At 55.6% G+C, this 174,035-nt stretch carries 157 protein-coding genes, 5 tRNA genes, 1 pseudogene and 1 riboswitch; of the genes and pseudogenes, 99 read left to right on the top strand and 64 right to left on the bottom strand.

Features of this window, described 5'->3' with window-relative positions:
- Positions 1–121: 121 nt before the first annotated feature.
- The gene (gene mobB, locus GXP72_RS22500) at positions 122–625 is read right to left on the bottom strand and encodes a molybdopterin-guanine dinucleotide biosynthesis protein MobB (RefSeq protein WP_024909225.1); all 504 of its coding nucleotides are present in this window, start codon (positions 623–625) and stop codon (positions 122–124) included.
- Positions 622–1,206, bottom strand: coding sequence for a molybdenum cofactor guanylyltransferase MobA (gene mobA / locus GXP72_RS22495; RefSeq protein ID WP_208763366.1), 585 nt, complete (start codon positions 1,204–1,206; stop codon positions 622–624). The genes mobB and mobA overlap by 4 nt, the downstream gene beginning before the upstream one ends.
- Positions 1,207–1,274: 68 nt before the next feature.
- Here mobA and GXP72_RS22490 point away from each other — a divergent pair, with 68 nt between their 5' ends.
- From GXP72_RS22490 to dsbA, 3 genes are all read left to right on the top strand, one after another.
- Complete coding sequence (locus tag GXP72_RS22490; RefSeq protein ID WP_008501866.1) at positions 1,275–1,544, top strand: YihD family protein; 270 nt, start codon at positions 1,275–1,277, stop codon at positions 1,542–1,544.
- Between the two features lie 75 nt (positions 1,545–1,619).
- On the top strand, positions 1,620–2,606 hold the full coding sequence (locus GXP72_RS22485) for a serine/threonine protein kinase (protein ID WP_024909223.1): 987 nt from the start codon (positions 1,620–1,622) through the stop codon (positions 2,604–2,606).
- Between the two features lie 27 nt (positions 2,607–2,633).
- A complete protein-coding gene (dsbA, locus tag GXP72_RS22480; RefSeq protein ID WP_024909222.1) occupies positions 2,634–3,257 on the top strand; it encodes a thiol:disulfide interchange protein DsbA in 624 nt (207 codons plus the stop codon).
- Between the two features lie 23 nt (positions 3,258–3,280).
- Here the strand turns inward: dsbA and GXP72_RS22475 are convergent, their stop codons facing one another.
- A complete protein-coding gene (locus tag GXP72_RS22475) occupies positions 3,281–4,189 on the bottom strand; it encodes an acyltransferase (RefSeq protein ID WP_024909221.1) in 909 nt (302 codons plus the stop codon).
- Between the two features lie 440 nt (positions 4,190–4,629).
- Here GXP72_RS22475 and polA point away from each other — a divergent pair, with 440 nt between their 5' ends.
- Positions 4,630–7,422: a DNA polymerase I gene (gene polA / locus GXP72_RS22470; RefSeq protein WP_208763365.1), complete on the top strand. Its 2,793-nt coding sequence runs from the start codon at positions 4,630–4,632 to the stop codon at positions 7,420–7,422.
- Between the two features lie 311 nt (positions 7,423–7,733).
- Here the strand turns inward: polA and yihA are convergent, their stop codons facing one another.
- A complete protein-coding gene (yihA, locus tag GXP72_RS22465) occupies positions 7,734–8,363 on the bottom strand; it encodes a ribosome biogenesis GTP-binding protein YihA/YsxC (RefSeq protein ID WP_023309768.1) in 630 nt (209 codons plus the stop codon).
- Positions 8,364–8,940: 577 nt separating this feature from the next.
- Between yihA and yihI the strand changes: the two genes are divergently transcribed.
- Complete coding sequence (gene yihI, locus GXP72_RS22460) at positions 8,941–9,456, top strand: Der GTPase-activating protein YihI (RefSeq protein ID WP_014885763.1); 516 nt, start codon at positions 8,941–8,943, stop codon at positions 9,454–9,456.
- Between the two features lie 188 nt (positions 9,457–9,644).
- Positions 9,645–11,018, top strand: a complete 1,374-nt coding sequence (hemN, locus tag GXP72_RS22455; protein ID WP_208763364.1) for an oxygen-independent coproporphyrinogen III oxidase — start codon at positions 9,645–9,647, stop codon at positions 11,016–11,018.
- A gap of 66 nt (positions 11,019–11,084) precedes the next feature.
- Here the strand turns inward: hemN and GXP72_RS22450 are convergent, their stop codons facing one another.
- The 4 genes from GXP72_RS22450 to glnA form a co-directional block, all read right to left on the bottom strand.
- On the bottom strand, positions 11,085–11,195 hold the full coding sequence (locus tag GXP72_RS22450; protein WP_023333898.1) for a YshB family small membrane protein: 111 nt from the start codon (positions 11,193–11,195) through the stop codon (positions 11,085–11,087).
- 110 nt (positions 11,196–11,305) lie between these two features.
- Positions 11,306–12,718, bottom strand: coding sequence for a nitrogen regulation protein NR(I) (gene glnG / locus GXP72_RS22445; protein WP_024909218.1), 1,413 nt, complete (start codon positions 12,716–12,718; stop codon positions 11,306–11,308).
- A gap of 11 nt (positions 12,719–12,729) precedes the next feature.
- Positions 12,730–13,779: a nitrogen regulation protein NR(II) gene (glnL, locus tag GXP72_RS22440; protein WP_208763363.1), complete on the bottom strand. Its 1,050-nt coding sequence runs from the start codon at positions 13,777–13,779 to the stop codon at positions 12,730–12,732.
- Positions 13,780–13,948: 169 nt separating this feature from the next.
- Positions 13,949–15,358, bottom strand: coding sequence for a glutamate--ammonia ligase (gene glnA / locus GXP72_RS22435; RefSeq protein WP_024909217.1), 1,410 nt, complete (start codon positions 15,356–15,358; stop codon positions 13,949–13,951).
- A gap of 378 nt (positions 15,359–15,736) precedes the next feature.
- Here glnA and typA point away from each other — a divergent pair, with 378 nt between their 5' ends.
- Positions 15,737–17,560 (top strand): ribosome-dependent GTPase TypA, encoded by a 1,824-nt coding sequence (typA, locus tag GXP72_RS22430; protein ID WP_023331638.1) that lies wholly within the window; start codon positions 15,737–15,739, stop codon positions 17,558–17,560.
- 155 nt (positions 17,561–17,715) lie between these two features.
- Here typA and GXP72_RS22425 read toward each other — a convergent pair whose 3' ends face one another.
- The 4 genes from GXP72_RS22425 to GXP72_RS22410 all read right to left on the bottom strand — a co-directional run bounded on the left by GXP72_RS22425 (position 17,716) and on the right by GXP72_RS22410 (position 22,232).
- Positions 17,716–19,833: a peptidase domain-containing ABC transporter gene (locus GXP72_RS22425; protein WP_090420824.1), complete on the bottom strand. Its 2,118-nt coding sequence runs from the start codon at positions 19,831–19,833 to the stop codon at positions 17,716–17,718.
- Positions 19,826–21,100: an HlyD family secretion protein gene (locus GXP72_RS22420; protein ID WP_208763362.1), complete on the bottom strand. Its 1,275-nt coding sequence runs from the start codon at positions 21,098–21,100 to the stop codon at positions 19,826–19,828. The genes GXP72_RS22425 and GXP72_RS22420 overlap by 8 nt, the downstream gene beginning before the upstream one ends.
- 68 nt (positions 21,101–21,168) lie before the next feature.
- The gene (locus GXP72_RS22415) at positions 21,169–21,453 is read right to left on the bottom strand and encodes a hypothetical protein (RefSeq protein ID WP_023309759.1); all 285 of its coding nucleotides are present in this window, start codon (positions 21,451–21,453) and stop codon (positions 21,169–21,171) included.
- A 2-nt stretch (positions 21,454–21,455) separates the two neighbouring features.
- Positions 21,456–22,232, bottom strand: coding sequence for a hypothetical protein (locus tag GXP72_RS22410; RefSeq protein WP_208763361.1), 777 nt, complete (start codon positions 22,230–22,232; stop codon positions 21,456–21,458).
- A gap of 406 nt (positions 22,233–22,638) precedes the next feature.
- Here GXP72_RS22410 and yihX point away from each other — a divergent pair, with 406 nt between their 5' ends.
- From yihX to fabY, 4 genes are read left to right on the top strand one after another with little or no spacing between them, the layout of a single operon-like run.
- Positions 22,639–23,238, top strand: a complete 600-nt coding sequence (gene yihX / locus GXP72_RS22405) for a glucose-1-phosphatase (protein ID WP_090420827.1) — start codon at positions 22,639–22,641, stop codon at positions 23,236–23,238.
- Positions 23,232–24,113, top strand: coding sequence for a virulence factor BrkB family protein (locus GXP72_RS22400; protein WP_208763360.1), 882 nt, complete (start codon positions 23,232–23,234; stop codon positions 24,111–24,113). The genes yihX and GXP72_RS22400 overlap by 7 nt, the downstream gene beginning before the upstream one ends.
- Entirely contained in the window at positions 24,110–24,547 is a 438-nt protein-coding gene (dtd, locus tag GXP72_RS22395; RefSeq protein ID WP_008501836.1) for a D-aminoacyl-tRNA deacylase, read from the top strand. The genes GXP72_RS22400 and dtd overlap by 4 nt, the downstream gene beginning before the upstream one ends.
- Before the next feature lie 44 nt (positions 24,548–24,591).
- The gene (gene fabY, locus GXP72_RS22390) at positions 24,592–25,533 is read left to right on the top strand and encodes a fatty acid biosynthesis protein FabY (RefSeq protein ID WP_023309755.1); all 942 of its coding nucleotides are present in this window, start codon (positions 24,592–24,594) and stop codon (positions 25,531–25,533) included.
- A gap of 14 nt (positions 25,534–25,547) precedes the next feature.
- Here fabY and GXP72_RS22385 read toward each other — a convergent pair whose 3' ends face one another.
- The 5 genes from GXP72_RS22385 to fdnG all read right to left on the bottom strand — a co-directional run bounded on the left by GXP72_RS22385 (position 25,548) and on the right by fdnG (position 32,205).
- Positions 25,548–26,462, bottom strand: a complete 915-nt coding sequence (locus tag GXP72_RS22385) for an alpha/beta hydrolase (protein WP_090420834.1) — start codon at positions 26,460–26,462, stop codon at positions 25,548–25,550.
- 219 nt (positions 26,463–26,681) lie between these two features.
- Positions 26,682–27,611, bottom strand: coding sequence for a formate dehydrogenase accessory protein FdhE (fdhE, locus tag GXP72_RS22380; protein WP_008501833.1), 930 nt, complete (start codon positions 27,609–27,611; stop codon positions 26,682–26,684).
- Positions 27,608–28,243 (bottom strand): formate dehydrogenase cytochrome b556 subunit, encoded by a 636-nt coding sequence (fdoI, locus tag GXP72_RS22375; RefSeq protein WP_008501832.1) that lies wholly within the window; start codon positions 28,241–28,243, stop codon positions 27,608–27,610. Before fdoI ends, fdhE begins: the two co-directional genes overlap by 4 nt.
- Entirely contained in the window at positions 28,240–29,142 is a 903-nt protein-coding gene (gene fdxH / locus GXP72_RS22370; RefSeq protein WP_008501831.1) for a formate dehydrogenase subunit beta, read from the bottom strand. The genes fdoI and fdxH overlap by 4 nt, the downstream gene beginning before the upstream one ends.
- Before the next feature lie 12 nt (positions 29,143–29,154).
- The gene (fdnG, locus tag GXP72_RS22365; protein ID WP_090420837.1) at positions 29,155–32,205 is read right to left on the bottom strand and encodes a formate dehydrogenase-N subunit alpha; all 3,051 of its coding nucleotides are present in this window, start codon (positions 32,203–32,205) and stop codon (positions 29,155–29,157) included.
- A 372-nt stretch (positions 32,206–32,577) separates the two neighbouring features.
- Here fdnG and fdhD point away from each other — a divergent pair, with 372 nt between their 5' ends.
- Both fdhD and GXP72_RS22355 read left to right on the top strand, forming a co-directional pair.
- On the top strand, positions 32,578–33,414 hold the full coding sequence (gene fdhD, locus GXP72_RS22360; protein WP_208763359.1) for a formate dehydrogenase accessory sulfurtransferase FdhD: 837 nt from the start codon (positions 32,578–32,580) through the stop codon (positions 33,412–33,414).
- A 114-nt stretch (positions 33,415–33,528) separates the two neighbouring features.
- The gene (locus GXP72_RS22355; RefSeq protein ID WP_023309747.1) at positions 33,529–33,741 is read left to right on the top strand and encodes a DUF1471 domain-containing protein; all 213 of its coding nucleotides are present in this window, start codon (positions 33,529–33,531) and stop codon (positions 33,739–33,741) included.
- Positions 33,742–33,780: 39 nt separating this feature from the next.
- On the opposite strand, the gene GXP72_RS22350 is transcribed toward GXP72_RS22355, so the two are convergent.
- Positions 33,781–34,104: an AzlD domain-containing protein gene (locus tag GXP72_RS22350; RefSeq protein ID WP_024909205.1), complete on the bottom strand. Its 324-nt coding sequence runs from the start codon at positions 34,102–34,104 to the stop codon at positions 33,781–33,783.
- On the bottom strand, positions 34,104–34,763 hold the full coding sequence (locus tag GXP72_RS22345; protein WP_023333870.1) for an AzlC family ABC transporter permease: 660 nt from the start codon (positions 34,761–34,763) through the stop codon (positions 34,104–34,106). Before GXP72_RS22345 ends, GXP72_RS22350 begins: the two co-directional genes overlap by 1 nt.
- 102 nt (positions 34,764–34,865) lie before the next feature.
- On the opposite strand from GXP72_RS22345, the gene GXP72_RS22340 reads away from it, so the two are divergent.
- From GXP72_RS22340 to GXP72_RS22315, 6 genes are all read left to right on the top strand, one after another.
- Positions 34,866–35,414: an XRE family transcriptional regulator gene (locus GXP72_RS22340; protein WP_208763358.1), complete on the top strand. Its 549-nt coding sequence runs from the start codon at positions 34,866–34,868 to the stop codon at positions 35,412–35,414.
- A gap of 203 nt (positions 35,415–35,617) precedes the next feature.
- Positions 35,618–36,238: a superoxide dismutase [Mn] gene (sodA, locus tag GXP72_RS22335; RefSeq protein WP_003861999.1), complete on the top strand. Its 621-nt coding sequence runs from the start codon at positions 35,618–35,620 to the stop codon at positions 36,236–36,238.
- Positions 36,239–36,309: 71 nt separating this feature from the next.
- Positions 36,310–36,984: a 6-hydroxyaminopurine reductase gene (yiiM, locus tag GXP72_RS22330; RefSeq protein WP_208763937.1), complete on the top strand. Its 675-nt coding sequence runs from the start codon at positions 36,310–36,312 to the stop codon at positions 36,982–36,984.
- 188 nt (positions 36,985–37,172) lie between these two features.
- On the top strand, positions 37,173–37,877 hold the full coding sequence (locus tag GXP72_RS22325) for a UTRA domain-containing protein (RefSeq protein WP_208763357.1): 705 nt from the start codon (positions 37,173–37,175) through the stop codon (positions 37,875–37,877).
- Between the two features lie 8 nt (positions 37,878–37,885).
- Positions 37,886–38,839 carry a TIM barrel protein gene (locus tag GXP72_RS22320; RefSeq protein WP_208763356.1) on the top strand — a complete coding sequence of 318 codons (954 nt, stop codon included), beginning with the start codon at positions 37,886–37,888 and terminating at the stop codon, positions 38,837–38,839.
- A gap of 131 nt (positions 38,840–38,970) precedes the next feature.
- A complete protein-coding gene (locus GXP72_RS22315) occupies positions 38,971–40,221 on the top strand; it encodes an MFS transporter (protein ID WP_208763936.1) in 1,251 nt (416 codons plus the stop codon).
- A gap of 36 nt (positions 40,222–40,257) precedes the next feature.
- Here the strand turns inward: GXP72_RS22315 and cpxA are convergent, their stop codons facing one another.
- Complete coding sequence (gene cpxA, locus GXP72_RS22310) at positions 40,258–41,631, bottom strand: envelope stress sensor histidine kinase CpxA (protein ID WP_023309731.1); 1,374 nt, start codon at positions 41,629–41,631, stop codon at positions 40,258–40,260.
- Positions 41,628–42,326: an envelope stress response regulator transcription factor CpxR gene (cpxR, locus tag GXP72_RS22305; RefSeq protein ID WP_006179159.1), complete on the bottom strand. Its 699-nt coding sequence runs from the start codon at positions 42,324–42,326 to the stop codon at positions 41,628–41,630. Before cpxR ends, cpxA begins: the two co-directional genes overlap by 4 nt.
- Before the next feature lie 150 nt (positions 42,327–42,476).
- On the opposite strand from cpxR, the gene cpxP reads away from it, so the two are divergent.
- The 6 genes from cpxP (at position 42,477) to GXP72_RS22275 (ending at position 48,597) form a co-directional block, all read left to right on the top strand.
- Entirely contained in the window at positions 42,477–42,983 is a 507-nt protein-coding gene (cpxP, locus tag GXP72_RS22300) for a cell-envelope stress modulator CpxP (protein ID WP_024909200.1), read from the top strand.
- Positions 42,984–43,136: 153 nt separating this feature from the next.
- Positions 43,137–44,030, top strand: coding sequence for a CDF family cation-efflux transporter FieF (gene fieF / locus GXP72_RS22295; RefSeq protein WP_024909199.1), 894 nt, complete (start codon positions 43,137–43,139; stop codon positions 44,028–44,030).
- Between the two features lie 174 nt (positions 44,031–44,204).
- Complete coding sequence (gene pfkA / locus GXP72_RS22290) at positions 44,205–45,167, top strand: 6-phosphofructokinase (protein WP_023309696.1); 963 nt, start codon at positions 44,205–44,207, stop codon at positions 45,165–45,167.
- 210 nt (positions 45,168–45,377) lie between these two features.
- A complete protein-coding gene (locus GXP72_RS22285) occupies positions 45,378–46,367 on the top strand; it encodes a sulfate ABC transporter substrate-binding protein (RefSeq protein ID WP_208763355.1) in 990 nt (329 codons plus the stop codon).
- Between the two features lie 108 nt (positions 46,368–46,475).
- On the top strand, positions 46,476–47,219 hold the full coding sequence (locus GXP72_RS22280) for a CDP-diacylglycerol diphosphatase (RefSeq protein WP_061716291.1): 744 nt from the start codon (positions 46,476–46,478) through the stop codon (positions 47,217–47,219).
- A gap of 73 nt (positions 47,220–47,292) precedes the next feature.
- Complete coding sequence (locus GXP72_RS22275; protein ID WP_208763354.1) at positions 47,293–48,597, top strand: SLC13 family permease; 1,305 nt, start codon at positions 47,293–47,295, stop codon at positions 48,595–48,597.
- Between the two features lie 48 nt (positions 48,598–48,645).
- Here the strand turns inward: GXP72_RS22275 and tpiA are convergent, their stop codons facing one another.
- Positions 48,646–49,413 carry a triose-phosphate isomerase gene (tpiA, locus tag GXP72_RS22270; RefSeq protein ID WP_014172206.1) on the bottom strand — a complete coding sequence of 256 codons (768 nt, stop codon included), beginning with the start codon at positions 49,411–49,413 and terminating at the stop codon, positions 48,646–48,648.
- 111 nt (positions 49,414–49,524) lie between these two features.
- Positions 49,525–50,121, bottom strand: coding sequence for a DUF1454 family protein (locus GXP72_RS22265; RefSeq protein ID WP_024909195.1), 597 nt, complete (start codon positions 50,119–50,121; stop codon positions 49,525–49,527).
- Positions 50,122–50,233: 112 nt separating this feature from the next.
- Between GXP72_RS22265 and GXP72_RS22260 the strand changes: the two genes are divergently transcribed.
- The gene (locus GXP72_RS22260) at positions 50,234–50,653 is read left to right on the top strand and encodes a DUF805 domain-containing protein (RefSeq protein WP_023333860.1); all 420 of its coding nucleotides are present in this window, start codon (positions 50,234–50,236) and stop codon (positions 50,651–50,653) included.
- Here the strand turns inward: GXP72_RS22260 and fpr are convergent, their stop codons facing one another.
- The 4 genes from fpr to GXP72_RS22240 all read right to left on the bottom strand — a co-directional run bounded on the left by fpr (position 50,654) and on the right by GXP72_RS22240 (position 54,971).
- Positions 50,654–51,400, bottom strand: a complete 747-nt coding sequence (fpr, locus tag GXP72_RS22255) for a ferredoxin--NADP(+) reductase (RefSeq protein WP_024909194.1) — start codon at positions 51,398–51,400, stop codon at positions 50,654–50,656.
- Between the two features lie 96 nt (positions 51,401–51,496).
- Positions 51,497–52,507 (bottom strand): class II fructose-bisphosphatase, encoded by a 1,011-nt coding sequence (gene glpX, locus GXP72_RS22250; protein WP_032662725.1) that lies wholly within the window; start codon positions 52,505–52,507, stop codon positions 51,497–51,499.
- A gap of 88 nt (positions 52,508–52,595) precedes the next feature.
- Complete coding sequence (glpK, locus tag GXP72_RS22245; RefSeq protein WP_014885706.1) at positions 52,596–54,104, bottom strand: glycerol kinase GlpK; 1,509 nt, start codon at positions 54,102–54,104, stop codon at positions 52,596–52,598.
- Positions 54,105–54,125: 21 nt separating this feature from the next.
- Positions 54,126–54,971, bottom strand: a complete 846-nt coding sequence (locus GXP72_RS22240; RefSeq protein ID WP_014885705.1) for an MIP/aquaporin family protein — start codon at positions 54,969–54,971, stop codon at positions 54,126–54,128.
- A 410-nt stretch (positions 54,972–55,381) separates the two neighbouring features.
- Here GXP72_RS22240 and zapB point away from each other — a divergent pair, with 410 nt between their 5' ends.
- Entirely contained in the window at positions 55,382–55,621 is a 240-nt protein-coding gene (zapB, locus tag GXP72_RS22235; protein ID WP_010436935.1) for a septal ring assembly protein ZapB, read from the top strand.
- 566 nt (positions 55,622–56,187) lie between these two features.
- Here zapB and rraA read toward each other — a convergent pair.
- From rraA to priA, 7 genes are all read right to left on the bottom strand, one after another.
- Positions 56,188–56,673 carry a ribonuclease E activity regulator RraA gene (gene rraA, locus GXP72_RS22230; RefSeq protein ID WP_023309687.1) on the bottom strand — a complete coding sequence of 162 codons (486 nt, stop codon included), beginning with the start codon at positions 56,671–56,673 and terminating at the stop codon, positions 56,188–56,190.
- A 92-nt stretch (positions 56,674–56,765) separates the two neighbouring features.
- Complete coding sequence (menA, locus tag GXP72_RS22225; RefSeq protein WP_024909192.1) at positions 56,766–57,686, bottom strand: 1,4-dihydroxy-2-naphthoate polyprenyltransferase; 921 nt, start codon at positions 57,684–57,686, stop codon at positions 56,766–56,768.
- Positions 57,687–57,754: 68 nt separating this feature from the next.
- Positions 57,755–59,089 carry an HslU--HslV peptidase ATPase subunit gene (hslU, locus tag GXP72_RS22220; RefSeq protein ID WP_208763353.1) on the bottom strand — a complete coding sequence of 445 codons (1,335 nt, stop codon included), beginning with the start codon at positions 59,087–59,089 and terminating at the stop codon, positions 57,755–57,757.
- Between the two features lie 9 nt (positions 59,090–59,098).
- Entirely contained in the window at positions 59,099–59,629 is a 531-nt protein-coding gene (gene hslV, locus GXP72_RS22215; protein WP_008501802.1) for an ATP-dependent protease subunit HslV, read from the bottom strand.
- Between the two features lie 94 nt (positions 59,630–59,723).
- On the bottom strand, positions 59,724–60,725 hold the full coding sequence (gene ftsN / locus GXP72_RS22210) for a cell division protein FtsN (RefSeq protein WP_208763352.1): 1,002 nt from the start codon (positions 60,723–60,725) through the stop codon (positions 59,724–59,726).
- Positions 60,726–60,818: 93 nt separating this feature from the next.
- Complete coding sequence (gene cytR / locus GXP72_RS22205) at positions 60,819–61,844, bottom strand: DNA-binding transcriptional regulator CytR (protein ID WP_023309683.1); 1,026 nt, start codon at positions 61,842–61,844, stop codon at positions 60,819–60,821.
- A 119-nt stretch (positions 61,845–61,963) separates the two neighbouring features.
- A complete protein-coding gene (priA, locus tag GXP72_RS22200; RefSeq protein ID WP_208763351.1) occupies positions 61,964–64,159 on the bottom strand; it encodes a primosomal protein N' in 2,196 nt (731 codons plus the stop codon).
- A gap of 200 nt (positions 64,160–64,359) precedes the next feature.
- Between priA and rpmE the strand changes: the two genes are divergently transcribed.
- Positions 64,360–64,572 (top strand): 50S ribosomal protein L31, encoded by a 213-nt coding sequence (gene rpmE, locus GXP72_RS22195; RefSeq protein ID WP_003862040.1) that lies wholly within the window; start codon positions 64,360–64,362, stop codon positions 64,570–64,572.
- A 48-nt stretch (positions 64,573–64,620) separates the two neighbouring features.
- On the opposite strand, the gene metJ is transcribed toward rpmE, so the two are convergent.
- Complete coding sequence (gene metJ / locus GXP72_RS22190) at positions 64,621–64,938, bottom strand: met regulon transcriptional regulator MetJ (protein ID WP_015966498.1); 318 nt, start codon at positions 64,936–64,938, stop codon at positions 64,621–64,623.
- Positions 64,939–65,214: 276 nt separating this feature from the next.
- On the opposite strand from metJ, the gene metB reads away from it, so the two are divergent.
- The 4 genes from metB (at position 65,215) to katG (ending at position 72,317) form a co-directional block, all read left to right on the top strand.
- Positions 65,215–66,375 (top strand): cystathionine gamma-synthase, encoded by a 1,161-nt coding sequence (metB, locus tag GXP72_RS22185; protein WP_024909188.1) that lies wholly within the window; start codon positions 65,215–65,217, stop codon positions 66,373–66,375.
- Positions 66,376–66,377: 2 nt separating this feature from the next.
- Positions 66,378–68,810: a bifunctional aspartate kinase/homoserine dehydrogenase II gene (locus GXP72_RS22180; protein WP_024909187.1), complete on the top strand. Its 2,433-nt coding sequence runs from the start codon at positions 66,378–66,380 to the stop codon at positions 68,808–68,810.
- A 226-nt stretch (positions 68,811–69,036) separates the two neighbouring features.
- Positions 69,037–69,927 carry a methylenetetrahydrofolate reductase gene (gene metF, locus GXP72_RS22175; RefSeq protein ID WP_024909186.1) on the top strand — a complete coding sequence of 297 codons (891 nt, stop codon included), beginning with the start codon at positions 69,037–69,039 and terminating at the stop codon, positions 69,925–69,927.
- A 209-nt stretch (positions 69,928–70,136) separates the two neighbouring features.
- Positions 70,137–72,317, top strand: a complete 2,181-nt coding sequence (gene katG / locus GXP72_RS22170; protein ID WP_208763350.1) for a catalase/peroxidase HPI — start codon at positions 70,137–70,139, stop codon at positions 72,315–72,317.
- Between the two features lie 83 nt (positions 72,318–72,400).
- On the opposite strand, the gene GXP72_RS22165 is transcribed toward katG, so the two are convergent.
- The 5 genes from GXP72_RS22165 to argE all read right to left on the bottom strand — a co-directional run bounded on the left by GXP72_RS22165 (position 72,401) and on the right by argE (position 79,244).
- Positions 72,401–73,504: a glycerol dehydrogenase gene (locus GXP72_RS22165; RefSeq protein ID WP_208763349.1), complete on the bottom strand. Its 1,104-nt coding sequence runs from the start codon at positions 73,502–73,504 to the stop codon at positions 72,401–72,403.
- A 12-nt stretch (positions 73,505–73,516) separates the two neighbouring features.
- The gene (gene fsa / locus GXP72_RS22160) at positions 73,517–74,179 is read right to left on the bottom strand and encodes a fructose-6-phosphate aldolase (RefSeq protein WP_208763348.1); all 663 of its coding nucleotides are present in this window, start codon (positions 74,177–74,179) and stop codon (positions 73,517–73,519) included.
- Between the two features lie 128 nt (positions 74,180–74,307).
- Positions 74,308–75,072 carry an AraC family transcriptional regulator gene (locus GXP72_RS22155; RefSeq protein ID WP_090420873.1) on the bottom strand — a complete coding sequence of 255 codons (765 nt, stop codon included), beginning with the start codon at positions 75,070–75,072 and terminating at the stop codon, positions 74,308–74,310.
- A gap of 94 nt (positions 75,073–75,166) precedes the next feature.
- The gene (ppc, locus tag GXP72_RS22150; protein ID WP_024909175.1) at positions 75,167–77,818 is read right to left on the bottom strand and encodes a phosphoenolpyruvate carboxylase; all 2,652 of its coding nucleotides are present in this window, start codon (positions 77,816–77,818) and stop codon (positions 75,167–75,169) included.
- A gap of 274 nt (positions 77,819–78,092) precedes the next feature.
- Complete coding sequence (argE, locus tag GXP72_RS22145; RefSeq protein WP_008501790.1) at positions 78,093–79,244, bottom strand: acetylornithine deacetylase; 1,152 nt, start codon at positions 79,242–79,244, stop codon at positions 78,093–78,095.
- An 88-nt stretch (positions 79,245–79,332) separates the two neighbouring features.
- Here argE and argC point away from each other — a divergent pair, with 88 nt between their 5' ends.
- The 4 genes from argC (at position 79,333) to oxyR (ending at position 83,800) form a co-directional block, all read left to right on the top strand.
- Positions 79,333–80,337 carry an N-acetyl-gamma-glutamyl-phosphate reductase gene (argC, locus tag GXP72_RS22140; protein WP_024909174.1) on the top strand — a complete coding sequence of 335 codons (1,005 nt, stop codon included), beginning with the start codon at positions 79,333–79,335 and terminating at the stop codon, positions 80,335–80,337.
- Positions 80,338–80,343: 6 nt separating this feature from the next.
- The gene (argB, locus tag GXP72_RS22135) at positions 80,344–81,120 is read left to right on the top strand and encodes an acetylglutamate kinase (RefSeq protein WP_208763347.1); all 777 of its coding nucleotides are present in this window, start codon (positions 80,344–80,346) and stop codon (positions 81,118–81,120) included.
- A 77-nt stretch (positions 81,121–81,197) separates the two neighbouring features.
- Positions 81,198–82,571 carry an argininosuccinate lyase gene (gene argH / locus GXP72_RS22130; protein WP_048989422.1) on the top strand — a complete coding sequence of 458 codons (1,374 nt, stop codon included), beginning with the start codon at positions 81,198–81,200 and terminating at the stop codon, positions 82,569–82,571.
- A 302-nt stretch (positions 82,572–82,873) separates the two neighbouring features.
- Positions 82,874–83,800 carry a DNA-binding transcriptional regulator OxyR gene (oxyR, locus tag GXP72_RS22125; RefSeq protein ID WP_023333839.1) on the top strand — a complete coding sequence of 309 codons (927 nt, stop codon included), beginning with the start codon at positions 82,874–82,876 and terminating at the stop codon, positions 83,798–83,800.
- Here oxyR and sthA read toward each other — a convergent pair.
- Complete coding sequence (sthA, locus tag GXP72_RS22120) at positions 83,774–85,174, bottom strand: Si-specific NAD(P)(+) transhydrogenase (protein ID WP_008501785.1); 1,401 nt, start codon at positions 85,172–85,174, stop codon at positions 83,774–83,776. The two genes, oxyR and sthA, sit on opposite strands and share 27 nt — an antisense overlap.
- A gap of 196 nt (positions 85,175–85,370) precedes the next feature.
- On the opposite strand from sthA, the gene fabR reads away from it, so the two are divergent.
- Positions 85,371–86,009: an HTH-type transcriptional repressor FabR gene (fabR, locus tag GXP72_RS22115; RefSeq protein ID WP_008501784.1), complete on the top strand. Its 639-nt coding sequence runs from the start codon at positions 85,371–85,373 to the stop codon at positions 86,007–86,009.
- Positions 86,010–86,018: 9 nt separating this feature from the next.
- Positions 86,019–86,378 carry a YijD family membrane protein gene (locus GXP72_RS22110; RefSeq protein WP_008501783.1) on the top strand — a complete coding sequence of 120 codons (360 nt, stop codon included), beginning with the start codon at positions 86,019–86,021 and terminating at the stop codon, positions 86,376–86,378.
- A gap of 88 nt (positions 86,379–86,466) precedes the next feature.
- On the opposite strand, the gene trmA is transcribed toward GXP72_RS22110, so the two are convergent.
- The gene (gene trmA / locus GXP72_RS22105) at positions 86,467–87,567 is read right to left on the bottom strand and encodes a tRNA (uridine(54)-C5)-methyltransferase TrmA (RefSeq protein WP_208763346.1); all 1,101 of its coding nucleotides are present in this window, start codon (positions 87,565–87,567) and stop codon (positions 86,467–86,469) included.
- A gap of 104 nt (positions 87,568–87,671) precedes the next feature.
- Positions 87,672–87,848: riboswitch (cobalamin riboswitch) on the top strand.
- A 65-nt stretch (positions 87,849–87,913) separates the two neighbouring features.
- On the opposite strand from trmA, the gene btuB reads away from it, so the two are divergent.
- The 3 genes from btuB to GXP72_RS22090 all read left to right on the top strand — a co-directional run bounded on the left by btuB (position 87,914) and on the right by GXP72_RS22090 (position 91,074).
- Positions 87,914–89,767, top strand: coding sequence for a TonB-dependent vitamin B12 receptor BtuB (gene btuB, locus GXP72_RS22100; RefSeq protein ID WP_024909851.1), 1,854 nt, complete (start codon positions 87,914–87,916; stop codon positions 89,765–89,767).
- Positions 89,712–90,563, top strand: coding sequence for a glutamate racemase (gene murI / locus GXP72_RS22095; RefSeq protein ID WP_024909852.1), 852 nt, complete (start codon positions 89,712–89,714; stop codon positions 90,561–90,563). The genes btuB and murI overlap by 56 nt, the downstream gene beginning before the upstream one ends.
- 435 nt (positions 90,564–90,998) lie before the next feature.
- Positions 90,999–91,074: transfer RNA gene (locus GXP72_RS22090), tRNA-Trp, on the top strand.
- A 100-nt stretch (positions 91,075–91,174) separates the two neighbouring features.
- On the opposite strand, the gene hdfR is transcribed toward GXP72_RS22090, so the two are convergent.
- Positions 91,175–91,996, bottom strand: a complete 822-nt coding sequence (gene hdfR / locus GXP72_RS22085) for an HTH-type transcriptional regulator HdfR (protein ID WP_024907953.1) — start codon at positions 91,994–91,996, stop codon at positions 91,175–91,177.
- 118 nt (positions 91,997–92,114) lie between these two features.
- On the opposite strand from hdfR, the gene GXP72_RS22080 reads away from it, so the two are divergent.
- The gene (locus tag GXP72_RS22080; RefSeq protein ID WP_008501577.1) at positions 92,115–92,453 is read left to right on the top strand and encodes a DUF413 domain-containing protein; all 339 of its coding nucleotides are present in this window, start codon (positions 92,115–92,117) and stop codon (positions 92,451–92,453) included.
- A gap of 29 nt (positions 92,454–92,482) precedes the next feature.
- Here the strand turns inward: GXP72_RS22080 and GXP72_RS22075 are convergent, their stop codons facing one another.
- A complete protein-coding gene (locus GXP72_RS22075) occupies positions 92,483–94,003 on the bottom strand; it encodes a YifB family Mg chelatase-like AAA ATPase (RefSeq protein WP_208763345.1) in 1,521 nt (506 codons plus the stop codon).
- A 341-nt stretch (positions 94,004–94,344) separates the two neighbouring features.
- Here GXP72_RS22075 and ilvL point away from each other — a divergent pair, with 341 nt between their 5' ends.
- From ilvL to ilvA, 7 genes are all read left to right on the top strand, one after another.
- Complete coding sequence (gene ilvL, locus GXP72_RS22070; protein WP_001311244.1) at positions 94,345–94,443, top strand: ilv operon leader peptide; 99 nt, start codon at positions 94,345–94,347, stop codon at positions 94,441–94,443.
- Positions 94,444–94,529: 86 nt separating this feature from the next.
- Positions 94,530–94,580: a peptide IlvX gene (ilvX, locus tag GXP72_RS22065; protein ID WP_166792073.1), complete on the top strand. Its 51-nt coding sequence runs from the start codon at positions 94,530–94,532 to the stop codon at positions 94,578–94,580.
- Positions 94,581–94,582: 2 nt separating this feature from the next.
- Positions 94,583–96,229 (top strand): acetolactate synthase 2 catalytic subunit, encoded by a 1,647-nt coding sequence (ilvG, locus tag GXP72_RS22060; protein ID WP_061716304.1) that lies wholly within the window; start codon positions 94,583–94,585, stop codon positions 96,227–96,229.
- Complete coding sequence (gene ilvM / locus GXP72_RS22055) at positions 96,226–96,489, top strand: acetolactate synthase 2 small subunit (RefSeq protein WP_024907956.1); 264 nt, start codon at positions 96,226–96,228, stop codon at positions 96,487–96,489. The genes ilvG and ilvM overlap by 4 nt, the downstream gene beginning before the upstream one ends.
- A gap of 18 nt (positions 96,490–96,507) precedes the next feature.
- On the top strand, positions 96,508–97,437 hold the full coding sequence (gene ilvE / locus GXP72_RS22050; protein ID WP_023309654.1) for a branched-chain-amino-acid transaminase: 930 nt from the start codon (positions 96,508–96,510) through the stop codon (positions 97,435–97,437).
- Positions 97,438–97,497: 60 nt separating this feature from the next.
- A complete protein-coding gene (gene ilvD / locus GXP72_RS22045; protein ID WP_045909248.1) occupies positions 97,498–99,348 on the top strand; it encodes a dihydroxy-acid dehydratase in 1,851 nt (616 codons plus the stop codon).
- A 2-nt stretch (positions 99,349–99,350) separates the two neighbouring features.
- Entirely contained in the window at positions 99,351–100,895 is a 1,545-nt protein-coding gene (gene ilvA / locus GXP72_RS22040; RefSeq protein ID WP_024907958.1) for a threonine ammonia-lyase, biosynthetic, read from the top strand.
- A 33-nt stretch (positions 100,896–100,928) separates the two neighbouring features.
- On the opposite strand, the gene ilvY is transcribed toward ilvA, so the two are convergent.
- On the bottom strand, positions 100,929–101,819 hold the full coding sequence (gene ilvY, locus GXP72_RS22035) for an HTH-type transcriptional activator IlvY (protein WP_023333829.1): 891 nt from the start codon (positions 101,817–101,819) through the stop codon (positions 100,929–100,931).
- Between the two features lie 152 nt (positions 101,820–101,971).
- Here ilvY and ilvC point away from each other — a divergent pair, with 152 nt between their 5' ends.
- Positions 101,972–103,447: a ketol-acid reductoisomerase gene (gene ilvC / locus GXP72_RS22030; protein WP_048989373.1), complete on the top strand. Its 1,476-nt coding sequence runs from the start codon at positions 101,972–101,974 to the stop codon at positions 103,445–103,447.
- A gap of 86 nt (positions 103,448–103,533) precedes the next feature.
- Here ilvC and ppiC (GXP72_RS22025) read toward each other — a convergent pair whose 3' ends face one another.
- The gene (ppiC, locus tag GXP72_RS22025) at positions 103,534–103,815 is read right to left on the bottom strand and encodes a peptidylprolyl isomerase PpiC (protein WP_013099282.1); all 282 of its coding nucleotides are present in this window, start codon (positions 103,813–103,815) and stop codon (positions 103,534–103,536) included.
- 50 nt (positions 103,816–103,865) lie between these two features.
- Positions 103,866–104,147: a peptidylprolyl isomerase PpiC gene (ppiC, locus tag GXP72_RS22020; protein ID WP_048989374.1), complete on the bottom strand. Its 282-nt coding sequence runs from the start codon at positions 104,145–104,147 to the stop codon at positions 103,866–103,868.
- 112 nt (positions 104,148–104,259) lie between these two features.
- Here ppiC (GXP72_RS22020) and rep point away from each other — a divergent pair, with 112 nt between their 5' ends.
- A complete protein-coding gene (gene rep, locus GXP72_RS22015) occupies positions 104,260–106,284 on the top strand; it encodes a DNA helicase Rep (protein WP_032646096.1) in 2,025 nt (674 codons plus the stop codon).
- A 51-nt stretch (positions 106,285–106,335) separates the two neighbouring features.
- Here rep and gppA read toward each other — a convergent pair whose 3' ends face one another.
- Both gppA and rhlB read right to left on the bottom strand, forming a co-directional pair.
- On the bottom strand, positions 106,336–107,820 hold the full coding sequence (gene gppA, locus GXP72_RS22010; protein WP_032646095.1) for a guanosine-5'-triphosphate,3'-diphosphate diphosphatase: 1,485 nt from the start codon (positions 107,818–107,820) through the stop codon (positions 106,336–106,338).
- 5 nt (positions 107,821–107,825) lie between these two features.
- Positions 107,826–109,094: an ATP-dependent RNA helicase RhlB gene (gene rhlB / locus GXP72_RS22005; RefSeq protein ID WP_021242834.1), complete on the bottom strand. Its 1,269-nt coding sequence runs from the start codon at positions 109,092–109,094 to the stop codon at positions 107,826–107,828.
- 144 nt (positions 109,095–109,238) lie between these two features.
- On the opposite strand from rhlB, the gene trxA reads away from it, so the two are divergent.
- The 17 genes from trxA to GXP72_RS21920 all read left to right on the top strand — a co-directional run bounded on the left by trxA (position 109,239) and on the right by GXP72_RS21920 (position 124,397).
- Entirely contained in the window at positions 109,239–109,568 is a 330-nt protein-coding gene (gene trxA / locus GXP72_RS22000) for a thioredoxin TrxA (RefSeq protein ID WP_006179218.1), read from the top strand.
- Between the two features lie 345 nt (positions 109,569–109,913).
- Entirely contained in the window at positions 109,914–111,173 is a 1,260-nt protein-coding gene (rho, locus tag GXP72_RS21995; RefSeq protein WP_008501566.1) for a transcription termination factor Rho, read from the top strand.
- A gap of 242 nt (positions 111,174–111,415) precedes the next feature.
- Positions 111,416–112,519 carry a UDP-N-acetylglucosamine--undecaprenyl-phosphate N-acetylglucosaminephosphotransferase gene (gene wecA / locus GXP72_RS21990; RefSeq protein ID WP_024907962.1) on the top strand — a complete coding sequence of 368 codons (1,104 nt, stop codon included), beginning with the start codon at positions 111,416–111,418 and terminating at the stop codon, positions 112,517–112,519.
- A gap of 13 nt (positions 112,520–112,532) precedes the next feature.
- Positions 112,533–113,579 (top strand): ECA polysaccharide chain length modulation protein, encoded by a 1,047-nt coding sequence (wzzE, locus tag GXP72_RS21985; protein ID WP_024907963.1) that lies wholly within the window; start codon positions 112,533–112,535, stop codon positions 113,577–113,579.
- 56 nt (positions 113,580–113,635) lie between these two features.
- Positions 113,636–114,766, top strand: coding sequence for a UDP-N-acetylglucosamine 2-epimerase (non-hydrolyzing) (wecB, locus tag GXP72_RS21980; RefSeq protein WP_024907964.1), 1,131 nt, complete (start codon positions 113,636–113,638; stop codon positions 114,764–114,766).
- Positions 114,763–116,025, top strand: coding sequence for a UDP-N-acetyl-D-mannosamine dehydrogenase (gene wecC / locus GXP72_RS21975; RefSeq protein ID WP_208763344.1), 1,263 nt, complete (start codon positions 114,763–114,765; stop codon positions 116,023–116,025). The genes wecB and wecC overlap by 4 nt, the downstream gene beginning before the upstream one ends.
- Positions 116,022–116,699 carry a dTDP-4-amino-4,6-dideoxy-D-galactose acyltransferase gene (rffC, locus tag GXP72_RS21970; protein WP_208763343.1) on the top strand — a complete coding sequence of 226 codons (678 nt, stop codon included), beginning with the start codon at positions 116,022–116,024 and terminating at the stop codon, positions 116,697–116,699. The genes wecC and rffC overlap by 4 nt, the downstream gene beginning before the upstream one ends.
- 4 nt (positions 116,700–116,703) lie before the next feature.
- Entirely contained in the window at positions 116,704–117,834 is a 1,131-nt protein-coding gene (gene rffA / locus GXP72_RS21965; RefSeq protein ID WP_024907967.1) for a dTDP-4-amino-4,6-dideoxygalactose transaminase, read from the top strand.
- 1 nt (position 117,835) lies between these two features.
- Positions 117,836–119,086: a lipid III flippase WzxE gene (wzxE, locus tag GXP72_RS21960; protein WP_208763342.1), complete on the top strand. Its 1,251-nt coding sequence runs from the start codon at positions 117,836–117,838 to the stop codon at positions 119,084–119,086.
- Positions 119,083–120,162 carry a TDP-N-acetylfucosamine:lipid II N-acetylfucosaminyltransferase gene (locus GXP72_RS21955; protein ID WP_208763341.1) on the top strand — a complete coding sequence of 360 codons (1,080 nt, stop codon included), beginning with the start codon at positions 119,083–119,085 and terminating at the stop codon, positions 120,160–120,162. The genes wzxE and GXP72_RS21955 overlap by 4 nt, the downstream gene beginning before the upstream one ends.
- Complete coding sequence (gene wzyE, locus GXP72_RS21950) at positions 120,159–121,511, top strand: ECA oligosaccharide polymerase (RefSeq protein ID WP_048989608.1); 1,353 nt, start codon at positions 120,159–120,161, stop codon at positions 121,509–121,511. Before GXP72_RS21955 ends, wzyE begins: the two co-directional genes overlap by 4 nt.
- Before the next feature lie 12 nt (positions 121,512–121,523).
- The gene (gene wecG, locus GXP72_RS21945; protein ID WP_208763340.1) at positions 121,524–122,264 is read left to right on the top strand and encodes a lipopolysaccharide N-acetylmannosaminouronosyltransferase; all 741 of its coding nucleotides are present in this window, start codon (positions 121,524–121,526) and stop codon (positions 122,262–122,264) included.
- Between the two features lie 197 nt (positions 122,265–122,461).
- A complete protein-coding gene (locus GXP72_RS21940) occupies positions 122,462–123,847 on the top strand; it encodes an amino acid permease (protein WP_024907972.1) in 1,386 nt (461 codons plus the stop codon).
- A 102-nt stretch (positions 123,848–123,949) separates the two neighbouring features.
- Positions 123,950–124,026 (top strand) — tRNA-Arg (locus GXP72_RS21935).
- A gap of 64 nt (positions 124,027–124,090) precedes the next feature.
- Positions 124,091–124,166: transfer RNA gene (locus GXP72_RS21930), tRNA-His, on the top strand.
- Between the two features lie 22 nt (positions 124,167–124,188).
- Positions 124,189–124,274, top strand: a tRNA-Leu gene (locus GXP72_RS21925).
- 46 nt (positions 124,275–124,320) lie between these two features.
- Positions 124,321–124,397, top strand: a tRNA-Pro gene (locus tag GXP72_RS21920).
- A gap of 507 nt (positions 124,398–124,904) precedes the next feature.
- Here GXP72_RS21920 and GXP72_RS21915 read toward each other — a convergent pair.
- From GXP72_RS21915 to hemC, 5 genes are all read right to left on the bottom strand, one after another.
- A complete protein-coding gene (locus GXP72_RS21915; protein ID WP_208763339.1) occupies positions 124,905–126,116 on the bottom strand; it encodes an MFS transporter in 1,212 nt (403 codons plus the stop codon).
- Between the two features lie 172 nt (positions 126,117–126,288).
- Entirely contained in the window at positions 126,289–127,488 is a 1,200-nt protein-coding gene (gene hemY / locus GXP72_RS21910; RefSeq protein ID WP_208763935.1) for a protoheme IX biogenesis protein HemY, read from the bottom strand.
- Between the two features lie 2 nt (positions 127,489–127,490).
- Positions 127,491–128,687, bottom strand: coding sequence for a uroporphyrinogen-III C-methyltransferase (gene hemX / locus GXP72_RS21905; protein WP_090420915.1), 1,197 nt, complete (start codon positions 128,685–128,687; stop codon positions 127,491–127,493).
- A gap of 20 nt (positions 128,688–128,707) precedes the next feature.
- Entirely contained in the window at positions 128,708–129,448 is a 741-nt protein-coding gene (hemD, locus tag GXP72_RS21900; protein WP_048989627.1) for a uroporphyrinogen-III synthase, read from the bottom strand.
- Positions 129,445–130,386 (bottom strand): hydroxymethylbilane synthase, encoded by a 942-nt coding sequence (hemC, locus tag GXP72_RS21895; RefSeq protein WP_032646077.1) that lies wholly within the window; start codon positions 130,384–130,386, stop codon positions 129,445–129,447. The genes hemD and hemC overlap by 4 nt, the downstream gene beginning before the upstream one ends.
- A 349-nt stretch (positions 130,387–130,735) precedes the next feature.
- On the opposite strand from hemC, the gene cyaA reads away from it, so the two are divergent.
- Positions 130,736–133,279: a class I adenylate cyclase gene (gene cyaA, locus GXP72_RS21890; RefSeq protein ID WP_023309629.1), complete on the top strand. Its 2,544-nt coding sequence runs from the start codon at positions 130,736–130,738 to the stop codon at positions 133,277–133,279.
- A 91-nt stretch (positions 133,280–133,370) separates the two neighbouring features.
- Here cyaA and cyaY read toward each other — a convergent pair whose 3' ends face one another.
- Entirely contained in the window at positions 133,371–133,691 is a 321-nt protein-coding gene (gene cyaY / locus GXP72_RS21885) for an iron donor protein CyaY (protein WP_048989629.1), read from the bottom strand.
- 135 nt (positions 133,692–133,826) lie between these two features.
- Between cyaY and GXP72_RS21880 the strand changes: the two genes are divergently transcribed.
- From GXP72_RS21880 to corA, 8 genes are all read left to right on the top strand, one after another.
- A complete protein-coding gene (locus tag GXP72_RS21880) occupies positions 133,827–134,030 on the top strand; it encodes a lipoprotein (RefSeq protein WP_024907980.1) in 204 nt (67 codons plus the stop codon).
- Between the two features lie 35 nt (positions 134,031–134,065).
- Positions 134,066–134,890 carry a diaminopimelate epimerase gene (gene dapF, locus GXP72_RS21875; protein ID WP_024907981.1) on the top strand — a complete coding sequence of 275 codons (825 nt, stop codon included), beginning with the start codon at positions 134,066–134,068 and terminating at the stop codon, positions 134,888–134,890.
- Entirely contained in the window at positions 134,887–135,594 is a 708-nt protein-coding gene (locus GXP72_RS21870) for a DUF484 domain-containing protein (protein ID WP_048989630.1), read from the top strand. Before dapF ends, GXP72_RS21870 begins: the two co-directional genes overlap by 4 nt.
- Positions 135,591–136,493 carry a tyrosine recombinase XerC gene (xerC, locus tag GXP72_RS21865; protein ID WP_208763338.1) on the top strand — a complete coding sequence of 301 codons (903 nt, stop codon included), beginning with the start codon at positions 135,591–135,593 and terminating at the stop codon, positions 136,491–136,493. Before GXP72_RS21870 ends, xerC begins: the two co-directional genes overlap by 4 nt.
- Positions 136,493–137,209, top strand: a complete 717-nt coding sequence (yigB, locus tag GXP72_RS21860; protein ID WP_157189866.1) for a 5-amino-6-(5-phospho-D-ribitylamino)uracil phosphatase YigB — start codon at positions 136,493–136,495, stop codon at positions 137,207–137,209. Before xerC ends, yigB begins: the two co-directional genes overlap by 1 nt.
- Positions 137,210–137,285: 76 nt before the next feature.
- Positions 137,286–139,448 carry a DNA helicase II gene (gene uvrD, locus GXP72_RS21855; RefSeq protein WP_032646073.1) on the top strand — a complete coding sequence of 721 codons (2,163 nt, stop codon included), beginning with the start codon at positions 137,286–137,288 and terminating at the stop codon, positions 139,446–139,448.
- A 149-nt stretch (positions 139,449–139,597) separates the two neighbouring features.
- Positions 139,598–139,654 carry a YsgD/CorL family protein gene (gene ysgD / locus GXP72_RS22760; protein ID WP_212743980.1) on the top strand — a complete coding sequence of 19 codons (57 nt, stop codon included), beginning with the start codon at positions 139,598–139,600 and terminating at the stop codon, positions 139,652–139,654.
- A 150-nt stretch (positions 139,655–139,804) separates the two neighbouring features.
- On the top strand, positions 139,805–140,755 hold the full coding sequence (gene corA / locus GXP72_RS21850) for a magnesium/cobalt transporter CorA (protein ID WP_008501540.1): 951 nt from the start codon (positions 139,805–139,807) through the stop codon (positions 140,753–140,755).
- An 83-nt stretch (positions 140,756–140,838) separates the two neighbouring features.
- Here corA and rarD read toward each other — a convergent pair whose 3' ends face one another.
- Positions 140,839–141,735, bottom strand: coding sequence for an EamA family transporter RarD (rarD, locus tag GXP72_RS21845; RefSeq protein ID WP_148769912.1), 897 nt, complete (start codon positions 141,733–141,735; stop codon positions 140,839–140,841).
- Positions 141,736–141,786: 51 nt separating this feature from the next.
- The gene (gene yigI / locus GXP72_RS21840) at positions 141,787–142,254 is read right to left on the bottom strand and encodes an acyl-CoA thioesterase YigI (protein WP_008501538.1); all 468 of its coding nucleotides are present in this window, start codon (positions 142,252–142,254) and stop codon (positions 141,787–141,789) included.
- 163 nt (positions 142,255–142,417) lie between these two features.
- Here yigI and pldA point away from each other — a divergent pair, with 163 nt between their 5' ends.
- The 3 genes from pldA to rhtC all read left to right on the top strand — a co-directional run bounded on the left by pldA (position 142,418) and on the right by rhtC (position 145,889).
- Positions 142,418–143,287: a phospholipase A gene (gene pldA, locus GXP72_RS21835; protein WP_061716317.1), complete on the top strand. Its 870-nt coding sequence runs from the start codon at positions 142,418–142,420 to the stop codon at positions 143,285–143,287.
- Positions 143,288–143,377: 90 nt separating this feature from the next.
- Complete coding sequence (gene recQ, locus GXP72_RS21830) at positions 143,378–145,207, top strand: ATP-dependent DNA helicase RecQ (protein WP_047345452.1); 1,830 nt, start codon at positions 143,378–143,380, stop codon at positions 145,205–145,207.
- 61 nt (positions 145,208–145,268) lie between these two features.
- Positions 145,269–145,889, top strand: coding sequence for a threonine export protein RhtC (gene rhtC, locus GXP72_RS21825; RefSeq protein ID WP_024907989.1), 621 nt, complete (start codon positions 145,269–145,271; stop codon positions 145,887–145,889).
- On the opposite strand, the gene rhtB is transcribed toward rhtC, so the two are convergent.
- A complete protein-coding gene (gene rhtB, locus GXP72_RS21820; RefSeq protein ID WP_061716318.1) occupies positions 145,886–146,506 on the bottom strand; it encodes a homoserine/homoserine lactone efflux protein in 621 nt (206 codons plus the stop codon). The two genes, rhtC and rhtB, sit on opposite strands and share 4 nt — an antisense overlap.
- A 109-nt stretch (positions 146,507–146,615) precedes the next feature.
- Between rhtB and pldB the strand changes: the two genes are divergently transcribed.
- The 3 genes from pldB to GXP72_RS21805 all read left to right on the top strand — a co-directional run bounded on the left by pldB (position 146,616) and on the right by GXP72_RS21805 (position 149,422).
- Positions 146,616–147,608: a lysophospholipase L2 gene (gene pldB / locus GXP72_RS21815; protein WP_024907990.1), complete on the top strand. Its 993-nt coding sequence runs from the start codon at positions 146,616–146,618 to the stop codon at positions 147,606–147,608.
- Positions 147,609–147,639: 31 nt separating this feature from the next.
- A complete protein-coding gene (gene yigL / locus GXP72_RS21810) occupies positions 147,640–148,440 on the top strand; it encodes a sugar/pyridoxal phosphate phosphatase YigL (protein WP_024907991.1) in 801 nt (266 codons plus the stop codon).
- An 82-nt stretch (positions 148,441–148,522) separates the two neighbouring features.
- Positions 148,523–149,422, top strand: a complete 900-nt coding sequence (locus GXP72_RS21805; RefSeq protein ID WP_208763337.1) for a carboxylate/amino acid/amine transporter — start codon at positions 148,523–148,525, stop codon at positions 149,420–149,422.
- Here GXP72_RS21805 and metR read toward each other — a convergent pair.
- Complete coding sequence (metR, locus tag GXP72_RS21800) at positions 149,310–150,263, bottom strand: HTH-type transcriptional regulator MetR (RefSeq protein WP_024907993.1); 954 nt, start codon at positions 150,261–150,263, stop codon at positions 149,310–149,312. The two genes, GXP72_RS21805 and metR, sit on opposite strands and share 113 nt — an antisense overlap.
- A 115-nt stretch (positions 150,264–150,378) precedes the next feature.
- On the opposite strand from metR, the gene metE reads away from it, so the two are divergent.
- Complete coding sequence (gene metE / locus GXP72_RS21795) at positions 150,379–152,640, top strand: 5-methyltetrahydropteroyltriglutamate--homocysteine S-methyltransferase (RefSeq protein ID WP_090420948.1); 2,262 nt, start codon at positions 150,379–150,381, stop codon at positions 152,638–152,640.
- 43 nt (positions 152,641–152,683) lie between these two features.
- Here the strand turns inward: metE and GXP72_RS21790 are convergent.
- A pseudogene (locus GXP72_RS21790) lies at positions 152,684–154,146 on the bottom strand (family 1 glycosylhydrolase).
- 38 nt (positions 154,147–154,184) lie between these two features.
- Positions 154,185–154,991 carry a dienelactone hydrolase family protein gene (locus GXP72_RS21785; RefSeq protein WP_090420951.1) on the bottom strand — a complete coding sequence of 269 codons (807 nt, stop codon included), beginning with the start codon at positions 154,989–154,991 and terminating at the stop codon, positions 154,185–154,187.
- Between the two features lie 255 nt (positions 154,992–155,246).
- Here GXP72_RS21785 and udp point away from each other — a divergent pair, with 255 nt between their 5' ends.
- The 9 genes from udp (at position 155,247) to tatD (ending at position 163,158) form a co-directional block, all read left to right on the top strand.
- Positions 155,247–156,008, top strand: a complete 762-nt coding sequence (gene udp, locus GXP72_RS21780; RefSeq protein WP_003860792.1) for a uridine phosphorylase — start codon at positions 155,247–155,249, stop codon at positions 156,006–156,008.
- Positions 156,009–156,148: 140 nt separating this feature from the next.
- Entirely contained in the window at positions 156,149–157,606 is a 1,458-nt protein-coding gene (rmuC, locus tag GXP72_RS21775) for a DNA recombination protein RmuC (RefSeq protein WP_090420954.1), read from the top strand.
- Positions 157,607–157,672: 66 nt separating this feature from the next.
- Positions 157,673–158,428, top strand: coding sequence for a bifunctional demethylmenaquinone methyltransferase/2-methoxy-6-polyprenyl-1,4-benzoquinol methylase UbiE (gene ubiE, locus GXP72_RS21770; RefSeq protein WP_023309612.1), 756 nt, complete (start codon positions 157,673–157,675; stop codon positions 158,426–158,428).
- 13 nt (positions 158,429–158,441) lie between these two features.
- A complete protein-coding gene (ubiJ, locus tag GXP72_RS21765) occupies positions 158,442–159,047 on the top strand; it encodes a ubiquinone biosynthesis protein UbiJ (protein WP_061716323.1) in 606 nt (201 codons plus the stop codon).
- Positions 159,044–160,684, top strand: a complete 1,641-nt coding sequence (gene ubiB, locus GXP72_RS21760; protein ID WP_024907999.1) for a ubiquinone biosynthesis regulatory protein kinase UbiB — start codon at positions 159,044–159,046, stop codon at positions 160,682–160,684. The genes ubiJ and ubiB overlap by 4 nt, the downstream gene beginning before the upstream one ends.
- Positions 160,685–160,760: 76 nt before the next feature.
- Complete coding sequence (gene tatA, locus GXP72_RS21755; RefSeq protein ID WP_024908000.1) at positions 160,761–161,015, top strand: Sec-independent protein translocase subunit TatA; 255 nt, start codon at positions 160,761–160,763, stop codon at positions 161,013–161,015.
- 3 nt (positions 161,016–161,018) lie between these two features.
- Positions 161,019–161,561 carry a Sec-independent protein translocase protein TatB gene (gene tatB / locus GXP72_RS21750; protein ID WP_024908001.1) on the top strand — a complete coding sequence of 181 codons (543 nt, stop codon included), beginning with the start codon at positions 161,019–161,021 and terminating at the stop codon, positions 161,559–161,561.
- Positions 161,562–161,563: 2 nt separating this feature from the next.
- Positions 161,564–162,334, top strand: a complete 771-nt coding sequence (gene tatC, locus GXP72_RS21745) for a Sec-independent protein translocase subunit TatC (protein ID WP_032646063.1) — start codon at positions 161,564–161,566, stop codon at positions 162,332–162,334.
- Positions 162,335–162,375: 41 nt separating this feature from the next.
- The gene (gene tatD, locus GXP72_RS21740) at positions 162,376–163,158 is read left to right on the top strand and encodes a 3'-5' ssDNA/RNA exonuclease TatD (RefSeq protein WP_208763336.1); all 783 of its coding nucleotides are present in this window, start codon (positions 162,376–162,378) and stop codon (positions 163,156–163,158) included.
- Here tatD and rfaH read toward each other — a convergent pair.
- Positions 163,155–163,646: a transcription/translation regulatory transformer protein RfaH gene (rfaH, locus tag GXP72_RS21735; protein WP_023309605.1), complete on the bottom strand. Its 492-nt coding sequence runs from the start codon at positions 163,644–163,646 to the stop codon at positions 163,155–163,157. The genes tatD and rfaH overlap by 4 nt on opposite strands.
- Before the next feature lie 173 nt (positions 163,647–163,819).
- Here rfaH and ubiD point away from each other — a divergent pair, with 173 nt between their 5' ends.
- Both ubiD and fre read left to right on the top strand, forming a co-directional pair.
- Positions 163,820–165,310, top strand: coding sequence for a 4-hydroxy-3-polyprenylbenzoate decarboxylase (ubiD, locus tag GXP72_RS21730; RefSeq protein WP_162269347.1), 1,491 nt, complete (start codon positions 163,820–163,822; stop codon positions 165,308–165,310).
- Positions 165,311–165,352: 42 nt separating this feature from the next.
- A complete protein-coding gene (fre, locus tag GXP72_RS21725) occupies positions 165,353–166,054 on the top strand; it encodes an NAD(P)H-flavin reductase (RefSeq protein WP_008501516.1) in 702 nt (233 codons plus the stop codon).
- Positions 166,055–166,214: 160 nt separating this feature from the next.
- On the opposite strand, the gene fadA is transcribed toward fre, so the two are convergent.
- Positions 166,215–167,378, bottom strand: coding sequence for an acetyl-CoA C-acyltransferase FadA (gene fadA, locus GXP72_RS21720; RefSeq protein ID WP_090420960.1), 1,164 nt, complete (start codon positions 167,376–167,378; stop codon positions 166,215–166,217).
- Positions 167,379–167,387: 9 nt separating this feature from the next.
- Positions 167,388–169,577, bottom strand: coding sequence for a fatty acid oxidation complex subunit alpha FadB (gene fadB / locus GXP72_RS21715; RefSeq protein WP_090420963.1), 2,190 nt, complete (start codon positions 169,575–169,577; stop codon positions 167,388–167,390).
- A 190-nt stretch (positions 169,578–169,767) separates the two neighbouring features.
- Between fadB and pepQ the strand changes: the two genes are divergently transcribed.
- Genes pepQ through hemG form a run of 4 tightly spaced genes read left to right on the top strand, consistent with a single transcriptional unit; the run spans position 169,768 to position 173,760 of the window.
- A complete protein-coding gene (pepQ, locus tag GXP72_RS21710; protein ID WP_090420966.1) occupies positions 169,768–171,099 on the top strand; it encodes a Xaa-Pro dipeptidase in 1,332 nt (443 codons plus the stop codon).
- Positions 171,099–171,713: an IMPACT family protein gene (locus GXP72_RS21705; RefSeq protein ID WP_024908007.1), complete on the top strand. Its 615-nt coding sequence runs from the start codon at positions 171,099–171,101 to the stop codon at positions 171,711–171,713. The genes pepQ and GXP72_RS21705 overlap by 1 nt, the downstream gene beginning before the upstream one ends.
- Positions 171,714–171,752: 39 nt before the next feature.
- On the top strand, positions 171,753–173,204 hold the full coding sequence (gene trkH, locus GXP72_RS21700; protein WP_023309600.1) for a Trk system potassium transporter TrkH: 1,452 nt from the start codon (positions 171,753–171,755) through the stop codon (positions 173,202–173,204).
- A gap of 10 nt (positions 173,205–173,214) precedes the next feature.
- Positions 173,215–173,760: a menaquinone-dependent protoporphyrinogen IX dehydrogenase gene (gene hemG / locus GXP72_RS21695; protein WP_090420969.1), complete on the top strand. Its 546-nt coding sequence runs from the start codon at positions 173,215–173,217 to the stop codon at positions 173,758–173,760.
- Positions 173,761–174,035: the final 275 nt, after the last annotated feature.

Raw genomic sequence — 174,035 nt, 5'->3', positions numbered from 1 at the left:
TGTGAGAGTAGGGAACTGCCAGGCATCAAACAAGTGAAGAGGCCATCCGAAAGGATGGCCTTTTTGCGTTTATGCGCCAAAAAAACGGCAGGCCGGGTAAGGCAAGCCGCCACCCGGCACGTCAGACCGCACTCCACGTCACAATAAAGCCCGCAATCCCATCCACATCATTTAAGTCCAGCACCGGAACCTCAAGCGGCAATACCACATCACTGGCCACCGCAATCACATGCTCATCCAGCGTTAATTCGCTGAAATCATGCCCGGCATCGCTTCTGAACAGCAGGATCTTAGGCACTGCCTCATGCTTAAATCCCTCAATCAGCACCAGATCCAGGGTGGAATGATCCATCCGACTGACCAGATAAGCGAGATCCAGCGGCGCCTCATCCGGCGTTTCTGTCATTAACGCCCAGCGCTGAGGACTTGCTACCATCGTTTGTGCTGCTCCGGCCTTACGCAGCTCATAGCTGTCTTTTCCTGGCGTATCGATATCCATGTTGTGATGACTATGCTTAATCAATCCAGGACGAAGGCCTCTGGCACACAGCGCGGGTATCAGCTTTTTCAGCAGCGTGGTTTTCCCGGTCCCACTCCATGCGGAAATGGCTAAAAGAGGTATCATTTTTTCTCCTGCATCATCTGCAAATCTTCATGCGTGTTCACGTTCACAAACGCTGATTTCACATCGCTAAAATCAACGGAATGGCCGCCAGACTCACGCATGAAGACCATCACCCTGCGCTCTCCCGCAGCCAGATAGCTCTGCAGAGCAGGCGCTAGCGATCGATGCATCAACGCGACAGCAGGATGGTCACGCTCGCCGTCATGTACCCAGACCACAGGGGCCGTACCGCGAAGCAATAACAAACGCTCGACAAGACAGGAGGGAATAAACGGGGTATCGCAGGGGCAGAAGATAAACCACTCTCCGTGCGACTGTTGCATGACTGAAAGCATACCAGCCAGCGGTCCCGGGTAATTCTCAAGGCTATCCTGATAAACGGCGTACCCGCTGCGCCGGTAAGTGTCGATATGCCTGTTCGCGCTGATGGCCATTGCCGTCACCTGGCCGGCGAGCGTATCGGCGACATGCCGCCACAAGGGTTTTCCATTAAGAAGCTGAAGCCCCTTATCTTTACCGCCCATTCGCGTTGCTCTGCCGCCTGCCAGAACGACCCCGATGATTTCCTGGCTAACATTCACGAATATCGCCTCTTTTATTGTGGGATTGACCCTGCTAACGTGTCACTCTAAATGAAAGGAGCACCACCATGAAATGTAAACGTCTGAATGAAGTTATTGAACTCCTCCAGCCCGCCTGGCAAAAAGAGCCAGAGCTAAATCTGATGCAATTTTTACAGAAACTGGCGAAAGAGTCAGGTTTTGACGGCGATCTGGCAGACCTTTCTGACGACATCCTGATCTACCACCTTAAAATGCGCGACTCTGCCAAAGATGCTGTTATTCCTGGTATTCAGAAAGATTATGAGGAAGATTTTAAGACCGCATTATTGCGTGCCCGAGGCGTAATTAAAGAGTAAAAGCTTGTAAGCGGCAGCACCGAAATCGCCACAAGATGATATCCTGAATCATTCGTATAATTTCCGGATGATCGGATGAACGACCAGGCTTTTACTTTCCAGACATTACACCCGGACACCATTATGGATGCCCTGTTTGAACAGGGTATTCGGGTGGATTCCGGGCTAACCCCATTAAACAGCTACGAAAACCGCGTCTATCAATTTCAGGACGAGGATCGTCAGCGCTTCGTCGTAAAGTTCTATCGTCCTGAACGCTGGTCCGCAGAACAAATTCAGGAAGAGCATCAGTTTGCTCACGATCTGCTGGATGACGATGTTCCCGTTGCCGCACCGCTAAAATTCAATAACCAAACGCTCCTCACGCACGAAGGGTATTACTACGCAGTATTCCCAAGCCTGGGTGGTCGTCAGTTTGAAGCGGATAATATCGATCAGATGGAATGGGTTGCCCGCTATCTTGGGCGTATCCACCAGACGGGACGCAAAAAAGCCTTTATTGCCCGCCCGACGATGGGGATTCAGGAATACCTTCTTGAACCGCGCGAACTATTCGAAACGTCTGCAATGATCCCCGCTGCGCTAAAGGATGATTTCCTCAACGCCACCGATAAGCTTATTGCTGCAGTGAAAACCTGCTGGCGCGATGATATTTCCGTCCTGCGCCTGCATGGCGATTGTCACGCCGGGAATATTCTCTGGCGTGATGGCCCGCTGTTTGTCGATCTCGATGATGCGCGTATGGGGCCAGCGGTTCAGGACCTGTGGATGCTGCTCAATGGCGACAAAGCCGAGCAACGCATGCAGCTTGAAACCATTATTGAAGCTTATGAAGAATTTAGCCCGTTTAATTCAGACGAAATTGCCCTGATTGAGCCTTTACGTGCGATGCGTTTTGTTTATTATCTCGCATGGTTAATCAGGCGTTGGGACGATCCGGCATTTCCCCGAAATTTCCCGTGGCTTACCGGAGAGGATTACTGGCGTAGCCAGATATCTACATTTACTGAGCAGGTTAAGGTTCTTCAGGAGCCCCCTCTGCAATTAACGCCGATGTATTAATTGGACACACCCAGGAGAGAGTTAATCATGAAAAAAATTTGGCTGGCGCTGGCAGGTATGATTCTGGCATTTAGCGCTTCTGCTGCGCAGTTTACCGACGGCAAACAGTACATCACGCTGGACAAGCCGGTCGCTGGCGAGCCACAGGTTCTGGAGTTCTTCTCGTTCTATTGCCCACACTGCTATCAGTTCGAGCAGGTGCTGCATGTCTCTGACAGCGTGAAGAAAAAGCTGCCGGAAGGCACCAAAATGACCAAGTACCACGTTGAGTTCCTGGGCCCATTGGGTAAAGACCTGACTCAGGCATGGGCGGTGGCGATGGCACTGGGCGTGGAAGATAAGATCACTTCGCCAATGTTTGAAGCCGTACAGAAAACCCAGACCGTTCAGACCACTGCGGATATCCGTAAAGTGTTTGTTGATGCCGGCGTGAAAGGTGAAGAGTACGATGCCGCATGGAACAGCTTCGTGGTGAAATCACTGGTTGCCCAGCAGGAAAAAGCGGCTGCTGACCTCCAGCTTCAGGGTGTTCCGGCGATGTTTGTTAACGGCAAATACCAGCTGAACATGCAGGGTATGGACACCAGCAGCATGGATATCTTCGTACAGCAGTATGCTGATACCGTGAAATACCTGGTTGAGAAGAAGTAATTTCGCTGATGTAAAAACGCCGGTCACTGACCGGCGTTTTTGTATGAAGATTTTATCTTGTCTATCTGTTCGTCTTTCTCTTTCCAGAGCGTATTAAGCCACTGCTGGAAACGACGTTTGAAGTTCTTATCGTTTACGTAATCACCGTGCAGTTCAGCGTCAATTGGAACCAGGTCGACGTGCACGACAATGCGCGTCAGTTTGCCGCTGAGCATATCGAAGAACGGCGTCCTGTCGTTTTCCGGATAGCAGAGCGTGACGTTAAGAAGTTTATCGAACTGTGCTCCCAGCACGTTAAGCGCCATCGCAATCCCCGCCGCCTTTGGCGGCAACAGATGCTGATAAGGAGAGCGAGTTTGCTGGCGCTTCTCTTCCGTAAACCGGGAGCCTTCAACAAAGTTCACGATGGTCGTTGGATGTGCGCGAAACTTTTCACAGGAACGGCGCGTGGTCTCCACATCCTTACCGCGACGTTCCGGATGACGAATCAAATAGCTGCGCGAATAGCGTTTCATAAACGGCATATCGAGCGCCCAGCAGGCCAGCCCGATAAAAGGCACCCAGGCGAGCTGCTGTTTCAGGAAGTATTTGTTCATCGGGATGTGTTTGCGAAAAAGCACGCATAACACCACGATGTCCGCCCAGCTGTGGTGATTGCAGATCAGTAGGTACCAGTTCTTTTTGTTGAGACTCTCCAGCCCTTTGACATCCCACTTCAGATGCGGGTTAAGGCACAACAGGATCGCCAGCCCTTCGCACCAGCAATACATCATGAAGTTACAAAATGCGGACACGGCTCGCCACACCACGGGTACAGGCAGCAGCAGTTTAATGATCCCGGCGAGAATGATCGGCACGGAACAGGCGATCGTCACCAGAATAGTTAAAATGATGCTTAGCAGTAATGTTATTGCAGCGAGCAATCTCGACATGATGAGCTTTTTCAAATAGTTAGCTGTAAGTGAGCGACCGACTAGTCGACGCTGGGCGCTGATTTTACCAGAAAACAGACAAATGAATGGCGCTTTCACATGATGATTTGGCGGCTTTTACCCTGGCGCAGCAGATTTCTCTGGGGTTCTGCGCGAATCAAGGCTTATATCCACATAGACTAAATTGCCATCAGTTGGCCATATAGATAAGATCTAACAACATAACAGCATGATAATTAAGATCTAAATATTACCTCATATGTGTTTTTTGCGTCTGTTATTCATATGAAGTGAAAATATACACAAACTTATCCACAGTTTGATTTTTGCGAGCGATCCTCACGATCGCAAAATCTTTTCCTGTATCTGGCGCTAATAACTGATGTTTTCATCCTTCTGTGGCATCCTTTACCCATAAATTGATTAAAGGCACGGACATTATGGTTCAGATCCCAGAAAACCCTCTTATTCTCGTCGATGGCTCTTCTTACCTGTATCGGGCATACCATGCGTTTCCTCCTCTGACCAATAGCGCAGGGGAACCCACCGGCGCAATGTATGGCGTGCTGAACATGCTGCGCAGCCTGATCCTTCAGTATCAGCCAACCCATGCGGCCGTCGTCTTTGATGCGAAAGGTAAAACCTTCCGCGATGAGCTGTTTGAGCATTACAAATCCCACCGTCCGCCAATGCCTGACGATCTGCGTGCGCAGATTGAGCCGCTGCACGCCATGGTAAAAGCGATGGGGCTGCCGCTGCTGGCCGTCTCCGGCGTTGAAGCCGATGACGTCATCGGCACGCTGGCGCGTGAAGCAGAAAAAATGGGGCGTCCTGTGCTGATCAGCACCGGTGATAAAGATATGGCGCAGCTGGTAACGCCAGGTATCACCCTGATTAACACCATGACCAACACCATTTTGGGGCCAGAAGAAGTGGTCACTAAGTATGGCGTGCCGCCTGAGCTGATTATCGACTTCCTCGCGTTGATGGGCGACTCCTCGGATAACATCCCTGGTGTTCCCGGCGTCGGTGAGAAAACCGCGCAGGCGCTGCTTCAGGGGCTGGGCGGGCTGGATACGCTCTACGCCGAATCAGACAAAATCGCCGGGCTCTCCTTCCGTGGTGCAAAAACCATGGCCGGGAAGCTGGAAGAGAACAAAGAGGTGGCTTATCTCTCTTATAAGCTGGCAACCATCAAAACCGATGTCGAACTGGAGCTGGGCTGTGAGCAGCTGGAAGTGCAACAGCCTTCCGCTGACGATCTGCTGAGCCTGTTTAAGAAATACGAATTTAAGCGCTGGATCACTGACGTGGAAGCCGGCAAGTGGCTGCAGGCAAAAGGGGCGAAACCTGCTGCAAAGCCGAAGGAGACGATTGTCGTTGACGCAGAAGAGCAGGCGGAAGAAGAAGCCGTGGTGCTTACCTTCGACAACTACGAAACCCTTCTTGAAGAATCGCAGCTGATCGCCTGGATCGAGAAACTGAAAAAAGCGCCGGTCTTCGCCTTTGACACCGAAACGGACAGTCTCGATAACATTTCTGCCAATATGGTAGGCCTGTCATTTGCGACAGAGCCTGGTTATGCGGCCTATGTTCCCGTTGCGCACGATTACCTGGATGCGCCGGAGCAGCTCTCCCGTGAACGCGTGCTTGAGCTGCTGAAGCCGATCCTGGAAGACGAAAAGGCGCTTAAGGTTGGGCAAAACCTCAAGTACGACCGCGGCATTCTGCAAAACTACGGCATTGAACTGCGCGGGATCGCCTTCGACACCATGCTCGAATCCTACATTCTGGACAGCGTCGCGGGTCGCCATGATATGGATTCCTTATCTGACCGCTGGCTCAAGCACAAAACCATTACGTTTGAAGAGATTGCCGGCAAAGGGAAAAATCAGCTCACCTTTAACCAGATTGCTCTCGAAGAGGCAGGACGCTACGCGGCGGAAGACGCTGACGTCACGCTGCAGCTGCACCTGAAGATGTGGCCAAAACTGCAGAAGCACGAAGGTCCGCTGAACGTGTTCCAGCATATCGAGATGCCGCTGGTGCCCGTGCTGTCACGCATTGAACGTAACGGCGTGAAAATAGACCCAACGGTGCTGCATAACCACTCCGGGGAGCTGGCGCAGCGCCTGACCGAGCTGGAGCAAAAAGCGCATGAGCTTGCAGGCGAGCCGTTTAACCTCTCTTCACCGAAGCAGCTGCAAACCATCCTGTTTGAAAAGCAGGGCATCAAGCCTCTGAAGAAAACCCCTGGCGGCGCGCCGTCAACCTCTGAAGAGGTGCTGGAAGAGCTGGCGCTGGATTATCCGCTGCCGAAAGTGATTCTGGAGTACCGTGGTCTCGCGAAGCTGAAGTCTACCTACACTGATAAGCTCCCGCTGATGATCAACCCGAAAACGGGCCGCGTGCATACCTCATACCATCAGGCTGTCGCGGCGACCGGTCGACTCTCGTCTACCGATCCCAACCTGCAGAACATCCCGGTACGTAACGAAGAAGGCCGTCGTATTCGCCAGGCTTTCATCGCTCCAGAAGATTATCTGATTGTCTCGGCGGACTACTCGCAAATCGAACTGCGCATTATGGCGCACCTGTCCCGTGACAAAGGCCTGTTGAGCGCATTTGCCGAAGGGAAGGATATCCACCGGGCAACCGCGGCAGAAGTCTTCGGTTTGCCGCTGGACAGCGTGACCAACGAACAGCGCCGCAGCGCTAAGGCGATCAACTTCGGTCTGATTTACGGCATGAGTGCATTCGGGCTTTCGCGCCAGCTCAACATTCCGCGTAAAGAGTCGCAGAAGTATATGGATCTCTACTTCGAGCGTTATCCGGGGGTGCTGGAATATATGGAACGCACTCGCGCGCAGGCGAAGGATAAAGGTTATGTCGAAACCCTTGATGGTCGCCGTCTCTACTTACCTGACATCAAATCCAGCAACGCGGCGCGTCGCGCTGGCGCAGAGCGTGCGGCGATCAACGCCCCGATGCAGGGTACCGCGGCGGACATTATTAAGCGTGCAATGATCGCCGTTGATGCCTGGCTGGAAAAAGAGAAGCCTCGCGTGAAAATGATCATGCAGGTACACGATGAACTGGTATTTGAAGTGCACAAAGACGACCTCGACGCCGTGTCGAAGAAGATCCACGAACTGATGGAGAGCAGCATGACGCTTGACGTGCCGTTGCTGGTGGAAGTGGGAAGTGGTGAAAACTGGGATCAGGCTCACTAACGGTTCTTCGCATAACGCGCCTTTTATGTAAGTTTGCAACATAACAACGCGCGTTTTGTGACGATCATTAGAATTCCCTATGTAAAGAATGAAAAAAAACTACAAAAAGTGCTTTTTCTGCAGCACAAAAAGGGGTAGAGTTATCGGCGTAGGGTACAGAGGTAAGATGTTCTATCTTTCAGACCTTTTACTTCACGTAATCGGATTTGGCTGAATATTTTAGCCGCCCCAGTCAGTAATGACTGGGGCGTTTTTTATTGCGGCAAAGAAAAATTCAGGCAAAAAAAACGCGGCCATCGCCGCGCTCGGTATTACTCTTCTTCCGCTTCCGTCGCGGGTTCCAGCTCGCTAAACCAGGTGTCGAGCTTCTGACGCAGTTTGTCCACGCCCTGCTTTTTCAGCGAGGAGAACGGCTCAACCTGCACGTCACCGTTGAACGCCAGCACCGCTTCGCGAACCATATTCACCTGCGCTTTGCGCGCGCCGCTTGCCAGCTTATCGGCTTTCGTCAGCAGCACCAGCACGGCGATATCGCTTGCCACAGCCCAGTCGATCATCTGCTGATCCAGATCTTTCAGGGGATGGCGAATATCCATCAGCACCACCAGACCTTTCAGGCACAGGCGTTTTTCCAGGTATTCCCCCAGCGCACGCTGCCACTTGATTTTCATCTCTTCCGGTACCTGCGCGTAACCGTAGCCCGGTAAGTCGACCAGGCGTTTGCCCTCTGCGACTTCAAACAGGTTGATGAGCTGGGTACGGCCAGGTGTTTTTGAGGTACGCGCCAGGCTCTTCTGATTGGTCAGCGTATTCAGGGCGCTGGACTTCCCCGCATTGGAGCGGCCAGCAAAGGCCACTTCAATACCGGTATCAGAAGGGAGGTGGCGAATATCGGGCGCACTGGTGACAAAATGCGTCTGTTGGTAGTTCCAGGTAGTCACGTGGTCGTCTCCAAAATCGTAATCTGAGGGGGATTATACCTGAATGCAGGCAAAAGGCTTTTCTGATTGCCAGGACTTGTAGGCGAATGCCCCAACCGGTGTGAGAGATCGGCCAGAGATGCTATGGGAGATTTCAGAGAATTCGCAGGCGTCAAAAAAGCCAAACTGTTTTAAATCATAAGCTTATTTTCGGGTAATTGTCTGAAAATCCCTTTTTGTACCGTTTCGTTGCTTGTTAGTTTAACGGAACAAGGTAAAGTGTGCGTCAGGGCGAGGAAGCCAACAGGATATCGACTTAAGGATTAGGGTCAGGAGCGCCAGGAGGCGAAGACGCAGGATTGTCAGGATGACCAGCGCCTGGAGGCGTTTAAACAGGAAAGGGAACCGTATCACGGACGGTATTAGCCAAGGGATAAACAGGGTTTGTTGTTGGCAAACACGGAATGTCTGACCCGCTAAGGGTTGTGAGTCAGGAAAAAAGGCGACAGATTGCTCTGTCGCCTTTTTTCTTTGCTTGCTTTCTGCTAGATTTCGCCGCAATTCTATACTGAAGAAAACGACTTAAAGATAAAACATCATGAAAAAACCAACCTCCGCTGCGGGCGCGAAACGCCCTGCAAAAGCACGCCGCAAAACGCGCGAAGAACTGAACCAGGAAGCGCGCGATCGCAAACGCGACAAAAAACATCGCGGTCATGCTGCGGGTAGCCGTGCCAACGGTGGTGGTGCAGCGGGCGCTTCTGCAAAAGGCAAACAGCAGAAAGATCCTCGTATCGGCAGTAAAACTCCCATTCCACTGGGCGTGACAGACACCCCGGTCACTAAGCAGCACAAACCAAAGAGCGAGAAACCTATGCTTTCACCGCAGGCTGAGCTGGATTTGCTGGAGAACGATGAGCGCCTGGACGCGCTGCTGGAACGTCTTGAAGAGGGTGAAACCCTGACCGCCGAAGAGCAGTCATGGGTGGATGCCAAACTGGATCGCATCGACGAGCTGATGCAGAAGCTGGGCCTGTCTTACGATGACGAAGACGACGAAGAAGAAGACGAAAAGCAGGAAGATATGATGCGTCTTCTGAAGGGTGGAAACTAACATTTGCACCCGGCAGGCACGATAGTCCTGCTTATAACCCTTCCGGTTATATGTTATCTGGTGTGGTTATTCGTTAAACTACGGCGGTTGTCGCGGCGACAGAAGTGGCTGCGCACCCGAGTGATGGCCCGCGATGGGGCCAGAACGGGCCGCCGTATACGAACGCGACACCAACGGAAGGAGTGAGCATGTCAGCACCAACTATCGACTGGGATTTGGCCCTAATCCAGAAATATAACTATTCCGGGCCGCGTTATACGTCATACCCCACCGCGCTGGAGTTCTCCGATGCCTTCGGAGAGCGTGATTTCCAGCAGGCTGTCGCGCGCTATCCTGAGCGTCCGCTGTCTCTCTACGTCCATATTCCGTTCTGCCATAAGCTGTGTTACTTCTGCGGCTGCAATAAAATCGTGACCCGTCAGCAGCATAAAGCCGACCAGTACCTTGATGCGCTCGAACAAGAAATTGTGCATCGCGCGCCGCTGTTTGCTGGCCGTCACGTCAGCCAGCTTCACTGGGGCGGCGGTACGCCAACCTATCTGAATAAAGCGCAAATAAGCCGCCTGATGGCCCTGCTGCGCGGCAATTTCAGTTTTAACGCCGACGCTGAAATCTCGATCGAAGTCGATCCGCGTGAAATTGAGCTGGATGTACTGGATCACTTACGCGCCGAAGGCTTCAATCGTCTGAGCATGGGCGTGCAGGATTTCAATAAAGAGGTTCAGCGTCTGGTGAATCGCGAGCAGGACGAAGAATTTATCTTTGCCTTACTCAATCACGCGCGTGAGATTGGCTTCACCTCGACCAATATTGACCTGATTTACGGCCTGCCAAAGCAAACGCCGGAAAGCTTTGCCTTCACCCTGAAGCGCGTGGCCGAACTCAACCCGGACCGCCTGAGCGTCTTTAACTACGCGCATCTGCCGACGCTGTTTGCTGCCCAGCGCAAAATCAAAGATGCCGATCTGCCTTCTGCCCAGCAGAAGCTGGATATCCTGCAGGAAACGATCACCTCGCTGACCGAAACCGGCTATCAGTTTATCGGGATGGATCACTTTGCCCGTCCGGATGACGAACTGGCGGTAGCTCAGCGCGAAGGGGTCCTGCACCGCAACTTCCAGGGCTACACGACCCAGGGCGATACCGATTTGCTGGGAATGGGCGTCTCCGCCATCAGCATGATTGGCGACTGCTACGCGCAAAACCAGAAAGAACTGAAGCTGTATTACCAGCAGGTTGATGAGACGGGCAACGCGCTGTGGCGCGGCATTGCATTAACGCGCGACGACTGTATCCGCCGCGATGTGATTAAGGCGCTTATCTGCAACTTCCGTCTCGATTTCAGCGACGTGGAAGCGCATTGGGAGCTGAACTTCAGCGATTATTTCGCAGAAGACCTGAAGCTTCTGGCGCCGCTGGCGAAAGATGGGCTGGTGGATGTGTCGGAGAGCGCGATTGAGGTCACGCCGAAAGGGCGTCTGTTGATCCGTAATATCTGCATGTGCTTCGACGCGTATCTGCGTCAGAAAGCGCGACTGCAGCAGTTCTCGCGGGTGATTTAAGCCGCAAAAGCGCAAACGTAGGCCGGGTAAGGCGAAGCCGCCACCCGGCTTTTACGTTCAACCCCGCTAGCTAAACAGCCCAACCAGCGCCGCACACAACATAGCCGCAACGGCGGTTTGTGGCGTGTGGCTTTCAGCGGCTCCGCTAGAGAGCATATTCACGATTGTTTCCAGCATGATGTTCACCCCCAATTTCCGGGCACGATCATACAAAACTCATCGGAACAGTAAAGCGCAAAATAACGGCGATTTGCGCTCAATTAATAACCTTTACACTTCGGGGACGATCACTCCATTCCCAGCTCTTTAAGCTTGCGCGTCAGGGTATTACGTCCCCATCCCAACAGGCGAGCGGCTTCCTGCTTGTGACCCTGCGTATGACGAAGCGCGGTAGTTAACAGCGTACGCTCCATCTCTGGCTGAGCTTCAGACAGCAGGTTTTGATGACCGGAACGCAACGCGCGGTCGGCCCACTGCGCCAGCAGCGTCGCCCAGCTGTCCGGCAGCGCGTGCCCGGTAGTGCTTTCAGGCGCGGTCGCTTCAAACAGCTCAGCGGGTAAATCCTGAATCAGCACTTCCTGCCCGGCGGCCATCACGGTTAACCAGCGGCAGGTGTTCTCCAGCTGACGCACGTTGCCCGGCCACGCCAGGCGCGTCAGAGCGGCATCGGTTTCCGGGTGAAGCTGCTTGGCTTCCACACCCAGCTCGCGGGCGGCCACCTGCAGAAAATGACGCGCCAGGCGGGGAATATCTTCCCGACGCTCACGCAGCGGCGGCAGATGAACGCGAATGACGTTCAGGCGATGGAATAAATCCTCACGGAATTTCCCTTCCTGCACGCGTTGCTCCAGGTTCTGGTGGGTCGCGGCAATAATGCGCACGTCTACCTTCACCGGCGCATAGCCGCCCACGCGGTAAAACTGTCCGTCGGCCAGCACGCGCAGCAGGCGGGTCTGGACATCCAGCGGCATATCGCCAATTTCGTCCAGGAACAGCGTGCCACCGTCAGCCTGTTCGAAACGCCCCTGACGAATGGTATTAGCGCCGGTAAATGCCCCTTTTTCATGGCCGAACAGTTCGGACTCAATCAAATCCTTCGGGATCGCCGCCATATTCAGAGCGATAAACGGCGCTTTTGCCCGCGGGCTATGGCGATGCAATGCATGCGCCACAAGCTCTTTACCGGTTCCCGATTCGCCGTTAATCAAGACGCTGATGGACGAGCGGGACAGACGACCGATAATGCGAAACACGTCCTGCATCGCCGGCGCTTCGCCGATGATGTCTGTCGTTGGCCCAAAATCGGGCGCGTGGCGCGGCTGTTGCTGCTCCTGATAATGGCTAATCGCGCGCTCAACCAGCGCCACCGCTTCGTCAATATCAAACGGTTTGGGCAGGTAATCGAAAGCCCCTTGCTGATAGGCGCTCACTGCGGCATCCAGATCGGAATGCGCGGTCATTATGATGACCGGAAGCATAGGGTGGCGTTGTTTGATCTGCTTTAACAGCGCCAGCCCGTCCATGCCCGGCATACGAATATCCGAAAGCAGAACATCCGGCGTTTTGGTGGTGAGTGCATCGAGCACTTCGCTGCCGCTCTCAAACGTCGTGCAGCTTAATCCTGCCCCTGTGAGCGCGCGTTCAAGCACCCAACGGATGGAGCTATCGTCATCGACTACCCAGACTATCCCTCGTTGCATAAACGTCACCTTTATTTTTTAATCGGCAGGAAAACCGAAAACTCGGTATGTCCCGGCCAACTGGTAAATTCAATTTTCCCGGAGTGTTGATCGATCAAACTGCGGGCAATGGATAAGCCCAGGCCGGTCCCGCCTTCGCGACCGCTTACCATCGGGTAGAACAGGGTATCCTGCAGATGCGATGGAATGCCGGGCCCGTTATCCTCAACGTCGATTCGGGCCGCCAGCCGGTAGCGCACGCCGTGTAACGTGAGCTGGAAGGCGGTGCGGGTGCGTAAAATAATCTCGCCCCCTTCAGGCCCCAGCGCCTGCAGGGCATTACGCACAATATTCAACAGGACCTGCTCAATCTGGTCCGGATCATGGGCCATTTCCGGCAGGCTTGGGTCGTAATCACGTACCAGCGTGACGTTCTCCGGCAGTTCCATTGAGACGAGCTTCACCACCCGTTCAGCCACTTTATGGATGCTTTCAGTGACGTGCATTCCCGGCTGCTGCGGACCAAGAAGACGGTCTACCAGATTTCGCAGACGGTCCGCCTGCTCAATGATGACGTTGGTGTACTCCGCCAGCGCGGGATCGGGGAGTGCCTTGGTCAGAAGCTGCGCCGCGCCGCGCAATCCACCCAACGGGTTTTTGATTTCATGCGCCAGACCGCGTACCAGGTCACGGGCGGCAATTTGCTGCGCATGCTGAAGCTGCTCCTGGCTCAGTCGACGCTGATTATCCATCGGCGCCATTTCCAGCAGGATCATCCCATCGGGAAGACGCTGCGCGGTCAGCGACAGAATGTGCGAGCGCCCGTCGATCACCAGCGTCACTTCGTTATCGGTAAACCCCTGGCCAGCCTGCAAACTTTCCTGCATCAGGCCAATATTCAGCGAAAAATAGCTCAGGAGTTCAGGAAGCGGGGTGCCGAACAGTTTACGTGCGCTTTGGGCGAGCAGCTGCTGCGCCGCCGGGTTGGCGTAATGAACGGCCAGCTCGTCATCGACCAGCAAAATGCTGTTAATCAAAGAATTGAGGATCTGCCCAGCATCGGGCAGCGTGCCAGTTGCCATTCAGCAGTCTCCTGGAGTTGTTGCACTGTTTTAGTGCAGTATAGCGTTTTCGGCGTAAATAGCGCGTGAGATCAGGTTGTTGGTGGAGAAAAAAGCCCATCCGGAGATGGGCTAAAAGTTTCCACGGCAACTACCCCCGGCGCTTGTCACGCCGGGTAAAACAACTTTATTAAACGCTGTAGTACAGTTCGAACTCAACCGGGTGTGGCGTCATACGCACACGGTCGTTCTCTTCAATACGCAGGGCGATGTAAGCGTCAATCGCTTCATCAGTGAACACACCACCTGCAGTCAGGAACTCGCGGTCTGCGTCCAGCGCCTGCAGGGCTTCTTCCAGAGAGCCAGCAACCTGTGGGATCTCTTTCGCTTCTTCTGGCGGCAGGTCGTACAGGTTTTTGTCCATCGCTTCGCCCGGGTGGATCTTGTTCTTAATACCGTCCAGACCGGCCATCAGCAGTGCTGCGAAGCACAGGTATGGGTTAGCCGCTGGATCCGGGAAGCGCACTTCGATACGACGTGCTTTAGGAGACGCCACCACAGGAATACGGATAGAAGCAGAACGGTTACGTGCAGAGTAGGCCAGCATCACTGGCGCTTCGTAGCCCGGGACCAGACGCTTGTAGGAGTTAGTGGTTGGGTTCGCCAGGGCGTTGATCGCTTTAGCGTGTTTGATAACACCACCGATGTAGTGCAGCGCCTGCTCGGACAGACCGGCATATTTGTCGCCAGAGAACAGGTTGGTACCGTTCTTGGACAGAGACATGTGGCAGTGCATACCGGAACCGTTATCGCCAAACATTGGTTTAGGCATGAAGGTCGCGGTTTTACCGAAACGGTGCGCAACGTTGTGCACAACGTATTTGTAAATCTGAATCTCATCCGCTTTCTTGGTCATGGTGTTAAAGCGGGTAGCGATTTCGTTCTGGCCAGCAGTCGCCACTTCGTGGTGGTGCGCTTCAACAACCAGGCCCATCTCTTCCATGATCATACACATGGTAGAACGGATGTCCTGTGAAGAATCGACCGGAGGAACCGGGAAGTAACCGCCTTTCACGCCAGGACGGTGACCTTTGTTACCACCTTCGTATTTGGTGGAAGAGTTCCATGCGCCTTCGATGTCATCGATAGCCACGTGGGAACCAGAAATTGAAGCGCCGAAACGGATGTCGTCAAACAGGAAGAACTCTGGCTCTGGTCCGAACAGAACGGTGTCTGCGATGCCGGTAGAACGCAGGTACTCTTCAGCACGTTTTGCGATAGAACGTGGGTCACGGTCGTAGCCCTGCAGCGTGCCTGGCTCGAGGATGTCACAACGGATGATCAGGGTTGGTTCTTCGAAGAACGGGTCAATGAGCGCAGTGGTCGCGTCCGGCATCAGAACCATGTCGGATTCGTTAATGCCTTTCCAGCCACCAATGGAGGAGCCGTCAAACATTTTGCCTTCTTCGAAGAATTCGGCGTTCACCTGATGAGCAGGGATTGTGACGTGCTGTTCTTTACCTTTGGTATCGGTGAAGCGCAGATCAACAAACTTCACTTCATGTTCGTTCAGCATCGTCAAAACGTGTTCAGCGGACATACTTAACTCTCCAGATTGGTCATTGTCGTCGTGGTAACGAGGTCTTCAATTTCTGTTTGTACTGGCTGGTGCCATGTATTTTTTATAAAGCGAAATCTGTGCCAACTTTTAAAACACCCCAAAAAGGCGTTATCATGCGCACCATAGTGCAAAAGGGCTGCACCACGATGGATTTGTTGCACCAGTATAGTGCTTCAATGTGAACATTGAGCACCATATTGGTGCAATTTACGTTAAAGAGCCCTTTTACCGCTCCGTGAAAGCGATCACAAAGCATCCCTGCATGACTTGTTTGCGGGGGATGTTTGTGATCCTGTTTTGTAGTGCGATTAATCCGTGTACAATAACGCGCTATTTCTAAATGCCTGAGGCAAAGTTGTGATCGAAAATTTGCGTAACATCGCCATCATCGCGCACGTAGACCATGGTAAAACTACCCTGGTTGACAAGCTGCTGCAGCAATCCGGTACGTTTGATGCGCGTGCCGAAACCCAAGAACGCGTGATGGACTCCAACGATTTGGAGAAAGAGCGTGGGATTACTATCCTCGCGAAAAACACCGCGATTAAATGGAATGACTACCGTATCAACATCGTTGATACCCCAGGGCACGCCGACTTCGGTGGTGAAGTTGAACGTGTAATGTCCATGGTAGACTCCGTTCTGCTGGTCGTTGACGCAATGGATGGCCCAATGCCACAGACGCGCTTCGTGACCAAAAAAGCTTTTGCCCATGGTCTGAAGCCAATCGTTGTTATCAACAAAGTTGACCGCCCTGGCGCGCGTCCTGACTGGGTTGTTGACCAGGTCTTCGACCTGTTCGTTAACCTCGACGCGACCGACGAGCAGCTGGACTTCCCTATCGTTTACGCCTCTGCGCTGAACGGTATCGCAGGTCTGGACCACGAAGACATGGCTGAAGACATGACCCCGCTGTATCAGGCGATTGTTGACCGTGTTCCTGCGCCAAACGTCGATCTTGACGGTACCCTGCAGATGCAGATCTCTCAGCTCGACTACAACAACTACGTTGGCGTAATCGGCATTGGTCGTATCAAGCGCGGTAAAGTGAAGCCTAACCAGCAGGTTACTATCATCGATAGTGAAGGCAAAACCCGTAACGGTAAAGTTGGTAAAGTGCTGACTCACCTGGGTCTTGAGCGTATCGAGAGCGACATCGCTGAAGCGGGCGACATTATCGCTATCACCGGTCTGGGTGAACTGAACATCTCCGACACCATCTGCGATCCGCAGAACGTCGAAGCGCTGCCAGCCCTGTCCGTTGATGAACCAACCGTATCCATGTTCTTCAACGTCAACACCTCTCCGTTCTGTGGTAAAGAAGGTAAGTTCGTTACCTCTCGTCAGATCCTTGACCGCCTGAACAAAGAGCTGGTGCACAACGTTGCGCTGCGCGTTGAAGAAACCGAAGACGCTGATGCATTCCGCGTTTCGGGTCGTGGTGAGCTGCACCTGTCTGTTCTGATCGAAAACATGCGTCGTGAAGGTTTCGAAATGGCGGTTTCCCGTCCGAAAGTAATCTTCCGCGAAATCGACGGCCGTAAACAAGAGCCGTTCGAAAACGTGACGCTGGACGTTGAAGAGCAGCACCAGGGTTCTGTGATGCAGGCTCTGGGTGAGCGTAAAGGCGACCTGAAAAACATGAATCCAGATGGCAAAGGCCGCGTACGTCTCGACTACGTGATCCCAAGCCGTGGCCTGATCGGCTTCCGTTCAGAGTTCATGACCATGACCTCCGGTACCGGTCTGCTGTACTCCACCTTCAGCCACTACGACGACGTTCGTCCGGGCGAAGTGGGCCAGCGTAACAACGGCGTGCTGATCTCCAACGGTCAGGGTAAAGCGGTTGCGTTTGCGCTGTTCGGTCTGCAGGATCGCGGTAAGCTGTTCCTGGGTCACGGTGCTGAAGTTTATGAAGGCCAGATCATCGGTATTCACAGTCGTTCTAACGACCTGACCGTAAACTGCCTGACCGGTAAGAAACTGACCAACATGCGTGCGTCCGGTACTGACGAAGCAACGGTTCTGGTTCCACCGATCAAGATGACTCTGGAGCAGGCTCTGGAATTCATCGATGATGACGAACTGGTAGAAGTGACTCCACAGTCAATTCGTATCCGTAAACGTCACCTGACCGAGAACGATCGTAAACGTGCTATGCGCGGTGCGAAAGAAGACTAATACGGTCAATCCGTAGGCCGGGTAAGCGTGAGCGCCACCCGGCAACTAAAAAGCCGCTGATCTCTCTGCGGCTTTTTTATTCGATGATCGCCAGAATTCTTCATTACCTGGGGCGTTATGTCCCGAAGCTATCTCTTTCCTGCGAAATTCACGGATTAGGGTAACTCTGCTCCATTTATCACGAACACCCGATCTGCCGATGAAATCGTGGTTTCGCGATGCGCGATAATAATCCTGGTGATGTTCATCTCCTGTATAGACTGATTGACCTGACTTTCACTGGTTTTATCAAGGTGGCTGGTCGCCTCGTCCATGAATAAGATACCCGGTTTGCGGTATAATGCCCGGGCAATATAAATCCGCTGTTTTTGACCGCCGGACAACCCTTCCCCAAGTTCACCAATCAGTGTCTCGTAACCCATTGGTAGCTTTAAAATGTCATTATGAATATGGCTTGCGATAGCGCATTGCACCATCCACTGCTCGTCAATGTCAGGCCGAAAACCGGCGATATTCTCTTTGATTGAGCCTGAAAACAGCTTATCTTCCTGCATGATACAGGCAATGCGTTCAGCATAATGCTCGAAACCAAGTTGCTTAATATCAATGCCATTAATTCGGACGCAGCCGTTCGACGGTTCGAATAAACCGCACAACACTTTCATCAAGGTGCTTTTACCTGAACCCGATACGCCCGTAATAGCAATACTCTCTCCGGCATGAATGGTCAGATTCAGTTTGCTGAAGATAGGGTCAGCATGGTTATCATAACGGTAAGTCAGATCCTGAGTTTCGAGCGTTAAGGCTCCGTGTGGTAAACGCAGCGGGCTGGTGGCCGTTGAAGAAGATGCTTCCTGCAGCGCAATATCGGCAACGCGTTCATTGTGTAAGTTGATGATCTTCAGCTGAATGATAAAGTTGATCAGGGCATTTATTCGGTCATAGAACTGACTCCTGAAGGTGTTAAATGCGATAAACATACCGATGGTTAAATGACTATCCATCATCAGCCTGCCGCTAACCCACAGGATAACAATTTGGTCGCAGGCGGCGATAAAAGAGACGACGCCACCAAAGAAAAGATCCATTCGCGTCAAACGAATGCCTGTATTGACCTTATCTGAAAAAAGATTAAACCAGTTATTGATTCTCAGGTCAGTCATCCCCTGAATCTTAATCGTCGCGATACCGTACAGGGTTTCCATAAAATAAGAATTAAGGCGTGCTTCCTTGATTAACTCTTCTTCGGATAGCTGGCGATAGTATCGATAGGTAGCAAACCGAATGAAGGTGTATATTGCGGTAAAAGAGACCACTATCATGCTGAGCTGCAGGTTGTATAAAAACATCATTACCAGCAAACCCATGAGCATTAGCGTATCAATAATGCTACCAGTCAAACCTGTGGTAAAAGTGGCCCGTATAACATCAAGCGAGTGGAAGCGAGACTGAATGTCCCCCAGTTTGCGTCTTTCAAAATAGGTGGTCGGTAGCTTAATAAGGTGAGAAAAGAGGCTAAAACTCCACTGGACGTCGATGAGTGTTCCCAGTATCAGCGTGGTCCAGGAGCGTATGACACTGACCGTCAAACGTAACAGAATCAGAATAAACAACCCAAGACAGATGATATTAAGTAAACCGTAATCTCCGGATGCAATCACATTATCCGTGACTAATTGTGTCCCCACTGGCATTAGCAGGCTGATCAACTCAATCACCAGCGATAAGAAAAATACCTTCGTCAGTGAAGTTATCAGTCCATTGATATTCTTTAATAACGTGGTCGCTTTTAACCTGTTTTGCTTCTTTTGAACTGAGAAAGTGGTTCCCGGCCATACCTCAAGCACAACACCAGTAAAATGTTGGGACAATTCGGGCATGCTAATCACCCGTCGTCCAAACGCAGGGTCGTGGATCACCGCGCTGTTCTTATCGACCTTAATCAGTACGACAAAATGGTTAAAATCCCAATGCAATATGCAGGGCTTACGCACGTCATGTAATTCCTGAAGGTCCACGGACAATGCGCGTGACGACATCTCCAGTTCACTGGCAATTGCTTTTATCGCATTGAGGTTGACCCCACGTGATGACAAATTGAATTGTTGCCGGAGTTGCAGTAGATCCACCTGCTTGCCATAAAAACTGCATATCATTGAAAGACAGGCCAGGCCACATTCGGACGCTTCGGTTTGAAAGACAACTGGGATGCGTTTAAATATTTTCAGATCCAACTTGCGCAGCAGCGTCTCAAGTGTATAAAGATTATTCATTACCTGCGTCCGTTACGCTCATTTTCATTTCGTAAAATGGCGATAATAACCACTCATAGATATGTCTCTTTTCAAGGAAAAGAGAAATCTGCGCTTTGGCTCCATGGCTCAGTGAGAGTTGTTTTCCATGAACTTGCACAGACTGTAGGTCAGGTTTGATCATGATTTTGTACCAGGACTTTTTATCGTCATAGAATTCATGTGCGATGGTCTGCTTTGACAGGAGTTCTGGCTTCGATGCCGGAAGCCTGGATATTGCTGATATTGATGCCCTGAACTGACCAAATTTTTCATAAGGAAAGGCGTCGTAACTAACATTAACGCGCTGGCCAATCGCCAGATAAGGAAGAACTTCATCCGGAACCCAGGTTTCGAGATAGCATGGAGAATGGATATTCTGCTGAACTCGCGCCAGTACATCGCCTGCGCCGATCATCTTACCTTGCGCCGTATTGATGGAGTCGATTAAGCCATCGGCTGTTGCCACGATGACATAATTACCTTCCGCTTCTGTATTTAACTTTTCTTTTTGCAGTTCGTATATTTTTTGCTCAAGCTGGTAAATCTGTTGGTCATAATCAGCGCTCTGGGACTGGATTTGCTGATTGAGCGCATCGATCTGAACCTGGTCCTGTGATTTTCTGGCGACCAGGTCAGAAACATTGCTCTGCTGTTGGTAGAGTAGTGCGTTTTGGCTACTCATCTGGTCTTTGGTGACCAGACCTTTTTCCTGATAACCACGGTAATCGTTAACGTTCTTCTCAATCTGATGCAGTTCCCGCTCAGCCTGCACCAGTAGCCCAGATGAGGTATTAAAACTGGACTGATAATGATCTTTTTGAGTCGTCAGCGCGTTGAGCGTACGGTTTTTCGAAGAGTTCAAATTTGCCATCATTACGCTGATACTCTTTATCTGTAGCGCGATCTCCTTTTTTTTATTCTCATCAACCAGGCCTGATTGCGTCGATACACCCGAATGAATGAGAAAGAGAGCATCACCTTTTTTTACGCGATCGCCTTCATTAACAAAACTCTGCACGACTGTACCCTGCATTGATGCAGAGATATTCACTGAGCCAGGGAAAGTGGTTATTTCACCGTGAACGATGACGCGACGGGTGTAGGAACCTTTGGTAATAAAAATAGAAATGGAAGCAATAAAAAAAATGCTGAGCAATATGATAAGAGCAAAAGGGATGCCCGGCAGAAGAACAGCTTTCCCTTCCCACCGTGTACTCTGATATTCAATAGCTTCCTTGCGAAACATATCTGGCCTCCTGCGGGGTGGAAATAGCCGCCAAATATCAGCGGCTATGAGTTATAATGGTTCAGGAATTAATGTCTACCGTGATCATTACCCTGGCGGCCACCGCCACTTTTCGAACCACCATTACCTTTTGATGAACCACCGCTTTTACCACCAACGTTAACCGAGCAACCACCGCTAAAGGATGTGCTTTCAGAGTGAGAACCATCTTTGTTAGTGGTGCTGGTGTGAGAATAGCTGCCATTACAACCAGCGCTACCACCACCGAACATCCCACCAATCGCACTACCGATAGAACCCCACATTCCTGCACCGCTGACGTTACTTAATTCACTTTCATTGAGTTCACGCATTATTAATTTTCCTTGCAATAGTGAGCAAAAGGTATACCCATAATATCCATAGACTTTTTCCATACCATTTCACCATCCGTGAATGAAATGTTTTTTACGCCAAAACGCGTAAAATCCTTTTCGCTGTACGTCGACAGACCTGTGTCTGGATCACCAATATTTTCTTTTTGCCCGCAAAGTGGCATCATCCATGACACATTTATATCTTTGTAGAATGCTTTATCCGTTTTTCTTATTTCTGAGAAAATGCGATCTGTTATCGTTGTGTCTGTATTGATTTCTCCGTTAACCGTAGTTGTTAACTTATTGTCATCAGAATTAGGCGACCCATGGAAACCAATAATGGAACCATAGTTGATGATTTTGTTTTTTGCCGCTGGGAAAAGATAGTTAGCACAGGAAGAAAGGCATAATCGCCTGACCTCAATGTTAATGTCTTTATCATGAATAACTTGTGCTATTTTTATTGCAGTTTCGACATCGCCACCACCACTGTTTATGGATATCGTTCTGACAGGGATAAGGTTTTTTCTGATAAGCCCCACAATGATTTTGTCATCATCTTTGGATATGTTTCCGTCGATATATAACGTATCAAAAACGAGATGGGTTGAAAGTTTTGGTTCAAGCCCTTGCTTCACAATCAGTTGGCTAGAGAGTTGATATAAAATATCTCTGCTGGCTTTTTTAAATCGGTAGGCATTGTATGAATAAATAGCGAATGCGCAGAGTATTGCTATTAATACGGCACTGAGGACGTATCCCTTTTTAATCTTCACGAAAGTGCAGCTCCATGTGTAAAGTAATGTAAACTTAGCATTATAAAAAAGAAGATAAATAGAGTATTTGTATCTAAATGTAAATTTAAGTAAAGTAAACTTGTTGCAATTTCTCGCAAAGCCGCGAGAAATGGGATTGCCATGGAAAAAACTGGGGGAATATGGTGATGAGAAAAAGCTTATGGAAGCGTTTTTCTATAATTTTTTGCAAAATGAACTAAAACGTATATCTTCGCAAAAACGCACTTAAATAAAACTCATCCCAGCCTATCGCCCGAAAGCCAATATCATCTTCCCGGGCTAAATTTTTGTTCTTCATACTGCTCCCTCTCAGCTGAATCTCGTGCATAGCCAAACTTTATCTTTCCCGCTACAGTTACCTCTCCACGGCGAGCAGGAGATAAACATGCTTTATATCTTTGATTTAGGAAACGTCATCGTCGATATCGATTTTAATCGCGTGTTGGGTGCATGGAGCGACTTTAGCCGCGTGCCGCTGGCAACGTTAAAGCAAAATTTCGCGATGGGCGAGACCTTCCATCAGCATGAACGCGGCGAGATCGGTGATGAGGAATTCGCGGAACGTTTCTGTCAGGAGATGGATCTACCGTTAAGCTACGAGCAGTTTTCCCACGGCTGGCAGGCGGTATTTGTCGCCATTCGGCCTGAGGTGATCGACATCATGCACAAACTGCGCGAACAGGGGCATCGGGTCGTTGTGCTATCAAATACCAACCGTCTGCACACGACGTTCTGGCCTGAGGAATACCCTGAAGTTAAGGCGGCGGCAGATAAGATCTATCTTTCGCAGGAGATGGGTATGCGTAAGCCTGAAGCGCGAATTTACCAGGCTGTTCTGCAGTCAGAGGGATTCACCGCGGCCGATGCGGTCTTTTTCGATGACAACGCCGATAATATAGAGGGAGCTAATCAGTTGGGTATCACATCAATTCTGGTGACCGGAAAAGAGACGATACCAAACTACTTCGCGAAGCAGCTATGCTAAAAACCGTTCATCAAAAAGCCACGCACCATACTCGCCCGCTGCGGGCCTGGCTGAAACTGCTCTGGCACCGTATTGATGAGGACAATATGACCACGCTGGCGGGTAACCTCGCCTACGTGTCGTTGCTCTCATTAGTACCGCTGGTGGCGGTTATCTTTGCCCTGTTTTCCGCCTTTCCGATGTTTGCGGACGTCAGCCTGCAGCTTCGTCATTTTGTCTTCGCGAATTTCATTCCTGCAACCGGGGATGTCATCCAGAACTACATTGAGCAGTTTGTCGCCAATTCCAGCAAGATGACGGCAGTGGGGGCATGCGGGCTTATCGTCACCGCGCTGCTGTTGATGTACGCCATCGATAACGCGCTGAACACGATCTGGCGGAGTAAAAAAGCACGGCCAAAGGTCTATTCCTTTGCCGTGTACTGGATGATCCTCACGCTGGGGCCGCTGCTGGCTGGGGCGAGCCTGGCGATCAGTTCGTATCTCCTTTCCTTGCGCTGGGCGAGTGATTTAAACGGCGCTATTGATAATGTGCTTCGCATCTTTCCGTTGATCCTGTCGTGGCTCTCGTTCTGGCTGCTCTATAGCGTCGTACCGACCACGCGCGTGCCTAACCGTGATGCTGTCGTGGGGGCGCTGGTGGCGGCGTTGCTCTTTGAGCTCGGTAAGAAAGGGTTTGCCCTCTACATCACCATGTTTCCGTCCTATCAGCTGATTTACGGCGTGCTGGCGGTGATCCCCATTTTGTTTGTCTGGGTCTACTGGACCTGGTGTATCGTCTTGCTTGGTGCTGAAATAACTGTCACTCTCGGTGTATACCGCGAACTTAAAAAAGCAGCAGCAGCTGAAAAACAACAAGAAGCAGACCAACCATGATTGCATTGATACAGCGCGTAACCCGTGCCAGCGTCACCGTGGAGGGAGAGGTGACGGGTGAAATTGGCCCAGGACTTTTGGTGTTGTTAGGTGTCGAAAAGGATGACGACGAACAAAAAGCCAACCGCTTATGTGAGCGCGTGCTGGGCTATCGTATTTTCAGCGATGCGGAAGGCAAGATGAACCTGAACGTTCAGCAGGCGGGCGGCAGCGTGCTGGTGGTTTCCCAGTTTACGCTGGCAGCGGATACCGAGCGCGGCATGCGTCCGAGTTTCTCTAAAGGCGCCGCGCCGGATCGTGCAGAAGCACTTTACGAGTACTTTGTTGAGCGTTGTCGCCAGCAGGAAATGAATACGCAAACCGGACGATTCGCTGCAGATATGCAGGTGTCGCTGGTGAACGATGGCCCCGTCACATTCTGGCTCCAGGTATGAGCATACTTACGGCATGGCCGCGGGTAACAAGAGAGAGTACAGCTATGTATCACCTTCGAGTACCGCAAACGGAAGAAGAGTTAGACGCTTATTACCAGTTCCGCTGGGAAATGCTGCGCAAGCCACTGCATCAGCCAAAAGGCTCTGAACGCGACGCCTGGGACGCGATGGCCCACCATCAGATGGTGATGGACGAAGAGGGTAACCTCGTCGCCGTCGGGCGTTTGTATATCAACGCCGATAACGAAGCGTCTATTCGCTTTATGGCGGTTCATCCCTCCGTGCAGGACAAAGGTCTGGGGACGCTAATGGCGATGACCCTGGAGTCCGTCGCCCGTCAGGAAGGCGTTAAGCGCGTCACCTGTAGCGCCCGCGAAGATGCCGTAGAATTCTTTGCCAAACTTGGTTTTGTGAATCAGGGGGAGATCACGACCCCGCAAACCACGCCGATTCGTCATTTTTTGATGATCAAACCCATCGCCACGCTGGACGATATTCTGCATCGCGCCGACTGGTGCGGACAGCTCCAGCAGGCCTGGTATCAGCACATTCCGCTCAGTGAAAAAATGGGCGTGCGTATTCAGCAGTACACCGGACAAAAATTTATTACCACCATGCCGGAAACCGGCAATCAGAACCCGCACCACACGCTGTTTGCCGGCAGCCTGTTCTCACTGGCCACGCTCACCGGCTGGGGGCTGATCTGGCTGATGCTGCGCGAGCGCCATCTGGGCGGCACCATCATTCTGGCCGATGCTCACATCCGCTATAGTGCACCGATCAGCGGCAAGCCGAGCGCGGTGGCCGATCTGGGGTCACTGGGCGGCGATCTGGACCGTCTGGCACGTGGCCGCAAGGCTCGCGTCCAAATGCAGGTTGAACTGTTTGGCGATAAAACACCGGGCGCGGTGTTTGAAGGCACCTATATCGTTCTTCCGGCGAAGCCCTTCGGCGCGTATGAAGAGGGTGGGAACGAGGAGGAGTAATCTCCTGTTCACTCTTACCGGGCGTGCTGAATTCGCCCGGCGATATCCCGCATAACATCTCGCGCTGACTGGCTGATGCCGCCAAGCTGAAAGAAGCCATGGATGACGCCCAGCCAGCGCTGAGCGGTACACTTCACACCCTGCTCAGTCAGATGCTGATACAACATTTCTCCCTCATCGCACAGCGGATCGTACTCTGCGGTAATGATGTGCACTGGCGGAAGCCCGTAAAAATCATCGCGCCACATCGGGCTCGCTTCGGGATGCTGACGGTCAGTTTCTGCGAGATACATTTCATACCCGCTGAGCAGAGTATCCCGGGTGATAACGTAATCCGTGCCATTGAGGGCATAGCTTTCAAAACTGGCGGTGGCGTCGAGCATGGGGTAGATAAGAATAAGCTGTGCGGGTTTCCATCGCCCTTTCGCGTTGAGCCGCAATGACGTTACCAGCGCAAGATGTCCCCCCGCGCTGTCTCCACAAAGGGTGAGCCGGTTCCTGTCGACGCCTAATTTGTCCGCATATTGCCATACCAGCTCAGCACCTCTTTCCGCATCGTCATGTGCGGCGGGGAAAGTATGCTCCGGCGCCAGCCTGTACTGAATCGCAATCACCCGACAATTGCCGTAGCAGGCTAACTGACGGAGTTGGTTGTCATGGGTATCAAAGCCGCCGCTGATAAAGCATCCGCCGTGGTAGTAGATGGCAGCAGGCAATATTTCAGGTGCATTGAGAGGTGAAAATACCCGAATGGTAAGACCCTCAAGAACAAGCGTCTCCACCTGAACGCGCGTTTCTGTCTCCCCGGCAAGCCCCGTGCTGGCAATATAGCCTGCTCGTCGCACCTCAATGCTCTGGCGACGTGACGAGGGTCGCCCTGCAGCGATAAATCCCTGAACCAGCTGTGCAATACCCTGTTCCAGCGCCATGAAAATTCCCTTTTACTGTATGGATGAACAGTTTTATAGCCTGGTTTGATTCAAAAGAAAACAAGAATATTGTTGAGGGCAACAAGCTGGAAAGCGCCTCGCAAAGGCGATAACGCGTCTCTCAACGAGAATGGAGGGTATCTGGCATGAAAGGCGGCGGGTCTTGCTGTCGAATTACAGGCCGGGCAAGCACGCGCTGCCCGGCACTGTCACAGGGAATTACTCCCCTTCACCCGGAAACAGGAACGGGTTGATTGAGCTGCGGGCAAAGCCCTCCTGCTCCATCTTCGCGTCCAGAATCAGCGAGGCAAGATCGTCGGCCACCGCTTCGACTTTCGGGTCTTTTTCCTGATACAGAATCTTCAGGTAAGTGCCGCAGTCGCCGCAGCTTTCGGCTTTCACCGCCGCGTCTTCATTTTCCAGCGACCAGTAGTTCAGATCGCGGGTCTGCTCGCAGTTGCTGCACTTGATGCGCACCACGTGCCACTCGGTTTCACACAGGTTGCAGTGCAGGTAGCGCAGCCCCTGCGTGGTGCCGATTTGCACCATGCTGGAGACCGGCATAGAGCCGCAGACCGGGCAGAACTGGCGCGCCTCGCCGTATTCGGCGCGCGCTTTACCCGGGATCAGGCTCGCCATTTGCGCCCAGTAAAGCGACAGCGCAGCCCAGATAAACGGCGCTTTATCGCTACTGACCAGCGAGAAGTCAGAGGCAAACAGCGCGCTCGCCATCTCTTCCAGCTCTTGTTCGGACGCTTTTTCCAGATTCTCAATGACCGCCAGCGCGGTACCGCTCATCTCCGGCTTCAGCTCGGCAATGAGCGAATGCAGCAGCTTCTGCCAGTGCTTATCGCGCGGCAGGACGTGAATGTCCAGCGGTGGCTTGCCCTGCGCGTTGGCTTCTTTGATGCGCGCGGTCAGGTCCATTTGCAGGGGATGGTCGTACAGCACCACTTCCTGCGCGTGGGCGACCAGCGCGGCGAAGCGCAGAAAATCGCCCAGCGGGTTGTTCTCTGCCAGCTCGCGCAGACGCTCTGCGCGGCGGTTGTAGAGGTTCTTGAGTCTGGGGAATAACAACGGCGGAATATAATCCGCCGTGCGTTTCTCGCTCGACCCCAGCTCATCTTGCGGGATTATGCGAATACTCATTCAGATGACTTTTCCTGTTTCTGGCGGACTTCACGGTACCAGCGCGGGTGATGCTTCTTCGCCCACGTACTGGTTACCCATCCTTCCACCATCGCGGTAATGGTGCCTTTCACCCAAAGGGCGGCGTAGATATGCACCATGATAACCACAATTAACGCCACTGCGGCAAATGAATGCAGCATCAGCGCGAATCGGATCACCGGGATTGAGAAAGCAGGCGCAAAGTACGGACGCCAGATGATCACGCCGCTCACCAGCAACAGGACCAGGAAGATAATCGCCGCCCAGAATACGCATTTCTGGCCGAAGTTATAACGCCCGGTATCACCCACTTCCTCGTTGACGACGATCTTACGAATATTCTTCGCCCAAAAGATATCATCCCGATTGATTAGGTTATGGTGCCAGTAGCGGAAAAACATGATGATGAACGACGCGAACATAATGACGCCCACAAACGGGTGCAGGATGCGCGCCAGCTGTGGTGTCCCCATGATCTGCATCAGCCAGTTGAAGGACGGGAAGAAGAACCCCAGCCCGCTTATCGCCGCCAGCATGAAGCAGAAGGCGGTGACCCAGTGGTTGATGCGTTCCGGCGCGGTGTAGCGCACGATGGTGTCACGTTTTCTCATTTGCGCACCTCGTCTTTCTCTTCATGCAGGTTGTCGTCTTCCTCTTCCGCGCGGTTCGGACCAACGCCGACGTAGTGGAAGATGCTCGCTGCGAAGGTGGCAGCAAAGCCCACCGCTGCCAGCGGTTTCCAGATGCCTTTCCAGAACTTCACGGTGGCGCTGATTTCCGGGTTCTCCGGCAGGCCGTGATACAGGTTCGGCTTGTCGGCGTGGTGCAGCACGTACATCACGTGCGTACCGCCAACCCCGGCCGGATCGTACAGGCCCGCGTTGTCGTAACCACGGGTCTTCAGCTCGCCCACGCGTTCTGCCGCCAGCGTTTTCATATCCTCTTTGGAGCCAAAGTGGATCGCGCCGGTTGGGCAGGTCTTCACGCATGCAGGCTCCTGGCCGACGGTAACGCGGTCCACGCACAGGGTGCATTTGTAGACGCGGTTGTCTTCCGGGTTCAGGCGCGGTACGTCGAACGGACAGCCCGCGATGCAGTAGCCGCAGCCGATGCACTGTTCGGACTGGAAGTCGACGATGCCGTTGGCATACTGAATGATAGCCCCTTCTGACGGACATGCCTTCAGGCAGCCCGGATCCGCACAGTGCATACAGCCGTCTTTGCGGATAAGCCATTCCAGTTTGTCGTTCTGCTCCACTTCCGAGAAACGCATCACCGTCCAGGACTTGGCGGTCAGGTCTGCCGGGTTGTCGTACACCCCGACGTTGTGACCCACTTCGTCACGCAGGTCGTTCCACTCAGAGCAGGCCACCTGACAAGCTTTACAGCCGATACAGGTCGTCACGTCGATAAGCTTCGCCACTTCCTGCTGGTGGTCCCGCGCCTGAGGCGCGGGCGTGAAACCGTTAGTCGCGGAACGACGGATAATGTCTTGAGATTGATAAGCCATAAGTCGTCTCCGTTACACCTTTTCCACGTTCACGAGGAAGGCCTTAAACTCCGGCGTCTGCGTGTTCGCATCACCGACGAACGGCGTCAGGGTGTTCGCAATGAACCCTTTCTTCGCCACGCCCTCATAACCCCAGTGAATCGGAATACCGATGGTATCCACCTGCTGACCGTGAACGTTCAGCGTGCGAATACGCTTGGTCACCACCGCCTTGGCTTTAATGTAGCCGCGGTTAGAGGAGACCTTCACGGTATCGCCATGGGCAATCCCGAGCTTGTTCGCCAGCTTCTCGCCGATCTCCACAAACTGTTCCGGCTGCGCGATGGCGTTAAGCAGCGCGTGCTTGGTCCAGTAGTGGAAGTGCTCGGTCAGACGGTAGGTGGTACCCACGTACGGGAACTTGTCTTTTTTACCCAGCGCTTCGAAATCGCCCTTAAAGATACGGGCTGCCGGGTTAGAGACCACGTTCGGGTGCAGCGGGTTGGTGCCCAGCGGCGTCTCAAACGGCTCGTAGTGTTCCGGGAACGGACCTTCCGCCATCTTATCGATAGCAAACAGGCGTCCCATCCCTTCAGGCTGCATGATAAACGGCCCAACGTCGCTGCCCGGTGCGGCAGTGCTGTAGTCCGGAATATCCACGCCGCCCCATTTCGCACCGTCCCACTTCAGAAGCTGACGCTTCGGATCCCACGGGTTGCCCTGCGGGTCAGCGGATGCGCGGTTATAGAGGATGCGGCGGTTAAGCGGCCATGCCCATGCCCAGCCCAGCGTATTGCCGAGGCCCGACGGATCGGCGTTATCGCGGTTGGCCATCTGGTTGCCCTTCGGCGTCCAGCTACCGGCAAAGATCCAGCAGCCGCTTGACGTGGTACCGTCATCGCGCAGGTGGGCGAAGGTACTAAGCTGATCGCCTTTCTTCGCTAGTACGGTGCCGGTGGCCGGGTCGATAACGTCCGCCAGCGCCTTACCGTTGCTCTCCATCGCCACTTCTTCTGGCGCAGGGTTTTCCGGCGTCGAGTAGTTCCAGGTCATGTTCAGGACCGGTTCCGGGTTCGCGCCGCCTTCTTCCGCATACATCTTACGCAGGCGCAAGAAGATACCGGCCAGGATCTCGCCGTCGTTCATGGCGATGCCCGGGGCGTCCGCGCCTTTCCAGTGCCACTGCAGCCAGCGTCCGGAGTTAACGATAGACCCGTTCTCTTCCGCGAAGCAGGTAGACGGCAGACGGAACACTTCGGTCTGAATCTTCGACGGATCGACGTCGTTCGATTCACCGTGGTTCTGCCAGAAGGTTGAGGTTTCGGTATTGAGCGGGTCAATCGTCACCAGGAACTTCAGCTTCGACAGAGACTCAACAACCTTGTTCTTGTTCGGGAACGAGGCCACCGGGTTAAAGCCCTGGCACAGATAGCCGTTCACTTTGCCCTGGTGCATCATCTCGAAATACTGCAGAACGTCGTAGCCTTTGTCCCACTTCGGCAGCCAGTCAAAGCCCCAGCTGTTTTCCGCCGTCGCTTTATCGCCAAAGAAGGCTTTCATCATGGAGACGAAGAACTTCGGATAGTTGCCCCAGTAGTTTACCTGGCCTTCGAGCAGCGGTTTCGGCGTACTGGCCGTCAGGTAGGTTTGCAGATCGGTCTGTTTCTCGCTTGGCAGGTTCATGTAACCCGGCAGGCTTTGAGACAGCAGGCCGAGGTCGGTCAGACCCTGAATGTTGGAGTGACCGCGCAGGGCGTTCACGCCGCCGCCTGCCATCCCCATGTTGCCGAGCAGCAGCTGAACCATCGCCATGGTGCGGATGTTCTGCGCGCCGATGGAGTGTTGCGTCCAGCCGAGGGCGTACAGGAACGACGCGGTTTTATCTTTCGCGCTGGTTTCGGCGATCAGCTCGCACACCTTCAGGAAGTCCGCCTTCGGCGTACCACAGATGTTTTCGACAACCTCCGGCGTGTAGCGGGAGACGTGCTCTTTCAGCAGGTTCCACACGCAGCGCGGGTGTTGCAGGGTGGTGTCGCGCTTCGCAAAGCCTTTCTCATCCAGCTCGTAGTTCCAGCTGGTTTTATCGTACTTGCGTTTTTCGGCGTCGTAACCGCTGAACAGGCCATCTTCGAAGTGGTAATCCTCACGCACGATCAGGCTAGCGTTGGTATAGGCTTCGGTGTATTCGCGGTTGTATTTTTCGTTGGTCATCAGGTACAGCAATACGCCTGACAGGAAAGTGATGTCAGTACCTGAACGAATAGGGGTGTAGAAATCCGCCACTGACGCAGTACGCGTAAAGCGGGGATCGATCACAATCAGTTTCGCACCGTTGTGGATTTTGGCTTCCATCGCCCAGCGGAACCCGACAGGGTGCGCTTCAGCGGCGTTACCGCCCATCACCACAATGAGGTTGGCGTTCTTGATGTCGACCCAGTGGTTGGTCATCGCACCGCGACCAAATGTTGGAGCAAGACTTGCTACCGTTGGTCCGTGTCAGACACGCGCCTGGTTGTCGACCGCGAGCATACCGAGTGCGCGCGTAAATTTCTGGGTTAAATAACCGGTTTCGTTGCTGGAAGCAGAGGCACACAGCATCCCGGTGGAGAGCCAGCGGTTGACCGTAACGCCGTCGGCGTTCTTCTCAACAAAGTTGGCATCGCGGTCTTCTTTAATGTGTTTTGCGATGCGATCAAACGCCTCTTCCCAGCTGATTTGCTGCCATTTGTCGGAGCCAGGCGCGCGATATTCAGGGAATTTGAGGCGGCTTTCGGAGTGGATAAAGTCCACCAGACCGGCCCCTTTCGGGCACAATGCGCCGCGGTTGACCGGATGATCCGGGTCGCCTTCGATATGGAAAATAGACGCTTTGGCGTTTTTAGCACCGTCGCCGAGGCTATACATTAACAGCCCGCAACCGACAGAGCAGTACGTACAGGTATTACGGGTTTCACGGGTGCGCAGCAGTTTATACTGCCGCGTTTCCGCCAGCGCTACGCCGGGCGCAAAGCCCAGTGCCGCTGCCGTGGTGCCTGCCATACCGCCAGCGCAGATCTTAAAGAACTGCCTTCTGCTGACCTGCATGGGTCACTCCTTGTTTCGACATTGCTTACATATGTAGTTTTGACTTCGCGGTTGAAGAATGACCGCAAAGGAGAAAAATTTGCGTTAATCCCTCAATTCCACGAGGGATATCATCAGAATACCACATTGTCGGTACCGCTGTTCTAATGGCGTTAATACAAAGTGAACGTATTATCACCATGTTGATTATAAAGTGTGATATTGATCACATTAACAGCTCTGCATGTTAAAGCGGTGTAGCCGGTGGCAGGTTGCACCCCTGCTAAATGAGTAGGAGAATGGTTGTCGAAAAGTTGATCCATACTATGCGTAACGCCTGTGGATTATGCTGCAATAGCAGGCTCACCTCCGTGGTTGTTCAGGAATACCGCTGTGTCTAAACAAAACCGTGCTCCCCACTCGTCACCACTGCCTGCGGGCATTGTGGAACTGTCGGTACACAGACCGCCCCACATCACCCATGCCACGCCGGATTTTCTGGCGGAAGAAGTGCCCGTTGCGCTCGTTTACAACGGTATCTCGCATGTCGTGATGATGGCTTCGCCAAAAGATCTTGAGCTGTTCGCCATCGGTTTTTCCCTCTCGGAAGGCATCATCGAGCATCCGCAAGACATCTACGGCATGGACGTGGTGCAGGCCTGCAACGGTCTCGAAGTGCAAATAGAACTCTCCAGCCGCCGCTTTATGGGGCTGAAAGAGCGCCGCCGCGCGCTGGCCGGGCGTACCGGCTGCGGCGTCTGTGGCGTTGAGCAACTCAATGATATTGGTAAACCCGTTGCGCCATTGCCGTTTACTCAGACCTTTAATCTGGCTCACCTCGACCATGCGCTTGAGCACCTGAACGATGTTCAGCCCATCGGCCAGCTGAGCGGCTGTACGCACGCGGCGGCATGGGTGTTGCCGTCGGGAGAGATTGCCGGTGGGCATGAGGACGTTGGCCGCCATGTGGCGCTGGATAAGCTGCTGGGGCGCCGGGCGCGTGAAAGTGACGTCTGGCAGCAGGGCGCGGCGCTCGTTTCCAGCCGGGCCAGCTACGAGATGGTGCAAAAGTCCGCCATGTGCGGTGTGGAAATTTTGTTCGCGGTGTCGGCGGCGACCACGCTGGCGGTGGAGGTAGCGGAGCGCTGTAACCTGACGCTGGTGGGCTTCTGCAAGCCGGGAAGGGCAACCATTTATACCCATCCACAGCGATTAAAACTTAATCAATAATTTTGAATAATAATAGCAAATCCTTCCGCTTTTAGTTGTTCATGATGAGGTCTAGTATTTATCTCATCAAGGCACGGTGCCTTACCTAAACAACTTAATGAAAGGGTTTATATTATGAAAAGCATCAAAACTTTTGTCGCTGTAATCGCTCTGGCTACTTCTTTCGGTTCTTTCGCTGCTCAGACCGTGACCGCAACCGCGTCAACCATTGACGGCGCAGAAGCGAAAATCGCGGCTCAGGCTCAGGAAGCCGGCGCGTCATCTTACAAAATTACCCAGGCGTTCTCAGGTAACCGCGTACACATGACCGCTGAACTGACGAAATAAGCTGTCACACCGTCGAAAGAGCGCCCCCGGGGCGCTTTTTTAGTTTATGCCCGCCACGCGCAGCAGCGCGGTTACCACTGCCGCCGCCACGATCACCACAATTAACGGCATTTTCCGCCAGGCCAAAAACACCGCAAACGCCACGCCCAGCACGCGCGCCATGCCTGCGAAATGTTCGCCTTCATAAAACGTCGTCGCCAGCGCCACGGAAAAAAGCAGCACTGTTGCCGCGTCCGAAAGCAGCGCCTGAGAGCGTTCTGACAGTGCCAGCCTGCTGCCCAGTTTCGCCCCGCCAAGACGCATCAGGTACGTTCCCGCAGACAAAATGGCGATGCCGAGAATAAAAAACGTCATATTTCCCATTATTTTTTCCTCGCAGCAAGACCCAGTAAAGAGAGCAGCACCGGTAATCCTACCGGGGCAAACGGTACGGCAGCCAGTGAAAGCGCGGCCCCGCTGCAGGCGCGGATTAGCGTGGTACGGTTTTTAAATGCGGGAACCACCAGCGCCAGCAATATGGCCGGAAATACCGCGTCCAGGCCGATGGTCTCCGGGTCAGGTAACAGTTTGCCAACCATTGCACCCAGCAGCGCGCCGAGCGGCCAGACGATGGCGACGCCTAAGCCGCACAGCCAGTAGGCGGCCTTCCGCTGCTCGGCGGTTTTTTGCGACAGGCCAAACACCACGCTTTCGTCGTTCATAATGTGGCAGCCCAACAGGCTCAGACCGCGCTTGCCTACCAGTTCACGCACCGTCACGCCAAACGGCACGTGCCGCGCGTTGACCAGCAACCCCGCGGCTGCGGCTGCCAGCGGGTTACCGCCGCTTGCCACAATGCCGATAAACATAAACTCTGACGCGCCCGCGAGTACGGTGATGGAGAGTACAAACGGTACCCAGACCGGGAAACCGTAGGCCATCGCCAGGGAGCCGTAGGACATCCCGACCACGCCCACCGCGAGGCAGACCAGGATAATTGCTTTTATGGTGTCGCCTTTTAGGCAAGAGAGATGATGCTTCATACAATTTTAGCCATATCGAACGTGTATCCATTATAATGAACGCAACGAAACTGATTTTCAAGACGAACGATTCGTTCGTTTTATAGAACAAGAGGCCGTTATATGACGCAGCCGATCAGCCTGATCGCCAAAAGTCTGGTGCGAGAACGCCAGCGAACCGGGCTTTCACTGGCGGAAATTGCCCGCCGTGCCGGGATCGCAAAATCCACCCTTTCCCAGCTGGAGTCCGGCAACGGTAACCCTAGCCTGGAAACGCTGTGGTCGCTTTGCGTGGCGCTGGATATTCCTTTCGCCCGCCTGCTTGAGCCGCAGTTGCCGACCACACAGGTGATCCGCCGCGGTGAAGGGACGAAAGTGGTCGCCGGACAGGCTAATTACGAGGCTATTTTACTGGCCGCATGCCCGCCCGGCGCGCGCCGCGATGTTTATCTTCTGATGACCCAGCCGGGTGCAGACCGTATTTCACAGCCGCATCCGCCGGGCTCGGTTGAGCATATCATTGTCACGCAGGGACGGGCGCTGGTTGGCCTGCTTGACGCGGCGGAAGAGCTCGGCGCAGGGGATTACATTTGTTATCCCGCCGACCAGCCGCACATCTTTAAAGCCCTGGAGCCAGACACTTACGCGCTGCTGGTGGCGGAACAAAACTAACCCGACAATGCTGTCGTCTTCGCGGCAGCATCTTCCGTTAACCTCCTGAGTGAATTACCCATTTTAGCTTTTGTCAGAATGTGAATAACCTTATAAAAACTACGGCATTGATAATCATTTTCAATATCATTTAATTAACTATAATGAACCAACTGCTTACGCGGCATTAACAGCTGTGCCGCCCGACAATAATGGAGAGGATTATGAGTTATACACTGCCATCCCTGCCGTATGCCTACGACGCACTGGAACCGCATTTCGACAAGCAGACGATGGAAATCCATCACACTAAACACCACCAGACCTATGTGAACAACGCGAACGCCGCGCTGGAAAGCCTGCCAGAGTTCGCTAACCTGCCTGTTGAAGAGCTGATCACCAAGCTGGACCAGCTGCCAGCGGACAAGAAAACCGTGCTGCGTAACAACGCGGGCGGTCACGCAAACCACAGCCTGTTCTGGAAAGGCCTGAAAACTGGTACCACCCTGCAGGGCGACCTGAAAGCGGCTATCGAGCGCGACTTCGGTTCTGTTGACAACTTCAAAGCGGAATTCGAAAAAGCCGCTGCAACCCGCTTCGGCTCCGGCTGGGCGTGGCTGGTTCTGAAAGGTGACAAACTGGCGGTGGTTTCTACCGCGAACCAGGACTCCCCGCTGATGGGTGAGGCGATCTCTGGCGCATCCGGCTTCCCAATCCTGGGTCTGGACGTGTGGGAACACGCTTACTACCTGAAATTCCAGAACCGTCGCCCGGACTACATCAAAGCCTTCTGGGACGTGGTGAACTGGGACGAAGCAGCAGCGCGTTTCGCCGCTAAAAAATAAGGTTGCATTGACGCCTGTGAGAAGCGAGTCTGATGGCTCGCTTTTTTTGTATCTGCGTAATGGAGGCAGCGATGCATTACCCGGTGAACGTGTTTACAGGCAAGGTAAGGGAGTACGACGGCAGCCGCCCGAGCGCCATCGCCAAAATTCAGGTCGACGGTGAGCTGACGTTAACCGACCTTGGGCTTGCGGGCGACGAGCAGGCCGAAAAGAAGATCCACGGTGGGCCCGAGCGCGCACTGTGCCACTACCCGCGCGAGCACTATCAGCACTGGAAAGCCGAATTCCCCGAACAGGCGGATCTGTTTGTCGCGCCCGCGTTCGGTGAGAACCTCTCGACCGAAGGGCTGACCGAGCAAAACGTCTTTATCGGTGATATTTACCGCTGGGGCGATGCCCTGATTCAGGTGACGCAGCCACGCTCGCCGTGCTTCAAGCTCAACTTCCATTTCGGCATTCATGACATGTCGGCTCAGATGCAAAACGCGGGTAAAACCGGCTGGCTGTACCGTGTAGTGCTGGCTGGGCAGGTGTCAGCGGATGCGCCGCTTGAGCTGGCATCACGCCTGAGTGAAGTGTCTGTTTACGACGCCTGCGCCATTGCCTGGCATATGCCGTTTGATGACGAGCAGTATCATCGCCTGCTGTCGGCGGCGGGGCTATCGACCAGCTGGACGCGCACCATGCAAAAACGGCGGCTCAGTAACAAAATTGAAGACAATGCCCGTCGGTTATGGGGTAAATAGGTTTCTCTTTCGTTCGTCTCCCCCGTGCTAACGGGGGATGCTCCCTTCTTTTACACCGTACTCAACCTTTCCTTGCTTCATTCCTGATACATGGCCCACAAAAAAAGTGTTGGCCATGTAAAAACACTTGAGAATTCTTCCGGCTCAAATATCTTATGATCAAATTGGTTTAAACCAGATGGTGTGGGATGAAAGAAAAAAACTACGTGGATGTGCTCAGGGAGCGTTTTGAACGCTGGCTGAGTGAACAAAACTTACCGGCTGGCTCGAAGCTACCGTCTGAGCGCGAGTTGTGCGAACTGCTAGATGCCAAACGCATGACCTTACGGCAGGTGCTGATTGAGCTGGAGGTGGGTGCACGGATATTTAGAAAGAACCGCAGCGGCTGGTTTATTTCTGCTAAGCGCTTTATCTATAACCCAAAATCCCTCTCCAGTTTTAATGCGGAAGCCCGTGCCCAGGGGCGAAATCCCTCCTGGGGCTATTTATCCCGTGAGAGCATGGAGAGCGTACCGCATCAGATTGAGAGGGTGTTTCCCGCGTCTGAGAATTGCTATCGGGTAACAGGATGGTGTGGGCTCGATGAACATAAGGTTTTTTACCACGAGTCATATATTGATGCAGAAACCGCGCCGGGATATATCCATAAACTGGAGAACCAGTCGTTTGCCAGCGTCTGGGAAGATGAATTCGGTCATACCTTAACCATTAAAGAGATGATCTTCAAACCGGTCAATATGCCGGAGCTGGCCTGCAAAGAACTGGGTGTGGCACCGAATACTTACGGAATTTTGGTGGAAAAACACCGAGCGACACGGGATAAAAAAGTGGTGCAGGTCGATTTTGAATACTGGCGCCTTGAATCAGTGGAACTCGTTATTCATGATGAATGAGAAGAAAAATGAAAAATATTGATAAAGTGCGGCTGGCGGAACGTGCGAGAAATATACCTCTCTATCTGCACGCCTACGCGTTTCATTTAAATATGCGCTATGAACGCGTATTGCCGGGTGATTTGTTAGATATAGCGTATCAGCAGAAATTAAAGGGGGTAAAAATTCATGTCGAAGACGGCGAAACGCAATCCCTGCAAAAATTAAATGACCAACAGTTACGCACGTTTAAAGAAAAAGCGCAAAGCTACCATCTGGATATTCATATTGAAACCAGCGCTTCGGATAAAGCGACGCTGGATGATGCGATCCGTATCGCCCTGGCGACGGGAGCGACCTCGGTGCGCTTCTACCCGCGTTATGAAGGGTATCTGAAAGACGTGCTCGATAAAATTGCCAGCGATATTGCGTATTTATCTCGTTATGACGATTGCGGCCTGAGTTTTACTATTGAACAACATGAAGATTTACAGGGCCATGAACTGGTGACGCTGGTGAAAAACAGCGGGATGAAAAACCTCTCCATTCTGTTCGACTTTGGCAATATGATTAATGCTAACGAAGAGCCGCTGGCGGCATTAGAGGTTATGGCCCCCTTGATTACCCAGGTGCATATTAAAGATGCGCGGATTATTAACGAGGGGAAAGGTTGGGGGCATGAAGCCTGTCGTACCGGATACGGTGATCTACCTGTGGAGGAGATGCTAAAAAGATTACTACTTTTAGGCGATGAGCAACCCCAGGTCACCTCTTTTGGCTTAGAAGAAGAGGTGGAATATTATGCGCCTGCGTTCCGTTTCGACGATGAAGGGAATAACCCCTGGATACCGTGGCGAAATGCGAGCTATACCCCATTGCCCGACAGCACGATGGTAGATGCCCGTCTTGCGGAGGAAAAACATCACGCCCTTTCTCAAATTCAGTATATACGTAACGTGTGTCAAAAATTTATAACAACCTGACTAGTATTTAGGTCGTTAAAAAAGAACGTCAACATGAAGGCCATTTCATTTTGAGCTGGCTGAGGATTATTGCATTCATTTTCTGATTGAGAATGTTTTCTCAACCTACGCTAAGGGTGTTAATTATGTTCATGAATAAATGGGCACGACTCTGCTTTTTGATTTTAGGCGGCGGGACGATATTCAAACTTTCCAGTATGAAAGATGTCTTTTATGTACCTATGCAAAATGACTGGGGATTAACCAATACCCAAATTGGTTTAAGCTTTACGGTATATACTATTGTCCAGACAACGGGCCTGTTCCTCTCTCTGTATATTGCCGACCGTTACTCTAAAAAAATACTGCTGCCGTTTGGTTTAATCGGCGTGGGATTTTGCGGCCTCTACTTATCCACGCTGCCGTCATTTACCGGGTATCTGCTCTGTTTTGCGGCGATGGCCTTTTTCGCTGACGTAGTTTACTGGCCAGTATTGCTGAAAGCGGTGCGTCTGCTGGGAACGCAGGAGGAACAGGGGCGTATGTTTGGCTTTCTTGAGGCTGGCCGCGGCGTGGTGGACGTGGTTGTTGCCTCCGGGGCACTGTTCGTCTTTGTGCACTTCGGGGAAGGCAAAGCGGGCATGCAGGCGGGGCTGTTATACTACACGCTGATTACCCTGGTCGCAGGGGTGATCACCTACTTCATTGTCGATGACGACAAGGTCAAAGGCAGCGAAAAGGGGAGTGCCAACATGGAGGTGCTCAAGGGGATCAAACATATCCTCTCCTGCGCCAACGTCTGGCTGGCCGCGTTTGGCATTTTCTTCGTGTACGCTGCCTACTGCGGGCTGACATACTTTATCCCTTTCCTCAAAGATATCTATATGCTTCCGGTTGCGCTGGTGGGAGCCTACGGCATTATCAACCAGTATGCCCTGAAAATGGTGGGGGGACCGGTGGGCGGTTTCCTGGCGGATAAAGTGGCAAAATCGCCTACTGTCTACCTGAAGTGGACCTTCCTGATTGCCGCCGCGGCGATGATTGTCTTTATGCAGCTACCCCACCAATCGATGAACGTCTATATCGGGATGGCGGCAACCTTAGGTTTTGGGGCGATTATTTTCTCGCAGCGCGCCATTTTCTTCGCGCCGATGGATGAGATAGGCACCCCGCGTGAGTATGCCGGCTCGGCAATGGCGTTTGGCTGCATCATCGGTTACATGCCCGCCATGTTTGCTTACACGCTTTATGGCTGGCTGCTGGATACCCACACCGGTATCGCAGGCTACAACTATGTTTTTAGCGTGATGATCGCGTTCAGCCTGATGGGATTCGTCTGCTCAACGCTGCTGGTGAAACGGATCAAAAAGCAGAACCGCGCGGCAGTCACCGCGGAGGTATAAGGTCAGCTGTCCCCGGCAAACGCCGGGGACAGGGCGTCATGAACGTTTGTACAGCGGCAGCCAGAGGGTCAATCGCAATCCACCCAGCGGACTGTCATCGGCTTTCACCCAGCCACGGTGCTGCTGCATGGCGGTTTCCACAATCGCCAGGCCCAGCCCCGTACCCCCCGATTCCCGGTCGCGCGCCTCATCGGTACGATAGAACGGACGGAAAATCTGCTCGCGGTCTTCCGGGCTGACGCCAGGACCGTCGTCGTCGACAATGACGGTGATCCCGTCTTTATCCACCGAGAACGCCACCTCAATCTTCGTGTGTGAGTAGCGCAGGGCGTTACGCACGATATTCTCCAGCGCGCTTTCCAGCGTGTTGGGGTTACCGTACAGCGGCCATGGACCCGGTGGGAAGTTGACGGTGAAGGATTTACCCATCTGTTCCGCTTCGAACGCCGCGTTGTCCAGCACCTCGTGCCACAGGTGATTGGCTTTCACCGTTTCGCTGACCAGCGCGTTTTTCTGCTGATTACGCGACATGACCAGCAGGTCGTTGATCATGCTGTCCAGGCGGTGAGCTTCTGTTTCAATACGCTCCAGCTCTTTGCTCTCACCGCTGCGGCGGCGCAGCAGCGCGGTGCCAAGCTGCAGGCGGGTAAGCGGGGTACGCAGTTCGTGCGAGATATCCGACAGCAGACGTTGTTGTGCGGTCATCATGCGATCGAGAGCGCTCACCATCTGGTTAAAACTGGTCCCGGCGGCAAGGAATTCCTGCGGTCCGGCTTCCAGCTCAGGGTGTTGTCGCAGGTTACCCTGCGCCACTTCATCGGCGGCATTTTTCAGCTTACGCGCCGGTTTTGCCAGGCTCCACGCCAGCCATAACAGCAGCGGCGAGCTGACCAGCATGGTGACAATCAGCAGCAGGAGAGGGCGGTCAAACAGCAGGTTGATAAAATCAGACTGGGAGTTGCTCGCCGGACGGATCAGGTAGAGCTGATAATTATCCTCTCCGTCTCTGACGGAGAAAGGCCCTACCATTTCTACGCGGCCATATTTCTTCTTCTGGGGATGATCGGCGTTATCCGCCTGGCCAATGAAGTTGCGGATAATCTGCATTTCATTGCGATCGGCCCCAATGACGCGGCCTTCGCTGGTCACCAGCAGCAGGCGTTGTCCGGGCGGCGCCCACTTGTCGATAGCGCGAAATAATCTGCGCCACCACATTAAATCGTTCGGCGGGTCGTTTGCCAGCTCGGCTTCCACGTGCTGCTCGATCATCACGCCCTGACGTTGCTCGCTGTCGAGAAGCTCCGTCATCTGGCGTGAGTCGAGTTTTGGCAACATCAGTACGAGCATTAAAACCAGTGCCAGCGTCAGCCAGAAGATGGCGAAGATGCGGGCGGTTAAGCTTCCTATCATGAAGCGGAAACCATCAGATAACCGCGACCACGCAGGGTTTTAAACCATGGGTGACCGTCTTTACGCTCCGGCAGCTTACGGCGCAGGTTAGAGATGTGCATGTCGATGGCGCGGTCAAACGGGGTCAGACGTTTGCCCAGCACTTCCTGACTTAAATGTTCACGCGAAACCACCTGGCCGAGGTGCTGCGCCAGCAGATACAGCAGGGTGAACTCCGTGCCGGTGAGTTCCAGCGTCTGGCCATCAAAGCTCGCTTCCTGACGGCCCGGGTTCAGGCTCAGGGAGTCGACTTCAAGGGTAGGTGAGCTGTTGTCGGTATTCTGCTGCTGCTCGCTCCAGTGGGAACGACGCAGGATCGCGCGAATACGGGCGACCAGTTCGCGGTCGTTAAACGGCTTCGGTAAATAGTCATCCGCGCCCAGCTCAAGGCCGAGTACGCGATCGAGTTCGCTGCCGCGTGCGGTCAGCATGATAACGGGAGTCTGGTGTGTCTGGCGAAGCTCTTTCAACGTATCAATGCCGTTTTTCTTCGGCATCATCACGTCGAGCAAAAGTAAATCGATGCTGTCGTCAAGGAGACTCAGCGCCTGCTCGCCATCATGGGCAACCAGGACGTTGAAACCTTCCATGTCGAGCAACTCCTTTAAAAGGGATGTGAGCTCTCGGTCATCATCAACTAACAGGATTTTATTCATTGTTTAAATACCTCCGAGGCAGAAATTACGACATCAAGGCTGTCTAATCCATGACTTTACGTTGTTTTACACCCCCTGACGCATGTTTGCAGCCTGAATCGTAGACTGTCTCTCGTTGAATCGCGACACGAAAGATTTTGGGAGCAAGTGATGCGCAAAGTTACCGCTGCCGTCATGGCCTCAACGCTGGCGTTCAGTGCGTTTAGCCAGGCTGCTGAAGCTATCATCAGCGATAACAGTCCCTTACAAGAGGGCGCAACGCAGAACAGCAGCCAAAGCCATATGTTTGACGGCATAAGTTTAACCGAACATCAGCGTCAACAGATGCGAGATCTGATGCAGAGGGCGAGACACGACCAGCCCCCTGTTAATGTTAGCGAAATGGAGACAATGCATCGCCTTGTCACCGCAGAAAATTTTGACGAAAGCGCTGTACGCGCTCAGGCCGAAAAAATGGCTCAGGAACAGGTTGCCCGCCAGGTCGAAATGGCGAAGGTCCGCAACCAGATGTTCCACCTGCTAACGCCCGAGCAGCAAGCGGTTTTGAACACCAGACATCAGCAGCGAATGGACCAGCTGCGTGAGGTTGCACGGATGCAGCGAAGCTCAGAAACGACGTTTTTCAGTAGCAATAGCAGTACCCGTAGTAACCAGTAAACCCTGTTTTCCTTGCCATAGACACCATCCCTGTCTTCCCCCACATGATGTGGGGTTTTTTTTTGCCCCGCATTCTGATTTGTTAACCGTTTATTCATCCTTCGACTCCACATGCTTCCGTTATACTAGCGGCATGACATGACAGGAGCGTTTATGAATCAATCCTATGGAAGACTGGTAAACCGGGCCGCCATGGCCGCGACGGTAATGGCGTCGTGCTTGCTGGTCATCAAAGTTTTCGCGTGGTGGTATACCGGTTCGGTCAGTATTCTGGCGGCGCTGGTGGACTCGCTGGTGGATATTGCCGCCTCGCTGACCAACCTGCTGGTGGTGCGTTACTCGCTGCAGCCAGCGGATGAAGAGCACACCTTTGGGCACGGTAAAGCGGAGTCGCTGGCCGCGCTGGCGCAAAGCATGTTTATATCCGGTTCTGCGCTGTTCTTGTTTCTCACCGGCATTCAGCATCTCGTCTCGCCAACACCGATGAACGATCCCGGCGTCGGCGTCGTTGTGACGATTGTCGCGCTTATATGCACACTTGTTCTGGTAACGTTCCAGCGCTGGGTTGTGCGCAAAACGCAAAGTCAGGCTGTACGGGCAGATATGCTTCATTATCAATCTGATGTTATGATGAATGGGGCTATTCTTATTGCGCTCGGTCTGGCCTGGTATGGCTGGCATCGGGCCGATGCGTTGTTTGCGTTAGGGATTGGTATCTATATTTTATATAGCGCCCTGCGGATGGGGTATGAAGCGGTGCAATCACTGCTTGACCGCGCCCTCCCGGACTCAGAACGAAATGAAATTTTTTCTATCGTGACCTCCTGGCCCGGCGTCAGCGGTGCACACGATCTTCGAACGCGGCAGTCAGGGCCGACCCGCTTTATTCAGATTCACATTGAAATGGAAGACAACCTGCCACTGGTTCAGGCTCACGTGATAGCTGAGCAGGTCGAGCAGGCGATTTTGCAGCGTTTTCCTGGTTCAGACGTCATCATTCACCAGGATCCCTGCTCGGTTGTACCCGGTCATGTTGGGCTTTCGTAATTCGTTGTAAAAAAGTGAGCCAGGCCAGCATTTTGTGTATAAATTACCGCCATTTGGTCTGACCTGAATCAATTCAGCTGGAAGGGATTGATATACTATTTGCAGTATTCGTTGGTCGATAAGTTTCTTCCGGCAACAGATTTCAATTTTGCATTCCTAAGTTCAGAGGTAGTCATGATTAAGAAAATCGGTGTGTTGACAAGCGGCGGTGATGCGCCGGGCATGAACGCGGCAATTCGTGGTGTTGTCCGTGCAGCGCTGACGGAAGGCCTGGAAGTTTTTGGCGTTTATGACGGTTATCTGGGCCTGTATGAAGATCGTATGGTTCAGCTCGACCGTTACAGCGTGTCTGACATGATCAACCGTGGCGGTACTTTCCTCGGTTCTGCGCGCTTCCCGGAATTCCGTGATGAACACGTTCGTGAAGTGGCTATCGAAAACATGAAGAAACGCGGCCTGGACGCCCTGGTGGTTATCGGTGGTGACGGCTCCTACATGGGTGCAAAACGTCTGACCGAAATGGGTTTCCCGTGCATCGGTCTGCCGGGCACCATCGACAACGACATCAAAGGTACTGACTACACTATCGGCTTCTTTACCGCGCTGGGTACCGTTGTTGAAGCGATTGACCGTCTGCGTGACACCTCGTCTTCTCACCAGCGTATCTCTATCGTTGAAGTGATGGGCCGTTACTGCGGCGACCTGACGCTGGCGGCAGCCATTGCGGGCGGTTGCGAATTTATCGTCGTGCCAGAAGTCGAATTTAGCCGTGAAGATCTGGTGGCTGAAATCAAAGCGGGCATCGCGAAGGGTAAAAAACACGCGATCGTGGCTATCACCGAGCACATCTGTGACGTTGACGAGCTGGCGAAGTACATCGAAGCCGAAACCAAACGCGAAACCCGCGCGACCGTACTGGGTCACATCCAGCGTGGTGGTTCTCCAGGCCCTTACGACCGTATTCTGGCGTCCCGTATGGGCGCGTACGCTATCGATCTGCTGCTGCAGGGTCACGGCGGCCGCTGCGTCGGTATTCAGAACGAAAAACTGGTTCACCATGACATCATCGACGCGATTGAAAACATGAAGCGTCCGTTCAAAGGTGACTGGCTGGACTGCGCGAAAAAACTGTACTGATCGGCGTTTTTTGCCCGGTGGCGCTGCGCTTACCGGGCCTACAAAAGTACGGTTCGTAGGCCGGGTAAGGCGAAGCCGCCACCCGGCTTTTTTATGTGTGCACGCTTTTTTATTCCACTACGTTATAGCCAATCTTTTTTTATTCTTTAATCCTCGAATCGCTTTCTGGCACGCTGCATTCATCAAAACACTACACAAGAGAGCTGGGCGATGAATAAATGGGGCGTGGGTTTAACATTATTGCTGGCATCGACCAGCGTTCTGGCTAAGGACATCCAGTTACTGAACGTGTCATACGACCCGACGCGTGAGCTGTACGAGCAATACAACAAAGCGTTTGCAGCACACTGGAAACAGGAAACCGGCGACAACGTCGTGGTTCGCCAGTCTCACGGTGGTTCTGGCAAGCAGGCGACCTCCGTTATCAACGGGATTGAAGCCGACGTGGTGACCCTGGCGCTGGCCTACGATGTTGACGCGATCGCCGAGCGTGGCCGTATCGACAAAAACTGGATCAAACGCCTGCCGGATAACTCCGCGCCATACACCTCGACCATCGTTTTCCTGGTACGTAAAGGCAACCCGAAACAGATCCATGACTGGAATGACCTGATTAAGCCGGGCGTGTCAGTCATCACGCCTAACCCGAAAAGCTCTGGCGGCGCTCGCTGGAACTACCTGGGCGCATGGGGCTACGCGCTGCACCACAACAATGGCGACCAGGCCAAAGCGCAGGAATTCGTGAAAGCGCTGTATAAAAACGTTGAGGTGCTGGACTCCGGCGCGCGTGGCGCCACCAACACCTTCGTCGAGCGCGGGATTGGCGACGTGCTGATCGCATGGGAAAACGAAGCCCTGCTGGCCACTAACGAACTGGGTAAAGACAAATTCGAGATCGTGACCCCAAGCGAATCAATTCTGGCTGAACCGACCGTCTCCGTGGTCGATAAAGTGGTTGAGAAGAAAGATACCAAAGCGGTGGCGGAAGCCTACCTGAAGTATCTGTACTCGCCAGAAGGCCAGGAAATTGTGGCGAAAAACTTCTATCGTCCACGCGATCCGGCCGTTGCGAAGAAATACGAAAGCGTATTCCCTAAACTGAAACTCTTCACCATTGATGACGAGTTCGGTGGCTGGACCAAAGCGCAGAAAGAGCACTTCTCTAACGGCGGCACCTTCGACCAGATCAGCCAGCGCTAACCCCTTAGCCCATGACACGGTGACCCGGCGTGAGAAATCCGCCGGGTTTTTTATTTGGTCATCATTTTGCGTTACTCTTTTGCCTCTATTGAAAACAGGGAACGCGTTGTGAAAAAAATTATCTTATTGATCCTCATTGTCATCGCCCTTGCCGCAGGCGGCTGGTACTGGATGAAGGTGGGTAATCCGAATGCGTTGCGACATATCGTTCTCGACCAGTGTGTGCCGAATCAGATCCAGAACCGTAACCCGGCACCGTGTGCGCAGGTGAAAACGGACGCAGGCTACGTGGTGTTTAAAGATCGCAACGGGCCGCTGCAGTACCTGCTGATGCCAACCTACCGCATCAACGGCACCGAAAGCCCGCTTTTGACCGAATCTCATACTCCGAACTTTTTCTGGCTGGCCTGGCAGTCGCGCAGCTTTATGACTCTGAAGCGCGGCTCCGAGGTGCCTGACAGCGCCATTTCGCTGACGATTAACTCGCCGACAGGGCGCACGCAGAACCATTTCCATATTCATATCTCCTGCCTGCGCCCGGACGTGCGCGAGAAGCTCAACGCGGCACAGGGAGAAATCAGCACCCAGTGGCTGCCTCTTCCCGGAGGGCTGGAAGGACATGAGTATCTTGCTCGCCGGGTGACGGAAAATGAACTGGTGCAGCGCAGCCCGTTCATAATGCTGGCTGAAGAGCTGCCGGAAGCGCGCGACCATATGGGGCGCTTTGCCCTGGCGATGGCGCAGCAGTCGGATGGCTCGTTTGTGTTGCTGGCGACCGAGCGCAATCTGTTGATGCTCAACCGCGCGTCGGCAGAGGAATTGCAGGATCATCAATGCGCTATCCTGAAGTAACCCCACCATAAATCGCGTTTACTCGGGCTGCCTGTCACCGTAGACTTGCTGAAAAATTCTACAGGAGACAGGTATGTCGCTCTGGTTAACGTATCCTCTGCTGCTACCCTCACTGATTGTTGGCGTCACCATCGTTCTGTGGGCGACGTCGTTATTGCCGGAATTCATCACCGCGCTGCTGTTCTTCACGGCGGCGATGACCGCCAGAATCGCCCCGCCGGAGGTCATCTTCGGCGGTTTTGCCTCGTCGGCTTTCTGGCTGGTATTCAGCGGCTTTGTGCTCGGCGTGGCGATCCGTAAAACCGGACTGGCGGACAGGGCCGCCCGGGCGCTGTCGTCAAAGCTCACCGACTCCTGGGTATTAATGGTAGCGAGCGTGGTGCTGCTGAGCTATGCGCTGGCGTTTGTGATGCCGTCGAACATGGGACGTATTGCGCTGCTGATGCCGATTGTCGCGGCGATGGCAAAACGCGCCGGTATCGCCGACGGCTCCCGCGCCTGGTTTGGTCTGGCGCTGGCGGTAGGGTTCGGGACTTTCCAGCTTTCGGCGACGATTCTGCCCGCTAACGTCCCTAATCTGGTGATGAGCGGTGCGGCGGAAGGCTCGTACGGCATCCATCTGAACTATGTCCCGTATCTGCTGCTGCACACGCCGGTGCTGGGCATTCTCAAAGGCCTGATTCTGATTGGCCTGATCTGCTGGCTATTTCCCGGTAGCCCGAAACCGCCGAAGGAACAGGCGCCCTCTGAGCCTATGGGGCGGGACGAAAAGCGTCTCGCCTGGCTGCTGGCGGTGGTGCTGGGGATGTGGGTGACGGAGAGCTGGCACGGCGTGGGACCCGCGTGGACGGGGCTGGCGGCGTCGATCATCGTTATGCTGCCGCGTATAGGTTTTATCACCGGGGAGGAGTTTTCTGCGGGGGTGAATATGCGCACCTGTATCTACGTTGCCGGTATTTTGGGGCTGGCGATCGTCGTGACCCAAACCGGCATCGGAACGGCGGTGGGCGAGGCGTTGCTCCGCATTATGCCGCTGAATGCAGACCGACCGTTCACCAGTTTCCTGGCGCTGACCGGTATTACCACCGCACTCAACTTCATTATGACCGCCAACGGCGTGCCGGCGCTTTACACCACCCTGGCGCAGAGCTTCTCGGACGCGACCGGCTTCCCGCTGCTGTCGGTGATCATGATTCAGGTGCTGGGCTATTCTACGCCGCTGCTGCCGTATCAGGCGTCGCCGATTGTGGTGGCGATGGGGCTCGGGAAGGTGCCTGCAAGGGCGGGGATGGTGCTTTGTCTGGCGCTGGCGGTGGCAACTTATCTGGTGCTGTTGCCGCTGGATTATCTGTGGTTTAGCGTGTTAGGTAAGTTGTAGCGTTTTTGTAGGGCGGGTAAGCGCAAGCGCCACCCGCCACAAAGGCAATTACGCCTGTTTAGCCGCTTCTGCCGCTTTAACGATCACCGCGAAAGCGTCCGCTTTCAGGGATGCACCGCCAACCAGCGCGCCATCGATGTCTGGCTGGGTGAACAGCTCAGCAGCGTTGGAGGCGTTTACGGAACCGCCGTACTGGATGATCACTTGCTCAGCGACTTTGGCGTCAGCTTTCGCAATGTGGTCACGGATGAATTTGTGAACCGCCTGAGCCTGCGCAGGGGTTGCTGATTTGCCGGTACCGATCGCCCAGACTGGCTCGTAAGCGATAACCGCGCCTTCGAACGCTGCCGCGCCCTGGGTTTTCAGCACAGCGTCGATCTGACGTGCGCACACTTCTTCGGTTTTGCCCGCTTCGTTTTCTGCTTCGGTTTCACCGATGCACAGAACCGGGATCAGACCCTGCTCTTTCAGCACGGCGAATTTCTTCGCGATGAACTCATCAGATTCTTTGTGATAGGTGCGACGCTCGGAGTGGCCGATGATGATGTATTTCGCGCCGATATCTTTCAGCATTTCAGCGGAGGTTTCACCGGTGAACGCGCCAGACAGGTTAACGTCAACGTTCTGCGCGCCCAGAATGATGTGGCTGCCGTCAGCGGCGTGTTTAGCCAGATCCAGGTACATATCCGGCGGAGCGATAGCAACCGCGCAGCCCGTCACGCCAGCCAGCTCTTTACGCAGGTTCGCAACCAGTTCGTTTACCATGTGGCGGCTGCCGTTCAGTTTCCAGTTACCCATCACTAAAGGATGTCGCATTTCAATTCTCCACGCTCAATAAGCGAATTAAGGAATATGGCCACCCTGTCGGGCAGCATGGTCTGTGAATCAGTATAGAGATTTTCCCTCGAAAGGCTTTGCTTTTTGTCATTAATTCGCCCCGTCGAGAGTGTCAGATAGTGCCAGCTTAATCGGTTCAACAGCGAAGGTCAGTCCTTTTTCGCCGTTGTCCGCTACAACATAGCGGATCGCGCCTTCGGTATCGGCGTAGTAACGCTTGTTTTTCCCGGCGGTAAGGAGTTTTTGCAGCTTTTGCTGACTTTGTTTTTTCGTCAGTGCCGGAGTAAAGGCCTGCAATACCGCGCTCATGTACTCCAGCGCTTTCGCCTTAGCGGCTTTCTGCTCTGGCCCCTGTATTGGCAGCCAGGTGATTTGCATGCTTTTGATTTTTAACGTCCCGCGCTCCAGCGCCGTGGAGGCATACAAATTCTCGTTAATCTTGCTTGCCGCACGGGTCAGGGTAGGCGTGTCGCGGGGGCCATCGATGGCACGAAACTCATCCAGCGGCAGCGTAGGGTTGGCCTGATTGAAGGTTTCACGAAACTCGCTGATGGACTGATCGAATGACGGCGCGCCCGCCAGCAGATACGGAGCTGTGGTCGGGGCAGTGGTTTCGGCGGCGTGCAGGGGATAACCCACGCTGAGCAGCGCTAAACACAGGAAGAGAGAACGTGCCGAACTTTTCATCAACATTGCCCCTGGCCGTAAGTGCTCATGATTAAAACGATATCTGGTCGGCTTGTCAAAAGGTCACAACTCCAGGGTAAAATGCGCGCTATACGATAATAAGGAACCTTACATGACCATACAGCAGTGGCTGTTTTCGTTCAAAGGGCGTATTGGACGCCGTGATTTCTGGATCTGGATGGTGACGTGGATTGTCGCCATGCTGCTTCTGTTTTTCGTTGCCTATAACGCATGGCTAAGCACGCAAACGGCGGCCTTCGCGCTGGTCTGTCTGCTATGGCCAACGGCGGCTGTCGTCGTGAAACGGCTGCACGATCGCGGACGTTCCGGCGCGTGGGCATTTCTGATTATTCTGGCGTGGATGCTGGTGGCGGGAAACTGGGCGATGCTGCCGTCCATCCTGCCGTGGGTTGTGGGCAGGCTGCTGCCGTCGGTCATCTTCGTGATGATGATTGTCGATCTGGGCGCGTTTATTGGCACCCAGAGCGAAAACAAATACGGTAAAGATACCGTTGAGGTGAAGTACCGCTGATCACCAGTAGTGTTCGGCGGTCATATGGCCCGGTCGGCGGCGAAGATGTTTCGTCATCTGCCGGGTATCCTTCAGAAGCTGCTGCGTGTCGCGAACCATCTGCGGATTGCCACACAGCATGACGTGGCTGGTTTCAGCGTTCAGCGGCAAACCCACCGCGTCCTCCAGGGCTCCACTCTCAATTAACGCCGGCACGCGACCGGTAAGCGCTCCTGCTACGGTTTCGCGGCTGACCACCGTCTGAATCTTTAACTTTCCGCCGTACTGCTGTTCCAGCGCCCGCATCTGCGGCAGGTAGCTCAGGTCTGCAGCGTAGCGTGCAGCGTGCACCAGCACGATGTTTTTAAAGCGCTCCAGATCTTTGCCGTACTGCAAAATAGAGAGATAAGGGCCGATGGCCGTGCCGGTTGCCAGCATCCAGAGCGTGTCACAATCAGGGATCTCTTCGAGCACAAAGAAGCCTGCCGCTTCACTCACAATTTGCACGTCGTCGCCGGGCTTGAGGGCGGCAAGACGCGGGCTGAGCTTACCGTCCGGAACGGTGACCAGATAGAACTCGAGATCCGGGTTATCAGGCGCGTTAACGTAAGAGTAGGCGCGCTGCACGCGCTCGCCGTCGACATCCAGCCCCAGCTTGGCGAATTGCCCGGCTTTAAACGGGTGGACGGGAGCATGGACGGTGAGACTAAATAGCGCATCGGTCCAGAACTCTATTTTCGTGACTTTACCTGTTACCCAGTCCGCCATGATCTTCTCCTGTGCTGTTTCTCTGTTCTATCTTCCGTACTTGTGGTGACAATTTCCAGCCCGTCAGGGCCGGAAAGCTCTATCGATCAAACGGTTTTACAGAATGTGCGTCTGTACGTCCGGGTCTTTGCGGTCGAGATAGTGGATAGACTGGATGCGGCGAATGGTGCGCGATTTACCGCGGATCAGCAGCGTTTCGGTGGTCGCCATATTGCCCTTGCGGGTGATACCGTCCAGCAGATCGCCTTTGGTGATGCCGGTCGCGGAGAAGACAACGTTGTCGCTACGGGCCATCTCGTCCAGAGCCAGCACTTTATTGGCCTCGATGCCCATCGCTTCGCAGCGCGCCAGCTCGTTTTCTCCGATACGGCGGTTCTCTTCGCTGTCGCCTTTCACCTCATGGCGGGGGAGCAGACGGGCCTGCATGTCACCATCCAACGCGCGAATCACTGCCGCAGAGACGACACCTTCCGGCGCGCCGCCGATGCCGTACAGCACGTCTACTTCGCTGTCCGGCATGCAGGTCAGGATTGAGGCGGCAACGTCACCGTCAGGAATAGCAAACACGCGCACGCCGAGCTTTTGCATCTGCGCGATGGTGGCGTCGTGACGCGGTTTGGCCAGAATCGTCACGGTCAGTTCGCTAAGGGGTTTGCCCAGGGCTTTGGCGATGTTGTGCAGGTTCTCTTCCAGCGGCAGGCTGAGGTCGATTGCGCCCTTTGCGCCAGGCCCGACAATCAGCTTTTCCATGTACATATCCGGCGCGTTAAGGAAGCAGCCCTTATCGCCCACGGCCAGCACCGCCAGGGCATTGGCCTGACCCATCGCCGTCATGCGGGTACCTTCGATCGGGTCGACGGCGATATCCACGGCATCGCCTTTGCCGGTACCGACTTTTTCACCAATATAGAGCATTGGCGCTTCGTCGATCTCGCCTTCGCCGATCACGATGGTGCCGTCGATGTTGACCTGGTTAAGGACAATGCGCATGGCATGGACGGCTGCGCCGTCTGCGGTATTTTTGTCGCCACGACCCAGCCATTTATAGCCTGCAAGGGCGGCCGCTTCGGTGACGCGGGAAAACTCGATAGCAAGTTCACGTTTCATGAGGTACTCGTGCAATCAAAAGGAATTGCACGAAGTTTATCACAGAGTGGGGAGGGGGGTTTTAAGTCCCCTCTCCCCTTTGGGGGGCTTACTCGTCGTGCTCTTCCCACGCCAGGGCGCGTTTCACCGCTTTCTTCCAGCCGCTGTAGCGGAAGTTACGCTCGGTGGTTTCAATGCCCGGGCGGAATTCGCGTTCGATCACCGCTTTTTCCTGCAGCTCGTCCAGGTTCTGCCAGAAGCCTACCGCCAGACCGGCAAGATACGCCGCGCCCAGCGCCGTCACTTCACGCACTTCAGGACGCTCAACGCGGGTGCCCAGAATGTCGGACTGGAACTGCATCAGGAAGTTATTCGCGACCGCACCGCCGTCCACGCGCAGGGCGTGCAGACGAATGCCAGAGTCAGCCTGCATCGCTTCCAGCACGTCGCGCGTCTGGTAGGCGATGGATTCCAGGGTGGCGCGAATAATGTGGTTAGAGTTCACACCGCGCGTCAGGCCGAAAATCGCGCCGCGTGCATACGGATCCCAGTACGGTGCGCCCAGACCGGTGAACGCAGGTACCACGTACACGCCGTTGGTGTCTTTCACTTTGGTCGCGAAGTACTCGGAATCGAACGCATCGCTGATCAGCTTCATCTCGTCGCGCAGCCACTGGATAGACGCGCCGGCCATGAACACCGCACCTTCCAGCGCATAGTTCACTTCGCCGCGCGGGCCGCAGGCGATGGTAGTCAGCAGACCGTTTTCTGATTTCACCGCTTTCTCGCCGGTGTTCATCAGCATAAAGCAGCCGGTGCCGTAGGTGTTCTTCGCCATCCCTTCTTTTACGCACAGCTGGCCGAACAGCGCCGCCTGCTGGTCACCGGCGATACCGGCGATAGGAATACGGGTGCCGCCTTTACCGCCGATGTTGGTCTGACCGTACACTTCTGAAGACTTGCGCACTTCAGGCAGCATCGCGCGTGGGATATCCAGCGCGTCCAGCATCTTGTCATCCCACTCCAGGGTGTTGATGTTGAACAGCATGGTGCGCGAGGCGTTGGTGTAGTCGGTGACGTGAACGCGTCCCTGGGTCATCTTCCAAATAAGCCAGGTGTCAACGGTACCGAACAGCAGCTCGCCGCGTTTAGCACGCTCGCGTGAACCTTCCACATGGTCGAGGATCCATTTCACTTTGGTGCCGGAGAAATACGGGTCAACCACCAGGCCGGTGGCGCTGCGCACGTACTCTTCCATGCCGTCGCGCTTAAGCTGTTCGCAGATCTCAGAGGTACGGCGGCACTGCCAGACGATGGCGTTGTAAATAGGCTTACCGGTTTCACGTTCCCAGACAATCGTCGTTTCACGCTGGTTAGTGATACCAATCGCGGCAATCTCGTCGGAACTGATATCGGCTTTCGCCAGCACTTCGACCAGCGTGGAGCTTTGTGACGCCCAGATCTCCATCGGGTCGTGTTCTACCCAGCCTGGACGAGGATAAATTTGCTCAAATTCGCGCTGTGACACGCTGACGATGTTCGCGTCATGATCCATTACGACAGCGCGGGAGCTGGTAGTGCCCTGGTCGAGCGCAACGATATATTTTTTTTCGGTCATGGTATGTGTCCCGTAGTCAGATTACAGCGAAGCTTTTTGTTGTGCGGTAGAAGTCGTTTCCTTCTCCTCTTCCACACAGGTGTCGCACGGTAAATGGCGACCAATTAATTTGCGGTAGCTGAACGCACCCAGCGCAGCCCCGACAACCGGCGCAAACAGCGGTACCAGGAAGTAAGGAATGTCTTTGCCTCCGGTGAAGGCGACGTCGCCCCAGCCTGCGATGAAGGCGAACGCTTTTGGTCCGATATCACGTGCCGGGTTCATCGCGAAGCCGGTCAGCGGGCCCATGGAGGCGCCAATCACAGCAATCAGCAGGCCAATCAGCAGGGGGGCCAGCGGGCCGCGCGGAATGCCGTTTCCGTCGTCGGTCAGCGCCAGGATAACGCCCATCAGAATAGCGGTAATCACCATTTCAACTGCGAACGCCTGCACAAAATTGATATGCGGGTTTGGGTAGGTTGAGAAGATGCCTGCCAGATCCAGACTTTCGACGCTGCCGCGTACCATATGATGCGTCTGTTCGAAGTCGATGAAAAGATTGTAATAAAGCCCGTAAACTAACGCCGCTGCGCAAAACGCGCCGGCAAACTGAGAAAGAATGAAAGGAACAACTTTGCGTCCGTCGAAGCACGCGAACAGCCACAGTGCGATTGTCACCGCCGGGTTAAGATGTGCACCAGACACCCCTGCGGTCAGGTAGATGGCCATCGCCACGCCCAGACCCCAGATGATACTGATTTCCCACTGACCAAAACTGGCACCCGCCACTTTCAGTGCAGCGACACAGCCCACTCCGAAGAATATCAACAACCCGGTACCAAGGAACTCGGCAATGCACTGGCCTTTTAAGGTTGATGTCTGACTCATAATCGGAATCCTGAAGAAATTGATGTTTATTGTTAGCATGGCCGCCCGTGACAGCCACGATGCCCTGTAGACATAGTGTTAATTTATCGTTAACGAGCAAAAACGAGAAATATCGAAATCAAAATGTGTGGTCTGTGTCAATAAAATGAGCGTTTTCGCGCCATAAAGCACATTTTTACAGCAGTACAGGATCGGTACAGGAATGTGAGCTGAATCATTTCATTAACGAATCAGTTAACAATTTAGGGGTATATGACGCGAACGCACCAGGACCAGACCTAAAAGTGTTGCAAACCGCGATCTGCGCGGTGTGTCGCTGGACACAGAGCGCCGCGCTCCATACAATCGACGGTATATGTCGTGCGCGTTTATGTTAAAGCGTCGCCTTGCAATTCAGGAGAGGTAGCATCATGTCTTTAGAAGTGTTTGAGAAACTGGAATCGAAAGTACAGCAGGCGATTGACACCATCACCCTGCTGCAGATGGAAATTGAAGAGCTGAAAGAGAAGAACAACAGCCTGGCGCAGGAAGTTCAGAACGCGCAGCACGGCCGTGAAGAACTGGAGCGCGAAAACAACCAGCTGCGCGAACAGCAGAACGGTTGGCAGGATCGCCTGCAGGCGCTGCTGGGACGTATGGAAGAAGTCTGATTCCCATTGGGATGAACTGAACAGGCCGGGTAAGGCGAAGCCACCACCCGGCTTTTTTTATGCCAGTTATAAAAAAGGCCGCCAGAGGCGGCCTTAACGCTACTTGTCCTGCGCTGTCATAGCAAAAGCAACGAACATATTCGGTTCATCACTCTTTACAACGAGTACGCTGGCGACAATGAACGCGATACATAAATAGCGTTTCATTATGCGGTCCCTGCAGCTAACCGCTCCACCGTTCACCACCGGTGATAAGTCGGTGGACGCAAGCCCGGTTAAAGGTTGCTTAACGGTTGTGAATACACCTTTCCCTGGACCGATGCCCATGTGCGAGATGGCGGAAAGGGACGATGCATCATAATGAGCAGCAGCAGCGTAGTTAAGGTTTTAATAGTTAATTAGGAATTTATAAAGGGTCGATGGGGTTACCTGAGATTTGAACCAGGGTAAGATAAAAATCCTGGTTAAAGGTTGCAAAACTTCCCAACGGACCGCGAATCCCGAGGGACAAAAAAACCGCCACATTGCTGTTGGCGGTTTTTTTATGGTCTACGCTTACGGTTTTATTACTCGATATCCAGCGGATCTTCGGAAAGGATAATGCCGGTATTATCGGCGTAGAGATGGTCGCCGGAGAAGAAGGTCACGCCGCCGAAATTGACGCGCACGTCGCTTTCGCCGATACCGTCACCCGCCGCCCCTACCGGTATGGCCGCGATGGCCTGAATCCCGATATCCAGGTCTTCCAGATCGTCCACCTGACGCACGGAACCGTACACCACAAGGCCTTCCCACTCGTTTTGCACGGCAATACCGGCCAGCTCAGCATCAATCAATGCGCGCCGCACGGAACCGCCGCCATCGACCACCAGTACGCGGCCGCGGCCGTTCTGTTCGAGCAGATCGTACAACAACCCGTTATCCTCGAAACATTTCACCGTGACGATCTGTCCGCCAAACGACGACCGCCCACCAAAGTTGGAGAACAGCGGTTCAACGACGTTGACATCTTCCTGGTAGATGTCACAAAGCTCGGAGGTATCGTATTTCATAGGTTTAACGCTCAGTTGCTGCGAATGTGTTCAGTATATCGTGCGAAATGCGTTGTTGGCAAAATCATCAATTGTTAATTGATATTTGTCAGCTAACTGAGCGTCTGGCTTAATACAATCCCGATGACGAACAACAGGTTAGTCAGCAGCGCGCCTTTTACCGTGCGCTCCAGCATCGGCGGCATGGCGGACGGGCTGAGCTCACGCATCACAAAGCGGGCCTGCTTAATCAGCAGCGGCGCGGCAAGCACAAACAGCCAGCCCCACAAGCTCTGCAAGGAAATCAGGTTAAACAGCGCCAGGCAAACCAGCGCGCCAGTGAGCAGGCAGGCATGATAGCGGCGCGCATTCACCGGCCCCAGACGCACGGCCAGGGTATTTTTGCCATTCTCGCGATCGCTGTCGATGTCGCGCAGGTTGTTGATGTTGAGCACCGCCGTCGCCAGCAGGCCGCAGGCGGTCGCGGGCAGGAACAGGGCAGGGATCACCGTATGCGCCTGCAGGTACCAGCTTCCCATCACGCTCAGCCAGCCGAAGAAAACCAGTACGGAGATATCACCGAGCCCAATATAACCGTAAGGACGCGTGCCGACGGTGTAGGTAATGGCTGCGATAATGGCCAGTAAACCCAGCACCAGGAAGCCAATGAAATCGCTGGGAGTCTTAGATGCCACCGTCACCAGCGCCAGGCCGGATGCACAGATCAACACCACGGTGATAATCAGCGCGCGCTTCATCTGCGCCTGGGTAATCACCCCTTTCTGCATTCCGCGCAGTGGCCCTATGCGGTCCGGCTTGTCGCTGCCTTTTACCGCGTCACCGTAGTCGTTGGCGAGATTGGAGAGGATTTGCAGCAGGCCGGCGGTAATCAATGCCAGCGCGGCGACCAGCGGATCAAAATAACCCTGCCACCAGGCAAGGGCGGTGCCGACGATAATCGCGGCAAAGGCCAGAGGAAGTGTTTTAGGGCGCAGACTTTCGAGCCACGCCTGAGTACGGCTGATGTCAGTCATAAGTATTTAGCCAATAAAAATGGGGGCATTAGCCCCCATTAAACGTGATGAGAATCCAGTAACCGCGATTATAGGATAAAACGGCTCAGATCTTCATCTGCCACTAACGCATCCAGATGTTTACTCACATATTCTGCGTCAATGGTAACGGTTTGACCGTTCAGGTCGCTCGCGTCGTAAGAGATATCTTCGACCAGGCGTTCCAGCACGGTATGCAGACGACGCGCACCAATGTTTTCGGTGGTTTCGTTCACCTGCCATGCAGCCTGAGCAATACGTTTGATACCGTCTTCGGTGAACTCGAGGTTCACGCCTTCGGTCGCCATCAGCGCTTTGTACTGTACGGTAGCAGAGGCGTTTGGCTCAGTCAGGATACGTTCGAAATCTTCGGTGGTCAGCGCCTGCAGCTCAACGCGGATAGGCAGACGGCCCTGCAGCTCGGGGATCAGATCCGACGGGCTGGCAACCTGGAAGGCACCTGATGCGATAAACAGGATGTGGTCCGTTTTCACCATGCCGTGCTTGGTGGAGACGGTGCAGCCTTCTACCAGCGGCAGCAGGTCGCGCTGAACGCCTTCGCGGGACACATCCGGGCCGGAGCTGTTGCCGCCGCGCTTACAGATTTTGTCGATCTCGTCGATAAACACGATGCCGTGCTGCTCAACCGCGTCGATAGCGTCCTGCTTCAGCTCTTCCGGGTTCACCAGCTTCGCGGCTTCTTCTTCAATCAGCAGCTTCATTGCGTCTTTAATTTTCAGCTTACGCGCTTTCTGCTTCTGGCCGCCCAGGTTCTGGAACATGGACTGCAGCTGGCTGGTCATCTCTTCCATGCCCGGAGGCGCCATGATTTCCACACCCATTGGTGTGGCAGCGAGATCGATCTCAATCTCTTTGTCGTCCAGCTGGCCTTCACGCAGCTTCTTGCGGAACGCCTGACGCGCAGCGGACGGTTCCGCCTGCTGTTCTGCCTGGCCCCAGTTGTTTTTTGCCGGTGGGATCAGCACGTCGAGAATGCGCTCTTCGGCCATCTCTTCCGCGCGATAGCGGTTTTTCTCGATCGCCTGGACGCGCACCATTTTGATCGCCGAGTCGGTCAGATCGCGGATGATGGAGTCCACTTCTTTACCCACGTAGCCCACTTCGGTGAACTTGGTGGCTTCAACTTTGATGAACGGCGCGTTGGCCAGCTTCGCCAGACGACGGGCGATTTCGGTTTTACCGACGCCGGTCGGGCCGATCATCAGAATGTTCTTCGGCGTGACTTCGTGGCGCAGCTCTTCGTCAAGCTGCATACGACGCCAGCGGTTACGCAGAGCGATAGCCACGGAGCGCTTGGCGTTATCCTGGCCAATAATGTGTTTGTTCAGTTCGCTGACAATTTCGCGTGGGGTCATTTCAGACATGGGAGATCCTTACGCTTTGGAGGTCAATTCTTCGATGGTGTGGTTGTGGTTGGTATAGATGCAGATATCACCTGCAATATCCAACGCCTTCACCGCGATATCACGCGCGTTCATGTCGGTATTTTCCAACAGCGCGCGGGCAGCAGCCTGGGCATAAGGGCCGCCAGAGCCGATGGCAATCAGGTCATTTTCCGGCTGAATCACGTCACCGTTACCGGTGATGATAAGCGATGCGGTTTCATCGGCGACCGCCAGCAGCGCTTCGAGCTTGCGCAGCATGCGGTCGGTACGCCAGTCTTTCGCCAGCTCAACGGCAGCTTTCACCAGATGACCCTGGTGCATTTCCAGTTTGCGTTCAAACAGTTCAAACAGCGTGAAGGCATCCGCCGTGCCGCCTGCAAAACCGGCGATCACTTTGTCGTTGTAGAGACGGCGCACTTTCTTCACGTTGCCTTTCATGACGGTATTACCCAGCGTGGCCTGGCCATCACCGGCGATTACCACATGGCCGTTACGGCGTACACTTACTATTGTTGTCACGAGCAGACCCCCTGGTTACAGAATCGGGAAACAGAAGCCCTGAGCCTGTGCTCAGGGCTGAATTAAATGATAGATGGGGGGGATTTCGGGGGTTTCAACCCCCGGAGGCGAGTCGAATGCAGTTTGTGTGGCCGGCGACTTTCAAACGAGAAAGGGTGCCATCGGCATTTTCTTTGCCTTTGACCGGACCAATCACCACGCGATTCCAGCCGTTATTGGTGGTAATACGCGAATCAAACCCTTCAAAGGCCAGCTGAGCACGTACCGTTTCCGCCTGCTCGGCACCTTTGAACGAACCGCACTGTACCATCCAGCGGCGCTCATCTTTTTTCTCGGCCGTCTGCTTCGGCGCTTCGGTCTCTTTGGTGACCGGCGCGGCCTGCTGCGTTTTCGGCTGCTGCGCGGTGGTATGCGCTGGCGTCTGGAGCAGATCCTGATACGGCTGAGCCGCCTGTTTCTGCGGCTGCGTTTTCGGCTGCTGTTGGACAGGCTGAGACTGCACCGTACGCGTCTGCTGCTGGTATGGCTGTTCCGTTACCCGCGGCTGCGTTTTAGGCTGCTGCACCGGCTGGGTTTGCGCCCACTGCTGCTGTTGCTGCTGTTGCTGCTGAATCTGCTGTTGTGCCTGACGTCGCTGCAGCGTTTGCTGGCGCTGCGCCGGCGTCTGTTCATTCCACGGCACTTCGTTCAGCTGCGTAGGCTGCTGGCGCATATCGGCCTGCATTTGTGCCAGCAGCTGACGCTGTTCATCCGTCAGCTGATTCGCATTCTGTACTTCACCACCCGCAGAAGGTTCGGTTGGCGCACGTACCCCAGGCTGACGGCTTTCCAGCTCTTTGATATAGCGCCAGCGCTCTTCAGGCTTCGGAGGAAGGCCGTTTCCGGCGACTTTACTGGCCTGAAGCGCCTCAGACTCTTCTTTTTTATGGTGCGTGATAAAGTACAGGCCACCAATAAAGGCGACGACTACAGCCGCAGCAATAGCGACCATTGCTGGCGAGACAGCAGGCAGGTTACGTTGCTTTTTCCTTGAGCTACTCTTTTTGCGTCGCGAAGGTGCCGGCTGGCCGCGACGTACATAATCTCGTTGTGCCACTATCGTTTCGCTGTATTTATTCGTTCGTCAGCCCGCCATGTTACTTAAGCGGCGGGGCTTTGACCAGATAAGGGTATCCGAAAGACGTTTACTTTAAGTCAATGCCTGGGTCGTGCCGCGAACAATCAGTTCGCAGTCCAGCAACCGCGAGCCGCTGCTAACTGTTTGACCGTGAAGCTGATCCAGCAGCAGAAGCATTGCTTCGCGGCCGATTTGATAGCGCGGCTGAGCGACCGTTGAGAGCGGCGGATCGCAAAATTCCGAAAGCGAAATATTATCGAATCCGATGATCGATAAATCTTTTGGTATGCGAAGGCCGCGGCGTTTGGCATACGATAATGCACCCAGCGCCATCACGTCACTGTGACAAAATACGGCGGTTGGCGGCTCAGGCAGGTCCAGAAGTTTCTCCAGCGCCTGTCCACCCGCAGCGAAGGTAAAATCACCGCGCGCAATGTAGTGCGGATCGACGGTGACGCCGGTACGGCGCAGCGCCTGAACGTAGCCCTGTAAGCGGTAGTGACACAGCGGCATCTCTTCCGGTCCGGCAATACAGCCAATACGCTTATGCCCCAGTTCCTGGAGATAGTTTACGGCGTTGAATGCGGCGGTGAGGTTATCAATGTGGACCGTCGGCAGCTCCAGCTCTGGCGCAAACTCGTTGGCCATGACCATCGGCGGTAAATTACGCTGCTCTTCAATGCTGGCATCAAACGGCAGGCGAGAGCCAAGCAGCAGCATGCCGTCGATCTGCTTGGTGATAATGAGGTCGATGAAGGTTTTTTCCTGCTGGTTCTGGTGAGCACAGTCGCCAATCAGCACCAGGTAACCCTGTTCCGCTGCGGTGACTTCAATACCGCGGATAATCTCGCTGAAGAAAGGGTCACAGATGTCCGGTACAATCACCAGGATAGTGCGCGACTCATTGCGTTTGACGTTTCTCCCCATCGCCTGTGGGAAATAGCCCACTTCAAGCGCAGCCTGCTCCACCCGGTTACGGGTCGCCTGGGAGACTTTATCCGGGTTCATTAATGCGCGGGATACCGTTGCCGTAGAGACCTGCGCTTTCTGGGCAACGTCTTTCATGGTCGCCGGTGCAACCTCTTTCCTGGACTTCAACGTCTTCTCCTCGCCTGAACACCGAACTTCTGACATCACCATTTTTACAGATAGTTAATGGAATCGGTTACAGAATTTTCATAAAAAGTGTGAGGAGCGTTAAATTTTTCGATCCGTCTTCAACCTTCGATGGGATCGACGTCCAGTACCCACTTCACTTTTCGCGCTTCGGGCAGGGTGTTAATCAGCACCAGCGCGCCGCTGACGATATGCTGAAGACGAACGCGAGAGGGGTGCTGGAGCAAAATTTGCCAGCGAAAACGTCCGCCGCGTTTTGGTGCGAGTGCCGGCACCGGGCCCAAAATCCACAGCTGATTATCCACCAGCGGGCTGGCCTGCAGGAGGTTTCTCAGCTGCTGCAGGAAAAGCGGCGCCTGCTGATTGTTGTGGTCTTCCGCGCGGATGATGACGTGGCTGGTCCACGGCGGCAGCTGCATGGTCTGGCGTTCGACCAGCGCCTGCTCGGCAAAGGCGTCATAGCCTTTGTGCAGAAGGGTTTGCAGTAGCGGGTGCTCCGGGTGGTGCGTTTGCAATACCACTTCGCCCTGTTTACCAGCACGCCCGGCGCGCCCTGCCACCTGGGTATAAAGCTGAGCGAAGCGCTCGGCTGAGCGGAAATCTGCCGAGAACAGCGCGCCGTCCACGTCCAGCAGGGCGACCAGCGTCACGTCCGGGAAGTGGTGGCCTTTTGCCAGCATCTGGGTGCCAATCAGGATGCGTGCGCCGCCGCGATGCACTTCCGCCAGCTGCTGTTCCAGCGCCCCTTTGCGGCTGGTGGTGTCCCGGTCGATTCGGGACAGGGGCACGTCGGGGAAGAAGGGCGCAAGGGCCTGTTCCAGCTGTTCCGTTCCCAGACCCACCGGCACGATATGCGTGGAACCACATGACGGGCACTGGCGCGGCACCGGACGCTGGCTGTCGCAGTGGTGGCAGCGTAAATGCCGCTGGGCCTGGTGGAAGGTATAGTAGTGGTCGCAGCGCGGACACTCGGCAATCCATCCGCAGTCGTGGCACAGCAGGGCGGGTGCAAATCCGCGACGGTTAAGAAACAGGATCACCTGATTGCCCGCCTGCAAATGCTGGCGCATGCGGGTAATTAGTGCAGGCGCAAGCCCCGCCTGGACCTGCTGACCTTTCAGATCCAGTACGTGCTGAATGGCCGGACGGGCATTCCCCGCGCGACGCGTCAGGCGCAGCATATGGTATTTACGCTGGCGCACGTTGTGCAGCGTTTCGAGCGCAGGCGTGGCGGAGCCGAGAATAATAGGAATTTGCTCGCTGTGGGCGCGATAAACAGCCAGATCGCGGGCGTGATAGCGCCAGCCTTCCTGCTGTTTATAGGAGCTGTCGTGTTCTTCGTCGATCACGATAACGCCAAGATTTTTAAACGGCGTAAACAGCGACGAGCGGGTGCCGATCACAATCGCCGCTTCGCCGTTTTTCGCTTTCAGCCAGGCGCTGAGACGTTCGCTGTCGTTCAGGCCGGAGTGCAGCACCTCAACCGGCGCATTAAAGCGTTCGCGAAAGCGGGCGATGGTTTGCGGCGTCAGGCCAATTTCCGGCACCATCACCAGCGCCTGTTTGCCCTGCGCAAGCACGTTTTCCAGCACGCTCAGGTAGACTTCCGTCTTGCCGGAGCCCGTCACGCCCGCCAGCAGCCAGGCGGAGAAATGATCGGAGGCGCTATGAATCGCGCCAACGGCGGTGGCCTGTTCGGTATTCAGACGCAGGCGATCCCCTGAAACGGAGAAACTCTCGCGCCAGTCGTAAAGGGCAGGCGCTTCGCTTGCCAGGTCGCTCAACCCTTTCTTTCTTAATGCCTGTAGCGCCGTTTCGCTGACTTCAAGTTCGTCGATCTGATGCCGCCAGATTTTCCCCTGACGCAGCGCCGCCAGGGCCTGCTGCTGTTTCTGTGAGCGCTTGAGGCTGTTAATGTCGACGGCCTGTCCATCTTCCGTAGCAAACCAGTACCACATCGGCGCATGGCTGGCGCTTTTGCCCTGGCGCAGCATGATGGGCAGGGCGTGGAACAGGACGTCGCCAATGGGGTGATGATAATAATCCGCCGCCCACAGCAGCAGTCGCCAGGTGCTGGTGGAATAAACGGGCTCGCTGTCGAGCACCTCAACCACCGACTTCAGTTCATTGAGCGGCAGTTCGCTTCGATCGCTGACGGAGACAACAATTCCCACGCGCTGCTGTTTGCCAAACGGCACGGTCACGCGACAGCCCGCTTTGGCGCTCATGCTGTCGGGCAGCAGGTAGTCAAAGGTGCGGGGAAGCGGAACGGGAAGGGCAACGTGAGCGACGGGCATCGAATCTTCCTGACTTGAAAAGTGGCGCGTTAGTATACACATTAGTGAAAGCGGCGTGCGGATCAGTTTGCATACGTTGGTCAAATTCTGTATGATTCGCCGCCTTTGGTGTACTTTACGCCAAAGAACTTACAATCAACATCGCGTGGTGTCTGGCGTTAGGGCTGGAAGAGCGACGCGGCCTTAACTGAGGTTCTCCCATGAAAAAAGATATTCACCCGAAATACGAAATGATTACTGCAAACTGTTCTTGCGGTAACTCTATCCAGATCCGCTCTACCGTGGGTCACGATCTGAACCTGGACGTGTGCGGCAAATGCCACCCGTTCTACACTGGTAAGCAGCGTGATGTTGCAACCGGTGGCCGTGTTGACCGCTTCAACAAGCGTTTCAGCATCCCGGGCGCTAAATAAGTTTCCCGAAAAAAAGGCACCGCAAGGTGCCTTTTTTGTATCCGCTTCTCAGTATTCCCACGTCTCCGGGTCAATACCCAGTTCACGCATGATCACCTTCGCCTCTTCCGGGATTTCATCACTGCGTTCTTTACGCAGATCTTCATCGTTCGGCAACGGTTGACCGGTAAACGCATGCAGAAACGCTTCGCACAGCAGCTCGCTGTTGGTTGCGTGGCGCAGGTTGTTCACCTGACGACGCGTACGTTCATCGGTGAGGATCTTCAACACCTTCAGAGGAATAGAAACCGTAATTTTTTTTACTTGTTCACTCTTCTTACCGTGCTCAGCGTATGGGCTGATATATTCGCCGCTCCATTCAGCCATGAGATACCTTTAATCCTCTCAGTCATTTATCTAAAGGTGCAAAACCTGTAACCACTCGTTTTGAACCGCAATCTTGCCTAGTTTACCGTAGAGACGATACCGTGGCACGGATATTGCCGCTGCAGCGTGCACTAAAGCATATAATTTTAACGGCTATTTGCGCATTGCTCAATCTATACGCAAAGAAGTTTAGATGTCCAGATGTATTGACGTCCATACTTTCAATGTTTACTCTGGTGCCTGACTTTTCACCTCATTCGCCAGGAAGCCCTCACCATGACGCGTAAACAGGCCACTATCGCAGTGCGTAGCGGATTAAATGATGACGAGCAGTACGGCTGCGTTGTCCCGCCCATTCATCTTTCCAGTACCTACAACTTCACCGGATTTAATGAACCCCGCGCGCATGATTACTCGCGTCGTGGCAACCCTACGCGTGACGTGACCCAGCGCGCGCTGGCCGAGCTGGAAGGTGGCGCAGGCGCCGTATTAACCAATACGGGGATGTCCGCCATTCACCTGGTGACCACCGTGTTCCTGAAACCAGGTGACCTGCTGGTTGCGCCGCACGATTGCTACGGCGGCAGCTATCGCCTGTTTGATAGCCTGGCAAAACGCGGCTGCTATCGCGTACTGTTTGTCGATCAAAACGATGAACAGGCGCTGAAACAGGCGCTGGCAGAGAAGCCAAAGCTGGTTCTGGTGGAAAGTCCAAGCAATCCATTGTTGCGCGTTGTCGATATTGCGAAAATTTGTCAGCTCGCAAGGGATGCGGGAGCGATAAGTGTAGTGGATAATACGTTCCTCAGTCCGGCCCTTCAGAACCCACTCGCACTGGGTGCCGATCTGGTATTGCATTCATGCACTAAATATCTGAACGGCCATTCTGATGTGGTAGCGGGCGTGGTGATTGCCAAAGATCCCGACGTTGTCACCGAACTGGCATGGTGGGCCAATAATATTGGCGTCACCGCGGGTGCCTTCGACAGCTATCTGCTGTTGCGCGGCATCCGCACGCTGTCGCCGCGCATGGAAGTGGCGCAACGCAATGCCCAGGCGATTGTCGATTTCCTGAAAGACCAGCCGCTGGTGAAGAAGCTCTATCACCCGTCGCTACCGGAAAATCAGGGGCACGAAATTGCCGCGCGCCAGCAGAAAGGGTTTGGCGCGATGTTAAGTTTTGAACTGGACGGTGACGAGCAAACGCTGCGTCGCTTCCTGAGCGGGCTGTCATTGTTTACGCTGGCGGAATCCTTAGGTGGGGTTGAAAGCTTGATCTCCCACGCCGCGACCATGACGCACGCAGGTATGGCACCGGAAGCACGTGCCGCCGCCGGGATTTCTGAGACGCTGCTGCGGATCTCAACCGGTATTGAAGATTCTGAAGATTTAATTGCCGATCTGGAAAATGGCTTCCGGATCGCAGCCAAGGGGTAATCATGAGTGTGATAGCGCAGGCAGGGGCGAAGGGTCGTCAGCTGCACAAGTTTGGTGGTAGTAGTCTTGCTGATGTGAAATGTTACCTGCGTGTCGCAGGGATCATGACGGAATATTCACAGCCGGGTGACATGATGGTTGTCTCGGCGGCGGGCAGCACCACCAACCAGTTGATTAGCTGGCTGAAACTGAGCCAGACCGATCGCCTTTCTGCGCATCAGGTGCAACAGTCCTTACGTCGTTACCAGAGCGAGCTGATTGCTGGCCTGCTGCCTGCGGACGTAGCGGACGGGCTGATCAGTGCCTTTACCCATGACCTTGAGCGTCTGGCCGCCCTGCTGGACAGCGGGATCACCGATGCGGTGTATGCCGAAGTGGTGGGCCACGGTGAAGTGTGGTCCGCGCGCCTGATGGCCGCGGTGCTGCAACACCTGGGCGTGGAGGCGGCCTGGCTCGATGCGCGTGATTTCCTGCGCGCCGAACGCGCCGCGCAGCCGCAGGTGGATGAAGGGTTGTCCTATCCGCTGCTGCAACAGCTGCTGGTGCAGCATCCGGGCAAACGTATTGTGGTTACCGGCTTTATCAGCCGCAGCAACGCGGGTGAAACCGTGCTGCTGGGCCGTAACGGCTCCGACTACTCGGCAACGCAAATCGGTGCCCTGGCGGGCGTGTCCCGCGTCACCATCTGGAGCGACGTGGCCGGTGTTTACAGCGCCGACCCGCGTAAAGTGAAAGATGCCTGTCTGCTGCCGCTGCTGCGTCTCGACGAAGCCAGCGAGCTGGCGCGTCTGGCGGCGCCGGTACTGCACGCGCGCACGCTGCAGCCGGTTTCCGGCAGCGATATCGACCTCCAGCTGCGCTGCAGCTACACCCCGGATCAAGGCTCTACCCGTATTGAACGCGTACTGGCGTCCGGCACCGGGGCGCGTATTGTCACCAGCCACGACGACATCTGCCTGATTGAGTTCCAGGTGCCTGCGGGCCAGGACTTCAAACTGGCGCATAAAGAGATCGACCTGGTGTTAAAGCGTGCTCAGGTGCGCCCGCTGGCCGTTGGCGTCCACAATGACCGCCAGCTGCTGCAGTTCTGCTATACCGCTGAAGTGGCGGACAGCGCCCTGAAAATTCTGGATGAAGCGGGCCTGCCGGGCGAGCTTCGCCTGCGTCAGGGGCTGGCGCTGGTGGCGATGGTGGGCGCGGGCGTCACCCGTAACCCGCTGCACTGCCACCGCTTCTGGCAGCAGCTGAAAGGCCAGCCGGTGGAGTTCACCTGGCAGTCGGAAGAGGGCATCAGCCTGGTGGCCGTTCTGCGCAAAGGGCCAACCGAAAGCCTGATTCAGGGTCTGCACACCTCCCTGTTCCGCGCGGAAAAGCGCATCGGCCTGGTGCTGTTTGGTAAAGGCAACATCGGTTCCCGCTGGCTGGAGCTGTTCGCCCGCGAACAGGTCACGCTCTCGGCGCGTACCGGGTTCGAATTCATTCTCGCGGGCGTAGTGGACAGCCGCCGCAGCCTGCTGAACTACGAAGGGCTGGACGCCAGCCGCGCGCTTGCCTTCTTTAATGATGAAGCCGTAGAGCAGGATGAAGAGTCGCTGTTCCTGTGGATGCGCGCGCACCCTTACGATGACCTGGTAGTGCTGGACGTGACCGCCAGCGAACAGCTTGCCGATCAGTACCTTGATTTCGCCAGCCACGGTTTCCACGTCATCAGCGCCAACAAGCTGGCGGGGGCGAGCAGCACCGATAAATACCGTCAGATCCACGACGCGTTTGAAAAAACGGGGCGCCACTGGCTGTATAACGCCACCGTGGGTGCAGGCCTGCCGGTAAACCACACCGTGCGTGACCTGATTGAAAGCGGCGACAGCATTCTGGCGCTGAGCGGTATCTTCTCCGGCACGCTCTCCTGGCTGTTCCTGCAATTTGACGGCACCGTTCCGTTCACCGACCTGGTGGATCAGGCGTGGCAGCAGGGCTTAACGGAACCCGATCCGCGCGTTGATCTCTCCGGTAAAGACGTGATGCGTAAGCTGGTGATCCTGGCGCGTGAAGCCGGTTATGACATCGAACCGGATTCCGTACGCGTCGAATCGCTGGTGCCTGCCGGCTGTGAAGAAGGTTCTGTGGACCATTTCTTTGAAAATGGAGAAGAGCTTAACGAGCAAATGGTGCAGCGTCTGGAAGCGGCGAACGAGATGGGGCTGGTGCTGCGCTATGTGGCGCGTTTCGAGGCCAACGGAAAAGCGCGAGTCGGTGTCGAGGCGGTGCGTCCTGAACATCCGCTGGCGGCGCTGCTGCCGTGCGATAACGTCTTCGCCATCGAAAGCCGCTGGTACCGCGATAACCCGCTGGTGATCCGCGGTCCGGGCGCGGGGCGCGATGTCACCGCCGGGGCCATCCAGTCCGACATCAACCGTCTGGCTAAGCTGCTGTAACATCTGCATTTCCCTCTCCCTGTGGGAGAGGGTTAGGGTGAGGGCATCAGACCGCACTCACCCTCATCTTGAATTTTTCTCATATTCCCTGAGCAAACCTCACCGTTATTGTTGATTATTTCTATTGACGTCCCTCCGCTTTTCCGTCATTTTTACATCTGGACGTCTAAACGTATAGAAGTTCACAACACAACAGACAATGACACGCGATTGATAGAGGTAAGGTATGAGCTTTTTTCACGCCAACCAGCGGGAAGCACTGAATCAGAGCCTGGCCGAAGTAAACGGCCAGATTAACGTCTCTTTTGAATTTTTCCCGCCGCGCACCAGTGAAATGGAGCAAACCCTTTGGAGCTCTATCGATCGTCTCAGCAGCCTGAAACCGAAGTTTGTCTCCGTGACCTACGGTGCGAACTCCGGCGAGCGTGACCGTACGCACAGCATCATTAAAGGCATCAAAGATCGCACCGGTCTCGAAGCGGCCCCGCACCTCACCTGTATCGACGCCACCCGCGACGAGCTGCGCGCCATCGCCCAGGATTACTGGAATAACGGTATCCGTCATATTGTCGCATTGCGCGGTGACCTGCCTCCTGGGAGCGGTAAGCCGGACATGTATGCCGCCGATCTGGTGGGGCTGTTGAAGGGGGTGGCGGACTTTGATATCTCCGTGGCCGCTTATCCTGAGGTTCATCCGGAAGCGAAAAGCGCTCAGGCCGATCTGCTTAACCTCAAGCGTAAGGTGGATGCCGGCGCGAACCGCGCCATTACTCAGTTCTTCTTTGATGTGGAAAGCTATCTGCGCTTCCGTGACCGCTGCGTCTCCGCGGGCATCGACGTTGAAATTATCCCGGGTATTCTGCCGGTCTCTAACTTCAAACAGGCGAAGAAATTTGCTGATATGACCAATGTGCGTATTCCTCTCTGGATGTCTAAAATGTACGAGGGGCTGGACGATGACCCGGAAACACGCAAGCTGGTGGGCGCAAATATCGCGATGGACATGGTGAAGATCTTAAGTCGTGAAGGGGTGAAGGATTTCCACTTCTACACGCTGAACCGTGCTGAGATGAGTTACGCCATATGCCACACGCTCGGCGTTAGACCAGGCGTGTAACAAAAAAGAGCCCTCTTCGGAGGGTTTTTTGATTTATAAGGGTTTTATTTTCCTGCCATATCAGCAATGCTGCCTTTGACGTACAAAACTCATGTATTTTCCATGGGAAATTAAACGGATTTAACTATCGAATCTGTGGGTTATCTCAACTATACCTTATCAACAAGGGCGTATATCGTAACGGTAACACTGTAAAAGGGAGCATAGCGATGAGCACGTCAGACGAAACGAATAAAGCGGCATCAGTCGGCAAATGCCCGTTCCATCAGGGCGGCGTCGATCACAGCGCGGGCGCAGGTACAGGCAGCCGCGACTGGTGGCCAAAACAACTCCGCATCGATCTTCTTAACCAACATTCCAATCGTTCGAACCCGCTGGGTGAAGACTTTGACTACCGCAAAGAATTTAGCAAGCTTGATTACTCCGCGCTGAAAGGCGATCTCAAAGCACTTTTAACCGACTCCCAACCGTGGTGGCCTGCCGACTGGGGCAGCTATGCGGGCCTGTTTATCCGTATGGCCTGGCACGGCGCGGGTACCTATCGCTCCGTTGACGGGCGCGGTGGCGCAGGACGCGGTCAACAGCGCTTTGCGCCGCTGAACTCCTGGCCGGATAACGTGAGCCTGGATAAGGCGCGCCGTCTGCTGTGGCCCATCAAGCAAAAATACGGACAAAAAATTTCCTGGGCTGACCTGTTTATCCTCGCGGGTAACGTGGCGCTGGAGAATTCGGGCTTCCGCACCTTTGGTTTTGGCGCCGGGCGTGAAGACGTCTGGGAACCGGATCTGGACGTGAACTGGGGTGATGAAAAAGCCTGGCTGACCCACCGCGATCCGGAAGCGCTGGCGAAGCGTCCTCTGGCCGCCACCGAAATGGGCCTGATCTACGTGAACCCGGAAGGGCCAAACGCCAGCGGTGAACCGCTGTCAGCGGCGGCAGCGATTCGCGCGACCTTCGGCAACATGGGCATGAACGATGAAGAGACCGTGGCGCTGATTGCAGGCGGCCACACCCTCGGCAAGACTCACGGCGCGGGTGAAGCCACCCACGTGGGTACCGACCCGGAAGCCTCACCAATTGAAGCGCAGGGACTGGGCTGGGCGAGCACGCTCGGCACGGGCGTGGGTGCTGATGCCATTACCTCCGGTCTGGAAGTCATCTGGTCACAAACCCCGACGCAGTGGAGCAACTACTTCTTCGAAAACCTGTTCAAATACGAATGGGTGCAGACCCGCAGCCCGGCAGGGGCGATTCAGTTTGAAGCCGTAGATGCACCGGAAATCATGCCCGATCCGTTCGACCCGTCGAAAAAACGCAAACCTACCATGCTGGTCACCGACCTGACGCTGCGTTTTGACCCGGAATTCGAGAAAATTTCCCGCCGCTTCCTGAACGATCCGCAGGCCTTCAACGAAGCCTTCGCGCGTGCCTGGTTCAAGCTGACCCACCGTGATATGGGGCCAAAAGCGCGGTACATCGGCCCTGAAGTGCCGAAAGAAGATCTGATTTGGCAGGACCCGCTGCCGCAGGCGGTGTTCAATCCGTCGAAAGAAGACATTGAAAGCCTGAAGGCGGAGATTGTAGCGTCCGGTCTGTCCGTGAGCGAGCTGGTTTCCGTAGCCTGGGCGTCTGCTTCAACCTTCCGCGGTGGCGATAAGCGTGGCGGCGCTAACGGCGCGCGTCTGGCGCTGGCGCCTCAGCGCGACTGGGATGTGAACGCCGCGGCGGTTCGCGCGTTGCCGGCTCTGGAAGCTATTCAGCGCACCACCAACAAAGCCTCACTGGCCGATATCATCGTGCTGGCGGGCGTGGTAGGCGTTGAGCAGGCCGCAAAAGCCGCAGGCGTGTACGTCACCGTACCGTTCACCCCAGGCCGCGTGGATGCGCGTCAGGATCAGACGGATATCGAGATGTTTAACCTGCTCGAACCGGTTGCCGATGGTTTCCGCAACTATCGTGCGCAGGTGGATGTGTCCACCACGGAGTCACTGCTGATCGACAAGGCCCAGCAGCTGACGCTGACCGCACCGGAGCTGACGGTGCTGATCGGCGGCCTGCGCGTGCTGGGTGCCAACTTTGATGGCAGCAAGAATGGCGTGTTCACTGACCGCGAGGGCGTGCTGAGCAACGATTTCTTCGTGAACCTGCTGGACATGAACACGCAGTGGAAGGCGACCGACGAATCCAATGAGCTGTTTGCCGGAAGCGATCGCGCCAGCGGTGAAGTGAAATATACCGCCACCCGCGCCGATCTGGTCTTCGGTTCGAACGCCGTCCTGCGTGCGCTGGCAGAGGTTTACGCCAGCAATGATGCGCATGAGAAGTTTGTCCGCGACTTCGTTGCCGCATGGGCGAAGGTGATGGATCTGGACCGGTTTGATCTGCAGTAACCCTTGTGCCGGGTGGCGCTAACGCTTACCCGGCCTACGGGCAAAAAAATCCCCGCTGATGCGGGGATTTTTATTCACGCTATTTACTCCCACTCCTGCAGGAACCGCTGCCCATACTGGTCGGCTACCAGCAGTGCCGCATACACCTGATCCGGCGTTACGCCGCCGGGCATGTTGTGGATGGTTTCTCCTTCGGCACAGGAGGCTTCCGCGATCAGACGCATTTTGGCCGGAATATCCTCTTTGATGTTCAGCTGTGCCAGGGTGATCGGCAGCCCAACGCTGTGACAAAGCGCGGCGACGGTCTCTATTTCTTCTACCGGCGCGTTTTCCAGTACCAGCTGCGTCAGCGTACCAAACGCCACTTTTTCGCCGTGATAGAAGTGATGCGCGTCCGGCACTGCCGTCATGCCGTTATGAATAGCGTGTGCTGCCGCCAGCCCGCCGCTTTCAAAGCCTACGCCGCTGAGATAGGTGTTGGCTTCGATAATGCGTTCCAGCGCCGGTGTAACCACATGCTGTTCCGCCGCCAGCATGGCTTTTTCACCCTCTTCAACCAGCGTGTTGTAGCACAGCTCGGCCAGCGCAAGTGCTGCCTGCGTACATTTGCCGCCCGCCATGGTGGTCGCACCGCTGCGCGAGCAGGCGCGTGCTTCAAACCACGTCGCCAGCGCATCGCCAATCCCGGCGGCCAGCAGACGTGCCGGCGCACCCGCCACCACTTTGGTATCGACGATAACCATGTTCGGGTTGTGAGGCAGCATCAGGTAGCGATCGAACTCACCGCTGTCGGTGTAAATGACGGAAAGGGCGCTGCATGGCGCATCGGTGGAGGCGATAGTTGGCGCAATGGCGACGGGTACGTCCATGAAATGGGCCAGCGCTTTGGCGGTATCCAGCGTTTTACCGCCGCCAATGCCCAGCACTGCCAGGCAGTCGGCGCTGTCGGCCAGCTTTTTCAGGCGATCGATTTCATTTTGTGAACATTCACCACCAAACGGCGCGATTTCGGCATGCAGTTCGGCTTTTTTAAAACTCTGACGCAGGGGCTCTTCGGCAAAACCCAGCACAAATTTATCGCCGACAACCAGCCAGCGATTGGCCAGGGGTTTCAGGTAGTCGCCGAGACGGGTAAGCACATCAGCGCCCTGGATATATTTCCCCGGCGATTGAATGATACGGTCCATAACAGTTCTCCCTTAGAGGTTGAGGTTACCAAACGCGTTTTTCCAGTCCTGCTCAAACTTCTCTATGGCTGACTCTACCGCTGGCGTGCCGAGCATGTGTTGCGCTACGTCTAAGGGAAGCGTGATTGCCTCGCATCCCGCCAACAGACAGTCCAGCGCCTGACGCGGCGTTTTGAAGCTGGCGGCCAGCACCTTGCTTTCCGGCGCGTGCAGTTCCAGCAGAGACTGCAGCTCCTGCACCATGCGAATGCCGTCACCGCCCTGCGCATCAACGCGGTTTACGTACGGCGCGACATATTTCGCCCCTGCGAGTGCGGCGAGCAAGCCCTGTGCAGCGCTATAAACGGCGGTCCCCAGCGTGGTTATCCCCTCTTTTTTCAACGCCTTGATCGCGGTAAGGCCCTCAGCCGTGACAGGGATTTTCACCACGATGTCCGGTATGGCATTACTCAAACGTTTGGCTTCCGCCACCATGCCTTCGGCATCGCGGCTCATGGTTTGAGCAAACAGCGTGCCTTCCGGTCCGATGGCTTTTTGCAGACGCGGCAGCACGTCCCAGATAGATTCGCGGCTGGCGGCGATGATGCTCGGGTTGGTGGTGACGCCCGCAATAGGAAAGATGCGCGCCAGACGTTCAACTTCCGCCACGTTGGCGGTATCCAGGTACAGTTCCATTATTTTTCCTTAAGTCAGAAAGGTTGAATAAAGGATACGGCGCACCCAGGTGCGGCGAATACAGGTCAATTTTGCCAAATACTGGACAAATGTAATGTCCTTAGAGAAGTGAGAGAGCGATCACAATGCTACTTTTTGGCGATCAGCTGGCTGTGGTACTGGCGTCGATATTCGGAAGGGGAACGTTCGGTGTGCTTGCGAAAGAGACGGCAAAAGTAGTTGCTGTCCGTAAATCCGCAGCGTGTGGCGATATCTTTAATTTTGAGATCGTAGCCTTTCAGCAGCTGACGCGCATGTTCCAGGCGCGTTTTTGTTAAATATTCATTGAATCCGACGCTGCCGACTTTCTGGAATAGATGGGAAAGGTAGTTTGGTGAGATGTAGAACGCCTGTGCCACGGATTCGCGAGTTAACAAAGAGGCATAATTTTCTTCGATATAGCTCCGAACGGCTTCGAACAGTGCCCGGCTGCGGCTGTCAGTGTGAATTTCACTGCCAAGCAGATCCCGGCAGTGGCTGAGCAGGCTTAAAACTACCAGCCTTGCTGTGTCTTGTTCCTCAGGCTGCATCTGTAATTCGGTGAGCGTTTGCAGAAGAAAAGCCCCCGTTCGCGGACCACGTCGGGCAACCTGGAGTTGTTGTAAGAGCACATTGTCACGCTGTAACTCGATTGTAAGCTGCTGCTTACCGAAATGTATGCTCATGACGTGAGGCGCAGGATGCGTGATTTGTCCAAAAAAAGAAAAAATCGCCTCGCTGGGGGTACCAAGGGTAATACGGAGGCAGGGATATGTGCGGGGATGCTGTTCAGCCAGCGCTGAGAAATGAATCTGACCCAGCGGTAACGTGCGGTTCACCAGGTCAGTCAAAATTTGGGTGATATCGGAATGCATAAGGAGACTACCGAAATTTGCCGGGTGGCGCTAACGCTTACCTGGCCTACTTAACGTAGGCCCGTGCAAGCGCAGCGCCGCCGGGCATAAAGCATTAGCCGGTGTTACGCATACCCGCCGCAACGCCCGCAATCGTCACCATCAGCGCCTGTTCAACGCGCGGATCCGGTTCTTTCCCTTCTTCTTCCGCCAGACGCGAACGGTGCAGCAGCTCTGCCTGCAGGACGTTCAGCGGGTCGGTGTAAATGTTACGCAGCTGAATAGACTCGGCAATCCACGGCAGGTCCGCCATCAGATGTGAGTCGTTGGCGATGTCCAGCACCACTTTGATGTCGCCTTCCAGCAGTTCGCGCAGCTCTTTACCCAGCGCCCACAGTTCAGGTTTCACCAGACGCTGGTCGTAGTATTCCGCCAGCCACAGGTCAGCTTTCGAGAAGACCATCTCCAGCATTCCCAGACGGGTAGAGAAGAATGGCCAGTCGCGGCACATGGTTTCCAGCTCGTTCTGTTTGCCGTCTTCCACCACTTTTTGCAGCGCAGCACCGGCACCCAGCCAGGCGGGCAGCATCAGGCGGTTCTGCGTCCAGGCAAAGATCCACGGGATCGCGCGCAGAGACTCTACGCCACCGGTTGGGCGACGCTTCGCAGGACGTGAGCCCAGCGGCAGTTTACCCAGCTCCTGCTCAGGGGTGGCTGAGCGGAAGTAAGGGACGAAATCTTTGTTTTCACGCACGTAGCCGCGGTACAGATCGCAGGAGATAGCCGACAGCTCGTCCATGATATGGCACCAGGAGGCTTTCGGCTCCGGCGGTGGCAGCAGGTTGGCTTCCAGGATCGCGCTGGTATAGAGCGACAGGCTGCTGATAGTCACTTCCGGCAGGCCGTATTTGAAGCGGATCATCTCGCCCTGCTCGGTGACGCGCAGGCCGCCTTTCAGGCTTCCCGGCGGCTGCGACAGCAGCGCTGCGTGCGCCGGTGCGCCGCCACGGCCAATTGAGCCACCGCGTCCGTGGAAAAGGGTCAGTTCAATACCGGCTTTCTCGCAGGTTTTGATCAGTGCGTCCTGCGCCTGATACTGCGCCCAGGATGCCGCCATCACGCCCGCGTCTTTCGCGGAGTCGGAATAGCCGATCATCACCATCTGCTTGCCCTGAATAAAGCCGCGGTACCAGTCGATGTTCAACAGCTGGCTCATGACGTCGTTGGCATTGTTCAGGTCGTCGAGGGTCTCAAACAGCGGGGCGACCGGCAGGGCGTAGTCGATTCCCGCTTCTTTCAGCAGAAGGTGAACGCCAAGCACGTCGGACGGGGTCTTCGCCATGGAGATCACATAGGCGGCCACCGATCCTTTCGGCGCATCAACGATCGCTTTACAGGTGTTGAGCACTTCGCGGGTTTCGTTGCTTGGCTCCCAGTTGCGCGGCAGCAGAGGGCGCTTCGAGTTCAGCTCGCGGATCAGGAACGCCTGCTTGTCAGCTTCGGACCAGCTTTCATAGTCACCGATGCCGAGATAGCGGGTCAGCTCGCCCAGCGCTTCGGTATGACGGGTACTTTCCTGACGTACGTCGATACGTACCAGCGGCACGCCGAAACACTTCACGCGGCGCAGGGTGTCGAGCAGTTCGCCATTGGCGATGATGCCCATCCCGCAGGCCTGCAGTGATTTATAACAGGCGTAAAGCGGCTCCCAGAGCTGTTCGTTCTGGCTGAGCAGGCCTTCTGGCTTTGGCAGGCGTTGGCCTTTCAGGCGCGCTTCCAGCCAGGCCTGAGTAGCCATCAGCTGACCACGCAGCTTTTTCATCAGGAAACGGTACGGCTCGCTGGCGCCTTCTTCGCCGGCCAGCGCGCGCAGCTCCGGCGTTGCTTCAACCATCGACAGCTCGGAGATCAGTACCTGAATGTCTTTCAGGAACAGATCGGTCGCTTTCCAGCGGCTCAGCAGCAGGACGTGGCGGGTGATTTCCGCGGTCACGTTCGGGTTGCCGTCGCGGTCACCGCCCATCCAGGAGGTGAAGCGCACCGGAACAAAATCAACCGGCAGGCGGTAGCCGAGGTTCTCTTCCAGCTGTTCGTTCAGCTCGCGCAGGTAGTTCGGTACCCCTTCCCACAGGCTGTTTTCCACCACCGCAAAACCCCATTTGGCTTCGTCGACCGGGCTTGGGCGATGCTTACGAATTTCATCGGTGTGCCAGGACTGGGCAATCAGCTGGCGCAGACGGCGCATCAGCTGGTTGCGTTCGTAGTCGGCAATGTCTTTGTTATCCAGCTGCTTGAGGCAGTTGTTCACTTCCACCATTTTGTGGATCAGGGTGCGACGGGTAATTTCGGTTGGGTGTGCGGTCAGCACCAACTCCAGCGAAAGCGACTCCACCGCTTTTTTGATGGTGGCTTCGTTGAGGTCTGGCTGGTCTTTCAGTTTACGAAGGGTGCGGGCAATGACTTCCGGGTTGCTGGCCGCTTCGCCGTTTGGCGAAATGCTGTGGTATTGCTCAGCGGTGTTGGCCAGGTTCAGGAACTGGCTGAATGCGCGTGCAACGGGTAGCAGCTCATCGTTAGAGAGGTTCTGCAAGGTGGTGAGCAGCTCCTGACGACTGGCCTCGTTACCGGCGCGGGAAGATTTAGACAGCTTGCGGATGGTTTCAACGCGGTCGAGGATGTTCTCCCCCAACGCATCTTTGATGGTATCTCCAAGCACTTTGCCGAGCATACTGACATTACTACGCAACGCGGAATATTGTTCGTTCATAAAAACCCAGTCACCCCATCATTTTTGTTTATGCCCAGGCGAAAATCTTCTGGACATTATTTTGTCATCTCCCTTTATAAAGCCACGTAAAACCCCCGTCGTCAATTGCTGCGAAAACGGTTCAGCAAACGAATAAATGCGGGCAATTTACGAAATTTAATTCGCATTGCGTCAGATAAGAGATGCTTATGGGAATGTGACGGAGATCGCGGGATTTACTCCCCTCACCCTGCCCTCTCCCCAAAGGGGAGAGGGTTAGGGTGAGGGGCAGTTTTTAATGCCAGCAGAAGTGATGCACAACCTGGGTAATCAGTTCGCGGGTGGGTTTGATAAAGCGGGTTTCCAGATATTCATCCGGCTGGTGGGCCTGGTTGATGGAGCCAGGGCCAAGGACCAGGGTAGGGCACAGCGTCTGAATAAACGGCGCTTCGGTGCAGTAGTTCACCACGTCGGTTTTCTCACCGAGCAGTTTTTCCACAACTTCAACCAGCTGATGGTCCGGCGGGCATTCATAACCCGGGATCGGCGGATGCAGTTCGGAGACCGTCAGGCGACCCGGCCAGCGCTCGCTCACCGGGGCCAGCGCCTCATTCAACAGGCCGTCAAGATCGCTCAGGGTCATGCCCGGCAGCGGGCGAATATCCATGTGCAGTTCGCAGCAGGCGCAGATACGGTTGGAGGCATCACCCCCGTGCAGGCTGCCGAGGTTCAGGGTCGGATACGGTACGGTGAACGCCTCGTAGTGATAGCGTTCTTTCAGATCGTCGCGCAGGGTCATGATGCGGCCGATGGCGTCATGCATCAGCTCGATGGCGTTCACGCCGCGCGCCGGATCGCTGGAGTGGCCGGACTGGCCCAGCACGCGCACGGCGGTAGAAATATGGCCTTTGTGCGCGCGGATCGGCTGCAGCGACGTTGGCTCACCAATAATCGCGCAATCCGGGCGAATCGAGGTGTTTTCAGAGAAGTAGCGCGCCCCCGCCATGCTGGTTTCTTCATCGGCGGTCGCCAGAATGTAGAGCGGTTTTTTCAGCTTCGTCACGTCCACATCACGCAGCGCGTCGAGGATAAAGGCGAAGAAGCCTTTCATGTCGGCGGTGCCCAGACCGTAGAGCTTGTTGTCGTGCTCGGTCAGGGTGAACGGATCGCGCGTCCAGCGGCCATCATCAAACGGCACGGTGTCGGTATGACCGGCCAGCAGCAGGCCGCCCGCACCGGTTCCGGTGCTGGCGAGCAGGTTAAATTTGTGGCGAGTGCCGGGGACGGGCTGAACCTCAACGTTAAACCCAAGATCGCTAAACCAACCCGCCAGCAGATTGATTAAAGACTCATTGCTCTGATCCAGCGCTTCTTCCGTTGCGCTGATGGACGGTGTGGCAATCAGGGCGCGGTAGATCTCGATAAATGGCGGTAAGTTCATTTTCATTGTTGACACACCTTAGGTCGTGATAGTATCAATATTCATGCAATAAATGTGAATAAAAATACATTAACGTTGAGCATAAAGGAACCCGATGTTGAATACGCTGATTGTAGGCGCTAGCGGTTATGCGGGCGCAGAGCTTGTAAGCTACGTGAATCGCCATCCACATATGACCATAACCGCTTTGACCGTGTCAGCGCAAAGCAATGATGCAGGAAAGTTAATTTCCGATTTGCATCCGCAGCTTAAGGGCCTGGTCGATCTGCCGCTGCAGCCCATGTCTGACATCAGCGAGTTTACCGACGGCGTCGACGTGGTGTTTTTAGCCACCGCGCATGAGGTCAGCCACGACCTGGCGCCGCAGTTTCTGGCGGCCGGCTGCGTGGTCTTCGACCTCTCCGGCGCGTTCCGCGTTAACGACGGCGCGTTCTACGAAAAATATTACGGTTTCACCCATCAGCACCCTGATCTGCTTGAAAAAGCGGTGTACGGTCTGGCGGAGTGGAGCGCAGATAAACTGAAAGAAGCGGACCTGATTGCCGTTCCGGGCTGCTACCCGACGGCGGCGCAGCTTTCCCTGAAGCCTCTGATCGACGCGGGCCTGCTGGATCTGAACCAGTGGCCGGTGATCAACGCCACCAGCGGCGTGAGCGGTGCAGGACGCAAGGCGGCGATCTCCAATAGCTTCTGCGAAGTGAGCCTTCAGCCGTATGGCGTGTTTAATCACCGTCATCACCCTGAAATCACGACGCATCTGGGCGCGGACGTCATTTTCACCCCGCACCTGGGCAGCTTCCCGCGTGGGATCCTCGAAACAATCACCTGTCGCCTGAAACCGGGCGTGACCAAAGAGCAGGTGAGCGAGGTCTTCACGCAGGCGTATGCGGATAAACCGCTGGTGCGCCTGTACGACAAAGGCGTGCCGGCGCTGAAAAACGTGGTCGGTCTGCCGTTCTGCGATATCGGCTTTGCCGTTCAGGGTGAGCATCTCATCGTGGTGGCCGCAGAAGATAACTTACTGAAAGGCGCTGCCGCACAGGCAATGCAGTGTGCAAATATTCGTTTCGGTTTCCCGGAAACGCAGGCTCTTATTTAAGGTGTGATGATGAACCCATTAATTATCAAACTCGGTGGTGTACTGCTGGACAGCGAAGAAGCGCTGGAGCGTCTGTTTACCGCGCTGGTGAACTATCGCGAATCACATCAACGTCCGCTGGTGATTGTGCACGGCGGTGGCTGCGTGGTGGATGAGCTGATGAAAGGGCTCAACCTGCCGGTGAAAAAGAAGAACGGCCTGCGCGTGACGCCTGCTGACCAGATTGGCATCATTACCGGCGCGCTGGCGGGTACGGCGAACAAAACGCTGCTGGCGTGGGCGAAGAAACACCATATCGCGTCCGTGGGCCTCTATCTGGGCGATGGCGACAGCGTAAAAGTGACCCAGCTCGACGAAGAGCTCGGCCACGTTGGACTGGCGCAGCCAGGTTCGCCTAAGCTGATTAACACGCTGCTGGAAGGCGGTTTCCTGCCGGTGGTGAGCTCCATCGGCGTGACCGAAGAGGGCGAGCTGATGAACGTTAACGCTGACCAGGCGGCGACCGCGCTGGCGGCAACGCTGGGCGCGGACCTGATCCTGCTCTCCGACGTGAGCGGTATTCTGGACGGTAAAGGCCAGCGCATTGCGGAAATGACGGCTGAGAAAGCCGAGCAGCTGATTGCTCAGGGCATTATTACCGACGGCATGATCGTCAAAGTGAACGCCGCGCTGGATGCCGCGCGCACGCTGGGCCGCCCGGTGGATATCGCCTCCTGGCGCCACGCGGAGCAGCTCCCGGCGCTGTTTAACGGCACGCCGATTGGCACGCGTATTTTAGCGTAATCGATTTAATGTTTTGTAGGCCCGGTAAGCGCAGCGCCACCGGGCAATGAAATTCAAAGATATTAAGGAAGCATGTTATGGCACTTTGGGGTGGGCGTTTTACACAGGCAGCGGATCAGCGGTTCAAACAGTTCAACGACTCTTTGCGCTTCGACTACCGCCTGGCCGAACAGGATATTGTCGGCTCTGTGGCCTGGTCCAAAGCGCTGGTAACGGTAGGCGTACTGACCGCAGACGAACAATTACAGCTGGAAGAAGCGCTGAACAATCTGCTGGAAGAGGTGCGTCTGGATCCGCAGCAAATCCTTCAGAGCGATGCCGAAGATATTCACAGCTGGGTGGAAGGCAAACTGATCGACAAGGTCGGCCAGCTGGGTAAAAAGCTGCACACCGGCCGCAGCCGTAACGACCAGGTCGCCACCGACCTGAAGCTGTGGTGTAAAGATACCGTCGGCGAACTGCTGGCGGCCAACCGTCAGCTGCAGAGCGCGCTGGTGGAAACCGCGCAGAACAACCAGGACGCGGTGATGCCGGGTTATACCCACCTGCAGCGCGCCCAGCCGGTGACCTTTGCGCACTGGTGTCTGGCCTACGTTGAGATGCTGGCGCGTGACGAAAGCCGTCTGCAGGATACCCTGAAACGTCTGGACGTCAGCCCGCTGGGCAGCGGCGCGCTGGCGGGTACCGCTTACGAAATCGACCGTGAACAGCTGGCAGGCTGGCTGGGCTTTGCCTCCGCTACCCGTAACAGCCTGGATAGCGTCTCCGATCGTGACCATGTGCTGGAACTGCTCTCTAACGCGTCTATCGGTATGGTGCACCTCTCGCGCTTTGCCGAAGACCTGATCTTCTTTAACTCCGGCGAAGCGGGCTTCGTCGAGCTGTCCGACCGCGTGACCTCAGGTTCATCCCTGATGCCGCAGAAGAAAAACCCGGACGCGCTCGAGCTGATCCGCGGCAAATGTGGCCGCGTGCAGGGTGCGCTGACCGGCATGATGATGACCCTGAAAGGGCTGCCGCTGGCGTACAACAAAGACATGCAGGAAGACAAAGAGGGGCTGTTCGACGCGCTCGACACCTGGCTGGACTGCCTGCACATGGGCGCGCTTGTGCTGGATGGCATTCAGGTGAAACGTCCGCGCTGCCAGGAAGCGGCGCAGCAGGGCTATGCGAACTCTACCGAACTGGCGGATTATCTGGTGGCGAAGGGCGTACCGTTCCGTGAAGCGCACCATATTGTCGGTGAAGCGGTTGTGGAAGCCATTCGTCAGGGTAAACCGCTGGAGGATCTGGCGCTGGCCGATCTGCAGAAGTTCAGCGCGGTTATCGGGGATGATGTGTATCCGATTCTGGCGCTGCAGTCCTGTCTGGACAAGCGTGCCGCGAAAGGCGGCGTGTCGCCTAAGCAGGTGGCGCAGGCGATTGCGGATGCGAAAAACCGGCTGGTTTGAACCGTGCGGGCTGGTGCCCTCACCCCGGCCCTCTCCCACAGGGAGAGAGAAAAATGGAGCCTGGCTTAGCGCCGGGCTTTTTTACGCAAAAAAAAAGCGGACCACGGGGTCCGCAAAAGTTCACGTTGGCTTTAGTTGTTCGAGTTTTGAGAGAAACTCGCTGACGGTGCGGGGACGTCAAGGGTCAAACACGTGCCGCCTCGTCTATGTGGTGTATTATTCAACAGAATGCTTGATAGGGATAATCGTTCGTTGCTATGCTATCTATCGCCATGAACTATCGTGGCGACGGAGGATGAATAATGAATATTCGTGATCTTGAATACCTGGTAGCGTTAGCCGAGCATCGTCACTTTCGCCGCGCGGCAGATTCCTGCCACGTCAGCCAGCCCACGCTGAGCGGCCAGATCCGCAAGCTGGAAGACGAGCTGGGCGTGATGCTGCTGGAGCGCACCAGTCGTAAGGTTCTGTTCACACAGGCAGGTCTTCTGCTGGTGGATCAGGCGCGCACCGTGCTGCGCGAGGTCAAAGTGCTCAAGGAAATGGCAAGCCAGCAGGGGGAGGCCATGTCCGGCCCGCTGCATATTGGCCTGATCCCAACCGTTGGCCCGTACCTGTTACCGCACATCATTCCGATGCTGCACCAGACGTTCCCGAAACTCGAAATGTACCTGCACGAAGCGCAAACCCATCAGCTGCTGGCACAGCTGGACAGCGGCAAGCTCGACTGCGCCATTCTGGCACTGGTAAAAGAGAGTGAAGCCTTTATTGAAGTGCCGCTGTTCGATGAGCCGATGATGCTGGCGATCTATGAAGATCACCCGTGGGCGAACCGCGATCGCGTGCCGATGGCCGATCTGGCGGGTGAAAAGCTGCTGATGCTGGAAGATGGCCACTGCCTGCGCGACCAGGCGATGGGCTTCTGCTTCGAAGCGGGTGCGGATGAGGATACCCATTTCCGCGCAACCAGCCTGGAAACGCTGCGTAACATGGTCGCGGCGGGAAGCGGTATAACGCTGCTGCCTGCGCTGGCCGTGCCGCGCGAGCGTAAGCGTGATGGCGTGGTCTATTTGCCGTGCATCAAGCCGGAGCCGCGTCGCACTATCGGCCTGGTATATCGTCCGGGTTCACCGCTGCGCAGCCGCTATGAGCAGCTGGCAGAGGCCATCCGTGGTTCGATGGATGGCCATTTCGACAGCGCGTTAAAACAGGCGGTTCAGGCCGTTTAGGGCCGCTACCCGGTAGGCTTCCGCCATGGTCGGGTAGTTAAAGGTGGTGTTAACGAAGTACTCAATGGTGTTACCACCACCTTTCTGCTCCATTATCGCCTGGCCGATATGAATGATTTCCGCGGCGCGTTCACCAAAGCAGTGAATCCCGAGGATCTCTTTCGTCTCGCGGTGGAACAGGATCTTCAGCGTTCCCACGCTCATCCCCACGATTTGCGCCCGCGCCAGATGTTTAAACTGCGCACGACCCACCTCGTAAGGCACCTTCATAGACGTCAGCTGCTGCTCGGTTTTCCCTACGGAACTGATTTCTGGGATGGTGTAGATGCCCGTCGGGATATCTTCAATCAGATGCGCCGTCGCTTCGCCTTTTACCAGCGCCTGTGCGGCAATGCGTCCCTGGTCGTAAGCGGCTGAGGCCAGGCTTGGGTAGCCAATCACGTCGCCGACCGCGTAAACGTGTGGCAGGGCGGTCTGATACATGCTGTTGACCTTCAGCTGACCGCGGCTGTCGGTTTCAAGCCCGATATTTTCCAGCTGCAGGGAATCGGTATTGCCGGTACGGCCGTTGGCGTACAGCAGGCAGTCTGCTTTCAGCTTCTTGCCGGACTTCAGGTGCATGATCACCCCGTCGTCACAGCCTTCGATCTTCTCGTACTCTTCGTTGTGGCGAATGACCACGCCGCTGTTCCAGAAGTGGTAGGAGAGCGAATCTGACATTTCCTGATCGAGGAACGCCAGCAGGCGGTCGCGGGTGTTGATCAGGTCAACTTTGACGTCCATTCCGCGGAAGATCGACGCATATTCGCAGCCGATGACCCCTGCGCCATAGATAATGACGTGGCGGGGTTCATGGTGCAGGCTCAGAATCGAGTCGCTGTCGTAGACGCGCGGGTGCGAGAAGTCCACGTCGGCCGGATGGTATGGGCGTGAGCCGCAGGCAATTACAAATTTTTCAGCCGTGATGGTTTCAACCGACCCGTCGTGGCATTCGAGTGCCAGAGTGTGTTCATCCACAAAATGCGCGTTGCCCTGCAAAATTTCGCAGTGGTTACGCTCATAAAACCCCTGACGCATACGCGTCTGCTGGTTAATGACGGTATCCGCGTGATTCAGGATGTCGGCAAAAGATGAACGAAGAAGTCGGGAATGGTCGCTGTAAAGAGGGTTCTGGTTAAATTCGATAATGCGGCTAACGGCGTGGCGGAGGGCTTTCGAAGGGATGGTGCCCCAGTGGGTGCAACCGCCGCCGACATTATGGTAGCGCTCGATGACCGCTACTCTGGCTCCCTGTTTCACCAGACCCATAGCAGCGCCTTCGCCGCCGGGGCCGGAACCAATAACTATTGCGTCGTAATCGTAGGAATGTGGCATGGCAAGGCTTACCTGTTCTTATACATAAAAGCAACAGAATCATAACATCATTGCCAGAGTAACCCAATTATCGTTGTGCTTTTTTCCGGCAGTGGAGCACAAACCGCACGTAAACAATCATTCACAAAGCCAGGCAAACAGATTAATTTTATTCTCTGGTATAGTGCCATCAGGCCTTTGGAAGGATTCAACTATCGTGATGGGCGTAAGAGCACAACAAAAAGAGAAAACCCGGCGTTCGCTGGTGGAAGCCGCATTCAGTCAACTGAGTGCTGAGCGAAGTTTTGCCAGTTTGAGCCTGCGCGAAGTCGCACGCGAGGCCGGGATTGCGCCAACGTCCTTCTATCGTCACTTCCGTGATGTGGATGAACTGGGCCTGACCATGGTAGACGAGAGCGGCCTGATGCTGCGTCAGCTGATGCGCCAGGCGCGTCAGCGTATCGCCAAAGGGGGCAGCGTGATCCGCACCTCCGTGTCGACCTTTATGGAATTTATCGGCAATAACCCCAACGCGTTTCGTCTGCTTCTGCGCGAGCGTTCGGGCACATCGGCAGCGTTTCGTGCCGCCGTCGCGCGCGAAATTCAGCACTTCATCGCGGAACTTGCCGACTATCTTGAACTCGAAAACCATATGCCGCGTGCGTTTACTGAAGCACAGGCCGAGGCGATGGTGACGATTGTATTCAGCGCGGGTGCCGAAGCGCTGGATGTCAGCATTGAACAACGCAAGCAGCTCGAAGAGCGACTGGTATTACAGCTCAGGATGATCTCCAAAGGCGCGTACTACTGGTATCGCCGTGAACAAGAGAAACTGGCACATCAAACCGAAGAGTGAAGGTGAGTAATGAAACAGTCAGGTCAGGATAAAGGGACGCTGTTGCTGGCATTGATCGCTGGCTTATCCATTAATGGTACGTTTGCCGCTATTTTTAGCTCAATCGTGCCGTTTTCGATTTTCCCGCTTATTGCGCTGGTGCTGACGGTGTACTGCCTGCATCAACGTTACCTGAACCGCACCATGCCGGTGGGGTTACCGGGGCTGGCCGCCGCCTGCTTTATTCTGGGCGTATTGCTGTACAGCACCGTGGTTCGCGCGGAATATCCGGATATCGGCTCTAACTTCTTCCCTGCGGTACTGTCTGTGGCGCTGGTGTTCTGGATTGGCTCGCGCATGCGTAGCCGTAAGAGCCAGTTACCGGAGTAAAGGGTTTTGTCATTGTAGGCCGGATAAGCGAAGCGCCATCCGGCTTTTTGGCAGGTGGCGCTTCGCTTACCTGCCCTACAAGGCCACATTACTTCGCCATGAGCAGTACACCGCACTCCATATGGTGCGTATAAGGGAACTGATCGAACAGCGCCAGACGTTCAACCTTGTGCGTCTGGCCTAACGTTTCCAGGTTCTTGCACAGCGTCTCCGGGTTACAGGAGATGTACAAAATACGCGGGTACGCCTGCACCATCTTCTCTGTTTCGCTGTCCAGGCCACTGCGCGGCGGGTCGACAAAAATCGTCTCACACTGGTAGCTCTTCAGATCGATCCCTTCCAGGCGGTTAAACTGGCGAACGCCGTTCATGGCCTGGGTAAACTCTTCAGCGGCCATGCGAATGATCTGCACGTTGTCGATATGGTTAGCGGCAATGTTGTACTGCGCGGCGGCCACCGACGGCTTGGCGATTTCCGTTGCCAGCACGCGATCGAAGTTACGCGCCAGCGCCAGCGAGAAGTTGCCGTTACCGCAGTAGAGCTCAAGCAGATCGCCCGTTGACCCTTCCGTCGCCTTCAGCGCCCACTCCAGCATCTGCACGTTCATCGCGGCGTTCGGCTGGGTGAAGCTGTTCTCGACCTGACGGTAAATCATCTCTCTACCCGCTACCGGCAGGCGCTCGTCGATGTAGTCCTGATCCAGCATGATTTTGGTTTTGGTCGCGCGGCCAATCAGGTGAACGTTGATGTTCTGCGCGCGCAGCGCATCGCGCAGCGCTTCCGCCTGCTCGCGCCACTCGTCGTTAAGCGCTTTGTGATACAGGAGAGAGACAATCGCCTGATTGCTTTGCGTGGTCAGGTAGTCAATCTGGAACAGCTTGTTACGCAGTACCGGATTGTTGCGCACGCCGTCCATTACCAGCGTCATTAACTGGTTAATGAGCTCGCTCGCCGCCGGAAAGCTGTCCACGCGGATACGGGACTTTGTCTGCTGATCGAAAATGATGTGGTACAGGTCGTCACCGTCGTGCCAGATGCGGAACTCGGCGCGCATGCGGTAGTGGCTGACAGGAGAGCGGAACACCTCGGGAACGGGCGCGTTGAAAGGCGTCATCATACTTTGCAGGCGGACAACTTTCTCTGCCAGCTGCGCGTCGTACTGTTCTGTCGGGAGGTGTTCTGGGGTCATGATGCGTCCTGAGTGATAAAGAATTACGCGGCGATTGTAGGCATTGTTCAGGGGATGTCCAGATTTAATGGCCAATAGCTGTCTGGACATCCATACGTGTCTAATTGTAGCATTCTGTTTCCGGTCTCCTGAGAGTGAAAAGGGAATCCAGTGTAAATCTGGAGCTGACGCGCAGCGGTAAAGACTGGCGGGATGAGCGTTGTAGACACTGTGAAAATGGGAAGTCTTCATCCTTATATAGCCACCTAGCCCGAAGACCTGCCGGGATCACGTCGCATTTGGTTTCATCATCGCGTGCTATCGATGAGGCCTGCGGCATCCTTCTTATATTGTGGATGCTTTAACAATGATTAAAAAAGTATCGCTGTTGACGGCGTTGTCCGTCACGGCATTTTCGGGCTGGGCGCAGGACAGCGCCGACTCGTTGGTGGTGACGGCAAATCGTTTTGAACAACCGGCAAAAACTGTTCTGGCACCGACGTCCGTCGTGACGCGTGAAGACATTGAGCGCTGGCAGGCAAAGAGCGTGGTGGAAATCATGTCACGTCTGCCTGGCGTGGATATCGCGCAAAGCGGTGGAATGGGCTCGAACTCTTCGACTTTTATTCGCGGAACGGAATCTCGCCATGTGCTGGTGCTGGTTGACGGTATTCCTTTGAATAACGCCGGGATCAGCAACGTTCCCGATCTGAGCCAAATCCCGACCTCGCTGATTCAGCGTATTGAGTACATCCGTGGTCCGCGTTCAGCCCTGTATGGCTCCGACGCGATTGGTGGCGTGATTAACATCATTACCGGACGTGATAAGCCGGGTGCAGAAATCTCAGCGGGCGTTGGCTCTAAGGGTTACCAGACCTATGATGGCGCCTTCCAGCAGGTGCTGGATAAAACCAAAATCACCATGGCCGGTAACTACACCTATACCCGGGGTTTTGACATCGCTGCAAAAGATGCGCCGCGCCAGCCTGACCGCGATGGCTTTATGAGTAAATCGCTGTACGGCTCCGTGGAACAGCAGATTACCGACAGCGTGAGCGGCTTCTTCCGTGGCTTTGGTTATGACAACCGCACCGCGTATGACGGTTACGATCACTACGACGCCAACTTTATGGTGGATGGACGACCTGATACTCGCCAGCTCTACAGCCAGAACTGGGATACCGGTCTGCGTTACAACCAGGGGATTTTCCAGTCACAGCTGGTGGCGGGTTACGGTCGCAGTAAAGATCAGAACTATGATCCGAAGAAAGGGCGTTACGCTGATTCCGCCACCATGGATGACGTGAAGCAGTACACCACCCAATGGCTCAACACCGTAGAAGTCGGTCACGGCAACATTGGCGCAGGTCTGGACTGGCAAAAGCAGAAGACCCAGGCTGGAACGGGCTATCTGGAGAAAGGTTACGAGCAACGCAATACCGGCGTGTTTGTTTCGGCGATGCAGCAGTTCAGCAGCGTGACGCTGGAAGCGGCGGCGCGTAATGACGACAACTCCAACTTTGGTAACCATGGAACATGGCAAACCAGCGCAGCGTGGGAGTTTGTGGAGGGCTATCGCGTCATTGCCTCCTACGGTACCGCTTTTAAAGCACCGACCATGAGCCAAATCCACAGTGCCTCTTACGGTAATCCGGACCTTAAACCGGAGGAGAGTAAGCAGTGGGAAGGGGGCTTTGAAGGCCTGACGGGACCGGTCAACTGGCGTATCACCGGTTATCGCAATGACATTGATAATCTTATTAGCAGCGATCCGCATACGTATCGTTACTACAACGTTGACGAAGCACGTATTAAAGGTGTGGAAGCGACGGCACAGTTTGATACTGGCCCGGTCGGACATCAGATTTCCTATGATTATGTCGACCCGCGTAATGCCAAAACCAACGAAGTACTGGCCCGTCGTTCTAAGCAGCAGGTTAAGTACCAGCTTGACTGGCAGGTATGGGATCTCGACTGGAACCTTGCCTACCGTTATCTGGGCACCCGCTATGATGTCGCGATTGATCCAGACACCTATTCGTCAGAACGCGTGAAAATGGGCGGTGTAAGCCTGTGGGATGTCGCAGTTTCGTATCCTGTCACCTCACATCTCACAGTTCGTGGTAAAATAGCCAATCTGTTCGATAAAGATTACGAGACAGTTTATGGCTACCAAACTGCAGGACGGGAATACACCTTGTCTGGCAGCTACACCTTCTAATCCGCGTCCCACCGTGCTGGTGTTTGATTCCGGCGTCGGTGGGCTTTCGGTCTATGATGAGATTCGGCATCTTCTGCCGGATCTCCATTACATCTACGCCTTCGATAACGTCGCTTTCCCGTACGGGGAAAAGAGCGAAGATTTTATTGTTGAGCGTGTCGTTGAAATCGTCACCGCGGTACAAAAGCGCTATCCCCTTGCGCTGGCCGTCATCGCCTGTAATACGGCGAGCACCGTTTCTCTTCCCGCCCTGCGTGAAAAATTCCAGTTCCCGGTTGTGGGCGTCGTTCCTGCAATAAAGCCTGCCGCGCGTCTGACGGCGAACGGCATTGTGGGCTTGCTGGCCACGCGAGGTACGGTAAAGCGTCCTTATACCCGCGAGCTGATCGACCGTTTTGCCAACGAATGCCAGATAGCGATGCTGGGTTCGGCTGAGCTGGTGGAGATGGCTGAAGCGAAGCTGCATGGCAAGGCGGTATCACTCGAGGAGCTGCGTCGTATTCTTCGTCCGTGGCTGCGAATGCCCGAACCTCCGGATACCGTTGTGCTGGGCTGTACCCACTTCCCGCTATTACAGGAAGAGCTATTGGAGGTGCTGCCGGAGGGGACGCGCCTGGTGGATTCCGGTGCGGCTATTGCCCGTCGTACGGCCTGGTTGCTGGAGCATGAAGCGCCGGATGCGAAATCTAACGATGCGAATATCGCGTTTTGTATGGCTATCACGAAAGAGACTGAGCAACTTTTACCCGTTTTACGCCGTTATGGCTTTGAAACGCTCGAAAAACTGGCGCTGTAGCACGGTTTTGAGCAAAAAAGAGACGGTTGAAAGTTTTTTTTAAAAGAGGGGTTGTCAACGTCTGAGAACTCCCTATAATGCGCCTCCACTGACACGGAACAACGGCTTACAGGCCGCCGGGTTAGCGGGGTTCAGAGATGAACGCCAGCAGAGAAAAGCGAAAATAATCACTTGACTCTGAATGAGGAAAACGTAATATACGGGACCTCGCAACGGTGAGCTTAACGCCGCGTTGCAACTGCTCTTTAACAATTTATCAGACAATCTGTGTGGGCACTCAAAGTGACATGGATTCTTAATGTCTTCGGACAATAAGTTCAGTCGGTTAGAATACCTGCCTGTCACGCAGGGGGTCGCGGGTTCGAGTCCCGTCCGTTCCGCCACTTATTAAGACATTAAGCCTGCCCTATCGGCAGGCTTAATGGCAAAAACTTTAGGGGCGTAGCTCAGTTGGTAGAGCACCGGTCTCCAAAACCGGGTGTCGCGAGTTCGAGTCTCTCCGCCCCTGCCATATAGAATCCTTTGCTTCGGCAAAGGATTTTTTTTTGCCTGAAGCGCTGCAGAAAACGCTCTTCTTAATTTTTCAGCCAGCATTCCTGCTGGCTGATATATCAATCCATTACATTGATTTTTAACAGATCTTTTATCTGTGATTGCTTATCACTATTTTGCAGCCAAATCGCATACAGCGGCCTGGTAAGCGTGGTGGAATCCAGCACCGTATGCAGCCCCGCTTTAGTATCTGCCCAGCGAACAGGTAACCAGGTACAACCTCTCAGCAAGGGCAGCTGCTGACAGGCGATCTCCGCAGAGCTGGTCGTTAACTGCGGAACATCATCAGGTGCAATCAATCCCGTCTCATGCTGCTGAAAATCTGGCCCCCATTCCAGGCGCAAATAGGTCAGGTCTGCCTTCATCATTGAAGGTTCAGAGGCATAAAGCGCCAGTCCAAACTGACCCACAATCTGGCTACTAAATTCGTCCATCTTGGGGGCTTCGGTTGTGATCAGAAGATCAAGCTGGCGCTCATGAAGTTGCTTAACCAGCGACTGCCGTTGCGCAATCCTGGCTTCGAATTGCAGGTGACTGTGTGAATGATAAAGCCGGGTAAGCCACTGACTTAGCATACATTCCCACAGGGAAGCGCTGGCCCCTATCGAGAACTCATTATGCCTCGACGTATGTGCCACCTCTTTGCGTGCCGCCTGCCAGGTATTCATAAGCGTTTCAGCGTACGGCAGCAGTTTCTCGCCGGCAGGCGTTAAGCGAATATTGTTACGATGGCGGGTAAAAAGATTCACACCCAGTTGATTTTCCAGCTGTCGAATACGAAAACTGACGGCTGACTGCGTCAGGTAAAGGGCTTCAGCTGCTCGCCCAAAGTGGCGTGTTCTGCTCACTTCAAGGAAAGTTTTAAGCAATTCCGTATCCACATCTTTCTCCGCAAAATTATTTGTCGTTATGATTTAAATGTTTTGTTTTACACTCTGTCAAGCGTAACTAATACTCCGCGCCATAAATAGCTCGGCCAAAGAATTAGGAGCGTGTAGGATGGCGGAAAGCTTTACGACGACTAATCGTTTTTTCGACAATAAACATTATCCGCGCGGGTTCTCTCGTCACGGCGATTTCACCATCAAAGAAGCTCAACTGCTTGAGCGCCATGGTTATGCCTTTAACGAGCTGGATCTGGGTAAGCGTGAACCTGCAACCGAAGACGAAAAACAGTTTGTTTCTGTTTGCCGTGGTGAGCGTGAGCCGCAGTCTGAAGCGGAACGTGTGTGGATCAAGTACATGGCGCGCATTAAGCGTCCAAAGCGCTTCCATACGCTGTCTGGCGGTAAGCCGCAGATGGAAGGTGCAGAAGACTACACCGAGTCTGATGACTAAGATGATAAGAAGGGGCTACGGCCCCTTTTTTATGCCAGCAACTTCTGCAGATGCAGCAGCAAACGATCGATAGCGCGATAGCTCAGCGCCTCCTGCAAATGTTTCCTCTCAATGTCAGTGCACCCCTCCACGTCAGCAATGGTTCTGGCGACTTTCAACAAACGCTGCCACGCACGTATGGATAGCCCGAACCGCGTCAACGTCTCCTCCAGCCATCCCGCATCCTCAATGTTAAGAGAACAAAACTGCCGGATCCCAACATTATCCAGCCGCGCATTTAGCCTGTTCTGACGGGCGTACTGCCGCTTCTGGGCTGCAATCACCCGCTCGCGTACCTCTGCTGAGCTTTCACCCGTGATGCCCGTTTGCCTGAGCAGGCCCGGTGGAGGAAGCGGGATTTCGAGAGATAAATCGAAACGGTCGAGGAACGGGCCGGATAACTTACCGAGATAGCGCAATGTCTGCTCTGGCGTACAGCGGTTATGGTTGCCCTGGTAGTGGCCCGTCGGGCTGGGGTTCATCGCGGCGACCAGCTGAAACTGCGCGGGATAGCTTATTTTGGCCCGCGTGCGTGAGATATGTATCTCGCCGGATTCAATGGGCTCCCGCAGTGCATCCAGCACGCGGCGCTCAAACTCCGGCAATTCATCAAGAAACAGAATGCCATTGTGTGCCAGCGAGATCTCACCCGGCCCGGGGATAGACCCACCGCCGACCATTGCCGTCAGTGAGGCGCTATGATGCGGGGATCGAAAAGGGCGACGGCGCCACTGTTTTTGCAACGATGCAGAACTGATGAGGCTGTATATGGCGGCACTTTCCAGCGCTTCATGATTATTGAGCGGTGGAAGCAACCCACTCAATCTGCTCGCCAACATGGTTTTACCCGTACCCGGCGGACCAATTAACAGAAGATTGTGTCCCCCTGCAGCCGTAATCTCCAGCGCCCGTTTCCCTTGCTCCTGCCCCATAATCTCGCTGAGATCCTCTGGAGCATCCGCTATAACATCATTACACTCCTCCGGCTCGGACAGTTCATGCCGCCCTTCCAGCCATGCACAAACTTCCTGTAAATGCCCCGCGATGAGGCATCCTTTTTCCGCGATAAGACTCACTTCTGATGCGTTTTCATTGGCGACAATGATTTGCCGCCCTGCACGTATGGCTTCCAGCGCTCCCGATATCGCCCCGGGAACGCCTCTTAACGCGCCTGTAAGCGCGAGTTCGCCAACGAACTCATACGAGCCTAGCCGTGTCGTATTAAGCTGCTCAGAAGCCGCGAGAAGGGCAATTGCGATAGGTAAATCGTATCGTCCCCCCTCTTTAGGCAGATCGGCAGGAGCAAGGTTGATGGTGATCTTCTTCGCGGGGAAGGCATAACCGCTATTTATTATTGCGCTGCGGACGCGATCCCTGGCCTCTTTAACCGTCGTTTCAGGTAACCCGACAAGCGTGAGTCCGGGTAGCCCATTACTCAAATGAACCTCGACGGAAACAAGCGGTGCCTTTACCCCGAGAGCCGCACGCGTATAAACAACTGACAGTGACATTTGCACTACCTCCTGGTGTGACTATGTCAGTGCTCGTTATATTTGTTTAGCGCCATTTCGTGAATTTACGCCGCTTGTTCAGGGATTTTAATGGTGCATTACAACAATCTCATAATCGTGGAAACCTCCTCGCAGAACGTAAAAAATCCTGTTTTGACGGTTAGCGCCACAGTAAAAAAATGAAAAATATTCATTTTCTAATTTCCGTATATAAAACAACGCTTTTAAGAAATATGATTCGCGGACTAACCAAATCCGTCATAAATAAATCTTGTGTTTGATTTAAAAACTGTGATAACTCTTTAGGTATTCCTTCGAACAAGATGCAAAAAGAACTGAAAATGACAGCCCTTCTACGAGTGATTAGCCTGGTCGTGATTAGCGTGGTGGTGATTATTATCCCACCGTGCGGGGCTGCACTTGGACGAGGAAAGGCTTAGAAATCAAGCCTTAACGAACTAAGACCCCCGCACCGAAAGGTCCGGGGGTTTTTTTATGACTAAAAAACGCAAATGAGGAGCAGAGCATGACGACTAGCACAAAATTCTGTTTCTCCCGATTTATGACGGGGAACTAACTATGAATGGGGCACAGTGGGTAGTACATGCGTTGCGCGCGCAGGGAGTCGAGACAGTATTCGGTTATCCGGGTGGCGCAATTATGCCGATTTACGATGCACTGTATGACGGCGGCGTGGAACATCTCTTGTGCCGACACGAGCAGGGCGCAGCGATGGCAGCCATCGGCTATGCCCGCGCGACAGGTAAAACGGGCGTGTGTATGGCGACGTCAGGCCCGGGCGCAACTAACCTGATCACCGGCCTGGCTGACGCGCTGTTGGATTCCGTTCCCGTTGTCGCCATCACCGGGCAGGTGGCGTCTCCGTTCATCGGTACCGACGCTTTCCAGGAAGTCGACGTCCTCGGTTTATCGCTGGCCTGCACCAAACACAGCTTCCTCGTCCAGTCTCTGGAAGAGCTGCCGCGCGTAATGGCAGAAGCGTTCGAAGTGGCAAACTCAGGCCGTCCTGGTCCGGTTCTGGTCGATATCCCGAAAGATATCCAGGTGGCATTCGGCGATTTGGAACCGCACTTCTCAACCGTTGAAAGCGACAATGCGTTTCCGGATGCGGAAGTTGAAGAGGCTCGCCAGATGCTGGCGCAGGCGAAACAGCCGATGCTGTACGTCGGCGGTGGCGTCGGCATGGCGCAGGCCGTTCCAGCCCTGCGCGAATTTATCGCAACAACGCAGATGCCAGCGACCTGCACGCTGAAAGGTCTCGGTGCTGTCGACGCGGATTACCCATACTATCTGGGCATGCTGGGGATGCACGGCACCAAAGCGGCAAACCTGGCGGTGCAGGCGTGCGATCTGCTCATCGCCGTAGGTGCCCGTTTTGACGACCGCGTCACCGGCAAGCTGAATACCTTTGCGCCGAACGCCAAAGTGATCCATATGGATATCGACCCGGCGGAGATGAACAAGCTGCGTCAGGCGCACGTTGCCCTCCAGGGCGATCTCAACGCGCTGTTACCGGCATTGCAGCAGCCGCTGGATATCAATGCATGGCGTCAGCACACCGCAGACATGCGCGCCGAGCACGCCTGGCGTTACGACCACCCCGGCGAGGCCATCTACGCGCCGCTGCTGTTGAAGCAGTTGTCCGACCGTAAACCGGCTGACAGCGTCGTCACCACCGACGTAGGCCAGCACCAGATGTGGTCCGCGCAGCACATGACCTACACCCGCCCGGAAAACTTCATCACCTCCAGCGGGTTAGGGACGATGGGCTTCGGTCTGCCAGCCGCCGTTGGCGCACAGGTTGCCCGCCCGAACGATACCGTTATCTGTATCTCCGGTGACGGCTCCTTCATGATGAACGTTCAGGAGCTCGGCACCGTTAAGCGCAAGCAGTTGCCGCTGAAAATCGTCTTGCTCGACAACCAGCGTTTAGGAATGGTTCGCCAGTGGCAACAGCTGTTCTTCCAGGAGCGCTACAGCGAAACGACGCTCACCGATAACCCCGATTTCCTCACCCTGGCCAGCGCCTTTGGCATCCCTGGTCAGCACATCACCCGTAAAGATCAGGTTGAAGCGGCGCTCGACACCATGCTGAACAGCGATGGGCCTTACCTGCTTCATGTCTCAATCGATGAACTCGAGAATGTCTGGCCGCTGGTACCGCCTGGTGCCAGTAACTCACAAATGATGGAGAAATTATCATGATGCAGCATCAGGTCGCCGTACAGGCTCGCTTCAACCCGGAAACCTTAGAACGCGTTTTGCGCGTGGTGCGTCATCGTGGTTTTCAGATTTGCTCTATGAATATGGAGACGGCCACTGATGCCCGGAATATCAGTATCGAATTAACCGTTGCCAGCCCGCGGTCGGTCGACTTACTGTTTAGTCAGTTATCAAAGCTGGTAGACGTTGCCCATGTTGCCATCTGCCAGAGCACAACCACATCACAACAAATCCGCGCTTAAGCGTGACAGGACGAAAAAATGACGACAAAAAAAGCTGATTACATTTGGTTCAACGGTGAGATGGTTCGCTGGGAGGACGCGAAGGTCCATGTGATGTCCCACGCGCTGCATTACGGTACCTCCGTGTTTGAAGGCATCCGCTGCTACGATTCTCACAAAGGGCCAGTGGTGTTCCGCCATCGCGAACACATGCAGCGTCTGCATGACTCAGCCAAAATTTATCGTTTCCCGGTTTCCCAGAGCGTTGATGAGCTGATGGAAGCCTGCCGCGACGTGATCCGTAAGAACAACCTGACCAGCGCCTATATTCGTCCGCTGGTCTTCGTGGGCGACGTCGGTATGGGCGTGAACCCCCCAGCTGGCTATACAACGGATGTGATCATTGCCGCGTTCCCATGGGGTGCCTACCTGGGGGCAGAAGCCCTGGAGCAGGGGATCGACGCAATGGTCTCTTCCTGGAACCGCGTTGCGCCAAACACCATCCCGACCGCCGCGAAAGCTGGCGGTAACTACCTCTCTTCACTGCTGGTCGGTAGCGAAGCGCGCCGTCACGGCTATCAGGAAGGTATCGCCCTGGACGTAAACGGCTACATCTCAGAAGGTGCGGGTGAAAACCTGTTTGAAGTGAAAGACGGCATCCTGTTCACGCCGCCGTTCACCTCGTCCGCGCTGCCGGGCATCACCCGTGATGCCATCATCAAGCTGGCGAAAGATCTGGGTATCGAAGTGCGCGAGCAGGTGCTGTCCCGCGAATCCCTGTATCTGGCCGATGAAGTCTTTATGTCCGGTACCGCGGCTGAAATCACGCCGGTGCGCAGCGTAGACGGTATCCAGGTGGGCGAAGGCCGCTGTGGCCCGGTCACCAAACGCATTCAGCAAGCGTTCTTTGGCCTCTTCACCGGCGAAACAGAAGATAAATACGGCTGGTTGGATCAGGTTAATCACTAAGTATAAATTTGGGACGGCACGCACCGTCCCATTACATAGTCAGACGGGAGTAAATAAAGCATGCCTAAGTATCGTTCAGCCACCACCACCCATGGCCGTAACATGGCGGGTGCCCGCGCACTGTGGCGCGCCACCGGAATGACCGACGCCGATTTCGGTAAGCCGATTATCGCCGTGGTGAACTCCTTCACCCAGTTCGTTCCGGGCCACGTGCACCTGCGCGATCTGGGTAAGCTGGTTGCCGAGCAAATCGAGGCCTCCGGCGGCGTGGCGAAAGAGTTCAACACCATTGCGGTGGATGACGGTATCGCGATGGGGCACGGGGGCATGCTCTATTCACTGCCGTCGCGCGAGCTGATCGCCGACTCGGTGGAGTACATGGTTAACGCCCACTGCGCCGATGCAATGGTCTGTATCTCCAACTGCGACAAAATCACCCCGGGGATGCTGATGGCCTCCCTGCGCCTGAATATTCCGGTGATCTTCGTCTCCGGTGGCCCAATGGAAGCGGGGAAAACCAAGCTCTCCGACAAAATCATCAAGCTCGACCTGGTTGATGCGATGATCCAGGGCGCGGACCCGAAAGTCTCTGACGAGCAGAGCGATCAGGTTGAGCGCTCCGCGTGCCCGACCTGCGGCTCCTGTTCCGGGATGTTCACGGCGAACTCCATGAACTGCCTGACCGAAGCGCTGGGTCTTTCTCAGCCGGGCAACGGCTCGCTGCTGGCGACCCACGCCGACCGTAAGCAGCTGTTCCTCAATGCCGGTAAACGTATCGTTGAGCTGACCAAACGCTACTACGAGCAGGACGACGCCAGCGCGCTGCCGCGCAGCATCGCCAGCAAAGCGGCGTTCGAGAACGCCATGACCCTGGATATCGCCATGGGCGGTTCCACCAACACCGTTCTGCACCTGCTGGCCGCCGCGCAGGAAGCCGAAATCGACTTCACCATGAGCGACATCGACAAGCTGTCCCGTAAAGTGCCGCAGCTGTGTAAGGTCGCGCCGAGTACGCAGAAGTACCACATGGAAGACGTGCACCGTGCCGGTGGCGTCATCGGTATCCTCGGCGAGCTGGATCGCGCCGGGCTGCTGAACCGAGACGTGAAAAACGTCCTCGGCCTGACGTTGCCGGAATCGCTGGACCAGTACGACGTGATGCTGACCAAAGACGACGCGGTGAAAAAAATGTTCCGCGCGGGTCCTGCCGGTATTCGCACCACCCAGGCATTCTCGCAGGACTGTCGCTGGGATACCCTGGACGATGACCGCGCCGAAGGCTGTATCCGCTCGCTGGAACACGCCTACAGCAAGGACGGCGGCCTGGCCGTGCTGTACGGTAACTTTGCGGAAAACGGCTGCATCGTGAAGACCGCTGGCGTGGACGACAGCATCCTGAAATTCACCGGCCCGGCGAAAGTGTACGAAAGCCAGGATGAAGCGGTAGACGCCATCCTCGGCGGCAAAGTGGTGGAAGGCGACGTGGTTGTCATCCGTTATGAAGGGCCGAAAGGCGGCCCGGGCATGCAGGAGATGCTCTACCCAACCACCTTCCTGAAATCGATGGGCCTCGGTAAAGCCTGCGCGCTGATCACCGACGGACGTTTCTCCGGCGGCACCTCCGGCCTCTCTATCGGTCACGTTTCGCCGGAAGCGGCAAGCGGCGGCAACATCGCCATCATCGAAGACGGCGACCTGATCGAAATCGACATTCCGAATCGCGGCATTCAGCTCAAGCTGAGCGACCAGGAAATTGCGGCCCGTCGTGAAGCGCAGGAAGCCCGCGGCGACAAAGCCTGGACGCCGAAAGACCGCCAGCGCGAAGTCTCCTTCGCCCTGCGCGCCTACGCGAGCCTTGCCACCAGTGCAGATAAAGGCGCGGTGCGCGATAAATCTAAACTTGGGGGCTAATGATGGCCGAGTCGCAACCCTTATCCGCCGCCCCCGAGGGGGCGGAATACCTCAGAGCGGTGCTGCGCGCGCCGGTCTATGAAGCCGTGCAGGTCACACCCCTGCAGAAAATGGAAAAACTCTCTTCGCGCCTCGACAACGTGATCCTGGTCAAGCGCGAAGACCGTCAGCCGGTGCACAGCTTCAAGCTGCGCGGCGCCTACGCGATGATGGCCGGGCTGACCGACGAGCAGAAAGCGCGCGGCGTGATTACCGCCTCAGCGGGCAACCACGCGCAGGGTGTAGCTTTCTCTTCGGCCCGTTTAGGTCTGAAAGCGCTGATCGTGATGCCGGTCGCTACCGCCGACATCAAAGTCGATGCGGTACGCGGTTTCGGCGGCGAAGTGCTGCTCCACGGCGCCAACTTTGACGAAGCGAAAGCCAAAGCGATCGAGCTGGCGCAGCAGCAGGGGTTCACCTGGGTGCCGCCGTTCGACCATCCGATGGTTATTGCCGGGCAGGGGACGCTGGCGCTTGAACTGCTGCAGCAGGATGCCCATCTCGATCGCGTGTTTGTGCCGGTCGGCGGCGGCGGCCTGGCCGCGGGCGTGGCGGTGCTGATCAAACAGCTGATGCCGCAGATCAAAGTCATCGCCGTTGAAGCGGAAGACTCTGCCTGCCTGAAAGCGGCGCTGGATGCGGGTCACCCGGTAGATCTGCCGCGCGTCGGGCTGTTTGCCGAGGGCGTGGCGGTGAAGCGCATTGGGGATGAAACCTTCCGCCTGTGCCAGGAATATCTCGACGATATCGTCACGGTGGATAGCGATGCCATCTGCGCGGCGATGAAAGATCTGTTCGAGGATGTGCGCGCGGTGGCGGAACCTTCCGGCGCGCTGGCGCTGGCGGGGATGAAAAAATACATCGCGCAGCACAACATTCGCGGCGAGCGGCTGGCGCACGTGCTGTCTGGTGCCAACGTGAACTTCCACGGTCTGCGCTACGTTTCCGAGCGCTGCGAGCTGGGCGAACAGCGTGAAGCACTGCTGGCGGTGACCATCCCGGAAGAGAAGGGCAGCTTCCTGAAGTTCTGTCAGCTGCTGGGCGGTCGTTCTGTGACGGAATTTAACTACCGTTTTGCCGATGCCAAAGACGCCTGTATTTTTGTCGGCGTGCGCCTGAGCCGCGGCGTGGAGGAGCGCAAAGAGATCCTCAACCTGCTGCATGAGGGCGGCTATAGCGTGGTCGATCTCTCTGACGACGAGATGGCGAAGCTGCACGTGCGCTACATGGTCGGCGGGCGTCCATCGAAGCCGCTCAGGGAACGTCTGTTCAGCTTCGAGTTCCCGGAATCGCCGGGCGCGCTGCTCAAGTTCCTGCACACGCTGGGCACGCACTGGAACATCTCTCTGTTCCACTACCGCAGCCACGGCACCGACTACGGCCGCGTGCTGGCAGCGTTTGAACTGGGCGAGCATGAACCGGATTTCGAAACGCGGCTGAACGAGCTGGGCTATGAGTGTCACGACGAAACCCATAACCCGGCCTTCCGCTTCTTCCTCGCGGGCTAAGGTCCGGCCGGGTAAGCGCAGCGCCACCCGGCTTTAGTGGTTCGGCAATATCGTCCAGAACGCATCAATAAGCGGCTCATGCAGCCGCTTTTTTTGTGCGCACACGCCAAGCTCAAACGGCGTCTTCTCGTCGCTGCGCTCCAGAATCATCACGCGATTGCGCACCGGTTCCGGGCTATTTTCCAGCACCACTTCCGGCAGCAGCGCCACGCCGCAGCCCAGCGCCACCATCGACACCATCGCCTCATGGCCGCTAACCGTGGCGTAAATCGACGGGTTGCTGATTTTCTGACGGCGGAACCACAGCTCGATGCGACGACGCACCGGCCCCTGATCGGCCATGATAAACGGCACCGTGGACCAGTCCGGTTTTTCCACCGACACCTGATTACGCACCGGGCAGGGCAGCGCGGGGGCAATCAACACCACCGCCAGATTCTCCAGCATTGAGAACGCTACCGCGCCCGGCAGGGTTTCCGGCTTCCCGGCAATGGCGAGATCCGCTTCGCCCGTCACCACTTTCTCCATTGCGTCGGAGGCGTCGCCGGTGGTGAGCTTAATTTCAACTGAAGGATGCGCCGCGCGGAAGCGGTCAAGGATGGGCGGCAGATGGCTATAGGCGGCGGTCACGGAGCAGAAAATATGCAGCTCACCGGAAAGTGACGGCCCCTGCTGGTCAATCGAGTGACGCAGCTGCTGGTACTGCAACAGCGTCTGCTGGGCAAAAATGCGCAACTCTTCGCCCGCTTCCGTGAGGGTGACGGTGCGGTTGTCGCGCACGAACAGCGGCTGGCCGAGGTCTTCCTCAAGGCGCTGGATCTGGCGCGAAAGCGTGGAGGGGCTAACGTGCATCGCCCGGGCGCTGCGGCCAAAGTGACGGCTTTCCGCTAGGTGCAGGAACATTTTCAGATCGCGTAAATCCACTGATTCCACTCCCTCTTTTTATATTGCAAAAATTGCAACGTGACGTTGTGAATATATCAATTTCCGCAATAAATTTCCTGTTGTAATGTGGGTACATTCTCGCTGAAACGCGAACCGAACAATAAGACACACAACATCACGAGGTATCACCCATGGCTAACTACTTTAATACACTGAACTTGCGCCAGCAGCTGGCGCAGCTGGGCAAATGCCGCTTCATGGCGCGCGACGAATTTGCCGATGGCGCGAGCTACCTTCAGGGTAAAAAAGTGGTCATCGTCGGCTGTGGCGCACAGGGTCTGAACCAGGGCCTGAACATGCGTGACTCCGGTCTGGATATCTCCTACGCCCTGCGTAAAGAAGCGATTGCCGAGAAGCGTGCTTCCTGGCGTAAAGCGACCGAAAACGGCTTCAAAGTGGGTACCTACGAAGAGCTGATCCCGCAGGCGGATCTGGTGGTTAACCTGACCCCGGACAAACAGCACTCAGACGTTGTGCGTTCCGTACAGCCGCTGATGAAAGACGGTGCCGCGCTGGGTTACTCCCACGGCTTCAACATCGTTGAAGTGGGCGAGCAGATCCGTAAAGACATCACCGTAGTGATGGTGGCACCGAAGTGTCCGGGTACGGAAGTACGCGAAGAGTACAAGCGTGGCTTCGGCGTGCCGACGCTTATCGCAGTTCACCCGGAAAACGATCCGAAAGGCGAAGGCATGGCGATTGCCAAAGCATGGGCAGCGGCGACCGGCGGCCACCGTGCGGGCGTGCTGGAATCGTCCTTCGTTGCCGAAGTGAAATCTGACCTGATGGGCGAGCAGACCATTCTGTGCGGCATGCTGCAGGCCGGTTCTCTGCTGTGCTTCGACAAGCTGGTAGAAGAAGGTACTGACCCGGCCTACGCGGAAAAACTGATTCAGTTCGGCTGGGAAACCATCACCGAAGCGCTGAAGCAGGGTGGTATTACGCTGATGATGGACCGTCTGTCCAACCCGGCAAAACTGCGTGCTTACGCGCTGTCTGAACAGCTGAAAACCATCATGGCGCCGCTGTTCCAGAAACACATGGACGACATCATCTCCGGCGAGTTCTCTTCCGGTATGATGGCGGACTGGGCGAACGACGATAAGAAACTGCTGACCTGGCGTGAAGAGACCGGTAAAACCGCGTTCGAAACCGCGCCGCAGTTTGAAGGTAAAATCGGCGAGCAGGAGTACTTCGATAAAGGCGTCCTGATGATCGCGATGGTGAAAGCAGGCGTTGAGCTGGCGTTCGAAACCATGGTGGATTCCGGCATCATCGAAGAGTCTGCATACTACGAATCACTGCACGAGCTGCCGCTGATTGCGAACACCATCGCCCGTAAGCGTCTGTACGAAATGAACGTGGTGATCTCTGATACCGCAGAATACGGTAACTACCTGTTCTCTTACGCCTGCGTACCGCTGCTGAAAGAGTTTATGACCACTCTGCAGACAGGCGATCTGGGCAAAGCGATTGCGGAAGGTGCCGTGGACAACGCGCAGCTGCGCGACGTGAACGAAGCCATTCGCAGCCATCAGATCGAGAAAGTGGGTCACAAACTGCGTGGCTACATGACCGATATGAAGCGTATCGCGGTAGCGGGCTAACAATCTTGTCGGGTGGCGCTTCGCTTACCCGACCTACAAAACCGTAAGATGTAGGCCGGGTAAGGCGCAGCCGCCACCCGGCTTTTTTATTTGCGATACAGCACTTTAATCACGTGGTAGCCGAACTGCGTGTGCAGCGGGCCGGTTGGCTCCAGCACCGGGCAGGAGAAGACCACTTTATCGAACGCCGGTACCATCTGACCCTGGCGGAATTCACCCAGATCGCCGCCGCGTTTGCCTGACGGACAGATAGAGTGCTTCTTCGCCAGTTTGCCGAAGTCGGCGCCGTTTTTGAGCTGCTCCAGAAGATCCAGAGCCAGTTTCTCTTCTTTAACAAGAATATGCAGTGCTGCTGCTGTTTTTGCCATGATCGTGCCTTGAATAGGTTGAGATAAATCGGGGCGCAATATACCACGCGTCAGCGGCGATAAAGCACCTTAATGATATGGTAGCCAAATTTGGTTTTTACCGGGCCGTAGGGCTTCAAAAGCGGGCAGCTAAAGACCGCCTGATCGAACGGGCCGACCATTGCACCTTGTTGAAACTCCCCAAGATCACCGCCATTGCGCCCGGACGGGCATTTAGAATAACGCTTCGCCAGATGATCAAAGCTGATGCCGCGCTCCAGCCTGGCCAGGATCTCCTGGGCCAGTTTCTCTTCTTTTACCAGAATATGCAGGGCTGCTGCGGTCTTTTTCATGGTTCTGCTCTACGGGTTAAACGCGATTTCTCCACTTTATCATTAGCCGGTAAATCTGCGCCCGGCTTTCTGCTACAATCCACACCCCGTTCGAAGATTGAGCAATACTCCCATGCGTTTAAACCCTGGACAACAACAAGCGGTCGAATTCGTTACTGGACCATGCCTGGTGCTGGCAGGGGCCGGTTCGGGTAAAACCCGCGTGATCACCAACAAAATCGCCCATCTGATCCACAACTGCGGGTATCAGGCGCGACACATTGCGGCGGTCACCTTTACCAATAAAGCGGCGCGCGAGATGAAAGAGCGTGTCGGTCAGACGCTGGGCCGTAAAGAGGCGCGCGGCCTGATGATCTCCACCTTCCACACGCTGGGGCTGGATATCATCAAACGCGAGTATGCGGCGCTGGGCATGAAGTCCAACTTCTCCCTCTTTGATGACACCGATCAGGTGGCGCTGCTCAAAGAGCTCACCGAGGGGCTGATCGAAGATGATAAAGTGCTGTTGCAGCAGCTGATCTCGACGATCTCGAACTGGAAAAACGATCTGATGACGCCGGCCCAGGCCGCGGCGATCGCCAAAGGCGAACGGGATCGCATCTTCGCCCACTGCTACGGTCTGTACGATGCACATATGAAAGCGTGCAACGTGCTGGACTTCGACGACCTGATCCTGCTGCCGACGCTGCTGCTGCAGCGCAATGAAGAGGTGCGCGAGCGCTGGCAGAACAAAATCCGTTACCTGCTGGTGGATGAGTATCAGGACACCAACACCAGCCAGTACGAGCTGGTGAAGCTGCTGGTGGGGCAGCGCGCGCGTTTCACCGTGGTCGGCGATGATGACCAGTCAATTTACTCCTGGCGCGGCGCGCGCCCGCAAAACCTGGTGCTGCTGAGCAAAGATTTCCCGGCGCTGCAGGTGATTAAGCTGGAACAGAACTATCGCTCCTCCGGGCGTATCCTGAAAGCAGCTAACATCCTGATTGCCAATAACCCGCACGTGTTTGAGAAGCGTCTCTTCTCCGAACTGGGCTACGGCACGGAGCTGAAAGTACTCAGCGCCAACAATGAGGATCATGAAGCGGAGCGCGTGACGGGCGAACTCATCGCCCACCACTTCGTCAACAAAACCGAATATAAGGATTACGCGATCCTCTATCGCGGCAATCACCAGTCGCGCGTCTTTGAAAAGATGCTGATGCAGAACCGCATTCCTTACAAAATCTCGGGCGGCACGTCGTTCTTCTCACGACCAGAAATCAAAGATCTGCTGGCCTATCTGCGCGTGCTCACTAACCCGGATGACGACAGCGCGTTTCTGCGCATCGTGAATACGCCAAAACGCGAGATTGGCCCGGCGACGCTGCAAAAGCTCGGCGAGTGGGCGATGACCCGCAACAAAAGTATGTTTACTGCCAGCTTCGACATGGGGCTGAGCCAGACGTTAACCGGACGCGGGTATGATTCATTAACGCGGTTCACCCACTGGCTTGGCGAAGTGCAACGTCTCGCGGAGCGCGAGCCGGTGGCGGCGGTGCGCGATCTTATTCACGGCATCGACTATGAGTCCTGGCTGTACGAAACTTCGGCCAGCCCGAAAGCGGCTGAGATGCGCATGAAGAACGTTAACCAGCTCTTCAGCTGGATGACCGAAATGTTGGAGGGCTCTGAAATCGACGAGCCGATGACCCTGACGCAGGTGGTCACCCGCTTTACCCTGCGCGACATGATGGAGCGGGGCGAGAGCGAAGAAGAGGCCGATCAGGTACAGCTGATGACGCTGCACGCGTCAAAAGGTCTGGAGTTCCCGTATGTCTATCTGGTCGGTATGGAAGAGGGGTTGTTACCGCATCAGAGCAGCATTGATGAAGACAACGTCGACGAGGAGCGCCGCCTGGCCTACGTGGGGATCACCCGCGCGCAGAAAGAGCTGACGTTCACACTGTGTAAAGAGCGCCGTCAGTATGGCGAACTTGTCCGCCCGGAGCCGAGCCGTTTCCTGCTGGAGCTGCCGCAGGATGACGTGATTTGGGAACAGGAGCGCAAAGTGATTACCGCAGAAGAGCGGATGCACAAGGGGCAGGCTAACGTGGCAAATATCCGCGCCATGCTGGCAAAAGCCAAAGAGAAAGGATAATGATGAGTAGGCCGGGTAAGGCGGAGCCGCCACCCGGCAATGTTCAGCGTATTACTTCACTTCCAGCACCCAGTGCACATAGCTCTGCCACTGGCACTCCTGCTCGATCATCTCTGCCCCAAGCGGGTGACGATCAATCCAGTTCTCCGGTAACGTCAGCGAAAGCTTCTCGTCATCGGCCACCAGATTAATGGCGGGCAGCAAATCATCGCGGCGGCGGCTGGCAAACAGGATCGCCAGACGCAGCAGGCGGCACAGATGCTCGGCCACGCGCGGCGGTACGGCGTTTTGCTGATGCAAAGACGAGAGATCAACGGCATTGGTCTGGTTCAGCAGCAGCGTTGCCAGCAATTTTTTCTGCGCAGGTGTATAGCCCGGTAAATCCAGGTTGCGCACCAGATACGCTGCATGAGCCGGTGCCTGCTTAAAATCAATGCTCAGCCCCACTTCATGTAGCGCACAGGCGCTTAGCAATAAATCCCGGCTCAGAGGATCAAGATCCCAGACGTTAGCGACCTGATCGGCGAAGCGTGACGCCAGCTGCGATACGCGTCCTGCCTGATCGATATCAACCAGAAAACGACGCTGCACGTTGCGCAGGGTACGGCTGCGGATATCCTGATCGACCGACAGATGCAGCATCCCGTAGACCAGACCTTCGCGCAACGCGCCGCCGGCCAGGGTCATACACTGGATGTTCAGCTCGGTGAAAATGGCGATAAGAATGGCCAGCCCGCTCGGGAAAACCAGCGCGCGCTCCAGCGTCAGGCCTTCAATTTCCAGCTCTTCCAGGCGTCCGCACTGAATGGCGCGCTGTTTCAGCTGCTGAAGTTTGGCAAGCGTAATCCGCTCGTCCATTCCCTGCGCCATCATGATTTCCTGCAGAGCCTGCACGGTACCCGACGCACCCACGCAGACTTTCCAGCCGTGATAGCGCAGCTCGTCCATCACCGGGCGTAACACTTCGCGCGCAGCGTTCTCTGCCTCGTCGAAGTTCTCTTTACCCAGATTACGATCGGTAAAGTAGCGCTCAAGCCAGGTCACGCAGCCCATCGACAGGCTGAACAGCGACGTTGCCTGCGCGCCGGTGCCGGTCACAAGCTCGGTACTGGCACCGCCGATATCCACTACCAGGCGACGATCGTCACCCCCCGTGGTGTGTGCAACACCCTGATAAATCAGGCGAGCTTCTTCTTCACCGCTGATAACCTGAACCGGACAACCGAGAATTTCCTGCGCTCTGGCAATAAAATCCACGGCGTTAACCGCCAGACGGAGTGTCGCAGTGGCGACCACGGTGATTTGGGCATGCGGGATATCCTGCAGACGCTCGGCAAAGAGTCGCAGACACTGCCAGCCACGTTCCATGGCTTCAGGTGAGAGGTGATTGTCGCTGCTCAGGCCCGCCGCGAGGCGGACCTTGCGCTTAATGCGCGTCAGCGTTTGTATGCTTCCCGCCACCTCGCGCACAACCAGCATATGAAAACTATTCGAACCGAGATCAATTGCCGCATAAAGCGAGGTGGAGCTGAGCATATTTTTTAACCTGAACGACGACGATTACGCGGTGCGCCGCCTGAACGACGCGGACCATTGCCGGAGCGTGGGCGGGTTAGACGCTTAGGCGGCGGCAGTTCGCTTAACAGCGCTTCCGGATTGTATTTGCTCTGCGGAATAGAGTGACCGATATAAGTCTCAATGGCTGGAAGATTCAGCGCATACTCTTCACACGCAAGGCTAATCGAGTGACCGCTTGCGCCCGCACGACCGGTTCGACCGATACGGTGTACGTAGTCTTCGCAGTCGTCTGGCAGATCGTAGTTAAAGACGTGCGTCACGGCCGGAATGTGTAAACCACGTGCCGCCACGTCGGTTGCGACCAGAATATCGAGATCGCCACGGGTAAATTCTTCAAGAATGCGCAGGCGTTTTTTCTGCGCCACGTCGCCGGTCAGCAGGCCAACACGGTGACCGTCTGCAGCCAGATGGCCCCAGATGTCTTCACAACGGTGTTTGGTGTTCGCGAAGATAATGGCGCGATCGGGCCATTCTTCTTCGATCAGCGTTTGCAGCAGACGCATTTTCTCTTCATTGGAAGGATAGAAGAGCTCTTCTTTAATGCGGTGACCCGTTTTCTGCTCCGGTTCCACTTCCACGTATTCGGCGTTGTTCATCTGTTCGAACGCCAGTTCGCGCACACGGTAGGAGAGGGTTGCAGAGAACAGCATATTCAGGCGCTGATTGGCCGGAGGCATACGGCGGAACAGCCAGCGGATGTCTTTAATGAAGCCCAGATCGTACATGCGGTCAGCTTCATCGAGCACCACAACCTGGATTGCACCGAGGTTAATGTGGTTCTGTTTAGCATAGTCGATAAGACGGCCGGTGGTACCGATCAGGATATCCACACCGCTTTCCAGCACTTTCAGCTGTTTATCGTAGCCGTCGCCGCCATAGGCCAGTCCAAGCTTAAGGCCGGTAGCCTGCGCCAGGGGTTCAGCGTCTGCATGGATCTGTACCGCCAGTTCTCGCGTCGGGGCCATAATTAGCGCGCGCGGCTGGTTAACTTTGCGGTCTGCAATCGCTGGGTGAGAAAGTAAATAATGAAACGTTGACGTTAAAAACGCCATCGTTTTGCCGGTACCGGTTTGCGCCTGCCCGGCAACATCGCGACCGGCCAGCGTCAGCGGCAGCGCGAGGGCCTGAATGGGCGTGCAGTTATGAAACCCTTTATTTTCAAGGGCTTCAATCACCTTCGGGTGCAGCGCGAAGTCGGAAAACTTCTGTTCTGTTAAATGTGTTTTGCTCATAGTGTGGTAGAATATCAGCTTACTATTGCTTTACGAAAGCGTATCCGGTGAAATAAAGTCAACCTTTAGTTGGTTAATGCGACATCAACACGTCGTTGGTGGAGACAAAACCAACGTACCAGGCTTATTCCTGTGGAGTTATATATGAGCGATAAAATTATTCACCTGACTGACGACAGTTTTGACACGGACGTACTTAAGGCTGACGGGCTGATCCTCGTCGATTTCTGGGCTGAATGGTGTGGTCCTTGCAAAATGATCGCCCCGATTCTGGATGAGATCGCCGACGAATATCAGGGCAAACTGACCGTTGCCAAGCTGAACATCGACCAGAACCCGGGCACCGCACCAAAATACGGTATCCGTGGCATTCCGACCCTGCTGCTGTTCAAAAACGGCGAAGTGGCGGCGACCAAAGTGGGCGCGCTGTCCAAAGGTCAACTGAAAGAGTTCCTGGACGCTAACCTGGCGTAAGGTTTCTCCGCTGTGCGTTCAGAGCTCCCGGCTAAATGATGTGGAACTCTGGACGCCCGGCTGAAGTCGTGCTAAGTTAGCTATGACTTCGTTTTAAACATATCTTGTTGTTTGAATCTTGTTTTACCCGATACTTCCCGTTGTTGACATGAACAGTGCGTGAAGTGGCTAAATTCCGGGCTTGTCACTCAATCCGTCTTGTCGTTTCAGTTCTGCGTTCTTTCCCTGTGACCAGACAGCGAACAGACATGAGTTGATGGCCGCTAAACAGGCATGGATGACCCTGCCATACCATTCACAACATTAAGTTCGAGAATCACCCCGAGTTTAAGAACCCACACCATTATGAATCTTACCGAATTAAAGAATACGCCGGTTTCTGAGCTGATCACTCTCGGCGAAAATATGGGGCTGGAAAACCAGGCTCGTATGCGCAAGCAGGACATCATTTTCGCCATCCTGAAGCAGCACGCTAAGAGTGGCGAAGATATCTTTGGCGACGGTGTGCTGGAGATATTGCAAGACGGATTTGGTTTCCTCCGCTCTGCAGACAGCTCCTACCTCGCCGGCCCTGACGACATCTACGTATCCCCCAGCCAAATCCGCCGTTTCAACCTCCGCACTGGTGACACCATTTCAGGTAAGATTCGTCCTCCTAAAGAGGGTGAACGCTACTTTGCGCTGTTGAAAGTCAATGAAGTTAACTTCGACAAACCAGAAAACTCGCGTAATAAGATCCTCTTTGAGAACTTAACGCCGCTGCACGCGAACTCTCGCCTGCGCATGGAGCGTGGTAACGGTTCTACCGAAGACTTAACCGCACGTGTTCTGGATCTGGCATCACCTATTGGTCGCGGCCAGCGTGGTCTGATTGTGGCGCCGCCAAAAGCGGGTAAAACCATGCTGCTGCAGAACATCGCGCAGAGCATCGCCTATAACCACCCAGACTGTGTGCTGATGGTGCTGCTGATTGACGAACGTCCGGAAGAAGTGACCGAGATGCAGCGTCTGGTTAAAGGTGAAGTGGTTGCTTCAACCTTCGATGAGCCAGCCTCTCGCCACGTTCAGGTTGCGGAAATGGTTATCGAGAAGGCAAAACGCCTGGTTGAGCACAAGAAAGACGTGATCATCCTGCTCGACTCCATCACCCGTCTGGCGCGTGCCTATAACACCGTGGTGCCAGCGTCTGGTAAAGTGCTGACCGGTGGTGTGGATGCTAACGCCCTGCATCGTCCGAAACGCTTCTTCGGTGCTGCACGTAACGTGGAAGAGGGCGGCAGCCTGACCATCATCGCGACGGCGCTGATCGATACCGGTTCCAAAATGGACGAAGTGATTTACGAAGAGTTTAAAGGTACAGGCAACATGGAACTGCACCTCTCTCGTAAGATCGCTGAAAAACGCGTCTTCCCGGCTATCGACTACAACCGTTCCGGTACCCGTAAAGAAGAGCTGCTCACCACTCAGGAAGAGCTGCAGAAAATGTGGATCCTGCGCAAAATCATCCATCCAATGGGTGAAATCGACGCGATGGAGTTCCTCATTAACAAACTGGCGATGACCAAAACCAACGACGATTTCTTCGACATGATGAAACGCTCGTAACGCAAATAAAGCCAGCGAACGCCACGTTTTTACGTGGCGTTTTTCTTTTATGGACTATACGCTAGTACCACCTACTCCCAATTTTGACCGGTCAGTGCGACAATAGGGCCGTTTATGCAGCAAAAGAAATAATTGATTGAAAAATATACAAAGGGAGTTGTAAGAAGCCATCTTTATTACTTCTGAGGCTGTGGCTTCATGGTTATACTTCCGGGACTAACATTTGTTGAGAGCAATCCATTGTGAATCTATTCACCGCCGTTACTGAACTGATCAGTATTTTTTTATTCACAACCTGTTTTTTGTTCATTGCGCGTAAGGTGGCAAAACGAATAGGGTTGGTGGATAAGCCTAATTTTCGTAAACGCCATCAGGGACTTATTCCTTTAGTCGGCGGGATATCTGTTTACGCAGGAATTTGCTTCACGTTTGGTATTGCCGATTATTATATCCCGCATGCCGCCCTCTACATTGCCTGCGCCGGTGTCCTGGTGTTAGTCGGGGCTCTTGATGACCGGTTTGATATCGCGGTGAAAATACGCGCCACCGTTCAGGCGGGCATTGGCGTGGTGATGATGGTTGTGGGCGGACTGTATCTGCGAAGCCTCGGCTATGTGTTTGGCCCCTGGGAGTTAGTTCTGGGCCCATTTGGCTTCTTCCTGACACTCTTTGCCGTCTGGGCGGCAATCAATGCTTTCAACATGGTGGATGGCATTGACGGCCTGCTCGGTGGGTTGTCATCCGTCTCGTTCGCCGCTATCGGCATTATTTTATGGTTTGATGGCCAGTACAGTCTGGCAATGTGGTGTTTCGCCATGATTGCCGCCATTCTGCCTTATATCCTCTTAAACCTCGGTGTGCTGGGCCGTCGCTATAAAGTCTTTATGGGAGACGCGGGCAGTACGCTGATTGGTTTTACGGTTATCTGGATCCTGCTTGAAACCACTCAGGGCCAGACCCATCCGATAAGCCCTGTAACAGCGCTGTGGATTATTGCCATTCCATTAATGGATATGGTGGCGATTATGTACCGCCGCCTGCGCAAAGGAATGAGTCCTTTCTCTCCCGACCGCCAACACATTCATCATCTCATCATGCGCGCGGGTTTTACATCTCGTCAGGCGTTTGTACTGATTACTCTGGCCGCCGCTATTTTAGCCGCGATTGGTGTAGCTGCAGAATATTCCCATATTATTCCTGAGTGGGTTATGTTGGCATTATTCTTGCTGGCATTTTTCCTGTACGGCTACTGCATTAAGCGCGCATGGAAAGTGGCGCGATTTATTAAACGTCTTAAACGCAGGATGCGTCGTAACAGTGGCAAAAATACAACATTAACTAAGTAAAACCGGGACTATGATGACTCAACCGTTGGCGGGAGCGAAATCAGTGGTAACTGAGAATGAACTGGATATTCGGGGTTTGTTTCGCGTGTTATGGGCAGGCAAACTTTGGATTGCCGGGATCGCGCTGGGGTTTGCACTGTTAGCGCTGGCCTATACATTCTTTGCAAAACAAGAGTGGAGCGCCACGGCAATCACGGACAAACCAACGGTTAACATGCTCGGGGGATACTATTCCCAGCAGCAATTCCTGCGAAATCTGGATATCAAAGCCAGTCTTGCAACGCCAGACCAGGCCTCCGTTATGGATGAAGCCTATAAAGAGTTTGTGATGCAGCTGGCTTCATGGGATACCCGCCGCGATTTCTGGTCCCAGACGGATTACTACAAGCAGCGTCGGGTTGATAACACCAAAGCCGATGCCGCCCTGCTGGACGATCTGATTAACAATATCCAGTTTATGCCGGGCGATGCGTTGCGTAACGTGAATGACAGCGTCAAGCTAATTGCAGAAACTGCGCCGGATGCCAACAACCTGTTGCGTCAGTATGTTGCGTTTGCCAGTCAGCGTGCCGCAAGCCATCTTAACGAAGAGCTTAAAGGCGCCTGGGCGGCTCGTACCATCCAGATGAAAGCGCAGGTGAAACGTCAGGAAGAGGTGGCTAAAGCCATTTTTGCTCGTCGTGTACACAATATTGAGCAGGCGCTGAAAATTGCGGAACAGCACAATATTTCCCGTACTGAAACGGACGTACCGGCTGATGAGCTGCCTGATTCAGAGATGTTCCTCCTTGGTCGCCCCATGCTGCAGGCGCGTCTGGAAAACCTGAAGGCCGTTGGCCCTGATTTTGACCTCGATTACGATCAAAATCGCGCGATGCTCAATACGCTTAATGTCGGTCCATCCCTGGACCCGCGTTTTCAGACCTATCGTTATTTGCGAACGCCTGAAGAACCTGTAAAACGCGATAGTCCGCGTCGTGCATTCCTGATGATCATGTGGGGGATTGTAGGCGCACTGACGGGCGCAGGCGTGGCGTTAACGCGTCGTCGCAAAAACTAAGAACGCCGTCTACGATGAAGGCTGCGGCCTTCATCGCCTAATCGAAGAGAATCGATGTGAAAGTACTAACCGTATTTGGCACCAGGCCGGAGGCCATTAAGATGGCACCTCTGGTTCATGCGCTGGCCTGCGATCCTGATATTGAAGCGAAAGTGTGCGTCACGGCCCAGCACCGGGAGATGCTCGATCAGGTTTTAACCCTCTTCTCCATCGTCCCGGATTACGACCTCAATATTATGAAACCGGGGCAAGGGTTAACGGAGATAACCTGTCGCATTCTGCAAGAACTTAAGCCGATCCTGGAGTCATTTAAGCCTGACGTGGTGCTGGTACACGGTGATACCACCACTACCGTGGCGACAAGCCTGGCCGCGTTCTACCAGCGAATTCCCGTGGGACATGTTGAGGCGGGGCTGCGTACCGGCAATCTTTATTCACCGTGGCCGGAAGAGGCCAACCGCACGTTAACGGGCCATCTGGCGATGTACCACTTTGCGCCAACGGAAAACTCTCGTCAAAACCTGCTGCGTGAAAATATCGCCGATAATAAAATCTTTGTGACCGGCAATACGGTCATTGACGCGTTAATTTGGGTACGTGACCGCGTCCTGGCAAATAGCGATCTTCAGAAAGAGCTCGCAGCCCGCTATCCGTTCCTCCACAACGGCAAAAAAACCATTCTGGTCACTGGTCATCGACGCGAAAGCTTTGGCCGGGGTTTTGAGCAAATCTGCCATGCGCTGGCTGAAATCGCCGCGCAGAACGACGATGTGCAAATTGTCTATCCAGTACACCTTAACCCTAACGTCAGCGAGCCGGTCAATCGTATTCTGGGCCACGTCGAAAACGTCCTGCTGATCGAACCGCAGGACTACATGCCGTTTGTCTGGCTGATGAACCATGCCTGGCTGATCCTCACCGATTCCGGCGGAATTCAGGAAGAAGCGCCATCCCTCGGCAAACCGGTACTGGTGATGCGTGAAACGACCGAACGTCCGGAAGCCGTCAAAGCCGGTACGGTGCGTCTGGTCGGCACCAACGCACAGCTGATCGTCGAAGAGGTCACGCGCCTGCTGCACGACGATGAAGCGTATCAGGCGATGAGCCGGGCCCATAATCCGTATGGCGACGGGCAGGCTTGTGGTCGTATTTTGCATGCACTTAAACACAATCGGGTATCGCTATGAGTTTTACTACCATCTCTGTCATTGGTCTTGGCTACATTGGCTTGCCCACCGCGGCGGCGTTTGCCTCTCGTCAAAAACAGGTTGTCGGTGTGGATATCAACGCACGCGCGGTGGAAACCATTAACCGTGGCGAAATTCATATTGTCGAGCCCGATCTTGACCGCGTGGTGAAAGAGGCTGTGGACGGAGGCTTCCTGCGTGCCAGCACGACCCCTGTGGAAGCAGATGCCTACCTGATTGCCGTTCCAACACCCTTTAAAGGTGACCACGAGCCCGACATGGCTTTTGTCGAGGCGGCGGCAAAATCCATCGCACCTGTGCTGAAGAAAGGGGCTCTGGTGATCCTGGAATCGACCTCTCCGGTTGGTGCTACCGAGCAGATGGCACAGTGGCTGGCCAACGCGCGCCCTGATTTAAGCTTCCCGCAGCAGGTGGGGGAGCAGGCGGATATCAATATTGCCTACTGTCCGGAGCGCGTGCTACCGGGCCAGGTCATGGTCGAACTGATTAAAAACGACCGCGTCATTGGCGGTATGACGCCCGTCTGTTCCGAACGCGCCAGCGCGCTGTACAAGATTTTCCTGGAAGGTGAGTGTGTGGTGACCAACTCCCGCACCGCCGAGATGTGCAAGCTGACGGAAAACAGCTTCCGCGACGTCAATATCGCTTTTGCGAACGAACTGTCGCTGATCTGTGCCGATCAGGGGATTAACGTCTGGGAGCTGATTAGCCTGGCGAATCGCCATCCGCGTGTAAACATTCTCCAGCCAGGCCCGGGAGTAGGCGGACACTGTATCGCCGTCGATCCGTGGTTTATCGTGGCGCAGAATCCGGCGCAGGCGCGTCTGATTCGCACCGCGCGCGAAGTGAACGACAGCAAGCCTCACTGGGTGCTCAATCAGGTTAAAGCGACGGTAGCGGATTGTCTGGCAGAGAGCGGCAAGCGCGCCAGCGAGCTGAAAATTGCCTGCTTTGGTCTGGCATTTAAACCCAATATTGACGATCTGCGTGAAAGCCCGGCGATGGAAATTGCCGAGATGATTGCCGAATGGCACAAGGGCGAAACGCTGGTGGTTGAGCCGAATATCCATGAATTACCGGCAAAACTGGCGGGGCACTGCACGCTGACGGCGCTGGACGACGCGCTGACGGCGGCGGACGTGCTGGTGCTGCTGGTAGATCATAAAGAGTTTAAAGCGACGTCCGGCGATGCCGTTCGTCAGCAGTATATTGTGGATACCAAAGGTGTCTGGCGTTGAATAGCCTGAATGGGGTACTCGAGCCCCTGCAGTGGGAGAGTGCCTTTTTCGGCCTGCCGTCGGCCATCGTGCGTCTGCGCGATGACGCGCCGGTACTGGCTGAATCGGATTTTATCGCCTGGCAACGAGTGCAGGCGAAGATCCCGGCGGAGCGCGTCGATCTGCTTGACGCGCTCCAGCAGCACGGCTTTCAGCTGGTTGAAGGTGAGGTCGATCTTTCCATTACTCTCACCCGGCACGATGCGTCCGGCGCGGAAATTGCAACGGAACAGGATATCCCCGTGCTGCGTCGGATGGCGGCCCGGGCGTTTGCGCAGAGCCGCTTTCGTGCGCCCTGGTATGCACCTGACGATAGCGGGCGTTTCTATGCCCAGTGGATAGAGAATGCCGTCAAAGGCACCTTTGACCACGTCTGCCTGGTTTTCCGTGCAGGGGACGGTCAAATCCAGGGGTTCGTCTCGCTGCGTAAGCTCAACGAGCGCGAGGCGCGTATCGGCTTATTAGCCGGGCGCGGCATGGGTGAGAAACTCATGCAGGCGGCGCTGCACTGGGCGCAGCAGCAACAGCTTGTGACGCTGCGGGTCGCGACCCAACTGGGCAACACCGCCGCGCTTAAACGTTATATTGCGAGTGGTGCCAACATCGACGCCACCGCCTACTGGTTATACAGGTGACAAGATGATTCCATTTAACGCACCACCCGTCGTCGGAACTGAACTCGACTATATGCAGTCTGCCATGGGCAGCGGCAAACTCTGCGGTGACGGTGGTTTTACCCGTCGCTGTCAGCAGTGGATGGAACAGCGTTTTCGCAGCGCCAAAGTGCTGCTGACCCCGTCCTGTACGGCATCGCTGGAAATGGCAGCACTGCTGCTGGATATCCAGCCCGGTGATGAAGTGATCATGCCGAGCTATACCTTCGTTTCCACCGCGAACGCGTTTGTTCTGCGCGGGGCGAAAATCGTTTTTGTGGATATCCGACCGGATACCATGAACATTGATGAGACGCTGATTGAAGCGGCGATCACCGATAAAACACGCGCGATCGTGCCGGTTCACTACGCGGGCGTGGCCTGTGAAATGGACACCATCATGGCCATCGCCAAAAAACATGATCTGTTTGTGGTGGAAGATGCCGCGCAGGGCGTGATGTCTACCTACAAGGGACGCGCGCTGGGTACCATCGGCCACATCGGCTGCTTTAGCTTCCACGAAACCAAAAACTACACGGCAGGCGGAGAAGGTGGCGCGACGCTGATTAACGACCGGGCGCTCGTGGAGCGTGCGGAAGTGATCCGCGAAAAAGGCACCAACCGCAGCCAGTTCTTCCGCGGGCAGGTGGACAAATACACCTGGCGCGATATTGGTTCAAGCTATCTTATGGCGGATCTGCAGGCGGCGTACCTGTGGGCGCAGCTGGAAGCGGCGGAACGTATCAACCTGCAGCGTCTCTCCCTGTGGCAAACCTATTACGATGCCCTTGAGCCTCTGGCCAAAGCCGGGCGTATTGAGCTGCCAACCATTCCGGCTGATTGCGTCCACAACGCGCACATGTTCTACATCAAGCTGCGCGATAACGACGACCGCAGCCAGCTCATTGCCTGGCTGAAAGAGGCCGAAATTATGGCGGTATTCCACTATATCCCGCTGCACTCCAGCCCGGCGGGCGAAACGTTTGGGGTGTTCGCGGGTGAAGACCGTTACACCACCAAAGAAAGTGAGCGTTTGCTTCGTCTGCCACTGTTCTACAACCTCGCGCCAGTTAACCAGCGTACGGTGATTAATACCCTTCTGAGTTATTTCGGCTGATATGTCTCTGGCAAAAGCATCGGTGTGGACCGCCGCGTCCACGCTTGTAAAAATTGGCGCCGGGCTGCTGGTCGTCAAGCTGCTGGCCGTCTCATTTGGCCCCTCTGGTGTGGGACTAGCGGGTAATTTCCGCCAGCTTGTCACCGTCCTTGGGGTGCTGGCCGGTGCCGGTATTTTTAACGGCGTGACCAAATACGTTGCGCAGTATCACGATGATGCGGCTCAGCTTCGCAGAGTCGTGGGCACCTCTTCGGCGATGGTCACGGGTTTTTCGACCCTGATGGCGATTATCTTTCTGCTGGCGGCGGCCCCTATCAGCCAGGGCTTGTTCGGGCACAGCCACTATCAGGGGCTGGTGCGTCTGGTGGCGTTGGTTCAGATGGGCATTGCCTGGGCTAACCTGCTGCTGGCGCTGATGAAAGGGTTTCGTGATGCTGCCGGGAACGCGCTTGCCTTAATCCTGGGCAGCGTCATCGGCGTGATTGCCTACTATTTCTGCTATCGCCTGGGAGGCTATGAAGGCGCGCTGCTTGGGCTGGCGCTGGTCCCGGCTCTGGTTGTTGTGCCTGCGGCGCTTATGCTGATGCGTCGGGGCGTCATCCCGCTGAGCTACCTGAAACCGCAATGGGATAAAGTGCTTGCCAGTCAGCTGGGTAAATTTACCCTGATGGCGCTCATCACCTCCGTCACGCTGCCGGTGGCCTACGTGATGATGCGAAACCTGCTGGCGGCACATTATAGCTGGGATGAAGTGGGGATCTGGCAAGGCGTAAGCAGCATTTCCGACGCCTACCTCCAGTTTATTACTGCTTCCTTTAGCGTTTATTTGCTGCCAACATTATCGCGTCTGAGGTCCAGGCAGGATATTACCCGCGAGATTTTCCGATCGCTGCGCTTCGTGTTGCCGGCGGTTGCAGCTGCCAGCTTTACCGTCTGGTTACTGCGCGATGTCGCCATCTGGCTGCTGTTCTCGGCGAAGTTCACCGCCATGCGCGATCTGTTTGCCTGGCAGCTGGTGGGTGATGTGCTGAAAGTGGGTGCTTACGTTTTCGGCTATCTGGTGATTGCAAAAGCGTCCCTGCGGCTGTATATCCTGGCGGAAATTAGCCAGTTTGCGTTACTGACAGCATTTTCACACTGGCTGATACCCGCGCACGGTGCGCTGGGGGCGGCTCAGGCCTACATGGCAACCTATATCGTTTATTTCGCCGCCTGTTGCGGCGTATTTTTATTGTGGCGTAAACGCGCATGACTGCACTGATTCACATCCTGGGATCGGATATCCCACACCATAACCAGACCGTTTTGCGGTTCTTCAACGACGAGCTGGCATCGGGTAATCCCGATGCGCGTGAGTTTATGGTTGCAGGTCAGGATAAGGGCCTGAGCGCAGCATTTCCGGCGCTCGCTATTCGCTTCTGGCCGGATAAGGCCTCACTGGCGAAGGCGGTTGTTGCCAGAGCGAAAGCGGACCGCGAGCAACGTTTCTTTTTCCACGGGCAGTTTAATACCGGCCTGTGGCTGGCGCTTCTCAGCGGAGGGATTAAACCCTCCCAGTGCAGCTGGCATATCTGGGGAGCCGATCTCTACGAAGTCTCCCGCGGCTGGAAATTCCGTCTTTTCTATCCCTTACGCCGCATGGCGCAGGGGCGCGTAGGCTGTGTGTTTGCCACCCGTGGCGATCTCAACTATTTTGCTAAACAGCACCCGAGCGTGCGCGGAGAACTCCTCTATTTCCCCACCCGCATGGATCCGGCGCTGAACGCCATGGCGAATGACACGGTGCGTGAAGGCAAGCTGACGATCCTGGTGGGGAATTCCGGCGATCGCAGTAACGAACACACCGCGGCGCTTAAGGCGGTGCATCAGCAGTTTGGCGACACGGTGAACGTGGTGGTGCCGATGGGCTATCCCGCCAACAACGACGCCTATATTGATGAGGTTCGGCAACAGGGACTTGCGCTGTTTAGTGCAGAAAATCTGCACATCCTTAGCGATAAGCTGGAATTTGATGAATATCTTGCGCTGCTGAGAAAATGCGATCTTGGCTATTTCATCTTTGCCCGACAGCAGGGAATCGGCACGCTGTGTCTGCTGATTCAGGCGGGGGTACCGTGCGTGCTCAACCGCGACAACCCGTTCTGGCAGGACATGGCCGAGCAGCATATTCCGGTGCTGTTTACCTCAGACACGCTGAATGTCGAGGTGGTACGTGAAGCTCAGCGCCAGCTCACGCTGGTGGATAAAAATAGCATCGATTTTTTCAGCCCGAATTACCTCACGCCGTGGCACCGCGCGCTGCGTATCGCGTCAGGAGACAAAGCATGAGTCAGTTGCAATTCAGCGGTTTACTGGTTGTCTGGCTTCTGAGCACTCTGTTTATCGCCACGCTTACCTGGTTTGAATTTCGCCGGGTACGCTTCAATTTTAACGTTTTCTTCTCGTTACTGTTTCTGCTGACCTTCTTTTTCGGCTTCCCGCTCACCAGCATTCTGGTCTTCCGTTTTGACGTGAGCGTCGCGCCGCCGGAAATCCTGCTCCAGGCGCTTCTGGCGGCGACCTGTTTCTATGCGGTCTACTACGTTACCTATAAAACGCGTCTGCGTTCAGCGCAGGCTACAGCCCCGCGTCGGGCGCTTTTTACCATGAATCGGGTGGAGACCCACCTGACGTGGGTGATGCTGATGACCATCGCCCTGGTCAGCGTCGGTATCTTCTTCATGCATAACGGCTTCCTGCTGTTTAAGCTCCACTCCTACAGCCAGATTTTTTCGGCCGAAGTCTCGGGCGTGGCGCTTAAGCGTTTCTTCTACTTCTTCATTCCGGCGATGCTGGTGATCTTTTTCCTGCGTCAGGACAGCAAAGCGTGGCTGTTCTTCCTGGTCAGCACCGTCGCGTTTGGCATCCTGACCTACATGATTGTGGGCGGTACGCGCGCGAACATTATTATCGCCTTCGCAATCTTCCTGTTTATCGGCATCATTCGCGGCTGGATCTCGCTGTGGATGCTGGTTGCGGCAGGGGTGTTTGGCATAGTGGGGATGTTCTGGCTGGCACTGAAGCGCTACGGGATGAACGTGGCGGGAGATGAGGCGTTTTACACGTTCCTCTACCTGACGCGCGATACGTTCTCGCCGTGGGAAAACCTGGCATTGCTGCTGCAAAACTACGACAAGATTGATTTCCAGGGGCTGGCGCCGATTGTTCGCGACTTCTACGTCTTTATCCCTTCCTGGCTTTGGCCGGACCGGCCTGGTGTGGTGCTCAATACCGCGAACTATTTTACCTGGGAAGTGCTGAACAACCATTCCGGTCTGGCAATTTCGCCAACGCTGATTGGTTCCCTGGTGGTGATGGGCGGGGCGTGGTTCATTCTGCCCGGGGCGGTTGCCGTGGGGCTGATTATCAAGTGGTTTGACTGGCTTTACGTGCGGGGCAACGAAGAGACCAACCGCTATAAAGCCGCCATTTTGCACAGTTTCTGCTTTGGTGCCATTTTCAATATGATCGTGCTGGCGCGCGAAGGGTTGGATTCATTCGTGTCGCGCGTGGTGTTCTTCATGGTCGTTTTCGGCGTCTGCCTGTTACTGGCCAAACTGCTGTACTGGCTGTTTGACAGCGCAGGGCTTGTGCACAAGCGCGAGCGGCAGGGCAGCACAACGCTGTCGCAAGTCTGAGTAAGGATAGTAATGACTGATAAAATTTCTGCACCGCGCTATGCGCTACGTGGCCTGCAGCTTATTGGCTGGCGCGACATGCAGCACGCGCTGGACTTTCTGTTTGCCGACGGCCAGATGAAATCCGGTACGCTGGTGGCCATCAACGCGGAAAAAATGCTGGTGGTTGAGGATAATGCGGAAGTCAAAAGCCTGATTGAAGCGGCTGAATTTAAATATGCGGACGGGATCAGCGTGGTCCGCTCTATCCGTAAAAAGTATCCTGACGCTAATGTTTCCCGCGTGGCGGGGGCCGATCTCTGGGAGCAGCTTATGGCCCGCGCAGGTGCGCAGAGCACGCCCGTGTTCCTGATTGGCGGTAAGCCGGAGATACTGGCCCAGACGGAGGAGAAACTGCGTCGTCAATGGAATGTTAATATCGTCGGCAGCCAGGATGGTTACTTCAAACCGGAAGATCGGCAGGCGCTGTTTGAGCGGGTTCGTGACAGCGGGGCGAAAATTGTCACCGTGGCGATGGGGTCCCCGCGCCAGGAGATCCTGATGCGTGACTGCCGTCTGGTCTGTCCGGATGCCCTCTACATGGGCGTTGGCGGTACGTACGATGTCTTTACCGGCCACGTTAAGCGTGCGCCCAGGGTCTGGCAAAATCTGGGGCTGGAGTGGCTGTACCGCCTGCTATCGCAACCGACGCGCATTAAACGACAGATCCGTCTGCTTCGCTACCTCGCCTGGCATTACACCGGGAAAATGTAATCAAAATGTAGCGCGATATGCTATTCGCGCTGCAACTCGCCTGCAAAACTGCTGACAATCTGTGCAATGCATTCATTTTTTTAATGCATCGTTTGCCATTTGGCCGATTTTAAGAAACCATTCGCTCCGTATTTTAGTACCCCTAAAAAACAATACCCGGTCTTAAGCCGGGAAACAGCAAACACAATCGAGGATCTATGGCAGAGAAAAAACCGGAGCTACAGCGTGGGCTGGAAGCTCGTCATATTGAACTGATAGCGCTGGGCGGCACTATCGGCGTGGGCCTGTTTATGGGCTCCGCAAGTACGCTCAAATGGGCAGGCCCTTCCGTATTACTGGCGTATATTATCGCCGGGCTGTTTGTTTTCTTCATTATGCGTTCCATGGGCGAAATGCTCTTCCTGGAGCCGGTAACCGGCTCGTTCGCCGTTTACGCGCATCGTTATATGAGCCCGTTCTTTGGCTACCTGACGGCCTGGTCATACTGGTTTATGTGGATGGCGGTGGGCATCTCAGAGATCACCGCGATAGGGGTCTACGTCCAGTTCTGGTTCCCGGACATGGTCCAGTGGATACCCGCGCTCATTGCCGTGGGGCTGGTGGCGCTGGCAAACCTGGCCGCCGTGCGCCTTTACGGTGAAATTGAGTTCTGGTTCGCAATGATCAAAGTCACCACGATTATCGTGATGATCGTCGTCGGCCTGGGCGTTATTTTCTTCGGCTTTGGCAACGGTGGACACGCTATCGGCTTTGGCAACCTGACCGAAAACGGCGGCTTCTTCGCTGGCGGCTGGAAGGGCTTCCTGACGGCGCTGTGTATCGTTGTGGCCTCGTATCAGGGCGTGGAGCTGATCGGCATTACCGCCGGTGAAGCGAAAAACCCGCAGGTCACGCTGCGTAGCGCGGTAGGCAAAGTGCTGTGGCGTATCCTGATTTTCTATGTGGGCGCGATCTTCGTCATCGTGACCATCTTCCCGTGGAACGAAATTGGCACGACCGGTAGCCCGTTTGTCTTAACCTTCGCCAAAATTGGTATCACGGCGGCGGCGGGTATCATCAACTTTGTGGTCCTGACGGCAGCGTTGTCAGGCTGTAACAGTGGGATGTACAGCTGCGGGCGTATGCTCTATGCGCTCTCGAAGAACAACCAGCTGCCTGCGGCGATGAGCAAAGTGTCACGTGCCGGGGTGCCGGTGGCGGGGGTGGCGGTCTCCATTGCGATCCTGCTGATTGGCTCTTGCCTGAATTACATCATACCTAACCCGCAGCGCGTGTTCGTTTACGTCTATAGCGCCAGCGTACTGCCGGGCATGGTGCCGTGGTTTGTTATCCTCATCAGCCAGCTGCGCTTCCGTCATGCGCACAAAAAGGCGATTGAAAGCCATCCGTTCCGATCAATTCTGTTCCCCTATGCGAACTATTTGACGATGGCGTTCCTGATTTGCGTATTAATCGGGATGTACTTTAATGAAGATACCCGCATGTCGCTGTTTGTCGGGGTGATCTTCCTGGCGGCTGTGACGGCTGCATATAAGCTTTTTGGCCTGGGTCGCCGTGCCACCACGCAGAAAGTGGAGGAATAAGCGGCAAAATGTGCAAACCATAACCAAACGCGCATTTTTTTCAAAAAAGCACTAGACAGCGGGGACGGAGGTACGTAATATCCAGCCCCGCAACGGCGCTAAGCGCCCGTAGCTCAGCTGGATAGAGCGCTGCCCTCCGGAGGCAGAGGTCTCAGGTTCGAATCCTGTCGGGCGCACCATTAACCCGGTGCTGGAGCTGCGGTGGTCTGAGAAGTAGTCAGTACCGCGTGAAAGAATACAGTGGTGGCTATAGCTCAGTTGGTAGAGCCCTGGATTGTGATTCCAGTTGTCGTGGGTTCGAATCCCATTAGCCACCCCATTATTTGAAAGAGTTGTGAATTGCGAAGGTGGCGGAATTGGTAGACGCGCTAGCTTCAGGTGTTAGTGTCCTTTGGATGTGGGGGTTCGAGTCCCCCCCCTCGCACCACGACTTTTTAAATGAATTGAACTAAAAATTCAAAAAAGCAGTACATCGGCGAGTAGCGCAGCTTGGTAGCGCAACTGGTTTGGGACCAGTGGGTCGGAGGTTCGAATCCTCTCTCGCCGACCAATTTTGAACCCCGCTTCGGCGGGGTTTTTTGTTTTCTGCAATTCTTCATCCCTGTCGTCATTCCCCCACAACGTCCTTTTTCATTGTCGCAATCCAGCGACATATAACTCATTGAAAGTTAGGTAAATAACTGTTTATGAGTTTTGCTGTCTCCTCCTGGCGACATCTTCCCGCCTTTTCCCGATACGTTGTAGAGCTTAAGACGTTACTTAACAGCATAATTTCCTTTTATCTTAAAATGTTGCGTCATGTAAAAGTTCTGGGTGTCATGTTGGCACGTTACGTGCAATAATATGCGTGTAGATGCTCATTCCATCTCTTATGTTCGCCTTAGTGCCTCATAAACTCAGGAATGACGCAGAGCCATTTACGGTGCTTATCGTCCACTGACAGATGTCGCTTCGGCCTCATCAGACACCATGGACATAACGTTGAGTGAAGCACCAAATATGTTGTCTTACAGACCTGTTTTAACGCCTGCTTTTATAGCAGGCGTTTTTTTATGCCTTATTCCCGATACCTGCGCATGATCAGGGCGACCAACAGCAGGGCAACTGACGAGACCGTATAGAGCGCCAGCACTGAGCCAAGCCCAACAGCCACCATCGCTGCAATACCGGTGAAAAGAGAGGCGCTGAGCGTTTGCCAGCGCCAGGCTTTCCCGCTGGCTGAAGCGGTTTGCGTGAGATGAAAACTACTGAGTACGCCAAACGTGCCCGCTGCGAAGAGAATATTCGAGGCCAGATGCGCGATAAAGATCATGCTCAGCGCACATGCCGTCCACCCGGACAAAAACGGCAGCACACCATAACCGGTCAGAAAGATACCGAGACAAACGATGATGCGCGGCGTGTGAGCGGCAAAGCGCGTCAGGCTCTCTTTTTTTATCAGCATGGGGCCGCAAAGTTGTCCCATGCTCCTTGCGAAAAGCAGCGGCAGAGCAAGCCCCGCCGCATTCTGAGGATGGATTTGCTGTGCCAGCGCCGGAAGCAGCGCCATGGCCGGTGAGCCGACGGCCGCCAGCGACGGCAGGATGAGCAGGCTGCGTTTCTGCCGAGCGGTCAACGTCCGCCAGCGTAATGCCGCAGGGGCTTCCTCTTCCTCGGGGGGCGTGAGTGATGGCGCAGAAAACCGGCGTCCAGCCAGCCATAGCATGAGCAGTGACCCGAGAAAGCTGGCGGCATCAATGGCCAGCAGGGTAAACACGGAAGTCTTCTGGAACAGCACCACGCCCAGGCCGGTCCCTAACAATACCTGCGAGGCAAAAATCACATTTTCCAGACAGGTCGCAGCAGGCAGCTCTGCTTCACTGAGGCCGCGCTTGAAGAGCAACGTCAGCGCGGGCCAGCTCATCCCGCTGAGCAGCGCCTCGGTGGATTGTACGGCGAGTAATGCGGCAACGCTGTGATAACCCACACCAAGCAGGGGAAAGAGCAGGGCGAGCAGGCCCAGCCCTTCGGTCAGTATCAGCAGGGATATTGGAGAACAGCGTGAGCACAGCTTTTCGCCGATCGTACTGCCGATAAATCCCGGTACCGTAGCGAAAAGAAAAGCAAGGGTTAGCAGAGCAGGCGAGGCCGACCACGCTAACAGCAAGCCGAAGACCACAACCTGGGTTAAGCCATTCCCCAACGAAGAAAAGATAAAAGCACAGGCAAGCAGGCGCAGCCAGCGGTGGCCGCGCAGCGCTTCAATAAGCGTATATAAAAGCGAGTTCATGACGATTTCCTTTCAAAAACGATTTAATCCACGCTGCAGAATGTGCGCGTGTGTGAAAAAAAGTTAATGAAAAGACATCGTTACATTGGCGGGTTCGTTTGCGGATGCGGGTGTAAAGAATGTAGCAGGAGAAAGGCGATAAAAAAAGGAGGCCATCTGGCCTCCTGATTAATTACTGCTGCGTACCGTTATTTTGCAGCGTCAACAGCAACCCATCACGGCGCATGGCGGCCGCTTCTTCCGGCTTATGCTGCTTGTCCAGCGTATCGGCAAGCCATGCGTAGTCAAACGCGTCCGGACGCTGCTTGAGCGCTGCACGGAAGGCGAGGCTTGCCTCCTGCCATTCGCCGTGCTTCATCAACGACTGGCCGAGCGTGCTCCACAGCAGTGGACGATCGCCAACGGTTTTAATCTGCTGACGCAGCACTTTTTCGATTTGCTCAGGATTGTTGGTTTTCAGGCGCGGGATCACCATCACCAGACGATCGTCGTACTGGCGCTTCAGACCGTCGAGGAGGATCTCCTGAGCCGTGTCGTGATCGTCACATTCAATAAGATGTTCCGCCATCGCCACCTGCAGAGGAACCTGCTGACGCGTTTTCCGGCTCTGATTCTTCCACCACGTTTTCAGACCGTCGCTGCCCAGGTCAGCGCGCGCCTGATCCATCAGGCCAATCCACGCCAGACGCTGAAGCTCATCACGATGTTCATCGTCGCCCACCTCGGCCTTCGCCATCGATGGAATGATGTCCAGCAGTGAGCCCCAGGCGCCGGTACGGATGTAGGCCTGCTCGGCAAGGCGCAGCACTTCCGGATGACGTGGCGCGACTTCCAGCAGGCGGTCGATGCCGTGGCGAGCCGCGTGATTCTCATTACGTGCCAGCTGCAGACGAACGCGCGTGATTTCCACCGGAATCGGGTCGCCGTGAGCCAGCTCAGCCGCCCGTTCCAGGTGCTGATTGGCGCGTGCTTCATCACCGCGCTGCTGCGCTGCTTCGGCCGCCAGCAGATAGTTCACCACCGGCTGTTCGGCGTGGTCGGCGTTTTTCGACATCAGCTTTTCAACCTGCTGATAATCACCCTCTGCGAGCTTAAGCAGCGCCTGCTCGGTCTGTTTACGGGCGCGGCGGCGCTTGCGGCCAACGAACCAGCCGCGCGTATGGGCACCGGTACGGAAAATACGGCGCAGGATCCACTCGATCGCAAGCAGCAGCACCACGCCGAGGATCAGAATGATCGTCAAACCCGTTACGCTGGTTTCAATGTTGTAGTTATCGGTCTGGATCAGGACGTAACCCTGATGACCCGCAAGCATGGGGCCCAGCACGATCCCGGCGATCAGCAGGATGAAGAGTAAGAGGACTTTTAGCATCATTACTCTCCTTGTGGTGCGCTTTCAGGCGCAGGAGCCGGAGCAGGTGCTGCTCCGCTCGTCTGCTCTGCCGGTACGCCCGGCTGTGCCAGCAGATTACGCACGCGCGTTTGCATCAGCTTCTCCAGAATCGGCTGGCTGGCCAGCTTATCCGGCACGTTCATGGTGATGTTCTGCTGGCTCAGCTTATCAATGTCTTCGAGGAAGGCGGTGGTCGTCGCATCATCGGTGTTGTAGTAGGCGCGGACCCACGTTGAGACGTTATCCAGCGCCTGCTTGTAGGTCTCTTCCTGATGACGCGGTACGGCCTGCGCCGCCACCAGCAGACGGGAACGAATGTTCTCGCGCAGATAGATGTCCTGGTTCGGTGCCAGCAGCGGTACGGCCGTTTCGTCACGACGGCGGACAGTGATAAAGCTGTCCATAAAGTTCTGCCAGCTTTTTTGCAGGTTAATGCGCCATTCGCTCAGGGAGCTCGAAAGCTCGGTACCGTCGGAATCCATCGGGGAGTCGTCGTCGTTATTATCCGCCAGCTGAAGGTTATCAATCTGATTCGAAAGCTGATTCACCTTGAGGATAATGCCGTCGTAGTCCACCTGTGTGACGGCGGAGAGGCTGGCGATGTCTTCGGTGATCGCGCGACGGGCGGTGATAAGGCTTGGATCGTTCATGTCTGCCAGGCTCGCATCGGCGCTTTTCAGCAGCGCCGCGGCAGTGGTGACGTCCTGATCGCTCCAGAGCTTACGTCCGGCGAGCTTCACCAGGAAGTCGGCCTGCGAGAGCAGCCAGGTTTTGGCATCGGTGCCGGAAATGGTGGCGACTTTCTGCTGTACTTCACCCAGCTGTTTGGTCAGCTCTTCCTGTTTGCTGTTCGCTTCGGCAAGCGCAGCGGCCTGCTGCTTAATCACGGCTTCCAGCTCGGTTTTCTGCGTCTCCTGCTCTTTTTGCAGGGCAGTGAGCTGATTCACCAGCGCATCGCTGGTGGACGTCTGGTTAGCGCCCTGTTGTTTCACCAGACCGTACAGGCCAACCCCTGCTGCCAGCGCGATGGCGATGGCAATCGCGCTCAGCGTGAGGCTCGTTTTGTTGCTGCCGTTTTTCTTCTCAGCGGTTTTCTCTGTCGTCTCTGGCTGTGGCGTCGTCTCCACAGTCTCCCTGGTCTCTTCAACCACGGCGGAGGATTTGTCGTGTTCCGTCATTATGGCTTCCCATTTGAGAGTTATTGTAATGCGCGCAGCAGCGCATCGTTGTCGGCGTTATCAGCGATCCGAATATCCTGCCAGCCCAGTTCCCGGGCCTGGTTCGCCAGACGCTCACTGACGACCAGAAGCCGACAGCGGAGTAACCAGTTTTCGCGATACCAAAGCGGTATCAGCGACCAAAGCTGTTGTAACATTTCACCGCTGGTGACCACCAGCGTATTAATGCCGCGCGCGTGCCAGCGCATCGCCTCTTCCGCGCCATCGTAGTGTTTTGCACAGCGCTGATAGCACTCAATGAACGTCACGTCTGCACCACGTTCACGCAGCGTTTCGCCCAACAGTTCGCGGCCACCATTACCGCGCAAAATGAGCGCACGCTTTCCGGCAACAGTTTGTAATTCAGGTAATTGTAGCAAGACTTCACTGATTTCCCGATCTAACGGGTAACGAACGTCCGCGCTGCTTACGGTATGCAGCGCCAGGGCCGTTGTGCGGCCAATCGCGAAATAGCGGGGGGCGGTTGGCCAGGTCAAACCCTGCTGTTGCAGCTGCGCGTGGGCAAATTCCACGGCATGTTGCGACAGCGCAAACAGCAGGTCGCCGTCCTGAAGGGTATTCATCTGGTCGGCGAGCGCAGAGAGCTCGCGACCGGGGGAGAATTCAATGAGCGGAAAACTCCAGGCCACCTGCCCCAGTGCGCGCAGACGGCTCACTAACTGCTCTCCTGCGGGAGAAGGGCGGGTGACGAGAATACTCATGCAGGGGGTTCTCCATTGTAAACGTCAGCCAAAATCTCGCGGGCGCCGTTATCCAGTAGCTCTTCGGCCAGCGAAACGCCAAGCTGCTCGGCATCTTGCGCTTTACCGCGACGTTCGCCGCGCACCATCTGCGAACCGTCAGGGGCGCCCACCAGCGCGCGCAGCCACAGTTCGCCATTCGTCAATTCAGCATAGCTGCCAATTGGAACCTGGCACCCCCCTTCGAGGCGGGTATTCATCGCACGCTCGGCTTTTACGCGGGTAGCGGTATCGTCATGGTTCAGCGGTGCGAGCAGTTCGCGGGTACGCGCATCGTCCAGACGGCACTCGATGCCGACGGCACCCTGGCCCACGGCCGGCAGCGACAGCTCTGGCGGCAACGCCACGCGAATGCGCGACTCCAGCCCCAGACGCTTCAGGCCGGCAACGGCGAGGATAATAGCATCGTAATCGCCGTTATCCAGCTTGCCCAGACGCGTGCCGACGTTACCGCGCAGCGAGCGAATGATCAGATCGGGACGACGTTCCGCCAGCTGACACTGACGGCGTAAACTGGACGTGCCAACCACGCTACCTTCTGGCAGCGCGTCGAGGGAGTCATAGTGGTTAGAGACAAACGCATCGCGCGGATCTTCGCGCTCGCAGATAGTCACCAGCCCCAGCCCTTCCGGGAACTCGACGGGTACGTCTTTCATCGAATGTACGGCGATATCGGCGCGGTTCTCAAGCAATGCCAGTTCCAGTTCTTTGACAAACAGGCCTTTGCCGCCCACTTTCGCCAGGGGCGTATCGAGGATCACGTCACCGCGCGTGACCATCGGTACCAGCTCGACGCGCAATCCACTGTGGCAGGCCTCAAGGCGCTGCTTCACATAATGTGCCTGCCAGAGCGCGAGAGGGCTTTGGCGTGTGGCAATTCTCAAAACATTGTCTAACATGCTTGTTACCGTCATTATCAATCGCTAACCATCCTAACATTGTTGACTCTGGGATGGCAGTTTTACGGTTGATGAAGCGTGAGAGGGACAAGGCGGCGTATTCGCCAGCCATAGCCGTATTCAGGAATTTACACGTACAGAACGGTGCTACACTTGTATGTAGTGCATCTTTCTTTACGGTCAACCGGCAAGGTGTTAAATTGATCACGTTTTAGACCATTTTTTCGTCGGTACCACCAAAAATGATAAGGGCGAAAAAGGGTAACGGTTATCTTTTTGAAATACTGCGGGTCCGCTGTTACTCGTGTTTTGAATAGCTGCGACACCCGGAAACATCAGGCGATACGTCTTGTACCTCTATATTGAGACTCTGAAACAGAGACTGGATGCCATAAATCAACTGCGTGTGGATCGCGCGCTTGCTGCTATGGGCCCTGCTTTCCAGCAGGTATACAGTCTGCTGCCGACATTATTGCACTATCACCACCCGCTGATGCCTGGCTACCTTGATGGTAACGTTCCCCAGGGCATTTGCCTTTTCACGCCTGATGAAACCCAACAGCATTATTTGAACGAGCTGGAACTCTACCGCGGCATGCCGCCACAGGAGTCCCCGAAAGGTGAACTGCCGATTACCGGCGTTTACTCAATGGGGAGCACCTCATCGGTAGGGCAAAGCTGTTCTTCGGACCTGGACATCTGGGTCTGCCATCAGTCCTGGCTCGATAACGACGAGCGTCAGCTGCTGCAGCGTAAATGCAGCCTGCTGGAGAGCTGGGCGGCATCGCTCGGTGTGGAAGTGAGCTTCTTCCTGATTGATGAAAACCGTTTCCGCCATAACGAAAGCGGCAGTCTGGGTGGCGAGGACTGCGGCTCGACTCAGCACATCTTATTGCTGGATGAATTTTACCGTACCGCTGTGCGCCTGGCCGGGAAGCGTATTCTGTGGAATATGGTCCCGTGCGAAGAAGAAGAGCATTACGATGATTACGTCATGTCGCTTTACGCGCAGGGCGTACTGACGCCAAACGAATGGCTGGATCTCGGCGGCCTGAGTTCCCTGTCAGCAGAAGAGTATTTCGGCGCAAGCCTCTGGCAGCTCTATAAGAGTATCGACTCACCGTACAAAGCGGTGCTGAAAACGCTGCTGCTGGAAGCCTATTCCTGGGAATACCCTACGCCGCGCCTGCTGGCGAAAGATATCAAGCAGCGTCTGCACGACGGGGAGATCGTCTCCTTCGGTCTGGACGCCTACTGCATGATGCTTGAGCGCGTGACCGAATACCTGAAAGCCATTGATGACACCACGCGTCTTGACCTGGTGCGTCGATGTTTCTATCTCAAAGTCTGTGAGAAATTGAGCCGCGAGCGCGCCTGCGTGGGCTGGCGTCGTGAAGTGGTCAGTCAGTTAGTGAAAGAGTGGGGATGGGACGAAGCGCGTCTGTCCATGCTCGACAACCGGGCCAACTGGAAAATCGATCAGGTGCGCGAAGCGCACAACGAACTGCTCGATGCGATGATGCAAAGCTACCGTAATCTGATCCGCTTTGCGCGCCGTAACAACCTCAGCGTTTCCGCCAGCCCGCAGGACATCGGGGTATTGACCCGTAAGCTGTACGCCGCGTTTGAAGCGCTGCCGGGCAAAGTCACCCTGGTTAACCCGCAGATTTCGCCTGACCTGTCAGAACCGAACCTAACCTTTATCTACGTGCCGCCGGGCCGCGCGAACCGCACCGGGTGGTATCTGTACAACCGTGCGCCAAGCATGGATTCAATCATCAGCCATCAGCCGCTGGAATATAACCGCTATCTGAACAAGCTGGTGGCCTGGGCCTGGTTTAACGGCCTGTTGACCTCGCGTACGCGCCTGTTTATCAAAGGCAACGAGGTGGTCGATCTCGCTAAGCTACAGGAGATGGTCGCGGATGTGTCGCACCACTTCCCGCTGCGTCTGCCTGCCCCAACGCCGAAAGCGCTCTACAGCCCGTGCGAGATTCGCCATCTGGCGATCATCGTCAACCTGGAATATGACCCGACGGCGGCCTTCCGCAATCAGGTGGTCCATTTTGACTTCCGCAAGCTGGACGTCTTTAGCTTTGGCGAGCAGCAAAACTGCCTGGTCGGCAGCGTGGACCTGCTCTACCGCAACTCGTGGAACGAAGTGCGTACCCTGCACTTCAACGGCGAGCAGGCGATGATCGAGGCGCTGAAAACCATCCTCGGCAAGATGCACCAGGATGCCGCGCCGCCGGACAGCGTGGAAGTGTTCTGCTACAGCCAGCACCTGCGTGGGTTGATTCGTACCCGCGTGCAGCAGTTGGTTTCTGAGTGTATCGAACTGCGTCTCTCCAGTACCCGTCAGGAAACCGGGCGCTTTAAAGCGCTGCGCGTCTCCGGTCAGACCTGGGGCCTGTTCTTCGAGCGCCTGAACGTGTCGGTACAGAAGCTGGAAAACGCCATCGAATTCTACGGCGCGATTTCGCATAACAAGCTGCACGGCCTGTCGGTGCAGGTGGAAACCAACCACGTTAAGCTGCCGCAGGTGGTGGACGGCTTTGCCAGCGAAGGGATTATTCAGTTCTTCTTTGAAGAGTCGGGCGACGATGCCGGGTTCAACATCTACATTCTGGATGAGACCAACCGCGCCGAGGTGTATCACCATTGTGAAGGCAGTAAAGAGGAGCTGGTGCGCGACGTCAGCCGCTTCTACTCCTCTTCGCATGACCGCTTTACCTACGGCTCAAGCTTTATCAACTTTAACCTGCCGCAGTTCTACCAGATTGTGAACGTCGACGGTCGTACGCAGGTGATCCCGTTCCGTACCCAGGCCGTAACGCCTGCCGCGCCTGCCAATCAGGACACCGCGCCGCTGTTGCAGCAGTATTTTTCCTGAGTCTTTTCGCCGGGTGGCGCTAACGCTTACCCGGCCTACGGTTCGAGCCGTTGTAGGCCCGGTAAGGCGTAGCCGCCACCGGGCGACAAAACTACCTGAAACTCACTGCCTCACCCGCCTGCGCGGTCGCCGCCTGTTCCAGCAGATCCCAGAACGTTACGCCGCTACGGTCGCAAACCCATTCCCCGTCTTTCAGATCGAAATGATAGCCGCCCTGTTTCGCGGCCAGCCAGACCTGGTGAAGCGGCTCCTGGCGGTTAATAATAATTTTGCTGCCATTTTCGAAGCTCAGGGTCAGAATACCGCCGTTAATTTCACAATCGATATCGCTGTCGCCGTCCCAGTCGTCAATACGCTCTTCGATGGTCATCCACAGGTTGTCGGCAAGGCGATGGAATTCACTGTCGTTCATGGTTTTGTTCCTGTTTTTCGTGATGCCGGCAGTATAACCCTAAATAATTCCCGTTGCAGGAAAGCGGCAAACTCTTGCTTTTGTGTCTTCTCCTGCGATGATAGAAACAGATTTGAACTTACGGGCAACTTTATAATGAAAAACGCTTTCCGAACGCTTGCCGTTCTCATCACGCTGTTTAGCCTGACTGGCTGCGGACTGAAGGGACCACTGTACTTCCCACCTGCGGATAAAACCGCACCGCCGCCGACGAAACCGGTTAACAGCGGCATTGAGTCTACCACGCCAAACACTAACGACCGTGGCGACAACGGTGGCCCGACTCAGGTTAATCTCTGACGACAACGTTCTGTACCCGCGCAATGGAGCAAATGATGCAGTTCTCTAAAATGCATGGCCTTGGCAACGATTTTATGGTCGTCGACGCGGTAACGCAGAATGTGTTTTTCTCCCCGGAGCTGATCCGTCGCCTGGCGGATCGGCATCTGGGCGTGGGGTTCGATCAGCTGCTGGTGGTTGAGCCGCCGTACGATCCCGACCTCGATTTCCACTACCGTATTTTTAACGCGGACGGCAGCGAAGTTAACCAGTGCGGCAACGGCGCGCGCTGTTTTGCCCGCTTTGTTCGTCTGAAAGGGCTGACCAACAAGCGTGATATTCGCGTCAGCACGGCCAATGGTCGCATGGTGCTCAGCGTCACTGATGATGAACTGGTGCGCGTGAACATGGGCGAGCCTAACTTCGAGCCCTCCGTCGTGCCGTTTCGCGCAAACAAAGCGGAAAAGACCTATATTATGCGTGCGGCCGAGCAGACAGTATTGTGCGGCGTCGTCTCAATGGGTAACCCGCACTGCGTGATTCAGGTTGATGATGTGCAAACCGCCGCGGTCGAAACGCTCGGCCCGGTGCTGGAAAGCCACGAACGTTTCCCGGAGCGCGCGAACATCGGTTTTATGCAGGTGGTGAAGCGCGAGCACATTCGCCTGCGGGTTTACGAGCGCGGCGCGGGTGAGACTCAGGCCTGCGGAAGCGGTGCCTGTGCGGCGGTGGCCGTGGGCATCTCTCAGGGTTTACTGGCAGAAGAGGTTCGCGTGGAATTACCGGGCGGTCGGCTTGATATCGCCTGGAAAGGACCGGGTCATCCACTGTACATGACTGGCCCGGCGGCACATGTCTATGACGGGTTTATCCATCTATGAAACAACCAGGGGAAGAACTGCAGGAAACAGTGACGGAACTGGACGACAGAGCTGTTGTTGATTATCTGCTGCGCAATCCTGAGTTTTTTATTCGCAATGCACGCGTTGTCGAAGAGATGCGCGTGCCGCATCCGGTTCGCGGGACCGTATCGCTGGTGGAATGGCATATGGCGCGCGCGCGCAACCATATCAACCAGCTTGAAGAGAACATGACGCTGCTGATGGAGCAGGCCAGCACCAACGAAAGCTTGTTCTATCGTCTGCTGCATCTGCAGGCGCGTCTGGCGTCGGCGCACAGTCTTGACGAGTTCCTCAGTCGCTTCCACCGCTGGGCGCGCGAGCTGGGGCTGGCGGGCGCAACGATTCGTCTTTTCCCTGACCGCTGGCGCATCGGCGCGCCGTCGGGATTTACCCATCTGGCACTGAGCCGTCAGGCGTTTGAACCGCTGCGCATACAGCGTCTGGGCCATGAACACCACTATCTGGGGCCGCTTAATGGACCTGAGCTGCTGGTGGTGTTACCGGAAGCCAAAGCGATTGGCTCGGTGGCGATGTCGCTGATGGGGCGCGATGGCGATCTGGGCGTCATGTTATTTACCAGCCGCGACGCGCATCACTATGAGCAGGGGCAAGCCACGCACCTGCTTCAGGAGATTGCCCTGATGCTGCCCGAGCTGCTGGAGCGCTGGATTGAGCGCGTATGACGGACGGACTGCTCGCCACTGACGTTTCGCGCTTTCTGCGCTATCTGAGCGTGGAACGCCAGCTCAGCCCCATAACGCTGCTTAACTACCAGCGTCAGCTTGATGCCATCATGCAGATCGCCGATGAAATCGGCCTGAAAAGCTGGCAACAATGTGACGCTGCGACGGTACGCGGGTTCGTCGTGCGTAGCCGTAAAAAAAATCTCAGCCCGGCGAGCCTGGCGCTCAGGCTCTCAGCGCTGCGCAGTTTCTTCGACTGGCTGGTCAGTCAGGGTGGCTTAAAAGCCAACCCGGCAAAGGGGATCGCCACGCCGAAGGCGCCGCGCCATCTGCCTAAAAATATCGACGTCGACGACGTAAACCACCTGCTGGATATCGACCTTAACGATCCGCTCGCCGTACGCGACCGCGCGATGCTGGAGGTGATGTACGGTGCCGGGCTGCGTCTGTCTGAACTCGTCAACCTTGACCTCAAGCATCTCGATCTGGAATCTGGCGAAGTGTGGGTAATGGGTAAGGGCAGCAAAGAGCGCCGCCTGCCGATTGGCCGCAATGCGGTCTCCTGGATTGAGCACTGGCTTGACCTGCGCGGGCTGTTTGGCTCCGACGAAGATGCGCTGTTCCTGTCGAAACTCGGCAAGCGGATCTCGGCGCGTAACGTGCAGAAGCGCTTTGCGGAGTGGGGCATTAAGCAGGGGCTGAATAGCCACGTGCATCCGCACAAGCTGCGCCACTCCTTTGCAACACATATGCTTGAGTCGAGCGGCGATCTGCGCGGCGTGCAGGAGCTCCTCGGGCACGCAAATCTGTCTACCACTCAAATCTATACCCACTTAGACTTCCAGCACCTTGCCTCGGTGTATGACGCGGCGCATCCACGCGCCAAACGGGGGAAATAATGCGTTTTTACCGCCCACTCGGTCAGATCTCAGCTCTGACGTTTGACCTTGATGACACCCTTTATGACAACCGCGAGGTGATCCTGCGTACCGAGCAGGAGTCCCTGGCGTTCGTGCAGAACTACCATCCCGCGCTGAAGGCGATACAGAACAAGGATTTCCAGAAGCTGCGCCAGTCCCTGCGGGAGACCGAGCCGGACATTTACCACGACGTGACCGAATGGCGTCGTCGTGCGGTAGAGCAGGCGATGCTTAACGTGGGTCTGAGCGCACAGGATGCCGCTATTGGGGCGGAAGCAGCCATGGAAAACTTCGCCAAATGGCGCAGCCGTATCGACGTGCCGCAGGAAACCCACGACACGCTGGCGAAGCTTGCCGAAAAGTGGCCGCTGGTGGCCATCACCAACGGCAATGCCCAGCCCGAGCTATTTGGCCTGAGTGATTACTTTGAGTTCGTGCTGCGTGCGGGTCCTCACGGGCGCGCGAAGCCGTTCAGTGACATGTACCATCTGGCGGCAGATAAGCTTAACCTGCCGCTGGGTGAGATCCTGCACGTGGGGGATGACCTGACCACAGACGTGGCGGGCGCTATCCGCTGCGGCATGCAGGCCTGCTGGATCAAGCCGGAAAACGCTGACCTGATGAATGCCTCCGATAGCCGTCTTCTGCCGCACGTGGAAATTTCGCGGTTGGCATCCCTCACGACGCTGATATAATCATCAATTGTTCTGTATAAATTAACAGGGTTTTGGCGAATGCTATTCGCCTGCCCGACATGACGTGACGGTGCCAATGGACGTTTCTTACCTGCTCGACAGCCTTAATGACAAACAGCGTGACGCGGTTGCCGCCTCGCGCACCAACCTGCTGGTGCTGGCTGGGGCGGGCAGTGGTAAGACGCGCGTGCTGGTTCACCGTATCGCCTGGCTGCAGAGCGTGGAAAACTGCTCGCCGTACTCCATCATGGCGGTCACGTTCACCAACAAGGCGGCGGCGGAGATGCGCCACCGCATCGCCCAGCTGATGGGCACCAGCCAGGGCGGCATGTGGGTCGGTACCTTCCACGGTCTGGCGCACCGCCTGCTGCGTGCGCACCACATGGACGCCAACCTGCCGCAGGATTTCCAGATCCTCGACAGCGAAGACCAGCTCCGTCTGCTGAAGCGCCTGATCAAGGCGATGAACCTCGACGAGAAGCAGTGGCCGCCGCGTCAGGCGATGTGGTACATCAACGGCCAGAAAGACGAAGGGCTGCGCCCGCACCACATTCAGAGCTTCGGCAACCCGGTCGAGCAGACCTGGCAGAACGTCTACAAGGCCTATCAGGAAGCGTGCGATCGCGCCGGCCTGGTGGATTTCGCCGAGCTGCTGCTGCGCGCCCACGAGCTGTGGCTCAACAAGCCGCACATTCTGCAGCACTACCGTGAACGCTTTACCAATATCCTAGTGGACGAATTCCAGGATACCAACAACATCCAGTACGCATGGATCCGTCTGCTGGCCGGTGATACCGGCAAGGTGATGATCGTGGGCGATGACGACCAGTCGATCTACGGCTGGCGCGGGGCGCAGGTGGAGAACATCCAGCGCTTCCTCAACGATTTCCCCGGCGCGGAAACTATCCGTCTGGAGCAGAACTACCGCTCAACCAGCAACATTCTGAGCGCGGCCAACGCCCTGATTGAGAACAACAACGGGCGTCTGGGTAAAAAGCTGTGGACCGACGGCGTCGACGGCGAACCGATTTCGATTTACTGCGCGTTTAACGAACTCGACGAAGCGCGCTTCGTGGTCAACCGCATCAAAACCTGGCAGGACAACGGCGGCGCGCTGGAGCAGTGTGCCATTCTCTATCGCAGCAACGCCCAGTCGCGCGTGCTGGAAGAGGCGCTGCTGCAGGTGAGCATGCCGTACCGCATTTACGGCGGCATGCGCTTCTTCGAACGCCAGGAAATCAAAGATGCGCTCTCGTATCTGCGTCTGATTGCCAACCGTAACGACGACGCGGCGTTTGAGCGCGTGGTGAACACCCCAACCCGCGGGATTGGCGACCGTACGCTGGACGTGGTGCGTCAGGCCTCGCGCGACCGCCAGCTGACGCTGTGGCAGGCGTGCCGCGAGCTGCTGCAGGAAAAGGCCCTCGCCGGACGTGCCGCCAGCGCATTACAGCGCTTCCTTGAGCTGATTGACGCCCTGGCGCAGGAAACCGCCGACATGCCGCTGCACGTGCAGACCGATCGGGTGATTAAAGACTCCGGCCTGCGCACCATGTACGAGCAGGAGAAAGGCGAGAAGGGCCAGACCCGTATTGAGAACTTAGAGGAACTGGTCACGGCAACGCGCCAGTTCAGCTACAACGAAGAAGACGAAGACCTGATGCCGCTGCAGGCGTTCCTCTCCCACGCCGCGCTGGAAGCGGGTGAAGGGCAGGCGGACACCTGGCAGGATGCGGTTCAGCTGATGACCCTGCACTCCGCCAAAGGTCTGGAGTTCCCGCAGGTGTTCATTGTTGGCATGGAAGAGGGGATGTTCCCGAGCCAGATGTCGCTGGATGAAGGCGGCCGTCTGGAAGAGGAGCGTCGTCTGGCCTACGTGGGCGTGACGCGTGCGATGCAAAAGCTGACGCTGACCTACGCCGAAACCCGCCGTCTGTACGGTAAAGAGGTCTACCACCGTCCGTCGCGCTTTATCGGTGAACTGCCGGAAGAGTGCGTGGAAGAGGTGCGTCTGCGGGCGAGCATCAGCCGTCCGGTCAGCCATCAGCGCATGGGCTCGCCGATTGCGGAAACCGATACCGGCTACAAGCTGGGCCAGCGCGTGCGCCATTCGAAGTTTGGTGAAGGTACCATTGTGAATCTGGAAGGCAGCGGCGAGCATAGCCGCCTGCAGGTGGCGTTCCAGGGGCAGGGGATCAAATGGCTGGTGGCGGCCTACGCCAAGCTGGAAACAGTCTAACATTCAGAAAAATATCATTATTTTGTAATAATCTGCTAGCCTTATACAGTGAAGGTCAATTAATGCCCTTCAGCGTTCCGTTGCGTGTTGACGCCACAGTTATAGCTGGCGTAACATGCGCGCACGATTACGCTAAGAGGACATTCGCCTTGGACACACCCAGTAGATACTGGCTCAATTCCCTGTCATCCAGGAACAACTCCTAAGGCTATCTCCTCTTGCTGATGGCCTTAGTGGTTGTCAGCGACTGCTCTATTCCCGTCGCGCTGAGTCAGGCTGTTTAATGGTCTGAAACCCAATTTGTTTCTGTGTGCCCACCGAACTGTCCGATATTTTTTGCATTGGGAGTCCCGGTCATGTTGAGCGCATTTCAACTCGAAAATAACCGACTGACTCGGCTTGAAGCCGAAGAGTCACAGCCCCTCATTGATGCCGTATGGGTGGATCTGGTCGAGCCGGACGACGATGAGCGCCTTCGCGTACAATCTGAGCTGGGGCAAAGCCTGGCAACCCGCCCGGAACTGGAAGACATCGAAGCATCCGCCCGTTTTTTTGAAGATGAAGACGGTCTGCACATTCACTCCTTCTTCTTCTTTGAAGATGCGGAAGACCACGCGGGTAACTCCACCGTGGCGTTTACCATTCGCGACGGCCGTTTGTTCACCCTGCGCGAGCGCGAGCTACCAGCATTCCGTCTCTACCGCATGCGCGCCCGCAGCCAGGCAATGGTGGACGGCAACGCGTACGAGCTGCTGCTCGATCTGTTCGAGACCAAAATTGAACAGCTGGCGGACGAAATTGAAAACATCTACAGCGATCTGGAAAAGCTGAGCCGCGTGATCATGGAAGGCCATCAGGGCGATGAGTACGACGAAGCGCTCTCCACGCTGGCGGAGCTGGAAGATATCGGCTGGAAGGTGCGCTTGTGTCTGATGGATACCCAGCGCGCGCTGAACTTCCTGGTGCGCAAGGCGCGTCTGCCGGGCGGTCAGCTGGAGCAGGCGCGTGAGATCTTACGAGATATCGAGTCCCTGCTGCCGCACAACGAATCCCTGTTCCAGAAGGTCAACTTCCTGATGCAGGCGGCGATGGGCTTTATCAACATCGAGCAGAACCGCATCATCAAGATCTTCTCGGTGGTGTCCGTGGTGTTCCTGCCGCCGACGCTGGTGGCATCCAGCTACGGGATGAACTTCGAGTTTATGCCGGAGCTGAAGTGGAGCTTTGGTTACCCGGGGGCGATTATCTTTATGATCCTCGCGGGGCTGGCGCCGTATCTCTATTTCAAACGCCGGAACTGGCTGTAAAAAACTGGCGGGTGGCGCTGCGCTTACCCGCCCTACGATCGAATTCCCTCTCCCTGTGGGAGAGGGTTAGGGTGAGGGCAACATCACAGCCCTTTGCGCATTCTGCGTTGGGTATAAATCGCATCCGCAACAAAGATCGCCAGCGCCACCCAGATAAAGGCGAACGTCACCATCTTATCCGCCCCCGGTACCTCTCCGTAAAACACCACTGCCAGCAGGAACATCAGCGTCGGGCCAATGTACTGGAAGAAGCCCAGCGTGGAGAGACGCAGACGCGTCGCGGCACCGGTGAAGCACAGCAGAGGAATGGTGGTCACCACGCCCGCCGCCATCAGCATCAGGTTCAGCGACCACGGGTTGCTGCCCATGTGGCTGGTTGGGCTGTTGGCGATGCCGAAGAGATAAATCGCCGCCACCGGCAGCAGCCAGAGGGTTTCAAACAGCATCCCCGTCTGCGCTTCCACCGCAATCTTCTTGCGTACCAGGCCGTAGAAGGCAAAGCTGAACGCCAGACCGAGGGCGATAATCGGCAGCGAGCCGAAGGTCCACAGCTGCACCAGTACGCCGCAGAAGGCCAGAAGGACCGCTAACCACTGCATCCGGCGGAAGCGTTCGCCGAGGAAAATCATCCCCAGCACGATGTTTACCAGCGGGTTAATGAAGTACCCCAGGCTCGCTTCGAGCATGTGATGGTTATTCACCGCCCAGATAAACAGCAGCCAGTTGCCGCCAATCAGCACCGCTGAGAGCGCCAGCAGGAAGACCTTTTTAGGGGTTTTAAACAGCGTTTTGACGCCCGACCACTGACGGCTGAGGCTCATCAGCGCGATCATAAAGAAGAATGACCAGATAACGCGGTGAGTCAGGATCTCATCGGCCGGAACGTAGGCGATAAGCTTGAAATACGCCGGGGCGATACCCCAAATAAAATAAGCGGCAAGGGCGAGTAAAACGCCCTGCCGCGTCTGTTTAGCATCCATCGGGAAAATCCGTTACAAAAAAGTGAATTAATTTTACCCGATTTTGCCGCCTCAACCCACCATATAAGTGGCGGTTGCGCTGGCGATATACACCTGTTCTTCGTTGTGTAACTCAACGCGCGCCACGGCGACTTTATTCCCCGCGCGCAGCAGGCTGCTGGTACAGGTAAAGCGATTTCCGCGTCCCGGGCGAAGATAGTCGACGCGTAAGTCGATAGTACCCATGCGCGCCAGACGCTGGCGAAGTTCGTCTTCGTTGATGGTGTCATGGCGGGTCAGCGTACTTCCCACGCAGACCAGACCTGCCGCCACGTCCAGCGCGGAGGCAATCACACCGCCGTGCAAAATACTTTGCGCCCAGTTACCCACCATCATCGGCTGGTTGTTGAAGCTCAGTTGGGCAAAGTCTTTCTCGTAACGCTCCAGCTCCAGTCCCAGCGCGCGGTTAAACGGCATATGGTAAACAAAAATCTCGCCCACGAGTTTTAACACTTCTTCGGCGGTAAGCATGGCTGACATGAGGCATCACATCCTTATTGTTAACGAAATGTTGATTTTATGCCGCGGCAACAAGGAATGCCACTTTCAGAAACGAGGATGCAGCAGTTGTCGCAGAAGTCTGTAGAATGTCCGCCACATAACTATTCAGGTAATTTTACTCTTTTGCAGGAGAACACCACCGATGCGGACGTATCTGGCCTGGTTACTGGCGGCGGTTGCGCTGCCCTTCACAGCATATGCGCAGGAAGCGACGATCAAAGAGGTGCATGATAAACCTGCCGTTCACGGTAGCATTATCGCGAACCTTCTTCAGGAACATGACAATCCGTTCACGCTCTATCCGTATGACACCAACTACGTGATTTACACCCAGACCAGCGATCTCAACAAAGAGGCGATAAGCTCCTATAACTGGTCCGATAATGCGCGTAAAGATGAGGTGAAGTTCCAGCTCAGCCTGGCATTCCCGTTCTGGCGCGGTATTCTGGGGCCGAACTCGGTTCTCGGGGCGTCTTACACGCAGAAATCCTGGTGGCAGCTCTCTAACAGCGGAGAGTCCTCACCGTTCCGTGAAACCAACTATGAGCCGCAGCTGTTCCTCGGTTTTGCAACGGATTATGAGTTTGCGGGCTGGACGCTGCGTGATATCGAAGTGGGCTTTAACCATGATTCTAACGGACGTTCCGATCCCACCTCGCGCAGCTGGAACCGTGCCTATACGCGTCTGATGGCGCAGAACGGTAACTGGATGGTGGAAGTGAAGCCGTGGTATGTGGTGGGCGAAACCGATGACAACCCGGATATCACCAAATATATGGGCTATTACCAGCTCAAGGTCGGCTACCAGCTAGGTGATGCCGTGCTCAGCGCCAAAGGCCAGTACAACTGGAACACCGGCTACGGTGGTGCGGAAGTGGGCTTAAGCTACCCAATGACGAAGCATGTCCGCATCTATACTCAGGTGTACAGCGGTTACGGCGAGTCGCTTATCGATTACAACTTCAACCAGACCCGCATCGGCGTGGGCGTGATGCTGAACGATATTCTCTAGGCTGCTCGAATGTTTTTGCGTTAAACGTTGAAGTTTCTCTCTCAGGCGCTGAAAATAGCGCCTGTTTCATTTCAGGCATATGGGGTTAACGTGGCGCAGGCGGAAGTATTGAATCAGGAGTCGCTGGCTAAACAGGTTTTGCATGAAACCTTTGGCTACCAGCAGTTCCGCCCTGGCCAGGAAACCATCATTGAAACGGTGCTCGAAGGCCGTGACTGCCTGGTGGTGATGCCGACCGGCGGCGGTAAGTCCCTCTGTTATCAGGTGCCCGCGCTGGTGCTTAACGGCCTGACGGTCGTGGTATCCCCACTCATTTCTCTGATGAAAGACCAGGTTGACCAGCTGCTCGCCAACGGCGTCGCGGCCGCCTGTCTTAACTCCACGCAAACCCGGGAGCAGCAGCAAGAGGTGATGGCCGGGTGCCGCACCGGGCAGATCCGCCTGCTGTATATCGCCCCGGAACGCCTGATGCTGGATAACTTCCTCGACCATCTCGCGCACTGGAACCCGGTGCTGCTGGCGGTAGATGAAGCGCACTGTATCTCCCAGTGGGGACACGATTTCCGCCCGGAATACGCTGCCCTCGGCCAGCTGCGTCAGCGCTTCCCCGAGCTGCCGTTTATGGCGCTCACCGCCACGGCGGATGACACCACGCGGCTGGATATCGTTCGTCTGCTCGGGCTGAACGACCCCTATATTCAGGTCAGCAGCTTCGACCGCCCTAACATCCGCTATATGCTGATGGAAAAGTTCAAGCCGCTGGATCAGCTCCTGCGCTACGTCCAGGAGCAGCGCGGCAAGTCCGGCATCATCTACTGCAACAGCCGTGCGAAGGTGGAAGACACCGCCGCGCGTCTGCAAAACCGCGGCTTTAGCGCCGCCGCGTATCACGCCGGGTTAGAGAACCACATCCGCGCCGACGTGCAGGAGAAATTCCAGCGCGACGACCTGCAAATCGTGGTTGCGACGGTGGCGTTCGGGATGGGGATTAACAAGCCGAACGTGCGCTTTGTGGTGCACTTCGACATCCCGCGCAATATCGAATCCTACTATCAGGAAACCGGTCGCGCCGGACGTGACGGTCTGCCTGCGGAAGCGATGCTGTTTTACGATCCGGCCGATATGGCGTGGCTGCGCCGCTGTCTGGAAGAGAAACCGCAGGGGCAGCTCCAGGATATTGAGCGCCACAAGCTCAACGCGATGGGCGCGTTTGCTGAAGCGCAAACCTGCCGCCGTCTGGTGCTGCTCAACTACTTTGGTGAAGGGCGCCAGGAGCCTTGCGGCAACTGCGATATCTGCCTGGATCCGCCGAAACAGTACGATGGTCTGATGGACGCGCGTAAGGCGCTCTCGACCATTTACCGCGTGAACCAGCGCTTCGGGATGGGCTACGTGGTGGAAGTGCTGCGCGGTGCCAACAATCAGCGTATCCGCGACATGGGCCACGACAAGCTGCCTGTCTACGGTATTGGCAAGGACCAGAGCCACGAGCACTGGGTGAGCATCATTCGCCAGCTCATTCACCTCGGCTTTGCCACGCAGAACATTGCCCAGCACTCCGCGCTTCAGCTCACGGAGGCCGCGCGTCCGGTGCTGCGCGGTGACGTTGAGCTCAAGCTCGCCGTGCCGCGCGTCATCGCTCTGAAGCCGCGGGTGATGCAGAAATCCTACGGCGGCAACTACGACCGCAAGCTTTTCGCCAAACTGCGCAAGCTGCGTAAGGCCATCGCCGACGAAGAGAACATCCCGCCTTACGTGGTGTTCAACGACGCGACGCTCATCGAGATGGCCGAGCAGATGCCGCTCAGCGCCAGCGAGATGCTCAGCGTCAACGGCGTGGGGACGCGCAAGCTGGAGCGCTTCGGTAAAGAGTTTATGGCGCTCATCCGCTCTCACGCCGATGGTGATGATGAGGAGTAGTCAGCCGGGCGAAAAAGTGCCAGGATGATGACTCACTGAATTATTTCCCCGCGAGTTAATTATGTTGATGCTATTTCTCACCGTGGCGTTAGTGCACATCGTTGCGCTGATGAGCCCGGGACCGGACTTTTTCTTCGTGTCACAAACGGCCGTCAGCCGCTCCCGCAAAGAGGCGATGATGGGCGTGCTCGGTATCACCATGGGCGTTATGGTCTGGGCGGCAGTCGCGCTGCTCGGTCTGAACCTGATCCTGGCGAAGATGGCCTGGCTGCATAACATCATTATGGTCGGCGGCGGGCTGTACCTGTGCTGGATGGGCTACCAGATGCTGCGCGGGGCGCTGAAGAAAGAGCAGAAAAAACCGGAAGAGCCAAAGGTGGAGCTGGCAACGGGCGGCCGCAGCTTTGTAAAAGGGCTGCTGACCAATCTGGCGAACCCAAAAGCGATTATCTATTTCGGCTCCGTGTTCTCGCTGTTTGTCGGCGATAGCGTCGGTGCGGGCGCACGCTGGGGCATCTTCCTGCTGATCGTTGTTGAAACCTTTGCCTGGTTTACCATCGTGGCAAGCCTGTTCGCCTTACCGGCGATGCGCCGCGGCTACCAGCGTATCGCGAAGTGGATTGATGGCTTCGCCGGCGCGCTGTTCGCCGGCTTCGGCATTCATCTCATCATTTCTCGCTAAGCATGACGCGCTGACGCAAGCAGCGCGCCAACCAGCATAAACAGCGAGCCAAAGACTTTATTCAGGGCCTTCATCTGCTTAGGCCCTTTAATCCACGCCGCAATCCGCTGCGCCAGCGTCGCGTAACCAATCATCACGATGATATCGACGATAATGGTGGTCGCGCCCAGCACCACGTACTGCATCACCTGGGGCTGATGCGGCACGATAAACTGCGGGAACAGCGCGGCGAGGAACACGATGCTCTTCGGGTTGGTCAGGTTGACGAACACCGCACGCTTAAACAGATGACCGCGGTTTTGCGTCTGCGCGAGCGTGTTCAGGTTGATGGAGCCTGCCGCGCGCCACTGCTGGATGCCGAGCCAAATCAGATACGCCGCTCCGGCCCATTTCAGCACCTCAAAGGCCAGCACGGAGCGGGAGAACAGAGTCCCCAGACCAATCCCAACCAGCATGATATGAATGCCCAGCCCGGTTTGCAAACCGGCAATTGACGCCGCCGCACCGCGATAGCCGTGGTTGATGGAGGTGGTCATGGTGTTAATGGCGCCCGAGCCCGGTGAAAGGCTAAGGATGATGGATGTCAGCAGGTAAGCGAACCACCACTCGAAGGTCATTTGAAACTCCCGAATCGTCTGTTTTTATGCCACAATACGCTATTGTTGAGTCATTTTGTGACCGGTTACGAAAAAACGATATTCCTTGGCTTAGGTGAGTAGAAACCCGATGTTTCAGCAGAAAAAGGACTGGGAAACACGAGAAAACGCATTTGCTGCTTTCTCCATGGGGCCGCTGACCGATTTCTGGCGCCAGCGTGAGGAAGATGAGTTTACGGGCGTCGGTGATATACCGGTACGCTTTGTGCGTTTTCACGATAAGAAAAATGACCGGGTCATCGTGGTTTGCCCCGGGCGTATCGAGAGCTATATCAAATACGCCGAACTGGCCTATGACCTGTTCCATCTGGGCTTCGATGTGTTGATTATCGATCACCGCGGGCAGGGGCTTTCTGGCCGCCTGCTATCGGATACGCATCGCGGCCACGTGGATAACTTCAGCGATTACGTCGACGATCTTGCCGCGTTCTGGCAGCAGGAGGTCGAGCCCGGCCCCTGGCGGAAGCGCTATATTCTGGCGCACTCGATGGGCGGTGCGATTTCAACGCTGTTTTTACAGCGCCACGCTCACCAGTGCGACGCCATTGCGCTCACCGCGCCGATGTATGGCATCGTCATGCGTTTTCCTGACTGGATGGTGCGTCATATTCTTGACTGGGCTGAGGGCCATCAGCGCATTCGGGAAGGCTATGCCATCGGGACGGGACGCTGGCGGGCACTGCCGTTTGCGATGAACGTGCTGACCCACAGTCGCCAGCGGTATCGTCGTAACCTGCGTTTTTATGCCGATGAACCGCGCCTGCGCGTGGGGGGCCCGACCTACCACTGGGTGCGGGAAGGTATCCTTGCCGGTGAGCAGGTTCTGGCGGGTGTCGGCAATGACGATACACCAACACTCCTGATTCAGGCGGAAGAAGAGCGTGTGGTGGATAACCGCATGCATGACCGCTATTGTGAACTGCGCGCGGCCGCCGGTCACCCTTGTGAAGGGGGAAAACCGCTGGTCATTAACGGCGCGTACCATGAGATCCTTTTTGAAAAGGACGCTATGCGCTCAGTCGCGCTCAACGCCATTGTTGAATTTTTCAACAGGCATAATTGATTATTGTTTTCCACCAGAGGTTGAAATCCCTATGTACCAGGTTGTTGCATCTGATTTAGATGGCACGCTGCTTTCCCCTGACCACACCCTGTCGCCTTACGCGAAAGAGACCCTAAAGCTGCTGACGGCACGGGGCGTGAACTTTGTGTTTGCCACCGGCCGCCACCACGTCGACGTGGGGCAGATCCGCGATAATCTTGAGATCAAATCGTACATGATCACCTCCAACGGTGCGCGCGTGCATGATACCGACGGCAACCTGATCTTCACCCACAACCTGGATCGCGATATTGCCGCCGATCTGTTTGGCGTGGTGCACAATAATCCGGCTATCGTCACCAACGTTTATCGTGACGACGACTGGTTCATGAACCGCCACCGCCCGGATGAAATGCGTTTCTTCAAAGAAGCGGTATTTAACTACTCCCTGTACGAGCCGGGTCTGCTGGAGCCGGAGGGGATCAGTAAGGTGTTCTTTACCTGTGACAGCCACGAAGAACTGCTCCCGCTGGAACAGGCGATCAACGCCCGCTGGGGCGATCGCGTTAACGTGAGCTTCTCAACCCTGACCTGTCTGGAAGTGATGGCGGGTGGCGTCTCCAAAGGCCACGCGCTGGAAGCCGTCGCGAAACGTCTGGGCTTCGAGCTGAAAGACTGTATCGCCTTTGGTGACGGCATGAACGATGCCGAAATGCTGTCGATGGCAGGCAAGGGCTGCATTATGGAGAATGCGCACCAGCGTCTGAAAGATTTGCACCCGGAGCTGGAAGTGATCGGCACCAACGCAGACAATGCGGTACCGAAATACCTGCGCAAACTGTTCCTTGAATAATCTTCATTTGGTTGTTTATTGCTCAGATGTCAACTAAAGAGTTCGCTACAATGCCTCTCCTTCTTTCTGAGAGACAAGCATTGTGGCGCTACTCATTATCACCACTATCCTGTGGGCCTTCTCCTTTAGCCTGATTGGCGAATACCTTGCCGGTTCGGTCGACAGCTACTTCTCGGTGCTGATGCGCGTGGGGCTGGCGGCGCTGGTATTCCTGCCGTTTCTGCGTACGCGCGGGCAATCGCTGAAAACGATTGTGCTGTACATGCTGGTGGGGGCGATGCAGCTCGGCATCATGTACCTGTTCAGCTTCCGGGCTTACGTCTATCTGTCCGTCTCGGAATTCCTGCTCTTTACCGTGCTGACGCCGCTCTACATCACGCTGATATACGATCTGCTGAGTAAACGCCGCCTGCGCTGGGGATACCTGCTTAGCGCGGCGCTGGCGGTGATTGGCGCAGCGATTATTCGCTACGACAAAGTCAGCGATCACTTCTGGACCGGACTGATGTTCGTCCAGCTCGCCAATATCAGTTTCGCCATCGGCATGGTGGGCTATAAGCGCCTGATGGAAACCCGCCCGATGCCGCAGCATAACGCGTTCGCCTGGTTTTATATGGGCGCCGCGATTGTCGCAGTGGCGGCGTGGTTTATGCTCGGTAACCCGCACAAGCTGCCGACCACCGCCGTGCAGTGGGGCGTGCTGATCTGGCTGGGCGTCGTGGCTTCCGGGTTGGGGTACTTCATATGGAACTACGGCGCGACGCAGGTCGACGCCGGTACGCTGGGGATCATGAACAATGTGCATGTCCCGGCTGGGTTGTTGGTCAACCTCGCCATCTGGCAGCAACAGCCGCACTGGCCGAGCTTCCTTATTGGGGGAGCGGTGATCCTGGCTTCGCTGTGGGTCCATCGCCGCTGGGTCGCTCCGCGCTCCGCACAAACGGAAGATGGTCGCACGCGTGGTTCCGCGCTGAGCGAATAAACGCCTCCGTAATCGGCTGACGCTGCTCGCCATCGCGCACGGCGGCGTACAGTCGACTCCACAGTCCTTCACCCAGGGTTTTGGTCACCACCAGACCCTGGCGTTCAAAGCTCTCTACCACCCAGTGCGGCAGCGCCGCGATACCCATTCTGGCCGCCACCATCTGAATCAACAGCAGGGTGTTATCCACGCTTTTCAGCTGCGGACTGATGCCCGCGGGCTGCAGGAAGTGGCGCCAGATATCCAGACGACTGCGCTGAACCGGGTAAATCAGCAGCGTTTCCGTCGCCAGGTCTTCCGGCGTGATGCGCGTTTTCGCCGCCAGCGGATGATCCGGTGCCAGGACCAGGCGCACTTCATAATCAAACATCGGCGAATAGTGCAGGCCGCTGCGCGGCAGGATGTCAGAGGTCATCACCAGGTCCAGCTCGCCCTGCTGCAGGGACGGCTGCGGGTCGAACGTCACGCCGGATTTGAAGTCCATCTCCACCTGCGGCCACTTCTGGCGGAAGTTCTCAAGCGCGGGGGTCAGCCACTGAATACAGCTGTGGCACTCAATGGCGATACGCAGCGTGGTTTGTTGCGGTTCGTTACACGCCTGCAGCGCGCTGGCGATTTGCGGCAGGACCTGATTCGCCAGCTGCAACAGTATCTCACCTTGCGGCGTAAAGCGCAGGGGCTGGCTCTTACGCACAAAAAGACGGAAGCCGAGGCGTTGTTCCAGATCGCTGAACTGGTGAGAAAGGGCGGACTGGGTCTGGTGCAGCGTGGCAGCCGCAGCCGCGAGCGAGCCGCAGTTCCGCAACGCTTGTAGCGTTTTCAGGTGTTTTATCTCGATCATGAAAGTCCTTCACTTCGCCATGAACATATTGCGCTTGAGGAATATACAGTACCTGCCAATTATAGATGTGTAAACATCTGGACGTCTAAATAACGAATTTCACAAGGGGCACACCATGACAATCCGCAATCACACACTCGGTTTCCCTCGCGTTGGCCTGCGTCGCGAGCTGAAAAAAGCGCAAGAAAGCTACTGGGCGGGGAACGCCACCCGTGAAGAACTGCTGGCGGTGGGACGCGAGCTGCGCGCCCGTCACTGGGATCAGCAAAAACAGGCGGGCATTGACCTGCTGCCGGTGGGCGATTTCGCCTGGTACGACCATGTTCTGACGACCAGCCTGCTGCTTGGCAACGTGCCGGCTCGTCATCAGAACAAAGATGGATCGGTAGATATCGATACCCTGTTCCGCATCGGCCGTGGCCGTGCGCCAACGGGTGAGCCAGCGGCAGCGGCGGAAATGACTAAATGGTTTAACACTAACTATCACTATATGGTGCCGGAGTTCGTAAAAGGTCAGCAGTTCAGGCTGACCTGGACGCAGCTTCTGGATGAAGTGGACGAAGCGCTGGCGCTGGGCCATCAGGTGAAACCGGTTCTGCTCGGGCCGGTAACGTACCTGTGGCTGGGTAAAGTAAAAGGCGAGCAGTTTGACCGACTCAGCCTGCTGAAGGACATTCTGCCGGTCTACAAACAGGTGCTGATTGAGCTGGGCAAACGCGGCATTCAGTGGGTGCAAATCGACGAGCCGGCGCTGGTGCTCGAACTGCCCAAGGTTTGGCTCGATGCCTTCAAACCGGCGTATGACGCGCTGGCGGGGCAAGTGAAGCTGCTGCTGACCACCTATTTCGAAGGCGTAACGCCGAACCTTAACACCATTACCGCGTTGCCGGTTCAGGGCCTGCACGTTGACCTCGTACACGGTAAAGACGATGTGGCGGAGCTGCACAAGCGCCTGCCTGTGGACTGGCTGCTCTCCGCCGGGCTGATTAACGGTCGTAACGTCTGGCGTGCCGATCTCACCGGGAAATACGCTCAAATAAAAGACATCGTCGGCAAACGTGAGCTGTGGGTGGCTTCGTCCTGTTCCCTGCTGCACAGCCCGATCGATCTGAGCGTGGAGACTCGCCTGGATGCCGAGGTGAAAAGCTGGTTTGCCTTCGCCCTGCAAAAATGCGAAGAGCTGACGCTGCTGCGCGATGCGCTGAACAGCGGCGACACGGCGGCGATCGCCGAATGGAGCGCACCGATCCAGGCGCGTCGTCACTCGGCGCGCGTGCACAACCCGGCGGTGGAAAAACGCCTGACGGCCATCACCGCCCAGGACAGCCAGCGTCAGAGCCCGTATGAAGTCCGCGCTGAAGCGCAGCGTGCCCGCTTCAACCTGCCTGCGTGGCCGACCACCACCATCGGTTCCTTTCCCCAAACCACCGAAATCCGTGGCCTGCGTCTGGACTTCAAAAAGGGCAATCTGGATGCGAATCACTATCGCACCGGTATCGCCGAACACATCAAGCAGGCGATTATCGAGCAGGAACGTCTGGGTCTGGACGTGCTGGTACACGGTGAGGCCGAGCGTAACGACATGGTGGAATACTTCGGTGAGCATCTCGACGGCTTTGTGTTTACCCAGAACGGCTGGGTGCAGAGCTACGGCTCCCGCTGCGTGAAGCCGCCGGTGGTGATCGGCGACGTCAGCCGTACGGAAGCGATCACCGTGGAGTGGGCGAAATACGCGCAGTCCCTCACGGACAAGCCGGTGAAAGGCATGCTCACCGGTCCGGTGACCATTCTTTGCTGGTCCTTCCCGCGTGAAGACGTGACCCGTGAAACCATCGCCAAACAGATTGCCCTGGCACTGCGTGATGAAGTGGCGGATCTGGAAGCAGCAGGCATTGGCATTATTCAGATTGACGAACCGGCACTGCGCGAAGGCCTGCCGTTGCGTCGCAGCGACTGGGATGCCTACCTGCAGTGGGGTGTGGAGGCGTTCCGCATCAACGCCGCGGTGGCGAAGGACGACACCCAGATCCACACCCACATGTGTTACTGCGAATTTAACGACATCATGGATTCGATTGCCGCGCTGGACGCCGACGTGATCACCATTGAGACGTCGCGCTCAGACATGGAGCTGCTGGAGTCGTTCGAAGAGTTCGAGTACCCGAACGAAATCGGGCCGGGCGTGTACGACATTCACTCCCCGAACGTGCCGAGCGTGGAGTGGATTGAAGCCCTGCTGAAAAAAGCGGCCCAGCGCATTCCGGCTGAGCGCCTGTGGGTGAACCCGGACTGCGGCCTGAAAACCCGCGGCTGGCCGGAGACGCGTGCGGCGCTGGCGAACATGGTGAAGGCAGCACAGAACTTGCGTCAGGCATAATTGTGACGCGCGATGGCCGGGTGCCAGCCCGGCCTTATCGTACTTAGCTCAGGTCTGCGCCATTGCTGGCAATCACTTTTTGGTACCACCAGAAGGAGTCTTTTTTCAGCCGTTTCAACGTACCGTTGCCTTCATCGTCCTGATCGACATAGATAAAACCGTAGCGTTTGGACATCTGCGAGGTGCCCGCGCTAATGATGTCGATACAGCCCCACGTGGTGAACCCTATCACCTCCACGCCTTCATTAATCGCGGCCAGCGTTTGCGCGAAGTGCGCGCGGAAATAGTCGATGCGATAGCTATCGTGGATCCTGCCGTTTTCGACCACATCCTTCGCGCCCAGACCGTTTTCAACGATAAACAGCGGCTTCCGGTAACGGTCATACAGCTCCAGCAGCGAGATTTTTAACCCAAGCGGATCAATCTGCCATCCCCATTCGGACGCAGGCAGATACGGGTTTTTCACACCGAGAACGGTATTCCCGGGAATGCGTTCGGCGTCAGGCTGAGTGGATTCGGTCATCGACATGTAATAGCTGAAGGAGACGAAATCGACGGTATGCGCCTTTAAAATACGCCGATCGTCAGGGTGCATTTCAATATGGATATTTCGTCGTTCCAGATCGCGCAGGATCAGCGGCGGATAGTCGCCAAATACCTGCACGTCGGCATAAAAATAGTTTTCCAGGTTTTTCTTCAGCGTGGCTTCAACGTCTTCCGGACGGCAGCTGTGCGGATAGGTCGTCAGTTTGGTCAGCATGCACCCGACCTGGCTGCCCGGAATTTTGGCGTGGCAGTCTCGGGTGACCAGTGCAGACGCGACAAACTGATGATGCAGACCCTGATAGATATCCTGTTTCGCGTTGCCCGGCGCGCTTTTCTCTTCGCGAATGCCCGCGGTCGTAAAGGGATGGCGGTGAATACTGTCTATTTCATTGAAGGTTAGCCAGTAACGCACCAGCTCTTTGTAGCGGTCGAAACAAACATTGCTGAAGCGAACAAAGGCATCACCACATTACGATGCACCCAGCCGTTATATTTTTCGCTCAGCGCCAGCGGCATTTCGTAGTGGGAAAGGGTGACCAGCGGCTCGATGTTATGACGACGCAGCTCGCGGAACAGTTCTTCATAAAACTGCAGCCCGGCCTCGTTTGGCGCGGCGTCCTCGCCGGTCGGGAAAATACGCGACCAGGCAATGGATACGCGCAGTACCTTAAAACCCATCTCAGCAAACAGCGCGACGTCGTCTTTATAGTGGTGATAAAAATCGATGCCGCGGCGTTTTGGGTATAGCGCATCATTTTTACCTTCAAACGCGTCGCGGATATTCTCGTCCGTCAGGGCCATGTGGCCGCTGTAATCTTTCACGGAGAGGTTGGGTTTCCAGGCGACAGCGTCGGCAACGGACGGCCCTTTGCCGTCCACGTTCCATGCGCCTTCGGCCTGGTTGGCGGCAATCGCGCCGCCCCATAAAAAACCGTGTGGAAACGCGAGGGAATAGTCCATAACACGCACTCCTTATGCGTCATGATGATGGGAAAGGCTTACCCTTTTTTACCACCGTACTGACGGAACCACGTAAGCATCCGCTGCCATCCATCTTTCGCCGATTCTGCGTGATAGCTCGGACGATAGTCGGCGTTAAACGCATGCCCGGCATCCGGGTAAACCACAATCTCCGCCTTCGCATTTGCCGCGCGGAGCGCATGGCGCATGGTTTCTACCGAATCCAGCGAAATACCGGTGTCCTGACCGCCGTAAAGCCCTAACACGGGAGCATTCAACTCGGTGGCGATATCAACCGGATGTTTCGGTGAATTCAGCGTTTTTTCACCCACCAGTTTGCCGTACCAGGCGACAGCGGCTTTGAGCTGCGGGTTATGCGCGGCATACAGCCAGCTAATGCGTCCGCCCCAGCAGAAACCGGTGAGCAGCAGACGATGGGGATCGCCCCCGTTGCGCGCCGCCCAACTGGCGACGTGGTCGAGGTCGGCCAGCACCTGCGCGTCCGGGACTTTGCTGACCAGGTTGCTGAGCAAGGTGGGAATATCGCTGTAGTCGTTCGGATCGCCCTGACGGAAGTAGAGCTCTGGCGCAACGGCCAGATAGCCTTCCAGCGCCAGCCGGCGGCAGAGGTCGCGAATGTGTTCGTGAACACCGAAAATTTCCTGAACCACGATCACGATGGGCAGCGGGCCGTCTGCCGATTTTGGTCGTGCGTGGTAAGCAGGCATGTTCTCTCCCTGCGTGGGAATGGAGGTCTCACCCGCGGTGATGGCATCTTCAGACGTTGAGACGATGGTTGAGGCATGCGGGGCCGCAGCAGGTGCAAAACCGGTTTTTTCAGTCATGGCATTCTCCGTACCAATCAGTTAGCGCAAAGGTAAATATAGACACCAGGTTAACAACTCACAGTGCCTTAAACGGTCTATCTTTTGTGCAGCACCTGACGATATAACTTGTTAATGTGATGTAAATCACTTTTTGATGGAAATTCGATGCAATCATTTTCATTCATGGTGAGATGCGTCACGAAATTATGCTTACTGCTTCTGTAAAGTACCGTTTTACTTCTTCTGACTAACCGACCCACAGAGGAGTCACCTATGTCTAAGTCTGATGTTTTTCATCTCGGCCTCACTAAAAACGATTTACAAGGGGCTACGCTCGCTATCGTCCCTGGCGATCCAGAGCGTGTGGAAAAGATCGCCGCGCTGATGGATAAGCCGGTTAAGCTGGCAGCCCATCGTGAATTCACCACCTGGCGCGCAGAGCTGGATGGTAAAGCCGTGATTGTGTGTTCTACCGGTATCGGTGGCCCGTCTACTTCGATTGCTGTTGAAGAGCTGGCACAGCTGGGCATTCGTACTTTCCTGCGTATCGGTACCACTGGCGCTATCCAGCCGCACATCAACGTCGGCGACGTGCTGGTGACGACCGCGTCTGTGCGTCTGGATGGCGCAAGCCTCCACTTTGCGCCGATGGAGTTCCCGGCGGTGGCCGATTTCGAGTGCACCACCGCGCTGGTTGAAGCCGCGAAATCCGTGGGCGCCACCACCCACGTGGGCGTGACCGCTTCGTCCGATACCTTCTACCCGGGCCAGGAGCGTTACGACACCTTCTCTGGCCGCGTGGTAAGCCGCTTCAAAGGCTCCATGGAAGAGTGGCAGTCAATGGGCGTGATGAACTACGAAATGGAATCCGCCACGCTGCTGACCATGTGCGCAAGCCAGGGTCTGCGTGCCGGTATGGTGGCGGGCGTTATCGTCAACCGTACCCAGCAGGAGATCCCGAACGCCGAAACCATGAAGCAGACCGAAAGCCATGCAGTGAAAATCGTGGTCGAAGCCGCGCGTCGCCTGATCTAGTCCCCTCCTTTCGAAATCAAAGGCCGGCACGTTCGGCCTTTATTTTTTGCGTAGCGCCTCGCAGGAAAACCCTTTCAAACTGGACGTTTATACAGCACAATCTTATTTTGTGCGGGTAATACGTTGATGCAGGGGGCATTGTGGATATCTCAATCCTGATTTATGCGGTGATTGCGCTGGTGGGCGTGGCGATAGGCTGGCTCATTTCCAGCTATCAGCATGCACAGCAGAAGGCCGAACAGCTGGCAGAGCGCGAAGAGATCGTCGCTGAATTAAGTGCGGCAAAGCAGCAGCTTGCCCTGAGTGACCACTGGCGCGACGAGTGCGAGCTGCTTAACAACGAGCTGCGCAATCTCCGTGATATCAACACCTCGCTGGAGGCCGATCTCCGCGAAGTGACCACCCGCCTTGAATCCACTCAGCTGCATGCGGAAGACAAAATCCGCCAGATGATCAACAGCGAGCAGCGCCTCAGCGAACAGTTTGAGAACCTCGCCAACCGTATTTTCGAGCACAGCAACCGCCGCGTTGATGAACAGAACCGCCAGAGCCTTAACAGCCTGCTGACGCCGCTGCGTGAACAGCTGGACGGTTTTCGTCGTCAGGTGCAGGACAGTTTTGGTCAGGAAGCCCGCGAGCGGCACACCCTGGCGCATGAGATTCGCAATCTCCAGCAGCTGAATGCCCAGATGGCGCAGGAAGCGGTCAACCTGACCCGCGCGCTCAAAGGGGATAACAAAACCCAGGGCAACTGGGGAGAAGTGGTGCTGACCCGCGTACTGGAAGCCTCCGGCCTGCGGGAAGGATATGAATACGAAACGCAGGTGAGTATCGAAAACGACGCCCGCTCGCGCATGCAGCCGGATGTGATCGTGAGGCTGCCGCAGGGTAAAGATGTGGTGATTGACGCCAAAATGACCCTGGTGGCGTATGAGCGTTACTTCAACGCGGAGGATGACTACACCCGCGAATCGGCGCTGCAGGAGCACATTGCCTCCGTGCGTAACCACATTCGCCTGCTCGGCAGAAAAGACTATCAGCAGTTGCCGGGTCTTCGCTCGCTGGACTATGTCCTGATGTTTATTCCGGTAGAGCCCGCGTTTCTGCTGGCACTCGACAGGCAGCCTGAACTCATCACCGAAGCGCTCAAAAATAACATTATGCTGGTCAGCCCTACCACGTTGCTGGTGGCGTTACGTACCATTGCGAACCTGTGGCGCTATGAACACCAGAGCCGCAACGCGCAGCAGATTGCCGATCGTGCCAGCAAGCTGTACGACAAAATGCGCCTCTTCGTGGACGACATGTCCTCAGTCGGGCAGAGCCTGGATCGTGCGCAGGATAACTACCGCCAGGCGATGAAAAAACTCACCTCGGGACGCGGCAATCTGCTGGCGCAGGCCGAATCATTCCGCAGCCTGGGGGTAGAGGTTAAACGCGAGATTAATCCGGAATTGGTGGAACAGGCCACCGCCCAGGACGACGAGTTTCGCCTGCGAGAAGGTGCGGACGAACAAAAGACAAACAGTGAAGACAACACGTTAGCGGTGGATTTATCACCAGACGAGACTCCAGCGCGTTTATTTCGCGGTGGTTGAAACGTAGGGCAAACGCGCCCAATCTGTTACACTTCACGAACATTTTACTGATAAGCAGGCTCTAAGATGGCTGACGATTCACAAGACACAACGCACTTTGGCTTTCAGACTGTCGCCAAAGCGCAGAAAGCTGACATGGTGGCCCACGTATTTCATTCCGTGGCGGCGAAGTACGATGTGATGAATGACCTGATGTCGTTCGGCATTCATCGCTTGTGGAAGCGCTTCACCATTGACTGTAGCGGCGTGCGTCGCGGACAAACGGTGCTGGATTTAGCCGGCGGTACGGGCGATTTAACCGCGAAATTCTCCCGTCTGGTGGGCGAAACCGGTCGCGTTGTTCTTGCCGATATTAATGACTCCATGCTGAAAATGGGCCGCGAAAAGCTGCGTAACATCGGCGTGGTGGGGAATGTGGAATATGTTCAGGCAAACGCCGAAGCGCTGCCGTTCCCGGACAATACCTTTGACTGCATCACGATCTCCTTCGGTCTGCGTAACGTAACCGACAAAGAAAAAGCGCTGCGCTCCATGTACCGCGTGCTGAAGCCGGGTGGACGTCTGCTGGTGCTCGAGTTCTCCAAACCGATCATTGAGCCGCTGAGCAAAGCCTACGACGCCTATTCCTTCCACGTGCTGCCGCGCATCGGTGAGTTGGTGGCGAATGATGCGGAAAGTTACCGCTATCTGGCGGAATCTATTCGTATGCACCCGGATCAGGACACCCTAAAAGCCATGATGCAGGATGCAGAATTTGAGAACGTTGAATATTTCAACCTGACGGCGGGTGTCGTCGCGCTGCATCGCGGTTACAAATTCTGAGTGGAGGTGTCCCGTGCCCTTTAAACCCTTAGTCTCCGCAGGCATCGAGAATGTACTGAATGCTTTCCTGTATCGCGCTCCGGCGCTGAAAGCTGCGCGTCAGCGGCTAAACGGGAAGGTATTGCGCATTGTTTTAAAAGAGTTATCGACGCCGCTTGTACTGGTCTTCAGCGAACGCCAGCTTGACGTACTGGGGGAGTGGGAAGGTGAAGCCGACTGCTCGGTCATCACGCACATGAGCGTGCTGCCAAAACTGCGCGATCGCCAGCAATTAACGGCGCTTATCCGCAGCGGTGAGCTGGAAGTAGAAGGCGACATTCAGGTCGTGCAGAACTTCGTTGCGCTCACCGATCTTGCGGAGTTCGACCCGGCAGAGCTGCTCGCGCCTTTTATCGGAGACATCGCCGCCGAAGGCATCGGGAAAGTCCTTCATGGTGGCGCCTCCTTTGCGCGTAAAAGCCTGCATCGTCAGCAACGCTATGCGGCGGAAGTGCTGACGGAGGAGTGGCGAATGGCGCCCGGGCCATTGGAAGTGGCGTGGTTTGCGGAAGAGACCGCTGCTGTTGAACGTGCGGTTGATGCGTTAACCAAACGGCTGGAAAAACTGGAGGGCAAATGACGCCTGGTGAAATTCGGCGCCTCTATTTTATTATTCGCACCTTTTTGAGCTACGGGCTCGACGAGCTTATCCCCAAAATGCGTATCACGCTGCCGCTTCGTATCTGGCGGCGGATGCTGTTCTGGATGCCCAATCGCCATAAAGGTCAACCGCTGGGTGAGCGTCTGCGTCTCGCGCTGCAGGAGCTCGGTCCGGTTTGGATTAAATTCGGACAGATGTTGTCGACCCGCCGCGATCTCTTCCCGCCGCTTATTGCCGATGAGCTCGCGATGCTGCAGGACCGCGTCGCACCGTTTGACGGCGCGCGCGCGAAAAAGCAAATTGAAGAGGCGATGGGAAATGTACCCGTCGAGACCTGGTTTGACGATTTCGACATTCACCCACTGGCATCGGCCTCTATCGCGCAGGTGCATACCGCGCGTCTGAAAGAAAACGGCAAAGAAGTTGTTATTAAGGTCATTCGTCCGGACATCCTGCCCATCATCAAAGCAGACATGAAGCTGATTTATCGTCTGGCGCGCTGGGTACCACGCTTGCTGCCGGACGGGCGTCGCCTTCGTCCACTGGAAGTGGTGCGGGAATATGAAAAAACGCTGATTGATGAGCTTAACCTGCTGCGCGAATCGGCAAACGCCATTCAGCTGCGTCGCAACTTTGAAAACAGCCCGATGCTCTATGTCCCTGAAGTCTATTCTGACTACTGCAGCCAGAACATGATGGTGATGGAGCGAATCTACGGTATTCCGGTTTCGGATGTGGTGGCCCTGGAGAAGCAGGGAACGAACATGAAGCTGTTGGCCGAGCGTGGGGTACAGGTCTTCTTTACCCAGGTGTTCCGCGACAGCTTTTTCCATGCGGACATGCATCCGGGCAATATCTTCGTGAGCTACGAACACCCTGAGGATCCGAAGTACATCGGTATCGACTGCGGGATTGTGGGGTCACTGAACAAGGAAGATAAACGGTATCTGGCTGAGAACTTCATCGCGTTCTTCAACCGCGACTACCGTAAGGTGGCCGAGCTGCACGTCGATTCAGGCTGGGTGCCGCCGGACACCAACGTCGAGGAGTTCGAGTTCGCGATCCGGACCGTTTGTGAACCGATTTTTGAAAAACCGCTGGCGGAAATCTCCTTCGGGCACGTGCTGTTAAACCTGTTCAACACGGCTCGCCGCTTTAATATGGAAGTTCAGCCACAGCTAGTTTTACTTCAGAAAACATTACTTTACGTTGAGGGTGTAGGCCGACAGCTCTATCCTCAGTTAGACTTGTGGAAGACCGCGAAACCTTTCCTTGAGTCCTGGATTAAGGATCAGGTTGGTATTCCGGCGCTGGTGCGCTCGCTGAAAGAGAAAGGCCCGTTCTGGATAGAAAAAATGCCTGAAATTCCTGAACTGGTTTATGACAGTTTGCGTCAGAGCAAGAACCTTCAGCACAGCATGGATAAAATCGCCCGCGAGCTTCAGTCCAGCCGGGTTCGCCAGGGCCAGTCACGCTATCTCTTTGGGATTGGCGCAACGCTGCTGTTGAGCGGTACGCTGCTGCTGATCAACCGTCCGGACTGGCAGATGATGCCCGCCTGGCTGATGGCCGCCGGGGTGGTTGTCTGGCTTGCCGGATGGCGAAAAACGCGCTGAGTTTGCGTCGCTATCGACGGGTCGCATACGTATAATGCGACCTGACTAATTAATCATCTATCCCTGAGGAACATGTATGGGTGGTATCAGTATCTGGCAATTGTTGATCATTGCCGTCATCGTCGTGCTGCTGTTTGGCACCAAAAAGCTCGGTTCTATTGGTTCCGACCTGGGCGCGTCTATCAAAGGCTTCAAGAAAGCGATGAGCGATGATGAGAGCAAGCAGGATAAAACCAGCCAGGACGCTGATTTTACTGCTAAGTCCATCGCCGATAAGCAGGAAGAAGCCAAAAAGGAAGACGCTAAACGCCACGATAAAGAGCAGGTGTAAGTCGTGTTCGACATTGGTTTTAGTGAGCTCCTGCTGGTCTTTGTGATTGGCCTGATTGTGCTGGGGCCGCAGCGTCTGCCGGTGGCAGTGAAGACCGTTGCGGGCTGGGTTCGTGCGCTGAGATCGCTGGCATCGACCGTTCAGAATGAGCTGGCGCAGGAGCTTAAGCTGCAGGAATTTCAGGAAAGCCTTAAAAAGGTCGAGAAGGCGAGCATGGATAACCTGACGCCGGAACTGAAAGCGTCAATGGATGAGCTGCGCGAAGCGGCGGAATCCATGAAGCGCTCCTACAGCGTTAACGATCCTGAAAAAGCGAGCGATGAAGCGAACACCATCCATAACCCGGTGGTGAAGGGCAGCGAGGAGCAGCGCGAGGGCGTAACGCCTGCCAGCGCAGAACATCAGGCTGCCGCGCCAGAACAGACGCCGCAGGAAACCGAAGTGAAAAAACAGGTGCAGCCGGAAGAGCCGGTGGCAAAAACGGCGGAAGTGAAGCCCGCTGCGTCCGTTTCCGAATCATCCCCCTCGTCGAGTGATAAAGCGTAAACATGGCAGTAGATGATACTCAACCGCTGATTGCGCACCTCATTGAGCTGCGTAAGCGCCTGTTAAACTGCATTATTGCGGTTTTACTCATATTCCTGTGCCTGGTCTATTTTGCCAACGATATCTATCAGGTGGTCTCTGCACCGCTGATTAAGCAGATGCCGCTGGGCGCAACGATGATTGCAACAGACGTTGCTTCTCCGTTCTTTACCCCCATCAAGCTGACCTTCTGGGTGTCGTTGATTGCCTCAGCGCCGGTCATTCTTTATCAGGTGTGGGCGTTTGTGGCGCCAGCGCTGTATAAACACGAACGTAAGCTGGTGATCCCGCTGCTGGTGTCTAGTTCGCTGCTGTTCTATATCGGCATGGCGTTTGCCTATTTCGTTGTCTTCCCGCTGGCCTTCGGCTTCCTGACGCATACCGCGCCGGAAGGGGTCCAGGTGTCGACGGATATCGCCAGCTACCTCAGCTTTGTGATGGCGCTGTTTATGGCGTTCGGCGTGGCATTCGAAGTGCCGGTGGCCATTGTGCTGCTTTGCTGGGTAGGGGTAACAACCCCGGATGACCTGCGTAAGAAGCGTCCGTATATCCTGGTGGGCGCCTTTGTGGTCGGCATGCTGCTGACACCGCCGGACGTGTTCTCGCAGACGCTGCTGGCCATACCGATGTACTGTCTGTTTGAGGTCGGCGTATTCTTCTCGCGTTTCTACGTGGGTAAAGGACGTCGAGCGGATGACGAAGACGATACGTCCGACAAGACCACTGAAGAGTAAAACCAGCCGCCCGTCAGGGCGGTTGTTATATGGGGATTTGCATGTTTGATATCGGACTCAATCTGACCAGCTCGCAGTTTGCGAAAGATCGTGATGAGGTGGTTGCGCGCGCGTTTGCTGCCGGGGTGAAAGGGCTGCTGCTGACGGGCACCAACCTGCATGAGAGCGAGCAGGCGCAGCAGCTGGCGCAACGCTACGATCGCTGTTGGTCTACTGCTGGTGTACATCCTCACGACAGTAGCCAGTGGACCCCGGAAAGTGGCGACACCCTGTACAGGCTGGCGAAGACGCCAGAAGTGGTAGCGATCGGCGAATGCGGTCTCGATTTCAACCGTAACTTTTCCACGCCTGAAGAGCAGGAAAAAGCATTCACTGCCCAGCTTGCGCTGGCGGCAGAGCTTGGAATGCCCGTATTTATGCACTGCCGCGACGCGCATGAGCGTTTCCTGGCACTTCTGGATCCGTGGCTGGAGAAACTGCCCGGCGCGGTACTCCACTGCTTTACCGGTTCACGACAGGAAACACTGGATTGCCTGAAGCGAGGGCTTTATCTGGGTGTTACTGGCTGGGTTTGCGATGAGCGTCGCGGGCTCGAACTTCGGGAGCTGTTGCCAGCGATCCCGGCTTACCGGTTGCTCCTTGAAACCGATGCGCCCTATCTGCTACCGCGCGATATGAAACCCAAACCGGCATCGCGGCGAAATGAGCCCGCGTATCTGGGGCACATTGTTGAGAGCGTTGCGAAGTGGCGCGGAGAGGATCCGCACTGGCTTTCGGCGCAGACGGATAACAACGTGCGTAATCTGTTCGGAATAAACGTTTAAAGTTTGCGGAAGTCGGTGTTTTTAACGCTCTGCAGCACCTGCTTGTTCAGCAGATTGAGCAACAGCATAGAGCGCGCTTCTCCGTCCGGCTCGGCAAAAATCGCCTGCAGACCTTCGAAAGCGCCTTCGGTAATTACGACGCTATCGCCCGTGTAAGGGGTTTCGGGGTCGGTGATCCCTTCAGGCTGTTGATAAATCGACAGCTGATGAATGACCGTCGACGGAACCGTTGCCGGGTGAGCACCAAAACGAACGAAGTGGCTGACGCCACGCGTGGCGCTGATGGTGGTGGTGTGGATGACTTCCGGGTCGAACTCCACGAACAGGTAGTTCGGGAACAACGGCTCACTGACGGTTGTGCGCTTCCCGCGCTGCATTTTTTCAAGCGTGATCACGGGTGTCAGGCAATTTACAGACTGACGTTCAAGATGTTCCTGCGCGCGCTGAAGTTGCCCGCGTTTGCAATACAGTAAATACCAGGCCTGCATAATCACTCTTTCCCTTAGTTCGGGGCGCAAGCATATCAAAACCCTGGCGGGATCGCTAAGTTGATTATAATGGGCGAAAATGGGACAGAACGCATAACTTCACGCTAATTTAACAAAATTACAGCATCAAGCAGGCTTACGCCGTATAATGAAGCGCTTACAGAGAGGCCATGATTAACTGCATGAAATACCACGATCTCCGCGACTTCCTGACGCTGCTGGAAAAGCAGGGTGAACTCAAACGTATTACACTTCCTGTTGATCCTTATCTGGAGATGACAGAAATTGCTGACCGCACCCTGCGTGCCGGTGGCCCCGCGTTACTGTTTGAAAATCCGAAAGGGTACTCCATGCCGGTGCTGTGCAACCTGTTTGGTACACCGCGTCGCGTCGCACTGGGGATGGGGCAGGAAGACGTCACGGCGCTGCGTGAAGTCGGTAAGCTGCTGGCGTTTCTGAAAGAGCCGGAGCCACCGAAAGGCTTCCGCGATCTGTTCGACAAACTGCCGCAGTTTAAGCAGGTGCTGAACATGCCCACTAAACGCCTGCGCGGCGCGCCGTGCCAGCAGAAGGTGCTGGAAGGCGATGCGGTTGATTTGACTAAAATCCCTATCATGCAGTGCTGGCCGGAAGATGCTGCGCCGCTGATCACCTGGGGGCTCACCGTTACGCGCGGCCCTCACAAAGAGCGGCAAAACCTCGGTATTTACCGCCAGCAGTTGATTGGCAAGAATAAACTCATCATGCGCTGGCTGTCGCATCGCGGCGGCGCGCTGGATTTCCAGGAGTGGTGCGCTGCGCATCCGGGGGAGCGTTTCCCGGTGTCTGTCGCTTTAGGCGCCGATCCGGCCACCATTCTGGGAGCCGTCACCCCCGTGCCGGATACCCTTTCTGAATATGCGTTTGCAGGCCTGCTGCGCGGAACGAAAACCGAAGTCGTGAAGTGTATTTCTAACGATCTCGAAGTTCCGGCCAGTGCAGAAATTGTGCTGGAGGGTTACCTTGAGCAGGGTGAAATGGCGCCAGAAGGCCCTTACGGCGACCACACCGGCTATTACAATGAAGTGGATAACTTCCCGGTGTTTACCGTGACGCACATTACGCAGCGTGAAGATGCGATTTATCACTCCACGTATACCGGACGCCCACCGGACGAACCGGCGGTGCTGGGCGTGGCGCTGAATGAAGTGTTTGTGCCGATCCTGCAAAAGCAGTTCCCGGAAATAGTTGATTTTTATCTGCCGCCTGAAGGATGCTCGTATCGCATGGCGGTGGTCACGATGAAGAAGCAGTATCCAGGTCATGCTAAACGCGTGATGATGGGCGTGTGGTCTTTCCTGCGCCAGTTTATGTATACCAAATTTGTTATTGTCTGCGATGATGACGTTAACGCCCGCGACTGGAATGACGTAATCTGGGCCATTACCACGCGAATGGACCCGGCGCGCGATACGGTGTTAGTCGAAAACACGCCGATAGATTACCTGGATTTTGCCTCGCCGGTTTCCGGTCTTGGCTCAAAGATGGGACTGGATGCCACAAATAAATGGCCTGGCGAAACCGACCGTGAATGGGGGCGCCCGATCAAAAAAGATCCTGCTGTGACCGCGCGCATTGACGCGATCTGGGACGAGCTGGCCATAATGAATAACGGTAAACCCTGAGCTGACCGTTAAGCCCTATAGACTTCCCGACAGAGAGAGCGAATGACAACCTTAAGCTGTAAAGTGACCTCGGTAGATGCCATCACCGACACCGTATATCGCGTCCGTTTAGTGCCAGAAGCGCCATTCTCTTTCCGCGCGGGTCAGTACCTGATGGTTGTGATGGATGAGCGTGATAAGCGTCCTTTCTCTATGGCCTCAACGCCGGCGGAGCAGGAATTTATTGAGCTTCATATTGGTGCGTCAGAGCTTAACCTGTATGCGATGGCGGTGATGGATCGCATCCTGAAGGAACGTGAAATCGTGGTGGATATTCCGCACGGTGATGCGTGGCTGCGCGATGACGAAGACCGTCCGCTGATCCTGATCGCTGGCGGTACAGGCTTCTCCTACGTGCGCTCCATTCTGTTGACCGCACTGGCGCGTAACCCGGACCGTGACATCACCATTTACTGGGGTGGCCGCGAAGAGAAACATCTGTACGATCTGTCTGAACTGGAAGCGCTGAGCGTCACCCATCCTAACCTGCGCATTGAGCCGGTGGTTGAGCAGCCGGAAGAGGGCTGGCGCGGGCGTAGCGGTACGGTGCTGACGGCGGTGCTGCAGGATCACGGTACGCTGGCTGGGCACGATATCTATATCGCTGGCCGTTTCGAGATGGCGAAAATCGCCCGCGATCTGTTCTGTAACGAACGTGATGCGCGTGAAGACCGCCTGTTTGGCGATGCGTTTGCCTTCATTTAAATAAAAAACCCGCCCTGACAGGCGGGAAGAACGGCAACTAAACTCTCTCTCTTCGCCAGTGACGCCACTGGCGGCGAGGTACCTCTCGTAGGCCGGGAAAGCGCAGCGCCTCCCGGCAAAAGCCCGATGGCGCGATGCTTATCGGGCCTACGTATTAGACCTACACTCTCTCAAACACCGTCGCGATACCCTGACCCAGCCCGATACACATCGTTGCCAGACCAAACTGGGCATCTTTGCGTTCCATCAGGTTGATCAGCGTCGTGCTGATGCGCGCACCGGAGCAGCCCAGCGGGTGACCGAGGGCGATCGCGCCGCCGTTGAGGTTAATCTTCTCGTCGATCTGATCCATCAGCCCCAGATCTTTAATGCATGGCAGGATCTGCGCGGCGAACGCTTCGTTCATCTCGAACAGATCGATGTCGCTGGCGGTTAAGCCCGCTTTTTTCAGCGCCAGCTTCGAGGCCGGAACCGGGCCGTAGCCCATGATTGAAGGATCGCAGCCCACAACCGCCATCGAACGTACCCGAGCGCGAGGGGTTAAGCCCAGCTCGCGGGCGCGGCTTTCGCTCATCACCAGCATCGCCGCGGCACCGTCGGACAGGGCGGACGACGTTCCCGCCGTGACCGTACCGGTGACCGGATCAAACGCCGGGCGCAGGGTAGACAGCGCTTCGACCGTGGTTTCCGGGCGGATGACTTCGTCGTAGCTGAACTGCTTCAGAACGCCGTCTGCGTCGTGACCGCCGGTCGGGATGATCTCATTCTTAAAGGCACCGGACTGTGTCGCCGCCCATGCGCGAGCGTGAGAGCGCGCGGCAAAGGCATCCTGCATTTCACGGCTGATGCCGTGCAGACGAGAAAGCATCTCGGCGGTCAGACCCATCATCCCCGCGGCTTTCGCCACGTTACGGCTCATCCCCGGGTGGAAATCGACCCCGTGGCTCATCGGCACGTGGCCCATGTGCTCAACGCCGCCCACCAGGCAGGCCTGCGCATCGCCGGTCATGATCATGCGCGCCGCGTCGTGCAGCGCCTGCATTGACGAACCGCACAGGCGGTTCACGGTGACGGCCGGAACTGAATGTGGGATCTCCGCCAGCAGCGACGCGTTGCGGGCGATGTTAAAGCCTTGCTCCAGGGTCTGCTGCACGCAGCCCCAGTAGATATCGTCCAGCGCAGCAGGATCCAGCGCCGGGTTACGCGCCAGCAGGCTACGCATCAGGTGCGCGGAGAGGTCTTCCGCACGCACGTTACGGAATGCACCGCCTTTTGAACGGCCCATCGGGGTGCGAATCGCATCAACAATGACAACCTTTTCCATTGTGACTCCTTAAGCCGTTTTCAGTTCGCCAACCGGACGGGCTGGCTCAACTGCTGGATAGTAGGGTTCGTTATGGCGCGCTTTGTTACGCAGCCCTTCCGGCACTTCATACAGCGGGCCGAGGTGCTGATACTGCTGAGCCATATCGAGATAGCGGGCGCTACCGAGCGTGTCCAGCCAGCGGAACGCGCCGCCGTGGAACGGAGGGAAGCCCAGGCCGTATACCAGCGCCATATCGGCTTCTGCAGGGCTGGCGATGATGCCTTCTTCGAGGCAACGCACCACTTCGTTGATCATCGGAATCATCATGCGGGCGATGATCTCATCGTCGGTGAAGTCGCGTTTCGGCTGACTGACATCGGCCAGCAGGCTATCCACCGCCGCGTCTTCTTCTTTCTTCGGTTTGCCCTTGCTGTCTTCTTTATAACGCCAGAAGCCCAGACCGTTTTTCTGACCGAAGCGGTTAGCGTCGAACAGCGCGTCAATCGCGTCGCGATAGTCTTTCTGCATGCGCTGCGGGAAGCCTGCCGCCATTACCGCCTGGGCGTGGTGGGCGGTATCAATGCCCACAACGTCCAGCAGATACGCCGGTCCCATCGGCCAGCCGAACTGTTTTTCCATCACTTTGTCGATTTTGCGGAAGTCCGCGCCGTCGCGCAGCAGCTGGCTAAAACCGGCGAAATAAGGGAACAGCACGCGGTTGACGAAGAAGCCCGGACAATCGTTAACGACGATCGGCGTTTTGCCCATCTTGCTTGCCCATGCCACCACTTTAGCGATGGTTTCGTCGGAGGTTTTTTCCCCACGGATCACTTCGACCAGCGGCATACGGTGTACCGGGTTGAAGAAGTGCATACCGCAGAAGTTTTCCGGACGCTTCAGCACGCTCGCCAGTTCGCTGATTGGAATGGTGGAGGTGTTAGAGGCCAGCACGGTATCCGGGCGAACCTTGTCTTCCGTTTCCGCCAGCACCGCTTTTTTAACTTTCGGGTTCTCGACGACGGCTTCGACCACCACGTCGACACGGTCGAAACCGCTGTATTCCAGCACGGGCTGAATGGTGGAGATCACGCCTGCAAGCTTCAGCCCGTCAATTTTTCCGCGTTCCAGCTGTTTATTCAGCAGCTTGGCCGCTTCGGTCATGCCCAGCGTCAGGGATTTCTCGCTGATGTCTTTCATCACTACCGGCACGCCTTTCCAGGCCGACTGGTAAGCGATGCCGCCACCCATAATGCCCGCGCCGAGTACCGCCGCATGTTTTGGCGTCTCAACGTTTTTGGTCAGCTGTTTGGCTTTGCCTTTCACGAACTGATCGTTAAGGAAGATACCGACCAGCGCGCGGGCTTCATTGGTGTGCGCCAGCGGGACAAAGCTCTGATTTTCGAGCTTCAGCGCGTCATCGCGTCCGAGACGGGCAGCCGCTTCAATGGTTTTCACCGCCGTGATTGGCGCCGGGTAGTGTTTACCCGCCGTCTGCATCACCATGCCTTTGGCGATGGTGAAGCTCATGGTGGCTTCAATCTTGCTGAGTTTTAACGGTTCCAGCTTCGGCTGGCGTTTGGCTTTCCAGTCGAGATCGCCGTTAATCGCCTGACGCAGAATGGCGACAGCACCTTCAACCAGCTTCTCAGGTTTCACAACGCCGTCGACCAGGCCGATTTTCTGCGCCTGTTCTGCGCCGACGTCTTTACCTGCGGCAATGATCTCCAGCGCGCTGTCGGCACCCAGCATGCGCGGCATACGGACGGAGCCGCCAAAGCCCGGCATGATGCCCAGCTTGGTTTCCGGCAGGCCGATGCGCAGGTCCGGTGTCGCCAGGCGATAGTCTGTCGCCAGCACGCACTCGCAGCCGCCGCCCAGTGCATAGCCGTTAACGGCGGAAATGGTCGGGACAGGCAGATCTTCCAGACGATTAAAGACGCTGTTGGCAAAGTGCAGCCACTGGCTCAGCTGTTCTTCCGGGACCAGGAACAGCGAAAGGAACTCGGTGATATCGGCACCGACGATAAAGGCCGCTTTGTTCGAACGCAGCAGCAGCCCTTTTAATTCAGGTTGTTTTTCAAGAACATCCAGCGCCTGGCCAAGACTGGCCACCGTCGCGGTATCAAGCTTGTTCACTGAGCCGGGGGCATCGAACACCAGTTCGGCAATGCCATCTTCCAGCCAGTTGAGGTACAGGGTGTCGCCTTTGTAGAGCATGTCAGTCTCCTGAATCCAGCAATTGGATCTGGTCATACCAGATGAATCGGAGTGTGGGATTTATGTTAATAAAATGCAAATTACTCATTAAGAAAATGCTGCATTGATCACGGTCGGTGGAAATCACGCAGCCGGAGTGAGGTGTGCTAAGATGCGATGACTTGAGGTCAAAAAAACGAAAGGAAGAATGATGGACTCACTGGCTTCGCTTTATAAAAATCATATCGTTACCCTACAAGAACGTACCCGCGATGTACTGGCCCGCTTTAAGCTGGATGCGCTGCTGATCCACTCCGGCGAGCTGATGAATACCTTTCTGGATGACCACGCTTATCCGTTTAAGGTGAACCCGCAGTTTAAAGCCTGGGTACCGGTGACGCAGGTTCCAAATTGCTGGCTGCTGGTGGATGGCGTGAACAAACCGAAACTGTGGTTCTACCTGCCGGTCGATTACTGGCACAACGTAGAACCGCTGCCGGCCTCTTTCTGGACGGAAGAGATAGAGGTCATTGCGCTGCCGAAAGCGGACGGTATTGGCAGCCAACTGCCTGCCGCGCGCGGCAACATCGGCTACATTGGCCCTGTTCCGGAGCGTGCGCTGAGTCTGGATATTCCGGCAGACAAACTCAATCCGAAAGGGGTGCTGGATTATCTGCACTATTACCGCGCATATAAAACCGACTATGAACTTTACTGCATGCGTGAAGCGCAAAAAACGGCGGTGAATGGTCACCGTGCGGCGCATGAAGCGTTCCAGTCGGGGATGAGCGAGTTCGACATCAATCAGGCCTATCTGACCGCGACAGGCCACCGTGATACCGACGTGCCGTACAGCAATATCGTCGCGCTGAACGAGCACGCGTCTGTGCTTCACTACACCAAACTGGATCACCAGGTTCCGTCGGAAATGCGCAGCTTCCTGCTGGACGCAGGGGCAGAGTACAACGGCTACGCGGCCGACCTGACCCGCACCTGGGCGGCGAATGCGGACACCGAGTTCGCGCAGCTGATCAAAGACGTGAACGATGAACAGCTGGCGCTGATTGCCACCATGAAGGCGGGCACCAGCTATGTGGATTACCACATCCAGTTCCATCAGCGCATCGCCAAACTGCTGCGTAAGCACCAGATTGTGAAAGACATGAGCGAAGAGGCGATGGTCGAGAACGATCTGACCGGGCCATTCATGCCGCACGGTATCGGCCATCCGCTGGGCCTGCAGGTTCACGACGTTGCGGGCTTTATGCAGGATGATACCGGTACGCACCTGGCGGCACCGTCTAAATATCCTTACCTGCGCTGCACCCGCATTCTGGAACCGCGCATGGTGCTGACGATTGAACCGGGGATCTACTTTATCGAATCCCTGTTGGCGCCGTGGCGTGAAGGCCAGTTCAGCAAGCACTTCAACTGGGAAAAAATTGACGCGCTGAAGCCGTTTGGCGGTATTCGTATCGAAGATAACGTGGTGATTCACGAAAACGGTATCGAGAATATGACGCGAGACCTGAAGCTGGCCTGATGGAAAGCTGGCTAATACCGGCTGAACCGGTCACCTTTGTTGAGGAAATCAAGAAAAGCCGCTTTATTACGCTGCTGGCGCATACCGACGGCGTAGAGGCGGCAAAAGCGTTTGTCGAGTCCGTCCGGGCTGAGCATCCTGACGCCCGTCACCACTGCGTGGCGTGGGTAGCAGGGCCGCCGGACGATTCACAGCAGCTGGGGTTTTCCGATGACGGTGAACCGGCGGGCACGGCCGGTAAACCCATGCTCTCCCAGCTTATGGGCAGCGGCGTGGGCGAAATAACCGCCGTGGTGGTGCGCTACTACGGCGGCATTTTGTTAGGCACCGGTGGGCTGGTTAAAGCCTATGGCGGGGGCGTGCAGCAGGCGCTTAATATGCTGGTCACTACCCGCAAAACGCCGCTTACCGAATATACTTTATTATGCGATTACGCCCAGCTATCGGGTATTGAAGCGCTGCTGCGGCAGTTTAACGGTGTCATCGCACACAGTGAATATCAGGCAATGGTGCAATTACGCGTGGCGCTTCCTCAGGCGGAACTGGCTGCTTTTTCAGCAAAACTCGCTGATTTTAGTCGTGGTTCGTTGCAATTGCTGCCGATTGAAGAATAATCCCCACCTCACTTTTGAATACCAAAGGAAGCGGCAGAGATGCATTTTCGTGCCATAACCCGAATCGTTGGACTGCTGGTCATACTCTTTTCCGGGACGATGATTCTCCCTGGACTGGTGGCGCTTATCTACCGGGACGGCGCGGGGCGGGCATTTACCCAGACCTTCTTTGTCGCGCTGGCGATCGGCTCCCTGCTGTGGTGGCCGAACCGTCGTCAGAAAGGTGAACTGAAATCTCGCGAAGGGTTTCTGATCGTCGTGCTGTTCTGGACGGTGCTGGGGAGCGTCGGTTCGCTGCCCTTTATCTTCTCTGAACAGCCTAACCTGAGCATCACGGATGCCTTCTTTGAATCCTTCTCCGGCTTAACGACGACCGGGGCGACGACGCTGGTAGGACTGGATTCGCTGCCGCACGCGATTCTCTTTTATCGTCAGATGCTGCAGTGGTTCGGCGGTATGGGGATCATCGTCCTGGCGGTGGCCATCCTGCCTATACTGGGCGTCGGGGGGATGCAGCTTTATCGCGCCGAAATGCCCGGGCCGCTGAAAGACAATAAGATGCGGCCGCGTATTGCCGAGACGGCAAAAACTCTCTGGCTTATCTATGTATTACTGACGGTGGCCTGTGCGCTGGCGCTATGGTTTGCCGGGATGCCCGCTTTCGACGCCATCGGACACAGCTTCGCGACGATTGCTATCGGCGGGTTCTCCACCCACGATGCCAGCGTCGGCTACTTCGACAGCCCAACGATTAACACGATTATTGCCATTTTCCTGCTGATCTCTGGCTGTAACTACGGCCTGCACTTCTCTTTACTGAGCGGGCGCAGCCTGAAGGTGTACTGGCGTGACCCAGAGTTCCGCATGTTCATTGGCGTCCAGCTGACGCTGGTGATCATCTGTACACTGGTATTGTGGTTCCATGATGTCTACAACTCCGCGTTGACCACGCTAAACCAGGCCTTCTTCCAGGTAGTATCGATGGCGACGACCGCCGGGTTTACCACGGACAGCATCGCGCGCTGGCCGCTGTTCCTGCCGGTGCTTCTGCTCTGTTCCGCGTTTATCGGCGGCTGTGCGGGGTCGACGGGCGGTGGCCTGAAGGTGATCCGTATTCTGCTGCTGTTCAAGCAGGGCAACCGTGAGCTGAAACGCCTGGTCCACCCGAACGCGGTCTACAGCATCAAGCTGGGTAACCGCGCGCTGCCGGAACGTATCCTCGAAGCGGTGTGGGGGTTCTTCTCGGCGTATGCGCTGGTCTTTATCGTCAGCATGCTGGCGATTATCGCGACGGGAGTGGATGATTTCTCCGCCTTTGCTTCCGTTGTCGCAACATTGAACAACCTTGGGCCTGGCCTGGGGGTTGTGGCGGATAACTTTGCCAGTATGAACCCGGTCGCGAAATGGATCCTCATCGCCAATATGCTGTTTGGTCGTCTTGAGGTCTTTACGCTGCTGGTGCTGTTCACCCCTACATTCTGGCGCGAGTAAGGAGCCGTTGATGAAAACACTGATTCTTTTCTCTACGCGAGACGGGCAAACGCGTGAGATTGCCGCGTATCTGGCATCTGAATTAAAAGAGCTGGGGATTTACTCGGATGTGGTGAACCTAAACCGTGCTGAGCAGATAAGCTGGCAGGATTACGACCGCGTGGTAATTGGTGCATCTATTCGTTACGGGCATTTCCATCCGGCGCTGGATCGTTTTGTGAAAAAGCACACGGCGGTGCTCAATAAACTGCCCGGTGCATTTTACTCGGTCAATCTGGTCGCGCGTAAACCCGAGAAGCGCACGCCGCAGACCAACAGCTACACGCGCAAGTTTTTACTCAGCTCGCCGTGGCAGCCTGAACTGTGCGCTGTCTTTGCCGGCGCGCTGCGCTACCCTCGCTACCGCTGGTATGACCGCTTTATGATCCGTCTTATTATGAAGATGACGGGGGGCGAAACCGACACGCGTAAAGAAGTGGTTTATACCGACTGGTCGCAGGTAGCCAGTTTTGCGCGAGAAATCGCACATTTAACGGGCGATTCGCGACATAAATAAGCGTTAAGTTTGAAAAGTGAGCGAACGAAAAGTTTTTTGTATTTTGTGCTTGTCACTTCAGAATAACTCCCTATAATGCGCCTCCACTGACACGGAACAACGGCACACACGCCGCCGGGTCAGCAGAGAATAGCGAAAATAAATGCTTGACTCTGAAGCGGGAAAGCGTAATATGCACACCCCGCGCCGCAGCGAAAACGAAGCGGCACTGCTCTTTAACAATTTATCAGACAATCTGTGTGGGCACTCAAAGTGACATGGATTCTTAATGTCTT

The sequence above is a fragment of the Enterobacter sp. SES19 genome (assembly GCF_011765665.1).
GTDB classification, from domain to species: Bacteria; Pseudomonadota; Gammaproteobacteria; order Enterobacterales; family Enterobacteriaceae; genus Enterobacter; species Enterobacter pseudoroggenkampii.
Note: the sequence above shows the minus strand (reverse complement) of the source record. Positions and strands in the feature narration are given on the sequence as shown.

Bases quoted from the DNA above. Each gene is read 5' to 3' on its own strand.
- GXP72_RS22315 (WP_208763936.1), top strand. From the start codon at position 38,971: ATGAATAAATGGGCACGACTCTGCTTTTTGATTTTAGGCGGCGGGACG.
- btuB (WP_024909851.1), top strand. From the start codon at position 87,914: ATGATTAAAAAAGTATCGCTGTTGACGGCGTTGTCCGTCACGGCATTT.
- murI (WP_024909852.1), top strand. From the start codon at position 89,712: ATGGCTACCAAACTGCAGGACGGGAATACACCTTGTCTGGCAGCTACA.
- ppc (WP_024909175.1), bottom strand. From the start codon at position 77,818: ATGAACGAACAATATTCCGCGTTGCGTAGTAATGTCAGTATGCTCGGC.
- oxyR (WP_023333839.1), top strand. From the start codon at position 82,874: ATGAATATTCGTGATCTTGAATACCTGGTAGCGTTAGCCGAGCATCGT.
- GXP72_RS22275 (WP_208763354.1), top strand. From the start codon at position 47,293: ATGTCGCTCTGGTTAACGTATCCTCTGCTGCTACCCTCACTGATTGTT.
- tatC (WP_032646063.1), top strand. From the start codon at position 161,564: ATGGCAGTAGATGATACTCAACCGCTGATTGCGCACCTCATTGAGCTG.
- fadA (WP_090420960.1), bottom strand. From the start codon at position 167,378: ATGGAAAAGGTTGTCATTGTTGATGCGATTCGCACCCCGATGGGCCGT.
- argB (WP_208763347.1), top strand. From the start codon at position 80,344: ATGATGAACCCATTAATTATCAAACTCGGTGGTGTACTGCTGGACAGC.
- GXP72_RS22340 (WP_208763358.1), top strand. From the start codon at position 34,866: ATGACGCAGCCGATCAGCCTGATCGCCAAAAGTCTGGTGCGAGAACGC.
- hemX (WP_090420915.1), bottom strand. From the start codon at position 128,687: ATGACGGAACACGACAAATCCTCCGCCGTGGTTGAAGAGACCAGGGAG.
- GXP72_RS22285 (WP_208763355.1), top strand. From the start codon at position 45,378: ATGAATAAATGGGGCGTGGGTTTAACATTATTGCTGGCATCGACCAGC.
- katG (WP_208763350.1), top strand. From the start codon at position 70,137: ATGAGCACGTCAGACGAAACGAATAAAGCGGCATCAGTCGGCAAATGC.
- wzyE (WP_048989608.1), top strand. From the start codon at position 120,159: ATGAGTCAGTTGCAATTCAGCGGTTTACTGGTTGTCTGGCTTCTGAGC.
- GXP72_RS22415 (WP_023309759.1), bottom strand. From the start codon at position 21,453: ATGCGTGAACTCAATGAAAGTGAATTAAGTAACGTCAGCGGTGCAGGA.
- yigL (WP_024907991.1), top strand. From the start codon at position 147,640: ATGTACCAGGTTGTTGCATCTGATTTAGATGGCACGCTGCTTTCCCCT.
- yiiM (WP_208763937.1), top strand. From the start codon at position 36,310: ATGCATTACCCGGTGAACGTGTTTACAGGCAAGGTAAGGGAGTACGAC.
- fdhE (WP_008501833.1), bottom strand. From the start codon at position 27,611: ATGAGTATTCGCATAATCCCGCAAGATGAGCTGGGGTCGAGCGAGAAA.
- rpmE (WP_003862040.1), top strand. From the start codon at position 64,360: ATGAAAAAAGATATTCACCCGAAATACGAAATGATTACTGCAAACTGT.
- GXP72_RS22385 (WP_090420834.1), bottom strand. From the start codon at position 26,462: ATGGCGCTGGAACAGGGTATTGCACAGCTGGTTCAGGGATTTATCGCT.
- GXP72_RS22475 (WP_024909221.1), bottom strand. From the start codon at position 4,189: ATGTCGAGATTGCTCGCTGCAATAACATTACTGCTAAGCATCATTTTA.
- hemG (WP_090420969.1), top strand. From the start codon at position 173,215: ATGAAAACACTGATTCTTTTCTCTACGCGAGACGGGCAAACGCGTGAG.
- ilvA (WP_024907958.1), top strand. From the start codon at position 99,351: ATGGCCGAGTCGCAACCCTTATCCGCCGCCCCCGAGGGGGCGGAATAC.
- gppA (WP_032646095.1), bottom strand. From the start codon at position 107,820: ATGCTCAGCTCCACCTCGCTTTATGCGGCAATTGATCTCGGTTCGAAT.
- GXP72_RS21880 (WP_024907980.1), top strand. From the start codon at position 133,827: ATGAAAAACGCTTTCCGAACGCTTGCCGTTCTCATCACGCTGTTTAGC.
- rhtC (WP_024907989.1), top strand. From the start codon at position 145,269: ATGTTGATGCTATTTCTCACCGTGGCGTTAGTGCACATCGTTGCGCTG.
- metB (WP_024909188.1), top strand. From the start codon at position 65,215: ATGACGCGTAAACAGGCCACTATCGCAGTGCGTAGCGGATTAAATGAT.
- GXP72_RS22240 (WP_014885705.1), bottom strand. From the start codon at position 54,971: ATGAGTCAGACATCAACCTTAAAAGGCCAGTGCATTGCCGAGTTCCTT.
- priA (WP_208763351.1), bottom strand. From the start codon at position 64,159: ATGCCCGTCGCTCACGTTGCCCTTCCCGTTCCGCTTCCCCGCACCTTT.
- glnG (WP_024909218.1), bottom strand. From the start codon at position 12,718: ATGCAACGAGGGATAGTCTGGGTAGTCGATGACGATAGCTCCATCCGT.
- fdoI (WP_008501832.1), bottom strand. From the start codon at position 28,243: ATGAGAAAACGTGACACCATCGTGCGCTACACCGCGCCGGAACGCATC.
- pldB (WP_024907990.1), top strand. From the start codon at position 146,616: ATGTTTCAGCAGAAAAAGGACTGGGAAACACGAGAAAACGCATTTGCT.
- fre (WP_008501516.1), top strand. From the start codon at position 165,353: ATGACAACCTTAAGCTGTAAAGTGACCTCGGTAGATGCCATCACCGAC.
- GXP72_RS21705 (WP_024908007.1), top strand. From the start codon at position 171,099: ATGGAAAGCTGGCTAATACCGGCTGAACCGGTCACCTTTGTTGAGGAA.
- rfaH (WP_023309605.1), bottom strand. From the start codon at position 163,646: ATGCAGGCCTGGTATTTACTGTATTGCAAACGCGGGCAACTTCAGCGC.
- ilvL (WP_001311244.1), top strand. From the start codon at position 94,345: ATGACAGCCCTTCTACGAGTGATTAGCCTGGTCGTGATTAGCGTGGTG.
- GXP72_RS22075 (WP_208763345.1), bottom strand. From the start codon at position 94,003: ATGTCACTGTCAGTTGTTTATACGCGTGCGGCTCTCGGGGTAAAGGCA.
- ubiB (WP_024907999.1), top strand. From the start codon at position 159,044: ATGACGCCTGGTGAAATTCGGCGCCTCTATTTTATTATTCGCACCTTT.
- fpr (WP_024909194.1), bottom strand. From the start codon at position 51,400: ATGGCGGACTGGGTAACAGGTAAAGTCACGAAAATAGAGTTCTGGACC.
- fabY (WP_023309755.1), top strand. From the start codon at position 24,592: ATGTATCACCTTCGAGTACCGCAAACGGAAGAAGAGTTAGACGCTTAT.
- yihX (WP_090420827.1), top strand. From the start codon at position 22,639: ATGCTTTATATCTTTGATTTAGGAAACGTCATCGTCGATATCGATTTT.
- GXP72_RS21870 (WP_048989630.1), top strand. From the start codon at position 134,887: ATGAAACAACCAGGGGAAGAACTGCAGGAAACAGTGACGGAACTGGAC.
- GXP72_RS22265 (WP_024909195.1), bottom strand. From the start codon at position 50,121: ATGAAAAGTTCGGCACGTTCTCTCTTCCTGTGTTTAGCGCTGCTCAGC.
- ppiC (WP_013099282.1), bottom strand. From the start codon at position 103,815: ATGGCAAAAACAGCAGCAGCACTGCATATTCTTGTTAAAGAAGAGAAA.
- rarD (WP_148769912.1), bottom strand. From the start codon at position 141,735: ATGGATGCTAAACAGACGCGGCAGGGCGTTTTACTCGCCCTTGCCGCT.
- hemC (WP_032646077.1), bottom strand. From the start codon at position 130,386: ATGTTAGACAATGTTTTGAGAATTGCCACACGCCAAAGCCCTCTCGCG.
- metF (WP_024909186.1), top strand. From the start codon at position 69,037: ATGAGCTTTTTTCACGCCAACCAGCGGGAAGCACTGAATCAGAGCCTG.
- cpxA (WP_023309731.1), bottom strand. From the start codon at position 41,631: ATGATAGGAAGCTTAACCGCCCGCATCTTCGCCATCTTCTGGCTGACG.
- pfkA (WP_023309696.1), top strand. From the start codon at position 44,205: ATGATTAAGAAAATCGGTGTGTTGACAAGCGGCGGTGATGCGCCGGGC.
- metE (WP_090420948.1), top strand. From the start codon at position 150,379: ATGACAATCCGCAATCACACACTCGGTTTCCCTCGCGTTGGCCTGCGT.
- GXP72_RS22490 (WP_008501866.1), top strand. From the start codon at position 1,275: ATGAAATGTAAACGTCTGAATGAAGTTATTGAACTCCTCCAGCCCGCC.
- glnL (WP_208763363.1), bottom strand. From the start codon at position 13,779: ATGGCAACTGGCACGCTGCCCGATGCTGGGCAGATCCTCAATTCTTTG.
- yihI (WP_014885763.1), top strand. From the start codon at position 8,941: ATGAAAAAACCAACCTCCGCTGCGGGCGCGAAACGCCCTGCAAAAGCA.
- GXP72_RS22320 (WP_208763356.1), top strand. From the start codon at position 37,886: ATGAAAAATATTGATAAAGTGCGGCTGGCGGAACGTGCGAGAAATATA.
- mobB (WP_024909225.1), bottom strand. From the start codon at position 625: ATGATACCTCTTTTAGCCATTTCCGCATGGAGTGGGACCGGGAAAACC.
- wzzE (WP_024907963.1), top strand. From the start codon at position 112,533: ATGACTCAACCGTTGGCGGGAGCGAAATCAGTGGTAACTGAGAATGAA.
- GXP72_RS22355 (WP_023309747.1), top strand. From the start codon at position 33,529: ATGAAAAGCATCAAAACTTTTGTCGCTGTAATCGCTCTGGCTACTTCT.
- ilvM (WP_024907956.1), top strand. From the start codon at position 96,226: ATGATGCAGCATCAGGTCGCCGTACAGGCTCGCTTCAACCCGGAAACC.
- rraA (WP_023309687.1), bottom strand. From the start codon at position 56,673: ATGAAATACGATACCTCCGAGCTTTGTGACATCTACCAGGAAGATGTC.
- fieF (WP_024909199.1), top strand. From the start codon at position 43,137: ATGAATCAATCCTATGGAAGACTGGTAAACCGGGCCGCCATGGCCGCG.
- glpX (WP_032662725.1), bottom strand. From the start codon at position 52,507: ATGAAACGTGAACTTGCTATCGAGTTTTCCCGCGTCACCGAAGCGGCC.
- rhtB (WP_061716318.1), bottom strand. From the start codon at position 146,506: ATGACCTTCGAGTGGTGGTTCGCTTACCTGCTGACATCCATCATCCTT.
- trmA (WP_208763346.1), bottom strand. From the start codon at position 87,567: ATGACCCCAGAACACCTCCCGACAGAACAGTACGACGCGCAGCTGGCA.
- cyaY (WP_048989629.1), bottom strand. From the start codon at position 133,691: ATGAACGACAGTGAATTCCATCGCCTTGCCGACAACCTGTGGATGACC.
- GXP72_RS21940 (WP_024907972.1), top strand. From the start codon at position 122,462: ATGGCAGAGAAAAAACCGGAGCTACAGCGTGGGCTGGAAGCTCGTCAT.
- hslU (WP_208763353.1), bottom strand. From the start codon at position 59,089: ATGTCTGAAATGACCCCACGCGAAATTGTCAGCGAACTGAACAAACAC.
- polA (WP_208763365.1), top strand. From the start codon at position 4,630: ATGGTTCAGATCCCAGAAAACCCTCTTATTCTCGTCGATGGCTCTTCT.
- GXP72_RS22345 (WP_023333870.1), bottom strand. From the start codon at position 34,763: ATGAAGCATCATCTCTCTTGCCTAAAAGGCGACACCATAAAAGCAATT.
- GXP72_RS22450 (WP_023333898.1), bottom strand. From the start codon at position 11,195: ATGCTGGAAACAATCGTGAATATGCTCTCTAGCGGAGCCGCTGAAAGC.
- GXP72_RS22425 (WP_090420824.1), bottom strand. From the start codon at position 19,833: ATGAATAATCTTTATACACTTGAGACGCTGCTGCGCAAGTTGGATCTG.
- rho (WP_008501566.1), top strand. From the start codon at position 109,914: ATGAATCTTACCGAATTAAAGAATACGCCGGTTTCTGAGCTGATCACT.
- rep (WP_032646096.1), top strand. From the start codon at position 104,260: ATGCGTTTAAACCCTGGACAACAACAAGCGGTCGAATTCGTTACTGGA.
- GXP72_RS22110 (WP_008501783.1), top strand. From the start codon at position 86,019: ATGAAACAGTCAGGTCAGGATAAAGGGACGCTGTTGCTGGCATTGATC.
- fsa (WP_208763348.1), bottom strand. From the start codon at position 74,179: ATGGAACTGTACCTGGATACCGCCAACGTGGCGGAAGTTGAACGTCTG.
- wecC (WP_208763344.1), top strand. From the start codon at position 114,763: ATGAGTTTTACTACCATCTCTGTCATTGGTCTTGGCTACATTGGCTTG.
- ppiC (WP_048989374.1), bottom strand. From the start codon at position 104,147: ATGAAAAAGACCGCAGCAGCCCTGCATATTCTGGTAAAAGAAGAGAAA.
- GXP72_RS21785 (WP_090420951.1), bottom strand. From the start codon at position 154,991: ATGACTGAAAAAACCGGTTTTGCACCTGCTGCGGCCCCGCATGCCTCA.
- menA (WP_024909192.1), bottom strand. From the start codon at position 57,686: ATGACTGACATCAGCCGTACTCAGGCGTGGCTCGAAAGTCTGCGCCCT.
- hemY (WP_208763935.1), bottom strand. From the start codon at position 127,488: ATGCTAAAAGTCCTCTTACTCTTCATCCTGCTGATCGCCGGGATCGTG.
- GXP72_RS22165 (WP_208763349.1), bottom strand. From the start codon at position 73,504: ATGGACCGTATCATTCAATCGCCGGGGAAATATATCCAGGGCGCTGAT.
- argH (WP_048989422.1), top strand. From the start codon at position 81,198: ATGGCACTTTGGGGTGGGCGTTTTACACAGGCAGCGGATCAGCGGTTC.
- GXP72_RS21955 (WP_208763341.1), top strand. From the start codon at position 119,083: ATGACTGCACTGATTCACATCCTGGGATCGGATATCCCACACCATAAC.
- xerC (WP_208763338.1), top strand. From the start codon at position 135,591: ATGACGGACGGACTGCTCGCCACTGACGTTTCGCGCTTTCTGCGCTAT.
- GXP72_RS22420 (WP_208763362.1), bottom strand. From the start codon at position 21,100: ATGTTTCGCAAGGAAGCTATTGAATATCAGAGTACACGGTGGGAAGGG.
- metR (WP_024907993.1), bottom strand. From the start codon at position 150,263: ATGATCGAGATAAAACACCTGAAAACGCTACAAGCGTTGCGGAACTGC.
- GXP72_RS22400 (WP_208763360.1), top strand. From the start codon at position 23,232: ATGCTAAAAACCGTTCATCAAAAAGCCACGCACCATACTCGCCCGCTG.
- GXP72_RS22180 (WP_024909187.1), top strand. From the start codon at position 66,378: ATGAGTGTGATAGCGCAGGCAGGGGCGAAGGGTCGTCAGCTGCACAAG.
- dapF (WP_024907981.1), top strand. From the start codon at position 134,066: ATGCAGTTCTCTAAAATGCATGGCCTTGGCAACGATTTTATGGTCGTC.
- zapB (WP_010436935.1), top strand. From the start codon at position 55,382: ATGTCTTTAGAAGTGTTTGAGAAACTGGAATCGAAAGTACAGCAGGCG.
- sodA (WP_003861999.1), top strand. From the start codon at position 35,618: ATGAGTTATACACTGCCATCCCTGCCGTATGCCTACGACGCACTGGAA.
- wzxE (WP_208763342.1), top strand. From the start codon at position 117,836: ATGTCTCTGGCAAAAGCATCGGTGTGGACCGCCGCGTCCACGCTTGTA.
- glpK (WP_014885706.1), bottom strand. From the start codon at position 54,104: ATGACCGAAAAAAAATATATCGTTGCGCTCGACCAGGGCACTACCAGC.
- metJ (WP_015966498.1), bottom strand. From the start codon at position 64,938: ATGGCTGAATGGAGCGGCGAATATATCAGCCCATACGCTGAGCACGGT.
- trxA (WP_006179218.1), top strand. From the start codon at position 109,239: ATGAGCGATAAAATTATTCACCTGACTGACGACAGTTTTGACACGGAC.
- GXP72_RS21915 (WP_208763339.1), bottom strand. From the start codon at position 126,116: ATGAACTCGCTTTTATATACGCTTATTGAAGCGCTGCGCGGCCACCGC.
- GXP72_RS22350 (WP_024909205.1), bottom strand. From the start codon at position 34,104: ATGGGAAATATGACGTTTTTTATTCTCGGCATCGCCATTTTGTCTGCG.
- glnA (WP_024909217.1), bottom strand. From the start codon at position 15,358: ATGTCCGCTGAACACGTTTTGACGATGCTGAACGAACATGAAGTGAAG.
- GXP72_RS22485 (WP_024909223.1), top strand. From the start codon at position 1,620: ATGAACGACCAGGCTTTTACTTTCCAGACATTACACCCGGACACCATT.
- wecG (WP_208763340.1), top strand. From the start codon at position 121,524: ATGACTGATAAAATTTCTGCACCGCGCTATGCGCTACGTGGCCTGCAG.
- trkH (WP_023309600.1), top strand. From the start codon at position 171,753: ATGCATTTTCGTGCCATAACCCGAATCGTTGGACTGCTGGTCATACTC.
- dtd (WP_008501836.1), top strand. From the start codon at position 24,110: ATGATTGCATTGATACAGCGCGTAACCCGTGCCAGCGTCACCGTGGAG.
- hemN (WP_208763364.1), top strand. From the start codon at position 9,645: ATGTCAGCACCAACTATCGACTGGGATTTGGCCCTAATCCAGAAATAT.
- argE (WP_008501790.1), bottom strand. From the start codon at position 79,244: ATGAAAATGAACTTACCGCCATTTATCGAGATCTACCGCGCCCTGATT.
- yigI (WP_008501538.1), bottom strand. From the start codon at position 142,254: ATGTCAGCCATGCTTACCGCCGAAGAAGTGTTAAAACTCGTGGGCGAG.
- dsbA (WP_024909222.1), top strand. From the start codon at position 2,634: ATGAAAAAAATTTGGCTGGCGCTGGCAGGTATGATTCTGGCATTTAGC.
- yigB (WP_157189866.1), top strand. From the start codon at position 136,493: ATGCGTTTTTACCGCCCACTCGGTCAGATCTCAGCTCTGACGTTTGAC.
- tatA (WP_024908000.1), top strand. From the start codon at position 160,761: ATGGGTGGTATCAGTATCTGGCAATTGTTGATCATTGCCGTCATCGTC.
- tatD (WP_208763336.1), top strand. From the start codon at position 162,376: ATGTTTGATATCGGACTCAATCTGACCAGCTCGCAGTTTGCGAAAGAT.
- ubiE (WP_023309612.1), top strand. From the start codon at position 157,673: ATGGCTGACGATTCACAAGACACAACGCACTTTGGCTTTCAGACTGTC.
- udp (WP_003860792.1), top strand. From the start codon at position 155,247: ATGTCTAAGTCTGATGTTTTTCATCTCGGCCTCACTAAAAACGATTTA.
- GXP72_RS22155 (WP_090420873.1), bottom strand. From the start codon at position 75,072: ATGCATTCCGATATCACCCAAATTTTGACTGACCTGGTGAACCGCACG.
- corA (WP_008501540.1), top strand. From the start codon at position 139,805: ATGTTGAGCGCATTTCAACTCGAAAATAACCGACTGACTCGGCTTGAA.
- tpiA (WP_014172206.1), bottom strand. From the start codon at position 49,413: ATGCGACATCCTTTAGTGATGGGTAACTGGAAACTGAACGGCAGCCGC.
- uvrD (WP_032646073.1), top strand. From the start codon at position 137,286: ATGGACGTTTCTTACCTGCTCGACAGCCTTAATGACAAACAGCGTGAC.
- GXP72_RS22260 (WP_023333860.1), top strand. From the start codon at position 50,234: ATGACCATACAGCAGTGGCTGTTTTCGTTCAAAGGGCGTATTGGACGC.
- ilvC (WP_048989373.1), top strand. From the start codon at position 101,972: ATGGCTAACTACTTTAATACACTGAACTTGCGCCAGCAGCTGGCGCAG.
- cpxR (WP_006179159.1), bottom strand. From the start codon at position 42,326: ATGAATAAAATCCTGTTAGTTGATGATGACCGAGAGCTCACATCCCTT.
- fdxH (WP_008501831.1), bottom strand. From the start codon at position 29,142: ATGGCTTATCAATCTCAAGACATTATCCGTCGTTCCGCGACTAACGGT.
- fadB (WP_090420963.1), bottom strand. From the start codon at position 169,577: ATGCTCTACAAAGGCGACACCCTGTACCTCAACTGGCTGGAAGATGGC.
- ilvD (WP_045909248.1), top strand. From the start codon at position 97,498: ATGCCTAAGTATCGTTCAGCCACCACCACCCATGGCCGTAACATGGCG.
- GXP72_RS22080 (WP_008501577.1), top strand. From the start codon at position 92,115: ATGGCGGAAAGCTTTACGACGACTAATCGTTTTTTCGACAATAAACAT.
- ilvE (WP_023309654.1), top strand. From the start codon at position 96,508: ATGACGACAAAAAAAGCTGATTACATTTGGTTCAACGGTGAGATGGTT.
- rhlB (WP_021242834.1), bottom strand. From the start codon at position 109,094: ATGAGCAAAACACATTTAACAGAACAGAAGTTTTCCGACTTCGCGCTG.
- hemD (WP_048989627.1), bottom strand. From the start codon at position 129,448: ATGAGTATTCTCGTCACCCGCCCTTCTCCCGCAGGAGAGCAGTTAGTG.
- GXP72_RS22325 (WP_208763357.1), top strand. From the start codon at position 37,173: ATGAAAGAAAAAAACTACGTGGATGTGCTCAGGGAGCGTTTTGAACGC.
- pepQ (WP_090420966.1), top strand. From the start codon at position 169,768: ATGGACTCACTGGCTTCGCTTTATAAAAATCATATCGTTACCCTACAA.
- sthA (WP_008501785.1), bottom strand. From the start codon at position 85,174: ATGCCACATTCCTACGATTACGACGCAATAGTTATTGGTTCCGGCCCC.
- cpxP (WP_024909200.1), top strand. From the start codon at position 42,477: ATGCGCAAAGTTACCGCTGCCGTCATGGCCTCAACGCTGGCGTTCAGT.
- rffA (WP_024907967.1), top strand. From the start codon at position 116,704: ATGATTCCATTTAACGCACCACCCGTCGTCGGAACTGAACTCGACTAT.
- ilvG (WP_061716304.1), top strand. From the start codon at position 94,583: ATGAATGGGGCACAGTGGGTAGTACATGCGTTGCGCGCGCAGGGAGTC.
- argC (WP_024909174.1), top strand. From the start codon at position 79,333: ATGTTGAATACGCTGATTGTAGGCGCTAGCGGTTATGCGGGCGCAGAG.
- pldA (WP_061716317.1), top strand. From the start codon at position 142,418: ATGCGGACGTATCTGGCCTGGTTACTGGCGGCGGTTGCGCTGCCCTTC.